Below are 222,635 nucleotides of genomic sequence, written 5' to 3' on the forward strand. Positions count from 1 at the left end.
TCGTCCTGACGCCGGTGCGGGTTCAGAAGGCCCAGGCCGTGCGTGAAAAGCTGGAGCAGCTCGGGATCACCGAGCGGGATGTCGAGGATGCCGTTGCCTGGGCGCGGCGGTGATGCGCAGAGGCGTCCTCGACACCAACGTCGTGCTGTCGGCGCTGCTCTTCACTGCGGGGCGCCTGGCCTGGATACGCCACGCCTGGCAGCGCCACCAGCTACAGCCGCTGGTCTGCAAGGAGACGGTCAGCGAACTTCTGCGCGTTCTGGCTTATCCCAAGTTCAAGCTCTCGGCATCGGAGCAGGAGGAATTACTGGCGGACTTCCTGCCCTACGCCGACGTGGTGGAACTGCCGGCACCATGGCCCGCCTTGCCGGCCTGCCGCGACGAGAAGGACCAGGTGTTTCTGGTTCTCGCGCATATCGGTAAGGCAGATGCGTTGATCACGGGCGATGCGGACATTCTCGCCATGCGCGAGGCCTTTCCCGGCTTGATCCTGACCGCCGAAGAGTTGGCGGCTCAGCAGAATGACAGGGATAGCTGATTGGATGTTGCATGGAAATTCGCATCCAGTTTGAAAAACAGCGCAGGATTCAATCCGGCGTACTTTTGAAGCTCCCCGCCCAGCAGCGACGGAACTGCACCAGGGCGCCATCGACGGTCTGGATGGACTCGGGGGCAGGAAAGGGCTACCTCATCACCAGGTATCACCACATGATAAGAGGCCCATTATGGCAACGTCTCTCAAGATCGACGACACGCTGAAAAGTGGTTCTTCACCCAACTCCGTGGAAGGCATCCCGGATCTTGAGGAAGAAGTAGGCGTCATCGCGGTAGCCGTAGGCGGCCCGCTTGATGACCTTGATGCGGTTGTTGATGCCCTCGAGCAGGCCGGTGTGCATCGGCCAGCGCACCCGGCTGAGGATGCCCGGCCAGTACGGCTTGAGACACTTGGCGAAGTGCGCCGGGGCGGGGATCGCGCTCTCGTTGGCATGCCGTAACCCGACCAGACACCCAGCCGGGACATACAATCCATTCCGGCCACGCCCGACCTTCAGTTTGTTGCCTCGAGAACAACAAGTCTGACGGGGCGGTCGTGCGCCTCTCCACTCTGTTGGGCGATGAACCAGAAATTTGCCTATTCGAGGATTTTTTGTTTCGCTGCAGCAATGCGGCGTGGATAGGCGCTTGGCACGGCCGTACCAGGCTGGAATGCTGGCCGGGGCGGGCCGGGGGCGGGTGGGGTCAAGGCCGGATGGCCGCGATTCGGCACCAAGCGCGGGGCGCAGCCCGCGAGCCCGGCGGCGGTACGCCGGGACGTGCCTTATGTTCCCACGGCAACGGTGTTGGCCACGGGGATCTTCTGAGCTACCGCAGCATAAAGGTCCACATCCGTCCGCGGCGTCTGGATCGAGACCACGAGGCTGTATCGCGCTGGCAAAGCATAGCGTTCCAGCGCAGGCCGCGTCCGCCACCAACCGGCGGAAGGATAGACGGCGATGAATCCGCGGCTGGCCAATTCGGCGGCCGTGCCTTTCCAGACATCCTGGTGCAATGAGCCACGGTGTCGCCGCTGGCCGCCCAGCAGCCAGTTCGGATCGGACGGATTGACCGGATCGCCATCGCCCTCATCCTCACGTTGGGCGGCGGCATTCAAGCGCGCGACGAAGTGATCGGTGGACGCATCCAGCGGACGCTGCACGTCGAAGCGCAGGCGATGCGAAGGGTAATGGTACTTCGACGCGACGCCCCGTGCCGATGGATTGGGTTCGATGAAATAAGACAGCGTGACGCGCATTTCGACAGGCGTGTCCTGCAATGCCTCCAGTTCATCCTTCGGCCACGGCAAAGAGTGCAGATTCATGTCGCGCGTCACGACGCCCTTGCCCTGGACCTTCGCATACGGATGCACCAGGTCTTCAACCACCAGGGTCAAGGAATCGCCCGCACTCCACAGTGCGCGGTCCAGGTCCGGCGTTCCCCATCCGCAGTGGCGGATCAGGTTGACATAGTGGTCCTTGTTCGGCGCGGCAGGCAGGAACATCCTGCGCATGGATTCGCTCCATTGCGCCGAATGCACCAGCAAGGCACGCACCGTTTCCGGCCGAAGATGCGGGTAGGCGGCCATGATCCTGGCCACCATGCCCGCACACAGCGCGGATGCGGCGCTGGTGGCATTGCTGGTCGTGAACAAGCGCTCCAGCGGCTGGTTGTGGGTGGTCAACAGGCTCAGTCTGGTCATCCACGATGCGCCAAAATCATCCTTGGCCGCGTTGCCGCCTTCCAGCACCACGTCAGGCTTCAGCGGCCACGCGCGATCCCAGGTCCGCGTGGTGGTGGTGAACGGGCTGAGGCCGCCCGCTTCCGCGATGGGATTCAAGGAGGGATGACCCTGTGTGTCGGTCTTGTCGGTGCAAGCGCCCACGGTGATGGCATTCCATGCCTGCCCCGGATCATGCACAAGGTTGGTGGCAAGGGATTCAGGGTACGCAGCCCACGCATCAGGATCACGGGTGTTGCCGGCGGAGAGCACGAACAGACGCGGGTTCTCGCCCTCGCCATCCGTATCCGCGGCGAGGCCATCGACGGCGGCCGACCATGACGAAGGCCGGCCCCGGTCCCGATAGTCCGAAGCCGTGACTGCCGATGTGAACACGCGGGGGCGGTTCGGAGCAGCGATTTCCGGGCGTGCGACGCCTTCCATGAAAAGATAGGCATGGTGGCGCGCATCGCCTTCGTTGGCACCTTCCGCCGGCACCAGCTTGACCGACTCCAGCCGATGCGGAACGCTGATCGCATCCGCCGAAGACAGGGCATCGGTGAGATCGCCGTAAGCTGCCAGGCCCGCCAGGCCCGTGCCGTGGTCCACCTGGTCATCCACGCCCCATGCCGGCTCCACGGTGTGCAGGTCTGCCGCGTCCATCAAGGGTTCCAGCAGCGGATGCGCGCGGGTCACGCCCGAATCCAGCAGGCAGACGCGGGGCGCATCGTCGTCCGCTGGCTGGAACTGGACGCGCCGCAGTAAGTCGTCCGCCCATTGGCGCTGCTCCCCCACGCCCATGCCGTCGAAGAACTCGGCGGTCTCCTTGGCATGGCGAAGCTCGGCCACGCAGTTCAAGGTCATCACCGAGCGCGAAAGCTGCTGCTGCGAGCCATGCATCAGCAGCACCGTGCGTTCGGGAAAATTGACCTGCTTGTCGCTGACCACGCATTCCGCCAGGCGGGCGAGCTTCTTGAAATCCTCCACAGCAGCCTGCCGCTGCTCCTGGCCTCGGACCGGAAGCCACACTTCCCACCAGAAGGCAGCGGCGGGATCGGCTGGCAACAGTTCAGGAGCATCGGTCCACAACGCCCTGATTTCTGCCGCCCGGATGGATTCGATGGCGTCGAGCAGCTTCCGATGATCAAGCGCCTGATCCTTGCTGCCCTTCTTCTCTGCCAGGTAGTCCACGACGTACTGCTCGAAGTGCGCGAGTCCTCCATCCGGGACAAAGACGTTGGCGAGCGTGCGGTTGCCTTCTTCGCGGACGCTCAGAAGCTCGATCTTCTTGGTCGCGTTCGCCAAGCTCTCGAACGCGAGTGCAACATCCGGCTGGCTGGTGAACTGAATCTGCAGGCCCAGCCCGCTTTCCAGTTGCAGTTCCTTCTGGACACGCACGGCCTCGGCCGCTACGGGCTTCAGGTTCTCGATCTGCTCTTGAAGGGAGGCGCCATGCTGCTGCCTGGGCTGAACCGGAATGTCCTTCTGCGGCACGGGCGTAGACCGGGCCGTGAATCCAACTGCTCGTGATGTGTCTCGAAGAATGAAATGGGGACGCTTAGCTTGCGGTTGATCCGGCATGGTTCGGCACGACCTTCTTGTTGTTCATTCTGATGCTGAATTTCCGGCGCTCATCGAACGCCCGCGTCAGCGCTGCCGACTCCACGCGGTCTTCGTCGTGCATCACCGCCTCCTTGATGGACTCGTCCACGGCTCGCCTGATTTCCGCGTAACTCAAACCCTCCGCCTTCACCGTGAGGGCCTTGAGCGGAAAGGGCTTGGGGGCGAACTTTCCAAGCCGTGCTTGGAGCAGCTTTGCGGCCTGCGGCCCCGTCGGCAGTCGATACTCGATCACGTCGTCGAATCGACGGAAAAGCGCGTAATCGAGTATCTCCACATGGTTGGTCGCAGCGAGGATCAGGCTATAGGACTGGTCGCTCTCGATCATTTGCAGAAAGCTGTTCAGCACCCGCCGGATCTCGCCCACGTCGTTGGCAAGCCCACGCTGCGAACCGATGGCGTCGAACTCATCGAAGAAGTAAACACCACGAACCTCGTTGATGGCATCGAATATCTGGCGCAGCTTGGCGGCCGTTTCCCCCATGAACTTGGTAATCAGGGCATCGAGCCGCACGGAGAACAAGGGAATGCCAAGTTCGCCCGCCAACACGGAAGCCGTCATCGTCTTGCCAGTGCCTGGCGGCCCCACCAGCAGCAGTTTGCGTCGTGGCGACAGGCCATGCTCGCGGATGCGCGAGTGGTGCTTCTGCTCCTTCAGGATGCGGCGGAGCTGTTCAGCCACTTCCTCATCGAGCACCATGTCCGCCAGTCGATTCTTCGGGTAGGCAACCGTCAGCAGATTCGCCAGTTCGCCACGAGGACGCGCCAGAGGCACCAGGCTGCCCGTCGTGTCAGCCGGCGAGACGCGGGCCTTGGCTGCGTCGATCATGTCACGCAGTTCCTGGGCGAGTTTGCCGTGGCCCACCTTGGCTTCACGAGCAGCAACCTGCATGGCAACAGAATAGAAGTGTCGGTCATCCCGCTCGATATGGGACTTCACCAACGCTTTGAGTTGTTCAGCATTAGCCATAGTGAGCCCCCATCTGCGTTGTCGTGTTGGCCGAGGTTTCCAGTGATGCCAACGCAGATTGCATCAACTGTTCGGCGATGTGCTCGTCAATTTCGCCCAAGTCGTTCTGGTCAGCAGCCAGAACGAACAGCAAGCCGACAGGCACGTGCAATGCCTCGGCAATCTTCGTAACCGTTGAAAGTGTCGGGTCACGCTTGTTGTTCTCAAGCATCGACAGATACGACACCGAGCAATTGGCCCGGGTCGCGATGGCACTCTGCGATACGCCCCGTTGCGTCCGGCACAGTCGAATGGCTTGGCCTACATTCATGGCGCTTGTTTTCTCACGGGTTGCGACGAGCACGAATACTCGTAAAATTTTACCGCCAGTGAACTCCATTCACCAGTCCAAGCAGCAGGGGATCGACGGCTCCGCACGCTCAAGAGGTACGCGGCGGCGCTGGGCAAGCGGGTGGAGCGGCGGTTCGTCTAAAGGATTCCAGCACAAAGGGCTTGACGTGCTCCCCGTCCAGCAGCGACGGAACAGCACCAGGGCGCCATCGACGGTCTGGATGGACTCGGGGGCAGGAAAGGGCTACCTCATCACCAGGTATCACCACATGACAAGAGGCCCATTATGGCAACGTCTCTCAAGATCGACGACACGCTGAAAAGTCACGTCCAGCACCTCGCCAGGCAGCGCCGCCGATCACCGCACTGGATCATGCTCGAAGCCATCCGGCAGTACGTCGAACGCGAGGAGGCGCGCGAGAGCTTCAAGCAGGAAGCCCTGGCCTCCTGGACGGCCTACAAGGAAACCGGCAGCCACTTGATCGGCCAGGAAGTTCGCGCCTGGTTGAACACCTGGGGCACCGATGATGAAAGGGCGGTGCCAGAGTGCCACAAGTAATCGTCACCGAAGGCGCGGCGGAAGGCTTGGAACGATGCCGGCGGTTCCTGGCCGTCAAGGCACCGGAAGCTGCCAGGCGAGCCGGCCAGGCCATCGAGCAGCAGTTCCTGCTGCTGGAGACGGCCCCCGAAATCGGCCGGCCGTTCCCTGAAGTGCCCGACGCGAGCTGGTGATTGCTTTCGGGGATGCCGGCTATGTGGCCCTGTATCGCCACGAGCCGAGCGACGATGCAGTGTATGTCCTGGCCTTTCGGCACCAGAAAGAGGCTGGCTATTGATCGTCGGGATCGAGGAAGGCGGCGTGCCACTGAAACCGGGTGCCGTTGCTGCGCAGGCCGTGCATGCCGCGTTTCCGTCTGTGTGCGGCACTGCACCAGCCCACATTTCTCACAACAATGCAAGGTGAACGGCCGCTCCCCTTGCGCCCTTGGCCGGCGATGGCCGGCTGCTACAGGCTTGCTCTGAGGTCGGCCAGCGTGACCATCAGCGTCATCGGATCGAGTGGCGAGGGTTCGAAGCCGATCCGCTCATGGAATGCCTTGGCGTCCGCCGAGATCGCATGCACGAGCAGGCCGCGAATGCCGATGGTGTCGGCGGCCTGAATGACGCGACGGCCGGCATCTTGTACCAGGGCACGGCCAAAGCCCTGGCCCCGCCGGGATCGGTCCACGGCCAGCCTGCCGAGGACCACTACCGGAATCGGGTCCGGCATGTTGCGACGAAAGTGGCCGGGCGCGGCATCCACGATGACGGCGCTCGATGCCAGCGCATAGTAGGCCAGCACGCGCTCGTCTTCGCTGGCGACGAAGGTTCTGGATGCGCCGGTGGTCTGGTTTCTCAGGGCACGGCGCTTGAGCCACTGGTCCAGGCTGTCCGTGCCGGACGCGAAGGATTGGACATCGTGGTGCGCCGCCAGCGGTTGCGGCGCCGAAACCGTCATGTCGGCTCCCAGGGGGCCGGCGTTTGCATGGTCTTGCGCAGGCGTTCGTTTGGCTGCGGTGGCGTGTCCAGGCGCGCCAGAAAGGCCGCGTAGGCTTGCGGGTCGGCAGAAATGATGGCTTGGTCCAGCAGCGCATCCTCGGCTGCGGCACGCGCCGCTTCTAGCACGAAGTCGGTGCGGTTTTTGCCCCGTGCCTTGGCTGCGCGGTCGATCAGGCTGCGTTCTTCGGGCTTGATGCGGATGTTCAGCGTTTCGCGCTTGCCGGGGGCGGTGCTCGGTGTGGGCATGGCTCAATCTCCTGCGATTTTACGCAGTGTAGTGCATTGTGTTGTCAATGTCAGTACGTCGTGGCCATGCTGCCCGACTCGCCTCTGCCGCTGTTCTTGCCGTTGGCTTGCGTGCGGTAGAGGGGGGGCGCGTGGCCTTCAGCGCCACGGGAGGGGCGGCGAAGGCCCGTTGTCGGCGCCTTCCTGGAAAGCCCGGGAGACGGCCTCGACGATCTCGGCCCATACTCCCGGCTGGCGCAGCACCGGCATTTCCCTGGCCAGCACATTGCTGAGCCCACCGCGATTCTGCTCCAGCGAGTGCAGCACCCTGTCCGCCTGGTGGTCGGGCATCTCGACGACTTCCTTCAGCGCCACGCGTGCCCGCGCATGGCGGCGCAGGTAGCGGGATTCCTCGCGCATCTGCTCGGTCAGGGTTCGACCGATGATATGGGCCAGAAACACCACATGCGACCCCAGGTCGGGATAGCGCCACAGCGGTCTGACCGGTTCCGCGCCGTGGAAGACGAGGTTCGAGACGACGCCATCCGGGTAGGCGGTCTGCACCGCGTCGAACGCGATCTGGTCGCGAACGGCCTGTATCAAGGGCCTGGACACCTGGTCCAGGACTTGGTCGTAGCTGCGCCGCTCCCCCGCGTCGTCGGTGATGACGGCCGATACGGGCAGGATCACGGGGGCCGGGATGACGCCGTCACGGCGCAGGATGTCATTGACCAGGAAGCGATGCACACGGCCGTTGCCGTCGGCCAGTGGGTGGATGTAGACGAAGCCGAAGGCCGCTACCGCGCTGCGCAGCGGGGACGACTGGCCCTGCGTTTTTTCAAGGAACGCCCGTAGCCCATCGAGCATCGCGGCAACCTCCTCGGCGGGGGGCGCCATGTAGTGCACGACTTCCTGGTGGCGCACCGTCTCGCCGACGAACACGGGGGACTGACGGATGCCAAAGCGCGCAATCGTCGTCCGGTCGCCCAGGATTTCCCGCTGCAACTCGGCCAGTGCGGCGTCGCCGAGCGGCGCTTCGCCCTGTCCGGTGCGCCGTGCCATTACGTCCGCAAAACGTTGGACGCGCCCCGCCCGGTCGGCTTCGCCTTCGATGGCGAAGCTGGCCTTGCTCTCCCGCAGGGTCATCCATACCGCCGCGCGCATCAGCAGGTCTTCGCCAAACTCGGCCGTCAGATCCGCGAGCAGGCGGGACACGTCCACACCGGCCGCCCGCGTCACCGCCTCGGTCTTGACCACCATGGGACAAAAGTGCCGCGTACCGGGCAGGTTGTCATTCACCCGCCAGCGCTGCACCTTGACGGCCCGGCCGGCGGAGGCCGCGACCAGCTTGGCGTCGTCGATGGCATCGACGTAGTTGCCTCCCAGGCGCACCGGCACCTCCAGCATCTGTCCGGTCAGCCACTCGTACAGGAATGCCGCCCGGCGGGCATACTGCCCAGTGGGTTCGGCCGCGACCCAGGCCTGGACGAAGCCTGGGCCGCTGCGCGCGAAGAGGCGGGCGAGAAATTCCAGATGAGGGACTTCATGCCGCAGGTGAAACTGCAGATGCGCGGCCGGCTCCGCGGCCGGCCGCATTGCTTCCGTGTAGGTTTCCAGGCGGAAGCCGTCGTTGATCTGCGTCGCGCGCCGCCCCCCCGCCTGGCTGATCACAGGCAGCCTTCCCAGCGGCATCACGCCATAGGTGTGCGCCAGCCAGGCGGCGCCGAGCGGTTCTGCGGGCAGGTCGGTCATGAGGCATCTCCTGGCAAGACGACTTGCGCCTACTCAAAAACGATGATGTGCGCCTGAATACTGCCGGCCATGGTTATGGGTGCATCGGAACGATTATAAACCGTCCAAATTGCTCAAAATTGATTATTGCGAGCAGCACGTAGCCGTGGGCAACGCGTATTGCGGCGGGTATTGGATGCGTTCGTCCCTGCTGACGCTGTTCTTGCCGCAGGCTGGCGTGCGTTAGCAGGGGCTCGCCCGCGCCATGGTCAGAGCCGGATCCGCGAGGCGTCGTCCGCGGGCTGCGGCTGCACCCTGGGGCTGATGCCCAGCGCGCATTGCTTGGGCGAGATGCCGGTGTGGCTGCGGAACACCCGGCTGAAGTGGCTGAGGTTGGCGAAGCCGACGGTGGAGGCGGTTTCGGTCACGCTGATGCCGCGCTGCAGGAGGGTGACGGCGGCGTCGATGCGGATGCGGGTGAGGCAGGCATGGACCGAGCAGCCGAACAGGGCCTGGAAGCCCGATTGCAGGCGTTTTTCGTTGAGCCCGACGACACGTGCCAGGGATTGCACGCTCCAGTCTTCGCCGTAGGTCCGCTCGAGCAGGGCGCGCGCTTCGATCAGGCGAGGGCGGTCGGCGGGCACGGGCAGGGTCATCTCCTGCTGCGCCAGGTTTTCGCGCAGGAAGCAGGCAATGGCCTCCAATGCCTTGGCGCGCAGGTACAGGTCGCGCGAAATGCAGGGGCCGGGGTAGGTGCAGCCGAAGCCGAGAAGGTCGTAGGCCACGCGCTGCAGGCTGCTGGAGGCGGGCGCGACGCCGAGGAAGGCGTCGATGTGCGGCTGGTCGCCCGCGATGGTGCATACGCGCTTGCGCAGGTTGTCCATCTGCAGCCCGGTCAGGCTGTCCATGGCGGTTTGCGGCATGTGGATGCTGACCATGCGGAAGATGCCGTCGGACTTGCCGTCGAGCACGTCCCAGCCGGAGGTGTGCTGGCCGGAAGCCATCAGGATGGCGGAGCTGGCCTGGGCATTGAGCACCGCCCCGTCGTCGAAGGCGGTCTGTATGCGCCCTTCGAGCAGGATGTTGACGCTGAAGGCGGGCGGCCCTTCGGCCCGGAAGTCCCATTTGCTGCCGGGGCGGCCGTTGATGCAGCTGATGTGTAGCCCTTCGCAGGGCTGGTACACGTGCATGGCGTGCCGCCAGTCCTCACGGACGCCCGTCAGCCCGTCTTCCTCCAGCTTGCTGGGGTCAAGGGCCGGTTGGCCGGATGTTGTTCCTGCGATCCCTTCCATAAATTTTTCCCGAAAACATCAAATTTTTTCCGGAAACCGTTAGCGCCACTTTTCACTTGGCGTAATGATGCGCGATCTCAATACCAATATATACCCGGATCATTGCCAACGATACAAGACGAACATTGGCAATAGTGGTTTACCCGTAAATCACCCATAAAAACGAGGCCCTCACCAGGCCGCAGACCTTCCTCTCCATGCCGATACCTTCTCCCGTTTCGTCGCGCCTGAGTGCGCGGCAGGTTCTGCCGGCGATTGCGGGCATCTACATCAGCCAGACGCTGCTCACGGCGATCACCACGCAGTCGCTGCCCGCCCTGTTGCGCGACGCCGGCGCCACGCTGCAGATGGCCGGGCTGGCCGCGCTGTGGTGGCTGCCCTGGGGGTTGAAGTTCCTGTGGGCGCCGATGGTGGAACGCTGGCGCCTGCCGGCCCATGAGCCGCGGCGCCGTTCGCGCACGCTGCTGCTGGCCGGGCAGTGGCTGCTGGCGGGCATCCTGTTGGGGATGGGGGTGGCGAGTCTCAATGGCCTGCTGCCGCTGCAAACGCATGGCACCTGGATTCTGGCCCTGTTGCTGCTGAGCGCCCTGGTGGCGGCGACGACGGACATTGCCTGCGATGGCTTCACCGTGGAGCAGCTTGCCAGCCAGCAGCGCGGCTGGGGCAATGTGGCGCAGGTGGGCGGCAGCTATGTCGGCGCGATGCTGGGCGGCGGCGGTTTTCTGTTGATCGTCAGCCACGCCGGTCTGTCGCAGGCACTGTTGGCCACCGCGCTGGCCATCGTGGTGCTGAGCCTGCCGATGCTGGTGCTGCGCGAGCCGGCCCGCTCTCCGGCGCAGACCGGCCACCACCAGCCCAGCCTGATGCATGCCCTGCGCCGCCCGCAGGTGGTGCATGGCCTGCTGCTGCTGTTGCTGGGCAGCATCGGTGTGCGCCTGACGCTGAGCATGATGGGGCCGTTGCTGCTGGACCACGGCGTGAGCATGGAGCGGCTGGGCTGGCTGTTCGGCACGTTCAGCGTCTTTGCCGGGCTGACGGGGGCCTTTCTGGGCGGGGCGCTGGTGCGCCGGGCGCCGGGCTGGCGGGCGGTATGGCTGGCGGTGGGGCTGGAGGCCTGCGTGCTGGCCGCGCTGGCAGGGGCCGCCGCGGCCAGCAATGTGCCGCAGCCGCTGCTGACCGGGCTGGTGGGGTTGATGTTCGGCGCGATGGGCTGCGCTTGGGTGGCGCTGTATTCGGTGTTGATGGGCGTTGCCTCGCCGCAGCAGGCGGGGGTGGATTTCACGCTGTTCCAGAGTGCCGACGCCTTGCTGGCGGCCGCCGGCGGCGTGGCTGGCGGCTGGCTGGCCGGGCAGTGGGGGTACGAGGCCTGCTTTGGCCTGGCCGCGGCGCTGACGATGGTGGCGACCGTGGTGATCCGGCAGTACGCCGCGCTGGATGTTCCGGCGATTCAAGAGGATTCCGCCCATGCGTAGTAGTGATCGAGCGGGCGGCGCGCCCAGCGTCTGGTCCATCATGCGGCCTGTGCAGGGTCAGATCCGTTTCGCCATGGTATTGGCGGGCCTGGCGGCTGCTTCCTCACTGGGGGCGCTGTGCGCGCTGGCCTGGGCGGTGCATGCCTTGCTCGCGGCGCCGGGGCAATGGCCGTGGCCTCCGCTGCTGCTGGCTGCGGCCTTGACGGTGCTGGCCTACGTGCTGCGGCTGACCGGGTTCAACCAGTCGCACTACGCGGCCTTCCGCCTGGAGACGCGGCTGCGCACCGATCTTGCCGGGCACCTGGCGCGCCTTCCGCTGGGCTATGTGCAGCAGACCGGCTCCGGCGCGCTGACCAAGGTGATGATGGATGACGTGAAGGCGCTGCACGTGTTCGTGGCCGACAGCACGCCGCTGTATGCGCGCGCCTACGTTTCGCCGGTGCTGACCTTCGTGCTGCTGTGGCTGCTGGACTGGCGCCTGGCGCTGGCCGCGACGGCGGTGCTGGCGGTGGGCATGGCGGTGGTGTCGCTGGCCATGCGCGGCGGCGGCGAGATGATGCAGCGCTACCATGCCGCCGGCGAGAACGTCAGCAAGGCGGTGGTGGAGTACGTGCAGGCCATGCCGGTGGTGCGCACCTTCGATACCGGCACGAGTACCTTTCAGCGCTACCAGCGGGCGCTCAACGAGTTCGTGGCGGTGGTGCTGCTGTGGTATCGCATGGCGGGCTTTTCGTCGCGCATGTCGGTGGCCATCCTCAACCCGCTGCCGACGCTGGCCGCGCTGGTGTGGCTGGGCGGCTGGCTGATCAGCCGCGATGCGCTGGCCGCCTCCACCTGGCTGGCGGTGTTGCTGGTGGGCACGGGCATGGCCGAGTCGCTGCTGCCGCTGATGTCGCTCAGGCATCTGGTGGCCAAGACGCAGATGAGCATCCACCGCATCCACGAGGTGATGGCCGAGCCGGTGCTGCCGGTGCCGGATGCGGCGCAGGCCAGGGAACCGCGGGACGCCAGCGTTTGCTTCGAGCACGTCGATTTCCGCTATACCGCCGACGGCCCGCTGGTGCTGCGGGACGTGAGTTTCGAGGCCCGGCCGGGCAGCGTGACGGCGCTGGTCGGCCCTTCCGGCGCGGGCAAGACTACGGTGGCGCGGCTGATTCCGCGCTTCTGGGACGTGAGCGCGGGCTGTATCCGGGTCGGCGGTGTGGACGTGCGCGAGATGCTGCCCGAGACGCTGATGCGCCAGGTGGCTTTCGTGTTCCAGGATACCTTTCTGTTTGCCGACACCATCGCGGGCAACATCCACCTGGGCCGGCCCGAGGCGACGATGGAGGCGGTGATTGCCGCCGCCAGGGCGGCCCAGGCGCACGATTTCATCATGGCGCTGCCGCAGGGCTACGACACGCCCGCGGGCGAACGCGGGGTGTTCCTCTCGGGCGGGCAGCGCCAGCGCATCACCATCGCCCGCGCCATCCTGCAGAACCGGCCGATCCTGGTGCTGGACGAGGCCACCGCCTTTGCCGATCCGGAGAACGAGGTGGCGCTGGTGGCGGCGCTGTCGAATCTGATGCGCGGCAAGACGGTGCTGATGGTGGCGCACCGGCTGTCCACCATCCGCGATGCCGACCAGATCCTGGTGTTCGACCAGGGCCGGCTGGCCGAGCGCGGCCGCCACGATGCGCTGGTGGCGCAGGGCGGCGTCTATGCCCGGCTGTGGCGCAACTTTGAGCAGGCGCAGAACTGGGCCCTGGCCGGAGAACACGCATGAGCACATCCCACCACGCGCCCCCGCAGATCACTCCGCTGCGCGAGACCTGGCGCCAGTTGATGACGAGCGCGCGCAGCCGTGCGCCCAGGCTGCGCGCCAGCCTGATCGGCCTGGCCGTGGCCGCCGTCGTGCAGGGCCTGGCGCTGGCTTGCCTGATGCCGCTGTTCCAGGCGCTGATTCCGGCTGCGGATTGGCAGGCCGCACTGCCCTGGCTGCTGGCGATGACGGCGCTGATGCTGGCGGGCACGGCCATGCGCTGGTGGGCGCAGGGCTTCGACTACCGTGGCGACATGGTGCACAACACCCACGAACTGCGCACCGAGTTGGGCGAGCAGTTGCGCCGCATTCCGCTGGAAGTGCTGCAGGACAAGCGCGCCGGCGGCGTCAACGCGACGCTGCTGGGCAATGTGGACGAGACGCTGAGCTACGTCCTGACCATCGCCAACATGATGGCCACCGCCCTGATCACGCCGGTGGCGGTGGCCCTGGCGGCGCTGTGGTTCGACTGGCGCATGGGGCTGATCCTGTTGTTGGTGTTTCCGCTGCTGGTTCCGTTGTACCGCTGGCGCCGTCCCGCCTTCGGGCGCGGCATGCGCATGCTGGCCGATGCCAACGAGCGCACCAGCAGCGACATCCTGGAATACGCTCAGGGCCTGCCGGTGCTGCGCGCGGCCTGCTGCGCGGGCAAGCGGGCCGAGAGGCTGCAGGCGAGCTTCAGGCACCTGGAAACCATCCAGACCATCGGCCAGAAGAAGGGCGCCAAGCCCAACCTGGTCCTGGCGACGGTGATGGAACTGGCGGTTCTGCTGGTGGTGTTCGCGGGCGCGCTGTTCGTCGTGCAGGGCACGCTGGACGTCGCCATCCTGGCCGCGCTGATGGTGATCGCGGTGCGCTTCGGCGAGCCGCTGGCGACCTTCGTGCTGTACGCCAAGGTCATCGATCTGATCGAGGCGGCGCTGGGCAAGATCAACGCCATGCTGCGCATCGCGCCCCTGCCGCAGCAGGTGCCGGCCCAGGTGCCGCAGACTTTCGAGGTGGCTTTCGAGGGCGTGCGCTTTGGCTATGCCAGGGCCGGCGAGACCACGCTGCGCGGGCTGGACGTCCGCTTGCCCACATGCAGCCTGACCGCGCTGGTCGGCCCGTCGGGCTCGGGCAAGACCACGGTGACGAGGCTGCTGATGCGCCATGCCGATCCGCAGGCCGGCCGCATCACCATCGGTGGCGTGGATGTGCGCGCCATCGCGCCCGAGCAGCTCAACGTGCTGATCTCGGTGGTGTTCCAGGACGTGTATCTGTTCGACGACACCATCCTCGCCAACATCCGCATGGCCCGGCCGGAGGCTGCCGACGAGGAGGTCGAAGCCGCCGCCCGTGCCGCGCACTGTCACGAGTTCATCACCCGCCTGCCCGAGGGCTACCAGACCCGCGTGGGCGATATCGGCGGGCGGCTGTCGGGCGGCGAGCGCCAGCGCATCAGCATCGCCCGCGCCATGCTGAAGAACGCGCCCATCGTGATCCTGGACGAACCCACCGCCGCGCTGGACACCGAGAGCGAAGTGGCCGTGCAGGCGGCCATCGATGCACTGGTGCGCGACCGCACGGTGATCGTGATCGCACACCGCCTGTCCACCATCGCCGCCGCCGACCAGATCCTGGTCATCGACGATGGGCGTCTCGTCGAACAAGGCCGGCATGGCGACCTGCTGGCCCGCGAAGGCCGCTACGCCAGCATGTGGCGCGCGCAGCAGAGTGCCAAGAACTGGCATGTGCTTGAACCCCGACCCGCCTTTCGCGTCATGCCGCCGGATTTGGTTTTTTCCGGGGGCGGGGGCTCCGGCAGCGCCAAGGCCCTGCTGAGCGGCGAAAAAGGCTGAGGCCATGGAAGCGGCGGAAAATTTTCGGATATGCCAGCGTCTGCGCGCCCTGGGGCTGCGCCCGACGACGGCACGTGTCCACGTCATGCGGGTGCTCGAACAGGTATCGGCGCCAACCGCGGCGGAAAGCGTGTTCCGCACCCTGATCCTGCAGAGTTTGTCGATCAGCTTTGGAACGGTGTATCGGGCGCTTGGCGACATGACTGCCGTCGGGCTGTTGCAGAGCAAACCGATTGCCGGCCGCAACGGGGTGCGGGCCGGGTACTCGTTGCTGCCTGAAAAGGGGATGGCGATCAGTGGGAGTCGCCACCTGGCATGCGGGGGTTACGCGGGGGTTGCCGATCCGGCGCAGGGCGCGAAGAACTGGCATGCAGAGCATTGAGAGAAACGGAAACTTGATCGGAGATTGAACATGCCCGACTTCAGACTGCGCTTGCTCAGCCTGGCGCTGATATCGATTCACACCACGGGATGGATGGCCGCCGCGCAGGCACAGGGCGTGCTGCAAGACGAGGGGGAAGCCCGGACGCTTGCCCCGGTCGTGGTGTCGGCCAGCAAGCGCGGCGAAACGCTGGAACGGCTCAATGGCGCCGCCAGCGTGGCCGACCGGCTGGATCTGGACGACGCGCAGGTGGACTCCACCCTGGCGCTGGACCGTGTCTTCCCCGAGTTGTACATGTCGCACAGCGCCACCTTCCTGTTCCCGATCATCACGCTGCGCGGGGTGACCTCCGCCCAGGATTTCTACAATCCGGCCCTGACGGTCTATGTGGATGGCGTCCCCCAGTTGCCGACTTTTGCCGCGCAATCGCTGTTGGGCGTCGAGCAGGTGGAACTGCTCAAGGGGCCGCAGGGCACGCTGTATGGCAAGAGCGCGCAGGGCGGCGTGCTCAACATCGTCACGCACAAGCCGGATGCCACGCCCCGGTTCGTTGCCCGCGGTGGCGTCGCCAGCCGCGACGGCTACCAGCTGCAGGCCGAGGGCGCGGGGCCACTGGTGCAGGATCTGCTGTACGGCTCGGTCTCCTTGCTGGCCAATGACGCCAACGGCGACGTGCGCAGCGAGGTCATCGGCAGCGACCACCTGGGCGGCGTGCGTTCGCGTGCCGGCAACGTCAAGCTGAGGCTGGCGCCGACCGGCAGCCCCTGGGAACTGGGCCTGTCCGCCGGGCGCGACTGCGCAATGGGAGACCAGGAGGTCTACACGCGCTTCGACGACTACAGATCCCGCCGGGCCTATGTCCTGCCGAACCTGCCGGAGGCCTATCGGGATTTCTACCAGCGGCGCTGCGCCAACAGCTTCGCCGCCAGCGGGCAATACGACTTCGATGTCTGGCGCCTGAGCGCCGTGGCCAGCAGCCAGCGTGTGAACACCACACGCCGCTGGCCGTTGGATGCCTACTTCCCGCAGTTCTCGGAACACTGGAAACAGAACACCCAGGAAGTGCGCCTCGCAACGCGCGGGGCCGAGGATGGTGCGCAAGCGCTGCGCGCCTGGGATGCCGTATTCGGCCTGTACCGGCAGGAGGTGGATCTGTCCAGGGGTTACCAGTTCGACATGGTGCTGCCCGGTTTCTATCGGGTCGTGGATTCCGGTTCGAGCAACCGCAACGAATCCCTGGCGGCCTACGGCGACGTGACCTGGCACCTGTCGTCCAGGCTGGACCTCACCACCGGCCTGCGTTTCACGCGCGATGAGGCGAGGACGAAATTCCAGGGCGACCAGATGGGCGCCACCTTCCAGGGCAGGGCCTCATCAAGGCAGAACACCTGGCTCGGCCACGTCGCGGCGGGCTACCAGTTCTCCCCGCAATGGCGCGGCTACGTCAACGTGGCCCAGGGCTACAAGCCGCTGGGCTACAACCTGGCGCCGTCGAACGTGGACGACGCGGAGGGTTATGGCCGCGAACGCTCGGTCAGCTACGAGGCCGGCGTGCGCTACACCGGCCGCGATGTCCGCGCCGGCATGGCCGTCTATCGCGTGGACAGCAAGGACGTCCAGCTCTATGGCGATGGCGACATGGGCTACCAGACGCTGAGGAATGTCGGCGATACCCGCTCCGTCGGCGTGGAGTTCAATGCGGAATGGGATATCACGCGGCAATGGACGCTGGCGGCTGGCGGTTTCGTCAATGACGCCACTTTCCGCCGCTTCATCGACTCCAGCGCATGCACGGGCTGCCAGGACAACGACGTGCCCATGGCACCCGGCTACGGCCTGACCCTGTCGGCCAAGGGCCGCCTGCAGGTGGGCGAGACCCTCCTGCGGCCGCAACTGACCGCGCGCCGCACCGGATCGCATTACTTCGACAGCGCCAATACGCTGCGCCAGGACGCCTACACCCTGGTCGATGCCGCACTGGCCTGGAGTCCGACGCGCAGCCTGGAATTGATGCTCTACGCGCACAACCTGACCGACAAGGCGTATCGGACCTATGGGTTCTCCTACGGCGCGACCGGGAACTTCGCGCAGGTGGCGCCGGGGCGGACCGTGGGGCTGACGGCTACCTACATGTATTAGCGGAGGGCCGGAACGATGGCGTGGCACTTGTGTCCGGAATGGGAACGGGGAGCCGCCGCATTGCGACGTGCCACTTGATGTGCCGTTTTGGGGCGGCCGTCAGTGGATGCTGCTGGACGTTACTGGGTCGGGGAGATGCAAAAGGCATCAGCAGGGTCAGCGGCCTGCAACACACCCCTGGATTTCCTTGGAATTCCCCGGATTGTTGCGGTGGAGCGGGCGAAGGGAACAGAATTCAGCGTCCAACTCTTTGATTGATAAGGTGGCATCCCCGCTTGGTGAGCGAGGATGTACCGCATTTTGGGCCGGTCTGATGGCTGCTGTCCACTCTCCGCCGGCTCCGGCACCTGAATCTGGATTTTTTCGCTATTATGGGCAAATTAGTTTTATATCGACCATAATAGCGAACATGCCACGCAAACCGCCTATCGTCTTCCCTCAAGAGCAGCGCCTCCTCTCCGCGCTGGGAGAGCGGCTGCGCCTTGCCCGCAAACGACGCAAGTTGAGCAACGCCGTCGTCGCGCAGCGCGCGGGGATTTCAAGGACGACCTTATACAAGGTCGAGGCCGGAGACGCTGGAGCAACGCTGGGATCCTATCTCCGGGTGCTGGCCGTGCTAGGTCTTGAGGGCGACCTCAATCAGCTTGGGGCCGACGATAGAGTTGGGCGGAAATTGCAGGATCTGGCGCTGGAGCCAGCGCCCAATCGCCGCACGGCTACCCGCGCCAAGACGGCCAAGTCCTCATCAGCCTCAAACGATGAGGAACCCACATGAGCACGCAGGACAACACCCTGGAGGTGTGGCTTGACGACGACCCCGGCCCTGCATGCCAGGTTGGCACGCTCGCCCATGACCGCGGCCAGATCCGCTTCCACTACGAACGCGATTGGCTACGAGACCCTCGCGCCTTCGCGCTGGACCCCGACCTCTCTCTGGACGAACACCCCTTCTTTCCCAAGCCAGAGCTAGGCAACTTCGGCATTTTCCTGGACTCGTCGCCAGACCGCTGGGGGCAGACATTGATGAAGCGGCGCGAAGCGTTGCTGGCCAAGGACGAGCAACGTCTTCCGCGTACGCTGTACGCCTGGGACTTCCTCATCGGCGTACAAGACCTCACCCGTCAAGGCGCCCTGCGCTTTCGCCGACCCGATATGGAAGCGTTTCTTGGCGACGAGAAAATGGCGGCTCCGCCAGTGACAACTCTGCGAGAGTTGGAAGCCGTGGCCTATCAACTCAGCAACCGGCGTATCGACGATCTGGATGCGCTACGAAAGTGGCTCGCCGTACTCGTCGCACCTGGCGCGTCTTTGGGCGGAGCAAGGCCAAAAGCCAACTTTACCGAAACCGACGGCTCACTCTGGATCGGCAAGTTCCCAGCCAGGGATGACGATCGAGACGTCGGGGCTTGGGAGTATGTCGTTCACCAACTCGCGCAAGAAGCGGGGATAGACGTACCGCCTGCAAAGCTCATCAAGCTAAACAACGACTTCCATACCTTCTGCATCCAAAGGTTCGATCGCGCCAACAGTTCGCGACGCTTCTACGCCTCGGCGATGACATTGCTTCGCAAGACGCAAAGTGAAGGTACGAGCTATCTGGAATTGGCGCAGTTCATTCGAGCTCAGGGCGATGCCGAGCATGCGGATGCGGATTTGGAACAGCTATTCCGGCGAGTGGCGTTCAACGTCGCGGTCGGCAACCGCGACGACCACCTTCGCAATCACGGATTCGTGCTTGGCAAGACAGGCTGGAGACTTGCGCCCGCGTTTGACGTCAATCCGAATATCGACAAGGCAGAACATGTGTTGAATATTGATGACGTCGACAATCGACCTGGCCTAGAGACTGTTCTAAGCACGGCCGCTTTTTACGGGCTGGACGATGTGCAAGCTCGGCAAATTGTGGATGAAGTAGTCATGGTTGTCGATCGTTGGCAGGACGCTGCTCGTCGGATGCGCATTAGCGGTGCGGATATTGATTTGACTGCGGGGGCGTTCTCGGCGCACAAAATATGGGGGGGTAGGTAGCCGTGCGGCTGTCTGCTTTCGTTGCGAAGCAGTCATTGTCTGTGATCCCTTGAACTTCCGTTTTGGGTCGGATAGCGCCCCTCCGTAGGCGCACACTGAATCTCCCTTTACTCGAAAGGAGATTGTCATGGAATCCGCGAACGCCACCGTTGACCGTCGTGTGCCATGGAACAAGGGAAAGCTCACCGGGCAGAAGCCGCCCCTAAAGCTCCGAGAAATTTGGGCAATCCGAGTAAGACTTCAGATGGCTTCGAACATCCGGGAGCTCGCGATGTTCAATCTCGCAATCGATAGCAAGCTTCGAGCGTGCGATCTCACGCGATTGCAGGTGCAGGACATCCGCCATGGGAGCCACGTGGCCGCGAGAGCCACCGTCCTGCAACAAAAGACCCAGCGTCCGGTCCAATTCGAGATCACGGAGCAAACCCGTGAGAGCGTTGAAGCATGGATCGATGCACGAGGGCTAAAGTCGGCAGATTTTCTTTTTCCGAGCCGCTTGCATATGTCGCCGCATCTGTCGACGCGGCAGTACGCCCGGATTGTGCATCGCTGGGTCGCATCGATTGGCCTCGACGATACCGCATATGGCACCCACACGATGCGCCGTACAAAAGCCTCGTTGATCTACTGCCGGACGAAGAATCTTCGGGCTGTACAGCTGCTGCTCGGGCATACGAAGCTGGAAAGCACAGTTCGCTATCTGGGCATCGAGGTCGACGACGCTCTTGAGATGGCTGAACAAACCGAGGTTTGATGCGTCCCGGCCGGCGAGAGGTCGCTTGCCGGCCAGAAGCGGTCACTGACTCCCAGCACAACCAATTCCAGGCGAGCTCCTATGGCACGTAAATACCTTGAAGCCAAAAAGCGGCATCATTACGTCTGGGCGAGATACTTGACTCGCTGGGGCAGCGGGACTAAGAGCGTCTTCTACACCACGAAGACTGGGAAAATTGCCCATGACAGCGTGCGTGCGGTCGCCGCGGAAGACTATCTCTACAAGGTCACAACGCTCACTAAAGAGCAGGTGGATGTGATTAAGGGGTTCTCCCGCTTGAGCCCCGAATCACTCCAACAACAGCACATGTCCTACCTAGGCGATTTTCTGAAGCTGCAGCAGGCAGAAGCAATCTACTGGAGGTCAGACGTTCGCAGCCAAGAGGCCGAACAGCATCTCCATGCGCTGAAATGCAACCTGTTGGAGAATCTCCACTCATCCCATGAGCAGGGTGTTCAGCCCGTGTTAGAGGCCTTGGCTGGTGAACAGCTTGAGGTCCTACAGGACAAGCAGCACATGATCGAATTCATGGCATTTTTTGGCCATCAGTTCTGTCGCACAAAGCCTTTTCGAGATGGTGTAATTCGAAGCCTTGTTTGTAGTAACGCTATGGAAATCCGCGTGGCTGATGCTGTCGCCCATGCGTGGTGGTTCATGAGTTACATGTTCGGAATGAGTTTCGGGAATAGCCTATATCTAAGCCGCCATGAGGATAAGCATGCGTTGCTGATAAACGACACCTCGGTACCTTCCATCACCTCCGACCACCCCATTGTCAATGTTCACCCATGCGTTTCAGAGACAGCCTTCATTGCACCTGAGCATGCCGACCTCTACTACCCAATATCGCCAAGAATCGCCTACATCATATGCAACTCTGGGCGATTCCTACCCGGCAGAAATGCGATTGATGAGACCACAGTAGTGGAGCTCAACTCCAAACTGGCATCGCAAGCTATGGTGCATATTGTTGGTAACAGTGAGAGTGCTATCCGTCCCTTCCAAAGCTTCATTGGACGACGCGCTCAGAAGGCTCAAAAGCAACGAAAAGGGCCTGGGTTTATTTAGAGCACTGGTCGGCCGCTATCGACCCCAAGCGGACGATCGACAGACAAACTTTAGATCGTCGATGCCGCACGCTGTGACAGCTTTTGTTTATTGTTTAGCTAAAGTTTGGAAGGAACACTTTAGCGAGGTCGTGCAAAACTAGGTGGCTTGTACTACTGGCAGGATGACTCTCAGTGCCTCGACCAACCCTGGAGCTCTTTCCCCATCGCGCAACATCCTGGTAAGCCACGCACTAAATGCAGCCATTCTCGTTTGCTTCAGATGAAGAGCAGCATGGGCGAGCAACCCTTTGTTGTCATAGACGGTCAGCAGACTAGCCAAATCCCTACTCGTTAATGCATCCTGAATCTTGCTATTCGCTCTCGCTGCGAGTTCTGAGATATCTAAAGTGGCTGTATGAGTGTTGTATTCTGTGATTAAACCAGCAATATTCTTTGAGCCAGAAAGGTCGATTTTTTTGAGTGCTCTGTCAATTCGGCGGCGACAGTATCTTACAACCACTTCTTCGATTGCCGCCGGTGACTGCAAAGTGTCAAAGATAGCCGACTCCAGTTTTGACAATTGCTGCTCGAGCTCCTCGCCCTCAAGACCTTCTAGTTGCGCGATAGCACGGCTGACATCAGGCAACAGAATCAAGTTCTCTGCCTCAGATACTGGAAGCGGAAATATACCTAGACTGTTCAGGTGATTGATCTCGTCTATTGTGTAGTCATCGGCATCAACAATTCCTGCGCACGTGATCCGTGTAAGCTGCGCGTTCGCACGCATCGTGACTACAGCATGCACAACTTGCTCACACGAGCCTCGAGGAATTACCGTCCATTGCGGATAACAACATCGGTAGATCGCGAGATCTAAGCTGGCTCCAGTGCCCTCCACAAACAAAATGGGACGGCGGCTGCCCAAGATCAATGTTGTCACCTCCTCATCAAAATCTGTGTCCTCTGGAACGTGCTCTATCGTCCAGGAAGGAGTCGGGTCGAATAGCCTGATGACGTATTTCTGAGCGGCCCGGGCTGCAGCAAAGTGCAAGTCATGAGTGATGAACAAAAAAGCGCAATCCTTTCGTGCAGCCTCTATTTCATCCCAGAGACTGGACATAATAGACGGATGAACGTGCAACTCAGGCTCATCAATAATTAGGAGAGATGATTCGGCGGCGACTAAGGCTTGCGCTATGAGATAAAAGATGGATCGCTCCCCGTCGCTCATCTCCGACGCTGGATAGGTTTCGCCCCCATCTACAAGCGCGACGTTAATATCGTCGCCAGATATGACTAACTTTCGGTGCGGCAGGAGACGTTGCCAGATTTCGGAAAGAGTTTCAAATTTCGTTGCAGTCGCCTTTGTCAGTGTACCGGACCGGTACTTGGTGTGCGTTTCTAGCGTCGTAACCGACTGGTCAGCGAAAAGCGCTTGTAGCAAACTGTCGAAGTCGTTAAGCATTGCCACTGCCGGCTTCGAATTTTTCCACCGATTACTTGCGCGATGGTGAATCGCAGCGCTCTCACCTTCATATCCGTATCGAAGCTTTTTAAGTGCCTCAGCACCACGAATTTTAGGTACAGCTGGATTTAGATTAAGAGCTCGGTGCGCCGAAATGCGGTGAGCGTTCTCTCCTACGGATTCTTCAATGAGCACAGCTAAGCGTGTTTTTCCCGAACCATTTGCCCCAACAAAGACCAACGATGAGCCAAGATCAATAGCTATTGAAGTCTGATGACCGGGACCGGGAATTTGAAAATTGAATGCCACGTAAGACCTTTCCGGTTACGAAGTTAGTTGATTGGGAAATCTATGATCTGCGTTACTGATTTTACTTGGCTCCTAGGCATCAATAACATGCTATCAGCATTACACTGGAGCCCGACGTTACACCAAGAAAATTAGTGCGTATCCGTAATGACCGCTTCTGGCCGGTAGCAGACGCTCACTATCGAATACCTCTTCCTCGACCTACATCCCGCTCACGGCAATAACATACTGCTCAGACCGATAAGCGAAGGCATTAGAGAATGACAGTTATGTCGCAACCCGTATGCGCAGCAATTCGAGCATTTATATGCTCCCTCGGGTCCTGCATGGTTTGTTGCCAACAAGCCTCCATGGGATATGGCGCATTAACTCCCGAGCGCCATGGAGTTCGATCACTCTGCCCGGCCATCTCCGCCACTCCCTGCAAATGCACAATCAAATGCCGGCTCGCAGCCTCCACCTCACCCTTTTCGAGCAAATCCAATCGGTTCGCCCAGTCCTGCATCATTACCCTTCTCTGCTCCACATATTGCGCATGGTTGTAGATCGCACTGATCCGATTCGGATCGGCATGCGACAACTGCGCATCCACCCATATCCGCGGATAGCCAATCTCATTTAATGCTGTCGACAGTGTGGCTCGAAGTCCATGTCCAGTCAGGCGACCGTCGTACCCCATACGCTTCAATGCGAAGTTGACAGTGTTCTCGCTTATGTGGTCTGTCAGCCGTGCCACGCCCGCGAACACATACTTCTGTGTAGGCTTGAACGCATCCAGCACCTCACGCACAAGCTGCTGCGCCTGAACCGATAACGGCACGATGTACGGTGGAATATCACCGACCCGCACACGCCGCCGTCGAGTCAGCATGTTGCGTTGCTTGAGCGAGGCCGCAGGTATGATCCACACGCCACGTGCCAGGTCGAACTGGTCAGGCGTGGCCAGCCGCAACTCCCCCGTACGCACGCCGGTCAACAGCAACAGTCGAACCGCCATCTGCGTCACCTTTCTTCCCTGATAGGCACGCAAGTCCCTCAAGAACGACGGCAGTTCTTTGATTATCAAGAACGAATTGTGCCGAACCGGCGGCAGCGGGATCGCCACTACGTGTAGATCCCGTGCAGGGTTGTTCTCCATGTCGGGCACCACCACCACGGCGTACTCGAACAATTGCCGCAACCACGTGCGCATCTTCTCTGCGACTGACAGCGAACCCCGCGCCTCGATGCGCCCGATCACCTCCAACAGGTGATGCTGCGTAATTTCATGAATGGTCATTCTGCGCAGCGCCGGGATCACGTCTTTCTGGAACACCCGTCGGATCTGCTGCAATGTGCTTTGCCTCCCCTCCTCCAGCACCAACATCCGATGAGCCAGCCACTTCTCGTACACCCGCATGAAGGTGTACTCACCCGCCAGTCGAGCAGCCTGCTGCTTCTGTTTTCGCGCGAGCCTGGGGTTGATGCCTTTGGCGATCATCGCCCTCGCCTCTATCCGCATGGCCCGCGCATCACGCAAGCTCAACTCGGGATACGTACCGAAAGACATCCGTGACCGCTTGCCTAGCCACTGGTAGCGAAAATGCCAGGCCTTACTGCCCTGGGCCGAGATGAACAACGACAGGCCGTCGTAGTCGCCCAGTGTGTAAACCTTCCCCGTTGCCTTGGCGTTTCGGATATGTACGTCAGTCAGCGCCACGCTTGCTCCCCAAATCCCAAATTAGACGGGATAGGAGCCATGGTCGCAGCAACGTCGCGCTGCGGGCAGAAACAATGCGACATGCCCGCCCCCATATTGATGGGCCAAAAAATGTACCGAAATGGGGGCACTAGAGAGGCATTTTTCCGATCCCGAAAGCATCAGGAATGAAAAAATCTCATTGAAATTCAATCGCTTGTAATCACTTCCCAAAGTGACGAACCTGGTTTGGAGCGTGACTGGAGCGGGTGATGGGAACGGGAAGATGTGTCCAAGCCGCTAATTTCAAAGGGATTTTTTGAACTCAATTTTCGAGTTGCGACCACATTTTGGCCCACGGACAATCACTTGACAAGCTCCTTTGTCCACTGACATCCAGCGAGCACCACCAACCGCCACGATACGCTGATCACGCTACCTTCCAAGCTGGCCATGCTGGCGCGATCACAGATCGTCGACTTCAGGAGTAACGGCATGATGACCGTGCCTACCATCATGTCGGACCAGCCGTGCTCGGCCAGCACCAAGCCGTTACCGGCGCCTAGCGTATCCAGTTGTCCGCTACGTCGTTGCGCGGGCAACTACCGCCACAACAGCATGCATGGTCAGCGACGACGGTAGTTCGTGCGCCATGCTCGCAAACTGGGACATCCTATCGAGCAGATCCGCAAGCTGATCTGCCTTTGACGAGCGGCGCGAACACGCGTGTAGTTCGGCGGATGACGTGATCGGGGCGCACATTGCCAACATCGAGACATGACCGCGCTAGAAGTCGAATGACCATTGCGCCATGCGTCTACCCGCTCAAGCCTCTGAGGCGCACGCGCAACAGCAACCGTGAGCCTATTTCAGTCAGACAGCATGCCGCGCTGGTCTGAGCCGGCCTGGTGCAAGCCCCACCACATAGCCCTCCGCCATCTCCACCGGCGCAGATCAGCATGCAAGCCGTGGCGTCGAGACCGAGAACGAAACAGCTGATGCAAGAGCGGTCTTGCAGATAAATCACCAAGCAACAACGCTCACGTAAGCGGGTACAAGCCCTATCCCGATGCGGCCCGCCGTGGCCTGCATCGAGATTGGGCTCCCGCGACAACCGGCAGTCAATAGCAAACGGTCTGTGATCACCAGGGACGGGGCATCTTTGCGATGAGCACGCGCGGGCACGCGCATTGGCTCGATCACCGCTCGCCCCCAACGAATTCATAGCGCCAGGAGCTTCCTGGCCCCAGGAGATTTGGATGTAGAGATTTGATCGTAGGAGATGGACGCATGCACGACAGCCCTCCCATAGCCAAGGTCTACTATCGCCCCATCGAAGCAGCAATCCGTTGGGCAGGCTTACTTAAGTACAAGAAGTACATCATTGGCCTTATCACGTCGCCACCGAGTATGCCGGAGACAGTCGATTGCCCACGCTGGACCGAACTGCGGCTTTGCAATGAGCGCATCTACGACGCCATCTTCAATGGCGAGCTCCCCTACGGACACCTTGGAATCACGCGCAGCGATGAGGCGCTTTGGGATTCGCCCGATTTGACAATCAGGCACGTAGATCTCAAGCGCTGGATGACCCACCACTACCCCGAACAGCGACCTGGATTCCTTTTCAGTCGTGCTGAGCGAATCTCTCATCCCACCATCACCCTGGAAACCGGACAAGCCCTGCTGGTCGAACGCCAAGCGCTGAAGGCGGAACTCGCGCAATGCCGTCAACAACTCCAGACGCTGAGAGAAGCGCACCAGAACCTTCTCAAGCAAAGTGAAACGATCCCTGCTTGCCATGAATGCCCGATCACCGATCGGGCCGAGTCCACCTACCAGCACATCATCGGCGGCATGCTCGACCTGATGCTGAGCCAGTCGCCAGCTGGCACACCCTATTCAAGCTTCAAGAGCCAAGAGGCGATCGTCACTGCGCTGGTTGCGAATCATGGCGGGATCATGGGGATCGCCGAGCGCACGTTGAACGGGAAGTTCGCTCAGTCACGCCGCAAACTCCGCGCTGCCACCGGTTAGCCTCCATCTCACTGATCACCACTTGCCGAAATTTGCAAGCTTGCATGTGCAGTCCGCAATATTGCATTTGCAGTGCATTTCCTCAATTCGCTCTATTTAATGAGGGTCACGCCAACAAACGCCACTAAGCGTTAAGGAGTGACCGCCATGTTGCAAACGCCTGCATTACCGCCGGGCGAACGCCGCATCCTGCGGCTAGAGGAGGTCGAATCCAAAACAGGATTCAAGCGCGCGCACCTCTACTCGCTGATGAAGAAGGGGGAGTTCCCTCAAGCGCTTCGCCTCGGCGTTCGTGCGGTGGGCTGGGACTCGGCCGAGATCGACCTCTGGATCAGCGAACGCCTCAAGAACAGGGTGCCGCAACCCTCCCTCTCACGCAACGGCTGAGGGGGAGAAGATGCGCGTCGTATCCATCATCTCCACCAAAGGCGGCGTCGGCAAGACGACGACCGCTGCCAATCTCGGCGGCATCGTGGCCGATGCAGGTCTGCGTGTTCTGCTGATCGACCTCGACGTGCAACCCACGCTGTCGTCCTACTACGAACTAACGCATCGCGCATCCCGTGGCATCTACGAGATGCTGGCGTTCAATGAGCGGGATTTCGAGCAATTGGTTTCTCGGACAGCCATCCCGGGCCTGGATCTGGTTCTGTCCAACGATGACCGGGGAGAACTGAGCACGCTGTTGCTGCATGCCCCAGATGGTCGCCTGCGCTTGCGCCACCTGCTGCCGGCATTGGCGCCGCTGTACGACCTCGTGCTGATCGACACTCAGGGTGCTCGCAGTGTCATTCTTGAGATGGCGGTGCTTGCCTCCGATCTGGCGCTGTCGCCCGTAACACCTGAAATCCTGGCCGCGCGCGAGCTACGTCGCGGCACCATTCAGTTGCTTGAGGACATCGCGCCGTACCGCCATCTCGGTATCGAGCCCCCTCCGCTGAACCTGCTCATCAATCGCGTACTTTCCGTTTCTTCGAACGCGCGATTGATCCAGCAAGCTTTACGCGACCTGTTCCAGGAGCATGTCGGCATTCGCGTGCTGGACACCAATGTGCCAGCCATCGAGGCCTATCCACGCGCCTCCACACGCGGCCTGCCGGTACACCGTGTCGAATATCGACAACCGCCCGGCAGAGTCGCGCCTGCAGCGCTCGACACAATGCGCGCACTCGCGATGGAGCTCTTTCCGCAGTGGCGCGACCGCCTGATCCTGGTGACCGGTCACCCACTGAAGGTTGACCGGTCAGGGAGGCTGCCCCATGGCCAACGCGCATGAACTGGCGCGCGGCCACAAGCGACTGCGTGCCCTGATCGAGTTTGCCATTGGTGAGGGTTGGCGCGTCAAGCGAACTTCCGGCGGGCACCTGAAGTTCACAAAGACCGGTTGCGCACCGATCTACACCAGTTCAACCGCCAGCGATCATCGGGCCGGCCTGAATGCCCGCGCGCAGATTCGGCGCGCCGACCGCCAGGGCCGTGCGGACCGGGGAACTGGTCATGGCTGATCTTACGCACCAGGAAATGGCCGGCAAGCTCATGGCCGCCGGCTTTGAGCGTAACGGCCCGTCGGCCACAGCGCTGAGCGACCCGATCGCCGACACCCCCATGGTCGTCACCCTCGATCAGTTGCGCCCCTACGATCACGATCCACGCGTTAAGCGCAACCCGGCATACGAGGAAATCAAGGCGTCGATACGCGAACGTGGGCTCGATGCCGCACCCGCCATCACCCGTCGTCCCGGCGAGCCCCACTACATCATCCGCAATGGTGGCAACACGCGGCTCGCCATCCTGCGCGAGCTCTGGGCCGAGATGAAGGATGAGCGCTTCTTTCGCGTTCCATGCATGTTCCGCCCTTGGCCGGAGCGCGGGGAGATCGTGGCGCTCACCGGTCACCTGGCCGAGAACGAACTGCGTGGCGGCCTGACCTTCATCGAGCGCGCGCTGGGCATCCAGAAGGCCCAGGCGCTCTACGAGCAGGAGTCCGGCAAGCCGCTGTCGCAATCCGAACTCGCCAGGCGCCTGACGACCGACGGCCTTCCGGTGCAGCAATCGCACATCAGCCGCATGCAGGATGCCGTGCAGTACCTGCTGCCAGCCATTCCCACCGTGCTTTACGGTGGCCTGGGCCGGCGGCAGGTCGAGAGGATCGCCGTGCTGCGGCGCGCCTGCGAGCGCGTCTGGGAACGCCGCGCGCTGGCCAAGCACCTCACGGTGGATTTCGCCACGCTGTTCCAGGACGTGCTGACCCAGTTCGACACCAAGCCGGAGGAGTTCTCTACCCGGCGAGTTCAGGATGAACTCATCGGACAGATGTCCGAGCTGCTACAGGCGGACTACGACACCTTGAGCCTGGAGGTCGACGACAGCGAGAGTCGGCAGCGGGCGCTGTTGAGTGAACCGGCACCGGACAGCACGGCCGCACCTCCTGCCGTCATACCTCCGCAGGTCCCGCCACCGGCCGCGACCACACCGCGTCCCTCACCACCTTCTGATGCACCCGCTGCGCCGGACACGATCCTGCCCACCGCGCCTCCGACCACACGTTCGACCGCGACGCCGACAGCGACAGAAGATCAGGGCCAAGCGCATCAGGACACCACCCAGCAGAACGATCGCGACCAGCGTCTGCAGGCACACATTGTCTCGCCGGCACCGACCACGGAACGGCTGCAATCCATCCAGCGCCTAGTGGCCGATCAGATGGGGGACTCTCCACCTGACTTCGAGGCCGACGCGCTGCGCGCAATCCCTGTCCAGGCAGGCGGCCTGTATCCGATTTCGGACGTCTGGTACATCGAGCCCGGTCTCGATGTACCCGATCGCTTGCGCGTCCATATCGCTCAGTTCGCGTGCGAGATCGCCGAGGAAGCAGGACTGGCCAGCCATGTCCAGCCGAGCACCGGGGGCATCGGCTTCGTTTGCGGGGCGCCCAGGGCGGCCGCGGCGCTCCCCGATGCGTCTGCCGCCGTGCTGAACCTTCTGAGCGCGTTGAGTGGGCATCAGGAAGGGGTGGCGCGATCCGATCCCGCCCGTCTTGCCGATGACCTGGCGCCGATGCTGCATGGCTGGGGTGGCACGACGTCGCGCCTGAGCGATACGGCGCTGGTGAAGCTGTTCCGGCTGCTTCGATTGGCACGCCGCCTCGCCGATCTGGACGCCGGCATGCCATCCGCCGATGCGGGCAGCCCCTGAGCGCGCGGGAGATCAGCATGTCGGCACCACATCCACTCAACCAAGCCGTGATCGCCCAGGCGCTGCACGACCTGCGAAACGGTCAGCTTCGCCGCTGCAAAGCCATGGGCTTCGGCGAGGAAGAGCTGGATGCACTCAAGCATCCGGCGCTGGTGAGCGTGCTGGCCAATGCCAACGTGTCCTGGTGCTCCGTATCGGTGAACCGGGACGTGCTCAAGCGTCTGCTGACCCAGGTGGACGACGTGGAGAAGGAAATCGCCACGGTCGACCGGATGCTGAAGCTCGGTTCGAGCACCGAGATGATCAGCAAGTTCTTCGGCTTGACCCACCAGGAAGTCGCGCTGCGTCGGAACATCCTTGGCCTGCCCAAGCGCCGGGGACGCTACCCGGTGCTGGACGAAGCGCAGGACGTGGCCTTGTGGCGGCAATGGCAGGCCGGCATGAAGGAACGCGGCATCACTCCCGGCGACGAGACGGAGATGCTGGCCCTGACGATGGACCTGGCCGAATCCATGGCGGTGCCGATGTCGGTGATCTGGGCAGCGATTCGCAGCTGGATCGAACAGGGACAGGTGTAGACGATGGCGACGGACGCGTCGCCAAGGCGGGCAGGCCCCGTTGCGCTGTCCGCGCTGTTCGACGAGGCCCTGCAAAACCTGCAGCCGCCGCGGGGAGCGGCATCGCCCCAAGACGGATTCCTTTTCAGCGGCAATCGCCATGAAAGCGTGCCGAGAACGCTCTTTCTCGACAAGCGCCTGACCCCGCTGGAACGCAACGCCTGGCAAGTCTTCCGCTTGCAGTTGAACGGCGATGGGCTCACCGCGTTCCCGACCTACGATCAGCTCAGGCCCTACCTGGCCTCGATGCCGTGTACGGCACTGGCCTCTCACGAGACCATCGCACGCGCGCTCACACTGCTGCGCCTGACGCGCTGGATCAGCCTCGTGCGTCGCCGGCGCGACCCCAAGACAGGTCGCATCCAGGGCAACCTCTACGTGCTGCACGACGAGCCTCTGACGCCCTTTGAAGCGATGCAGTTGGATCCTGATTACCTGGGGCTTGTGAGCCAGGCGCTTACGCATGCCAGCAAGGCGGTGCAGATCGTGGGCCTGCATACCCTGAAGGAGATAGCCGACGATCCGCTGGTCAGCGGCCGCACGCTGCCGTCCCGCCTGCAGGTGTTGGCGCAGCGGATGGCCGAGGGCGGATTCGGGCCTGGCAGTTATCCACAGGACGGCGTCCCTCACGAATCCGAAGAAGGCCAGGATGCCCTTCTTCGGAATGGCGCGCACCCGTCTTCGGAATCCGAAGCAGGCCCGAAAGCCGCGCCAAACGGCTCACTTCGGATTCCGAAGACGGGCCGTACAGTACTGAAAGACAGTATCAATGAAGTACGTACAGTACCGCGCGCACGCGGGCTGCACGACCTGCAGCTGCCCGAGCGCTTCCTGGCCCTGAAAGACGAACAGCAGGCCGGCGCGCTGGTGGCCCTTCGGCAGGTGGACGAAGGGCAGCGCCAGGCGGTACTCGACGAATGGGCGGCACGTTGCCGAAGCAGCACGGTACGCAACCCGGCCGGCTACCTGTTCGGGATCATCCAGAAGGCCATCCGCGGCGAGTTCAAGGCATGGGCCGGCGACGCCGCTCAGCCAACAACTCCTGCGGCAACATCGCCACCGCCCGCTGCGACGCCACCATCGGCCAGCACCTTCACCCCAGCGGATCCCGAGGTGGTGCGCGCGCACATTGCGCGGTTGCGCGAAGTCCTGCGCAGAACATGAGGCAACGAGCTATCCCCCGGGGATAGCTGGGACAGACAGCCTTCCGGCACGCCGCCGTCGCCAGCACACAACCCTGGCCTGCGGCAGAGCTATCCCCGGGGGATAGCTGGGACACACGGCCTTCCCGCGACAGACAAACCGGGCGGGCGTCGGATGCGGTTTGTTGACTGACGGCCTTCCGGGCAATCCCGATGCTGGCGACTCGTTTCTTCTTCAGCGAGTCGCCCACATGGCCAACGAACCTCTGCAGCTCAACCTCGGATCGCTGCGCAGCGCGATGACGCTGACGCTCCATACGCACCATGCGTCCCGCATCTGGCATGGGCGCGCGCCCGCGGAAGGACGCCCGGGCATCATCGGTCTCAACGGCTTCATCGGCAACATGAACAAGATGAAGCGGGGATCGGAGCAGGACGATCCCTACAGCGACTGGTGGATGTTGCGGGTCGAGGAGAAGCTGGAGCAGACCAAGGCCACGCTCCAAACACTGCGCGAACAGGTGGACCAAGCGCTTGCCGACGTGCCGCCGGCACTCAGCCTGGGCGAGAACCTGAACGTCCAGCCCGTGAAGCTTCCGCTGTTCGTCAATGCGCAGCTGGGCTTCATGGCCGTCTACCTGCTGGCCGACTACGACGATCTCGCGCGCAAGTTGATCCTGGCCCATCACACCGCCCTGATCGATCGCGGCACGCTGGAGCGCTGGCTCAACGACGGCGCGCACGCGCTGCGCAGCCTCTTCAGCTTGGCCCAGCAGTATCGCTATTCCGGCTGCACCCGCGACGACTTCGCGGCGAAGAACGCGGCGGCGCACGCAGCGCTGGAGAAGTTCGGCGAGCTGCCGCAGGACGTGCTGAAAGGCGCGCGACGGTCCCGTTTTGCGCCGCCGGTGCTGCGCCGCAGTCCGCTGTCTGCGACGCCACGCACGCCTACCGAGGCCAGGGCCAGTGCTCTTGCGGAACCGGCGGATGAAGTTGGCGGCGGTGCGTCTGTCGACACGCCCGTTGATGCGTCTGCGGAAGCATCTTCGGATCTGCCTGCGGAGGATCCGGCGCGACCCGACAAACCCAGGCGTTCGAGGAAGTCCACCAAGGCAGCCGAATCCGCCGATGGGGATGAACCGGCATGACCGGGGAATTGCCCGAAGCGCGCTGGCACTTCGCGCCGCTGGAACAGGCGGACTTCCAGCGGCTGGAACACGCGGGCTACCTAAAAGGCCTTTTAAGCCCTTTGCCTTTTAAAGGTAAGGGGAGTCTGGAGACCTGGGCCAGCCAATGCGTGTCACTGCGCGACGGCCTGATCGCGCTGGCGACGCAGCGGGTACTGCCGCAGGCGCGTGCCTACCCCTTCAATCTCCTCGACGTGCATCTGGCCCAGCAGGCCACTGGCGCAGGCACAACCTTCCTTCGCTGGCGCAACACCGATCGTTCATCCATGGGGGTGGCGCTGTGGCAGCGACTGATCGCCAGCCCCGCCACGCCCGAGCGCCTGATCGACGACCTGTACGCAATGGAGCGGCAGCGACTCGTGCTGAACATGCAGATCAGCCTCACCCACAGCATCGCCCGCCAGGCCCTTGAGTGCGCCAGCAAGCTGGCTCAGGCCGAAGCGGACTACCTGCGCCGCATCCACCCCAGGGACGGCGCGTCGATTTCCCCCATCACCCCCCAGGAGGCACCATGAGCACCCACTTCTACGGCGAAGGCAACATCGGCTCCGCGCCGGAGTATCGCGAGTTCCCCAACGGCAACGAAGAGCCCCGCCGGCTTCTTCGCCTCAACGTTTACTTCGACAATCCAGTGCCCAAGCCGGACGGCTCGTTCGAGGATCGCGGCGGGTACTGGGCACCGGTCGAGTTATGGCATCGCGATGCCGAGCACTGGCAGACGCTGTACCAGAAGGGCATGCGCGTGCTGGTGGATGGCCGCACAGTCCGCGACGAGTGGGAAGACGCCGACGAGAACGAGCGCGTTACCTTCAAGATCGAGGCCCGGCGCGTCGGAATCCTGCCGTTCCGTGTCGAGTCGGTGAAGCTCAGCTCCAAGCCGTCGAACGCCGAGCACGAAGGCGCCGCGGACTCGTAGCGTGGGCAACTGGCGGCGGCGAGCCTCGCCGCTGCCACTTGGCGACGACGCGCCCGCTGCTGTGACAGGAAAGGGTTTGACGACGACCGATTCCTGACTCAGCCCACGGGTGGTGACATTCTCTTGAGCCGAGGGCCTTGCGGCCTTCGGCGCTTTCTCTCCTACCTATCTGCAATGCCGAGCTGAACCAGCTTGCTGCCACACGAAACAGCGCGCCGCCGCCCTGATGTCGCAAAGGCGAGTGTCATCCAATGCGCAGCGGCGTCCGCCGACTACGGTTGTGCGCGGCTTCAGCGACGCTGAAAGGCGGAGAATGGCGCGGGGGCGGGTAGCTTTGGCGATTCCGGCATGGTCGCACGGTAGCCCTCGACATCGCTCAGCAGCAGGCGTACCTGCGTACTCCAGCCGCCGATCAGCACGTCGGTCTTGCCGTCGCCGTCGAGGTCGCCGGTGCTCGTGCTCCAGCTTCGTCCGACCGTAATTCCCGGCACGACGTCCAGGGTCACGTCGGTGAAGTGGCCCTTGCCGTCGTTGCGCCATGCGCGCAGCTGCAGCGGGACGAAGCCGGGCACCTGGACCGCGCCCACCAGCAGATCCAGCGCGCCGTCGCCATCGAAGTCGATGACGGTCCCTGCCCAGCTCGAGAAGGTGTGCGCCGGCAGCCGCGTGGCGGTCTCGTCGATGAAGCGTCCCTTGCCGTCGTTGATGAGCAGTCGCGTCTGCGGATCCTTGTCCCATCCGACGTTGTTGCTGGTGATGTTGAAGAAGAGGATGTCCTTCAGCCCGTCGCCGTTGGCGTCGAACACATGGACCTCGGTCGTTTCCATCGGCACGCGCAGGTCCAGCCGCTCCGAGGCGTCAGTGAAGCGTGCCGCGCCATCATTGATCAACAGGCGGTTTGGCTGGGTCGGGCTGCCGACGACGATGTCCAGATCGCCGTCCCCGTCCATGTCGGCCAGGGCCAGGCCTCCGGTCTGGTCGTCCTCGCCGGGCAGGGTGTCGCTGGCGTCGCGGAAATGCCCCGGTCGTGCCGGATCGTTGAGGAACAGGAGGTTGCGAGCCGGGACGACCTTGCCGCCGTGTCCCTGTTCGCCGGTGCTGCCGACGAGGATGTCCGGGAGGCCGTCCCCGTTCAGGTCGCCCACCGCCAGGGCGTTGCCCTGACTGGAGCGTGGCAGGCGGTCGCTGACATCGGTGAAGCCGCCACGTCCGTCGCCGAAATACAGCTGGTGGACCTCGTCCTCTTCTGCCACGAACACCACGTCGATATTGCCGTCGCCATTGAAGTCGGCCGCTCTCACATGCTCGTTGTCGTGCATGACGTTGCCGAAGGCGCCGGGCACGTACTTGAACCTGCCGCCGCCCTCGTTCAGATAGAGGCGGTTGACACCGTATTCGACCGCGATGACGGCATCGAGATCGCCGTCATTGTCGACATCGACCAGAACCGAATCTAGCGCGTTGAGTTTGGGCGCAAGCGGAACGTGGGTGGCAGTGGCATCGTAGAACACGGACGTGGGCAGGTCCGGCCTGGAGAAGAAGGCGTGTTCGGATGGATGGGGGGGCGTCTGCTGAGCGATCGCCGGCATCGCCGCGAATGCGTAAGCCAGCAGCGTCAGGCCAAGGGGTGCGTAATGCTTCATCTGATTTCCTCCGTTTTCGTGTTTTCGCGCTGCCCACGGCCGCGGGTGATGGCCGCGGTGCGGGAATTGTCGTGATTGGTCGCCGCTGGACTGGCCCCGCTATCGCGGACACCGATCACCGCGACAGCGCTCGCCGGCGCTTCAGCATGCAATGCCCGGTGCGCCCCATGGCCGTGTTGCCGCGCTTGGACCGCGTGGCAACATGCCCATCGACTTTTTCCCGGCCTGCAACTGCGAACCGCGACGCGGATGAAGAGATCTCCCGTCATTTTTTGGGCGGGGCTTCCACGCCCGACCAGGAGAGAACCGTCTCCTGCAGGCGCTGGCCCCGCACCTCGATCTTCGAAGCGGCGGTGTTCAGTTCGGCGAGCTCTTGCGGGGTGAACCTCACCGAGCTCGCGCCGAGGTTTTCCCGCATGTGCTCGATGTTGGTCGTGCCCGGAATCGGAACGATCCATGGCTTCTGCGCCATCAGCCAGGCGAGGGAGATCTGGGCGGGGGTGGCGGACTTGCGCTCGGCCCAGGCGCTCACTAGGTCGAATAGGGCCAGGTTGTGTTCCAGGTTCCCGCCCTGGAAGCGCGACGCCTGCGGCCTGGGGTCGTTGGGGCCGAAAGCGGTGCCCGGCTTGACGCGGCCGGCCAGAAAGCCCGTGCCCAGCGGGCTGTACGGCACGAAGCCGATGCCGAGTTCCTCGCAGATCGGCAGGATCTGCTGCTCCGGCCCACGCCACAGCATCGAATATTCGTTCTGCACCGCCGTGACCGGCAGCGCGGCATGGGCGCGGCGCAGGGTGTTCGGCCCCATCTCGCTCAGACCCCAGTGCAGCACCTTGCCTTCGGCCATGAGATCCCGGACCGCGCCCGCGACGTCTTCGATCGGAACCTCGGGATCGACGCGGTGCTGGTACAGCAGGTCGATGCGGTCGGTGTTCAGCCGCACCAGCATGGCTTCGACGGACTGCCTGATATGCTCTGGCCGGCTGTTGAAGCCGCCGAGCGCCTTGCGGGTCTTCAGATCGACGTTGAAGCCGAATTTGCTGGCAATGACGACGTCGTTGCGGATCGGGCGAAGCGCTTGCCCGACCAGTTCCTCGTTGGTGAAGGGACCATAGATCTCGGCGGTGTCGAAGAAGGTCACGCCGCGGTCATGGGCGTCGCGGATGAGCCTGATCTGCTCGCTCTTTTCCCCGGCCGGACCATACTCGCCGATCAGGACCATGCATCCCAGGCCGATGCTCGATACCTCCAGGTCACCGAGCCGGCGTCGACCTTCCACACGGGCGGTCCGAGGCGACGAGGCCGCAGGTGTCGATTGCGCAAATGCCGTGGAGGCCAGGCCGCACAGGAGCGGCGCGAGGGCAACGCCGCCGGCCGCCGCCAGAAATTCGCGGCGAGCGAATTGTCTTTTCGAAATTCCCGGACCATCGTTCTTCATGAGGTGGCTCCTTTAGTGGACGTGTCTAGCGGAAAATCCGGCATCCTGCGATGGCTCATTCGATCTCTTTGCAGGAAGCTGGGCGGTGTCTTCGGGCGATCAGGGTGAGGGCCGCTGCGCCGACCACGGCGATGAGGGCGATGACCGATGCACCGATGTAGGCGTCCTGGATGCCGGAGGCGATACCGCTTTCCGGTCCGGCTCGGGTGGAGCCGATGGACATGAGCGTGACGAGCGTCGCCGTGCCGGCGGCGCCGGCGAGCTGCTGCACGGTCGAGAAGGTCGCGCTGCCGTGCGAGTAGAGCGAGGCGGGGAGCGGGCTGAGCGCCGAGGTCATCAGCGGCGTGAAGAGGAAGGCCAGGGCGATGTGCATCACGGTGAACATGGCCATCGCCAGCAGTGGAGAACCGTCCTGCGAGAGGGTCAGGGCGAAGACCACCTGCGACAGGGCGAGCAGGATGGCCCCCGGCACGACGAGCGGGCCGGGACCGACCCGGTCGTACAGGCGCCCGACGATCGGCGAGAGCACTGCCAGGAGCAGGCCGCCCGGCAGCAGCAGCAGGCCAGTGGCGAGCGCGCCGACGCCCAGCCCGTCCTGCAGGTAGAGCGGGAGCACGGTGAGCGTGCCGAACAGGGTCATCGCCACCAGGGCTGTGACGATGATCGCGGCCGCGAACTGGGGCGTGCGGAAGGTGCGCAGGTCCAGCAGCGCGAGGTCGTGACGGGCGAGGCGTCGTTGTCGGACGACGAACACCAGCATGAAGAGGGCGCCGCTGACGAGCGGGATCCAGGGGGCGATGGGCGCCTCCCCGTGTGCGGACTCGCCGATGCTCGCAAGGCCGAACACGATGCCGCCGAATGCGAGCGCGGAGAGGACGACCGAGAGCACGTCGATGGGGACGCGGCGCGTCTGCGTCACGTTGCGCAGCCGGAAAATGCCCAGCAGGAGCATCGCCGCCGCGATCGGCAGCACCGTCCAGAACAGGAAGGTCCAGTCCAGCACGCTGAGCACCGCACCCGACACCGGGGGGCCGAGCGCGGGCGCGGCCGCGGTCACGATCGAGATCGTCCCCATGATCGAGCCGCGTCGGCGTGCCGGCACCGTGTGCAGCACCGCCGTCATCAGCAGGGGCATCATCACCGCGGCGCCTGCCGCCTGCACGATGCGTCCGGTCAGGAGCATGGGAAAGCCCGACGAGAGCGCCGCGATCAGGGTGCCGAGGCTGAACAGCGACATGGTGGTGATGAATGCCTGGCGGACGCTGAAGCGCTGCAGCAGCAGGCCCGAGGTCGGGATCACGATCGCCATCGTCAGCAGGTAGGAGGTCGTCAGCCACTGGGCCGTCGCCGCGGAGATGCCGAGATCGTGGATGATGCTCGCCAGGGCCACGTTCATGATGGTTTCGTTGAGCACGACCACGAAGGTCGAGACCACGAGAATGCCCAGCACAAGCGGCGTGCCGGGTGCGAGGCGGTCGTCGGTGGCTTGTCCTCGCCCGCCCGCGAGGGCATGCTGCGTCGGGAAATCGCCGATCACTCACCGCCTCCCGTTTCCGACACGAGGTTCCGTATCCGGGTGATGCGATCCGATCGCCGCATCCGGTGGATGGAGGGCGCATGTCGCGGCCCTTTGCGCCCAGGTCCGCGCCGCGCGGCGATAATGAAGGGTGTCTTCGTCATGGCGTTTGAAGTCCTTAGCGCTCGCTAAGCGGAGTGCCGCTCCACTATAACCGGAGTTTAACTCCACTACACTCAGTCTGCGAAGGAGGTGCAACGTTGGCAACAGATCCCCCCGCGTCAGGTGAGGCGGCTCCGCTCCGGCGGGCAATGCGGCTCGACGCCCGTCGAAACCGGGAGCGGGTGCTCCTTGCCGCTCGCGAGGTCTTCGCCGAGAAGCAGCACGATGCGTCCATGGACGATGTCGCGAGACGGGCGGGCGTCGGTATCGGCACGCTCTTCAGAAATTTCCCTAAACGCATCGACTTGGTCCGAGCGCTCTATGAAGAGGATCTCCAGCAGCTCGGTCCACTCGCCGCAGAGCTGGCGATAACGCACAAACCCTGGGAGGGGCTCGTCGAATGGCTGCAGGCGTTCGTTGCCTTCTCGCAGGCGAACCGGGCTATTATCTGTGAGTTGAGCCAGCCTTCCGAACGGGATCCCGAGTTCGACCGCCGCGCTCGAGAACAGATCGACGACGCCGTCGGCAACGTGCTGGACCGGGCGCTTGCCGCCCGCGCGGTGGACCCGGACCTCACCCCAGGTGACCTCGTGCAACTCATCGGCGGCATCGTGCTATCGATCGCTGCTGATGAGACGCGGAACGACTACCTGCTCAACCTCATGCTGCGAGGAATCCGGACACCGCGAGAGTGACCCAGAGATGTGAAGGCGAAGAGCCTGGCGTACGTGTTCGGGTTGCTCAGCTCCGGCCTACATCGTCCAGTGGGCCTGCCGGAATATCTGCTGAGGAATCACCTCGCCAGGCGATGACCGGCCGACTACGAAGGCCCGGCGGCATGGAGACTGCCGCCGGGGGCTTGCTGCTTCTCCATCAAGGTATCTGCTGGGTCTCCAGGCTCTGGCGGTACTCCAGTTCGTCCTCGCGATCCAGGTCGCGCCAGCCATCGTCGGCGCCGGCCATCCCGCCGGCTTCGATGAGCACCAGTCCCGCACGTCCCGCCTTGTTGTAGAGCAGGCGGCCGCGGCAGTTCAGGGTGTCGCCGTTGAACATGCGGTCACCCTCCGGGTCGTACTCGCCCGTCATGTCACCGTCGGCCTCGATCGCCCACTCGCCGACCGCCGCCCACAGATCCGCCGTGGCGGGGCATTCGATGTCCATCTCGGGCTCGTCGGGGAACGAGGCATTGCTCTCGGCCATCGCGCCGGCCACGTCGTCATCGTCGTAGATCGCCTCGGCCAAGGCCTGCCGGGCATGCGAGTCATAGAAATCGGCCACGCCGACGTACACGCCCACCGATCCGGCGCTGGCCTTCAACGCGTCGATGCATGCCGTGGTGACCGCAGACGGGTTCATGCCTCCCTCGGAGAGACCGAGTTCCCCGACCCGCGCTTCCCCCATCGGCAGGTGGAGCACATAGACCTCGGCGTCGTCGAGGTGGTAGTCGAGCTTGGGATCGGCCTCTTCCACCGCGAGGGCCGCGTGGGTGCGATATCCCAGCAGTGCGGCGATGATTTCAGACAGGTGGGAACGCTTGACCGTCAGGCCTTGTGCGGACAGCGCCTGGGAAGCCGCATAGGCGGCAGAACGTACGAGATTGCTCATCCGAATACTCCGAAGCTGTTCGATCGGTGCGCTGGACGTTTTGTCGCGATCTCGAACAGCCGGTATCCCGGATGGTTGAACGCGAAGGATGCTGCAGGAACTGCTGATTGCCTGTTTCAAGCTGTCCAGAGCTTGGGCGGGCGCCTGACTCAAGATCCTACGCCCGAGAACCGTTCCTCGCAACTGACCTGCAGGCGTGCCCCCAGCGCCCACCGGAAGCGGCTGTAGCAGCCATCCCCCGCCTCCCATGCGCCAGCGTGGTGTCCGTGCAGTGCACCTGCACAAGTGGGTGTCTCCCGCTTCCGTGTTGTTTGCTGTCGCACGCCCGCCTGATGGGAATGCTGACGCTCATTCGTAGATCGTCACGCACATCCAGGAGGCTTCATGCGCGTGTTTCTGTGCGAGAAGCCTTCGCAAGGCAAGGACATCGCCCGGGTGTTGGGCGCCGGACAGCGCGGTTCCGGCTGCTACAGCGGTTCCGGTGTGGTCGTTACCTGGTGCATCGGTCATCTCGTCGAAGCCATCGCGCCCGAGGGCTACGACGAACGCTACAAGCACTGGTCGATCGACGACCTGCCCATCATTCCCGAGCGCTGGCGCGTCCAACACAAGGCGACGACCGCGGCGCAGTTCAAGACCGTCAAGCAGTTCGTCGGCCAGGCCACCGAGCTGGTGATCGCGACGGACGCCGATCGCGAGGGCGAGATGATCGCCCGCGAGATCCTCGATCTGTGCGGCTATCGCGGCCCGATCCAGCGCCTGTGGCTGTCCGCGCTGAACGACGCGAGCATCCGCAAGGCGCTGGGTGCGCTGAAGCCGTCGGCCGAGACCTTGCCGCTGTACTACTCCGCGCTCGCCCGATCGCGAGCCGACTGGCTCATCGGGATGAACCTGAGCCGGCTGTTCACCGTGCTCGGGCGCCAGGCCGGCTACGCCGGCGTGCTATCGGTGGGCCGGGTGCAGACACCGACGCTGAAGCTGGTGGTGGACCGCGATCGCGAGATCGCACGCTTCGTCTCCGTCCCGTTCTGGGCGATCGACGTGACCCTGGCCCATGCCGGCCAGTCGTTCACGGCGAACTGGATCCCTCCGGCAGGTTGCACGGACGACGCCGGCCGCTGCCTGCAGCATCCCGTGGCCCAGCAGGCTACCGAGCGCATGCGCGCGGCCGGCACGGCGCAGGTGCTTTCGGTCGACACCGCACGGGTTCGCGAAGGCCCGCCGTTGCCGTTCGATCTCGGCACGCTGCAAGAAGTGTGTTCCAAGCAGTTGGGCCTCGACGTGCAGGAAACGCTCGATATCGCGCAAAGCCTCTACGAGACCCACAAGGCCACGACCTACCCGCGCTCGGATTCGGGCTACCTGCCGGAGAGCATGCTGGCCGAAGTGCCGGCCGTGCTCGATGCCGTGCTCGCCACCGATCCCGGCGTGCGGCCATTGATCGACCAGCTTGACCGCACCCAGCGCTCGCGCGCGTGGAACGACGGCAAGGTGACCGCGCACCACGGCATCATCCCCACGCTTGAGCCGGCGAAGCTGTCCGCGATGAGCGAGAAGGAGCTGGCCGTCTATCGCTTGATCCGCGCGCACTACCTCGCGCAGTTCCTGCCGTTTCACGAGTTCGACCGCACCGAGGCACGGATCGCATGCGGCGGCCAGTCTCTGCTGGCCGTCGGCAAGCAGATCGTCGTCACCGGCTGGCGCCAGGCATTGGCGGCCGCGGCGCCCTCCGAAGACGATGGCGAGGACGCGCAGCGCAGCCAGGTGTTGCCGGCGCTGCAGGCGAACGCATCTTGTCAGGTCGGCCACGTCGAGCTGAAGGCGCTGAAGACCTTGCCGCCCAAGCCGTACACGCAGGGCGAGCTCGTCAAGGCGATGAAGGGCGTGGCGAAACTGGTCACCGATCCGCGGCTGAAGCAGAAGCTGAAGGAGACGACCGGCATCGGCACCGAGGCGACCCGCGCCAACATCATCAAGGGACTGCTCGAACGCGGCTACCTGCTGAAGAAGGGGCGTGCGGTCCGCGCCTCGGATGCTGCCTTCACCCTCATCGACGCCGTGCCCGGCGCTATCGCCGATCCTGGCATGACCGCCGTCTGGGAGCAGGCGCTGGACATGATCGAAGCCGGCCAGATGACCCTGGACAGCTTCGTCGAGAAGCAGTCGTCATGGATCTCCCAGCTCGTCCAGCAGTACCGCGGGGCGACGCTCTCCATCAAGTTGCCGCCATCCCCGGCGTGTCCGCTGTGCGGCTCACCGATGCGCCAGCGCACCGGCAAGAGCGGGGCGTTCTGGTCGTGTAGCCGCTATCCCGACTGCAAGGGCACCCAGCCCGTCGAATCGTCGTCGCCGAGCAAGCGTAGCGCCCCGCGCAAGCGGAGCAGCAAGACCAAGGCGCACTGACGCCCACGAACCCGTTGCCGCGCCATCCCGGTGCGGTACTTGTCCCGCTTCCCCGGCGGGATTCCCCAGCGCGCGTCTCCTTCTGCAACGGTGTGCGCGTCCCGTCCGGCCAACCCGGCGGGACGAGAAGGCCATTCCCTTCCACGAATCGCGCTTGCCGCCATTCCGCTGATCGTTCCTGCTTGCGTCCACCGCGAGAGGTCTCCCCACGGCTTGCCGGCGTGCGCCGCACGCGAGTCGTCGGGAGACCTCTCGGGTCGACCGTACTCCGTACCGGCGCCCACCGGTGAAAAGACGGGCTCCCTTTGTGCGCGGATGTGTGCCGAAGGATATCGACCCCAACCACGACACGGGTCGGGTGACTGCTGATGCAGCGACAGGCTCCACCGACGGCCACGTCCTGCGACAGCCCACGGGTGGTTTCTTCCTCCGCAGCCGAAGGCGCAAGCCTTCGGCGCCTTTCTCCTGCCTTCCCCACCCCTTGAACAGGAGATTACCCATGAACCCCCATCCCCCGACCGCCCTGCGGTACGGCAGCGTATGCAGCGGCATCGAGGCCGTGAGCCTGGCGTGGCAGCCCCTCGGGCTGGAACCGGCCTGGTTCGCCGAGATCGATGCCTTCCCGAGCGCGCTGCTCCACCACCGTTATCCCGGTGTCCCGAACCTCGGCGACATGACCGGGATCGCCCGCCAGGTTCGCGCGGGCCGCGTGCCCGCCCCGGACATCCTGGTCGGCGGCACCCCTTGCCAGTCTTTCAGCATCGCCGGCGACCGCCTGGGTCTGTCCGACCCGCGCGGCGCGCTCACCCTTGCCTATGTGGAGTTAGCCAATGCCATCGACCAAACGCGACACAAGGATCAACGCCCGCCCGCCACGCTCGTCTGGGAAAACGTCCCGGGCGTGCTCTCCGACCGTTCCAATGCCTTTGGCTGCCTGCTGGGTGCACTTGCCGGCGAAGGCCATGCGCTCGAACCGGCAGGGCCGCGCTGGACGCACGCAGGTTGTGTGTCTGGACCCCGTCGCCGCATCGCGTGGCGGGTGCTCGACGCCCAATATTTCGGCCTCGCCCAGCGCCGTCGCCGTGTGTTTCTTGTGGCAAGTGGTCGAAACGACCTCGATCCCGCAGAAGTACTTTTTGAGCGCGACGGCCTGCGTGGGGATTCTTCGCCGGGCTTCGCGCCGTGGGAAGACGTTGCCCACGCTGCTGGCGCTCGCCCTGCGGCAGCAGGCGGCCATGCAGGACTGAACCCACCCTACGGCAAGGTGACGGTCACGTTCGGCTTCGGCGGCGGCAACACCGCGGGGCCGATCGACGTCGCCGCCTGCCTGACCGCGGCGCCCGGCCCCAAGAATGATTTCGAGGTCGAGACGTTCCTGGCGCAGTCGGTGACCGGCAGCATCAGTCACACGCTCAGCACCGCTAACGGCGGCAAGGGCTGCAGCGAGGATGGCACCGGCCGCGGCATTCCGATCATCGCCTTCACCGCCCAGGATCACGGTGCGGATGCTGCGGTGGAACTGGCGCCGACGCTGCGCGCGGGTGGACACCGCCACAGCCATGCGAATGCGGGGGTGGTGCCGGCGATCGCCTTCGCACAGAACTCGCGTGGCGAACTGCGCTACGAAGCAGGCCACGGGCAGATCGCCGGCGTGCTCTCCACCGGTGGTGGCAAGCCGGGCCAGGGCCGGCCGATGGTGCTGAGCCTGGGGCAGCATGGCGGCGAACGCGAGCTGGCGGCTAAGTTCGGCGATGGGATCTCGGCGACTCTGCGTGCGAACAGCGGAAGTGGCGAGAAGGGATACGTGCTGGCGCCAGTCTGTGAGGCTCACTTCCGCTACGAGCCAAACGAATCAGGTGCCGCGGCCTGGCCGCAATGGCGCGTGCGTCGCCTGATGCCCGTGGAGTGCGAACGTCTGCAGGGCATGCCGGACGATTACACCTTGGTGCCGTATCGCGGAAAACCCGCGGCCGACGCCCCCCGCTACAAAGCCATCGGCAACTCCATGGCCGTGCCATGCGTCGCGTGGCTGGGAGGACGGCTGCTCCAGGCGATGCGCAAAACCGGATAGCCACCGACCGACATTTCCCGGCGACACCGGCGCGTCGAGCTTTCATTCTCACGCCATGCGCCGCTGATCCCTCAGCGCCATGCCAGCAGCCACGGTCTTCCAGGCTGCGATGCGGTCTCCCGCACCGACCGAACCAGTCCGCACCGCATCACCGCCAGCGGACGCGCGCCAGCCACGGCGTCGATGCCTCTTCTTTCCTCACTTCGTCCGGTAGCTGGCCCGTCCAGTCCTGCCATCGCCTGCGCTCGCCTTGCCTGAGCGCCATTCCTCCACGCGCCTCGACGGGCGCATCACTTGTCCAAGGAGTTCAACCATGTCCACGATTCGTCTCAAGACCAATCAGCACCGCCTGATCGCCAACCTGCGCCATGCGTTCAACCAAGCCTCCATGCTGGGCGAACTGCTGCAGAACGCCCGACGCGCCCAGGCCACATACATTCATGTCACCGCATACGACGATACGCTGACCGTCGGCGACGACGGCACGGGCATTGCCGATCTGCAAACCCTCATCTACATCGCCGAGTCCGGCTGGGACGACGCGCTGATCGCCCGCGAGAACGCCTTCGGCCTGGGCGTGTTGTCCACGCTGTACTTCGCCCGGCGCCTGAGCGTGCGCTCCATCGATCAGGCCTTCCAGGCAGATACCGCAACCATCATCAGCGGCGGCGACGTCGAAGTGGCCCGCGCGCCGCTGTGCAACGGCACCGAGATCCGCCTGGAGGGCGTTGCTTCCCCGCAGGCGGGCTTGAACCTGGCCGAGTGGGTTCAGCGTGAGCTTGCGCGGCTGTGCAAGGCATTCCCCGTCCCCGTGCTGTTCAACGGCGTCCAGGTTGCCCGGCCGCTGGCCGACCCCTCCCTGCAATGGAGGCAGACCGCGATGGGCCGGGTGCTGCTCGATCTGTCCGCGCCGCGCACCCAGTGGCGCTGCTTCCTGCAAGGGCTGCCCATCGGCGCGCGACCCACGTTCAGCAACCACCATCAGGTCATCCTGCTGCGCGACGATCTGATCGCCCGGCTTCCGGATCGGCAGCATCTGCTGAACGAGACGGAGGACCACAAGCGCATCCAGGCCGCGATCGATCAGGCCTATCGCGAGGCCCTGATCGAAGCCAAGGTACGCCTGACCGGCAGCGAGTTCGTCGAACGGTATGGATCGACATGCCTGGGCTCCTCGAACGCCGACCTGCTCAACGACGTGCCATTCGCGCAGCGAAGCTGGTTCCGGGATTGGGCCGGCGAGCCGCCCGGCTACCGACGGTACTGGGAGCGCTACGTGCTTGAAGGCATTGTCCCCAAGGAGGCGCTCGAAGCCACCGGCGTCTGGCACGTCGAGGAAGATGTGGTCGACGAACTGGTGGCACAGGTCTATCTGGAGGCGCGCGAAGCCTTCCTGCTCGAGGAAGCCCACCTCGATCCCGGGCATTGGTTGAATGGCCTGGTCAAGACCGTCGATCCGAGCCGGATCGTCGTCAGGCAAGGGGCGACCCTGCATGAGGATGCCAATCCTCCGCTGGCCGACTATCCGCTGGTGCTGAAACTGGTCGAGACGCTTCAGGTCAGCCTGGAGGGCGAGCCGGGCGACTATACGGTCGAGGCCGTGCGCGAGGGCGAGACCCTCTACCTCACGCCTGGGGCAGATCAGGTCACGCGCTTCGTCTGCGACTACATCTTCGACGATCGCTACGACGAGAATCGCGAGGATGAGGACGCGGACGCTATCGCCACCTTCATCGCCGTGGGCCGTTCGCAGGATCCGGCCGCTGTCGTCAGCGCCTTGCTGCCGAACTCGCTGCGCCACAGTCCGCTGCAGCGGTTGGCCGGGGCGACCGTGCGCCTGGTGTTCGATGGTGAAGGAAAGCTGCAGGAAGTCACGTCCTGAGCCCATCGCATGAACGCTCCTTCGGGAGCGTTCTTTTTTCCGTTCTCGAATAGGGCGCCCCCGGCTCCCCATTCCGGCATGACGGCCGCCGCGATCCGGCTGAAGCTGCCACAACAGCGCGTCACCCTCAAGAACCTCAAGGTGGCCGAGTTCGCCAGCGAGGAAACGCTGTGCTTCACCGCCACCGTACTGTTCGACGGCCAAGCCATCGCCTATGCGAAGAACGACGGCCAAGGCGGACAGACTATCGTCTGGCCCTGCGTGCTCGGAGAACCCATCCGGGAACAGATTCGCCAAGCCGCCGCATATGCCGAGTCGCTGCCACCCGAGGTCACCGACTATCCCGACCCGAACGATGACAGCCGCCGGCTGACCATCGACATCACGCTGGACTATCTCGTCGATCCCCTGGCCGAGACGATGCACGCCGAACGCAAGATCCGATCGGCGTTTCAGCGCGACATCGGCAACAAGGTGCTGTTCGTGAAGGACGGCAAGCTGCTCTTCGTGAAAGGCGCCAAGCTCAAGGCCATCGCCGACAAGCCCGCCTACTTCGCGTCGCTGCGCGCCCGGCAGGACAAGCCCATCGTCATTCTGGCCGAGCTGCGGGCAGACGAAGCGTTCGCCCTGTGGCAGCAACACGTCGTCAAGGACGATCCATCCTGATCCGCCCGCGTCGTTGTGTGCCGATCCAAGCCCCGCTCCGCGGGGCTTTTTTCTCCCCGGGATGCGGCAATCGGGGCGCTGACGACTTCCCATTTCGGCATGACCGAGGCGCACCGCTCGACCGATGCTCGCTGACATGCGTCGCTGACCTCGTCAGCACCATGCCAGCAGCCAGGGTTCGAGGCTGCCGCGGGATTCCCCGCGATACCCACCAGTCCGCCTCGCATCGCACTGCGGACGAGCGTCCACGGACGCAGATGCCTTCGTGTTCAACCCCTCGGGAGTTCCATGCCCGTCGGGCCGTGGCCTCCCGGTTCCTTCAGCCAGGAGAACCCATGTCCCTTGCGTCCACATCGGCGCCGTTGAGCGTTGCACAAGCCCGTGCCGATTCCATCGGCTATCTCGCCCTGGTCTATGCGGACAAGCGCCTGCCCCTGCAGGTGCGTCAGAGCGCCGCCGGCCACTACATCGGCACCGCCGACGACGACGGGCCGGTCTCTCGCGAGTCCGTCGAGTACTTCCGTTCCCACCACGCGGCAGACCACGCCCTGGCGACGGGGCGTTGGCAGCAGCGTCTCCATCCCTGACCTCCAACCATCCGGAGCACTGTCATGAACCTGTCTGTTTCTATTCCCCCTGAAGTCATCGACCAGATCGCGATGGAAGACCGGCACTTCGCCGCGGCGCCCGAAGCGTTCTTCCAAGCCTGGAAGCGCGGCGCGGAAATCGCCGGTGCCGAGTGGTTCGGCGACGGCACACGCGAGGGGCTGCAGCGTGCCACCAGCAAGTGGGATCTGCGGCCCAACATGCTGCTGCTCAACGACGCCCTCGGTGTCCTGAGCAGCGGTCAGCGGATGTTCCTCTCCGCGATGGTCAGCTTCTACAACTCTCGCGAAGGCGGCGCGATGCTCAAGCGTTGCGGCTTCGAGGGGCTGTCCGACTTCGGCGGCCTCGACCTGGAGCGGCGCAAGGTCATCGCCGACCTCACGCTGCACTACAACGGCTGGTAAGCCGACCCCGGCATACCTCCGACTTTCCTTTCCCACCCCTAGAGGGACATGCGTCCCGACCGGGGCCATGTCCCTCCATTTTCTCTAGGAGCGAACATGACCCGACCCGCATCCATGGCCGTCGTCCTCGAAGGCGGCCTCGTACAAGCCCTCCTGGTCCAGGACTGGCCTGCACATGTCCCGCTGCCACGCGTCGCCGTGGTGGACTACGACACCGAAGGCGCCGACGACGACGAGATCACGCACTTCCTGATCGGCGGGAAGCCGGAGGAGGCGGTCTGCCGCAGCGACGTACCGGAGGTGTACGAACACCTCACCGACGCGCTTTCTCCGCTCGCTGTCCTGACGGCACTGGGTGACCCGCCGCCGGATGACGACGGCGAACCGCCACTCGCGCTCGCGCAGAGCGTCCGCAAGAGCATCCTCGACCTCGACGCTCGTATCAATCAGTCGGAGCAGCCGCCCACCGGCGACGACTACAAAGAGCTCTACGTCCTCGCGAACTGCGGCCTGATCGATGTCCTCAAGGCACTGGGAGACCCCACCGATTTCGGTGAGTGATCCAGCGCCTTTCCACCCGCCCGTCGTCATACGGCGTCGGGTCTTTCCCCTGCGGATGCCATGTCCGCACGGGCTGGCTCCGCTTCATCCTATCCGGAGCCAACCCATGGCAAACAACTACTACGACGCTACCGGTGTGCTCGTGCTCGACCGGGTAACCCCGGTCATCCGAGCGCTCTTCGGCGGCTTCAACCTCGACGAGACCTATCCCGGCAACGGCAAGGTCTACATCGCGCGCATTTCCGAGAGCAACGACCCGCAATGGGACGACCTGCTTGAAACCCTCACGGAGCTGGCCGACCAACTGGGCCTTGCCTCGCAGGCCATCGGCGACGAACCGCCCACGGTCGCATCGGTCTTGAGAGCGCTGTCGCGGCATTTCGGCACCGACAACAGCGAAGCGCTGAACCAGCTCATCGACAACGACCCGTTCGAGGATCCGGTGGATCTGGATGTGCTGTTCCTCATCGCCACGCATTTCGATGACGGCCACAACCTGGTCGAACTTCACATGCAAGGCTGCTGGCACTGCAGCAAACCCCGCCTGTTCGAGTTCGGCGGGGATGGCCGCTTTCTCAGCCGGGAACTCAGCCTGTTCAGCACGTCCGAGCATGTCCTGTATCTGGGGGGCGATCTGCGCAGGGCCCTGCTGGCCAATGACATCCAGGCCAGCGCCACCCAGATCGCCCAGGAAACGCTCGACCTGCTCTGCGCCATCAGCGACGACCAGTTGCGCAAGCAATTGCATCGACGCGTCATCTGGCACCTGATCGAAAGCCTCTCCGACCACAGCGCGGAGTAACTCGCTACCACTTCATCCACCCGCCGGGGTTCAATCCCCGGCAGGGGATTGGCTCGGCCATCCTCTGCTGGAGAAATCCCATGTCGAAAACTGAAAATCCTTTCGCCCGTGGCTACCACGATTTCGAGATCCGGCGCGTTGTCGTCATCAGCTACGACGACCGCCATCCTCAGACCTTCCTGCCGCTGCATCCGTCCCAAGCTCATCTTTCCGACGACAAGGTGGCATTCCAGGCATGCGTCTTCAATGACGACTTTGCGCTGATCACCGAAGGGCAGAGCGTGGCATCCGAACTCGATGCGCTTTGCGGCGGCAGCGGAACGGTCCAGGCCGTGTTTCACAGCGTCTACGGTCGAACCGTCGAGCGCGGCTTCATGCATGTCGGCGACAGCTACACCTTGGAGGCTGCACAGGAAGTGGTGCGCAATCTGCGATTCGAGACCGGCTTCTACAGCCGGTGCTGGGAGATCAGTTCCGCGCACATCACCGAGGAGGCTGGCCGCTATCTGGCCGAACTGGCCGACATCGCGACGCCGACCCGCTTCCTGTTCATCGCCTTCCGCATTCCGTACAGCCCCGCGATCGGCGTGAAGCTGATCGCTACCCCCTGGACGGACGAGAACCTGCAGATGGTCGATGGTACGACCGCGGAGCGGTTGCGGCAGGAGCATCGGAAGAAGGGCATGCCCGAATGCCTCGTCGAGGTGCTTCACCTGGCCGCGCTCGCCGACGTGCGCATGCTGGTGTTCGACGCCGATGCGCCGGTACTGGATGGCCTGCCGGTGTACGACTGGTAGTTCCCGCCACTCCCTAGAGCACCCACCGTCCTTGCGGATCGGCCGCCCGCAAGGGGGTCGATCCGCTCTTTTTTAGGAGTATCCCCATGTTCCATTCACAACCGACACCCGGCTCGCACGACCCCGGACGCATATCCCCTCCCAACCAGGCCTTGGACGCGCTGCTGATACGCCTGGGAACCACCATCCGCGACCTGTGCCAGCGCCAGGTCGACAAGCATCGGTCTCTCGACAACCTTGACCTACCCAGCATCGTCGATCACCTCCTGCGCGATCATGGTGCAGAGACGGACTTCGATCAGCAACTCATCGCCTGCATCAACGCCATGTGCCAGAACGATGCCATGGGCCAGACCCTGGCGTTCCTGCGCAATGACGGCAAGCTGCACATGCGCCACATCAACACACTGGATCTTCTAGGCCCCGGCCTCGATCGCTACGAGATGGTGTTGTTCGATGGCGGCAACAGTCACGGTGACCGCTGGAAGCATGTGTTCTTCCCGGCCCAGCGCATGCACTACTTCGTCTACGAGGATCTCTGACCCTTCCCACCGCCCCTCCACAGAGGGGCTTTTTTTGGCTGCGTGAAACCAATACGGGAACGGGCGGATTCGATTTGCGCCAGACACTGAGGCCATCGCCTCGCCATTCTGGCGGCATGTTCGCTGGCGTTGCCGGCAGCATGCCCAGGCAGTCGAGACCTTCAAGACTGTGGCGCGGGTCTCCGTGCCGGTTGTTTGTCCTCGTCGGACGCATACCGCGTCCATTCACCCCCCAAGGGATCTTCCTCCCTTGCGGGCGGGAGTCCCTTGCATTTCTTCAAGGAGTCTCCCATGGACCGTACCGCTATTCGCAACCAGATGGCCACGCTCGTTGCGGGTCACGTCCCGCGCAACGTGCGTTCGTTCAAGTTCCGCTTATTCGACAGCCAGCCGCAGGAATCCACCCTCGGATTCGTGATCGATCCCAAGCCTTTCGACGGCAAGGTGGTGGCGATGACCGATGACGCCATCGTTCTCAAGACCTCTCGTGCCGAGTTCGCGGTGCTGGACCGCGACCTGGTGACCGTCGTCCCCGACGAAGGCGCCAAGGTGCACGTCCAGCCCTACGCACGGCGCCGCTTCGACGGCCTGCGTGCGGACACCCCGGAAGAGCGCACCGAGTACACCTCCGATGGCAAGCCGTACACCATCCAGACGCACATCCTCGGTTCGGCACCGGCCAAGCTGCCCATCCCCGAACCCAAGTGCCCCGAACTGCACGACCTGATCCAGCAACTGGAGGAACTGCCGGCGCCCGACCGCTTCCGGAAGATCACCCACATGCTGGTCGATGCCGGGGCCAAGGACTTCAGCTGGGTCGATCCGGCACCGGCCAAGATCATCGAGACGCCTCCGGCGATCAGCTTCTCCGTCTCCACGACGAAGTTCGAGGGTCGGGTCACCGTGCTCTACGACCGTGCCGGCGACGTGTATGTGATCGAACTGCATCAAGGCAATGAACTCATCGAGCGCATCGACGAGGTGTACTTCGACAGCCTCGGCGAGGTGCTGGCGCGTCGTATCGACGACGGTCGCTGGCGCCAGATCCAGGTGACCGTCCTGGAGCAGGCCAAACGCACGCGCAAAGCCCTCTCGGCGTGATCCGCCGGGCTGCGGCTTTCGCGGCCTTCCTTCCATCCAATCTTGAGGAGATTTCTCCATGTCCCTGCGATTCAAGGGGGTCGATCTGCGCCCGGTGTTAGCCGAAGCAGTTGCCAACCAGTGCCGCGTCGTCCTCGCCAAGGACCAAGGCGCCTACTTCCTCGCCGAGCGCGGTGAGCGCCTTCCCGGCGGACGCCAGAAGCTGATCGCCTACGCGGTCGGCTGCAACCCCGACGTCGATCCGTTCGACGACTGGTGGGCGCTGGTGAACGCCGAACTGGGCGGCGATGATTTCGGGGAGTTCTTCGACATACAGGACGGCGTATTCGCCCGCATCCTGCACAGCGAAGACGACCTGGAGTTGTCCGCCACCGAGACGCACCTGTCCCTGCAGGCGGTCCCGGCCATCTCCAGCGCACGGTAGCGCCTGCCACCTCCATCCAGCCCCCGCTCGCGGGGGCTTTTCTTTGGGGGCGCGGGCAGTGCGTGCATTCGGGAAAAAGGGAGGGCACCGGATGCCGATTCATCGCTGCCTGTCGTTCGCCACCGTGCCACGCTGCTGCCATGTTCCGCTGATCTCGGTCAGCGACATGCCCAGGTAGCCGGATCTTCAAGGCTACGGCGCGGTTCCGACCGCGTTGATCATCCCAGTTCGCACCGGCATCCATGCGCGAACGCCCATCGGCAACGATGGTGATGCCACAAGCGTTCCTTCAACCCGCGCGGGGGTTCCACACCTCCCCGCCAGGGTCGGGTGTGTCTCCGCATCTTTGTCATCTGGAGATCATCATGACCACGTCCACCGAAAAAACCTACTTCGACCTGCACATCACCGGCTTCGGCTACCTCAATCGCATCCGCGAGGTGAAGCCCAAGAAGGGGTCCCCCTTCCTGGCCTGCGACATCGCAGCACTCAACGGTCCCAGCGACGACGTGTCCTACGTGCGTTTCGACACCCGCGTTTCCGGCAACGAAGCGCAGCACCTGGTCCGCCGCTGCGAGGACGCCGTCAAGGCCGAAAAGAAGGTCCTGATCGGCTTCCGCCTGGGCGACCTCTGGGCCGACGTCTTCACCTACACCAAGGGGAAGCGCGTCGGCGAACAGGGGGTGAGCTTCAAGGCCCGCCTGCTGTTCATCTCTTGGATCAAGGTCGATGGCGAGCTCGTCTACAAGGCCGAGCCCAAGCCGACCGACTCCGACGAACGCGAGAGCGACGTTTCGGCCCCCTCCGAAGCGCCGGCCCCGCAGGAAGCTCCGGCCCAGGCGTCCCCCGCGCCGGCCGCTGAAGCCCCCGTCGAGGCCCCCGAACTGGCGGCCGCCGAGTCGTTCTGACCCGCTGATCCACAAGGCCCCGTTCTCCGGGGCCTTGTTCTTCTCCCCGCAGCCATCCGCCACCGGCCATTCGCGCCGATGGCGGACGGCTGTTCCTTTATCCGCAGGAGCCCACCCATGATCACCCTCCCAGGCCAGTTGGCCATCAAGACCATCCACGGCAGGAACGGCGACTTCAACGTCGGCCGCCTCGCCACCTCCATCGGCGAGTTCGTCGTGAAGAACGCCGAACTCGACCAGTACGACGAAGGCAAGTACGAGGGCGATTTCGTCATCGCCGAGATCCGGCCGTCCACGTACCACGCCAACGGCCGCATGGTCATCGAAATCCGCGCCTTGCTGGGCGGAATGACCTTGTCCAACGTCGATGCCCTGAGCGGGGACGAAGCCCGGCAGTTGAGCCCGCAGGAAGTCGACCCGATCGACGAAGAAGCGCAGGCCCCCGCGCCGGCCAAGGCCAAGGCACCGGCCAAGGCGAAGTCCCGCGGCCCGCGTGATCCGCTGGTCGATACCACGCCCTTCGGCAGCGCCACCACAGCCCCCGTCACCTCCGAGGCTTCGGCCGAGGCGGACGACGCGGCGCTGTTCGGCACGCTCTGGCCGCTGGACGAGATCGTCAAGCTCGATGCCACCGTCGATCGCCGCGTCCTGCGTCAGCAGCGCGACCGTCTCGGCATGCTGGGCTACACCTTCGAGCCCTTGTCCCAGGACTGGCATCTCGCCAAGGCCTGATCCACCCGTCGCTTCGGCGACGTTCCACCGCCCGCCGGGGTTCTTCCCTGCGGGGGAGGACTCCGGCTACTTCTTACTGGAGGCTTCCATCATGTCCATGATCGCTTGCGATACCCCTTCACACCCCATCGGGGATCCCCGTTCCGCGCTGGATGAACCCGCGTGGCAGGCTGTCTGCAAGACAGCTGCCGAGCACGCCCAGCGTGGTTGCGGCCTCGCCTGGGAGCACTGGGTCACGCTTTTCAGCTCGGAGATCGACATGCAAGTCAGTCGGTTGCCGGAAGACCAGCGCGCTCATGCCCTGGAAATCGCAGCCCAGGAATGGGACTACGCAACGCCTGCCGAGCGGCAGGAAACCCAGGACTGGCTTGCCGAAAACGGCTGCTGCTCCCACGGCATCACCTTGGGCTGCTGCCCGGCCGGTTGCGGCTCGTACTGAGAACCGGAACCTGGCTCCATCGTCGCTCAGGCGGCATTTCACCACCCGCCGGGGTTCTGCCCCGATGGGGAAGCTCCGGCTCCTTTTCTTCAGGAGACCCTCATGGGCTGGTTTTTCTCACCGCAATCCCGATCCGAGCTGATCGCGGAACTGATCCAACCGCAGGAAACCGAACGCGCCAGCGTCAAGGTCGTTGCCCACGCGCTGCGCGGCAACGTCCTGTGGTCCGTCGCCGAAGTCACCGCCAAGGTGGAAGGCGTGCATCGGAATCTCGCCCCCGGCCAGTCCCTTCGCTACATCCGCTGCGATCTTCTGGAACGCAGCGGCGGCGAATGGGGCTACAAGCCGATGGAGGAGGCCATGCACCCGTACTACTACTCGTGCCCGGCGTCCTATCTCGACATGGCACCGGAGCAGTCCCGCGAATGGCGCGAGGGCGTGCGTGCGTTCCACGCGCGTCGGCGAACGCCCACGATGCCGGCAACGGTACGTGTGGCTTGAGCCTGGGAGAGACGACATGGATCCGATCCTGACTTCGCTCCCGCCCTCGCTGCTCGCTTACGTCGAAGTGCAGCTATCCAACGACGAGGTGTCTTCCGATGAGGAGATGCTCGACGACTTCGTCGCCAACGGCCTTACCGAGGAGCAGGCACGGCAGGCGCTGACCTACCGCGACCTCTACCTCAACAACATCTACCTGGACGGCTTCACGCCGATCACCGCGGCAGACGCGCCCCTTCACTTCAACCCGTACACCCGGCAGTTCGAGCCGGACTGAGCGGTTCCTTCTCCACCCCACGGGGCAGCACTGGCCCCAGCGGGCGGTGCTGTTCCCCTTCACCGAGGACATCACCATGCCTGCTGAATCATCCAAGACGCTGTACCGCATCGACGAGTGCCCGGACCTGATGGCCGACGCCTGCGTCGGTGACGACCAGGGCAACCTGATCTTCCTGTCCATCTGGGCGCGTGACACCGCCGTCCAGGAGTTCCTCGCCCGCCTCACCCTTGGGCGCGACGAGCAGGGACTGGACCAGCTCCACGTCATCACTCCGGAAGGCGGCTCGCTGCCGCTGTTCGTCGGCAATGTCGAACGCCTGGAGAAGCGCACCACACGCGCCTACCGGCGCACGCTGTTCGGGTCGCTTTCCAACGTGTGGCTGTTCGACAAGCGCTGCGTGCGGCCGGACAAGGCCAACGCCAGCGCACTGGCGCTGCTGCCCCGCGACTCCACGCACCGGCTCGACCGGTTGTGGACGCTGGTGCAGGACACCTGCCCATTGCCTTTGCTCGACCACTGGCGCGCGACCGTGCTGGAACTGTTGCAGACCCGCCAGATGCTGGCTGGCCTTCCGTTCGCCCTCGGGCCGCTGGAAGGCCACCGGCTCGCCATCGACGTGCCGGCGCTGACCCAGGCGCTGGGTTCTCTGATCCGCAGTGACGTGCTGACCGCCTATCCCTATCCGGCCAGGATTTGGACGCCGGAAGCGGTAGCGGCTTGACCCTCCCGCGGAAGTACGCCCCGGCGTGCTTCCGCTTTTTCATCCCCGCCAACCTGGAGATTTCAATGGCCCTCATGTTTCCGCGGCTTGCCCGCAACTTCGTGAAGAACGGGTACTTCCCCACGGATGAACCCACACTCGAAAGAGCCCTCAACGCACTGGCGCCGGCAAACGGCCCGATGTGCATCCTCGATCCCTGCGCCGGCGAAGGCGTGGCGATCGCCGAGGCCGCCCATGCCCTCGGGCGCGCGCAGGCCAAGGCCTTCGCGGTCGAGTACGACGCCGAGCGGGCACGCCATGCCCGCAACCTGGTCGATTACTGCATCCACGGCGACCTCATGGACACGCTGATCTCCCGCCAGACCTTCGGCCTGCTGTGGTTGAACCCGCCCTATGGCGACCTGAGCAAGGACGTCAACGGCAACATCGGCTACCAGGGCCAGGGCCGTGCCCGGCTGGAGAAGTTGTTCTACCAACGCAGCTTGCCGCTGCTGCAATACGGCGGCGTGCTGGTCTTCATCGTGCCGTCCTACGTGCTCGATGCCGAACTCGTCGGTTGGCTCACCCGGCACTTCGCCGAACTGCGCATCTACCAGGCGGTGGACAAGCAGTTCCGGCAGGTGGTGATTTTCGGTAGGCGCATACGCCAGCGCGACCAGGCATCGGAAGCGGTCAAGGCCACGCGCGCTCTGCTGCTGCAGATCGGGCAAGGCGATGCCGAAGCGGAGGAACTGCCGGCCGAATGGCCGTTCCTGCCGTACACCGTCCCCGCGGCGCAAGCCGAGCCGGAGCACTTCTACCGCGTGACGATGGAGCCGGAGCAGTTCGCCGATGAAGTCGGCCGGCTGCAAGGGCTCTGGCCGTCGCTGGACACGCACCTGGGTGCCGCGCAGAAAGCGCTGCGGCCTCCGGCGCGTGCGCTGTCGCACTGGCATCTCGCCCTGGCCCTGGCCGCGGGCGCGATCTCCGGCGTGGTGCGCTCCAAGAGCGGCCGCGTGCTGGTCGTCAAAGGGGATACCCACAAGGAGAAGACCCTCCAGACCGAGTACACCGAGCGCGACGATGGCTCCGTGGCCGAGACCCGCATCCTCACCGACAAGTTCGTGCCCGTCATCCGCGCCTGGGACATGACCCCCGACTCGTCCACGCGAGGCGAGGTGCTGACCATCCGCTGATCGCGGCTCATCCACGACGGCTCGCCGTCGATTCCATCCACCCAACGGGGTCACTGCCCCGATGGGGGCGTGGCCCGATCCATCCCCACAGGAGTAGATCCCATGGCCAACGACGTTCGTGACCGCTATCGCAGGCGTCTGCTGTTCCCGATCGGGGCGTTGATTTTCAGCGAAGGCATCGACCATCTGATGCGTGAAGGCCGGCTCGACCCGATGCCGTACTTCCAGCGCCACACGCAGGGCGACTGGGGCGATATCCCGGATGAGCAGTGGCAGCAGAACAACGCTGCGCTGACGTCCGGCGAGCGCCTCGACTCGCTCTACATCGTCACCCGCGAGTTGAACATCCGCGTCATCACCGAAGCCGATCGCAGCGCGACCCGCATCGTGCTGCCGTCCGAGGACTGACCTCGGGACGGTAGCCGCTTCCTCCAGACGGGCCGCCAGCGCCTGTTCCGTACTCATCCACCCAACGGGGTTCCGTCACCCCGCCGGGGTGCCGTGGCCCCTTCATTCTCCAAGGAGCACACCATGGCAACCCAAGCATCTCCCGTCACCCAGACCCCGACCCGGCGCTTCTCGCCCGGCCAGACGGTCATGACCCTCGGCGTCGACGAACTGGTCCGTCAGGGCCGGCTCAACCCGGTGCCGTACCTGCGCCGCCACCTCGGCGGCGACTGGGGAGACCTCGACGACAGCGACCGGCGCCAGAACGACGCCGCGTTGAAGTCCGGCGAGGATCGCCTGTTCTCGTCCTACCAGGTCACGCCCGACCTGAAGCTCTGGATCATCACCGAGTGGGATCGCAGCGTCACCACGCTGCTGCTGCCCAGCGAGTACTGATCCTCTCCACGCACGACGGCCACGCCGTTCTTCTCTTCCCACACCGGGGCATGTCATCGCCCCGTGGGGGTGGTGCATGCCCCAACTCATTTGGAGCATCACCATGTCCCTTGATCTCGAAACCGCCGCCGCGCAAGTTGAGTCCGCGCAAGGCGAACTGCTCGACGCGGAACCATCGCCTCTTACCCTGAGCCTTCAGGATTTCGTCACCGAGTTCGGCGACGAACTGCTCGATTCTCTTAACCGCGCCAACCCGCCGGTCTACACCGGCACGCCGAAGGCGCATCGTCAGCTTCTCCTGGCCGGCCTCAAGCGCCAGTTGTTTCCGGCGCAAGCCAACGTGGTCCATGCTGCCGCCGAGCTGCTGGTCGATCGCGGCGAACGCGCCGCCATCGTCAATGGGGAGATGGGTTGCGGGAAGACCACCGTTGGCATCGCCACGGCCGCCGTCCTCAACGCCGAGGGCTACCGTCGCACCCTGGTTCTTTCGCCCCCGCACCTTGTCTACAAGTGGCGGCGCGAGATCCAGGAGACAGTGGCCGGCGCCAAGGTCTGGGTGCTCAACGGCCCGGACACGCTGGTCAAGCTCATCAAGCTGCGCGAGCAGCTTGGCGTGCAACCGTCCGGTCAGGAGTTCTTCGTCCTGGGCCGCGTCAGGATGCGGATGGGCTTCCACTGGAAGCCTGTCTTCACCCAGCGGCGCACCCGCCACGGCGACGTGGGCGCGTGCCCGGACTGCGGGCACGTCATCACCGACCTCGACGGCGAGCCGGTCAACCCGATCGAACTCGAAGCCGAGGAGTACCGCCGCAAGTGCAGCCATTGCGCCGCACCGCTGTGGACGCTGATTCGTCCGAGAGGCCTGTCCGCCAGCGACCAGTCCTCCACTGTGCTCAAAGCGCTGAAGCGTATCCCGACCATCGGCGAAGTCACCGCGCAGAAGCTGATGCAGAAGTTCGGCGACGCGTTCCTCGCCTCGATGCTCGGCGACAACATCCATGAGTTCATCAACCTCATGGATGGCGACGGCGAACTGGTCTTCTCGGACCGCCAGGCGCACCGGATGGAACGGGCGATGGCGAACATGGAGTTCGGCTTCGGCGAGGGCGGCTACCAACCCTCGGAGTTCATCAAGAGATACCTTCCGCAAGGCACGTTCGACCTGCTCATCGCCGACGAGGCACACGAGTACAAGAACGGTGGCAGTGCCCAAGGCCAGGCCATGGGCGTGCTGGCGGCGAAGTCGCGCAAGACCTTGCTGCTCACCGGAACCCTCATGGGGGGATACGGTGACGACCTTTTTCATCTGCTGTTCCGCGCCTTGCCTGGGCGGATGATCGAAGACGGCTACCGGCCGACCAAGGCCGGTAGCATGACCTCGGCCGCGATGGCGTTCATGCGCGATCACGGGGTGTTGAAGGACATCTACTCCGAGAGCACGGGCACCGCGCACAAGACCGCGAAAGGCACGAAAGTCAGTGTCAGGACGGTCAAGGCGCCGGGGTTCGGTCCGAAAGGGGTGCTGCGTTGCATCCTGCCGTTCACGATCTTCCTCAAGCTCCGGGACATCGGCGGCAATGTCCTCCCGCCGTATGACGAGGAGTTCCGCGAGGTGGCGATGGACCCGGCGCAAGCCGCGGCCTACCGCGACCTCTCCGGGCGACTGACGGCCGAGTTGCGCCAGGCTCTGGCACGGCGCGACACAACGCTGCTCGGCGTGGTCCTCAACGTGCTGCTGGCATGGCCGGATTGCTGCTTCCGCTCGGAGGTGGTGACGCACCCACGTACGCGCAACACCTTGGCATTCGTCCCGGCTCAGTTCAACGAGTTGGAGCTGATGCCCAAGGAGCGCGAGCTGGTCGAGATCTGCAAGCAGGAGAAGGCGGAAGGTCGCAAGACCCTGGTCTATTCGGTCTACACCGGCACGCGGGACACGACGTCGCGGCTCAAGGTGCTGCTGGAGCAGGAAGGTCTGAAGGTGGCGGTCTTGCGCGCGAGCGTGGAGGCCTCCCGCCGGGAGGACTGGATTGCCGAGCAGCTGGATCGCGGCATCGATGTGCTCATCACCAACCCCGAGCTCGTCAAGACGGGACTGGACCTGCTGGAGTTCCCGACCATCGTCTTCATGCAGAGCGGCTACAACGTCTACAGCCTGCAACAGGCGGCCCGGCGTTCGTGGCGCATCGGCCAGAAGCATCGGGTGCGCGTGATCTACCTGGGCTACGCCAACTCCTCGCAGATGACCTGCCTGGGGCTGATGGCCAAGAAGATCATGGTCTCGCAGTCCACCTCGGGCGACGTGCCCGAGTCCGGGTTGGACGTCCTGAACCAGGACGGTGATTCCGTCGAAGTGGCGTTGGCCCGGCAACTGGTCGCCGCCTGATTCCACAAGCGCTTCGCGGCGGCCCCCGGGCCGCCGCTTCATTCCTCTCCCAACCGATGCGTCCATGCCCCTCGCGGACATGGCGTCATCGCTTTATCTCTCCAGGAGACTCTCATGAATGACAACACCCAATCGACCGCCGATACCGTCAAGGTTCGCCTGATGCTGGACGTGACCTACCTACTCAACGGAGAAGTTCTTGATGACCTTCTCTTTCATTTGCACCAGCAGTGCATGCGCGCCATCGGCGATGGATTGCTGACCGGCGGAAGCAATGCGCAGGTCGAGCAGTACGAAATAGACGTGTCCACCCGACCGATCCCACTGTCCGAAGCCGAGATTGCCGACTTCATGCGTCAGCGCATTGAGGACGGCAACCTCTCCGCCGAGGACATTCCAACGCGCCTTGCACGCTACGGTCTGATGACCCCCGACGACTTCGTTTCCGAGATGCGCGAGCGCATGGAAACGACGTTGGACGACTGAAGACCAGGAGCCGATCCATGAAGGACTTTCGCATCGCGGTTGCGTGCCGCAACGCTTCGGGCATGGCCGACATGCCCGTCTTCACCGTCACCGCCACGGCCGGGGAATACGACCTGGGCATCCACTACACGAAGGCCGAGGCATTGGCCGAGGACGCAGGCTATGGAAGGCCCTTCGTCTGCTTCGACGGCACAGAGCAAGGCGCCATCCTGGCGGCGGCCCGGACACTGGACCTGGTTCCCCAGGTCGTCGTGATCGACATGACCGAAGGGCTGGTGCATTCGGTGTGTTGCGACGCCGGCGAGATCAAGGTGATCTGCTACGACGAGAGCGACACCGAGGAAGCCTCCGATGCCGTGGCCGAGCACCCCGTCGGCGAGAACGGCCAGTCCGTCAGGTGCTGGGCGCACATCCAGATCGCTGACATCGATCCAGGGCTGGTCAAGGCCCGCGACTGATCACTGCATCCCTCACTACAACGGCCCTTCGGGGCCGTTTTTTTCTTCCCGCGGGCACGCGCAGAAAGCGGGTGTGGCGCGTGCCATTTTCCCGGCTGACCCCATCGGCCCGTGCAGCGATCGTGTGGCCTGAACGCTTTCAGGAGTCCGGTCGATGTCGCTGCCTTTCTGCTCCGCGCCGCTCGCCATGTTGCGAATGGCCGCTTGTTGCCTCGCAGTCGGCCTGCTCGGTGCAGGCTGTGCGACGACCACGACCAAGGGCGCGCGGATGGATGTCGCCGAGGCCCCGATCATCGTTCCGGAGCCGGCCTTTGAGGCGGTGCCCGTCGTGCGCTACGGGCGCTACACCCTTGTGGAACTCGTTCCCGATAGCGCGCAACGCGATCTGCTGCTCCAGATCGTCGATGTCTCGATCCCCGACACCCTGCACGCGACCGTTGGCGATGCGCTGACCTACGTCCTGCTCCGCTCGGGCTACCGCGCCTGCAGTGGCGGCGGCGCGTCCGTGTTCCGGAGCATGCCTTTGCCGGCCGCCCACTACCGCCTCGGCCCGCTGATGCTGCGCGACGCGCTGCTGACGCTGGCCGGGCCGGCCTGGGATCTGCAGGTGGACGACGGCGCGCGCCAGGTCTGCTTCGTCCAGGCCGTCCCGCCCGTGCCCTTCATCGACCCGCCATCGCCCTCGGCGCCGGCCGGCGAGCCGGTGGTCGAGGTGTTCCCGATCCCGTCGGAGGGCCAGCCATGAACACGGTGCCGCGAGCGGGTGCTCGCCCGACCTTGATGCGCGCGGCCGCGCTGACCTGGCTGGTGCTCATCAGCGCAGCGACGGTGGTCAACCACGTCGCGCTGTCGCGCCTGGCCGAACAGACGGCCGACGCGCCCCACGCATCGCGCGTGATGTCGCTGGAGGAACGCCTGTCCGGGCTGGAGCAGCAGATCCAGCAACAGGGCCAGCAGCCGCCCGCGCTGGCTCAGGCGCAGTACGCCGCCGATCGCCAGCGATTGGAACAGCGTCTTGCCGCGATCGAACAGGCCGTGGGCGAGCGGTTGCCGCTCGAAGGCCTGCAGCCGCTCGAAGCCCGCATCGCCAAGTTGGAGGCGCGGCAGGAACGCGCGCGGACCGCTCCCGCCGCGGCCTCGCGGCCGCGTGCGCCACAGGCATCGGCGCCCAAGCCCACGGAACCGCCGTTCACGGTGACGGCCCTGGAACTGCGCGGCGGCGAGCGGTTCGTTTCGATCCTGCCGACCGGTGCGGCGGCGGTCGGCCAGGCGCGCCTGCTGCGCACGGGCGAATCGGAGGCCGGTTGGCTGCTTGAGGCCATCGATGGCCGTGTCGCGGTGTTCCGCAACGGCAGCGAGGTTCGGCGCCTGGCGCCGTCGAGGGACTGATGAAGCCCGCCGTCCTCACACTTTTCATGGTCGCCGGCCTTGCGACCTGGGGCGCTCCACAGGCGATCGCGCAGAACCCCCGCAGCGCGATGCCGACCGAGAGTCCCAGCCAGCAACGGCCGGCGGCCACCACCCACAGCGAGGAGCAACTGGCGCGCGACTGGGGACTGCGCGCGGAGGAGTGGGCCCGCTACCAGCAACTGATGCAGGGTCCGCTCGGCATCTCGTCCCCCAACCTCGATCCCTTGACCGCGTTGGGCATCGAGGCGCGGTCGGATGAAGAGCGCCGCCGCTACGCCGAGCTGCAGGTGCAAGCCGAAGCACGCCGCGTCGAGAAACTGCTGGCGTACCAGCGCGCCTATGACGCGGCGTGGCAGCAGTTCAACCCGACCCTGCGGCGCGTCACGCTGCCCGGCGCCAGCGCGGCCGCGGCGCCCGGCGTTCCGCAGGGCTCGGGGCGCACCGCGGTGTTCGTCAAGGACGCCTGCACGACCTGCGACCAGACCGTGAGGCAGTTGCAGGCCTCCGGCGCCGAGTTCGACATCTACGTTGTCGGCAGCCGGGCCGACGACACGCGCATCCGCGAATGGGCGCGTCGCGTCCAGATCGATCCCGCCCGGGTGCGCAACGGACGCATCACCCTCAACCACGACGGTGGCCGTTGGCTGTCCATCGGCCTGCAGGGCGACCTGCCCGCCGTCGTGCGACAGGTCGACGGGCAATGGCTGCGCCAGCCCTGATCCTGGCGCGCGTCGCGCTGCTGCTCTTCGGCGCCACGCTTGCCGGCATCGCTTCGGCACAGGAAGTTCCGCCGCCGGCCTATCAGCTCGCCGCCCAGCGCGCCGGCATTCCCTCGACCGTGTTGTATGCCGTCGCGCTGCAAGAGAGCGGCGCCAGGATCAACGGCAGGCTGGTGCCCTGGCCCTGGAGCCTGAACGTGGCCGGCGCGTCGCGTCGCTACGCCAGTCGCGCCGAAGCCTGCGCCGGACTGCGCAACGCCCTGCGCGACGTGCCACCGACCCGCATCGATGCCGGCCTGGGACAGATCAACCTCGGCTACCAGAAGCATCGCTATCGCCAGCCCTGCGACGTGCTCGACCCCTACGACAACCTGCGCATCGCCGCCGAGATCCTGCGCGAGCAGCACAGCCCCGGCGAGGACTGGCTGCTCGCCATCGGCCGCTACCACCGGCCGGCCGGCGGCGCACCGGCCGCGCGCTACCGCCGCAGTGTCGATCAGCACCTCGCGCGCGTGCTCGGCCGTGGCCAGCTGGACGCCGCTACCCGGAGGGCGCTGCCATGACGGCGGCCCGGCATGCCGGCCCGGTGCCGATGGGCAGGCAGACGCAGCACCTGGTGAGTGTGAGCGGGGGCAAGGACTCCACCGCCACCTACCTGCTCGCGCTCGAATCGGGCCGGCCGTACCGCGCCGTCTTCGCGGACACGGGGAACGAGCACGAGCTGACTTACGAGTACGTCGCCCGCCTGCACGAGCGCACCGGCGGGCCGAAGATCGAGACCGTCAGGGCCGATTTCACGCGCCAGCTCGCCATCCATCGCGAGTACGTGCTGCGCGAATGGCCGAAGCAAGGCATCGACGATGAGATCGTGCAGGAGGCGGCGCGGCTCCACGCGCCCACCGGCAATCCGTATCTCGACCTGTGCATCAGCAAAGGCCGGTTTCCATCGCGGATGGCCCAGTTCTGCACGGGCGAACTCAAGGAAATCCCGATCACGACGCAGATCGTCGGGCCGATGCTCAAGCGTGGCCGGGTGCTGCAATGGCTGGGCGTGCGCGCCGAAGAGAGCGCGCACCGTGCGCGGCAGCCCCGGTTCAATCGCCACGAGTCCGGATCCGTGCTCTGGCGGCCGATCTTCCGCTGGAGCATCGAGGACGTATGGGCGCAGCACCGCCGCCATGGCCTGCGGCCGAACCCGCTGTACGCGATCGGCATGCGGCGCGTCGGCTGCCTGCCGTGCATCAACTGCAGGAAGGACGAGCTGCGCCGCATCGCGGATCGCTTCCCCGCGCACATCGACCGCGTCCGGCGATGGGAGAACGTGGTGTCGGCGGCCAACAAGCGCCGCTCGGCCACCTTCTTCCCGGCCGTCACCGATCCGACGGACGCCGACCGTCCCGGCACCTACTCGCGCATCGACGCCCTGGTGGCGTGGAGCCGCACGACCCACGGCGGCAGGCAGTTCGCCCTGTTCTTCGACGAACAGCCGGGGGGCGGATGCACCTCCGACCTCGGCCTGTGCGAGACGGCGCCACACGACCCGGAAACCGCTGCTGCCAACGCCTGCACAGCGCCGGCATCGGCCACCCAACCCGCCCTGGAGGAATTCCCATGACGCGCCGCTGCTTCCGCTTCCCGTTGTATGGCCTGGTGTCGATCCTTGCGATGCCGGCGGCGCTCGCACAGTCACCCGCGCTGATCGTCGTGGACGACTATGGCGGCGCGTCCGCGCTGCCGTACTACGAAGCCCTCGACCTCCAGCCGCGCCGCGACCAGGCGCCACCGCGCATCGAGGTGCCGCGTGCGCCGCCCGGGCGTTCGGCCGAGGCCGCCATGCTCCCGGTGCGCTCGCCGACGCTTTCGCCCGGCGACGTGGCCCGCCGGGTGATCCAGGCGCCCGGGCTGAAACCGCTGTTCCTGATCGGCGACGACGACCGCTCGCGCGCCTGGCTGCAACAGCGCGCCACGATCCTGCGCGATCTCGGCGCGGTGGGCATCGTGGTCAACGTGGAATCGGCCGGCGCGCTCGCCGCGCTGCGCGGCGCGGCAGATGGCCTGACGCTGGTTCCGGCGCCCGGCGACGACCTGGCCCGGCGCCTGGACCTGCGTCATTACCCGGTGCTCGTGACCTCCACGGGCATCGAGCAGTGAAACGCCGGCCATGGCGCAGCCGCACACGATCGAGGTGCTGCTACGGCCAGCCGTGGAGCTATATACCGTTGCCGTGTGCGCGGCCGCCGCGCTTCTGTGCATGGTGGCACCGTGGTCGCTCGCGCTGAATCCACTGCTCGGCTTCGGTAGCGCGCTGGCCTTCGCCGCGTTCGGCGCGGTCCGCTTCCGCGACGCCATGGTGATCCTGCGCTACCGGCGCAATATCCGCCGGTTGCCGCGCTACGTGATGACGAGCCGCGATGTGCCCGTCAGCCAGCAGCGGCTTTTCATCGGCCGGGGCTTTCTCTGGGAGCAGCGGCACACGCACCGCCTGGTCCAGACGTACAGGCCGGAGTTCCGCCGCTACGTCGAGCCCACGCCCGCCTATCGCGCTGCCCGCCGGCTGGAGGAACGGCTGGAGTTCGCGCCGTTCCCGCTGTCGCGCCTGGCCAGGCTCACGGCCTGGGACATCCCGCTCAATCCGGTGCGCCCGCTGCCGCCGGTCGGCGGGATGCCGCGCCTGCACGGCATCGAGCCGGACGAAGCCGATGTTTCCCTGCCGCTGATCGAACGGGTCGGCCACACGCTGGTGCTGGGCACCACGCGCGTGGGCAAGACACGCCTCGCCGAGTTGCTCATCACGCAGGACATCCGCCGCAAGGTCAATGGCGAGCACGAGGTCGTGATCGTCCTGGACCCCAAGGGCGACGCGGATCTGCTCAAGCGCATGTACGTCGAAGCCAAGCGCGCGGGCCGCGAAGGGGAGTTCTATGTCTTCCACCTCGGCTGGCCGGACGTGTCGGCGCGCTACAACGCGGTCGGTCGCTTCGGTCGCGTCAGCGAGGTCGCCACCCGCGTCGCGGGCCAACTCTCCGGCGAGGGCAACAGCGCCGCGTTTCGCGAGTTCGCATGGCGCTTCGTCAACATCATCGCGCGCGCCCTGGTGGAGCTGGGCATGCGGCCCGACTACATGCTGATCCAGCGGCACGTGGTGAACATCGACGCGCTGTTCATGGAATACGCGCAGCATCATTTCGCGCAGCACGATCCCAAGGCCTGGGAGGTGATCGTGCAGCTCGAAGCCAAGATCAACGACAAGAACATCCCGCGCAACATGATCGGACGCGAGCGCCGGGTGGTCGCGCTCGAGCAGTACCTCTCCCAAGTGCGCGTATACGACCCCGTGCTCGATGGCTTGCGCAGCGCCGTCCGGTACGACCGCACGTACTTCGACAAGATCGTTGCGTCGTTGCTGCCGCTGCTGGAGAAGCTGACGACCGGCAAGATCGCGCAGCTGCTGGCACCCGACTACGCCGACCTGAACGACCCGCGCCCGATCTTCGACTGGATGCAGATCATCCGGAAGCGGGCGATCGTCTACGTGGGCCTCGACGCGCTGTCCGACACGGACGTGGCCGCAGCCGTCGGCAACTCGATGTTCGCCGATCTCGTCTCCGTGGCAGGACACATCTACAAGTTCGGCATCGACGACGGGCTGCCCAAGCACATGGCCGGCAAGCCGCTGCCGATCAATGTCCATGCGGACGAGTTCAACGAACTCATGGGCGCGGAGTTCGTGCCCCTGATCAACAAGGGCGGCGGCGCGGGCATGCAGGTGACCGCCTACACGCAGACCCTGAGCGACATCGAAGCGCGCATCGGCAACCGGGCGAAGGCCGGCCAGGTGATCGGCAACTTCAACAATTTGATCATGCTGCGCGTGCGCGAGACGGCGACCGCGGAACTGCTCACCAGGCAGTTGCCCAAGGTGGAGGTCTACACCACCACCGTGGTCAGCGGCGCGACCGACAGTTCCGACATCCACGGCCCGACGGACTTCACCAGCAATACGCAGGACCGCATCAGCACCCAGAGCGTGCCGCTGATCGAGCCATCGCACGTCGTCGCGCTGCCGAAGGGCCAGGCATTCGCGCTACTGCAGGGCGGCAATCTCTGGAAAATCCGCATGCCGCTGCCGGCACCCGATGCCGACGAGGTGATGCCCGAAAACCTACAGCAACTGGCCGGCTACATGCGCAGGAACTACGCCGACGCAGGCGACTGGTGGGAGGACCACGGCTTGCCCGGCCTGCAGAACCAGTCCCTGCCCGATGACCTGCTCGAAGGGTTCCGGCAGGCCTCGGAAGCCGAGTCCGGTGGCGACGGCGACGAGGCCCGGCCGTGAAGGATCCAGCCAACACCGCCCAGCGCCAGCAGACCCAGAAGCGCGGACTGCTCGCGAACCTCGTCACCTTGCCGCTGCGGCTGCTCGGCGTGCTGATCGGCTCGCTGCTGCTGTCGATCGTCATCGAGTGCATCGGCATGCACCTGTTCTGGCCGGACCAGGGCTGGCGCCACTCGCAAAGCATGTTGCAGTACGAGCTGGACCAGCTATCGAGCTACTTCACGCGCAGCGCCCTCGTGCAGGAGCCCGGCCGCACCGCGCACTGGCTCGTCGATACCGCCTACCAGTGGATCTTCGTGAAGACCGGACTGCTCGACTGGATGAGCAACGCCTCGGCCCAGGCGCGCGCACCGAGCCACGAAGCGGCCAGGGACTTCCGCTACTACCTGAGCCAAGTCTATGTCTGGACCGAGAGCTACCTGATCGCCGCGGCGTTCACCACGCTGACCTTCATCGTCAGGCTGCTGGTGCTGTTCCTGACGCTCCCGCTGTTCCTGATGAGCACCTTCGTCGGCTTCGTCGACGGGCTGGTGCGGCGCGACGTCCGCAAGTTCGGCGCGGGCCGGGAGTCCGGATTCATCTACCACCGCGCAAAGGCCTCGCTCATGCCGCTGGTGGTGCTGCCGTGGATCGCCTACCTGGCCTTGCCCATCAGCTTGCATCCGCTGCTGATCCTGCTGCCGAGCGCCATGCTGCTCGGTGCGGCTGTCTGCATCGCCGCCAGCACCTTCAAGAAGTACCTGTAGCGCCTCCTTTGGATCCCGGAGTCAGCCATACCTGACCGTCGCCCGCGTTCGACCTCGAACGGCAACAACGCGGTCGTCTCGTGTTGCGCATTCATAGCGGCGCGATCGGCAGCGCGCCGAGAGCATGTGGCCATTCCTCGTGATTCGCGGTTTGGCACATGCCGATGTCCTTCTCTCCCTCCACCGACTGGCGCTGCATCTTCGGGTTCCTCCTGGCGCTGTGCCTGTGCCTGGGCATTCCGGCTCCGGCCCGCGCCGATGACGCGACGCCCGAGCGCGCCCGTCTCGCAGCCGTGCTGCGTCACGTGGATGCGATCGACCGGCTGGTGGAGGAGGCCGGGGTCTCGCGCGAAGAGCGCGCCCGCTACCACTTCGACTACGCCCGCCTCACGGCCGACCTGGCGCGCGTGCGCGCCGGCATCGGCGACTACCTGAGCCCGCCCCGCGCGCAGCCGCGCGATCCGGCCGAGTTGCTCGGCGACTACCGCCAGCCCACCCCGGCGCCGCGCGTGCCGGAGGCCGCGCCATGAACGCCGCGCAGATCAGCGCCTTCCAGGCGAACGGCGGGTTCGCGCCCGCGGCCGTGTCGGTCGTGCTGGTCGGTGCCGTGTTCGCCGTCCTGCTGGTCTGGGGCGTGTGGGCCATGCGCACCGCCTACACCGGCTGGGCCGAGCAACGCCTTTCCCAACGTCAGTTCCTGGGCGTCGTGGTGCGCTTCATCGCCATGTACCTGGTGCTGACCTTCTTCCTGCTCTCGTAACTCGCAAAGGTCGCCATCATGAACCCGCTCGCCCGTCTCTTCCGTTCCCCCCGCGCTGCGCGCCTGGCCGCGCTGCCGATGCTGTTCGCACTCGCCCCGCTGGTCCAGGCGCAGGGCCTGCCCACGATCGAAGACCCGTCCCGCGGCACGGGCTCGGGAATCATGGACACGCTGCGCAACTACGGCTATGACATCGTGCTGCTGATCGCGTTGCTGGTCGTGGCCTCCATGTTCGTGGGCGTCTGCTACCACGCCTACACGCGCTATGCCGAGATCCACACCGGTCGCGCCACGTGGGGCCAGTTCGGCCTGACGGTCGCCGTCGGCGCCATCCTGCTGGTCGTCGGCATCTGGCTGCTGACCGAAGCCACCGGCATCCTCTGAAGGCGCCGTCATGGCTGACCAGGACATCCGTCCGGACGGGACGGTGGCGTTCTTGCCGCATCGCCTCAACCGCCACCCCGTCGTCGTGCGCGGGCTCACGGCCGACGAGCTGTGGGTCTGCGCCGGCCTGGCGGCCGCGGCGGGGCTGGCGATCGGGATGCCCCTTGCGTTCGCGCTGTCGACGATCGCCATCGTTCCCACGGCCATCGTGCTGGCCATCGCCGCCGGCGTCTTCGTTGGTGGCGGGCTGCTGCGGCGCATGAAGCGCGGCCGGCCCGAGACCTGGCTCTACCGGCAGATCCAGTGGTGGCTGGCCGTCCGCCGCCCGCTGCTCGCGTCCTTCGTCGGCGGCAAGGTGCTGGTGACGCGCTCGGGGTACTGGAGCACGCGCAGGAGCCAGCGCCCGTGAGCCGGTTCCGCAACGAGATCGCGCACCTGCAGGCGCACATCAAGACCTTGCGGATCGGCGCCGGCGCGCTGTTCGCGCTCGCGCTGGTGATGGGCGTTGGCTGGTGGAGCGCGCCGCGCGACCTGACGATCCACGTCCCGCCCGATCTGCGCTCCGGCAGCACGCGCAAGTGGTGGGAAGTGCCGCCGGAGTCCGTCTACAGCTTCACGTTCTACGTGTGGCAGCAGCTTCAGCGGTGGCCGACCAACGGCGACCAGGACTACCCGCGCAACCTGCACGCGCTATCGAGCTACTTCACGTCCTCCTGCCAGGCCTTCCTGCAACAGGACTACGAGTACCGCCGCAATGCCGGGGAACTGCGTCAGCGGGTTCGCGGGATCTACGAGATCCCGGGTCGCGGCTACGGCGAGAACCCGGCGCTGCGCGTGCGCGCGATCTCGGATCGGGACTGGGTGGTGACCCTCGACGTCACCGCCGACGAGTACCACGGCTCGGAGCAGGTCAAGCGGGCGCTGGTGCGCTATCCGCTCAAGGTCACGCGGATGGACGTCGATCCGCAGCGCAACCCCTTCGGCCTGGCCATCGACTGCTACGACGGCGCGCCGCAGCGCATCGCCGCGCCGACGGACGCGGCGCCTGCCGCGCCGCCCGCCATCTCCCCGGGAGACACGCCATGACCCGCTTCCTTCCGCACGCCTGCGCGGTGTTCGTGCTGTTCGCCTGCGTCCCGGCGCACGCCGTGGAGATCCTGCGCTGGGAACGGCTGCCGCTTCCCGTTCCGCTGGTGGTCGGCCAGGAACGGGTGATCTTCATCGATCGCAACGTCCGCGTCGGCGTGCCGGCGTCGGTCGGCGCGCGCCTGCGCGTGCAGAGCGCGGCCGGGGCCGTCTACCTGCGCGCAAGCGAGCCGATCGAACCGACCCGGCTGCAATTGCAGGATGCCGACAACGGCACCGTGATCCTGCTGGACATCGCCGCAGAGCCGGCAGGCGACGACGCGCCGCCGCTGGAGCCGGTGCGCATCGTCGAAGGCGCATCGCCGGCCCCGCGCTACGGCGCGCAGATCGACGGCGAGCAGGAGAGCACGGGCACGGCGCCCGCCACCCGCACCCGCGAGACGCCGCTGCCGGTCGTGCTGACCCGCTACGCGGCGCAGACCCTGTACGCGCCGCTGCGCACCGTCGAACCCGTGCCGGGCATCGTGCGCGCCAACCTGCGCCGCGACCTGTCGCTCGACACCCTGATGCCGACGAAGCCCGTCCGCGCGCGGGTCCTGGCGGCATGGCGTCTGGACGACCTGTGGGTCAGCGCGATCCGCCTGAACAACCTGTCGCCGCACTGGCTCGGGCTCGACCCGCGCGAGCTGCAGGGCGACTTCATGACGGCCACCTTCCAGCACGCCGACCTCGGCCCCGCCGGCACGCCGGAGGACACCACGGTCGTCTACCTGGTCACGCGCGGCCATGGCCTGCCGCAGGCACTGCTGCCGGCCATCAGCCCGGTGGATGCGGCGATCAACCTGCCCGTCCCGGGGACATCCGACAGCGGCCACGGAGGGGCACATGAAGAGTAACGGCCTTCTCAAGTGGTTGATGATCCCGATGGCGCTGCTGCTCGTGTTCGTCGGGATCCGGTTGTTCTCCGGCGGCGGCCAGGAACCCGCGCGGGAGGCCGGCGTCCGGCTGACCGCCGAGGAAGCCGCCGCCCTGGGCATCGAAGGCGACACCCCGCGCGACACCGTGGCGACCCTGGTCGCCCAGGTGCGGCAGCTTCGCACCGAGCTGCAGACCGCGCTCGGCGACAACCGCACGCAGCGCGAGGAAAACGAGCGCCTGCGCCAGCGCGAAGGCGCGGTCGATCGCCGCATCGAAACTGCGCTGCAAACCGAGCGCAACCAACTGCGCCAGGATCGCGAGCAGGTGGCGTCCGAGCGGCAGCAGACGCAGGGCCTGCTTCAGGAGTTGCAACAGCGTCTCGAAGGCGTCGGCGGCCGCAGGGACGGACACGCCGACCTGCCGGTGGGGCTGGGCCTGGACGAGGGCGATGGCGCGAGCTTCGGCGGCGAAGCGCTGCGCTGGGTGGAGCCCGAAGACGCCAGCCAGCGCAATGACCGTCGGCCGGGAACGGGAACCGGTGGCTTCAGCTTCCCGACGAGCTTCGGGCCGGCGCAGCAGACGCTGGAGGAGGCGGCCGATTCGACGATCGAGGCCGGCCGCCGTGCGGCGGGCGTCCCCGACACCCGCGCGGTCTACACCGTGCCAACCAACTCCACGCTGATGGGATCGATCGCGATGACCGCGCTGATCGGTCGCGTGCCGGTGGACGGGACGGTGAACGACCCATACCCGTTCAAGGTGCTGATCGGCGCCGACAACCTCACCGCCAACGGCATCGACATTCCCGACGTCGCCGGCGCCGTCGTCAGCGGCACCGCGTCGGGCGACTGGACGCTGTCGTGCGTGCGCGGACAGATCCGCTCGGTGACCTTCGTCTTCGAGGACGGGACGATCCGCACCATCCCGGAGGACGGCGAGCGCGGCGGCAATCGCCAGCCAAGCAACGACGGCAACACCACGCAGAACGGCATGGGCTGGATCAGCGATCCCCACGGCATTCCCTGCGTCACTGGAGAGCGCCGCAGCAACGCCCAGCAGTACCTCGGCACGCAGGCCCTGATCACCGCAGCCGGCGCCGGCGTCGCCGCGATGATCGACTCGGACAGCGGTCGCGCGTCCTACGTGTCCAGCGACGGCTCCATCGGCACCGTCGGCATCACCGGCAACGAAGCGGTGGGCCGCATCCTCGCCGGCGGCGTGCAGGACATGTCGCAGTGGGTGAACCGGCTCTACGGGCAAGCCTTCGCCGCGGTGTACGTCAAGCCCGGCGCGCAGGTCGCCGTGCATCTCGAAGAACCCCTGACCATCGACTACGACCCGGCCGGCCGCCGTGTCGATCACCGCCTCGGAGGACGCGCCCATGCGCAGGATCTGGACTGAGCGCCTCGCGGTGCTGGGCATCGCTGTCGTGCTGGCCGGCTGCTCCACGACCAAGGAGCAGATGCTCACGCACGACAACCGCACCATGCTCGACATCTGGAACGCGGAGACCGGCGGCGGCCCCGCCGCGCGCCAGCTGCTGGACGCGCGCCAGGCGCTGCGGCGGCCACTGACCGACGACGACATCCAGGCCGCGCCCGGCGTGCAGGCCCGCTACACCCGTACCGCGGCCAACGAGATCCACCGCCAGTTCCATCGGCTGCCGAACCCCGATCTCGTCATGTACGTCTATCCGCACCTCACCGGCACCGACCCCGTGCCGGTGCCCGGCTACAGCACCGTCTTCCCGCTGTACCAGCGCGTCCAGTACGCGCTGCCCGGCGAGCGCATCGAGGACTACTGATGGGCTGGCCGCTGCTCAAGCCGCGCCGCGCGCAGGCAGACGCAGAATCCGCACCCACGGACGCCTGGGAGCGGCACGTCGCCACGCTGCGCGAACGCGGCATCCCCGAACCGGGCGAACACACCGATCGACGCACCCGCCGGGCGACACAGGCCGACGAACAGGCCCTCTACGACGTCGCGCCTTCGTTCGCCGACATGTTGCCGTGGGTCGAGTACCTGCCGGACTCGCAGTGCATGCTGTTGCAGGACGGACACTCCGTCGCGGCGTTCTTCGAGCTCATTCCGGTCGGCACCGAAGGCCGTGAGCCGGCCTGGCTCAACCAGATCCGCGACACGCTGGAGAACGCGCTCCAAGATGCGTGCGACGAACTGGACGAACATCCCTGGGTGCTCCAGCTCTATGCGCAGGACGAGACCAGTTGGGATCGCTACCTGGAACAGCTGCGCAGCTACATCCAGCCGCGCGCGCAGGGCAGCGCCTTCAGCGAGTTCTACCTGCGCTTCTTCGGCCACCACCTGCAGGCGATCTCCAAGCCCGGCGGCCTGTTCGAGGACAACACCGTCACCCGCCTGCCGTGGCGGGGCCAGACGCGGCGTACCCGTCTGGTGGTGTACCGGCGCGCCGGGCAATCCCCGATCCGGCGCGGCCAGTCGCCCGAACAGGCCTTGACCGTGGTCTGCGACCGCCTCGTCGGCGGGCTCACCAACGCCGGCGTCAAGGCGCGGCGCCTGGGTGCGGCGGACATCCACGAGTGGTTGTCGCGCTGGTTCAATCCGCACCCCACGCTGCTCGGACCGACCGCCGAGGACCGCGAGCGCTTCCATCGCCTGACCCGTTACCCGGAAGAAGCCGAGCCCGGCGAGGTCGAGCTGGCCAGCGGCACCGATTTCTCCCAGCGCCTGTTCTTCGGCCAGCCCCGATCCGACGCGGCCGAAGGCCTCTGGTACTTCGACAACCTGCCGCATCGTGCGATCGCCGTCGATCGGCTGCGCACGCCGCCGGCCACCGGCCACATCACCGGCGAGACCCGCAAGGGCGGCGATGCAATCAACGCGCTGTTCGACCAGATGCCCGAGGACACCATCCTCTGCCTCACCGTGGTCGCGACGCCGCAGGACGTTCTCGAAGCGCACCTCAACCACCTCGCCCGCAAAGCGGTCGGCGAGACGCTGGCGTCCGAGCAGACCCGTCATGACGTGCAACAGGCGCGCGGGCTGATCGGCAGCGCCCACAAGCTCTACCGCGGCGCGCTGACGTTCTACCTGCGCGGGCGGGACAAGGCCCAGCTCGACGCCCGCGGCCTGCAACTCGCCAACGTGCTGCTCAACGCCGGCCTGCAGCCCGTCCGCGAGGAAGATGAAGTCGCACCGCTGAACACCTATCTCCGGTGGCTGCCCTGCGTCTACGACCCGTCGCTGGACAAGCGGGACTGGTACACGCAGCTCATGTTCGCGCAGCACGCGGTGAACATCGGCCCGCTGTGGGGCCGCAGCCACGGCACCGACCATCCCGGCTTCACCTTCTTCAATCGCGGCGGCGGGGCCATCGCGTTCGATCCGTTGAATCGGCTCGATCGCCAGATGAATGGACACATGGTGCTGTTCGGACCGACCGGCGCCGGCAAGTCCGCCACGCTCAACAACATCCTCTGCCAGGTCACCGCCATCTACCGGCCGCGCCTGTTCATCGTCGAAGCGGGCAACTCGTTCGGACTGTTCGGCGACTTCGCCGCGCGCCTGGGCCTGAGCGTCAACCGCGTGAAGCTGGCGCCCGGCGCCGGCGTCAGCCTCGCGCCGTTCGCCGACGCCTGGCGGCTGGTCGACACGCCCGGCCAGGTGCAGACGCTCGATGCCGACGCCCTCGACGAGGAGGAGGCCGACGCCGATGGCGACGAGCAGCGCGACGTACTGGGTGAACTGGAGATCACGGCACGGCTGATGATCACCGGCGGCGAGGAGAAGGAAGAAGCGCGCATGACGCGCGCAGACCGCAGCCTGATCCGGCAGTGCATTCTCGAAGCGGCGCAACGCTGCGTGGCGGACAAGCGCACCGTGCTCACGCGCGACGTGCGCGACGCGCTGCGCGAGCGCGGCCGGGACACCAGCCTGCCGGAGATCCGGCGCACGCGCCTGCTGGAGATGGCTGATGCCATCGACATGTTCTGCCAAGGGGCCGACGGCGAGATGTTCGACCGCCCGGGCACGCCGTGGCCCGAGGCGGACATCACCATCGTCGATCTCGCCACGTACGCCCGCGAGGGCTACAACGCGCAGCTCTCGATCGCCTACATCAGCCTCATCAACACCGTGAACAACCTCGCCGAGCGCGATCAGTATCTCGGCCGTCCGATCATCAACGTGACCGATGAAGGCCACATCATCACCAAGAACCCGCTGCTCGCGCCCTACGTGGTCAAGATCACGAAGATGTGGCGCAAGCTCGGCGCCTGGTTCTGGCTGGCGACGCAGAACCTCGACGACCTGCCGAAGGCGGCCGAGCCCATGTTGAACATGATCGAATGGTGGATCTGTCTCAGCATGCCGCCCGACGAAGTGGAGAAGATCGCGCGCTTCCGCGAACTCACGCCCGCGCAGAAGGCGCTGATGCTCTCGGCCAGGAAGGAATCCGGCAAGTTCTCGGAGGGCGTGATCCTGTCGCGGAGCATGGAGCTGCTGTTCCGCGCGGTGCCGCCGAGCCTGTACCTCGCGCTCGCGCAGACCGAACCCGAGGAGAAGGCCGAACGCTACAAGCTGATGCAGCAATTCGGCATCAGCGAGCTGGATGCGGCCATCAAGATCGCCGAAGCGATCGACCGCGCCCGCGGCATCGAATCGCTGTCGATGCACACGGATGAGGGCCTGCTCACCGTGCCTGGTTGATTTCCTGCCAAGGCCCTCGACAAGGTGAGGTTTGCTCTGCCGGCGTGCAGTACGGCAGAGGTTTCTTCCCGTGCCGCGGTCGAATCACGCCGACCGCAGCACCAGAAACGCGCTGCGCAGCCGAGCGACGACATCGTTCAACTCCAGTGGCTTCAGACCGTTCTTCTTCAAGAACGCAGTCCATTGCCGCTGTTTGGCCGGATCCTGCGCGAATGCGTCGCTCAGGCCGACGGGCAGGTCGATGGGCATCGCCAGCTTGCGCCGCGCGAAAGTCGCCTGAACCGCGCGACGCAACTCGTCCGGCGCAAACACCTCCTCGGTCAACAACACCCACAGATCGAAGTAGTCCTTCATGCGGCTGTTCGCCATGCCCAGCAGGCAGATGGCATGGAGCTTCTCCGCGACCACGGTGAACTTGGGGTAGGCGCGCAATTGCGGAACCGGCAGGTCGTCGAGCAGCACCGGATAGCGGATCGGCTCCGGTGCCGGCGTGACCGCATCGCCGAAGCCGATGTCGATCTGCAAGGCGATGCGCGCACCGTCCAGCGTCGCCCGCAGATCGACCCGCACGCCGCCGTAACCGGCTTCCTTGCGGATCACCGCGCCCGCGACCGAGGCCGGATCGAACACGATGCCGTCCTCCACCGCGATCTGGCTGATCTCGCGGAACGTGGTCACAGCCGTATCCACATCATCCGGCCCGAACCCGAGCAGGTCCGCATCGCGGGTCGGCCGATGCGGATGGTCGTACCACAGCGAGAACAACAGCGCGCCCTTGAGCAGGTAGCGATCGGCATACGGCGAGACCGACAGCCGGTACAGCAGCCGTTCCAGGCCGTAGTGGGTCAGCGTCAGGTTGAAGTCCTGGCGCGTCGCGTCCGCGCGCCGTTTCAGGCGGGCGCGGATCGAGGCGGGCAGATTGCTGCGGCTCATGCGGTCACGCTTTCCAGATAGGGGCGCATCACCCCGGCCACGCGATCCACCGTCGCGTAGCGCCAGAGCGCATCCATCGACAGCTTGCCCTGCGCCCAGCCGTCGTGCAGCGCCTCCAGGGCCACGTCCAGCCCGATCTTGTTGCGGTACTTGAAGCAGTCGGCCACGGTCTTGTCCGGATCGAACACCGGCACCGACACGCCGTCGATCTCCACCGGCACGATGCCCTCGGTCAGCGCCGCACCGGACATGCGCACCACGCGCAGCGCCGGCTGGTCCAGTCGGGGCGAAGGCGAGTTATGCGGGATCGCCATCCAGACCTCGTGCGGCGCCTGGGTGCCGATTTCGTGGACGCGCAGCGCCGACAGCAGGCAGACCACGCCCTTGGGCACGCGCAGCGCCGCCTCGGCCAGCGAGCGGTGCTCGCTGAGGCCGCGTCCCGGCAGGCTGTAGACGCCGCGCGCGATGCGTTCCAGCTTGCCGGCCGCGACCAGCCGGCCCAGGATCACGGTCGACAGGCCGTGCCGGGCCAGGTCGCGCGCGCGCAGCAGCGGCTGGCGCCTGGCCAGCGCAAGAGCGGCGTCTTCGAGGGTGGCGTCGAGTCGGGGAGTCATGTGCGAAGAATGTAGCAATTACTAGGCAGCTGTCAATAAGTGCATAGGAATCGCTACAACCAGTCGGCCGTAGCGATGGTGCGCGGCTCCTGACCCGGGATGGCGCCTTCCGCATGCCTGGCGCCAACAAGGGGAAGCCCCCCGGTGCCGGATTGTTGCCCGACACCGACGCCCCGGCATGGTCGACTGGCCCCTCGACGCCTGTCCGCCCATCACCGGGAACCCCAATGCCGACGACAACCCGCTCCTCGCGCGGCGCACTGCACCGCCTGGCCTGGCCGGCCGCCATCGTGGCCCTGGCACTGCTGCTGTTGCTCGTGGCCTTGCGGCCCTCGGCGCCACCGGCGGACAACGCGGCGCCGCTTCCCGCGCCTGAAGAAGAAGGGGAGACGGCAGCACCCTCCCGACCGGCCGGGCCGCCCTGGCACCACGGCGGCGCCGACGCCCGCTTCACCCTGATCCTGTACGCGGATCTGGAATGCCCGTTCTGCAAGGCCTACTACCCGGAGCTGGTGGCCTGGATCGAACGCCATCCGGACGCGCGACTGCAATGGCATCACCTGCCCCTGTCCGTGCATGAACCCGCCGCCTCGCAGTTGGCCAGCCTGGCCGAGTGCGCGGGCGAGGCGGGTGGGCATGCCGCGTACTGGCAGGCGGTGACCTGGATCTACCACCACACCCGCGGCGACGGCGAAGGCCTGCCGGAGAACGCGCGCTATCCGGGGCAGACCGAGGCCGTGCAGGCCTGCGTGGAGAGCGGCCGCACGCTGGCGCTGATCCAGGCGCAGGCCCGCGAGGGCACGCGCGACGGCATCACCGCCACGCCCACCCTGCGCCTGCGTGACGACACCACGGGCCAGACGCTGCTGCTGCATGGCCCGGTGGAGGGCGACGCACTGCTGTCGGCACTGGATCTGCTCACCAGCGGCGAGTCGCCGTCGACCGAATCCGAAAGTTTGTCCGCCGTCCCCGACGGCGACATGCCCAGGTAGCCCGGGTCTTCAAGGCTACGACGCGGCGCAGCCGCGTTGACCGTCCCGTTCGCATCGCATCCTTCGAGGCGAACAGCCATCGCATCCGCGATGGTGGATGCCTGCTTTTCCCAGTGTCCATCACCAACCATCCCCGGAGGGCATGCCCTCCCGTGGGCACGCCTCCGGCAACACCCAATGGAGGCTCACCATGCTCACGCCCATCGCCATCCGCGACAACACCGCGGAACGACCCATCGCAACATCCAGCAGATCCGACGACCGCATCATCGCCAAGGCCATCGCGCTGCTGGAACAACGGCTCTACGCCGCCGGCCCCGCGCTGACTGGCCCCGAGGCGGCGCGCGACTACCTGCGCCTGCAACTCATGCAGGAGCCCAGCGAAGTTTTCGCCGCCGTCTTCCTGACGACCCAGCACCAGGTCATCGCCTGTGAAATCTTGTTCAGAGGATCGATCGATACCGCAGACATCCATCCCCGTGTCGTCGTCCAGCGTGCGCTTCTCCACAACGCGGCCGCGCTGCTCGTGGCGCATCAACACCCCTCGGGCAGCACCACGCCCTCAGCCGCGGATCGAGCCCTCACCAGCCGGCTGCGCATGGCCCTCGACCTGATCGATGTCCGTCTGCTGGATCACCTGGTCATCGGCAAGGGCGAGCCGTACTCGTTCGCCTACCACCGCCTGCTGTAGTCCCACCGCCGCTCGTTCCACGAGCGGCGCCTTCAACACTCGCGCGGGGCTGACCGCACGCCGGTACGCATCGCCACCGCTCGCGGTGGAAACCGGTGGCGCCGGGTTCCCGTTTGTTTGTCGTCCCTCTGGCGGGATTGCGGTCGACTGGCGCGGTGACTACCCACCGGTGCTGGATCATGTCGTCGGCTTCCTCGTTCGCCTTCCTCTCGCGCTTGCAAGGCGCGCTGCTCGCCGCGCTCTGCGGCGCGCTGTTCTGCCCCGTGGCCTGGGCGGCGGACATCATCGTCGTCACCGACAGCAAGCACCCGGTGCAGGCACCGGCCCACGCACGGGTCATCACGCTGGACGAGGCCACCCGCATCGAGGCCGAGCTGGCCGCCGGCCTCCCCAATGACCCCAACCGCGGCGCCGCGCTCGTGCAGCAGCGCCTGCGCGACGGGGGCGTCGGTCTGCAGCGGCGCATCGCGGCCGCCTACCAGGGCGTGGCCGACGCCTGGAGCCTGGGTATCACCACGCTTCCCGCCGTGGTCGTGGACCGGCGCTACGTGATCTACGGCGAACCCGATGTCGCCCGCGCCGTCGCGCGCATCGAGGCCTACCGCAAGGAGACGCCATGAGCCGCCTGCTGTCCATGACCCCGCGCCGCCTGCGGCTGGCCGTCGCCTCGGTGTTGCTGGGCGGTGCAGCGTCCGCCTTCGCGGTCAACACCGCGACCATCGTGGCCTCCACGCTGTCGCCCGACTGCCTCGAATACCGCGTGAGCGGCATCTGCTACTGGCTCTACTGCACCTACGGTGGCTGCACGGTCCGCACGTCGGTCAAGGTCACCCACTACGTCCCCGATGCCGTGGTGTCGTCCTACTCGAACACCGGCCAGAACCCGTGGGTGGAAGTGCGCGCGATGAGCATGCCCAACCCCACGGCGCAGGCCGGCGGCGACGGCACCACCAACGAAGACCACGAGAACAACCTCAGCAAGTTCAAGAACGCGGACGTCATCGGCCATCCCGGCGGCCAGGTGTTCTCGCAGTTCGCCAGCGCATCGGGCTACGCCTGCGAAGGCGCGGGCACGGCCTTCATGCCGTACCTGCTCAGCACCCTGGATACGCTGGCCTGGCGCTACAACGTCCCGGAGATGCTGTACCCCGAGGCGCTGATTCCTGGCCGGCGGGAGATCGGCTCGCGCACGGGCCTCAACCTGTGGGGCAACGTCTACCCGCGCGGCGGGTTCCTGCACCAGACCGACGACTACAAGTCCGGCGCCGTCGTCGCCCAGCGTGCCGGCGATGTCGTCACGCGCCGCGGCCAGGTCCACGTCTACCAGCCCCTGCTGGCCAGCTCCCGCGACGGCTACTGGCCCGCCGGCGCACTGGTCGAGGGCGATGCCAGCACGGGCAAGTGGCAGGAGCTCACGCCCACCCTGTCGAGCTCGTGCGCCGTGTTCCCCCATTCCAACACCCGCGTCCAGGCCCAGCAGGGCGACTACGCCTGGGCCTTGTGGCGCCCGTACAGCTGCTGCCAGCGGCGCGGCCAGGTGTTCCTCGGCAGCACCGACTTCAACTGAGGCCCGACATGAACCGTCTTCCTCGTCCGGCCCACGGCCGCATGCTCCTTGCACCGCTCGCCCTCGTCCTGACGCTGGCCTGCGCCAGTGCCGCTGCCCAGACCAACGTCAACCAGTACGGCGTCGAGCACCAGGGCAGCGTGATCGGCGACGACGTGCTGTACTCGATCGGCGGCGGCCGCGCCGTGTCCATGAGCGGCGCGGCGAACATGCGCTCCATCGGCGTCGGGGTGGGCTGGAACAGCAACCTGATCTGCGGGGACATGTCGATCTCCACCACCATCCAGAACCAGCTCAACGGCCTCACCAACGGCTTTCAGACCATCATGTCGTCGGTGATCCAGAACGCCACCAGCGCCGTGGCCTCGCTGCCGGCGCTGATCATCCAGCGGGCAGATCCCGGCCTCTACAACCTGCTGACGAACGGCGTGCTGCAGGCCAGGCTGGACTTCGACCGCTCGAAGATGACCTGCCGCGCCATCGCCAACCGCATGGCCGACGCCGCTGGCGGCCAGATGGGCTGGGACCAGATCGCCGAGGGCATGGCGCTACGGCAGGCCGTCGCCAGTACCGATGCGGTGTCCGCCATCGACGAGGCCGAGTCCAACCGCGGCAACAACGGCGTGCCCTGGGTGGGTGGCGGCAATGCTGGCGGACAGGGCCAGCGCCCGGTGCGGGTGGTGGGCGACGTGACCCGCGCCGGCTACAACCTGCTCAACGGGCGCGACGTTGCCGACACCGGCAGCATCGACCCCAACAGCTGCAGCGGCAACCTGGCCTGCCAGACCTGGCGCTCGCCCGACGACGCGGCGGCCTGGGCCGTGCGCGTGCTGGGCGAGCAGGAGCAGCGCACCTGCGAATCGTGCACGAAGACGGTGACCACGCCCGGCGTGGGACTGACGCCACTGATCCAGGAGGAGTACGACGACAAGCTGCAGGCGCTGCAGGAACTCGTCGCCGGCAGCCGTCCGACCAGCTTCGACAACCTGCAGGCCGCCAGCGCCGCATCGCTGCCGATCACCCGCGGCGTGATCGAAGCGCTGCGGGACGAACCTGACCAGGACATCCTGGCCCGCCGCCTGGCGTCGGAAGTGGCGCTGGCGAGCGTGCTGGAGAAGGCCCTGCTGCTGCAGCGCACGCTGCTGACCGGCCGCAAGGAACCCAATGTCTCGGCCAACGAGCTGGCACAGCGCGCCGTCTCGCACGAGAGCGACATCCTCGACCGCGAGATCCACAACCTCAAGACCGAGCTCGAGCTGCGCCGCGAACTGGCCAACAACTCGCCCACCGCCATCATCCAGCGGCACAGCACGCGCGCCAGCGGCTCGCGCGGCATCTACGAAGGCGATCCCACCCGCAACCGCATCGACGAGCTGCAACGGCCGCCAAGCGGAAACAATCCGTAATACACCGGGTTACCTCACCCGCCGGGGCTTGCGTGGACACCCATCACGCAAGCCTTGGCGGGCGAGCGCGTGCACGCAGCGCTGCCACATCCCGCGCACGAGCGCGGCGCTCCGCGGCCCCGAGTGCAGCCCACGGGTATCGCCAGCCTCGGCCACCACCGCCGGCACGCACACATCCAAAGGCATTCCAACTTCACCGGAAGGCGTCCGGACGGGCGTCGCGCGGCTTGCATTACGTCATTCGCATGAACTTAAGCGTGCAACCGGACACCAAGCTCCAATACCTTGGTCGTTGACATGGTTGTTGGGCACGTGCGCTCGCACCTCTGGAGGATCAACAGGAAGGAGCCTTCCCATGAAAGCACGGCACTCGAAGGCCGACGTTCTGTACGAAGAAATCATGCAGGCCCTGCAGACCGGGCGCTATGTCCCCGGCGAACGCATCGACCCGGGGACGCTGGCGGACGAGTTCCACACCAGCCCCACGCCCGTGCGACTCGCGCTGAGCCGCCTGGTGGGAGAGGGTGTGATCCACGACTGCCGGCGCGAAGGCTTCCATGTGCCGCTGCCGACGGAGATGGTGTTGCGCGACCTCTACGACTGGATGCAGCGCCTGCTGATCCTGGCGTGCAGCATCGGTGTCGCACCGACGCACGACGACGCCGTGCAAGACCAGCTATTGGACGACGACGGCGATACCGTCGCGCAAACCCGGCAGCTGTTCGAGGGCATCGCGCGCGCCACCGAACACCTCTCGCTCTACGGCGCGGTGCGACAGGCCAACGACAAGCTCGGTCCCATCCGACGGGCGAAGCCAGGCCTGATCAAGAACGCCCACGAAGAACTCGCGGAGCTGCACCAGCACTGGCAACGGCGGGAACTGAAGGCGCTGAGGTCTGCGCTGGCCGACTACCACGAACGCCGCAAGCAGGCCGTGCCGCGCATCGTGGCGATGCTCAGCGGGGCCGTGCCGTACACACGCTGATGCTCCCGGCATCGGCCGTCGATCAGGTGTGCGCGGACATCCAATGCAAAGCTCTCTGATGGTGGATCCGCAACGGCGCTCGCGGCGCGATCGCCCGATACCCAGCGCCCTAGAAACGAACTGGGATGCCTAGCGCATTCCCTTCGCAGGCATTTGGGATCCACGTTGGCATCACCCCGGATAATTAACCAGTGATCATTTCTTAATCACTTGAAAATTAAATCTGCCGACTTCTACGATCAAATCGTCATGGCCGTCATGACGTATCCCGTAGGAGATCGAGATGAAAGATTGCATCGAGAACACCCCGCGCGTCGAAGCGCAGGACGACGACATCATCGTGCTGGGCGTGGCGAGTGTCGAGACCAAGGGCACCCCACCCATGGGACCTGAAGGACAGGGCTTCGGGGCCGGCGTGGGGATCACCGAGTAGTTCAGTAACGAGGCGCACCTTGCGGTGCGCCTCCAACTAACAGCGAGGTAGCTCGCATGACAAGCTACAGGCTTCACGACGACCTGTCGTTCTGCCATATCGATGGCCGCCTCATTTTCCTCGATACCAGAGAGGATCGATACTTTCTGCTCTCCGATCACTTGGAGCGCGCGTTCGACGCGCACACCGAAGGCATCGACCTTCCGCCAGACGATATAGCGCGTCTTGTTGAGCGCAACATCATCACAGATGCCCCACCGTCCACGAGAAGTTCGCGCAGTTCGATAGCAAATGCCTCGCGCAGCGCATTGGAGTTGTCATCAACTCCTACGCCAAGCAGTTTCGGCGCGGTCGCAGAGCTGTTCGCGATCATCTTGCGGACGAAAGTCCTACTGAAGACTCAACGTCTGCAGGCGACGCTGGACGACGCGATCGCTTACCGAACCCGCCACGCATCCCTTGAACGCCGAGACACTGAAGAGCGCTTGCTGGACAGCGCACATGCTTTCCTGAGAGCTCGAAAGCTCATCCCCATAGACACCCGTTGTCTTCTTGACTCGCTGTCGATGATGATATTCCTCGCGAGGCGCCACCTACATTCCAACATCGTATTTGGCGTCACAAACGATCCTTTCACCGCCCACTGCTGGGTGCAAACCGGGGATCTTATTCTCAACGACGCTGTTGGTAACACTAGGGCATATGCCACCATCCGGGTAATCTGATGAGCCATGCCTACTTAGTGCTAATAGAGGACGCGTGCCAGCCAGGCAGCCGAGACTCGAACCACCCGTCGGTTTCGCCGCGTAGCGCTGGAATGCAACTAAGGGCCACACTAGGCACGGCATTCGTTTTCACCTCCAGTGATACGCCAACCCTTCAGCTGCCAAACGGCGCGGTGATCATTGGCGATTTGTACTCCCTCAGCGGCAACCTGATCCAAGCCAGCAGCCAAATTTCCGGAGTTCCGTCCGATGCTTCCGAGGCACGGCGTCTCATCCTTCAGAACTATTGGGGCGACTACATCCTGGTTATGCAGGAAGCGAGCCACCAGCCCCTGATCAGCATAACGCGCGGCCCATCTCCAGCCAGCGACCTGCTGTGCTTCTACTCTGCACGCCATGGCAAGACCTTTGCGACATCGGATATCTCGCTGGTTACGCGGCTTGGCCACTATCACAAGCTTGTCGACTTCGACTACATCGCTCATCGCCTAATCTATCCTAGTCTCAAAACGAGTCGCACTGGCATAGCGGACGTCAGCGAGCTACTACCAGGTTGCACTTTGCGCTTGACTAATGGGCATGCCAATGTTGCCCAAGACTGGTCCCCGTGGAACTTCGTTGATAAGAACGCAAGATACTCCGATCATCATGAAGCGGCGTTGGCTATCCGGACCGCTATCAAGCTAGTCGTCGCCGCATGGGCGAATCAAGACAAGTCTATCCTGCTAGAGCTATCCGGCGGTCTAGATTCATCAATAGTCGGCGCCTGCCTGAAGGACACGCATGCAAACGTGACCTGTGGCACTTTGACGACTTCCACACCTGGCGCTGACGAGAGGGAGTACGCTGCGCTGGTCGCGGACATGCTGGGCGCAGAGCTACTCTCAACCCAACTGCAATACGACTATGCGCAGTTTGAGTTCCCGCTTCCGCAGCGCTTCGTCACACCTGTCATCGGACCTCTCCAATACGCGATCGATAGGGTCATGATGGAGACCGCCGACCAATATGGGGTCACCAGCTACTTCTCGGGGGCCGGTGGGGACACCGTCTTCTGCTATCAGACCAGCGCAGCACCTGCGGCCGACGCTTTTCTCGGGGCCGGAATCTCCACGGGCATCCGGACGATCCAGGACATCTCGATGTTTCACCAATGCACGTACTGGAAGGCTGGGCGCCTCACATTTCGCAAACTCTTCCAGCGGCAAGACAAGCTGTACGACATCGACCGAACCTTGCTATCCAAGCACATACCTCTACCTACAACGGAACAACATCCATGGCTGTCTCCGCCAAATGAGGAGGCCCTTATCGGTGATCGACAGCGCATCTTCGAGCTCAGCGCTACTCATTTTTTCAGGGATAGCTGCCTCAGAGCCACGACTCGACGATTCAGAATGCCGTTGCTGTCACAACCAGTCATCGAAGCATGCCTGCGGGCACCAAGCTGGATGTGGTTCTCTGGAGGTCAGAACAGGGCGGTTGCCAGACACGCATTCGCAGATGAACTTCCGCCAAGAATCCTTGCACGAAAGAGTAAGGGCTCATTCACTTCCTACCTGGGCGCACTGTATAGAAGGAGACGTGGTGAGATGTTGCACTTTCTACTTAATGGCGTACTGCAGTCACAAAACCTATTGGATGCCGGAGCGCTGCGAACATTAACCCAATCACAATCCACATCCGATGGAGACACCGTACTGCGCGTTCTGCAGCTATGTACTCTTGAGAACTGGGTACGACAGCAATCAAAATCGTCATGATTTGTCAGCTATTGCCCCGTCATGGCGAGATTGGTCTCCCGCATTAGCCGCCAACGAGCATACTGATTAGCTTTTCGCGGGTCGGCGTCCTCGATGTCCTGCAACCAAAATAGAAACCAGTCCAGATTCCGCTCGTAAACAGCCAGCTTGTGGCGAGGCTGGAATTTCTGATGCGGCTCATGCGGAAATACGTAAACGTCAGCCTGATGTGTGCGTATCATTTGAACAGCGTAATCAAGCGAGACTCGATACTCTTGCTCTGACAGTTGCATCAACACCGGGGCGTTCAACTGTTTTGGGTTGAAGGAAGGCGAGATTTGTCGCCAACGCTCCGGCGTTTTGTCCAGTTCCCCGAGTTGCCAGTATCGCTTCAGTCGTGATAAATGCGTGTCCTCCCACAGGCTGAACAGTAGAAGCAAGTTCGGAGATATCCCTGGGGTAGCAACCGATACTGCGCGGGGTACACGCGAGTACATCGTGGTCCATATGGCGACCTCTGCGCCCATGCTGAGACCGCCGACTCCAACCCGTTCCGGGTCGATGTCGCCGCGCGACGCCAGAAAATCCACTGCACTCTCGATGGCTAACCGACCAGTGTCATAGCGCTCGATAGCATCGGTTTTATAGGGCGCAGCATTGATGCACAAGGTCGAAACACCATTCCTGGCCAAAGTGGCCAGCGGCCATTCATCGCCGACGCCGCCGCGCAAGAAGCCCGAGCATCGGTAGTAGACAACGAACAGCGGAGGCGGCTTGTCGCCTGTTGAGGTTGCTGGGAAGAACTGCCCGGCAAACCGAGTTCCGTGGACGTCAGTCCAGCTCAGCAGATGCACAGGAGCTGATTCCGCCATATCGCGCGCCAGCGCCACGTTCGGCTCGAACAGCACTTTGCGCTCCCCAGACTCGAGATCGACCCTCTCTATTCGAGGTGGTCGGTCGGCTTCTGCTGCAACGCATATCAACGCATCAACTGCCGGTGCACACGCTCCAGGCCTCCAACGTCCCCCTCCGCCCATTTCCCCCCTAGACTCGGCTACGGGTAGCACACCGCCGGTGTCGACATTCCATCGGAAGATCGACTGTCCCAGCCCCTTGTCCGGGTCCGAAACCGTAAAGAGCACCTCGTCACTTCTGGGGCGCCAGAGGATGTCGGAAATGGGCCTGTTGGTGCATAGCTCCGCCATGCATTTCATTGGCTGGCGAGCGTCCAGCCCAGACAGCACCGCCAGTTCGACCGTTGGCCGGTTTAGTAGGCCATTTCCCTCTCCGGTGCGCGTCAAGATTGCCACACGCCCACTTCCAGTATCCTGCGTAGCTTGCCAGATCTCCCCAAGGTTCTGTGAAAGGTCGGGAGGGGTAAGCGGGCTTACAGGAACATCGTCTGGCGACAGGTCTGACTTCGTGCCTGTCGATAGCTCGATTGCCTTCCAGCGGCTGGGCGCCAGTTCCAGGAGCGGGAGGTGATCGAGCCCGCCACGGTCGATGAGACGCTGCGTCGACAGACGCCCTTCGTGATAAGCCGAGCGAAACACGTTGTCGCCAAGGGGAAGCGATCGATCAACCAGCACACCGCTGTCATACTCGGCCAACTCCGCGTTGACGACGTCTTCGCGTGTGGCGCCGACTCTGTATATTAGCGTCGTACCGTCGGCGCTCAGGGAGAATTCACGAACATTTGCTGGATCACGTGTTACCGGCTCGGTGCGGGAACCATCCACAGCAGCGCGCCACACGTCAACTCGGCCGTCGAAGACGGCACGATAGAAAATCCATAGTCCATCAGGCGACCATTTGGCAACTTCGCCCACGCTTACCCCGCCATGTCGCAACGGCTCCCCGCCGTCACCTAGACGTCTCGGCGGCGATGTCCCATCACTCGGCTGGACATACCAAACCGTGTCATATGTATTCCGTTCAATGGACGCCTGCTCGGTCCGGAATGCGACCATGTGCCCATCGGGGGACACCGATGCACCTGAGAAGTCGATCACTTCCACCAACTGCCGGATAGATGCCGCCTCTACTCGAGACACGTGAAAAGGGATCAGCAGTGCGGCCAGCAGGAGGGTCCGCATGAAGTTCACAGCGGCTGCTCTGTTCACGACCACCTCTTGGTAACTGCGTTGCACCTGCCTCTGGCACCGGTGAATCAAGCTATGCTTGGGCGGGCGGCAAGTAGTTGCAGGGTGTGGGAAGAGTTTTCTGATCTCTGGCGGATGTGCGCCGCCTACCGATCACGTCTGGGGCGCCGATGTCACCAACGCCTTGCCACTGAGAGACTCAGGAAGCGACCAACCGCGGAATAGTTGGTCGAGTCGTACGGCGCCGAGATGGCCCAGCCGATTCCGTCGGCCGCGAACAATGGCGGCGCTCGATCGAGCAGATTCTGCAAGGACAGAGAGAAGTCCCATCCAGATCGAGAGGCATCGGGCTGGCTTGTGCTGTAGCGCAAGGTGGCATCGAAAGTGGTGAACGATCCGCCTTTCATTCCGTTCGCTGGATTGGTCACGCCACTGGTGTAGTTGGCGAAGGTTGATGCCATAAAGCCTGCCCGATACCAGACAGCCCCCAGTCGACTGTTGACCTTGGCGGGATAGAAGAGTCTGCCCGCGAGATCGAATGGCAGTGCCGCCGACGATGTCTGCTGCGAACTGTCCAGAAAGCTTGCCGATCCGCGTATCGTCATCTGCCCGGAGGCCAGCCCGAATCGATAGGACCCCGATAGATCTAGACCCTTGATCCGCTGCCAGCTCGTATTGGTGAAGCGCGGATACGCAATCGCCACGACATTGCCAGGATCGTAAGGCGTACCAGTAGCATTGAGGAACAGGTCGGCTGCGGCAATTGCTTCGTCCTGCTCTTGAGGCGTCGGAGAAAGCCTGATGAATTCGGCGTACTCCGGGATGTTGAGTGCTTGGGAAAAGTTGGCGATCGGCTGCACCACACGATCGGTATAGTCGATGTCGAACCAAGACAATTCCATCTCTAGGCCATGTATGGCTTCTGGATGGAACGCTATCGATGCACTCCAGGTTCGTGCGCGCTCGGCATCCAAGTCCGGATTGCCGCCGGCAATCCCGAGCACGGTAGATCCGGGCGGATAGTCAGTCCCGCCCAGCCAAGCAGCGGGATACAGGACGGCCTGCCGTGCCCAGAAGCGCTCATTAAGCGTGGGCGCCTTGAAAGACTTCCCCCACGATGCCTTCAATGTGAAGTCGGCATTTGGCCCATAGATCAGGCCAAGCTTCGGCGTGGTGACGCTACCGAACGTGTCGTAGTCCTCGCCACGCATTGCGCCTGTCATCACCAGCCTTCGTACTCCGCCGATGTTCGAGTCAGGTCCTACTAGCGGTAGATTGATCTCCGCATATGCGAATCGGCTGCTTTCTGAGCCTTGTATGGTGGTGGTGTTGGTCAGGTGATTGAACTGCATGAAGTCGTTCGACCTGTGACCTGCACCGACCGCAAGTCGGGCATCACCTCCACCCATCTCGAACAAGGGGCCTTCCGCGCTGGCCTCATAGACCTCGCTCCGATTGCACCAACAGTCGTTTTGTGTGCGCGTTAGTGCTTCTGTTCCATGCGTTGCTCTCGCGACGTCGCGAGTATGCTCATCCTTTCCCAGTGCCCCCATGATGGACAGCACCCAGTCGTTCGGCAGCGAGAACTCGATGGCAGGAGCTACTAAAGAGGACGTGGTTTCTCCTGCCACGATGTAGTAATACGTGGGATCAGTCATGTTGAAGGCCTGATCACGCCGTGTCCTGAGTGCATCCAGACGCAGTTCGACCAGTTCGCCGAGGGACTGGTGGATGCTGAACAGCCCACTATGCACGTCGCCACCCGGATAGATAGTTGCGGGTTCTGGCATGTGGTTGGCGGTGTATTCGCGCTGGCGAGCGTAGATCGGGTCGGTGGAGGCATCCTTGTAGGTCGCGAGCAGGCCGCCGCTCGACCAAGTGGTGCCAGCCGTAGCGGTGTACTCGCGCGTCGTCAGTCCCCCGTCGGTAGCGGTGCCATACCGGACGCCTAGCGCGAAACCATCGAAATCCCGCTTGAGGATTACATTGCCCACGCCACCTACCGCGTCGGAACCGTAGATGGCTGAAGCGCCGTCTGCGACGATTTCGATCCGCTCGACCGCCTCGACCGGAATCACGCTGATGTCGACCGTCTGCGAGAATCCGCCATACGCCATGCGACGGCCATTGAGCAGCATCAGCGTGGCATCAGGCCCGAGACCGCGCAGGTTCAGGCTCGACCCACCCGTGATGTTCTGATTGGCGTTGCCGCCGGCGCCTGTCTCTGCTCCCAAAGCAACTCCCGGGTTTTGCCCGCCGGAGAAGTTCTGAGGCACGCTGCGGATGACCTCACCCAAATCGGCGAAGCCTTCCTCCTGGATTTGCGCCGCACTGATGCCAATCACCGGCGATGGCGTCACTCCGCCACGAATGCGCGTACCGGTCACCATCATCCTGCCAAGCTCGGTGACCTCCGTGCCTTCGCTGCCTGCAGGCGCTGCCTGAGTTGCAGCCGCCGCCGGCCGCGCCGCTGCCGGGCTGCGCGTGTTGCCCTGCCGCCTAATGACCACGGTGGTGTCGTCGGCCTGCTGGTACTCCAGGCCGCTGCCCTGCAACAGCGCTTCCAGGGCCTGGCGCCAGGTCAGCCGCCCGGTGAGGGCCTTCGACTGCCGGCTGGCCACCAGCTCGGGCTGGTAGACCACCTGGATGCCGGTCTGCGTACTGAAGCGGTCCAGCGCGCCCGCGAGGTCCCGCGCTGGGATGTTGAAGTCGGTGGCCGCGTCCACGGTGGGGCGGGACTGCGCCATCGCCGTGTAGGCGGGCAGGCAGGCCGCAATGGCGGCGGCCAGCAGGGCGCGGAGGAGCGATTGGCTGCAGCGGCCGAGCCGGACTTCTGTACGCATGTTGTGTTCTCTTCCCCATGTGGTGCGCGGCACGATTGCCATTGCGCCCCCTTGAAGAAGATTGATGACGGGAAGGCGGAACCCCGTACGTCGCACGACGCTGCCTGCGTCATTCCGGCAGCAGCACGATGTCGGCGCCGCTGTCGTCCACCCGCACCGGCAGGATCAACTGGACCGAAGTGGCGATGGATGCGCTCTGGCCGGCGCGGAAGTTGCCGCTCAGCGGGATGTCGGCCAGGGACGGGTCGCCCAGCCTCAGCTTCCGGTCGGAGTAGCGGTTGGCCTCGGCGACCACCTGGCTCAGCGGGGCGTTGCGGAAGCGCAACCAGCCGTCCACCCAGCCATTGGCCTGCTCCAGGTCGACGGGCTGGACCAGGATGCCGGCGTTGGCGGTCAGCAGGGCGCGCTCGTTGGGTTGCAGGGCGTGCCGTTCCTGGCCGTGCGCCACCTCCACCTTGCCCTCCAGCAGGGTGACGGCGGCCGCGTCGGCGTCGCGGCGCACCTGGAAGCGGGTGCCGATGGCGGTCACGGTGCTGTCGCCCAGGTGCACCACGAACGGCTTTGCGGCGTCGCGCGCCACGTCGAACTGGGCCTCGCCGTGCCGCAGCTCGACGTCGCGCCGGCGGCGGCTATAGCGCACGGCCAGGGCGGTATCGGTGTTCAGCACCGCCACGGTGCCGTCGGCCAGCGTCTCCGTGCGGCGTTCGCCGAGCGCGGTCGCATAGATCACGGCCTCCGGCGGTGCGTATCGCGAGGCCATGAAGACCCCGCCGAACAGCAGGCCGACCGTCACTGCCGCGGCCGATGCCCAGCCGGGCCAGCGACTTCGCCGCAGCGATGCCATGTCGGGCCCCCTGAGCGCTTGCAGGCGGGGCGCGTCGCGCAGCTCGCCGGCAAGGTCCCACAGCCGCTGGATCTTGGCGTACTCGGCGGCATGGCGTGGATCCGCTGCCAGCCACGCTTCGCGCTGCCGGCGCTGCTGCGGGGATTCGGCGCGGCGCCGGGAGAAGTACTCGGTGGCCTGCTCGGCGATCCGGCTGGATGGCGTGTCCATTTCAAAAATCCCTGTCGCCCACCGCCTCGCGGCAGGCATGCAATGCGCGCTGGATGTGCTTCTCGACCATCCGCAGCGAGATGCCCATCTTTTCGGCCACCTGCGGCTGGGTGAGGCCGTCGAACCGGGTGAGCACGAAGGCGATGCGGCACTTCCTGGGGAGCCCGGCGATGGTGCGCTCGAGCACCTGAAGCACCTGGCGGTCATTGGCGGTGTCCTCGACGGGCGGCTGGTCCAACGAGATCGGGCCGGCATCGTCCAGCGAGACATGCTGGGTGGCGTGGTGGCGATGCCGGGATCGGTGGTATTCGAAGATCAGGTTGTGGGCGATGCGGTAGAGCATCGACCGGTGGTCCTCGATCTGCGGGGCATCGCGGTAGGTCATCATCCGCGAGAAGGTCTCCTGGGTCAGGTCGGCGGCGGTCTCGCGGTCGCCGAGCCGCCTGCGCATGAAGGCGAACAGCTCGTCGCGATGCTGGGACACCGCGGCGTCGAAGCCGGCGCAGCGGGCGTCCTCCTCGTCGAGTGGCCTTGGTGTTGCGTCTCCGGGGCGCTGCGGCGAGGTCATGCCGGGCGCGCCGGACGCTGCGGAGCCTGGGTCAGCCGGCCCATCCGCGGCGCACGGCAGCGCAAGGCCACAGCATTCACCAAGGTTCCCGCGCAGGCAAGCGCGCCGCCGCCCGGGGGCGGCGAAGGCATGCGGCGGATCGGGACGACGGAACAAGGCGGCCTCCGGACGAGCGACAGGACAGAGTCGCGGTCGAGCGGCCCCTATGGAGACCTGATGACGGGGAGGGCCAACCCCGTATGTCCGCCGGTGGGTGGCAGCGCACCGGCGAAATCCGGGGGCGGCGATGTCCCGATTCTCTGTGGCGGCCGCGCGCGATCGCGATTGAACTGTTGCCTTCGACCCACCGGACTCCAGGCATGGCCGCTTTCAGGCACCGCTTCGCCGCCCTGGCACCCCCGCACGGCCGCCGCAACGAGCGGCCGTGCGCCATCGTGATCGACCGCCCATGAGCTGGGCCGCCGTCCGCCGCTACGGCGCGCGTCTGCTCGCGGCTCTGCTGTTGCTGGTGGCGGTGCTGTTGCTGGCCTTGGCCGTCAACGTGGTCGGCATCCGCATCGCCGGTGGCATCGACGGCTGGGAGCGCTGGATGGCCGCGCACGCCAGCGCCTTCCTGGTCTGGCGGCTGCTGCTGTATGGCGGCACGGCGTGGGGCTGGATCTGGATGCGCCGCCGCGTGCGTGCGCGCGAGCCCGAGGGCGCCTCGATGCAGCGCCTGGTGCGCCTGGAAGTCGCCGCGGTGGTCGCGCTGCTGGTACTGGAAGTCAGCCTGCTGGTGCAGGCCGGGTGATGCGGAGTCCGCGATGACGCTCTACACGACCGATTACTTGGAGTATTACCTGACGCTGGTCTCGTGGATCGTCCACAACGGCGTGTGGGCGGTGCTGGTCGCGAGCGGGGTGTTCGCCATCCCGTTCCTGGCCATCGTGATCCAGGAGTGGCTGAAGGCCCGCTCGGAAGGCGCGGACGAGGGCAACAAGGGCCTGCTGTCGGCGGCCCGCATCGAGAACCGGGTGTTCGTGGCGATCGTCGTGATCATGTTCGCGGGCATTCCGTTCATCGACGTCGATTTCAGCACGCTGCAGTTCGACCGCTCGCGGTCCGAGCAGTGCCAGGTGAGTGTGCCCGAGCCGTCGGAAACAGGCTGGTCGCAGTCCTTCAGCACGATCAACAACCAGTCGGCGAAGGTACCGGTCTGGTGGTTCTTCATGCACGCGATCTCGCGGGCGGTCACCGGTGCCTCGGTGGCGGCGATCCCCTGCGGCACCGATCTGCGGCAGATGCGGATGGACGTGGATGCCACGCGCATCGACGACCCCGTGCTGTCCCAGGAGGTCGCCGACTTCAGCCAGCACTGCTATGGCCCCGCCCGCGCACGGCTGTTCATGTCGCGGCCGGATCTGGACGAGGAACAGATGCACGACGTGACGTGGATCGGCTCGCGCTTCTTCCTTGACACGCCCGGGTTCTACGACACCTACCGCTCCAGGACGCCGCGCGAAGGCTGGCCGTACGACAGCACCCGCGATGCCGGCCTGGCCGAAGTGCCCAGCGGAGCCGGCTATCCGACCTGCCGGCAGTGGTGGGCCGACAGCAACGGCCTGCGCGCGCGGCTGCTGGATCAGGTCGATCCCGGCCTGCTGACGCGCATCGGCGGCTGGGCGGGCTTCCTGAGCCAGGACCAGGTGAACGACTCGGTGATCCGCGCGATCGCCTCGCCGCGGCAGCAGAACGTGAACCGGGGCGCCGTCTACACGGACTACGGCGGGCAGATCGAGATGACCTTGCCCAACATCGTCACCCGCGCCGCCGGCGACGTGGGGCTGGCGGTGGGATCGCTGGGCTACTTCCCGGCGATGGACGTGGTGCGGCAGGCCCTGCCGATGGTGATGGCCTTGCTCAAGATGGCCTTGGTGATCTGCATCCCGATGGTGCTGTTGATCGGCACCTACGACCTGAAGACCCTGGTGACGGTGAGCGTGGTGCAGTTTTCGCTGTTCTTCGTGGACTTCTGGTTCCAACTGGCGAGATGGGTGGATTCGACGATCCTGGACGCGCTCTACGGCTGGGGCTGGGGCTACAACCGCCCGCACACCAACTTCGACCCGCTGATCGGGCTGAACAACGCGTTCGGGGACATGCTCTTGAACTTCGTCATGGCGGCGATGTTCATCGTGCTGCCTGGCTTCTGGGTGACGGCCTTGGCCTGGGCCGGGATACGTGCCGGCAACTTTGTTCAGATGATGACCACTGCCACCGACGGCGCGAAGTCTGCAGGGTCGAAGGGGCCGGGCGCCATTTCCAAGTCACTCCGGTAACTTTCCCGGCTTGTCACTCGTCTTCATGGGGATCGCCGATATCGATCCGTATGTCGCCGCGATACAGGCCATAGCCCGCAGGACCAACTTTCCACTCGGTCCGGTCCTCGTCTTCGTCTTCCCAGTCCGCGTTGCGAGCCACCCAGGCCGCAGCCACCGCGAACACCAGTAGCAGCGCCAGCCAGAACGCGGCGTACAGCAGCACGCCCAGCACGGCCAGCTTGACGATCCAGAGCAGTACGGTCGCACCGCCGGCCGGCACGCCGCGCGCCACCAGCCAGCCTGCCACGCGGCGCTCGCGACGCACGTAACCGCGCCACATCCCGCCGAGCCAACGGCCCAGGCGTTCTGCATTGCTGATGCGGTTCTTCGTGCTCGTCGTCATCTCTCGCTTCCCGCCGGTACTTCAACTCGTTCCAGATTGAAATGGATTCCTGATACCAAGACTCTCTTCGAGGATCTGCCCATGGCCCAGATCCTCTGTGTAGAGCGTCGTACAGCCTGCCGCGATGGCGGCCGACGCGATGCAGGCATCGTAGAACGACAGCCGATAGCGTTGCGCGAGGTGTCGCGCACGATCGTGTACATCCTCGGTCAGCGCGACGACCTTGCAGAAGCTGCGAACCAGATCAAGGAACTGCGCGATCTCATCCCAGCCCATCCTCAACTTCCGCACGCACACGTGGGTGACCTCATTGAGCACCTGCACGCTGATGATCGGCGCCTGCCTGAGCAGCGCTTCGGCACCGTCGGCCTTGCGGGCATCCTCGGACAACAGGTACAGCACCACATTGCTGTCCAAGAAAACAGGACTGCGATCAGCCACGGGCATTCGCCTCGTCTCGATCGAACTTGAAGTCAGCCGGCAGCTTGCCACGGAACTGCCTCAACCGCGCGAGCAGGGCGTCCACGCCAGGCTTCTTTCGTACGGCGAACCTACGTGGCGCATCGACCACGATCTCGATGTCGTCACCTTCGCTCAACTCAAGTGCTTCTACGACGCTGGCCGGAAGACGGACGGCCAGGCTGTTACCCCATTTTGCGACCTGCATCGCGATCTCCAATCAATGATATACGTGAGTGAAATGTATATCACAAAGAGGGAGGCAGCAAGACCCGCGATGGTACTGCCGGCAGGCGTCAGGATTGCCGGATCCGAGCATCTCGAACACGTCCCGGTACAAGGACGCTCATGTCACTTCAACGCTCGCCCGCCCAACCCGCGGCGGCCGCTTCATTCATTTCCTCGATGGTCGCGACCTTGTCCGTCTTGCCGGCGAGCAGCCCGAGAAACCCGTCGATCGAACCGGTCGGCTTCGCCGCACGCACCCGAAGCTCTCCTCCAGGCAGCTTTTCGAGTTCGAGCCGCTCTCCCGGCTTGATGCCAAGATGCTGCAGCAGCTCCCGCTTCAGCGTGACCTGGCCCTTGGTAGTGACTGTCAGTGATGGCATGGTGATCTCCTGGAAAAGCTCACATCGTCGATGCCGTAATCGAAGAGTCGTACCGGAAGAACAACTGGAACAGTCTCCCGATTCTGGCGCGCCGCCAGGCGGTGGGCCGATCCCAGGATCAAAGCACGACGTCGCCGCGGATCTCCTCGGTAAGGTCCACCATGTGTCGCACCGACGATCGCATTGCATGGGCAAAACCGGCAGGCAATTGCCTCACCCGGCGATTGGCTCGGATATCGGCGTCCAGTTGTTCCAGCAGGGCGGCCAGGTCCACACCATTGACCGGCCGGGCGTCCAAAGCGTCGCAGGACGGAATCTCGCTGGCTGGTTCTCGCTTGACCTTCATCTCCACTCCAAACTGAATCATCCGCCGTGGCGCGTCCAGAACTCGGCAGGCGTCACGATGGGATAGCGATCCGCCAATGCCAACAAGTCCTTGTCGCCGGTGACCAGATAGTGCGCCTTGCCGGCCAGCAGCGTCTGCAGCACGGGCTGGTCGGCCGGATCGCGCAGTTGGTCGTCCTCCGCGCCTCCGGGCTCAACGACATCGGCCAGGAACATCAAGCTGTCGGCCAGGTCGCGGATCTCTGCGGCGCTCAGGCTCACGCGTGAGAGACGCGGCAGCACCCGTACCAGTTCGTCCAAGATGTAGCGCGACAGCGCTACGTCCAGCGCACCCTGGCGCCATGCGGCGACGATGCGTCCCGGCACGCTGCCCGGATAGGCCAGACCCGACACCAGGACGTTGGTATCGAGCACGACGCGCAGTCCCGGCATCAGCGCTTCTGCCGTTCTTCCGCCACCGCGGCGTCGATCTCGGCCAAGCCGTCCTCGACCGGCACGTCGGCATACGCTTCGGCGATCCGGTTGCTCAGCACGTCGAAACGCTCCCGCATGCGCCGGATGCGGGCGAACAGTTCGGCATCGACCAGTGCTGCCACCGGCTTGCCGTCCTTGTTGATGACGATGCTGTCGTTGCGGTACTGCACCTGGTTGAGCATCTCGCCCAGGTTCTGCCGGAAATTGACGGCGTTGACTTCAGTGATCATGATGTCCACCTGACCAGTATGATTGATATGGTCATTATGGCTCGACGCGCGCATGGTGTCCACCCGGCCAGTTGCAAAGGGTTCAAGCGCGGGGCCTGACACAGGGGCCTTGCCGCTTCAATCGGCACCGAGCCAGCGCGCATTGACGGTGGAGCGGGCCTTCGCATCCCCCTATACCCAAAGGCTAACGACAAAGGCCAAAGGGCCGGCAAGGGGCAAGGGAACGGAGGCAAGGGGAAAGGCCCTACCCGAAAAGGCCAAAAGGCGCTCCTGCCAGCCCGTCATCCGGGATACGCCATGCTCTCGCTGTTCCAGCGCAAACGGACACCCCCCGCTGCCGGCGCGACGCCGACACCCGCCGCCGAAGCTCCGAAAGGGCTGACGCGGCCGCAGTCGTCGGCGTCGCTGCTGGCCACCCCGCGCAGGCAGCGCCTGCTGGAACACATCTGGCAGCGCACCTCGCTGTCGCGCGGCCAGTTCGCAAAGCTGTACCTCGCGCCGCTGGAGCGCTACGCCGAGCTGGTGCAGCAGTTCCCCGCTTCGGAAAGCCACCACCACGCCTACCCCGGCGGCATGCTCGACCATGGCCTGGAAATCGTGGCCTACGCGCTCAAGCTGCGTCAGGCGCACCTGCTGCCCGTGGGCACGCCACCGGAGGACCAGGCGGCCCAGGCCGAGGTCTGGACCGCCGCCGGGGCCTACGCCGCGCTGCTGCACGACATCGGCAAGATCGCCGTCGACCTGCACGTCGAGCTGGTGGACGGCACCACCTGGCACCCCTGGCACGGGCCGTTGCAGCGGCCGTACCGCTTCCGCTACCGGGAGGATCGGGAGTACCGGCTGCACGGCGCCGCCACCGGGCTGCTGTATCACCGGCTGCTCGACCGGGAGATCCTCGACTGGCTCAGCGGCTATCCCGGGCCGTGGGCGTCCCTGCTCTATGTGCTGGCCGGTCAATACGAGCACGCCGGCGTGCTGGGGGAACTCGTAGTCCAGGCCGACCGGGCGTCCGTCGCGCAGGAACTTGGTGGCGACCCCACGCGCGCGCTGGCCGCGCCCAAGACTGCCTTGCAGCGCAAGCTGCTGGACGGCTTGCGCTATCTGCTCAAGCAGGAGTTGAAGTTGAATCAGCCGGAAGCCTCTGATGGCTGGCTCACCCGTGACGCGCTGTGGCTGGTCAGCAAGACTGTCTCGGACAAGCTCCGGGCGCATTTGCTGTCGCTCGGCGTCGAGGGCATTCCGGCCAACAACACCGCAATCTTCAATGTGCTGCAGGAGCACGGCATGCTACAGCCGACACCGGACGGCAAGGCGATCTGGCGCGCGACGATTGCCAGCGACAAGGGTTGGTCCCATACATTGACACTCCTGCGACTGGCTCCGGCGCTGGTCTGGGACGCGGCGGAGCGTCCTGAGCCGTTCATGGGAACTGTCACCGTGGATGCTGAGCTGGATGCTCAAACCACGCCATCACTCGATTCCGCACCGTCATCGGAGGCCGATGGCCCGGCATCGGCTGACGCGCGCGTGGTGCCTGCCGGAGCTCCCCCGATGGCGAAGGTTGAAGCGCACGCCGCTGACATGATGGACGATCTGCTCTCGATGTTCGGCAGCACCATACCGCCCGACACCGAACCCCGCGAGTCGGTCCAACCGGTGCAGCCGCTCATCGATTCGGAACGAATGCCTCCCGAATCGGAGAGGGGATGCGAGGCAGCGCGTCCTTCGACCAATGAACCCACCCACATCCCACCGGGCCCATCGGCCGAGCACTTCCTCGCTTGGCTGCAGAACCGTATCCAGATGCGCAAATTGATCATCAACGACGCGCGGGCACTGGTGCATACCGTCGCAGGCACGGCCTACTTGGTGAGCCCTGGCGTATTCCAGCGTTATGCACAAGAGCACCCACAGGTGGCGACACTCGCGAAGCAGGAGCAGTTGCCCGACTGGCGATGGATGCAAAAGCGCTTCGAGAGGCTGCAGGTGCACCGCAAGCAGCCGAGCGGGCTCAACATCTGGACCTGCGACGTGTCTGGTCCCCGCAAGACCAAGCGCGTGCATGGTTATCTGCTCGATGATCCCGGTCGCGTCTTCTCCGAGGTGCCGCCAGACAATCCCTATCTGTCACTCAGCGCACAGGACGAGCAGAACGTGAAGCCCTAAGATTGAGTCGAGCCGCCCACATAGATTGCACCCGCTGATCAGAAGTTGCGCGGACCGCTACATGTTCTACCGCTCGACGCACTTTGGGGGCCGAACGTGGACACGGTGAAGTCCAGGAAGCTGCGGAGTTTCGGTGTGATGCGCCGATCCGGCGCGTAGAGCACATGCATCGGACGCGTGGGCGCTTCATACGCCGGCAAAAGACGGATCAGGCGGCCATCGGCCAAGGCCTCGCGCACGAGTTCCAGCGGCTGCAGCATGATGCCCAGCCCGGCCAGCGCGGCACACATCAGTGGCTCGCCGTGATCCACCATCAGGCGAGAAGTCACGGGCACGACGATGCGCCCCTCCGGCCCATCGAAGGTCCAATGGGTCCGCAACTCCGTGTGCGAGAAACCCAGGCATTCGTGCTGCCGCAGATCCAGAGGACTGCGCAAGGCAGGCCGGCCTTCGAGGTAGCCAGGCGCCGCGCACAGGACCAGGCGATAGGGTGCCAAGGACCGCGCGATCAACCCGCTGTCCGAGAGCGCCCCGACCCGGAAGACGACGTCATACCCTTCGTCGATCAGGTCCACTGCGCGGTTACTCAAGCTTAGTTCCACCGCCACGTGAGGATAGCGCTGCATGAACTCGGGCAGGCGCGGAGCCAGCGTGTGCATGCCGAAGCTGACCGGCGCGTTGACGCGCAGCCGCCCTGTTGGCATGGCGAGCGTCTCGGCGGCCATCATCTCGGCAGCTTCGACCTCCGCCAGGATACCCCTGGCACGTTCATAGAACGTCCGGCCGAAGTCGGTCAGGCTTTGGCGCCGGGTGGTCCGGTTCAGCAGGCGAACGCCCAGGCGCTGCTCGATGCCCTGCACATGCTTGCCCACCAGCTGCGGCGACATCTCAAGCGCCTGCGCTGCGGCGCTGAAGGAGCCGAGGTCCACGGCTTTGATGAACACCGCCATGCTGGTCAGTCGATCCATTAGAAAATTCTGGTTTTTAATTACCAACAATTTTAGATATTTATCATCATTCCGATCAAATCTAAGCTGGAGGTCGTGAAAAATTCAATGCGAGGACTCCCATGAAGATTGCAGTGATTGGTACTGGCAGCATCGGCGCCGCCTATGCACGCGCCCTGGCGGAAGCGAAGCTCGAAGTGGTCATCGGCGCACGCGACCCGGCCAAGGCGGCCGCGCTTGCGCAGGAGATCGGGGCGCAGGCTGAAGGCGGTGGTATCGCCGCCGCGTTCAAGCTCGCCGACACGGCGATCCTGGCGCTGCCGTACGGGGCCGTCGCTGGCGCGCTGGCCGAAGCCGGTGAACTCACCGGCAAGGTGCTGGTGGATGTGAGCAACCCGGTGAGCGAAGACTTCAAGGATCTGACGGTGGGCCTGACCACATCGGCGGCCGAGCAGACCCAGGCCGCCGCACCGGCCGCGCGCGTGGTCAAGGCGTTCAACACGGTCTTTGCCGCCCTGGTCCCGCTCCAGGCCCGCCAGGGCGGTGCGCTGCAGGTGTTCGTGGCCGGCGACGACGACGACGCCACGGCCCAGGTGCGCAAGTTGGCACAGGCGCTGGGCTTCATCGCGGTCGATGCCGGGCCGCTGCGCAACAGCCGCTTCCTGGAGCCGGTTGGGATGATGAACATCCAGTTCGGCTTCTTCCTCGGTGCCGGCCCGACGACCGCGCCGTCGTGGGCTCACGTTTCCTGAGGCCCGCACATGGACGCGCCGCAGGGCGCGTCCTCTCTCCCGGAGACACGCCCATGTTGCGACAATTGATGCTCGGCCTGGGCCTTGCCCTGGCCACCTCCACGACCTTCGCGGCCCCAGCGCCGCAGGTGCTTGGCAAGGACTACACCTTCCCGAACCGGATCGAAGGGCTGCCGCACAAGCTCTCCGACTTCCCCGGCTTGCAGATCAGCCGTTTCACTACTTCCGACGGCGTGGAGCTGACCTATTGGGAAGCTGGCCAGGGCAAGCCGCTGGTGTTCATCCCAGGCTGGTCGGGCAACGGTGCGCAGTACGTCAACCTGCTGTATCTGCTGAGCCAGAACCATCACGTCTACGTGCTCGACCCGCGCAATCAGGGGCTGTCGCAGCGAGTTGAGCATGGCGGGCGCATTTCACGCTTTGCCATGGACCTGAAAGAGTTCGGCGCCCATCTCGGCCTGGAGAAGGCCGACTACGCAGGCTGGTCTATGGGCGCGGCGGTACTGTGGAGCTACATCGACCTGTTCGGCACCGGTGGCATCAACAAGGTTGTGTTCGTGGACGAACCGATTTCGATCTATGCGCATCAGGACTGGAGCGAGCGGGAGCGCCTGGAGGCGGGCGGCACAACGACCTCGCCCGAGCGCATGGTCGCAGGCTTCACCCAGGGGGCGCCGCTCAACCGCCTGATCACCGACCTGCTGCCGATGCAGCGAGCCGCGCTCAAGGACTCCCCATACTTCGCCAATTCCGAGGCGTTCGCCAACGCGTTCGTCAAGAATGATCCCCAGGCGCTGGGCCGAGTGCTGTTCGACCACATCACCAACGACTGGCGCGACGTCATCCGCCACAGGATCGATGTGCCGGCGGCGATCTTCTCCGGCGAGAAGAGCAACAATCTGCCCAGCCAACGCTGGATGCACCAGACCATCGCGGGCTCGAAGCTGTTCGTCTACACCGAAGCGGAACAGGGCGATCACTTCCTGATGTTCAAGAATCCGCGCAAGTTCGCCGCCGACCTGCACGCCTTCCTCGCCGAAGCGTCGCCCCGGCCCACGAATGCCCGGCGTGAGGATGTCATCGACTCCTATCGGCTTTCGGGCGTGCAACTGCGTTCTTCCACCTACCTGGGAAGCCCGGCGCTGGAACTTCGCATGCCATCGTCGGCCTATCAGGATCCGACCAAGGAAGAACTCAGCGATCGCGACTTCATGGCATGGCTGCCGGTGGATTTCCGCGATGGCACGATCGAAGTGGAGGTCGCAAGCGACCTGGCTCCCGACGCCCCAGACTACGCCCGCGGCTTCATCGGTCTCAGCTTTCGCATCGATGGACAGGGGCGATTCGAGAGCGTCTACCTGCGCCCGACGAACAGTACCGCCGAAGATCCTGCGCGGCGCAAACGTGCGGTGCAATACGTCGCCTATCCCGACCACCGCTTCAATCGCCTGCGCGCAGAGGCGCCCGGCAAGTATGAGACGGGGGCCGACCTCTCCCTCGGCAGGTGGATCCACATGAAGCTGATCGTGGCGGGAAGCCAGGCCCGGCTGTATCTGGATCGCAAACCCGAGCCTGCCCTGGTCATTGATGACTTGAAGCTGGGACCGGCACAGCACGGCGGTGTCGGCGTCTGGCTGGAATCGGGCACGATCGCGCATTTCCGCAACCTGCAGATCACGCCAGCGCACCGGTAGGCTCCGTTTCAACAAGTCAGACGTGCAGGTCGCTCGAAGAACAGGCATCGACGCACCAAACCTGCTCGGGTCTCTCGACCCGTCCCCGACAAGCAGCAGTCAGCCCATGAAACATAGACTGTCCACCTACCTTGCCGTTTCACCTGCGGCCATGACCTGCCAGTTGCAGGCCCAGGAGCGCTCCTCACCCAAGCTGTTCGCGTTGCACGAAGACTAGAAGCTCCTCAGGCTTCCAGCCGACATCCCCTGGCGTGCCAGGGGATGTCTTGGCCAGAGTGAGCGGATAAAGGCGGCCTACCTGGAATCGGCCGCGCGCCGCGCCGAACCTGCAAAGTCGCCGGCAACGAACGTGCTCACTGCCTCTGGTTTGACGCGGCGCCTGACCGCCTCGTTGACCTGCTCCACCGTCAGCTCGGCGATGGTGCGCTCGAAATCGGCATCCCATTGCATGGTGCGGTCCAGGTAGAGGTTCAGGCGCAGTCCGGAGGCGATGGTGCCGTCGGTGGAACGCGACTCCTGGTACGAGGCCAGCAGGCCGGCCTTGGCATCCTCCAGCTCCTGCTCGGTCACCCCGTCCTTGACGAAGCGGGCCAGCTCCTCGCGCATCGCTGCCTCCACCTGCCCCATGTTCTCCGGGGCGGACGTGGCCTGCATGTAGAACACGCCGTTGTCGGCCTCCGGGCTGACGATCACGCCGCTGCCAACGTAGTAGCTCAGGCCGTCCTGCTCGCGGACACGGTCGCCCAGCCGCGAGGCCTTGGCGCCGCCGCCGAAGATGCGGCCGGCGACGAGCAGCGCCGGATGGTCGGGGTCCTCCACGTCGATCGCGAAGTTGCTGCGCGAGACGATCACGGCATTAGCCTTGTCCGGCGTTTCGAAAACCTCGTGCACGACCTTGCCGGGCTGGAAGTAGGGTTCATTGCGGCGGACGAACGGCCGGGGCGACTTCCAGCCGATGAACAGCGTCTCCAGCTCCTTTTGCAGCTGCACCGGATCGAAGTCGCCCACCACCACGGCCTCGCCGTCGGCGGTGCCGTAGAAATCGCGGTGGAAGGCACGCACGTCCTCCAGCTTCACCGACTGGATCCCGGCCAGTTCCTCGTCCGGCGAGCGCACCGCGCGCGCATGCCCCTGCGGCCACGGGTCGAAATGCTTGCGCATCGCGTAATCGGCGATGTAGCCCGGTTCGCGCTTGCGGTCCTTCAGCCCGGTGATCGACTGCGAGCGGAGCTGCTCGAACTCGGCTTCGGGGAAGGACGGGTTGCGCAGGATCTCGGCCGCCAGCCGCAGCGCCGGGATCAGGTTCTCGCGCTCGGCGTCGATGCCGATGTACGCCATCTGGCTGCTGCCGACCACCGACACCCGCGCATTGAGGTCGTCGAAGCGCTGCGATATCTGCTCGCGGGTCATGGTTTTGGTCCCGCGCGCCAGCAGGCTGCCGGCGAAGCTGGCAGCCTCCAGGCGCCCGGCGATGGCCGCGTCGTCGCCGAAATGGAACATCAGCTCGGCCGAGACACGGTTGCCGCGGGACTGCTTGGGCAGCATCGCCACCTTCAGTCCGTCACCCAGGGTCATGGTGCGGGTACGGGCCTGGATGTTGCCGGGCGAGTTGTCGAACACCTCGCCGGCCGACACCGCCGGATTGCCCTTGTAGCCCGCCACCAGCTTGGCGATGTCGGGAGCGGCCGGGATCTCGACACGCTGGGCCACTTCGGTGGGGATGAAGCGCGCCAGGGTGCGGTTGGCCGGGACCAGGTAGGTCCGGGCCACGCGATTGACGTCGGCCGCGCTGACCTTGGCGATGGCATCGCGATACAGGAAGCCCAGCCGCCAGTCGCCCGCGGCGATGGATTCGGAAAGCGCGTTGGCAACGCCCAGCACGTTGCTCTTGCTGGCGCGGTCGTACATGTTGGCCAGGCGTTGCTTGGCCGCGGCCACCTCCTCCTCGGTGAACGGCTGCCGGGCGGTCCCCTCGACCTGCTCCAGCAACACCCGCTCCACCTGCGCCGGGTCGCCGCCGAGCGTGACCGTGGCGAAGAACCCGGCCACGCCCGGCTCCAGGAAGCCGTCCACCGCGCTTTCGCTGTTCACCGCGAGCTTGGGAACGATCAGGGCCTTCTGCAGCCGTCCACTCGGGACCGCGCCCATGACGTTGACCAGCACCCTGAGCGCGGCCGAATCCGGATGCGCCATCGCCGGCGCGTGGTAGCCCAGCCCGATCAGGTGCAGTTCGCCGACGCGGCGGATGTTGATCTCGCGCTCGCCGTCCTGGGCCGGCTCGACCGTGTACCGGGTCGGCAGGGTGCGCGCCGGGCGCGGCAGCGCGCCGAAGGTGCGCTGCACCGTGGCCAGGACGCGCTGCGGATCGAAGCGGCCGGCGATGATCACGGTGGCGTTGTCGGGCTGGTACCAGGTGCGGTAGAACGCCTGCAGCCGCTCGATCGGCACGTTCTCGACGTCGGCACGGTTGCCGATGACGCTCTTGCCGTAGGCATGCCAGAGGAACGCCTGCGAGGTCATGCGCTGGATCAGGATGCCGGTGGGCTTGTTCTCGCCGATCTCCAGTTCGTTGCGGACCACGGTCATCTCGCTGTCCAGCCTGTCCTTGGCGACGTCGGCGTTGACCATGCGGTCGGCCTCGGCCGCCAGCAGCCAGTCCAGGGTTTCGTCGTTGGCGGAGAACCAGCCGTAGTAGTTGGTGCGGTCCTGGCCGGTGGTGCCGTTGTAGGTGATGCCGCGCCGCTTGAACTCGGCGGCGATGTTGCCGATGGTCGGCGTGCCCTTGAACACCAGGTGCTCCAGCAGGTGGGCCATGCCGCTTTCGCCGTAGTTTTCCTGCGCCGCGCCCACGCCATAGGTCACGTTGACCAGGGTCGAGGGCGTGCTGGCGTCGGGGAACATCAGCACCGTCAGGCCGTTGGCCAGCCGGTACTCGGTGATGCCCTCCACGGTGGCGCCTGCCGTCACCCCTGGCGGCAGAACGGTATTCGCCGATGCAGGCGTCACTGCGCCAGCGTGGACGGACAGCAACAGCGAGCAGGCAAGAAACAGGGAACGGCAGAACATCGGCATCTACTCCGGGGATATCTGCAAAAGGTGGACGAACGGCCCGCCCACGCTCTCTTGCGAGCGTGGGCCGGAGCCTGGGGCTTGGGGTCAGAACTGTCCGCGCAGGGACAGGGTGTAGCTGCGCGGCTCGCCGTACCAGTTCCCGGAGGAGGAATTGGTGACCGTCTGGTAGTAGGTGCGATCCAGCAGGTTGTTGATGTTCAGGGCCAGCGTCCAGCGATCGTCGAGTTTCCAGCCCGCGCGCGCGGACACCACCGCGTACGAGCCCTGCTCGAACTCGAACGCCGTGGCCGCGCTGGTGCATTCACCGGTGATCGGGTCCACCGGGCAGGCCAGGCCCGCATAGTAGCTGCGGCTCTGCCCGTTGATGCCGCCGCCGATGTTGAGCCGGCTCTGCCAGCCGTCGCCCTGAAACTGGTAGCTGGTCCAGAGCTTGAACAGGTGCTTGGGCAGGCGGCTCTGCAGCGGCAGGCCATTGGAGAACGACAGCTCGCCGGTTTCCTCGTTGGAGTTGCGGGTGTAGCTGGCAGCCACCTGCCAGCCCGGCAGGATCTCGCCGGTGACCTCCACGTCCACGCCGCGGCTCACCCGCTGCAGGTCGGTGTCGGTGACGTAGCAGCAGAAGTGGGTGCCGCCATCGGGCGAGGTGAGATCGCCGTCGAGGTAGGCGAAGCCCTCCTGCTCGATGCGGTAGGCCGACAGCGTGGCATTGAGCCGGCCATCGCGGGCCGCCCACTTGATGCCGGCCTCGATGTTGCTGCCGGTGACGGGGTCCACCGCCTTGCCATCATGGCCGAGCATCAGCGACTGCTCGACGTAGATATCGCTGTAGCTGGCATAGACCGAAACGTCGTCGGCGACGTCGTAGACCAGCGAGAAGGTGGGCGGCCAGCTGAAATTGTTGGTGGAATAGCCGAAGGGATAGGTGTCGTACACCTGTCCAAGCTCACGCGGCTCGAAGGTCGTCCAGTCGAGGCAGCCCGTCGAAAACTCGCACAGGCTCTGCAGCACCTCCTGCTGTTTCATCGTGCTGTAGCGCAGGCCGATGTTCAGATGCAGCGGCTCCCAGAACGTGAGCCGCAGATTGGCGTAGGCGCCGCTCTGGCGGCTGCGGTAGGTGGGATAGCGCTGGTACGGCGTCAGGTTGCCGGCCGCCGCGTAGGCCGGATCGCTGGGATCGAAACCGAACACGTTCACCGGAGTGTCCGAGCTTTCGTAGTCGACCGGAATGTAGCGGGTCAGGCCTGCGCCGTCGGCTTCCATGTAGTTGGCACCCACCACCAGTAGCTGCTCGTGCCCGAACAACTCGAAGCTGCCACTGAGGGTGAAGTCGGCGGCGGTCTGGGTGCTGGCGCCGTCTTCCTTGAGCTGCTGCTGGAGCGGCCCCTCCCCGGTCACCAGATCGACCGCGCCCTGGACCATTCCATAATGCCAGGTACGCTCCTGCTTGGTCCGGGTGACGTTCAGCTTCAGGTTCCAGTTCGGCCCCAGTTCCTGCTCGACCATGCCGTAGAACTCGGTGGTATCGAAGTCGTAGCTGTTCCACGGAAAGCACAGGCAGGTGTCTCGCGACAGGCGCAGGTCGCTGCCATCGATGTAGCGCGGCAGGCCGCCGGCGAACGGCAGCGCGTCCTGCCAGGTGCGGCTGACGCCGAGACTGACCACGGTCGAAGACGTCAGGTCGTACTCCAGCACGCCGTTGGCCACTTTCTTCTCGTTGTGGGCGACGTCGTAGAAGTAGTCCTGGTCCTGCCAGACCAGGATGCCGCGCCCGCGCAGCCTGCCGTCCAGGCCCAGCGGTCCGGTGGCGTCCAGCGTCGCGCGATAGTTGCTCCAGCTCCCCGCCTGGACTTCGGCAACCACTTGGCGATGATCCAGCGGGCGCTTGCGCGTCAGGCTGATCACCCCGCCCGGGTCGCCGTAGCCGTTGAACAGGCCATCGGCGCCGCGCAGGATCTCGGCATGGTCGTACAGCGCCATGTCCAGTTGCGGCACCATGCCCCACTTGGTGGTCGAAGCGATGTCCAACGGCGCGCCGCCGTCGATCTGCAGGCGCTGGATGCGAAAGCCGCGCGAGTAGAACTCCGCCTCCAGCGGGCCGTTGCTGCCGGTGATGGTGCTTACGCCCGTGCTCTGGGCCATCAGCGCGGAGAAATCCGTGAGGTTCTGCTCGACGATGCGCTCGTGCGTGACCACGCTGACCGACTGCGGGGTCTCCTTGATTGACAGCGGCATCTTGCTGGCGATGCTCAGCACGTCGCTGGTGTAGCTGCCGCTGCCCTCGGTGGCGGTCACGTCCGTGCTTCCGTTGATGCCGGCCACGGCCCGGCTGCTGCCATCGCCCTCGATGCGCAGTGGGCCGAGCATGCGCGTGCTGCCGGCGTCAGGGAGTACCTCGATGACCACCGTGCGCGGGCCGGCGAACCGGAAGGTCAGGCCGCTACCCGCCAGCAACTGGGTCAGGCCGCCCTCGATGGAGTAGGTGCCACGCAGGCCCTCGGTGCGCTTGCCGTCGGTCAGCCGGCTGTCGACATTGAACTGCAGTCCGGACTGCGCGCCGAAACGCAGCAGCGCGGCGCTCAGGGGGCCGGCGGGCACATCGAAATCGCGTGTCTGCCCCTGCTGCGCGCGGGCTTCCTGAGCGCTGGCCACCGGTGCCACGCTCAAGGCGAAGGCCCCCGCAGCCACCGCCACCAGCGCGCCTTTCGCGCAGCCCTGCACCATCTGTTCAAGAACCGAAGCCAGTGAAACGTTGAGAGCCGTGCGCCTCATTCCCTTTTCCCCATGGTTGTCGTCGACCACGCCCCAGTGTTGCCAGCAGGGCGAACCCGAGACCGGTCCGCGCCTCCCACGCGAACGGGATCTCTTGAAGAGGTAATGCTTGAGGAGGCCGAAGTTGACAAACGGATTTCAGATGGGCATCGGAGATCGTGATTGACGCTGGGTCACCGCCGTATGGGCGGCGCCAAGCAGGAATCCCAGCGAACGGACGCGTCGCTCAGGCGGCCGCGCGGCTCCCAGGGAAGGCGACACGACGCGCCCAAACAGGTGCCGCAGGAGCGTCAGGACGCGTGGATCCAGACGATCGGTCCGATGCGGGTCACTTTGACGGGCAAGGACTGCTCAAGCGTGTCATACCACTCGTCCAGGCGCGCCAGATCCACGATAGAACTCACACGCTGCTGCCCGGCTTGTGGGTAGCTGACCAGCACCAGGCGCCGGTCGTAGCGCTTGAGCTCGTCCAGTACCTCGCCGATGCGGCGGTTCTCGAATTGCAGGCGTCCGGTGCGCCAGGACAGCATCTGTTCCGCGCTGACCGCTTCGATGTGCGGCGCAGCGCCCGGATGGACGCGGACCTGCTCGTCCGCGGTGACGAACACGGCGGGCGCGTCCGCACTGGCGACTTGCACCTTGCCCCGTTGCACGGTCACCACGACATCCTCGCCTTCGCGGCGCACGCCGAAGGCCGTTCCCAACACCATGACCTGGCTGCTACCGGCATCGACGGTGAACGGATGCTGCGGATCATGGGCCACATCGAAGTACGCTTCGCCGCGCGCCAGACGGATATGGCGCCGGTTCCCATCGACCTGCACGTCGGCGGCGCTGCCGGTGTTCAACCACATCGTGCTGCCATCGGCCAAGGCAATGGTGCGCTGCTCGCCGGTACCGGTGGTCTGATCGAATCGCCAGTCCCGCTGCCACTGGCCACCCAGCGTCACAGCCAGAAGCAACGCCGCCGCGGTCGCCAGCGCGGGGCGGCGCCATCGGCGTCTTGGCCGGGCCTGGCGCCGTTGCGCCGCGGAAGCAGGAAGACTGGCCATCACCGGGGCGTACTGCGCCTCCAGCGGCTCCCCGAGCATCACCCACAGTCGTCGGGCCTCGTTGAGCGCTTTCTCGTGGCGCGCATCCGAGTCGCGCCACCGCTCGAACTCGGCCAGCGCATTTGCATCGGCCTCTCCGGTGGCGATCCGGGAGACCCACACGAGTGCCTGATCCATCGGATCGTTGGGATCCAGTTCCATCTTCTTCTGCATGGTGTCGTCGTCGCTCATCTGCCTGTCCCTCTAACGCCCAGCGAGCCCGAAAATGACAATCGAGGGCATGCGTCCGTTCATCTCTCGCCCAGCTTCTGCGCGCAGGCTTTCAATGCAAGCAGCACGTACTTGTTCACCAGGCTCAACGAAACCCCCAGCCGGGCGGCGACCTCTTCGCGCGGCAGGCCTTCGACGCGCGTCAGGTACAGCACGTCGCGGCACTTGGCGGGAAGTTCGGCAAGCGTGGCCTCGATCAGGCTCATCTGGTCCCGCGCGTGCGCGTGTTCTTCCGGCTCGGCGACATGCCCCTCGAACAAGGTCAATGCACCCGCGAGCAGCTGCACCCGATTGGCTTCGCTGCGCATGTGATAGAGCGCCGCGTGCACGGCCATGCGCATCAGGTAGCGTCGCGCGCCTTCTTCGCTGGACAGGAGGCTGGAGACCCGGCCGAGGCGAAGGTAGATGTCCTGCGCCAGATCCTGCGCGGTATGGCGATCGAGGATGCGGCGCTCGATGACGCGCTCGAGGTTCGGCCGGATCTCGATGAAGATGCGCGTCAGCTCTTCGGTCGTCAGCGCGGTGGTCAGCACTGCCTCATCCGCGACGCTCGGCGCGGATGCCGAGGGTTCGATCCGCCTCCACTTCATTGACGTCGCCCCTGGGCGAGCTGGCGGCGCAGGAAGAACTCCACCGGCACGATCATCTCGACGGTGTCTCCCCCCATCTCCGGTGGCGGAGGCGGCAGCGGGGCGGCGCGCTGGATCAGCGCATCCACTTCCGCATCCAACAACGCATAGCCGCGGCTGCGCCAGATGGTCCATTGCAGCACATTGCCCGTGCGGTCCATCGTGAAGCGCAGGTAGACCACATCCTCCTGCCGGCGTCGCTGCGCGGCACTGGGATAGCGCTTGTGCTGCTCCAGATGGGTCAGCAGCCGGTTCTCCCAGGTCTGGATGATGGCCGTGGCGTTTTCGCTGGGGACGCCCTGAACCGGGGCCTGGAGCGCAGCATCGGCCGCGGCCACGCTCGAAGGCACCGCCGTGGTGCGGTCGGCCGCTGCCACCTGCTCGGCATCCGGCTTTTCTTCAGGTTTGGCCGCCAAGGCATCGGGAGGCGGATTTGACTTGACCTCCGGGGGCGGATCGAACGCACGTGGCCTCGGCTGCGGCTTGGGCTGCAGCTGAGACTCGACCTGCTCCGGCCCCGGCGGCTTTTGCGTGAGCTGGTGCTCCAGTGCCGCGGGCAGTGGCGCGAGCTCAACAGTCATGGCCGCCAAGGGCGGCGCGACCGGCATAGCGGACTGCGTGCTGAAATCGATCAACACCAGGGCCGCCACGCCGACGTGCAGCAGCAATGCACTGACGATGCTGCCCGCCCAGCGGGTCGAATCGGAAACCCCGCGCCGGCGCATCGTGGCTAGCCCTCCACCTGGTCCAGCGTGACCAAGGCCACTTTGTGGTAGCCCTGATCGCGCAGCGCATCCATCAAGCGCATCAAGTCGCCATATGGGACGGTCTTGTCGGCGCGCAGGAACACCCGCGCATCGCGATCACCTCCGAGCAAGGTATGCAGTACCCCGCCCAGTGCAGCCCGCTCGACCTCGGTCTCGCCCACGAACACCCGCAGGTCTGCCTGTAGGCTCACCACCACCGGCTCCTGAGGTTCCGGCTGCGCCTGGGCGCTGGACACCGGCAGGTCTAGCGGCACGTTCACCGTGGCCAGCGGCGCGGCCACCATGAAGATGATCAGCAGCACCAGCATCACGTCGATGAAGGGCGTGACGTTGATCTCGTGCAGGCCGGCCTCGTGCTCATCTCCAGATTCGAGCTTAAACGACATGGGGCGGCCCCGCCTTGCGTCGCACTTCCAGCTCGGCATCCAGTTCGCGACTCAGCAAGCACATCACCTGGGTCGCGGCATCGTTCATGCGTACGCGGTAGCCCGCAATCGCGCGGGTCACCGCGTTATAGACCAGCACCGCGGGGATCGCCGCCACCAGGCCGAAGGCCGTCGCCAGTAGCGCCTCGGCGATGCCGGGCGCGACCACCGCGAGGTTGGTGGTCTGTGAGTGAGCGATGCCGATGAAGCTGTTCATGATGCCCCACACGGTGCCAAACAGCCCGATGAACGGCGCCGCGGCGCCGATGCTGCCCAGTACGCTGGCGCCGCGTGACAGCCTGCGCTGCTGACCGGCCTCCACGCGCTGGATCCGGGCGGCCGTGCGCTCCTTGATGCCTTCTGCGAACCCATACCGCCTACCGACCGGATACCGTTGCAACTCGCTGATCGCGGCCTGGATCATCGCGGCGGCCGCCGGGTCCGGAAGCTGCGTGAAGCTGGCCAGTTCGCCATCTCCGGCCAGGGACTTCAATGCTCGGCCGATGCCGCGGCGATAGCTGACGATCTCCCAGGTCTTGAAGATCCAGATGCTCAGCGTGGCGATCGAGGCCAGCACGAGCACCCCCATCACTGTCTTCACCACCCAGTCCGCCTGCTGGAACATCGCTGCGACCGTCAGGTCATGCGCCAGTCCCGGCCCGACCGCTGCCGAGGCCGGCAGGGCCACCCAACCCAATACCAGTGGGGCTACTACAAGACTACGCTTCAAGGCTCGCTCCTGGCTGATGTCTACCCGCAATCCGGCTCCCCGCAAGCGCACCGAGGTCGGAGCCCGGCGCGTGCCGCAATGTGGGGCCTGTTCTTGTACGTAATGCTTGAACGGCGCCGCATTGACAATGGATTGGGGAAGATTCCGGCTCCCAGGCGAAATCTCACCAATGGATGAGATCCGCAGAGCGCTTGCACTCGCTAGGTGTAGCCGCACTGCTCCGGAACCGAAATGGCAAAGTCAGGGGCCGCCGTGAAATCACTCAGCCCAGTGCGCCCCGTTCCGCGTACGCCATGAGTTGATCGATCACGTAGCGTATCCTCGGCGCAAGAGTGGCCTGGCGCACCCACAGCATGTGGACGTCGACCAAGACGCCCGAATGGGCCTGGAGGACGGGCACCAGCCGTCCTTGCTCGATGTGGGACCTGAGCAATGAGACGGGCATCTGGCATAGCCCGAACCCGGCCAGGGCCGTTTCCACGATTGACTCGCCATCACTCAACTGGTGCGTGGCGGGCGGCGTGATGCGCATCACGTGCCCGCGTTCCTGCACAGTCCATTGCTGTGGCGGCCCGTGGGTCGTTCCGACGATGCACCGATGGCCGTTGAGATCGGAGAGGCTCATCGGCACGCCGTGCGCCTGCAGGTAGCCGGGAGAGCCGCAGATCAGGCGCTCCTGGCTGGCCAGCTTGCGGGCGACCAGATGACTGCTGTCCGGAAGCTGGCCGAAGCGAATCGCGAGATCCGCCTCGTCGCGCATGAGATCGACGGTGGCATCGTTGAAGCTCATCGTCAGGGCCAGTTCGGGGTGCGGCGCCGCCAATTCCAGCAGCAGGGGCAGCAACACGCGCTTGCCGAATGCCATGGGCATATCGATGTGCACCCGGCCCCGCAGCACCTGATCGTAGGGGGTTATCTGCGCCTCCGCCTCCGCGATCTTGTCCAAGGCCGAGGCGCAAGCCTGAAAGTACGCCTCGCCGTCGAATGTCAGTTGAAGACGCCTCGTCGTGCGTCGGAGGAGCTTCACCCCCAAGCGCTCTTCAAGGCGGTTGATACTTTTTCCGACTGCCGACTTGGTCACTCCGAGGCGTTCGGCTGCCAGGGTAAAGCTGCCTGCCTGGACCACGGCAACGAAGGCGCTGATGCCTGAAAGTGACTCCGGAATCGTGTGCTGCCCAGCCATGGGAGATCACCAATTGTGGACTTAATATCCACCAATTGTAGATCAACTCAGTATTTATCGATTTTATGGAAACAAATATGCTCGCGGTGATGTCATTGGTGTGCCACGACCCGGCGCGACCTACCTGGCGCCATTCAACGTGGCTCCCGGTAGCCGCTCACCGAGACCGCGCACCATCTGTTGGGATCGCTCAGTTAAAGCGATCAAGCACCGAGCCAGACCATAGGGGTCTGAGCACTCATCACCAAGAAAGAGGAATTGAACATGCCTGTCGTACGAGTCAGCTGGTTCGAGGGAAAAGATGCCAAGGCAAAGCAAGCCGTCGCCGCCGAGATCACCGAGAGCATCGTTAAGAACACCGGAACGGATCCAAACTACATCTATGTGATCTTCGAGGACGTGGCGCCTTCGGATTGGGCGGGTGCAGGGAAACTGTATGGGCAAGAGACCCCCGAAGAAGGCTGACATCGCCTGCACCAACGTCGCGCCGGTGTTCCACCGGCAGAGGTCAAGGCAAACTGCTACTGGCGATTCGCCAGGCAGAACACCGGGATGGTGGGCCGGCCTGAGCCAAAGAGCCTCTGCTGTACCCCCGGAGCGGGTCGGACCGTCGCTTCGCCAAACATTGGCATCGACTCCTGAACCACATTAAAAATTTATTAACGAGCTTGCTGCATGATTCGCTAAACGCTACTCAGGCATGGATCGATATGACATGAACCTCCTCCTTGTTGAAGATGACCAGATGCTGGGCGAGTCCATTTGCGATGGTGCGCGCCAGAGTGGATGGAACATCGACTACGTCGGCGATGCAAATGCAGCGCGTAGCGCGTTGGTGGATCATGCCTACGCCGCCGTCCTACTGGACATCGGTCTTCCGGGAGATTCCGGCCTGTCCGTGTTGCGTTCCATGCGTGGGCGTTACGACGCCACGCCGGTGCTGATCCTCACCGCGCGCGGCCAGCTCAGCGAGCGCATCGTCGGCCTGGATGCCGGCGCTGACGACTATCTGGTCAAACCGTTCCAGTTCGATGAACTTTGGGCGCGCGTGCGTTCGGTCATCCGCCGCAGCCAGGGACGCGTCGTCCCGGTGTTCACCTATGGGGACATCCGCATCGATCGCAGCAAGCGCGTCGTCACCAAGGCCGGCGCCGAAGTCGTCCTCAGTGCCCACGAGTACCGTACGCTGCTTGCCCTGGTCGAGCGGCCCGGCCATGTCGTCACACGCGACCATCTGCACGATGTCGTCTACGGCACATCGAGCAATGTCGAGAGCAATACCATCGCGGTGTTCATCCACCAGTTGCGACGCAAGCTCGGAGACGATCTGATCCGGACCGTCCATGGGCTGGGCTATGTCATCGGGCAGCCGACCGCATGAAGTCGCGCTCCTTCAACGCGCAACTCATCCTGGTGATTGTCGCAGTCATCGCCCTGTGCTGGACGGTGGTGCTCGGGATCGTGCTCACGCAACTCTCGCTCAACCGCACCAGCACTTGGGACGAAAAGCTCGGCGCGATGGCCACCCAGCTCCTGGTGACGATCCCCGCCGACAGCGATTTCGACGGAGGAGCCGGCCCGGGACTCAAGCTGGGCGCAGCCGCGGGCACCAAACATGAGCCTCTTGTGTTTCAGATCTGGATCGACCGCAGCCGCATGGTTGCCAGCACGCCAGGGGCACCTGCGTCGCCGCTCCAGCCTGACTTCTCCGATGGTGCGGCCTCCACCGAGGTCGAGAATCAGAAATGGCGCGTCTATTCCGCAACCGACAGCACGGGGCGAGTGACCGTCCAAGTGGGCAATCTGCAGAGCATCGTCGATGCGGACATGCGCCACGAGGCGGCCCATGCACTGGCCCTGGCAACGGTCCTGCTCGTCATCGCGGGTCTTGTCATGTGGTTCGTCAGCCAGGCTGCCCTCAAACCCGTGCGCGCGCTCGGCGCGGCGATGCGCCACCGCCGCCGCTTCGATTTCACCGCCTTGCCACTGGATCGGCTGCCGCGGGAGCTGCATCCATTGGTCGACTCTTTCAACCACGTCCTCAAGCAACTCGACGAGGCCATCGAAGGCGAGCGCCGCTTCATTGGCGATGCCGCCCATGAGCTGCGCACACCGTTGTCGGCCTTGCAGGCCCAGGCCGAAATCGCACTGCGAGCCACCGATCCTCAAGACAAAGATGCCGCCCTGAGGAAGCTGCTGGTCGTCGCCAAGCGCAGCACGCGGCTGTCCGAGCAGTTGCTCGATCTGGCCAGCATCAATGCAGGCGCCAAGGCCCCCAAGCACGTACCAGCCGATCTGAGCAAGCTGGTGCAGCACGTTGCCCAGGAGTTCGAGGTCTATGCCAGCCTCAACCAGCGTTCGCTCTTCCTGGATGTGCATGCCTGCAAAATCTCCTGCGACATCGATGAGATCGGCATCCTGCTGCGCAACCTCATGCACAACGCCATGCGCTACACCAGCGAGGGCGGCAACGTGCTCGTGCGCTGTGGCTACCTGACGCCACAGGGGAGCGAACCGACGCAGCCCATGGTCTACCTGGAAGTGGCGGATGATGGCCCGGGCGTTCCGGCCGAACAGCGCGAGGCCATCTTCGAGCGCTTCCACCGGGTCGCGGGCACCCCCGTGCGCGGTAGCGGCATCGGCCTGTCGCTGGTCGCAGGCATTGCCGAGTCCCACAACGCCACCATCCACACCGGCACCGGCCTGGAAGACCGCGGGCTCATGGTGCGTGTCATTTTCCCCGGCATCGTCGAGCCACGCAGCCCAGGCTGATCCAGCCGATGCTATGGCGTCCGGCGGAGCTTCGTCCTTCCGCGGAATTGCGTGGTGTGGCGTGATATCGGGCACGCGACGTCCATGTCGTTCACATTTTTTCGCTGAACGGCCCTTTTCTTAAAAAATTCCTAATAACTCTAAAAATCCCCTAAATCCGCTTGGGCAGTATCCGCTCTTGCAGGCGCGTCGTCTCGACGCGCCACGAGATCGGAACGATTCATGCTGGATTGCAAGCCAAGCCCGGGTACGCGACCGTCCCTGACCTGCCTGCAGCGTACCCCGCGCTGGCAGTCCGGGTCCGCACCCCACTCGTATCGCCGAGACCTGGGGGTCGCCGCGTCGCAATATCTGGGCCGCCGGACAGGCCTGTTCGGTGCCGACGCGCTGCTGGGCGGTGGGTCGCGTGGTCTGGCCATGCTGTTGCTGGCGATGCTGACGGGGTGCGCGACCCAAGGGCCATACCAGGCGACGCCTCTGGAGGCGCCCGAGTCCTGGACCATGCCTGCTGCGGAGGCGGCGCTGGCCACGCCCAGCGATGAGTCCTGGTGGCGCCAGCTCAACGACCCCGCGATCGATGTTCTGGTGGACGCTGCACTGGCCGACAGCCCCAGCATCGCGCAAGCCATCGCCAAGGTCGACGAGGCGCGTGCCTTGCTCGGTGCCACCTCGGCGCAGCGCATGCCCTCGGTGGCTGTCAACGGCTATGCCACGCGGGCCCGCAGCCTGGAGACCGACAGCCCCACGGGCACGATCCTGAGTACGCAGAACGGCATCGGGCCCGAGCTGTCCTGGGAGATCGATCTTTTCGGCCGGGTGCGCAACTCGGTCGAGGCCGGCGCGCTGCGGATCCAGGCACGCGATGCGGACGCCAAGGCAGCCCGGCTGGCGCTGACCTCACAGATCGGCGACTTGGTGCTGGCCTTGCGCGCCTGCGAGTTGTCCATCGCCGTGTTGCACGAGGAAATCGACTCGCGCGAAAACACACTGGCGCTGACCCGCCGGCGGCTGGAAACCGGCTTCGTCGCCCCCATTGAAGAGGCTCGGGCGCAAAGCGGCCTGGCCACCGCGCGCACAACGCTGGCCACGCGCCAGGAAGCCTGCGCACGCCACATCAACGCATTGGTTGCCATCACCGGTCAGCCACGCGGCACTGTACAAGCGGTGGTGGCCGTGGACACGCAGGCGGTCAGCGTGGCGCAGCGGGTCACGGCCATCCCGTCTGCGCCAGTCGTGCAACTGGCGTTGCCGGCTACGGTCCTCGCAGCCCACCCGGCCGTCGTCGCCGCCGAACGCGAAGCGGCCGCGGCGTGGTCGGAGATCGCGGTCGCGCGCGCCGAGCGCCTGCCCCGGCTCAATCTGGCGGCTGCGCTCAGCGGGCAGTGGTTACGGGCCGCCGGCCAGTCCCTGAGCGAGACCGTCTGGTCTCTCGGCCCGACGCTTGGCGCTCCTGTCTTCGACGGCGGCCGCGGTGCCGCCAATGTCTCGGCCGCCCAAGCCCGCCATCGCGCCGCCGAGGCCAACCTGCGCCTGGCGGTTCGCGCCGCTGCACAGGACGTCGAGAACGCCATGGCCGCCATCGAATCGGCCACTGCGCGCCGGCGCAGCACGCTGGACGCCGTCACCGCCGCGCAGCGCGTGCTGGACGCGACGCAGGCGCGCTGGAACGTCGGTGCCGTGAGTTTGTTCGAGGTCGAAGATGCGCGTCGCCAGCTGGCCGACGCTCAAGACAGCGCCATCGCCGCTGCACACGACAGCAATCGTGCCTGGATCGCCCTGGTGCGCGCCTCCGGCCACGCCAGCGCGGCCACGCCTGGTGGGGCGCTGTCATGACAACGTCCATGCCATCTCCGAAGCTCGCCGCGTCCGCAGCGGCATTGCGGCGCCGCCGGATCACCTTCGTCCTGGCGGGCGCCGCCCTGTTGGTGCTCGGTGCCGCCGCCTGGGGCTTCATGTCGCGCGCCGCCCCGCCGGCCCCGGCGCACAGCCTGGCTTCACTGTCGGTGACGGCCACGGTCCCGCGCGAAGCACAGTGGGCCAGAACCATCGAGGCCAGCGGCGTGGTCGCTCCCTGGCAGGAAGCCATCATCGGCGCACAGACCTCCGGGCTGAGCATCGCCCGGCTCGAGGTCGCGGTCGGTGACGTGGTGCGGCGCGGCCAACTCCTGGCTCGCTTCGACACGTCCACGCTGCGCGCCGAAGAGGCGCAGCTATTGGCTGCGCTCACACAAGCGCAAGGCGTGGCGGCACAGGCGGATGCCAACCGTGCGCGCGCGCTCCAGCTCCAGGGCAGCGGCGGCATCAGCGAGCAGGAGGTGCAGCGCTACGTTACCGAAGCCATCACCGCCAAGGCCCAGGTGGCGGCCGCGCAGGCCCAACTGGAGGCCAAGCGGCTGCAACTGCGCCAGGCCGACGTGGTCGCGCCGGATGATGGCGTGATCAGCGACCGCACCGCCACGCTGGGTGCGGTCGCCAACAACGGCCAGGAGCTGTTCCGCCTGGTGCGCCAGGGGCGGCTGGAATGGCGCGGCGAATTCACCGCTACGCAGATCGCCGGCATCGCCGTCGGCCAGGACGTCACCCTGCAACTGCCCGAGGGTCAGTCCGCCAAGGCCCGCGTACGTCAGATCGCGCCGCTTCTGGACACGCGCTCGCGGCTGGGGCTGGTGTATGCGGACATCGAGCCCGGAAGCCTGGCGCGCGGCGGCATGTACGTCGATGGCCGCATCGCGCTCGCGTCCAGCGCAGCCCGGGTGGTTCCGGCATCGAGCGTGGTGGTGCGCGACGGGCGCAGCATCGTCTTTCGCCTGGAAAGCACGGGAAAGGAATCCAAGGTCCAGGCCCAGTCGGTGACGGTGGGCCGTCGCCAAGGCACCGAGGTCGAGATCCTGGACGCACTTACCGGCGGTGAACGCATCGTTGCCCAGGGGGCCGGCCTGCTGGCCGATGGCGACACCGTGCGGGTCGAGCCGGATCCGAGCGAGGCATCGGCCTCCGCGTCGGCGGGAGGGGAGCGATGAACTTCGCCACCTGGTCCCTGCGCAACCCCATCCCGGCCGTCCTGCTGTTCATGCTGCTGACGCTGGCAGGCTTGTACGGCTTCCGGCAGTTGCCGATCCAGGCCCTGCCGGACATGGACCTGCCCTCTGTCAACGTGACGCTGTCCCAGCCCGGCGCTGCGCCGGCCCAGCTTGAAACCGAGGTGGCACGCAAGGTGGAGGACTCCATCGCCACGCTCAGCGGACTGCGCCACACGCGGACCACGATCACCGATGGCCAAGTCCATATCCAGGCCGAATTCGCGCTGGAGAAGCCGCTGTCCGATGCGCTGATCGAGACCAAGGATGCCGTCGACCGGGTGCGTTCGGACCTGCCGACGGATCTGCTACAGCCAGCCGTCAGTGCCCAGACGGTCAGCAGCAGCCCCATCCTGACCTATTCGGTCAGTTCCGAGACCATGGACGAAGTCGCGCTGTCCTGGTTCGTGGACGACACGTTGAGCAAGACCTTGTTCAACGTGCCGGGCGTGGGCGGGGTGAAGCGGCTGGGCGGCGTGCAACGCGAGATCCGGGTGGACGTCGACCCGGCACAGATGAACGCAATGGGGGTCACCGCAGCCGACGTCTCGCGCGCGTTGCGCCGCACCCAGCAGGATTCCTCGGGCGGACGCGGCCAACTGGGTGGCGAAGAGCAGTCGCTGCGCACCGTGGCCACGGTGCGACGGGCCGACGAACTGCGCGCCATGCCGGTCATTCTCGCCACCGGGAGCAAGGTGCGCCTGGATCAGGTCGCCTCGGTGCATGACACCGCCGCCGAACGCAACCAGGCGGCGCTTCTGGACGGCAAGCCCGTCATCGGCTTCAGCATCCAGCGCACCAAGGGCTTCGACGAAACCCGCATCGCCGAAGGGGTGGCCGAGGCACTCCAGCAGCTCCAGGCCGAGCACACGTCCCTGCGGATCACCCCGATCTCGGGCAGCGTGGCCTACACGCTCGAACAGTTCCAGGGTTCGATGGCGATGCTCTACGAGGGCGCGCTCCTGGCCGTACTGGTGGTCTGGCTGTTCCTGCGCGACTGGCGCGCCACGCTGGTCGCCGCCTCGGCGCTGCCGCTGTCGATCCTGCCCGCCTTCGCTGCGATGTGGTGGCTGGGCTACTCGCTCAACACCCTCACGCTGCTGGCGCTGGCGGTGGTCGTCGGCATCCTGGTGGACGACGCCATCGTCGAAGTCGAGAACATCGAGCGCCACCGGCGCATGGGCAAGCCGATCATGCAGGCCACGGCTGACGCGGTCAACGAGATCGCGCTGGCGGTGATCGCCACCACGGCGACACTGGTGGTGGTGTTCGTGCCCACCACGCTCATGGGCGGCGTACCCGGCCTGTTCTTCAAGCAGTTCGGCTGGACCGCGGTCATCGCCGTGCTCGCCTCGCTGATGGTGGCGCGCCTGATCACCCCCATCATGGCCGCCAAGCTGCTCAAGCCCGGCACGCACGCGGCCAACGAGCAGGACGGCCCCTTGATGCGCCGTTACCTGCGGGTGGTGGACTGGAGTCTGCACCATCGCGGCAAGACCATGGCCGCGGCTGCGGCCTTCTTCGTCGGCTCGATGGCGCTGCTGCCCTTCATCCCCACGGGGCTGGTACCCCCGTCGGATCGGGGCTTCACCACGGTGACGCTGGAGCTGGCACCGGGCAGCGCCCTCAATGACACCGTGGCCACGGCCGAGCGGGTACGCGCGGTGGTGAGCCAGTTGCCCGGCGTGCGGAGCGTCTTCACCACGGTCGGGGCCGCCGAGAGCGGCAGCGATGCGCAGGTGAGCGACGTGCGCAAGGGCGAGCTCACGCTGGTGCTGACCGATCGCAAGGAGCGCGCCGTCCAGTCCGAGATCGAACAGACCGTGCGTGATGCGCTGGAGAAGATCCCCGGTGCGCGCTTCACCGTCGGCGGCGGCTCTGGCGAGCAGCTGCAAATGATCCTCGCCAGCGACAACGCCGGCGCGCTCAGGACCGCCGTGGATGCTTTCACCCGGGAACTCCGGGCGGCCGGCCTGTCCGGTGTGCGCAGCACGGCCAGCCTGGAGCGCCCCGAGATCGTGGTACGGCCGGATCTCAACCGGGCAGCCGAACACGGCGTGAGCAGTGCCGCCATCGGCGAGCTGATGCGTACGGCCACCAGCGGCGACTTCGACTCCCAGCTGTCCAAGCTCAATCTGGACAACCGCCAGATCGGCATCCGGGTGCGCGTGCCCGACAGCGTGCGCCAGGACATCGCCGCGTTGTCCGGCCTGCGCGTGGCGTCGCGCGATGGCCTGGTCCCGCTCTCCAGCGTGGCGGCCTTCGCCGTGGAGAGCGGCCCGGCACAGATCGACCGCTACGACCGCCAGCGCTACGTCACCGTGACCGCCGACCTGGGCACCCGCTCGCTGGGCGAAACCCTGGCCATCGCCAATGCGCTGCCTTCGGTACAGAACATGGCACCGGGCGTCTCGCTGATGCAGGCGGGCGACGCCGAAGTGGCCGCAGAGCTGTCGTCCGGCCTGGCGCTGGCGATCGTGACCGGCATCCTGTGCATGTTCTGCGTGCTGATCCTGCTGTTCAAGGACTTCTTCCAGCCGATCACGATCCTGTCGGCGATCCCGCTGTCCCTGGGCGGTGCCTTCATTGCGCTGCTGCTGGTGGGCAGCGAGCTCGACGTGCCTTCGATGATCGGCCTGGTGATGTTGATGGGCATCGTCACCAAGAACTCGATCCTGCTGGTCGAGTACGCGGTGCTGGCGCGTACCGAGCACGGACTCTCGGTGATCGATGCCCTGCTCGACGCCTGCCACAAGCGCGCCCGTCCCATCGTCATGACCACCGTCGCGATGATCGCCGGCATGTTGCCGATCGCGCTCGGCTTCGGTGCGGACGCCAGCTTCCGCCAGCCCATGGCGATCGCCGTGATCGGCGGCCTGATCACGTCGACGCTGTTGAGCCTGGTCATCGTGCCGGCGGTGTTCAGCTACGTCCACGACTTCGAGACATGGCTCGCACGGCGATTCACGAACCCCCGCTCACCCAGCGATCTGGCGGATGGAGCAGCAAACGGATCGACGCCCTCCGGCACTTCCTTCCCCCAAGGAGGGCATCCATGAACTTGCCTCGTGAGCGCATGACTGCGAACAGGGACCCGCCGCGGTAACCAGCAGGCCGCCTGACATGGAATGAGCCCACGCCCATTCATGCCTGCGGCCAACAGTAAAGAGCAATGAGACTTTCCCCCTAACGCATCACAGAAAGGACCACCCCATGTCTCAACACAAGAACTCCCGTCATCCGCTGGCCTCGTCCAAGCTGAGCCTCCTCGCCACCCTGGCGCTCGCCACCGCAGGGGTACCGGCTGCCTTCGCGCAGGAAAGCCAAGCCAAGGACGGCAATGGCTGGCAAGCCCTGGGCATCGGCGCCGTCGTGCTCGACAAGCCCTACCGCGACTTCGACCGCGAAGTGCTTCCGCTCCCCTTGATCTCCTACGAAAGCAAGTGGATCAGCGCCACCGTGCCCACGTTCGACTTCAAGGCCTACTCGACGGAGAACTTCTCCTTGCGCCTGCGCGCCCGCTGGGCCGGCGATGGCTACGAGGCCAAGGATTCTCCCGTCCTCACCGGCATGGAGGAGCGAGATTCCAGCCTCTGGGCCGGCGGCGCGCTGACTTGGAAGACGGGTTTCGCGAACCTCAGCGGTGAAGTGCTGGCCGATGCCATGGGCAACAGCAAGGGCACGCGCGCCAAGGTGCAGATCGACCGTCGATTCGCGGCCGGCAGGTTTGGCTTCACCCCGCGCCTGGCCGCGGAGTGGGTCGACGACAAGTACGTCAACTACTACTACGGCGTGCAGCAATCCGAGGCCCTGGCCAACCGGGCGTTCTATGAGGGCAAGGCCACCACGAACGTGCAGTTCGGCCTGCGCATGGACTACTCGCCGTCGCGCCACCATTCGATGTTCGTGGACGTCGGCGCCACGCGCTTCGGCAGCTCCGTCAAGGACAGCCCGCTGGTGGACAAGACCACGGGAACCACGCTGGCAGTCGGCTACGCCTACCGCTTCTGACGCGCTCATCAACCCCACCGCCATGGGCACTAGCTGCCTATGGCTCAGGAGAACTCGGAATGAAGACTATCCAATCCCTTTTGCTGGCCGCGATCGTGCTGGGCACCAGCGCGTGCGCCAGCAATGCTGTGAAGCAAGCACCGGCAACCGGGCTGAGCGACGCCCCCTCGACCTCCGCGACACTGGCCGCATCCGCGGTCGAGGCGCCACCAGCCGCCGTCGCCATCACACCGCTCTCCGCAGACACCAACGCGACAACCGGCACGGCTGCGGATGCCATCGCGTCCCCAGTCGCCGCGTCCACCCAGACGACGCAGATCAGCGCTAACGCGCCCGAAGCGATGACGCAGGCCGAGCAGGAAGCCGAGGCACTGTATGCCACCCCAGCGGTGCGCGACCCCTGGGAAGGTTTCAACCGCAAGATGCACAGCTTCAACAACGTGCTGGACCGCTTCGTCCTCCGGCCGGTGGCCGTGGGCTACGACAAGATCACACCCGATCCCGTGCAATCTGGCGTGTCGCGCTTTTTCAGCAATCTGCGCCTGCCCGCCACTGCCATCAACCAGGCGCTTCAGGGCCGCCCGGGGGACGCCGGCCAGTCGCTCGGTCGTTTCGTCGTCAATTCCACGGCCGGCATCGGCGGGGTATTCGATCCGGCAAAGCACATCGGCATGCCCAAGCCTGATGGCGAGGATCTGGGCCAGACATTGGCGACGTGGGGCTGGCGGGACTCTCGCTACCTGGTGATGCCGATCATGGGCCCTCGCACGGTACGTGACGCACTCGGCGGCTTGGGCGACCAGCAGCTTTCTGTCATCAACCAGATCGATAGTTCAAGCGTCGCCGACAAGCTGCAGATCATGCAGATGGTGGATGTTCGCGCGCAATTGCTCCCGACAGACCAGATGCGCAGGGACGCGATCGACGACTACACCTTCGTGCGAGACGCCTGGGCACAGCGGCGCAATCGCCAGATCGAACAGGACCTGCGAGGCAACCGCGTCGATTGACGCGCTTGCTTCAGATCGGCAGCGCGCCGTTGTGGCGCGTGCCTGCTCTCGTACATCGGCGCGGGCGTGCTGTGCGGTGACCGACTATGCGCGGTCCAGTACGTGCTGCCACAGACCAAGGATGAATCTTTGATATGACTCCAGCACGCAAGAAGCAGTTGGTGCTTCTGACGCTATCGGTGGCCCTAGCCAGTGCCGCCTACCTCGCCTGGATCCTGCTCAGGTCGAGCAGTCCCGGTGAGGGCTTCGTCAGTGGCAATGGTCGTATCGAGGCGACCGAGATCGATCTGGCGACCAAGCTGGCCGGTCGCCTTGAAGAACTGCTCGTGCGCGAAGGCGACTTCGTCACCACCGGCCAACCGCTGGCCCGCATGCAACTGGACGCCTTGCGTGCGCAGCGCGACGAGGCGTTGGCGCATCAGGAGCAGTCCGAGCAAAACGTCTCCGCCATGGAAGCCCAAGTCGCGCTGCGAGAAAGCGACCATGCCGCAGCGCAAGCGCTGGTCGTCCAGCGGGTCGCTGAACTGGACGGGGCCAAGCGGCGACTCGACCGAACCCGAACACTGGCCCAGGACGGTGCCGCGTCAGGGCAGCAGCTCGACGACGACCGCGCCAGCGTGTACAGCCTGGAGGCCGCCGTGGCTGCCGCCAGGGCGCAGTCCACAGCGGCTCAAGCGGCCATCACTGCGGCCCGCGCCCAACTTGTTGGCTCCCGCTCCTCGGTCAAAGCCGCCACGGCGACCCTGGCACGCGTGCAAGCGGACATCGACGACAGCGCCCTGACCGCTCCCCGCGATGGACGCATCCAGTTCCGCGTCGCCCAACCCGGCGAAGTGCTGGGAGCCGGTGGGCGTGTGCTCAACCTGCTCGACCTGTCGGATGTCTACATGACTTTCTTCGTGCCCGAGACCGCGGCCGGACGCATCGCGCTGGGCAGCGAGGTGCGCATCGTGCTCGACGCCGTCCCGGACACCTACATCCCCGCCACCGTCTCCTTCATCGCCAGCCAGGCGCAGTTCACGCCCAAGACCGTCGAAACGGCCAGCGAGCGCACCAAGCTGATGTTCCGCGTGCGCGCGCAGATCGCTCCGGAGTTGCTGCGCCGCGACCTGGAGCAGGTCAAGACCGGGGTGCCGGGGGTGGCCTGGATCAAGCTCGACCCGGACGCCGCCTGGCCGAAGGCGCTGTCCACCTCGGCGGCCGAGTAAGGCATGGCCAACGGCACCGCGTCGCCGGTCGTGCGCCTGCAGGGCGTCCATCTGCACTACGGCAAGCTCGAGGCGCTGGCCGGCATCGACCTGGACGTGCCGGCCGGCTGCATGGTCGGCCTGATCGGCCCGGACGGCGTGGGCAAGTCCAGCCTGTTGTCGCTGGTCTCCGGCGCTCGCGCCGTCCAGGGCGGCACGATCGAAACCCTGGGCGGTGACATGCGCAGTCGGCGCCACCGTGAGCAGGTGTGCACGCGCATCGCCTACATGCCGCAAGGCTTGGGCAAGAATCTGTATCCCACCCTGTCGGTGGAGGAGAACCTGCAGTTCTTTGCCCGCCTGTTCGGCCACGATGCGGCCGAGCGGCGACGGCGCATCGACGCGCTGACGCGCTCCACCGGGCTGCATTCCTTCCTCGACCGACCGGCCGGCAAGCTCTCGGGTGGGATGAAGCAGAAGCTAGGGCTGTGCTGCTCCCTGATCCACGACCCTGACCTGCTGATCCTCGATGAGCCGACCACCGGCGTCGATCCGCTGGCCCGCTCGCAGTTCTGGGACCTCATCTCACGCATTCGCCGCGAGCGCCCCGGCATGAGCGTGATCGTCGCCACCGCCTACATGGACGAGGCCCAGCGCTTCGACTGGCTGGTGGCGATGGACGACGGCAAGGTGCTCGACAAGGGCACCCCGGCCGAGCTGCTCGGCCGCACCGGCACCGATTCACTGGAGGCGGCCTTCATCCAGTTGTTGCCGGACGAAAAGAAGCGCGGCTACGCGCCGGTCGAGATTCCGCCGCTCGACGCCCCCGAGGACGACATCGCCATCGAGGCGCAGGACCTGACGATGCGCTTCGGCGACTTCGTTGCGGTCGACAACGTCTCCTTCCGGATCCGCCGCGGCGAGATCTTCGGCTTCCTCGGCTCCAACGGTTGCGGCAAGTCGACCACCATGAAGATGCTGACGGGCCTGCTGCCGGCCAGCGAAGGCCGGGCCTGGCTGTTCGGCCATGAAGTCGATCCCAAGGACCTGGATACCCGCCGGCGGGTGGGCTACATGTCGCAGGCGTTCTCGCTGTACGGTGAACTGACCGTGCGCCAGAACCTGGAGCTGCATGCGCGGCTGTTCCACGTGCCCGAAGCCGACATCCCGGCCCGGGTGGACGAGATGATCGCGCGCTTCGATCTGCACGCCTCGCAAGACGCGTTGCCGGACGGCATGCCGCTGGGCATGCGCCAGCGCCTGTCGCTGGCCGTGGCGATGGTGCACAAACCGGAACTGCTGATCCTGGACGAGCCCACCTCGGGCGTGGACCCGATCGCGCGCGACAGCTTCTGGCGGCTGCTGATCGAACTGTCGCGGCGCGACCGGGTGACGATCTTCATCTCCACTCACTTCATGAACGAGGCCGAGCGCTGCGACCGCATGTCGATGATGCATGCAGGCAAGGTGCTCGACAGCGACGTGCCGGCGCGACTGGTCGAAAAGCGTGGTGCCCAGACACTGGAGGAGGCCTTCATCGGCTACCTGGTCGAGGCTGGCGGAGGCACGCCCGAGCCCGACGAGGACGCGAAGGCACCAGCGTCGCAGACACCCGATGCATCCCTCACTCATGTCGCCATCCCCAGACGCTCCGGCTTCAGCCTGCAGCGCATGCTCAGCTACCTGTGGCGCGAGACGCTGGAACTGCAACGCGACCGGGTGCGCGCCACGCTGGCGCTGGGCGGCTCGCTGATCCTGCTGATCGTGATCGGCTTCGGCGTCAGCAACGACGTCAACAACCTGCGCTACGCGGTGCTCGACCGCGACCAGACCACGCTCAGCCGCAACTACGCCCTGGAGTTGTCGGGCTCGCGCTACTTCACCGAGCGGCCGGCGATCACCGACTACGCGGAGATCGACCGGCGCATGCGCAGCGGCGAGCTTGCACTGGCGATCGAGATCCCGCACGGGTTCGCGCGCGATGTGCAGCGTGGCAAGCAAGTCGCCATCGGCGCATGGTTCGACGGCTCCATGCCGCAGCGCGCCGAGACGGTGCAAGGCTACATCCGCGGCATGCACCAGCACTGGCTGGCCGACCAGGCCCGCATGCAGGCCAGTACGACGACGCGCACAGGCGAAATCACAGTGCAGGGGCGCTACCGCTACAACCCCGACGTCAAGAGCCTGCCCGCCATGGTTCCCGCGGTGATCCCGATGCTGCTGCTCATGCTGCCCGCGATGCTGACGGCACTGGCGGTGGTGCGGGAGAAGGAGATCGGCTCGATCATCAACCTCTACGTGACGCCGGTGACCCGCACCGAGTTCCTGCTGGGCAAGCAGCTTCCCTACGTGGGCCTGGCGATGATCAACTTCGCGCTGATGCTTCTGCTGACTGTCACCGTCTTCGGCGTGCCGGTCACCGGCAGCGTGCTGGCGCTGACGCTGGCGATGCTGATCTATTGCGTCTGCGCCACGGGCATGGGGCTGCTGGCCTCGGCCGTGACCAAGAGCCAGATTGCGGCGATGCTGATCGCGATGGTCGGCACCATCATCCCGGCCACCAAGTTCGGCGGCATGTCCGATCCGGTGTCCTCCCTGGAAGGGGTCGGCCGCCTGATCGGCGAGATCCACCCGGCCAACTACATGTTCACCATCAGCCGCGGCGCCTTCAACAAGGCGCTGGACTTTGGGGATCTGGTGTCTTCCATGTGGCCGATGCTGCTCGCGGTCCCGATCATCCTTGGCGCCTCGATCGCGCTGCTGAAGAAGCAGGAGCGCTGAGATGAGGATGCTGGCAAATGTCTACCGCCTGGGCGTCAAGGAGTTGTGGAGCCTGCGCCGCGACACGGCGATGCTGGTGTTGATCGCCTTCACCTTCACCTTGTCGGTGTACTCCTCGGCATCCTCCACGCCGCCGACGCTGAACAACGCGCCGATCGCCATCGTGGACGAGGACCATTCACAGCTGTCGCAGCGAATCATCTCGGCCTTCTATCCACCAGAGTTCAAGTCGCCGGTGCTGATCTCCCACGCCGAGGTGGACGAGGGCCTGGACAAAGGCACCTATACCTTCGTGCTGAACATCCCGGTCAATTTCCAGCGCGATGTCTTGGCCGGGCGTGGGGGCGAAGTCCAGCTCAACACCGACGCCACGCGCATGAGCCAGGCCTTCCTGGGCAGCGGCTTCATCCAGCAGATGGTAATGGGTGAGATCGACGAGTTCGTCAATCGGCACCGCAGCCAGACCACCCCGCAGATCGACCTGGAGCAGCGGGCCCAGTTCAACCCCTCGCTGGACAAATCCTGGTTCGACAGCCTGTCGCAGATCGTCAATCAGATCACGATGATCTCCATCATCCTGACCGGCGCAGCGCTGATCCGCGAGCGCGAGCACGGCACCATCGAGCATCTGCTGGTGATGCCCGTCACGCCCACCGAGATCATGCTGGCCAAGATCTGGTCGTCGGGACTGGTGGTGTTGGTGGCCTCGATCCTGTCACTGAACCTGGTCGTGCGCGGCCTGCTGGGCGTGCCGGTACAAGGCTCGCTGACGCTGTTCTTCATCGGCGTCGCGCTGCATCTTTTCGCCACCACCTCGATGGGCATCTTCATGGCGACGGTGGCGCGCAACATGCCCCAGTTCGGCATGCTCGTGGTGCTTACGCTGCTGCCGCTGCAGATGTTGTCGGGCGGCAGCTCGCCGCGCGAGAGCATGCCCGAGTTGCTGCAGAACATCATGCTGGTCGCGCCCACCACGCACTTCGTCGAACTGGGGCAGTCGGTGCTGTTCCGCGGCGCCGGGCTGGAAGTCGTATGGGTGCAGTTGCTGTCACTCGCGTTGATCGGCACCACCCTGTTCACGCTGTCCCTGCTGCGGTTTCGCAAAACCATTGGGCAGATGGCGTGATGACGACTCGACCGCATCAGGCGGATCCATCCCACGCAGCGGCGCCGCGATGCGCGCCGTGGTCGACGGCCGACGCATCGCCACTCATTCCAACCACGCGGGCCGTCAGTACTTGGCTTGCCAATACAACAAGGACTCTTGAGATGTACGGCAGACTGCATCACCCGATCGACCACAGCAGTGACTCGCGGCATGTACTGCCTGAGGTAGGCGCCAAAAGGAGCCAGGAGGCGGCGCGTAACGCATCGAGTCGACGTGCTGATGCGTAGGCTGGTGAAATGTTGGCGCACACAGCGACTGCGCGCCGCCAGGGCCACAGGCGTGCTGCTCGCGATCGCCGCGGGTGCGGCGGCCGGAGAGACAAGCCAATGCGCATCCAATCCAACGCGGCTGGCTGACCAGTCGACGCTGAATTTCCGCATCGATAACGACCTGTTCGGCGGGCTGGGCCAGGACCAGGGGTATTCCAATGGGTTTCTGGTGACTTGGGTCTCGCCCAACCTCGGCGACTACGTGGATGACCCCTGTCTTCCCGCCAGCATGCGACGGCTCAACCGCTACCTGGAGTGGCTCAATCCTGCTGGTTTCGACGAACAGAACATGACGATGGGCATTGGACAGCTCCTGTTCACGCCCACCGATCGGACACGCACCGACCTTATCCGCGATGACCGCCCTTATGCCGCCGCATTGCTGTATGGCTGGGGTTACAACGCCCGGCGTGGCGACCATCTGCGGACCTCACAGGTGCGTATCGGCATGGTCGGCCCCTCGGCGAAAGGCCGGCAGGTCCAGGACTGGTGGCACGGGATCATCGGCACGGATCGCTTCCAGGGATGGGGGAACCAACTGCGCGATGAACCCGTGTTCCAGATCCTGCACGAGCGCCGCAACCGGATTGCTCGACACGAAAGCCCCAGTGGGTGGGGCTGGGATGCCATCGGGCACTGGGGTGGCAGCTTTGGCAACTTTGCCACCTACGCCAACGCTGGCGGCGAGTGGCGTTTCGGATATCGCTTGCCGGATGACTTGGGCACGGCCCCCCTGCGGCCCGGCGGCGAGAACATGTCCCCCGTACGCGTCCATCCGACCCAGATGTGGAACACCCACCTGTTCGTGGCCCTCGATACACGCTGGGTGCTTCGTGACATCACGCTCGACGGCAACACCTTCAAGACAAGCCACAGCGTCGACAAGCGCCCCCTGGTGGCTGACCTCGGCTACGGCGTCGCAGTCACCCGCGGGACCTGGCGCTTTGCCTTCGCCCGCTACCACCGCACCCGCGAATTCAACGGACAGCGCGAAGTACCCACCTACGGCACGGTCACGATAGGAAAGCGATTTTGACCGGGAACCTCCATCCATGCCCTTGCAGCACCTCGACGAGCAGATGCAGACAAGCTGTCTAGCTCGTCCCCTAACCCCTCGCGCTGACGCAAGTTATTTTCAAGGAGAAGAACCATGACAGTCAGGATTGAAGATAAGCATATGGCGACCCGGATGACCTGCGGGACGCTCAGCCCACCATGGCGTCGAGTGCACAGGTGCCAGATCGCCAGTCGGTAGCAAAGGCGATCGACACAAGTTCGAGTGCCAATGACGATGACTCAAGAGCATCGCCATTGGCATTCAAGCTGGTGCTCATGGTGCCGGACGGCACACAGACTTTGGCAGGCGTTGCCCACGCGACTGCTCATTCCAAATTTGAACTTTCACCATGCAAGCGACGCGAAGATGCTGACTGAGATGACGGCCCAGAAGACAGGCTCTCGGGACGGCAAGCACAGTCCAGATGGAGCGGATGCGCCGGAGGCTCTCCAACCTCACTACGTAACTCTGCATGGCGACTTGTCCAGGACGCAGGATCTCCCCTACATGGATTTTCGACATCTTCGCTGTTTCATCGCGCTTGCTGAAGAGCTTCATTTCGGGCGTGCTGCCGAGCGTTTGCACATTGAACAATCCCCCCTGTCTCGCACCATCAAGGAGTTGGAAGATGACCTCGGCGTTCAGCTCTTCGATCGTGACCGCCGAGGCACCCGCCTGACCCAAGCGGGGGTGGTCTTTCTGCAGGACGTGCGCCGCGTGTTCGCCGCCATGGAGCAAGCACGCGAGAACGTGAGGGCCGTCTACGAGGGCTATCGGGGCAGCCTGCGCATCGCCGTCTCCGATGGCGCCATCGCCCCTCGGATCTCCATTTTTCTAGCACGTTGCCGGGAGGAGGAGCCTGAGATCGAGGTTCGCCTGTCAGAAGTTCCCTTGGCAGAGCAACTGCGTGGACTACGATCGGGTGACTTTGATATCGGCATCGCTCACACCAACGAGGTCAGTGAAGGCGTGATTGCTGAAGCCCTGTGGCGCGATCAGATCATGACCCTCATACCCGCACGCCACCCGCTTCTATCGCACAAGGAGATCCCGCTCGAAGAACTGCTGCGGTTTCCTTTGGTCTTGTGCGATCCGCAGGCCTGCGAAGGGTACAACCGGGAGCTCTCGCGTATCCTGAGATCGCTGGAGCGCCAACCTACGATTGCCGATCACGTTGCATCCATGGACATGATGCTGGCGCTGGTTGCAGCTGGCTATGGAGTGGGCTTCACATCCTCGACCAAAACTGCGATCTGCCGTCACCCGGATGTCGTTGTTCGACCTCTTGCATCGGAGGATGCGATCCTCACAACCTATCTGCTTCGGATGGAAAACCCTGCAAGCCCCTTTGCACTGAGTCGCTTCACCGATCGTTTGCGCGACCCTTTGGATGATTCCTGACAGGGTTGAACTACAGGGAGTTAGATCTTGGCGCGCAATTTTTTCTCGGTCGCTTCAATCAGGTTGGCGGCGCTCATCTCGAGGGCAGCTGCGATCCTGAGAATCAGGGCCAGCGTCGGCATATGCTCACCGCGCTCGATCTTCCCCATATGGGAGCGTTCAATGGCCGCCTGCGACGCCAACTGCTCCTGCGCCATGCTTCGCTCCATGCGCGCATCACGGACGGCCTGACCGAAAGCCAGCGCGGGTTCGGCTTCAAAAGTCGTCGCGCCTCTTGGACGACCTCGTTGGACCTTCGGCTTCTGCATCAACAGAAGCGTCGAATATCGGGCAACTTTAAACCACGTTATCTTTAACTCTAGTTATGATTTCTTGCTTGACAGTTGAACGTCACATTCACCTTCTGGCAGTCCGCACATGACCAACCCCGGCCACCCGTCGGTGATATTGCTCGGCGTATCACCAAGTACTCCGATCAGAGGCTTGGCCTGCCTCCTGGCGCGGCAGCGTGCCGAAGAGCCGGATACGCCCGTACTTGTCCAAGAGGCGCCGCAAAGGATCCTTTTTCAAGGGCTGATTCGCGGGGCGTTTCACGTTGGGCTTGCAGATGCAACGATGCTTCCGGCTGGTTTGAGTTCGCTGCCGCTACTGCAGGAGGACTTGGTTGTGGCGCTGCCGCGTCGATCACCATTGTTGGCGTACGCATCCGTCCCAGCGTCGGCAATCCGGGACTATCCGCTGATCCAATGGTGCCCAGACACACACGAGTTCCTGTATCAGCATGTTAGCGCCTTGCTGGGGGAGCATGGCAGCGTCTCGCGCACGGTGAAGTCATCCGCCTTGATGGCCTGTCTGGTAGGCGCCGGCTACGGAATTGGAGTTGCACCGCGAACAAGTATCGAGCGCCCCCGTGAGTGGGGCATTCTGATGCGCCCTTTGCAAGAGGGCACAAGCAGTCTTCGGACAAGCCTTTGCTGGCAAAAGGAACTTCAATCAGGTTCGGTTGAGCGCTTCATTCAAAGGGCATGTTCCGCTTTTCCCCCATTGCGTCAACCACACCAACCGCGACACCTCGACTCGCCCAAGTTCTAGCGTACGCTCCAGGTCGCGCAGCGATAGGCGGACAGATCCCGTCGAAGATGGCTGCTCGCCGTTGTCAGACTTGGACGCAGGGGCCAGATCCTGCAGAGGCTCCAGCCAATAGGCACGCACGATCACGTTGCGCCTTTCATTCGTTTGTCAGCGTTCTGGCATGCGCGACTTCGCTGCTCCTTGATCGGCTCACGGTCTCCATTTCGTGCAACCGTTGCCGCGCCAGCAACGGATAGGTACTCGGCAGCGCCGGTTCATCCTGCTGCGAGCAGTGCTCCACGACCAAGCGCGCAATCTCCTTCACCTTGTCCGGCGTGACGGCATCGAGCGGCGAGCACCCTCCAAGTGCCTCAAGAGGCCGCTGCAACGCATGATAGATATCCCAAGTGTCGACCCCACGCGGGAGTTGCTTGAGGACGGTCTGGACCAGTTCTCGCTTGAGCGGTTCGAGCTGCCAGACGGGGACGCGCTGCCCCTTGTTGCCAAGTTGGATCGACAGCAGGTTGCCGGCCTGAATTTCATAGGTGATCCAGCGACGGGACTTGCCGGCCAGTCTCGCGTAGTCGGCGACCACCAGATTGTCCGCCCCCTCGAAGACTTCGAGTACTTTCAAGCGCTCTCGCTGTAACTCGGAGAGCTTGGGCTTGGCGTACTCCGGCGTTTCCACGGACGAGAGCCGCTGCGTCGAGGGCGTGATGGTCGGCATGGACTGGTTGGAAGGCGCCACCAGCATGATCGGCGCATGCTGGCCGGGCGTGGGCAGCGGCGTCACCTCCTGGCCCGCGATGGTCGGCAGTCCCTGCAGGTGGATGGTCAGGTGCATGCTAGCGAGCTGGACCTGGTTCTGCTCGAACAGATCCAGGCGATCGGCCCAGTCCTGCATCATGACCCGGCGTTGCTCGACGTACTCGGCATGGTTGTAGGTTGCGCTGATGCGGTTGGGATCGGCGTGTGACAACTGCGAGTCCACCCAGACCTTGGGATAGCCCAGTTCATTGAGCGCGGTGGAGATCGTGGCTCGGATGCCATGGCCTGTGAGGCGGCCGTCGTATCCCAGGATCTTGATGGCCTTGTTGACGGTGTTCTCGCTCATCCGTTCGCTGATCCGCTTGACCCCGGGAAACAGGTACTTCTGAGCAGTCTTGAATTCATCCAGCATGTGCTGGACGAGTTCGATGGCCTGCACCGACAGGGGCACGATGTAGGGCGGGATGTCCGCTACGCTTCGACGCTTCTTCCGGGTCAGCATCTTGCGCTGCTTGAGCGACATCACGGGGATGATCCACAGCCCACGGTCCAGATCGAACTGATCCGGTGTGGCCAACCGCAGTTCACCGGTACGCACGCCGGTGAGCAGCAAGAGGCGGATGGCGAGTTGCGTCTTGAGCATGCCCGGGTACTTGCGCATCGTCTGCAGGAACTCCGGGAGCTCCTGCATCCGAAGGAACGGGTTGTGCTCCACGGGCGGCAGCGGCACGGCCACGACATGCAGATCGTTGGCGGGATTGGTCTCCATGGCAGGGATGACCACCATGGCGTAGTCGAATAACTGCTTGAACCAGGTGCGCACCTTCTCGGCCACCGACAGGGACTCGCGCTTCTCGATGCGGCCGATGATTTCCAGCAGGATCGGGCGGGTGATCTCGTAGATGGTCAGCCGCTTCAGGTGCGGGAAGACGTCCTTCTTGAAGACACGCCGGATCTGGGAGAGCGAACTCTGGCGGCCTTCCTCAAGGGTGAGCTGCCGGTGCTCCATCCACTTCTCGTAGACGGCCATGAAGGTGTTCTCGCCGGCGAGCTTGATCGCCTGGCGCTTTTGCTTGCGATCAAGCCGGGGGTTGATGCCCTTGGCGATGAGCGCGCGCGCCTGGTCGCGCAGATCTCGCGCCTCGCGCAGCGACAGCTCGGGGTAGCTGCCAAGCGACAGCCGGGCACGCTGGTCGAGCCAGGTGTATCGGAAGTACCAGGCCTTGGTGCCGATCGCTGAAATGTGCAGGTAGAGACCATCGAAGTCTGCGATGGCGTACGGCGAGCCGGTGACCTTGGCCTGCCGAACCATGACGTCTGTGAGCATGTGTCCAACTCCTCGTGAAGCGAGTTGGATGCATCGTCATTCCGGGGGGCCGGCTCCTCCAGCAACAATGCGGCACGAGGTTCGCCGCATTGATTTGTGACCACTTTTAGGACCACTTGGGGGTGGCTGTCAGTGGATCTCGCTGGATGTCAGTGGACTGGATCGAGGGGTAAATCTCAAGCCAGATCAGTGACTTACAACGCTCCTTGGATTTCCTTGGAAGTCCTTGGATTGTTTGAATGGAGCGGGCGAAGGGAGTCGAACCCTCGTCATCAGCTTGGGAAGCTGAGGTAATAGCCGTTATACGACGCCCGCGGGAGGGCGCATTCTAAAGGAGCGGGGCTGGGGCGCGCAATCGGTGGCGTGATAAGATTCCCCGCCCGGGAAGCCCGAAGGGCTCCGTGTCCAGGCTCACTTCCATGATCCAGCTCGTCATCAATGGTCAGGCCGAATCCGTCGAGGATGGCCTCAGCGTTGCCGCTCTCCTGCATGCGCGCGGGCTGGCGGGCAAGCGGCTGGCGGTGGAGCGCAACGGCGAGATCGTGCCGCGCGCGCGCCACGCCGAAACCCGGCTCGCCGACGGCGACCGGCTGGAGATCGTGGTGGCGGTCGGCGGCGGCTGAACGCGCCTCCCCTTGCACATTCCTTTCCCCCACAGGTCCATCATGAGCGATCCCCTGGTCATTGCCGGCAAGTCCTATGCGTCGCGTCTGCTGGTCGGCACCGGCAAGTACCGCGATTTCGCGGAAACCCGCGAAGCCATCGAGGCGAGTGGTGCGGAGATCGTCACCGTGGCGATCCGCCGCACCAACATCGGCCAGAACCCCGGCGAGCCCAACCTGCTCGACGTGCTGCCGCCCGAGCGCTTCACCATCCTGCCCAATACCGCCGGCTGCTACAGCGCGGACGATGCGGTGCGCACGCTGCGCCTGGCGCGCGAGCTGCTGGACGGCCATGCGCTGGTCAAGCTGGAGGTGCTGGGCGATCCGACGACGCTGTTCCCCAACATGCCGGAAACCCTGAAGGCCGCGGAAACCCTGGTGAAGGACGGTTTCGAGGTGATGGTGTACTGTTCGGACGACCCCATCCAGGCCCGCATGCTGGAAGACATCGGCTGCGTGGCGGTGATGCCGCTGGCCTCGTTGATCGGTTCCGGCATGGGCATCCTCAATCCGTGGAACTTGCGCCTGATCATCGACGCGGCCAAGGTGCCGGTGATCGTCGATGCCGGCGTGGGCACCGCCTCGGACGCCGCCATCGCCATGGAACTGGGCTGCGACGGCGTGCTGATGAACACCGCCATCGCCCAGGCCCGCCAGCCGGTGCGTATGGCCGGCGCCATGCGCAAGGCGGTGGAGGCCGGGCGCGAGGCCTTCCTGGCCGGGCGCATGCCGCGCAAGCTGTATTCCGCCGATCCGAGTTCGCCGCAAAGCGGGCTGATCGGCTCCTGAACATGAGCGAGAACGTCCAGCACGACGCCCTGCCCGCAGGCGAGGGCGAACACCGCTTCTCGCGGCGTTCCATCCGCAGCTTCGTGCTGCGCCAGGGGCGCATGTCGGAAGCCCAGCAGCGCTATCTGGATACCGTGCTGCCGCGCGTCGGCATCGCCTACCGCGAGGCGCCGCTGGATCTGCATGCCGCCTTCGGGCGCACCGCGCCGAAGATCATCGAGATCGGTTTCGGCATGGGCGAGACCACCGCGCGCATCGCCGCCGCGCATCCGGATACCGATTACCTCGGCATCGAGGTGCATACCCCCGGCGTGGGCGCACTGTGCAAGCTGATCGAGGAACAGGGCCTCACCAACCTGCGCATCCTGCAGCACGACGCGGTGGAGGTGCTGCGCGACATGATCGCGCCCGCTTCGCTGGCCGGCGTGCATGTGTTCTTTCCCGACCCGTGGCGCAAGAAGCGCCACCACAAGCGGCGCATCATCCAGCCCGAGTTCGTCGCGCTGATCGCCTCGCGCCTGGCGCCCGGCGGCTATCTGCACTGCGCGACCGACTGGGAGGATTACGCGCATTGGATGCTTGAGGTACTCTGCGCGGAAGAGCTGTTGGAGAACACCGCCGAGGGTTTCGCCCCGCGCCCGGAACACCGCCCGCTGACCAAGTTCGAACAGCGAGGCCTGCGTCTGGGGCACGGCGTGTGGGATCTGGTGTTCCGCCGGCGGGGCTGACAATCCGCGCGCATCCGGCCAGACAACCCCACGGCCTTGCGCTGTGCATACGTCCTAGGAAATCCAACCCATGATCGGACGCTTCTTCGGTTTCATCGGCAGGGTGCTGCGCGGTATCTGGCGCTGGCTGGATGCGGTGCGCCGCACCGCGTTCAACCTGGTGTTCCTGTTCCTGCTGGGCGTCGTGGTGGCCGTGCTGTTCCGCCCGGGGCCGCAGGTGCCGGACGGCGCCGCGCTGGTGCTGCGTCCCAGCGGCATTCTGGTGGAACAGGCCGCGTTCGAGGATCCGCTTTCCCTGCTGCGCAGCGACCGCACGCCGAGCGGGCAGGTGCCGCTGGCCGATCTGCTGGAAGCGGTGCGCAGCGCGCGTGACGATGCGCGCATCGGCATGCTGGTACTGGAAACCGACCGCCTGCAGGGCGGCGGGCTGTCCAAATTGGCCGAACTGCGTGATGCGCTGGCGGACTTCCGTGCCGCCGGCAAGCCGGTGCTGGTGCGCGGCGAGCGCTTCAGCCAGGCGCAGTACTACCTGGGTTCGGTGGCCGACGAGATCCACATGGCGCCGGACGGCTTCCTGCTGCTGCGCGGGCTGGCGCGCTACATCACCTATTTCGGCGACGCACTGGAGCGCCTGGGCGTGAAGGTGCATGTGTTCCGCGTGGGCGAGTACAAGTCCTTCAGCGAGCCTTTCACCCGCCGCGACATGTCCGAGGAAGACCGCGAATCCTCGCGCGACCTGCTCGAAGGGCTGTGGGATGCCTTCCGCACCGATGTGGCGACGGCGCGCAAGATCGAGCCCGAAGCCTTCGACCGCTACGTGAACGACTACGCCGGCGCGCTCTCCGCCGCCGGGGGGGATGCCGCGCGCGCGGCGCTGGACGCCGGGCTGGTGGACCGCCTGAGCACGCGAGACGAATGGCGCCGCATGCTGATCGGCCGGCTGGGCAGCGGCGCGGCGCAGGCCGACGCGGAAGACGGGGCGGACGAAGAACTCATCGTCGGCGAGAGCTTCCGGCAGGTCGGCCTGGGCGGGTATCTGAGCGTGGTGCGCGGCGAACGCGCACGCGCCGCCGACCAGATCGCCGTACTGGTGGCGCAGGGCGCCATCATGGATGGCGAGCAACCGCCCGGCGCGGTGGGCGGCGACACGCTCGCGCGCCTGATCCGCGAGGTGCGTGAGGACGACCAGGTGAAGGCCGTGGTGCTGCGCATCGACAGCCCCGGGGGCAGCGCCTGGGCGTCCGAACTGATCCGCCGTGAACTGGAACTGACCCGCGAGGCGGGCAAGCCGGTGGTGGCTTCGATGAGTTCGGTGGCCGCCTCGGGCGGCTACTGGATTGCCGCCGGGGCCGACGAAATCTGGGCCAGCCCGGTGAGCCTCACCGGCTCCATCGGCATCTTTGCGCTGTTCCCGGAATTCGCCCGGCCGCTGGATCAACTCGGCATCGGCGTGGATGGCGTGGCCACCGGCCCGCTGGCCGGCGCCTTCGATCCGCGCCGGCCGATGGAGCCGGCTGCCGCGCAGGCACTGCAGATCGGCATCGAGCACGGTTACCAGCGTTTCCTGCAGACCGTCGCCAAGGCGCGCGGGCTGGAGCTGGCCGAAGTGGATGACGTGGCGCGTGGACGGGTGTGGACCGGCCGCGCCGCCGCCGATCTGGGGCTGGTCGATCAACTCGGCGGGCTGGAGGCGGCCATCGTCTCGGCGGCGAAGCGGGCCGGCATCGAGGACTATGAACTGGTCTGGCCGGCGCCCCGCCTGTCACCCACCCAGCGCCTGCTGCGCAGCCTGTTCGATGTCACGGGCCTGAGCGGCGGTGCAGTGCCTGCCACGCCGTCCGCCTTCGGCGCGCTGCTGGGCGGGCTGGAGGATGCGGCCGCCGACCTGCTGCGCTGGAATGATCCTGCCCACCTGTACGTCCACTGCCTGTGCGAATCGCCCTGAGCAGTGGTGACGGCGAGTAGGGCCGTCCTCAGCGGCGCCAGAACGGCTTTTCGGCCTCGCGCAGGGCGGTTTCGCGGCTGAGGCCGACGTCGCGCAGCAGGCGGTCGTCCAGGGCGGCCAGTTCGCGGCGCTGCCGCGTCCGCGCGCTCCAGGTGCCCAGCAGCGCGCCGAGCCGGGCGGAGAAGACGCTGGCGAGGCGGCCGGCGGCGGCCGGCGGTTGCGATTGCGCAGGGCGCGCCAGGGGGTGGTCCAGACTGTTGTACATGATGCGTCTCCAGTGAAGCTGTCGATGTATGCAGCTTGGCAATGTTGCGTTGCCGCATCCAATCGTTTATTTCGAAGCGTGTGTTCTGAAAACCCGATGGCGCGGAAATGCGCTTCGCGGTTTACTCTCTCCATCCTTACGGGAGCGGTTCGACACCATGGAGCTCTACCACCTGCGCACCTTCGTTGCCGTGGCCGAGGAGGGCAACCTCACGCGCGCCTCGGAACGCCTGTTCACCAGCCAGCCGGCGATCAGCGCGCACATCAAGGCACTGGAAGAGACCCTGGGCGTGGCGCTGTTCAAGCGCACGCCCAAGGGCATGCGCTTGACCTCCATCGGCGAGGATCTGCTGCCGCGCGCGCGCCAGACCCTGGCGGAGGCCGGCGCCTTCGTGCAGCACGCGCGCAGCCTGCGCGGCGAGCTGACCGGCAGCGTGCGCATCGGCCTGAACAGCGATGCGCGCTTCCTGCGCGTGGCGGCCTTGCAGACCGGTCTGGTGGCGCGTCATCCGCACCTGGACGTGACCATGCTGGGCGGTACCACGGGCAGCAACCTGCCTGCGCTGCGCGCCGGCCGGCTGGACGCCAGCTTCATCTCCGGCGAGCGGGACGATTCCGACCTGATCACGCACCGCCTGTGCGACGAGCAATTGGTGGTGGCCGCGCCGCGCTCGATGCGGGCGCGCGCCGCCGGCGCCGACGTGAAGGCGCTGGCCCGTCTGCCGTGGATCTTCACCACGCCGGACTGCGCCTATTTCAAGGCCATCCTGGCCGTGTTCCAGGCCCAGGGCTGCGAGCCCGCGCGCGCCTTGATGGCGGACCAGGACGATGCGGTGCTGGAGCTGGTGCGCGCCGGCGCCGGCCTGGGCGTGGTGCGCGCCGGGCTGGTCGGCGGCGAAGGCGACCGGGCCTGCGAGCTGCCTTTCCCGATGCCCCGCATTCCTTTGCAGTTCGCCTACCCGCGCGCCCGCGCGGGCGATCCGGTGATCCGTGCGCTGGTCGAAGTGGTACGCGAAGTGTGGGAACTGGATGGCGCGGCGGCGCACGAGCCGGCCATCCGGGTGGTGGCCGGTTAATCCTCGGCGTCGGCCAGGAAACGCTGCAGCAGATCGTTGAGGAAACGCTGCCCGTGCAGGGTCGGGCGCAGCAGCGCCGGGTCGGCTTCCAGCAGGCCGTCGCGGCGGGCGGCGGCCAGCGCTTCGGCGATCATCGCCAGCGGCAGGCCGGTGCGCGCGGTGAACAGCGCGGCCGATACGCCCTCGGTGAGGCGCAGGGCGTTCATCATGAATTCGAAGGGCAGGTCTGCGCTGCCCACGGCGTGGCGCTGCTGGACGAAATCGCCTTGCGTGGCGGCGGCCAGATAGTGCTCCGGGTGCTTGTGGCGCATCTCGCGCACGATGCCGGTGTGGCTGGAGAGCTTGCCGTGCGCGCCGGGACCGATGCCCAGATAGTCGCCGAAGGTCCAGTAGTTGAGGTTGTGGCGGCACTGCTGGCCAGCGCGTGCGAAGGCGGAGGTTTCGTAGTGGCCGTAGCCGGCGACGGCCAGTTCGGCTTCGATGGCCTCCTGCATGTCGGCGGCCAGGTCGGCGTCCGGCAGCGGCGGGGGCTGGTGGGCGAAGGGCGTGTTGGGTTCCAGCGTGAGGTGGTAACAGGACAGGTGGCCGGCGCCGCTGGCGATGGCGGTGCGCAGGTCGGCAAGGGCCTGTTCCAGATTCTGCTGCGGCAGCGCGTACATCAGGTCCAGATTGACGCGCTCGAAGGTTTGCAGCGCCAGGTCTATGGCCGCGCGTGCTTCTCGCCCGCCGTGGATGCGGCCGATGGCGGCGAGGAAGTGGTCGTCGAAACTCTGGATGCCCAGTGACAGGCGGTTGACGCCGGCGGCGCGGTAGTCGCGGAAGCGCGCGGCTTCCACGGTGCCGGGGTTGGCTTCCAGGGTGATCTCGGCCAGCGGGTCGAGCGGCAGCAGGGTGCGCAGGGTGGTGAGCAGGCGGTCCAGGCCGGCGGCGGAGAGCAGGCTGGGCGTGCCGCCGCCGAGGAACACGCTGTGCACGCGGCGCCCCCAGACCTGCGGCAGCGCGGCCTGCAGGTCGGCTTCCAGCGCGTTCAGGTAGGCATCTTCCGGGGGTTCGGCGCCGCGCGCAGTGTGCGAGTTGAAGTCGCAGTATGGGCATTTGCGCACGCACCACGGGTAATGCACGTACACCGCGAGCGGCGGCGGGGCCGCCGGGTGCGGGGTTTCCGGGAGTGGGGGGAGGGGAGGCGACGCGGGGGTAAGCGGGATGACGCGGCGGGTGCTCACAGAGGCTGCTTGTTCAGGCGGTCGAGCAGATGGCGCATGGCCGCGCCGCGATGGCTCAGGGTGTTCTTGAGCGCGGCGTCGAGTTCGGCTGCGCTCTGTTCCAGTTCGGGCAGCCAGAACAGCGGGTCGTAGCCAAAGCCGCCCGCACCGCGCGCGGCCTGGAGGATTTCGCCGTGCCATTCGCCGTCGGCGATCAGCGGCTGCGGGTCGTCGGCGGCGCGCACCAGCACGACCACCGAGACGAAGTGCGCGCGGCGGTCGGCAACGCCGTTCAGGCGTTCGAGCAGCAGGGCGTTGTTGCGCGCGTCGGACTTGGGTTCGCCGGCGTAGCGCGCGGACTGCACGCCGGGGGCGCCGCCCAGCGCGGCCACGCACAGACCGGAGTCGTCGGCGATGGCCGGCAGGCCGGTGGCGGCTGCGGCGTGGCGGGCCTTGGCCAGGGCGTTTTCGACGAAGGTGGGATGGGGCTCTTCGGCCTCGCTGACGCCCAGTTCGCCCTGTGGGATGACCTGCAGGCCGAGCGGGGCGAGCAGGGCTTCCAGTTCGGCGGCTTTCTTGGCGTTGTTGCTGGCGAGGACGAGGCGGCGGGTCATGGCGGGGCTTCCGGCGGGGTTCGGGGGCGGGCGTCAGGCGGCCAGGGCGGCTTTCTGGATGTCGACCAGGCGGGCGATGCCGCGTTCGGCGAGGTCGAGCAGGGCGTCGAGTTCGGCGCGCGCGAAGGGGGCGCCTTCGGCGGTGCCCTGCACTTCGACGAAGCCACCGGCGCCGGTCATCACCACGTTCATGTCGGTATCGCAGTGCGAATCTTCATCGTAGTCGAGATCGAGTACCGGGGTGCCCCGGTAGATGCCTACCGATACGGCGGCGACGAAGTCGCGCATGGGGTTGGCGGCGAGCTTGCCGCTGGCCACCAGGCCGGCCAGGGCGTCGTGCACGGCCACGCAGGCGCCGGTGATGGCGGCGGTGCGCGTGCCGCCGTCGGCCTGCAGCACGTCGCAGTCGATGGTGATCTGGCGTTCGCCCAGGGCGGCGAGGTCGACCACCGCGCGCAGGCTGCGGCCGATCAGCCGCTGGATTTCCTGGGTACGCCCGCTCTGCTTGCCCTTGGCGGCCTCGCGCGCGCCGCGTGTGTGGGTGGCGCGCGGCAGCATGCCGTACTCGGCGGTCAGCCAGCCCTGGCCCTTGCCGCGCAGGAAGGGCGGCACGCTGTCTTCCACGCTGGCGGTGACGAGCACCTGGGTGTGGCCGAATTCGACCAGCACGGCGCCTTCGGCGTAGCGGGTATAGCGGCGGGTGAGGCGGATTTCGCGCAGTTGGTCGGGCTGTCGTTGGCTGGGGCGCATCGGGGTGTTCCTACTTGCTGAATTTCTGGATGGCGGAATTGATCTCGGCGATCGCGCGTTCGATCTCGTCGTCGGTGAGATCCAGTGCGGTGGCCGGGCTGCGGCTTTGTTCGAAGGTTTCCAGCTGGGTGGTGAAGTCGTTCATCGCCATGGTCTGGGTGGACACCGAATCGCCCGGCTGGGGGGCGCTGTCGTCGTGCCAGCGCAGGGCGATCAGCGAGAGGTTGTCGCAGGTGGCGCCGGCGCGTTGTTCGGCGTGGTCGAGCATGCGCGGCACGGCTTCCTGCACGAAGGGGTCGCTCAGCCCGCGCAGCACGCCTTCGTCGCCCAGCGGGCCCCACAGGCCGTCGCTGCACAGCGCGAGGGTGTCGTTGTCGCGCAGCACGATGCGCGCGGAGAACTCCACCTGCGGCGGGTGGCTGCCGCCCAGGCAGGAGTAGATGCGGTTGCGTCCGGGGTGGTGGGCCGCGCTTTCGGCGTCGAGCAGGCCCTGGTCCAGCATCAGCTGCACGCGTGAATGGTCGCGCGTCTGCGCGGCGATGCGTCCGCCGCGCAGCAGGTACAGGCGCGAATCGCCGGCATGCGCCCAGTGCGCATGGCCGTCCTGGATCACGCAGGTGACCACGGTGGTGCGCGGCGCTTCGCGCAGGTCCTTGTCGAAGGCGTAGTCGAGGATGGCGTTGTGCGCGTTGGTCAGCGCGCGCGAGAGGAACATCGCCGGGTCGTGCAGCAGCGGGCGGGCTTCGCGCTGGAAGGCCTGGGTGACGAACTGCACGGCGATCTGCGCGGCCACTTCGCCGTGCAGGTGGCCGCCCATGCCGTCGGCCAGTACCAGCAGCAGCGCGTCGCGCGAGTAACAGTAGGCGATGCGGTCCTGATTGGACTTGCGCCGGCCGATGCGGCTTTCCTGGTAGATGGTGAACTTCAAGGTCGTGCCCTCAAGTACGGCCGATGAACGATCGGAGCTTGGTGCCGATGTCGGCGAACCAGCCGGCGGGCATGGCCTCGCCGGCCTCGCGGCGCATCAGCGCCTTCTGCAGGGAATACACGCTCTGCGGGCGCTTCAGCGGATCGAGTTGCAGGCACCAGTCGATGGTTTCCAGCAACTGCGCGGAGTAGCGCCCGGTATGGGTGCGCGTGGTGGGCTGCAGGGTGTCCTTCTGCTGGCGTTCGTCGGAACGCGGCGGGGCGGTGCCCTCGATACAGGCATACAGGCTGGCGCCCACGCTGTAGATGTCGCTCCACGGGCCCAGCGCCTCGCGGTTGCCGAGCTGTTCGGGCGAGGCAAAGCCGGGGGTGTACATCGGCTTGAGCATGGGCTGGTCGCTCATCAGCGTCTGGCGCGCGGCGCCGAAGTCGAGCAGCACCGGGGTGCCGTCGTTGCGCAGGTAGATGTTGGAGGGCTTGATGTCCAAGTGCAGCAGCTTGTGGGCGTGTACCTCGCGCAGGCCGTTGAGCATGCGGGTGAACACGCCGCGGATGAAGCGTTCGCTGACCTCGCCCTTGTGGCGGTGGATGTAGTCGTGCAGCGTGCGTCCGCGCTCGAACTGCATGACCATGTAAACCGTGCCGTTGGCGCGGAAGAAGTTCATCACGCGCACCACGTTGGGATGCATCAGGCGGGCCAGCGAGCGGCCTTCCTCGAAGAAGCACTTCATGCCGTAGCGGAAGGCCGGCAGATTGTCGTCCGGCACCTGCGGCTCCAACTGGCCCTCCTGGCGGATCGCCAGCGAGTTGGGCAGGTACTCCTTGATCGCCACCGGCGTATCGTCTTCGTCGTAAGCCAGATAGACGATGGAGAAGCCACCCAGCGACAGCTGCCGGTCGATGCGGTACTGATCGAGCTGGAAGCCGGTCGGCAGGGGAGCGTTGGCTTGAGACGGCATCGGCGTGCGGGGTAGGATGCGCGCTTCGTCGCATTGCATTGGGCGGGAAGCGCAGTGTAGCCGATCCCGTCCATTCCCGGAGACCATCCATGATTCATAGCATGACCGGCTTTGCCGCGCGTACCCGCGATCTGGGCAGCGTGAGCCTCCATCTCGAACTGCGCAGCGTCAACTCGCGCTATCTCGACCTGGGCTTCCGCATCACTGACGACCTGCGCCAGGCCGAGCCGGCCATCCGCGAACTGCTCACCGCGCGCCTGGGGCGCGGCAAGGTGGAATGCCGGCTGAACCTGCAGAACATCGACGCCGCACCGCGCGATCTGGCGCTCAATACCGGCCTGCTGGAGCGTCTGCGCGAAGCCGAGGCCGCCGTGCGCGAACGCCTGCCGGCCGCTGCCGGGCTGTCGGTGGGTGAGGTGCTGCGCTGGCCGGGCATGCTGGCCGACGACGGCCTGGCTTTCGAGCAGATGCAGCCGGCGGTGATCGAACTGGCCCGCGAGGCGCTCGACGAATTCATCGCCGCCCGCCGCCGCGAGGGCGAGAAGCTCGCCGAGATGATCCGCAGCCGCACCGCGCGCATGCGCGAACTGGTCGCCCAGGTCGCACCGCGCATCCCGGCCATCGTCGCCGAACAGCAGGAAAAGCTCACCACCCGCCTGCGCGAGGCCGCCGCCAGCCTGGACGAGGACCGCATCCGCCAGGAAGTGGCGGTGTTCGCCCAGCGCATCGACGTGGCCGAGGAACTGTCGCGGCTGGCCACTCACCTGGATGAAGTCGACCGCATCCTCAAGGCCGGCGGCGCGGCCGGCAAACGGCTGGATTTCCTGATGCAGGAACTCAATCGGGAGGCCAATACGCTGGCTTCCAAGTCTGCGGCCACCGACGTTACTGGAGTGGCGATGGAGATGAAGGTATTGATCGAGCAGATGAGGGAGCAGGTGCAAAACTTAGAGTGAGGTTCCAGGGTGGTTCACGCCATCCCAAAGACCCCTTGAAAATCAGTTGATTAGGGTGGTTTTTGGTGCCATGACGTAGCAGGCGGTTTCAGCGTAGCGCACGATTTCTGTGGGGTAAATTGTGGGGGAAATCTTATGCCCTGCGATTTGCGGGCTCCGGCCCGGATTTTTACCCCACAGTTTCTTCGTGAATCGCTGTGGAGACCGCGCCATGACTGGGATTGAGCACATCACCGACAAGACGCTACGGGCCTGGCTGAGCAGGGGTCCGACGGACCGCGGCATCGGTGGCGGGCTGACTTTTGTAGCCACCGCCGTCGGTGCCCCAAAAGGGCATGCATCCTGGATCTTGCGTTACCGCTTCGGTGGCATGAGCCGGGAGAAGGTGCTCGGCCGCTATCCCGACCTTTCGCTCAAGGATGCCCGCGAACTGGCTCGCCAGGACAGGGCGCGCATCCAGCAGGGGGTGGATGTCGCTGCCGAGAAACGCGCCGAACGGCTCAAGGCCCGGGAGCGGACCGACGTGACGGCCCTGGCCCAGGCCTGGTACGACCGCCACATCGCCAGGACCTACAAGCATCCTGAGGTCGTACTGCGTGCTCTTCGCCGGCACATCAACCCGGTGATCGGAAAGCTGGCTGTGGAGGAAGTACGGCCGCTGCACATCGACAGGGTGCTCACCCGCATCCTGGACGCCGGCGCGCCCACGGTGGCCAACGATGCGCTGCGCTACCTCTTCCGCATGTTCCACTTCGCCGTGAAGCGCCGGTGGATCGAGGCCAACCCGGTCTCCGGCTTCGAGATCTCCGACGCGGGCGGTGCCGAGCCTGCCCGGCAGCGCTGGCTGAACCGCGACGAACTCGCGGCGCTGGCCAAGGCCATGCGCGACACCCCGAACTTCGGCCGGGAAAACGAACTGGCGGTCTGGCTCCTGCTCGCACTGTGCGTGCGCAAGATGGAACTGCTGTCGGCCAGGTGGGCGGAGTTCGACCTAGTGCGCGGCGTGTGGTCGCTGCATCCCTCCCGCACCAAGACGAACCAGCCCATCGACATCCCGCTGGTACCCCAGGTGCTGAGGTGGCTGGAGGAGGTGAAGGTGTTCGCATGCAACAGCGAGTATCTGTTCCCCGCCCGCCGGCGGATCCACATGAAGGGCGGTGTGGCGAGGCGGAACCGATTCGGCCACGTCAGCCCCGACACCCTGAACGTCGCGCTGCGCCGCCTGCCGCTGGACGGCGTGGCGCACTTTACCGTGCATGACATGCGGCGCACCGCGCGCACCCACATGGCGGCGCTCGGCGTGGATCGCTTCGTCGCCGAACGGGCGCTGAACCACAAGCTGCGCGATGTGGAGGGCGTGTACAACCAGTACGACTACTTCGAGGAACGCAAGGACGCCCTGGCGCGTTGGGCCAGTCTGCTCGAATCGATCGCGCGCCCTGAACATCGAGGAGAACCATCATGCTCCGAACTACTCAAGGGGGACCGCGCTTCGCCCGGCACGAGGTCGACGCGTTCCGCGCGCTCGGCATCGACGTGAGCCACGTGCGCACGGCGGACGCGTTTGCGGAGGCCGTGCGCGACTGGCTCGATCTCATTGCCGAAGAATGCCCTGAACTGTTCGACAAGATCATGTGTTTCCACTCGTGGGCCGAGGCGCTGCATCGAGGTCTGGATCGGGGAAGCATCGCGCATTCATTCGATGTGGATTAAATTCCATGCTTGGCAGCCGTTGAATACACAAACCGTGAGCAGGATATGGACAACGATCTCGACGCGATGACACGCGAGCAATTGATCGAAGAGGCGAAGAAACTGCGTGCCGGTATCCGTACCCACCGCGATACGTCCGGTCATGACCTGTGTTGGTATCACCCGCATCTTTGGGCCTTGCTCCCTGAAAAGGCGGACCACCCCCCCACGGTGCCCGACTGGCCGCAGTTCATGCGGGGCTGCGTCAAGTACCGCGAGTCGCTCGACGAGCAATGCCCGCAGGCACCGCGCAGCCGGGAGGAATTCGGCGAGTAATGGCCTTCATCGGTTGTGCCGGCTGCGAGCCGGCGCAGGCTGACCGTTGGCTATTTTCTGATCCCACGTGTGCAAGCATGGGCATACGAAATTCTTTACTGGGACACGGGCAAGATTGGACGCGGAATCAAGCTGGCTGGCGATAGCCTTTCTCGTCATCGCGCTGGCTTATGCGGCAGTTGGACAGGCCGGCGCGTCAGGCTATATCGCGGCAATGGCATTTGTGGGTTTGGTGCCATTGGTCATGAAGATGACCGCGCTTGCGCTCAATCTGTTGGTTGCGGCGATCGGCACTTTTTACTTTCTCAAGGCTGGACGCTTGTCCTGGCGAAACGTTTACCCTTTTGCCATCCTCGGATTCCCGTTCTCGCTGCTTGGTGGGGCAGTTCATCTTCCTGAAGGGCTCTACTATCCTGCCGTTGGTGTCGTGCTTGTACTCTCGGCGATTCAGATGGCGCGCTCCGCGTTTGGTAAAGGTCGAGCGTTGGTCGTTGCGCCGGTTGCACCGCCGTTTCGGGCGGCGCTGGCAACCGGTGCGATCATCGGCTTCATTTCGGGAACGACCGGGACTGGGGGCGGTGTGTTCCTTGCGGCGGTCATCCTGGCAATGAACTGGGGAACACCTCGCCAGACCGCTGCAACCACCGCGGTCTATAACTTGATCAACTCGGCGGCAGCCCTGGTTGGCGCCTATGGCGCCTGGCATCGACTCCCTGAGTCCTTGCCGTGGTGGCTTGCCGCGGTTGCCGTCGGTGGGGCGCTGGGCGCCTTTGTCGGAAGCCGGTATCTCTCCGACCGCTGGCTGCGTGCCGTTCTGGCGATCCTGTTGCTGGTGTCGGGTCTCAATCTGCTGCGCTAGACGGACTCACCCAGGCCTGAAGCCCCTGCGGGGCACCCCCTCTCCCCGGCCCGCCCCCGCGAGGGGGGGAGGGAGAAAACCGGGACACTACGTGCGCTGACTGAACCGCATGGTCGCTAGCACACAATGCTGCCGTCGATGCAGGTGACCGACTGCCCGCCCACCCGGATGGCGCCGCCGGCTTCGATGCCGATCGACAGCCTGCCGCTGCGCCCGACCGCCGCGCCCTGCGAACTGACGTACCGGGCGCCGAACGCCGCCACCAGCCCGGCCTCGCGGACGAATGCGGCCACCGCGCCGTTGCCGCTGCCGCACACGGGGTCCTCGTTGACGCCCTGGCTCGGCGCGAAGGCGCGGACCTCCATCGCGGCATCGGCACCCTGTGCATGGGCGCCGAAGACGACGACGCCGGTCGACTTCGTGCGCAGGTCGAAGGCCGCCAGCCGCGCCATGTCGGGCGCCAGTGACAGGACGGTGGCGGCGTCCGCCAACTGGACGGTGGTCCAGGTCGGGCCCACGTTGATGAATTGCGGCGGGTGGGCGCGCAGCAGCGGGGCGCCGAGGATGTCTTCCAGCTCATCGATTTGCCCGGCGCCCAGCGGCGCGTAGCCCGGCGATGGCAGGTCGAAGGCGATCTGCACGCCGCCGCCGTCCGCCGCGGACACGGTGAGGGCGATCAGGCCGGCCGCGCACTCCTGCGTCAGCCGCCCGTTCCTGGCGGCGATCCGGCCGGCTTCGAGCAGCGCGTGCGCCGTCCCGAGCGTCGGATGGCCGGCGAACGGCAGCTCGGCGCGCGGCGTGAAGATCCGCACGCGGTAGTCGGCGTCTGTGTGCGTCGGCGGCAGCACGAAGGTCGTTTCGGACAGATTGGTCCAGTTCGCGATGCGCTGCATCTGCGCCGCGTCCAGCCCCTGGGCGTCGAGCACCACGGCGACCGGATTGCCGCCGAACGGGACGCCGGTGAACACATCGACTTGTTTGAAGGGCACTTTCATGGTGTCGGGCCGTGCTTGGTTTGAAGGGAAAGTCTATGCGAATCACGCCACCGGGACGCTGAGCGGGCGGAGCCGGTCGTCGTAGTCCGCAAGGCTCGGGAAGCGCAGCGGCGTGTCGTCCTGGACCGACCGGAGGCGATGTTCCCACGCCGCCAGCAGTTGGCGCCGCGCCTCGTCGGTGATGTAGGGAACGTGCCAGCCGACGAACGGCGGCAGGACCTGCAATCCGGCATACGCCAGTGTGCCCTGTAGCAAGTGTTTCAGCATGCCCTCGAGCGGCCCGTGGATGCCCTGCGGCCCGAACATGTGTTCCTGGCCGCCCAGCGTGAGGCCGACGAGCGCGCGCCGACCCACCAGCCCGCCGCGGTCGTAGAAGCGCTTGCCGCCGTATACCCGGCCCGAGACGAACACGCGGTCGATCCAGCCCTTGAGCATGGCCGGCGTCGAAAACCAGAACAGCGGAAAGACCAGCACGAGCAGCTCGCACCACAGCAGCTTGTCCAACTCGGCGCGGATGTCGGCGCCGAGCGTGCCGGTGTCGACCCCGTGGCGCTGCTCCAGCGCATAGACGCAGTAATCGGGATCGGCGCGATCGCCGAAGTCGGCCGTCGAGGCCACCGGCTGGAAGCCCATGGCATACAGGTCCGACACCTGCACCTCGTGGCCCTGCCGTTCGAATATCTCGACCGCGGCCGACTTCATCGCTGTGCAGAACGACTGCGGCTCGGGATGGGCGTGGACGATGAAGACTTTCATGAGCGGGCTCCCGCAGGTGATGAGAATGGCGCTTGCGACGGAGACCAGTTTAAGAACTGCGCCTTGCGCTGTAGAGTGGCGAAACCGACTATCTCTGTGCGAATTCCGCCACCCGATGATCCGCGCGGCCATCCTCGCCTTCGATGAGTGCTACGCCTCCAGCGTCGGCGGCTTTGCCGACCTCCTGCAGGTCGCCAACGCGCACCTGCGGCGCCAGCAGGGCACCGCAGCCGCGCAGTTCGCATGGCGCTTCGTGTCCCCGTCCGGGGAGGCCGTCGTCGCGAGCAACGGCCTGCAACTGCAAACCCACAGGCTGGACCCGCGCGAGTGCTACGACCTCGTCTTCGTCCCCAGCCTGCACTACGGGGGCCGGCGCCGGTTCGACCGGGTCCTCGCTCGCCAGGCCGACGCCTGCGCCTGGCTGGTGGCGCAATGGCACGCCGGGGCGTGGATCGCCGCCAACTGCACCGGCACCTTCATCCTGGCGCAGACCGGGCTGCTCGACGGCCGGACCGCGACCACGACCTGGTGGCTGGAACGCCAGTTCCGCGCCAGATACCCGCGGGTGGACCTGCAATTGCGCCCGGTGATCACCGAAGCGGAGCGGCTGATCTGCGCCGGCGCCTCGGCCTCGTACCTGCTGCAGGCCATCCGCGTCATCGAGCGCTTCGTCGGGCCGGCCATCGCCTCGCAGGCCGCCAAGAGCATGCTGATCGACGTCAGCCAGACCAGCCAGATCCCCTACCTGCCGCTGCTAGCGGAGCGCACGCACGCCGATTCGCTGGTGCAGCGCGCGCAGCACTGGCTCCAGCACAACATGGCGCGGGAGCTGCGGATCTCCGAGCTCGCGGCGGCGCTGGCGGTCAGCGACCGCACGCTCATCCGCCGTTTCAGGGCGGCGCTGGAGCAGACCCCGCTGGCGTATCTGCAGGACCTGCGGCTCGAAGCCGCCCGCGCGCTGCTGGAAACCGGCGACCAGCGCGTGGACGCCATCGCCGCCCAGGTGGGCTACCGCGACACCAGCTCGTTCGCGCGGCTCTTCCGCCAGCGCATCGGCATGAGCCCCGGGGCGTACCGGGGCCGCTTCCAGATCAATCCGGCGCCTTAACGGTGCGGCATGGGGTGGAAGATGCCCCCCGGCCGGCCCCGGATTCACCGCTTTCGTCGCCCGCCATCGCTGGCGTGCGCAAAACTGGGGCTTGTTTACCGGAATCCGTACTGTCGTTTATTGCGATTTTCGTTTGTTTCGAATACGGTATTGATACCGTTCCCCAAACGCAGGAAAGCCACATGTCTACCGCCGCCCTGTCCAACGTATCGCTGCCGGTCGAGCGTGAGGTTCAGGCTGCCGTGGAAGGCCAGCGTGCCTTGGCCGCCTTCCTGGCCACACGTCTCGAAACGCAGCAGATCCAGATCTTCGACGACAAGAACCAGGCCCACCAAGTGGAATTGCCCACATCCGCACTACGTCTGCTGGTGGACATCCTGGCCGAACTTGCCGAGGGCAATGCCGTCAAGGTGGTGCCGGTCCATGCCGAACTCACGACGCAAGAGGCCGCCGACATGCTCAATGTCTCCCGGCCGCACCTGGTCAAGCTGCTCGAAGAAGGCGCGTTGCCTTTCCACAAGGCCGGCAAGCATCGCCGCGTTCGCCTTGCCGATCTGATGAAGTTCAAGGCCCAGCGGGAGCAGGCCAGCGAAGACGCGATGGCGGCGTTGGCGAAGCAAGCCCAGGAACTCGGCATGGGCTACGAATGAGACTGTCGCCATGCAAGGCTTGCCATCGCTTGGCGGTGGCAATACGTCACCCCCACTTCACAAATCTCATGAGCCGGAAATGAAAATCGTGTTTGTAGGATGTAGATGTTTCTGGAAGAATATGCTAATAAGTAGATAGTTTGGTAAAGAAGTAGATGATGTGACGCGACTTCCGGCCTTCTGTATATGACTCATCTCTATCTTGGTTACGAAGCACTCATTCGCAAGTATCAACTGCGGGTACCGCCACTGCGCTGCGTCCATGCGGCCACGGAGCGGGCCACCGGCTCCCGGATCGTCAATGCGGATGGGGAGGAGTGCATTGAACTGCCCTTGCAGCGGATCAGCGACACCGAAACATTGGCAGGGCAGCTCACGTTCGCATTCAAGCGGGAGCACCTCAATCTAACAGTGCTCGGGGCGCTCTTCGAGGTTCCCGAGGTGCGTCAAGCCATCCAGGCTTGGCTGCGCGACAAGCCGAGTTCCAAGTACTCACGGATGGCCGGTCACTTGGCGGCATGGCTCACCGGCCATGAGTTCGAGTACAACTTGCCGGCGGGTAGCCCGCGAGTGCCGCTACTGGATCCGGCCGCTTACATCGTGGGGCCGGCCGTTCCCGACCCCAAGTTCGGCATCGTGAGCAATCTCTTGGGTGACCAATGGTTCAGCCCACTCATCCGGCGTACCGAGAAACTAGAGAAATGGCTTGCTGCAGGGCTTGCGAGCAAGGTGGGAGAAACCTTCCGGAGCATCGAGCCGGAGATGCTCGCGCGTGCGGTGGATTACCTCTATCTCTCCGAGACGCGCTCGACCTATGGTATCGAGGACGAGATTCCGGACAACAACCGGGCAGCCAAATTCAGGCACTTGCTTGAACAGGCCGGCGAACCCGGGCCGCTTACAGAGGACCAACTCGGCGAGTGGCAGTCCCAGATCATGAATGCCCGGGCGGCAGAATACCGATACCGCGACGGCCAGAACTGGCTTTCGCGGGCAGGGCGGCTCAGGAACATCGCCGATTTCATCCCGGCGCCGCCGGAACTGGTGCGGCCGATGATGGAGGGCGTGGCCAAGGTGGCGCAGGCCGCCTCGACGGGCCGGTTGGAGCCGGTATTGGCCGCAGCGTGTGCCGCGTTCGGCTTTGTGTTCGTACACCCCTTCTGGGATGGCAACGGCCGGCTTCATCGGTTTCTTCTGCATCACATCCTGCGCCAGGCGGGGTTTACTCCAGCCGGCGTAGTGTTGCCCTTGTCGGCCCGGATGCTCAAGCAACTGGACCGCTACTCGGCGCTTCTCAAGCGTTACTCCCGCCCCCGCACCGACTTGCTCGACTATGCCCTCGACGGGGACAGTGCCACGATCCACGTGCGCTCACCGCAACCCTTGTGGCTTTATGCGTACCACGATTTCACGGAGATCTGCGAATTCATCTACGAGTGCTGCCAGGCATGCGTGGAAGAGGACTTGCAGGCCGAGATCGTCTACCTGCGCGCACACGACGCGACAGTACGTGACCTGGAGGCCTGGCTCGATATGCGCCAGGCGGCGCTCCATACCCTCATCGATGTCATCGTGCAAGGCAATGGGGTGCTCTCCAAGCGCAAGCACAAACTGGTAGAGGGGTTGTTGGATGAAGATGTGGCGCGCATTGAGGCGACCGTGACCGAACACTTTTCGGCTTACATCGACCACCAAGCACACTCTAGGGTGTAGGCGCTCTGGCGGCATCGGCCGGCAGCCAATCCAATAGCGCGACATCTATTAGAAATGGTCGATTGCAGCGAGGGAGATCACATTCCATGGACCTTTCCAGTTATTCACTGGCTCAACTGCGGCAGCTCCACAGCCGTATCTCCTCAGCGATCCGGCAGCGCGAGCGCGGAGCGAAGGAGGTGCTTCTGAAGAAGCTGACTTCGCTGGCCAAGGCTGAAGGTTTTGCGCTCACGGACATCCTTCCAGTTGCGGCGGAACCCACCAATGGCGGTAAGTTGCGGAAGCAGGACACTGGCGCGGCGCCGTCGTCGAAGGCCAGATCGCCGCTGCCGGCCAAGTACGCGCATCCGAACGACCGGACTTTGTCCTGGTCCGGAAGGGGACGGAAGCCCCAGTGGGTGGAGGCCTGGATGTCGAACGGTGGTGCGCTGGATGCGCTCGTCCACGCTGCCGAAGTCTTTGCGACGGGCAAGGGGGGTCGCATTCGTGGCGCTGAGGGTGCTAAAACGAAAGCCTGAGTTGAACGAGTGCGCTGCTGGCGTATTCTGGAACGATGATGCGCAAGGCCGTTTTCCTTTTCCTCCTGCTGCTCGGTATCGGCATCGGTTTCCTCTCCGTCCGGGACGAGGAATGGGGGCCGCGCATCGTCATGATGTTCGTGGGAGCGTTGTTCGGGGGGGCGATCGGCGGCGGGCTGTCGGGCATTGGAAGCAGGCAGCGGGGACGGTTGCCGCTGCGCTCCGAAGAGGAGGAGAATCCGATCCCCGGTATGGGATACTCAGGGCGGGACTTGGCTGCCAACTACTGGCGCGATAAGGGCCATCCTCCATTCATGAAGCCGCCGGAGCCCGATCCCACCCACGGAAGCCGGATGTTCGATCCCGACAAGCTTCAATGACGGCCCTACCTACGCAGTACGTCCCTCACCGCCTGCCTGGCGTTGTCGAGGATCGGCGCGGCGTCTTCGGCTACCTGCCTGCCGGACTGTGCCAGCAACGATCGCTCTGAAGCGAGCGTGCCGTCGGACCTCCGGGTGATCGCCGCTTTCTCGTCGAAGGCGCCCCGGTCCGCGGCGGTCGCCGACTGGATGCGCGCGCCCTGGGCCTGGACGTCTTCCCGCAATTGAGAAGGGGCGGTCGGGGCGGTCGCGGGGCCTGCCGGCGCCGCACCAAAGCGACGAACGTCAGCGCTCTGGTTGCGATGCCGACCGGCAATATCCGGCGATAGTGCTGGCGCCGAGGTGTCCTGATCGTGCTGAGTACGCACGTCGCCGAACGACAGCGGCACCGCGCTGCCGTCGGAGAAGAACCGGTTCGGCCGGGGCGACTGGCGTGCCAACTCGGCTTGCATCAAGGCGTGGGCGGACGCGCTGTTCCCGCCGTATTCCTGGGCGTAGCGGGTGAACATCGCCAGGTTGTGGGGGTCCTGGGCGATGTCGATGGAAATCGTCTCGCCGCGCTCGTAGGCCGAGGACATCCGTTCCGCGAAGGCAGTGCGCTCGGCCAGTGCCGCATCGGCACGTTCGGAACGGCTGGTCGCAGTGGCGAGGCGTGAGGCCATGTCCTGTGCTTCGCGCGCATCGTCTGCGACAACTGACGCGAAGCTCGCGTCCCGGGATACGCGGTCGCCGAATTGCTTGAATTCGGCGATCTGGTCGCTGGTCAACGACGTCAGTGCACGCCGTTCTTCCGTGGACAGGCCCGAAGCGTAGTTCTTGTCCGCGGTTGCGTTGCCTCGAAGACCGCCAAATCGAGTATTGAATCCCAGGTGTCCGGAGGCACCGAATGCAATGCGAGCGACCTGCGACTGGCTGAGCCCGGTACTGTCGGCCACGCCTTGGCTGATCTGGTCCAGGCGGTTCAACGACTCGCCGAACTGTTCGAAGCTGCTGGACGTCGAGCCCGTACTGCTGCGCGATGAACTCAGCTTGGCCAAGCCGCGGCTGAACGCCTGGGCCAGCACCGTCGAGCGTTCGGTATGGGCGGCCACCGCCTCGCCGCGGGCCGCATCGGCCTGGCGGCTGGCTTCGGTCACGTCCTGCTCGGCCACGCGCATCGACACCACGCGGGACGCGAAGCCCTGGTTGCGCAGCAGGCTCAATGCGGTGCGCCCGGTCAGCGCATTGCTGCTGAAGGTGTCGCCGCTGAGATCGTCCTGCCAACTGTGCATGAATGCGGACGTGCGGTTCGGCGCGAGCCGCATCTGATCCATGGTCACGTTGCCCAGGCTGGTGTTGCCGACCGCGGCCGAGCCGGTGGCCGCACCCAGCAAGGCCTGCAAGCCGGACAGGCCGCCGACCATGACCGAGCCGAAGTTCTCCATGCGCTTTAACGCCGCCCAGGCGATGAAGGGGATGGTGATCGACAGGTAACCCACCACCGCCTCGCCCGAGATCGTGCGCGAATAGATCGACGAGGCGGTCTGCAGCGACAGTGCCTTCATGCCCGTGCCGAGGTCGGCCGCCGCGGCGATGTCGTAGGCGGCGTAGATCGAGGCCATGTAGTTCAGCACCGCGTAGAGCGGGGGCCACAGCTGGATCCAGATCAGGATGGTGGCGTAGCCCTTGAACGCGATCATCGAGTCGCGGCCGCTGGTGAGCAGCAGCAACAGCACGAAGAGCGGGAAGAGGGCGTAGGTCACCGCCTCGATGACGTTGCGGAACACCGGCAGGGCCTGTTCGGTGACCTTGCCGGCGTTGATCCACGCTGCGTTCTGCTGCGCGACACCCTGTGCGCGGCCGACGGCCAGGATCATCGCAGCGGGGTCGTTCACTTTCTGGCCAACGATCTTGCCGGTGTCGGCGATCGCGTTGAGCACCGCGTTCTGACGGATCAGGTCGGCGGCGGTGGCCGAGGCCGCGGCGATGCCGTTCTTCAGGTAGGCTTGCTGGATCTGCCCGGCGATCGCGGCCGCGGCCGCCGTGCCGGGCAGGGTGGGATTGAGCTGGAAGGCAAGGCGCCCTTCGATGCGGCTGATCTGCGCCGGCAGCCGGCCGTTGAGGTTGAGGTAGGCGTTCGGGCAGGTGTCGATGGTGCTGCTGCCGGTGGCGCTGGTGATCGGGGTGAAGCGCGCCGGGTTCGGGCCGGCCATCAGCGCCCAGACATCGTCCGCCGTCGAGAAGGCGGCCGGGTCGAAGGTGCCGTCGAGCAGGTCGTAGGTCGTGCAGTTGTGGATGAAGTTGATCAGGTCGGTGCGGAAGGCCGGATCCTGGAAGACGACGTTGCCGGTCTCGCGGATCAGCCGGTTGCCGAACATCAGGCCGTTGCTTGCATAGGCGAGCTCGCTGGGCAGGGCGCCGGGACCCGGGATGGCCTGGAACGCCGTCTCGAAGAGACCCGTCAGCGTATGGCCGATCGTGCTGGTGAGGCTGCCCAGCAGCGCCGCGCCGAACGGCACGTTGTCGACGACTTGCACCGGGCCGCCGCCGGTCTTGTCCACGATGCCGACCGAGACCTTGGGTACGATCAGCACGGAGAAGACCAGCAGCACGGTGGCGAGCCATTTCCAGCCCTGCAATTTCTCCGGGGCGAAGGCGTAGGCGATCAGCGCGGCGACGAAGCCGCAGAAAGCCACGGCCGCGACTGCGGACAAGTAGTCGCCCGAGCCGTGGATGGCCGCCGCGGCGTTGAAGACGCCGAAGAGGCTCGCCGCGTTCTGGTAGGCGTAGATCTCCCACATGATGGCGTGTCCCGGCTCGGCCCCCTAGCGGGATCAGCGCGCCAGGTAGGCGGCCTGGTGGCCGAGCATGTCCATGACGTGCTGCGGCATGCTGGAGCGCAACTGGCGCTCCAGTTCCTCCAGATGGCCCGATACCGCGCGGAACGACCCCACCTTCTGGTACAGCAGGTTCTTCTCCTGCGAGATCTGCCACAGCATCGCCTGTGCGCGCTGGCGGATCGCCGCCGCTTGCTCGCGCTGGGTCTGCTGCAGCGTGTAGTCCTTGTCCAGCGCCGCGAGCCCCAGGCGCAGGTTGCGTTCCAGGAAAACGTGGGCGTAGTCGGCGGCGATCAGGTCGCGGTACTGCGCGATCAGGCTGTCGGCCAAGCCCGAGCCGGGGATGCTGGTGCCGATCGAGAGCATCTTGTAGACCGGTTCGGTGGTCTGGTTGACGAAGCCGACCTCGGGCGAGTTGTTGGGGATGGCGCTGCGGGTGGCGATCTTGTCGGCGATCGAGCGCATCAGCGTTTCCACCTTCGCGGTGAAGGGCGTGTGGCTATAGGCGGTGTTGAGCGAGACCGCGTCGCAGGCGCTATGGTTGTTGCAGCGGAGCAGGTGCTGGACCACGTCGCCGCCGCTGCCGGCGGCGGCCTGGCCGTAGAGCAACTGGCTGATCGAGGTCAGCGCCGGGGCGATCGGTTCGGGATCGCGGCTGGATTCCTCCGGGTAGTAGATCACCGTGCCGACGATGCTCATGATGAGCTCGCGCTCGGCATCATCGAGGTAGCCGCCGGTGTGCTGCAGCGCCTTCCAGGTCAGGTTGCCGACGAAGGGCGCCTTGTTGCGGATGTTGGCGTCGCCCGAACCGCGTGCGGTGGACAGGATGTTCGAGCGGTCGCTCGCGCAGCGCCGGCGCGCGGCGTCGCGGTCGCTCTCCATGCCGAGTTCGATGGCCAGGTCGGCGCAGCTCTCCTGCGAGCTGTAGCCGAGCGACTCGGCCCCGGTGCTGACGATGGCCTTGGCGGTCTCGCAGGAATTGATGCGCGCGTTGTTGATCCAGGTCTCCAGTCCCTTGGCCCATTTCGTCAGGCCCCCGAGCAACGGCGAGACCGCCTCCAGCGCCAACTGGAAGGCGATGCCGGGCAGGGCCGCGGTGATGTTACGCAGCATGTTCTTGAATTCGTCGGCCGAGATGTGGCTGAAGCTGCCGCCGAAGACATCGATGCCCCCGCAACCGGCCTTTGCGCTGGGGAACTGGACCGCCGCGAGCTGATAGACCTTGTTGGGCGAGCGCATCATCAGGTTGCCGCCGGTATAGGTGTTGTAGGCCTGCCCCCGAAACGCCCCCGGCGCGGTGTAGTTGCCGATCGCACCGAGGTTGTCGAACATCGCGTTCACTTCGCTGTTGAGGTCTCCGGCGTGCAGCGCCGGTGACGTCGCCACCAGGCTTGCGGCAACGGATACGGCCAGCACACGGCGCAGAGGTAGGGGCGTGCTCATGGGGTTCTCCTATGGCAGGGCCAGCCGGCGTGTCGCGCTGGGCAACATCGCGATGCCTTCCGGACTGCTGACGATGGAAATGCGCTCCAGCAATTGGGACTCGGACAGCACGCCGAAGCCGATCGGCGTGATCCGGCCGGTGAAGGGCTGGGCGAGGAAGACCGCCGGCACCTGCGACACCTCGAGTGCGGCCGAGATGCCGTTGTCCATGCGTGCGGCCGGAAAGCCCGGCAGCGGCCCGCCGTCCACGCTGACCGCCACCACCTGGATGCCATGCCGGGCTTGGAAGGCTTCCAGGGTCGGCGCGAAGGCGTGGCAGTACGGGCAGTCCGACCGGTAGAAGAAGAACAGCACGTGGTCCTCGCCCAGGCGGGCCACGGTGCGCGAGCGTTCGTTGCGCTGGGTCTCCTCGAAAACTTCCAATGCCTTGGCATTGACCGGCCGGCCATGCAGCGTCGGATCGAGCTCCGGCGTCGCCCAGGCCACGCGCCGGGCGACGTCGGCGAACACGGAAGCGCGGGCCACGACGCGGGCCTCGAGTTCCATGTAGCGGCGCACGTTGGCCTCGGTCGGTCGCATGATGGCGATGTTGCGGGTGTCCTCAAGCGCTTTCTGGAGCTGCTCGAAGGCTTCCAGCTCGGCGGCGCGTGTCTCCGCGGGCGGGGCGGCCGGTGGCGGCGGCAGGGCCTTGTCGTCTTCGCGCGGCGGGTCTTCGTAGAAGTGCCAGCCCCGCCAACTGTCCCGCCAGTACGGCGACCCGCTTTCCCCGGCGGCGGCCGGCAGCCCGACCGACAGGCCGAGGACAAGCAGCAAGGGAAGCAGGCGGCGGACCATGGCGGCGCCTACTCGAGGGACCGGGGCGGCCGCCCGTCGAGGCAGTAGTCGATGCCGAACGCGATCGTCTGCCGGCGCGGCCCGGGGGCGTCCGGCAGCACCACGCCTTCCTGCCAGAAAGTGACGTTCAGCCGCGCGCAGCCGGGCTGTGCGTAGCGGCGTTCGGTGGTGACGTCGATGTGGATCGGCGACGTGGCTTGGAAGTGTCGGGTGATCGCCTCGGCGATCTCTCCGGTGAGCACGCCGTATGCCGTGCCGTCGGGCGCGCGCAGCGCGGCGAGCATCACCGGCCGGGCGTCAGGCACCGGCGTGCGGTAGGGCACGTCCGCGGCGGCGCTGGGCACGGGTGCGCAGACGGCGACGAACATAAGGGCGAGAAGCGGTTTCATGGGCAGCGCCCCTGGCCGTAGTAGCACTGGCCCGCCCGCGCGGCGTTGTCCGACTGGAGAGCGCCGACGTCGGGCAGGGTGGGCACGATGGAGGCGTAGAGCTCGGAGAGGTCCATCGCGGCGAAGTCGAGCGCCTGTAGTTGCGCGATCGTGAAGCCGGAGCAATCGGGATTCCTGGCGCTGCCCCAGCCCTTGCCGACCTGCGCCCGGCCCTGCTCGTTGACGATGCGCGCCAGCACGCTGTTGAAGCAGCACTTGCCGGTGGTGTGCTCGATGCACGACACGCACTTGCCGAGCACCCGGATGCATGACGAGCAATAGGTGCCGATCTTGCGGCACAGGCGCGCGCCCTCCTGCAGGGCGAGGCGCCCCTCGTTCTCGTTGCACGACATCATCGACATCACGACGTAGATCACCACCGCGATGGCCAGCGACCAGGGGTCGAAGGCGATCACCACGTTGGTCCCCGAGTACAGCGCCACCGAGCCGGCCGGCACGGCCGCGCCGTTGATCGCGACGGTGACGCCGTAGGTCGTGAAGCTGCCGGAGAAGCCGCCGCCGAGCAGCAGCGCCTGCATGCCTTGGTACAGGAAGGCGCGGTTCGACGAATTCATCAGCACGTCATAGACGAGCCGCGACCCGGTGCCGAACAGGCTCTGGTTGGTCATGCCGGCGCCGGACGAATCCGACAGGCAGCAGTCCTTCAGCAGGCGGTCGCGGCACTTCGCCGCCTCGCCCGAGAAGACCCGCATGGTGTCGGTGTCGAGATAGACGCCGGCCTCGCGCGCCGCTTCAAGGTAGGACATGGAGCGGGCGAAGTCGGCGTCGTGGGTGTAGGCGGTGCTGAAGCAGTGGCCGGCCACGCAGAAGACGTCGGCCGGGCAGTTCGACGCGGTCAGCGCGGTGCCGGCGGCGACCGGGCAGGTGTAGGTGTGCTCGGCGATCTCGCACGAGCCGGTCGCCGCGTTCGCCTGCCGGCAGACGGTGCCCGCCGGCGTGCAGCCCGCGGCGGCGAGCGGGGCGCATTCGTCGCTGGGGGCGCCGTGCGCGCACGACAGGGCCGTCTCGTAGCGCCAGCAGTCCCGCGTGACCGGCGCGCCGTCGATGAGCTTGGTCGCCGGCCCGTCGACGCAGCGCGCCGCCTCGCTCACCGCGCAGCGCCCGTCGGCGGCGAGCGCGGGGCAGTGATCGTCCCAGCGGTCGGCCTCCGCCACCTCGGTGTGCGGGCGCAGGTAGCTCAAGGTCATCCGCGGGATCGGGCCGTAGGCCGGATTGAGCTTCCAGCCGACCACCGGGCGCTGCGAATGCACCCCCCAGAAATACCCCGGCACGGTTCCGGTCTGGTCGATGCCGAACTGCCCACCCGGCGGGGAGGTCGGCGCGTAGCAGCGCGCCTCGTCGAGCCAGGTCGGCTGCCACTCGCCCGGCTCGCCGCCGGGGCTGGTCGGGTTCAAGATGTGGTTGCCGCTCTGGGTGCCGGCGGGGCAGGCGCCGTAGACCTCGAGGAACGGGCGCACCTGCTCGCAGTTCCCGCCGATGTCGTAGCCGTACTCCTCACCGCTGCAGACCAGGCGGTACTCGCGGGCGATCAGCACGGTGAGCCGGCAGGCGTCGCCCACGCACTGGTTGTCGGCGACCCAGGCGCCGTTCTGGCCGCCGCCCCAGCCGGCACCGGTGTTGGGCAGCGTCGCGACCCGTTGCGGGAAGACGAGCGGCGTGCCCATGTCCACGTCGAAGTAGGCCAGCGGCGTGCCGCCCTGGGTGACGCGGAAATGCTGCCGCGCGGCCGGCCGGTCCGGCAGGCACTGCACCGCGGCGCCGGTCGCGCCCGAGGCGGCGGACACGAACCACTCGCCCGGCGTGCAACTGCTGCTGCGCGCCACCGACACCGTCAGGCTGCGGGCGCAGCGTTGCGCGCCGGCGCCGCTGTACTGCCGGCAGACGCGGGTCTCCGTTGCCGCGCCCGGCACCGTGTCGATCTGGCAGCCGCTGTAGAAGCTGGCGATGTTCTCCAGCGACAGCGACGGGTTGGCCGCGATCCGGCGTGCCTCGGCCACGGCCGGATCGTAGGGGGAGATGGCGTCGCGCGGCAGGTTGGCCGACGTGCTTGCGCCGACCTGGGCCTCGCAGACCGGATCGTCCGGTGTGGCGGCGCAGGCGCTCAGGCGCGCGTTGGCCTGGCCGCCGAGGTTCGGTTGGCCGTGGTAGGCGGATTCGGGCGGCGAGGCGGTGTAGCCGGGGACGACGGCGGCCGCGTCACCGGCGTTGATCGTCGGCCGCGCGGCGGCATTGGCGGCCTGGCCCGCCGCGGTGCCTTCGGCATGCGGCTGCGCGAGCGCCGTGGTCTGCGTCGCCACGAAGCAGACCAGGGTGATGCCGATGACGAGGCGGCGCATGGCGGGGCTCCTACGGTTGCCTGGGCTTGAGGCGGGCCAGGAACAGGTCCGCTTCGCGCTGGAAGTCCGGGGCCGCGCGGCGCAGGTGTGCGAGCGCATAGTCCAGGCTCACGTCGCCTGCGGTGCGCGCGAACGCCCCCGCCGGCGGGCAGGCGCCGCCGGCGCAGGCCGCCGGGCGGGTGCCGTCGCGCACCAGGACGAAGCTCGGCACGCGGGTGACGGCGAAGCGGTCGAAGGCCAGCGGATCGATTTGCACCGCGGCCTGCCGGCCGCCGATCAGGCGCTGCACGCGGGCGGCGGTGTCGCGCAGCGAGCCGTTCATGAAACCGCGCAGTACGATCAGCGCGTGAGCGCGCTCGGCCTGTTCCAGCAGGCGCGCCAGCGTGGCTTCGGGCATTGAGAGACTGGCGAAGACCAGCAGCGCGGGCCCGCCGGCCAGCGCCTGCGCACCGTCCAGGCGGGCGGCGCCGTCGGCGTAGCCTTGGGCGACGGCCGAGAGGTCCAGCGGCCGGGCGGTCAGTGGTTCGGGGAGGGCCTCGATGCGGGGTGTGGAAGGCGCGGGCGGTGGCACGGGCGACGGCGCCGAATGCTTCTCCTGGGCGCGGCGGATGTCGTCGTCGGTGACGATGGGCGTGTCGCGGCGCGCGCGTGCGATGTCTTCGTCCGTCACGATCGGTTGCGCGGCCGCGGTACTGCTGAGGATGGTGGCGAGCAGCGCCACAAACACGGCGGCGCAGCGGCGGAAAGGTTCAGAAGCCGACACAGCAGTTCCTCTTGCGAAAGAGCATGAAAGCAAAGTCCTCGCCGCGGACCGGGTATTCCTTGCCGGCGCCCCAGGTGATCGTGCTGCGCCCGAACGGCTGGCAGCACTTGCCGTCCTCCTTGCCGGTGTTGGGAATGGGGTAGGTGAGCTGGGTCTTGTAGGCGGTCTTGTCCATGACCGGCAGGAAGCAGGGGCCGCACAGCCCCGCCTGCCCGTGCCAGCCCCAGGCGATCAGCTCGCGGTGCAGCTTCGCGGTCAGGCGCTGGGCGAGCAGCGCGGCCGTGCGCACGCCGCCCAGGTGGTAGGGCAGGTGGCCGTTGAGCGGATAGACGCCACCCTGGCAGCCGGCGCACCAGAACATCTCGCGGATGCCGAAGCCCGCGGTCGCGGCCACGCAGTCGGCCGCGCAGGCGGCCACCGCCACGGGGTTGGCGAACAGCACCGCCTCCGGGTTGAGGATCAGCGTCAGTTCGTCGTCGCCCCACAGCGGATCGACTTCGGTGAGATAGGCCAGGTCGAAGCTGCCCTTTTCCAGGCAAGGAAAGTCGGTGACGACCTCCAGCCAGTACATCACCGGGTTGATGTAGAAATGCGCTTGGTAGAAGCTGCCGCCATCCCCGTCGGCCTCCGGGCGGGTGAAGCGGGCGGCTTCCGGCGCGGGCAGGCCCGGGTCGAGGTCGATGCCGCCCAGCGACACGAGGCAGAAGGGTTTGCGGACCACCTCGACGTGGCGCGCGGGCTCCCAGAAGCCGATGGACAGGCCGACGGTCGGATTGACCCCGCAGGTACACACCGGATTGGACGGGTTGTCGATGTCCTCCTGGCCGCCGAAGTTGCCGATGCGCGCGCTGCCGATGCTGATGGGGAGGATGCACGACCAGCAGAGGTCGGTGATCGGGTTCGGAAACTTGCCGGTGCAAGTGATGCCGGCCGCGGCCGGCGTCGCTGCGCTGGTGAGGCCCAGCAGCAGGCAGACCGTGACGAGCAGGCGCTTCATCGCGGCACCTCCAGCTCGTCGATGCGCAGCCGCAGGCCCTCCTGCGAGACCAGCGCCGGCACCTGCCGGATGCCAAGCCGCCGCGTGAGCAGGCCGAACTGGTCGTAGTAGACCGGAGTGCGCCACGTCTGCATCAATGCGAGGTAGGAACCGCCAGTCAGGATCGGTTTCACGCGCCCGCCGTAGTCCGTGATCAGCGCCGCCGCATGCGCGATCTGGCGCGCGTCGCGCGCATCGAAGAACAGCAGGTGGCGCGACAGCGAGACGATCTCCAGCGGATTGGCGCGCGTGCCGGCGGCGAACATGAGCCGGCCGTCGGCGTCATGCAGGTTACGGTCAAGCGTGAAACTCGGGTCGTAGTAATAGGTGCGCCGCGTCCCGGTGGGCGACAGCCCCTCGACCGGCACGGGGTGGTGAACCGCGTCGACGCCCCGCGCCCGCGCTTCTTCTTCGAGCCGCTGCAGTTCGCCGCTGGCGGCCATGTCCCGCAGGCGTTGTTCAATGAAGGCGAGCAGGTGGGGTTCGGCAATCTCGTAGGTCGGGCCGATCATGCCGGCATCGAACGCATGCGCCGACGCGTTGCCGAGGAGCAGCGCCGCAGCCGAGAGGCTCGCCGACCACGTCAGGGTGTGGCGCCTCATCGCTCGCCTCCCGTGGGGCAGTGGATCTGGCGCACGAGCTGGACCCGGGCGGCCGCGTCCTGCTGCTGGCTGGCGCGGATCAGCCCCATCAGCACCGGTTCGCCGCCGTCGTGTGCGAGCGCTTGGCGCAGTTCGAGGGTGCTGAGCGTGCGGCCGCAGCGCAGGTGGACGGCACCGAGGTAGATCTTGGCGCCTTCGGCCGCCGCCGGCGCGATCTGATGGAGCAGCGCGAGGAAGTCGAGCATCGGCATGTCGTCCCCGGCGCGGATCGGCCCGTGTGCCGGACTGGTCTGCGCGTGGGTGGTGGAAACGGACCACAGCGCGATGAGCGAGGCGAGGATGGCGATCACCACCCGCAGCGTGAAGCGGATGAGCCGGGCGACGGAAAGGGGGCGGGACATGAAGTTCTCCGTCAGAAAAGCGGCTCGACCACGCCGATCACTTGCTCGGCGCGCACCAGGCCGCTGTCGCGGTAGCGCGAGTCGAAGGAATCGGGGCTGAGCCCCAGGACGTAGTAGCAGCCGGGTGGAATGACCCCTGGCGCGATGGGCTCGAGCGGCCGGCCGTCGAAGGCGTGGGGCTTGGCGATGCCTACCGGTTCGCCGTTGACCCGCACCTCGCGCCCGACGACGGTGACCATGTCGCCGGGCAGGCCGCGCACGATCTTGAAGAAAGGCTGGCCGGCGAGCCCCGGGGAGTCGCGTGCGCCGTCGCCGGCGAAGGAGAAGACGATGAAGTCGCCGCGGCGCAAGGTGTGCTGCCCCGAATGCAGGATCGCAACCTTGTAGGGCAGGCTGGGCGTCCAGTTGAAGAGCACCGGCAGGCGCGGCGTGGGGTCGAAGAACAGCCGCAGGTAGGCGAGGCCCCAGATCGCGAAAACGGGCAGGTAGAGGTACCAGCGCCGCCTCATGTGACGCCCGAAGTCCGCCGCGGCCAGCCGCATACGGGTGAGTCCGCGGGGCGCCGGGGCTGGGGCCAGCGACTGGGTGATCGCTTCGGTGTTCATGGGGTCTCTACCATCCGGCGCAGGTGTTCGGTGAGATCGACGGTGTAGGGGGTGGGGCCAGCCACGGACGCCTTCAGGACCACCAGGCAGCCGCATTCGGCCGGCAGGGCGGCGAGCGCGGCGGGCAGTTGCCGGGAGAACGCCCGTGCCATATCCAGCGCGGCTTGGCGTTCTTCCTCCGTGCGTGCCGAGGTGAGCCGCCGGGTGAACTCGTCTTCCTTGACGCGGTACACTTCGGCGAGGTCGACCACGCCGATGGTTCGCGCGGGGCGGATCACCTGCCGGTCGTAGAGGAGCAGGGTGCCTGCCACCGCGATCAGGCTGACGAGCGCATTGGCGACGAAGAGCGTGCGCGGGTTCATAGGACGTGCCCCCGGCGCCGCAGCAGTTCGGCGATCGCCTCGTCGATCGACAGCCCTTGCGCGCGCAGTTCGTCGATCGGCGCGTTGTCTTCGAGCTTGTTCGAGAACAGCAGGTGGGTGGCGGGATCGAGGATGTTGCGTGCGACGCCTTCGCCGACCGGAGACGAGATGTAGAGTTCCGAGAAGGCCCCGGCCTCGGTGCGCAGGGAGTTCAGCAGCCGTTTCTTCGGCTCGTCCATCGCGAGCCGGCCCTTGCGGTCGAGCATCTCGATGGATTCAGGCTTCTGCCGTAGCAGGAAGACCCAGTCGGAGCAGTTGAACGCCGCTTCCATCTGGGCGCTACCGTAGTAGTCGTCGGCACTTTGTGTCGCGGTGCCGAGCGCACCGCCATATTTCCGGGCGCGCCGTGCCGCTTCCTCGACCACCGCGGCTTTCACCGGATCGTCGGCGCCGATGTCGCCTAGTTGCTGCTTCAATTCGTCGATGAAGAGCACCTTGCGCCGGTTCCGGGTCAGGTACATCTCGCCGGTGATCTGGTGCAGCAGCAGGATGTTCACCACCGCGTGCAGGTCGGGGCGGCGCTTCAACTCCTCGTTCTCGATGACGATGAAGTCGTTGGAGAAATCGACGTTGGCGCGCCCCTCGAAGAAGCGCGCGTACTGGCCGTCCCGCGCATAGGGGGCGAGCATGATCGCCAGGTCCCGGATGCGCTGGTCGTTCACCACGCCCAATTCCTCGATCGTGCCGGTCTTGAAGGCGTCGCGCAGGCCGGTGATGGTGAGGTCCTGGCCGTACGCGCGGAAGAGCTTGAGCACCACGGCCGAGATCGCCTTGTACTGGACCTCCTCCAGCGAATGCTGCATCGAGGCCATCTTCGAGATGCCCGGCACCAGCATGTCGATGTCCTCGTTGATGTCGCGCACGATCGAGAACGGATTGAGGCAGATGTCCACATCGGGCCGGAACTCGATGTAGGTGCCGTGCGCCTTCCTGCAGAGCTTCTCGAACGAGCGGCCCAGGTCCAGCATCCAGACCTTGGCGCCGATGGCGCGGTAGGACCAGGCCAGTTCGTTCATCAGCACGGACTTGCCCGAGCCGGGAGCGCCGATGATGGCGAAGTTGTAGTTGCCGAGATCGTTGTCGAAGAGGTCCAGCGTCGTCAGTTGGCCGCGCCGGCCGCCGAACACCAGGGCCGGGGTGCGCGTGCCGCGCCATTCGGCGATCAGCGGCGCCATGTGGATGGCGTTGGCCACGGTCTTGCGCGTGACCCGGCGCATCTTCGCCAAGTCCTTGTGGAAACGCTCGGTCAGCGTCATCGGCAGGCTGGCGAGCAAGGCCTGGCGGTGCATGTAGGCGTCCGCGTTCAACTGGAAGCCGCGCCCGCGCCAGATCGCGTTGGCCGCCTCATGGGCCGCCGTCACGCGCCCGGGCGTGCTGAAGATCGCCAACTGGTGGTACAGGCTCACCAGGCTGCCGCCGGTGTCGATGGCGTTGGCCGCGGCCGACCAGTCGTCGAGCTTCTTCTTCACGTCCGGCATCACGTCGGCCATCTTGGACTTGGCGTTCTGGGTCGCGCGCACGTGGTTGGCGGTGACCACCGACTTGGTGGCGTTGGGATCGAGGATGTGCACGCCCAGCGTGAGCAGGAAGGGCGCGCTGTACTGCAGCGCGGGCTGCATCAGGTCGCCGATCAGCGAACCCATCTGCCACAGCGCGAAGTGTTCCGGAAAGCTCTTGATCGAGTAGAAGCGCGCCTCGAGCACGTCGGGGCTGGCCTCCTTCCACAAGGTGAGGCCGGCGGGATGCGGGTCCTGGATGGTGTCGAAGTCGACGATCTGGTCGCGCAGCTCGCGGCCGTCGTCGTAGCGCAGGTCCGGGGCGTCGGTGCCCGACAGGCGGTCCGGATTGGTGAAGATCGCGCACCAGTTGATCAGGTCGGCGGCATCGCACACCCGGTTCGGCAGCGAGGCCGAGCGCAGTGTCGAGGCCATCGCGTCGCGCAGCGCGAGCAGTTCGTCGCGCTTGTTGAGGGCTGCCGGGTCGCCCGGGAAGGCCACGCTCAGCATCAGGCGGAAGTCGCGGACGGTGTAATGGAAGCCGGCGGTGAGCGAGTGCTGGGCGCCGTGCAGCAGATGCCCCACGCGCTGGCGTGCGAGGGCGCGGAAGAGATTGTCATTGCGCGCCGGCCGTCCCCAGTGCCGGGCCTTGTCGGCCTGGTCGGGATCCTCCACGCGCAGGTTGGCGTAGCGGCGCAGCAGGGGGCGCACGTGGGGGGAGGCGAACAGATGGAACTGCACGCCGGTGCCGGTCGGGCAGTTGGCGTAGAGCGAAGCCAGCACCTCGGTCATGCGCTCGTCCGCCCCGGATTGCGGCATCAGTTCGAGCATGAAGCCCATGCTGTCGCGGTTGGCGAAGATGCGCTCGTCGGCGAGGTAGCCGGAATAGGGCAGCCAACTCGCGAACTGCTCGGCGGGGCTGTCGGCCGACATGCCCAGCCAGGCCGCCGGACGGGCGCCGCGCTGGAGGAGGGTGTCCGGCCTGTTCATTGGAACAGCTCGCTGGGCGCTTTCAGCGTGCCGGCCGGCGGTGTGGCGGGTCGGGCGGGCGCGTCGCCCGGCGATCCGTTCCCGTCCGCGGGGCCTGCCGCCGGCGGGCGCAGCGGCGCGTGCGCATCGCGGATGCGCCGCTGGATACGGTCGATCAGCCAGCGGCCATGGTCGATCTGCACATAGACGTGGGCCTGGTCGTAGAGGTCGCCGTCGAGGTCTTCCCAAGCCTTGATCCACAGGCGCAGGTAGCGCGCCTGCGCGCGCAGCGCGGACGGCGCTTCTCCGCCGGCGGCGGGCAGACCGGCGAGCAGAGGCGTGGAGGCGGGGCGCGGTGGTGCCCCATCGGTGGTCCGGTCCGCAGGCCGTGCAGAACCGGCGGCGCGCTTGCGCTGGCCGGGCAGGTTGTTGGCCACCGCGTTGGCATAGGTGCCGGACACCGACTCGCAGGTGACGCCTTCCGGGGCCTGGCAGGCGTACTTCGAATCGCCGCCCACGCCCGACATCGACATGCAGCCCGACAGCGCCAGCGCGGCGGCGGATGGCATGATGAGCCGCTTCGCCGTCGTCATGGCCGGCCTCCCCCGGCATCGCGCAGCCGGGCTTCGATCGCCGCGCGGTCGATGAAACCCTCGGTGCGGCTGCCGTCGGACCAGACCAGCGTGGGCGTGCCCTGGATGCCGAGCCCGCGCGCGAGCGCGAGGTTGCGGGCGACCGGGTGGTCGCAGGGCGTGCCGGCGTGCGGCAGGCTTTCGTCGCCCCGCAGCATGAATTCGCGCCAGGCCGTCTCGCGATCCGCGGCGCACCAGATCGAGACGGGCAGCGCCTCGCCCTGGAAGGGCACGAGGAAGGTGTGGAGGGTGACGTCGTCGATCCCGGCCAGCTCGGCTTCGAGCTGCCGGCAGTAGGGGCAGGCCGGGTCGCTGAAGACCGCCAGCCTGCGCCCGCCGGTGCCGCGGACCGTCTCCAGCGCGTCGGCGAGCGGCAGGTCGTCGAACACGAGTGCGGCGGGGACTGCGGCCTCGGCCGGCTGTTGCCGGGCGGCGAGCCGGGGCGCGGTCAGGTCGCGCAGCGTCAGGGTGTCGAAGAGATGCCCGAAGACGAAGTAGCGCGGATCGTGCATCAGCACGTAGGCCACGTTGCCCTCCATCCACACCTCGAAGAGCCCCGCCACCGGCGAGGGCGCGATCTCGGTGAAGCGCGTGCCGGGATGGGCCGCTTCGAGCATGGCGCGCAGTCGGGCCGTCTCGTCAGGGCCGGTGTCGGCGGTCAAGCCAGTCGAGGCGGACAGGGCAAGTGCGGCGAGGGGGACGACGTGGCAGGCCCACATTGCGAACCGGCGCGCGGGTGTTCCCCCGCACTCAGTAGTCGGGGTCATCGGCTGCCTCCAGGTAGCGGTTGGCGGGGGACAGGTCCGCGCGGCCGTCCCGGGCGCCGGGCATCGGGGTATCGATGCGCACGCCCTTGGTGATCACCACGTCGATCTCGCGGCCGGCGTCGATCTCGATCACGGGGAAGGTGTTCTCGGCCAGGCGGATGTAGTACTGGGCGAGACGGTCGAGCGCGCGGCCCACGCCGGTGCCCAGGCCCGCGCGGTAGGCATCGGAACCGGAGGTGGAGGCTACGGTGCCAAGGGCCGAGGTGCTGTAGTCGGTCGAGGAGGTGGCCAGGCCCTGGCCGATGCCGCTGACGACGCCGGCCAGCAAGGCATTGGCGAGCATCTGGCCCTGCTTGGTGACGAGCCGCCCGCGCATGCCGACCTTGCCGTCCTCGCCGTAGATCGAGCCCTGGATGCGCACTTCGAGCGTGTGGCCGTCCGGGCGCACGCACGACAGGTTTTCCGTGCGCAGGTAGGCGCGCTCCGAGCTGATGTCGCCGTAGCCGGCGGCGAGCACGAAGCACTCGCGGTACTCTCCGCGCATGCGGTTGGGCAGCACCGAGTTGTCCGACAGGCGGATCAGCACGGGATGCGGGTTGGACTGGGACTGCCCGCCGGTGGGGGCGTCCAGGCCGCCGAGCAGGGTGCCGCGGGTGAAGCTCACGGGCAGGTAAGTGGAGAGGGTGCGGGCTTCGCCGGTGCTGTCGCCGGGCAGGGTGCCGGGTGCCGTCGAAGCGGCGCTGCCCGGTGCACCGGCGGGCACTGGCAGGTTGGCGCGGGGCGCGAGGGTGACGCGGCTGATGGCGGGCGGCGGGGGCGGCGCCACCAGTGCATCCGGGGGCAGGGCGGCGGAAGGCGCGCCGGACGGCGCCGGCGGCAGGCTCTCGGCAGGCGGCATCGTCGTCGGTGAGGGCGGCTGTGGTACGGGCGGCGGAGGCGGCGTGGGCGGGGCGGCGGCCTGGCCGGCAGCGGTGAGTTTCTGCTCAAGTTCGGCGAAGCGCTGCAGGGTGCGTTGCTCGAACGCCGTCCGTTCGTTGTTGAGGCGGTTCTGCTCCTCGCGCTCGGCCTCGTACTGGGCGAGCTTGCGGCCGGCGGTGCCGACCCACTGGTCGAGCGGATTCACCTGTCCGCCCGGCGGCATCACGCCGATGTTGGTCACCCCGCTCGGGCGTGCGGCGGTGTCCGTGCCCACCGGCCGGCCGGGTTCGCCGGTGAAGGCGAAGATCAGCCACAACAGCCCGATGCCGCCCGCCATGATGGCGGCCAGCAGGAGGTACTGGCGCTGGCGCGGCGAGAGCCGTTCGAGCAGGCTGCCGAGGGCGCCGGCCGGCCGTTCGTGCGGCGAGCGGGAGAGGCTCATGGCCGGCTCTCCTGGCGGATCACGAAGACCTGCGTGCGTTCGCTCGGGCGCAGGTTGTGGTGCTCGATGGCGATGGCGGCCACGCGGCCCGCTTCGTCGTCCTCGCGGTCGAATTCGGGCTCGGCGAGCACCATGGGGGCGCCGCTCACGTTCTGCAGCAGGTAGCGCTCGCCGACGAGGCCGCGGCCGCGGTAGATGCGGTCGAGGTGGAAGCGCGCCTCGCGCCACAGCACGATGGGCTGGCCCACGTCCTCGGCCTGGATGTCTGGCGGCAGGCGGTCGGTGGCCATCGCCACCAGCAGCGCCTTCAGCGCGCGGACATGGCTGGCGGCGGTGCCGGTGGCGGCACGTGGGGTCGTGGTCTCCACGCGCCGCTGCGCGGCCGCCCGGTCGCGGATGACGATGGTGTCGGCCGGGGTGTCGGCGCGGCGCAGCAGCAGGGTGTAGGTCGCCTGCGCCGAGGAGACGAACAGGTTGACCGGCTTCGCGCCGTCGCCGACCGGGCGGACGTAGATCTCGCCCTTGTCGCGGTCGCACTCGAGCACGATCTCGCCGGCGGGATTGACCGGGGCGGCCGTCGTGGGCGTGCCGGCGCCCGTGGTGCCCGGCGGCGCCGGCAGGTCCGGCGTCGCGGCGCAGCCGCTGGCGTAGATGTTGCCGAACACGTCGGTGATCGGCGCACCTTCGATGCGGATGCGGGTGGGCTCGTGGATCGACAGGATCGCCTCGACGGCGACCCCGTCGCTGGCGTCGAGCACCTGCAGGGCGTGGGCGCCGGCGGCGCCCGCCGCAAGCGCGGCCGCCAGCGTGGCGCGCAGGGCGGCGCGCAGGCAGGCAAACGCAGGTCTAGCGGCCCGCATAGGGCACCTCCTTGAAGGTCCTGAGGTGCATGCGCGTGCCGGCGTAGCCGAACTCGACCAGATAGGCCTTCGGGTCGTTGCTGGTCTCGAAGCCGTTGACCAGCGTGCGCAGCCGTCCCCGGATGACGACGTTCTGGCCGTCCTCGCTCGGCACGAGCTGCTCCGGGGCGAAGGCGGTGGCCGCGTTGATACGCTTCAGGCGTTCCGCCTCGACTTCCTGGCGAGCCTTGAGCGCGCCGTGCTGGGCCGGATCGACATAGGTCAGCAGGATGTCTTTCTTCCAGTCGATCGTGCCGGGGCTCACGTCGAGCACCAGCCAGGCGATGAAGCTGCCCATCTGCTCCAGGTAGGCCCCGCTCGCCTTGTCCCGCGTGACCCAGAACGACTTGTCGATCGTCGGCGGCACGATCACCGTGCGCTCCGAACCCAGCACGTTCAGCAGCGCGACCAGGGCCAGGATCTGGCCGGCTGCGAGGGCGCCGACCGCCAGGCCCAGGCCGCGGTTGCGGCGCAGGAGTTCCTTGCGGTCGGTGTTGAGCCGTTCGAAGTCCATGGCTAGCCGACCATCCGGCGGATGTGCGAGGGCGGCGTCGCGCGCAGCGCGGTCAGCGGTGTGGCCGGCAGGTGCCACCACAGCCAGTGGATGGCGAAGGCGGGGTGCTTGTCGGCCTTGAGCCGCGAGATCCAGCGCGACACGGCGATGCCGGCCGCCAGGCAGGCCGCGAAGGCGGTCTTGGTGCCGGCGAGGTAGCCGATGAAGAAGGCCAGCAGCACCGGCGCGGCGACATCGATGTCCCAGAAGCCCAGCTTCCAGTTGTCGTCGAGGCGGCGCGGGATGTAGGTGTCGGTACGCATGCCGGGCTCCCGGGGCGCGAGGCCGGCTCAGACGACCGCGCCCATGATCGCGCCGGCGATCACCAAGCCGACCGCCCCAAAAATCGCCAACCCGACGTAGAACAGCACCGGGCCGAAGTTGCGCAGGGCTGCCAGGCTGATGAGCGCCACGACGAAACCGACGAAGCCGACCAACGCCTTGATACCCGGGCCTAGGGAGGCGATCTGGGTGAGCGCGGACGTCAGTGGCCCCGTGATGCCGGTGAAGGCCACCAGGTCCAAGGCGAAGCTCGGAAAGGCGGTGCACAGCCCCAGCAGGCCGAGGGCGAGCAGCGAGAGAATGGCGACGGGACGGCGTCCGTCAAGGCGGGACGGCGCAAGCGTTGCGGTGCTCATGGAGACCTCCGTTGAGATGAGCGTCGGAAGACGGGTCGCGGGCGGGTCGGAGCGGGTCGATGAGCGGGTGGGGGAAGCCGGTGTGAAGCGGGTTAGTTGCGGGTGCGGGGCGGGTTACGATCCTGAGGGCGCGAGGCGGTCCACCGTGATTTCGACGCGGCGGTTTCGCGCGCGCCCGGCCGCGGTGTCGTTGCTGGCGGCGAAACAGCACTTGCCTGCCGCCTCCACGGTCATGGCGTCCCGGCGCGCGGGACGCGCTTGCGCCAGGTGTTCGCGTACGGCATGGGCGCGGGCGGTGGCGAGTGCGTCATTGACGTCGGCCGGGCCGGTGGCGTCGGTGCGGCCGGTGATCGTGATGCGCCCTGCATCGGGCAGTGCCTCGGCGACCTCGCGCAGGACCGTTCGGGCCGTGGGACCGAGTTCGGCGCTGCCGAACGCAAAGCGCACCGTCCAGGTCTGGCTTTCGGCGATGGCTGGCGCGATGACATGCACCGGAGGCAGCACGGTCTCCGTTGCCGGCCCGGGAACGGATGCCGGCACGACCGGATCGGGCACAACCGGCACCGGATCGACTGGGCGCGGGGCGTGTGCCGCGGTGGTGCTCGGGACCCGGTCGAGTGTCTTGGGGGTGGGCGTCGGGCACGCCGGCGGCACGCAGCGGACGAAGTCCGCCCGCGCGCCGTAGCCGACCTGGGCAAGGTGGCCCACGGTGCGCGGGGTGGGCGGCGGCTGCGTCGGCGGGTGGGCGCAGGAATACAGCAGCGCGGCCGTGGCAACCGCCTGGCAGAGCCGGCGCGACACCCGCGCGAGAGACATGTTCATGGCGCCACCCGTACGGCGAGCATCGGGACGGCTATATCGGCGGCGATCCCAGGGGCGGCGTGGCGAGGCGTGCCGGCCTGCCGCGAAGCGGCGGTGACCCCCGGAAGCTGGCGGTACACCTTCCAGGCGTACCGCGCCCTGGCCCGGGCGCAGTCGTCGCCCTTGAGCTGGGTGCAGGCGGCGTTGTAGGCCCCGACGCTGTTCCAACTGCGGCCGAGGCGCGAGAAGAGGTCGGCCAGCAGCCACGCGCCGACATCCAGGTTGGTGCATGGCTCGAACAGGTGTGCTTCGGTGATGCCCCGCCGGGCCAGCCTGGGCAGGTGGCGGCTGTTGATCTGCATGAGGCCGATGTCGTAGGAATCCGTCCGCGAAAGGTGCGAACGGTTGACGGCCTTGGGGTCGAGGTTCGATTCCACCTTGGCGATGGCGTAGAGCAGGTCGGCTGATACTTCGTGGCGCTGGGCGACCTCGTCCCAGCAGGCATGGGCCCACTGGGGCAGTCCGCACAGCATGGACAGGGCGAGGAGCACAGGGCGGGGCATGACTCACCTCTCGAGCGTCGAACCACCTTCCGCGGGCGCGGAAGGACCAAGGGTCGGGGCCGGCAAGCCGGCCAGGGTGGGGGACGGGTCGGCTCGCGTTGCGTGGGCGAGGTGAATCAGGCGGGTAAGCGAGCAGGTAGCGGATCGGGCGGGCGGTGCCGCGATCAGCCGCTTTCCGGCACGGCGCGGCCGGTTGCGCGCCGGGCCATGTTGAGCCGTGCGTGCTTGAGGGCCAGATTGCCAGAAGGGTCCGCCTCGCGGCACAGGGCGACGGCAGCGGTGGTCAACTGGTCGAGTTGGAACTTGGGGTTGGGGTGCTGATTCGCCGGCGAGCGCTGCAAGGCCTGCAGCTGTTCGTACTGCGGCCGCCACATCGCTTCGCGCCGGCGGGCCGTGGCGGGATCGCGCAGCACGAGCTGGGTGCCGAGGTAGCTGAAAAGCCTGCGGGCACCGTCCGGCGGTGCCAGTGCCGCGGAGACGCAGGCGCTGATGAGGTCGGGCAGGCGGAAGGTCGGCGCCAGATTCTCCGGGCGCTTGAGGAGGCCGTAGAGCCAGTCGTGTTCGTCAATCCACAGGCGGGTCTCGACGACGTCCAGCGTGTTGCCTTCCTCAACGGATGGCGTCGCGCGGTGCGGACGGGGCGTTGGTGTCGCGGTGATCATGGTACGGGCCTCGAGTCGTGGCGTAATGCGCTTTCGAGCGCATGACCAGAGCGTAGGCGCCCCTGTTCGGGGTGTCTCCCGGGAATGTCGCTCTTTATGGCGGGGATTTCGCCATCAAGGCTTCGAGCACTGTGCAGCGGTGAAAGATCGACCTGTGGCGCCAGGGGCGGATGGCGGGCGTGAGCCCGCACTTCAAACTTTCTGAATGGCGCCGGGATAGCGTGCAACGAGCGCGTCGGCGGTCAGCAGCAGGATGCCTTCGGTGTTGGCTTGTGCGACCAGGATGCGGTCGAACGGATCCTTGTGGATGGGCGGAAGGACGTCCACCGCGATGGCGTGCTCACTCAGGATGGGCAACTCGGTATAGCCATTGTCGAGCAGGCCGCGCCGCAACAGGCGCGGGTCCGCCTGGAAATCGGCCCGGCCGAGGCCGCGCTTGATGGTGATTTCCCACAGGCTGGCCGCGCTGAAGCAAGGCTCGTTGTCCGCCGCCTCGATCAGGGTGCGCGCCGCATCGGATAGCCGCTCCGGCATGCCCGCGGCCCATAGCAGCAGGTGGGTGTCCAGCAGCAGCTTCATGCTTCGCCGCCGAACATCTGCTCGATTGCGGCCGCACCCATGCTGTCGAAGTCGTCCGGCACTGCGATCCTGCCGGCCAGAAAGCCCAGCCGGCGCTGGTCGGGGCCGGCTGGCGCGTCGAGTGGCGTCACCTTGACCAGTGGCTTGCCGGCCTTGGCGATGATGAAGGATTCGCCCTTGGCCGCTTCATCGACCAAGCGGGAAAGCCGGGTCTTGGCCTCATGGATGTTGACGGTGTGCATGGCCTCCACTTGATTGAACTAAGTCTTGTTAGTTTAGTTTGATGCTCGTCGCGTGTGCAAGGTGCCTGGGCCCGGATTGATCCTTCACCCCCACGCAGTTCGTATAGCCGGGTAGCCTCTCATCCGCGCCGATGGAAACACGCCAGTGCCTGTCCCGCCAGCGCGCCGACTACCAGCGGCACGCCCGGCAGCCACAGCGGCGGCAGCGTCACCGGCAGCACCAAACCGACGACCGTGGCGCACACGATCACGATTCCCGCGCTCGCGTACAGCGCGAACATCTCGGGGCCGTGCTGCCGGAATTCCCTGGCCTTGACGAGCCGGGCGCATCCGCCGTCGGCCAGCGTCGCGAGGACGAAGGCGGCGAGCCAGGGCAGCCATTCGAGCAGGGTGGCCTGTCGGGTAGCCGACACCTGCAACTCGGCCTGAACTGCCGTTGTTCCACCGTGGTCTATCGGGCTGCAATGCGCCGGTTACCTGCCGTCGGATCGGGCGGAGTGTCGAGGTGAGTAGCCACCGGTCATGTTATCCATGGCAGAATCTGGCCAGCTTTGGCTTTGCCGTGACCTGGTTCGCTAAGCTCGTTTGTCAAGTACGGGATGGTTTGCCGCGCGCCCGGCTGATGATTCAGATCTGTTATCAGGAGAGGGAATTGACGCTATTCGTCTATATCACCGATACATGCAGGGACGACGCAAAGCGCCACGGTGTGAGCGAAGCGATTGAGCGCTTGCGAACAAGTGTCGAGGAGACACAGAGCTTGTCTCAGTTCGACCCCTTTCCCCCTCCCTACCATGTCAAGAAAAAGCTGACCGGGCGGCAGCCGCGACTGGTCGCCAAGGAGAAGAAAGTCGGCGGTCATCTGGTTGTGGTGTTCCTTACTGTGATGATCCGCGGTAGTCGGGAGTACGAACAGGATTTCTGCAGCGATCCAGTGGTTTACGGTGCACGGCACTTTGATGATCTTGTCAGCGATGCGACGCTGGCGGCGTTTGTCGGCAATCGAACTGCCTTGGGTCAGCAACCCGCCAAGCCCGATCCTTCGGATGTCGAGAACGAATTGCTCTACGGGGCATTCTCGCATGCGGGTCTCGTCATCCCTGGTGCGTGTGCCCAGGAAGATGCACTGGATCGCATTGTCTGCGAGTCGCATGAGTGGGTGGAACAGGTTGCTCAATTACGTATCCAGAATCAGCTTACCCGACTTGCGCCGCTTTGTACCAAGGCACTGTCGGGCGACGAAGGGTTACAGTATTTGCCCTCCTCAGAAAAACAGGGCTGGGGAATTTGGTCCTACCGTCGAGCGGGGTATGTCCTTCTGTTGCGAGTGGTTGATGGGGCAAACACTTCCACTGTTGAAGCTGAGGTTCGACAGGCAGCGGCGGGCCTCGATGCAGGGGAAACCGAACTCTTACTAAAAGCGAGCCGTCGGGCCTATCCTGCCACAGTACTCACCGACGATGAGCTTTGGATCGATCTTGAACGCGAAGAGATCGCCAACATGGCGCTTTCGCCCGAGGAATCCGAGGTCCTGAAGAGCGCAAGGCACTCCGACACGCCGTTTCCGCTCTTCATTAACGGTCGTGCAGGAAGTGGGAAGTCCACGATCTTGCAGTACCTCTTTGCGGACATCCTGTTCGCCTACGGCACCCGGGTTGGCTTCGGCATTGGAGGCGGCGCGGGGACGAGCGGCGCACTAGGGTGTCCGCTCTATCTAACGGCAAACGGCGAGTTGCTGCGTAACGCAAGGAACTTCGTGCATCGGCTGCTGACCGGCGAGGCACAATTCGTGGATCCGGATGACGGCATGACGTGCAAAGACATGGATCTTCCGAATCTGCTCGATGAGGCATTTCGGGAGTTCCACCCGTTCATGCTCAGCCTGCTGCCGAGGGAAACACGCTCCCGTTTTCAGAATGCCAAGCACATTGACTATCCGCGCTTCCGCCGCCTCTGGGAGCAGCGCTTCGGCAAAGACCCCAGGGCGAGCCGCGAATACGGCCCGGACCTCTCGTGGCACGTGATTCGCAGTTACATCAAGGGGATGGGGGCAGTCGAGTTACTCTCGCCGGAGGACTACGGCCAACTGTCGGAGAATCAGCTGACTGTGACCGAGCAGACATTCGCGGCGGTTTACGAGCAGGTCTGGTTGCGCTGGTATTCCGGCGTCCGCGAAGAGGGATATTGGGATGACCAGGACCTGGCTCGCTGTATTCTCGACCACGACCTGGCGCCGCGAAGCTATTCGGCCGTGTTCTGCGACGAGGCCCAGGATTTCACCCGAATCGAACTCGAGGTTTTGTTGCGCCTGAGCCTGTATTCGAACCGATCGCTGCCGCCCGATGCGGTCAGCCGGGTTCCCTTCGCTTTCGCGGGAGATGAGTTCCAGACGCTCAATCCAACTGGATTCCGCTGGGATTCAGTCAAAGCAGCGTTTGTGGAGAAGTTCATCTACGAACTGGATCCGGGGCGCCGAACGGAAAAAGCCGATCTCAACTACCGGGAACTCCACTACAACTACCGTTCCTCCGAGCCCATCGTCCGACTTTGCAATCTGGTTCAGGCGCTGCGGTCGGCAACCTTCGGGATTCCCGAGTTGCGGCCGCAACGGCCGTGGCTTCGCCAGCGCAATGCGCCGGCGGTGCTGTTCTATAGGTCGGGGGACGCGGGGTTCTGGTCGTCATTCCGCGAGCAGGCCAGCGCTTACGTAGTCATTGTCCCCTGCAATGAAGGTGAAGAGGCCGAGTTTGTGGCGAAGGATCCGAACCTGCGGGAACACATCGAACTCGTCGACGGCATACCCCGCAATGTGCTTAGCGCGGGCAGGGCCAAAGGCTGTGAATATCCGGCGGTCGTCGTCTACGGATTCGGCGATCAGGCGGACAAGGACTTCTGTGCACCGCTCGGCGAAACCACGGCAGGAGACGCCGATTCGAGGCAGTTGCTTTCTCTCCAGTACTTCATCAATCGAGTATATGTCGCCGTCTCAAGACCGAAGTCGCGATTGGTAATTGTGGATGGTGACGATGGACTCCGGAAACTGTGGCTCATCGCAAAGGACGAGTTCGCGCGTGAGCGGCTGGTCGGAGCGCTCAAACGCGGAGTGGAAGTGTGGGCGTCGGAGATCGGGGGCATGGTGGTCGGCCGCCCCGGCGACCTATCGCGCGATGACGTTCCCGACCGCCTTGAGAACGCGCGAGCGTTCGAGGAGGACGGCCGCGCGCGGCGCGATGCCTATTTGATGATGCAAGCGGCAAGCGCGTACCGAGAATCCGACGACATTGCAAAGTGGCGCGAGTGCCGCGCCAGGGCGTTGGATTTCGACGACAAGGCGCTGGAAGCCGGGACGGCCTACGCCGAAGCCGGTCTGCTCGAAGACGCTCGACGCTGCCTGTGGCGTGCCGAACGCCCAGGTTGGCTCAAGCTGTTGGAACTGACCAACGATCATCCCGAACTGCTCGCATCGATCGAGGTTCAATGGGCCAAGGCGATTCAATCGAAGCCCGACGTTCGCGCGGCAACAGACGTGATCGAGCGCTTTCTTCAGCGGACGGACAATGACCCGCGTTTCGCCCAGGCCAGTTACGGGGAGCCGATCTGGCAGGCAGCAGTGGAGGCGCTGCTCGACCGGATGGTCGGCCAGGCGGTTCTGAGCATTCCGAAGGCCGTCGCGGCCGGCATGCTGCAGATACTCGACAGGCTCGAAAGATTTGGAATTCGGGTCGCACCTAAGCTGCTTGCCGAATTCTGCTTCGTTGCCGAAGAGTACAAGCGCGCTGCGGATGGCTGGGAGGAGCAGGGGGACCGGCGAAGTGCGCGTTATCTCGAGGCGCGCGCGAAGTCGTCGCCGTATCCCGAATGCCTGGAATTTTGGGGTCGACTGAATGATCACCAGCGGATTTCATCAGAGTTCGAGGCGCATCCGTCCACCGTACTCAACGCGGCGGATTCCTCCACCGTAATCGCCGCCCTGCTAAACCTCAACAAGTTGGATCGATCGCTGGCGTTGGCGACCCAAGCAGGGTCCGGCGGCGGAGCCCTTGCGGTGGCGCTGGCAGCGCATCGAGAGCGGAAAGACGATCTGGCGAATCGTGCGCTGACGTTATCGATGGCCATTTTCGTGGAGCAAGGGGAGTGGGATTCCGTGACGTCTTTCCTTGCGAACGGCGCGCTGGGCAATGGAGACGAGTGGCGGGACAAAGAAGTCCGTTCCTGGCTGAAAGACATGGCGTTTGACCTGAAGATCAGCTTGGTCAAGGCGCTTGCTCGCTCGGACAAGCTGCCTTCTGCGCCTCCTCGATCCGAAAAGATCATAAGTCAGTTCCTAAGAGATTTCCTCCGGGTGAAGGACAACAAATGGAATACGCATATTAGCTACCTTGAGGCCGGCGCAGCTCATGAGCGTACCGGGCGTATAACCGATTCGCTGATGTTCTACGAGGCGGCTTTGCGCGAAAATCTTCGTAGCAAGGAGCAGTTGCAGATTCGTATGCGCTGGCTCGCGGTCAAGTCGCGGCAACTCCAGTATGAGCGCTCCCGGCAGAAGAGCGACCCGAAGCAAGGGAAGGCTATTGAGGCGGAAATCCGGGTCAAGACTGAAGACTGGAAATTGGCACGTCCCGCTGAGCTTGCGGAGTATCCGGAATTTGAAGCGCAAGACCCGATCGGCACGCTGGAGAAGGCTACCGCATACGACATTAGGCGCGCCCCGATCGCCAGTGCGATTGAGGGGCTCGTCAACCCGCCGCATACTCATGCCGGCCCTGTCCTTCCCGTGGAGGCTCCACGGAAAGAGCAGGGTTCATCGCCACCCGCAGTTTCTCCACGGGACGCTGACGATATCCGGGACGCAGCCATCGAAATTGCGGGTCTGAGGGTCGAGGTGAAGCGCGACAAAAAACTCTGTCTCCTAACGCATCTGGAAACCATGGATACGGCGCGCCTTGAATGGGCTGGCCAGCGCGTTGTCGGTTTAGTAGAGATCAAGAACGGTGACGGGTGCTGGGAAATTCCAGCATGGGGCCTAAGCATCGAGTTACCCAACTGCGGCAGCGACGTGGCGGTACTTCGCATGTCAGGAATCATGATCGACCTTGCTATACGCCGGTGATGAACAGTACGGTGGTCTTGTGAGGCTCCAGAAATGCCGTCGACCCGAAAAGTGCTTCAAATATAGTGGACAGCTTTATGGACGTCGGCACCTCCCGCTATCCTTGAGCTTATTCGTTGAACGTGCGCCGTAGAACTGCCTTCTCTTTTTTCAAACGAGTAGAGTGAACATTTCCTCCCAAGACACCATCACGCTGCTGTTGCCGTTTCAACGCTACCGGATGCGTTTTTCGCATCGCCTGCTGGACAGCTTGGGGGGCGTATCGCGCTTTGTCCTTCGCGCGCTGGCCGACGGCTTGGCGCTGGAGCAGATCGCGGAAGTCACGGCCCTATCGCACATGGTGTTGCTGCAACAGATGACCTTCCTGGAGCGCCACCATTTTGTTTCCATCGCACGAGATACCGATGCGCCCGTGGTGACGTTACTCGAGCGCGGCGCCAGAATGGTTGCTGTCGAGCAATATTTGCGCCAGGGCGATCATCGAGTCTGGCTCGATAGTTTCACAGTGGACCGGAATGCGGCCCACCTTCTGGTTACGCCTGACCCCGGTAGTTTGATCCGGATTCCGCTCGGGGACTCCCGTCGAGACGCAAGGCCGGAGGTTCGCCTGCCGGTTCGCCGGTACCAATACCATTTGTTCGACGACGTGAGCCGGCTACACAGGCTGCTGGACCAGAACAAGTTGGCCGATCTCATCGGGCATTTCTGGAGCGGCGCCCAGGAGTTGATCTCGGAAGAAGTCGATTACATGGACTGCGTGCTGGCGCAAGAGACGATGGACACGCAGGACTATTACCCGCTGCGCCTGTCGGCAGGCGAGTTGCTGGACATTGCAGATACGGCGGCGGCTGGAAAAAAGGCCGCACTGCCATTGCTGCTGGTGCCGGTGCTTGAAGTGACGTTGAAGTTCGGCCGAGCCGAGGGCTTTCCTTGGCCGGTGGCCGTACCTGCCGCACGGACGTCATACCTAGAGTTGGTCACCCAGCGGTCGCTGCCACATTTCATTTCCGACAGGCAAGCCGATCCGGCGGCTCCGGACGTTGCGGTCGTGCCAGCGGCCATCGGCACGCATCCGCCAGAACTTACCGATACGATCGTACCCGCGGGTCTGTCCGTGACCTGCACCACAAGCCGGACCTATGCGCGGCGAACGATCGATCACCGGGCGCTGACCCGCCTGATGCACGAAGGCGCGGATGTGTTCTTGATCTCGTTCAATCAAACCGCGCGCGAAACAGAACTTGCCCCTGAAGCGGAGTTGCCATGCGAGTAGTAGACCTGTTCGCAGATCTGTACGAATGGGAGGACAACGAGCGCGAGCGCGTGCATCGCATGGCGCGGGCTGGCAAACACATTTACACGGCCGCGAGGCATGGCGCATCCACCGTGAGTCCCGTGGTGGTCGTCGACGCGGCGCTGGCGGTACTTGATGCGCTGGACGCCTATGTTGGGTATAGAAGAGCCAAGGAAGTTACCCGGCAACTGGAGATCGAAGGAGACACCCTGCGCCGGCTGCTGGAGGAGTTGTATGAGCAGCAGGCAATCAATGCAAAAGTGATGGATGACAGGCATGCGCAAACAGTCAGCTCGTTGCGCGCGCGCCTGTCTGTCATTGCGGCGGAAGTCGTGATAAGCAGAGATACCTTCGACAGCCTCACAATGCAAGCGAAGAGCATGGGGGGCGCTATTGGCGCGCTGCGCGTGAATTCGGCGCCGAACTGCGCATATCTGTTAAAGCTGGAGCGCGCGTATTACGACCTAGTCGATCTGCAGCTGCAGACCATGATGAATGCTGTGAAAGAGTGAGGAAACCAAACAATGAAGAAGCCAACACCGAAGCAGGACGAAGCGGGCAAGAGCACCGGCAGCAAGACCAATGCGCAGACGGTGAACAAGGTGCTCGATATCGGCAAAGGCATTGTCTCGGTCAGCAGCGGCCTGATAGACCTGGGCAAGGAGAAGGAAAAGACCAACCAAGTTAGTATAAAGGCAGCTGCCGACATTGAAGTTGCCCGGCAGACCACCGAGCGGCATCGCCTGTCCGCCAACGTGGCGCACGATGAAATCGCCCGATTGCGCGAAAAGGACGACAAGGATTTCCAGACGGCGATGGTAAAGCTTGCAATCGAGCGCGATGACAAGGCATCCCAGAATCGCGTTCGGGAAAGCTTAGTCCAACGGCTTGTACAGGACTCCGAGGTCAACAAGGCCCAGATCGTGGACACCTATCAGGCGTTGCTTAACAACGAACGAAAGAACTAGGCGGGGCTGCGCATGCTACCAGCATTGGTCGCAGGCATCGTCATCGGTGCTTCGGTGGTGGCCTACCTGTATGACAGGATGACCGACGAAGAAGAGGCGCTGCAGGAAGAACTGCGCCGCAGGAATGCGGAGTTGCGCAGGCGGTATAGTGCCAGCGTGGATGACGACCGGCGCAGGCAGGCGATCAAGAGAAAACAGCTGGCCACCGAGATGGCAGCCACTCGACGTGAATACTGCCTTCGCTTCCGGGAGCGCGTGAATACGCCACTGCAGGAGTTCCAGGAACTGGCTGTCACGCTGAAAACCAGTCTGAGCGACCCCACCATCAGCTCCTACCGCCGCAACGCGCTGCGCTTGCTGCAGGCGCGCTTGGAGGACACGGGGAACCGTCTACAGGCCTACCGTAACTATTGCGATTGGTATTTGAAACAGCAGGAGTGGCTGTCGGAGCATGGGCGCTTCGAGACGCTGATCTCTTTTCCGGACCCGTCGGTACGCTTGCCCGAAGACTGGTACTACGGCGGCAAGGTGGCCGTGGCTTCGGTTACGGAGCTTGACCGCGTTCGCAACGGGTACGGCCAGATGCTCGAACTGCTACAGGAACGTGTAGGCGGCGATTACAGCGATGCCACGCAGCGCGCGCTGATGCTTCAGTATCCGGACCAAGAAGCGATACCGGTGCAATTGCTGGCGCAGAAAAATCCCCATTTCTTCAAAGCCTGCATTCTTCGCGGTGCACTCTATGTAGAGCATGTCCTCGAGCAACTGCCGTGCACAGGGATTGTTCGTAAGGCGAAGCGCCATGACGTGTTCGGCGACGGATATATCGTGCAATGCTACCCCGGTTTTTGCACCGTGGGTAGGCAGCAGGGGCTCAATGGCGGGCTATCCGCCTTTCTGCCACGGTCTGAATCGAGTTTTCCGGGCAAGCGCTATTTGCCGGGAGAGAAGATCGAAGTCTTTCTTCATTACTACGACCTGCTTCTCAGCAACGGGAATACCACGGTCACGCAGTATCGAGAATCGCTGGACGTAGGCGGCAAAAGCAGCGCTAGCGCGCCGGTATTCCTACATGCGGATGCCAGTAAGCATGACTTGTACCCGCTGATCGAGGAAGCCGCCCAAGGGGCAGTTTGGTGTTTGTATAGTTGCGTCGAGCGGCAAGACCGGTTTTGCGTCACGCTGCAAATCGGGGCATGGCAGGTCGAGGCGGAAGCTGGCCCGGGCGACATCCAACTGCAGCTCGTCGATACGGCGCGCACCAGCATCCGTAGTGTTGATTTGGACGAGCTGCCATTTTCGGTGCGCCTGATCGACCGGCGATTCAGAGACCATGTATTCTGCGATGCGCTGAGGTTCCAGGAATTCCTGCAGTTCTGTAATCAGCAGACCCGCTACGGCGAGGATGTGACAGGCCGCAAGGCTGCGGGCGAGTTCTTTAGCCGGTGGAGCAAGGTGACGGACTATCTGCTGGAAGAGAACGGATACGAGACGTTCTGGCTGACGCCCGATCGAGATCCGGAGGAAGGGCAGTGGGATTGCCGGTGCGAAACCGATCTTCGATCAGACCTTCAACGCTTGATCGAGAAGGCATTCTTTAAGCCGCAGCTGTTTCTTGAAGAGCGGTACATGAGCGCCTCGGGCGAACGGTGGCTGCGCATCGGGGAGTTGATCGGACTGCCGGAATCGCTGGAAAAGGGGCTATTCCGGCTCTCGCATGCAGGCATTAGGCGTCCGGGCGCATACGATCGGTACGAACGCATTGAGACAATGCCTTTGCGTTTGCGTTTCCCGCTGGGCGGGGAACTAGCCAACCTGGGGCGGCAGCGCGAAGCTCTCCAGGCCTTCATGAACGGTCGCCTGCAGAATCCAGTCTTGCAACAGATTCTTATCATGCCGGCGGGCTATGTTCCGCAACCCGACCCTGTGTGGGAAGCCCGGGTCGGCCAGGGCTTGGAGTGGCAGGACAAAAATTGGCAGGACCCTGGCAAGGCGGCCGTTGCCAAGCGTATCGTCGAAGAGGCGCTTACCGAGTCCAACCTGTATTTGATCCAGGGGCCGCCGGGAACGGGGAAAACCACCTGCATCGTCGAGTTGCTGTATCAGATTTTCGCCGCAGCGCCGGAAAGCCGGGTGTTGGTGGTTTCACAGCAGAATACCGCCGTGGATAATGCGCTCGATCGCTACCTGGAGCGCTATCCAGACCGTCGCAAGAATGTCGTGCGGATGGGAGGCGATATCAGCAAGGTGCAGGCAAGCCTGCATCCGAACATGACGGAGACCATCCTTAGCGATTACCTGACGAGCCGTCAGCAGGAGTACAGTCGCTCCGTCGCGCTGCATATGGATGCGCGCGCCGCTTTAGTGCAAGACTGGATTGAAAGCGTGTATTCGCCCGGGGACGACGGACGTCCGCGATTCGACGAAGAGCTTACGGAACTACTGGTGAACGACTACCCGGTGGTTGGCGCCACGTGCGTGGGCATGGCTTCGCGCCGCCACGGCACAGACCGGCTGGTTTTCGACGTGTGCATCATGGACGAGGGCGGACGCTCTACCGTGCCGGAGATGCTGATTCCGCTGATGCGCTCCCGCAAAGCGATCATTATCGGAGACCATTTCCAGTTGCCGCCGAGCATTGCCGCGGAACTCCGCGAAGCCGACGCCCGGGAGACCCTGCCATTCCTGGAGGAAACCTTCCTCAAGACGAGTTTCTTCGAACAGCTGTACACTAATCTGCCTGACGGGTGCCGGGGCATGTTGCGTGAGCAATACCGCATGGTCGAACCGATTGGCGACCTAGTGGCCGATCTGTTCTATACACATCAGGGCGAGCGGCGCCTAGTCAACGGCAGAGTACATGACCGCCAAAAATTCCTTGACCCGGGCCATCCCCTTCGCTGGGTCGATGTGCCGAACGGAAGGCAAACGAAAGAGAATGGTAAGGGGCCTAGCCTATTAAATGCAGAGGAAGCGAAGGCCATTCGGCTTTATCTGCAGGTGGCACTGGATTTTCTGGCAATACGCAAGGAGAGCCTGGGCTGCGAATTCAGGAAGAAGACAGTGGCCGTCATTACCCCCTATGGCGCCCAAAAGCGGTCAATTAAGGAACTGCTGGCGGACTTGGCAGCGACAGATGCGCGGCTGTACGAGGTCATGTCGATTGAAGTTGACACGGTGGACAGTTTTCAGGGTAGTGAGGCAGATGTCGTGCTCTATTCTACAGTTCGTACATATGGCAGCATCAGTTTTCTGTTGGATCGGCAGCGCTTGAACGTGGCCTGCTCGCGAGCCCGCGAGAACTTGGTTTTCTTCGGCGCCAGTGAATTTCTGCGCGATCAGGAGTCGCGCAGTAAGCAGTCTTTGTTCAGCCAGATTGTCGATCGCGCTACCTTCCGCCCTCCGCACAAGAGCGAGGCGTCACGTCGAGATGCGGAGAATTCTCCGAGAGATCGCCATAGGACAAATGTTTAGTGATGAGACAAAAGCAGCTTTGGTTGGCGAGGCCACGAATGTTAAGGGTTGTGGGATGCCTGCCTTAAGCGAAAACCGTGAAGGTGCGACCGACGTCTGCGGGTGGGCCTTGCACAAGCCTTAATAGAGGTTCTCGTTCGCCAGCCGGAGAAACTACCGCTTACCCCTGACTCAGCATGAGTGGCAGGTTACCGGCATAGTGCTGACCGTGACTTACGGATATGTGAGCGGCCGGATTGGCCGAGGAACTGCCGGTGCCCCGTCCTCTCCGGCGACGGTAATCCCCCCTCATCCGCGCCGATGGAAACACGCCAGCGCCTGTCCCGCCAGCATGCCAACGACCAGCGGCACACCCGGCAGCCATAGCGGCGGCAGCGTCACCGGCAGCACCAAACCGACGACCGTGGCGCACACGATCACGATTCCCGCGCTTGCATACAGTGCGAACATCTCGGGATCATGCTGCCGGAATTCCCTGGCCTTGACGAGCCGGGTGCATCCGCCGTCGGCCAGCGCCGCGAGGACGAAGGCGGCGAGCCAGGGCAGCCATTCGAGCAGGGTGGCCAGCCGGTAGCTGGCGAGCAGGAGCAGGGCGTCGATGGCGCGGAAATAGGGATTGTTGAAGAGCCGCTGGTTGACCGCGGACATCTCCCGGGACACCGCACCGCCGACATCCACCGGCGAAGGTGCGTCGTGCGCGGCCGGGATCGGCGTGGCGTCGGCGGTCGCGTCCTGCATCCGCATGGCGCGGTTCAGCATGCGCAGGGCGGGTTCTTCGCCCCAATACGCCACTGCCTGCGCATGCTCGGCGCGCAGTTGCGCGAGGAAGCGTTCCGGTGGGTGCGCCGACGGCAAGTACAGCACCAGCAGGAGCAGGCTTACCAGCGACACCACGGCGATGGCGCGGATCATGCGACCGCCCGAGGCATGTGGCGGATGTCCGCATCGGGATCGATGATCGGAAACCGGCCCTTGATGATCCGCCCGCCCGACACCGAGGCGAAGTACTGGAGGTTGGGCAGCTTGCCCAGCACGTCGGCCGGCACCATTTCCTCGAAGCTCTCGGTGAGCTGGGTGGAATAGCTCGACGAGAAGTCGCCGAGATGGACGTCCGCGCCGTGGCTCAAGCCCACCCGCATCGTATGGATCGCCGTCTTGCCGAAGGTCTCGACCACGAAGTCCTGGGTCGGTCGGTCCTTGGTGCGCAGCGCGATCAGGTTGTTCAGGTTGCCCAGCGCCATGCGTGCGGCGTCCTCGCTGCCCAGCCGCTTGGCCAGGTCCGCCAGGGTCTGCATCGCGCAGGTGGTGAAGATGCCGCCTTCGGCGCCCTTGTTGAGGATCTCGATCAAGGGCTGGTTGATGACGTTGGCCACCTCGTCCACGAACAGCGCGATGCGCCGGTAGCGCCCCAGGTTGTAGCGCATGCCGGCCCGCGCCGCCTGGTCGGCCAGCGCCAGGGCGCCGATGGCCGAGGCCACCGATGGATCGGGCAGCGCGTCGAGGCACATGTAGAGCACGTGGCCGGCGCGCTCGATCTTCTCGAAGTTCATGATCGGGCGCGTGTCGTCGGCGTCGAACGGGTCGGGCGACAGGCTGCGGCCGAGATCGCCCGAGGTCAGCATCGACAGGATGGGCAGCAGGTTGGCGGTGATCTTCTGGTAGTGCTCCCGGTTGTGGCGAAAGGTCCGCACCTGGGCGTCGATCACCTTGCTGCGCTGGCTTTGGGCGATGTGGCGCTCGTAGTAGGCGACGAAGGCCGTCAGTTCGGCGCTGGCGGCCTCCGACGGCCGCCTCAGGTTGCCGCGCTGGGCGTCGTGCAGCAGCTTCTTCATCTCGGGCAGTTCGCGCCAGCCCGCCCCCAGCGTCTGGTCGTAGTAGCGGCGCAGCGTGGCCTGCAGCACCGGTTCGATGCCGCCCTCGATGTACTGGGTCAGTTTCATCAGGTTTGGCCGTTCCTCGATGTCCACCAGGCCCTGCACCACGACATTGACCGCGTCCCAGCCGAAGGCCGAGAAGGCGCCGGCGGTGTCCGGCGGCATGATGGACTGGATGCGCGAGGCGATCTCGGTGGGCTTCTGCCAGTTGAAGGTGAAATCGAGGCGTACGCCCCGTTCGGGGAAAGCCGGGTGGAATTCGAGGAAGGTGTCCGGCTCGCGATAGTCGGCGCAGGCGCGTTCGACCACGCGCTTCAGGCGGCGGCTGTTCTTCGGGTCGATGATGATCACCACGTCGCCGCGCCGGACCGCCTGGGTGATCAGGTTGGCGAGTGCCACGCCTTTGCCGGACTGGGTCGTGCCCACCAGCAGGGTGCCGCCCTCGAAGTTCTGCAGCGGCCGGTGCAGCGGGACTTCCTTCGGCTCGACGCCATGGATGTAGGGCAGGCCGATCTCGGCGTCGGGCTGGGGTTGGCCGTCGTGGCCGAGCAGGCGCAGCAGGCGCGGCGACACCGCGAACGCCCGCCAATCGATCTTGGCCAGTTCATAGAGCCGCTGCGAATGGACGGGCTGCCATTCGAAGCCGAAGCCCAGGAAGACCGAGGCGGGATCGCCGCACCAGCGCGCCAGGGCCGCGGTGCCGATGGTCTCGATGCCGCGCCCGTTCAGCGAGGCGCGCAGGATCAGTATTCGCAGCGCCTGCGCGACGCGGAACAGCCCCAGGGCGAAGCAGGCCGCTGCCAGCGGCAGGGCCAGTTGCCGGGGAAGCGCACCGGCCACGCCGACCCCGATGAAATAGAGCAGCGCCACCCCCCAGGCGATGCCGGCATAGGCCTCGTAGGTCCGGCGCCAGGGCATTTCGTAGCGGCGCACCAGCATGTCAGCCCTGCTGCGCGGGCGGTGTGGTGACGCCGGCTGGGTCGCCTCCGCCCACGCAGTGCGGGCTGAGTACGACGCCGAGGGAGGTGGCGCCATTGATATCGTGCGACCGGGTCGGCGGGCCATCGTGGCCGCCGGGTTTCACCAGCAGTTTCGTTTCGACGAGCGCCCGTATCGCGAGAGACGGCTGGACGCCATGGCGCGCGAACGTCTCCAGCGGCACGAAGATGCCGTCGGCAACGATGCAGGCGGCCGCGTCGCCGTCCTCGTCGAGGGTGCGGAGGGCATCGGCCAGGGCTGCCCGCACCACCGGGTTCAGGCGCAGTGGGGCTTGCAGCGCGAATCTCGGCGGGGGCGGTGGTGCGGGCTCCGGTGGGAGCGCTTCGACGGATGTTGCCAAGGGGACCGTACTGGCGGTTTCCTCAGCAGGTGGATCGGACGGCGGAATGAGGGGTAACTGGGTGCCGCCCGGAGGTGGCGCCGCCGGTGGGGCGGGGGGCGATACCGGTGGGGTTGCCGGGGGCGGCGGCGCGGCGCCCGGCTCGACTGCCAGCGCCTGGGGCAGGGGAACAGGCGGCGGATCGATGCCGACGAGCAGAATGGCCGGGGTGGAGAGCTTGACGGCGTCGAGCGGGGACTTGGCGCCCGGCGGCAGGATGGACCAGAACGGGCGCTCCGCCTCTGCCGCCTCGAACACGCTGGCGGCCAGCAGTAGTTCCAGCATGGTCTCCGGCGCCTTGGGAATGCCGGCCAGTTGGTCCGCTTCGAGCAACTGGCGGACATCCTCGGCGCCGCCGGGCCAGACGAGGAACAGGCCGTCCTGCCCGTACCACAGGCGGGATTTCTCGGTATTGGGCGTCCAGGCCGAGTTGGCGCCCGCGAGCCGCCGCAGCGCGTCCACCAGGTAGCGTTCCAGGTGGGAGCCGTACTGCGGGGAGCCGTAGCGGTCGGCGCTGGCGGCGAGGTTGCGGTCGATGACCAGTGCCAGCGAGCGGCGGACGAGTTCGTCGAGGACGTTGCGCTCCCGATAGACCGGGATGCCGCCGATGCTGGCCAGCAGGTGCGGGACGATGACCGTGTTGCCTTCGGCCAGATCGGCCATCACCGCCGGCGGCACCACCAGCGGCAGCGCGAACAGGCCGAGGCCGCGGGCTTCGGCCGCCTCGGGGCGCCAGCGCAGGAAATAGCGCGCACTGCCGCGGGCGGCAAGCCAGTCCGCCAGCGGCTGCAGGAAGGCGGGCCACACCGCGCCGGCATCGTCGGTGACGATGACATGGCTCATGAGCCGGTGCAGTTCGCAGCACAGGCCGGCGATGAAGGTGGCGTGGCGCCAGCGCGGCTCCAGTTGGTGGCGGGACGAGATGCTCGTTCGCCCCGAGAAGATGTGGGCGTCGGTGCCCTGCAGGCTGAAGAAGGCGGTTTCGAGCCCCAGGCGCAGCAGGCCGCCAGGCGTGCTGAAGTAGTTGCCGGCGGTGGCGGGCAGCAGGTGCACGCAGGCGGCGTAGCGGCGTGCCAGGCTCAGGATGTCGCGCTCGAAACCGTCCCGGTCGGCGCCGTAGCACAGCTTGATGCGGGCGATCAGATCCGCCTCGCCAGCGAGCAGTTCGTCGACCGGCAACGCCGCGAAGCCGGGATCGGACGCGGGGTAGGAACGGACGGCAGCGGGGGGCGTGGCCATGGTGGCGCGGCGATTCCGGCGGGACTGTGAGGCGCCCTATTCTTCGGCGTACCGTCGCCGCTGTCCCGCCGGAATGGGGCTTATTCGGGCGGGTTATCGCCTTTGGCGCCGAGTTTCAACTGATGGAAGAGATCCAGCATGCCCAACTGCCGCGCGGTCATGTCCACGGTGGGGTGTGCCGGGTAGGACGCCTGGATGCGATGGTCCTGATCGAAGCGCGCCAGCAGCCTGCAGAAGGGGCAGGCTTCACCGGGCTGGGCGACAGTGCCCACGGCGGCCAGGAACGCGCAGCCGCAATCCGGGCACATCAGCACGGCAAGCGTCGGCGCACGGGCCAGCCAGATGCCGTCGATGTAGGACACCAGGCTGAAGGCCCGGTCCAGGCTGATGCGGCAAGGGCGCGTGGTGACCGCCTGGTAGGCGCGATAGGCCAGCAGCAGGGCTTCGCCGGCGCGTAGCCCCTGGCTGCGCAACTGCCGGTACTTGGCGCCGATGAGGCAGGCGTCGGCGCGCAGGATGAGGTTGGCGCCGTGATACCACTCGGCCGAATCGGGCGCGCGGCCGCGGGGAATCGCGCGCGCATCGGGGAAGAACAGCCTTTGCGCTTGACGCGGCGGCAGGCCGGTGACGAGGTGGATGGTCTTCAGGCGCGCGCCAAGCGCCGCCAACTGCCGGGCCAGTTGTATGGCGTGCAGATGCCGGTCGCCGCGGGTAGCCATCGGCGTTCACCCCTGGCGGCCGGTTTCCGCCGGTGCGGGTGGGCGAACGAGCGCGATGGGGCCGGCCAGGGCGCGGGGCGCATTGAGCAAGTCCACCAGGTCGGCCCGCGGCGGAAACAAGGTCGTATCGCCGATGTGGATGACCAGCGACCACAGTTCCTCGAGACTCAGATCCTGCAGGTGGTCGGCCTGAGTGGCATCGAGCGCGAACTTGCTGCAGGCCGCGTCCCGGTCATGCCGCAGGTTGGCGCGGATGATGGCGAGCAGGTTCAGGTTGATCCACTCGACGTCGGTAAGCGTCACGTGACTCACGGTGTTGTCCTCCCGGCGACTCTGGTGGGATGGATGCTGGGGGCACCAATGGAGGAAGGCCGCGTGGGTGATCTGGCGCGATGCCGCCCAGGGCGACTGATCCAGCATATTCAATGTTGACAGGTAATTTCAATGGCATTCTCGGGAAATCTTGTGCGCTGCACCACTTGCCATACACAAGTCCCGCACAAGGCCGGGGCTTGGCGCATCCGCCATCGTGCAACGATCCGCGGCGCGCTGATCCCGGGGGCGCGGCGGCTGTCAGGCAAGGGACCGAAGTCCCCTGCCTGCGCGCGCTGCGGCGTATGACTCAGGCCGCTTCCGCCAGCCCCTTCCACTCATGGGCGGAGAGATCGATCAGACGGCCGCCCAGCATCTCGAACTCGGTGGCCCGGTCGTAGTCTTCGACCTCCTGGCTGTAGTGCGTGACCGCATTCACCAGCCCGTAGCCCGACAGCTCACCGTTTGCGACCAGCGAGCGCAGCACGCCGGCCCGCTCGGTGTCGTTCAAGGTATAGCGCTGGGCCAGCACCTCGACCGTCTTCACGGGATCGCCCACCAGGGGGATGGCGAGCGTCTTCTGCAGCTTCTGCGCGGCCTGGCGGAAGGTGGCGTCCGAAACCGCCGCCTGCACCACGTCACGCACCTTCAGGAAGAAGGCGCGGTCGTCGGCGCGCAGGGTGTCGTCCTGGTACACCGTGACCGCTTCGTCCTCGCCGCCGAGGGCGCGGCCCACGTGCGTCTTGCGCAGCGACCGGTCGGCGGCGATCAGGCCGTTGCGGCACACCAGCCGGTACAGCAGGGGCTGCACCGACAGCGTGCCCTGGCCGACCTCCGAATTGGAGATCACGACGCCGGCCTGCACCACGTCGCCCGGCGCCATCTCGTACCTCAGGCGCGGGGTGATGCACTTCAGGTACATGCGCGTCTCGGTCAGTTCCACCGATTCGAAATGGACCTCGGGCAACTGCTGCAGGATGGGCAGCACACTCTCGGCCAGGTCGAAGTTGTCCAGCCGGCGATAGCGGTCCGATAGCACGGCGCGCACCTGTCCATCCAGGGTGCGCAGCATGCGCCGGTCGTCCTCGCTCTGCAGCCAGGTGTTCACGTTGCGGTCGAGCAGGGCGGGCTGGTCTTCGCGCATGCGCTCGAAGTAGGCATAGGGAATCCTCAGCTTGTCCGCCAGCTGGCGGCGCGCGAGCGGGGTGACGCCGTAGTCCACCGGGCCGCCGTCTTCCTCGACGACGAGGCCGGTCCGGCCCCGTTCGTCGGTGGTGTGGCGCACCAGCGCCGAGGGGACGATCAGGTCCTTCTTCGACTGCAGCTGGCGCTCCAGCTCCTGGGCCAGGCTGGTGAGGGAACGTCCGCTTCTCATGGCAATCTCCTTGACGGAAATGAAAAGCGGGGACGGCATCGCCCGCTCGCGGGGATGCGCATCCCCGCCAGGGTCGATGACGGACCGGCGGGTGCCGGTCCAGGCAAGGCGCGGGAAACCGCGCCGGAACTCCAAGGCTGTCTTCGCAATGCGGGTGCATCGCCTGGGGTGACAGCGACCAGGGGTGAATCGCCTTTTCAGGGGCACCGCGGGCATGCCGCGTGCCGCCGTGGCAGTGCCGCTGAAAAGGCGGGTGCGGCCCCCGTTTGCGAGGGACCGCACCGCGGCCGGGCTCAAGCCGCGCGAGCGGCCTGGGCTTGTTGGCGCTGGCGCCAGACGTCATCCCAGTCGATGCCGGGATGCCTGGGCACGAAGACCTTCACCTGGCGTGGGCCGGTGTGCGCCTCGTTGCGCTTCAGGCTGCGCGCCAGCGCGAAGGCGAAGGCCTGGCCGGCGAAATCGCCGTCGGCGTCGTTGTCCGCGTAGATGCAGACGGTGCGCACCGTATCCGGCAGCCACAGCTTCTCCAGGTTGCCCGCGTTGAGGCTCGCCCAGACCGGCTTGCCGGTCGCCAGATGCACGGCGAGGCCCTTCTCGATGCCCTCGGCCACCGCCAGTTCCCCGGTTGCCTCGAACAGGCGCACCGCGGCACCGTTGATGCCGGCCGAGAGCACCTTCTTCGCATCCGGTGCGGCGAGCTTGGCGCCGTCCTTCAGATAGGTCCGGTGCAGCGTCACGGCATGGCCGTCGGTGCCCTGGATGCAGGCCAGCATCGCCGGATACTCGGCGACCTTGCGCGACCTGCCCGTGGCGTCCTTCTGGTAGTAGCCGAGGGCCGGATGGAAGCGCAGCACCTTGGGATAGGCCGGCAACGCCAGCCCCCGGCCGCGCAGGTAGCGGTCGACCTCGTCTCCCGGCGTCACCGGCCGGGCTTCGTTCCAAATCCGCTGGGCCAGCTTCTTCATGCGCTCGGCCGACGGTTCGCCGGCGTGGGGCGCGGCCGCGACCGGCAGCACCCCGACGCAGCGCTCGACTTCGCGCAGCGCGGTGTTGAAATCGATGCCCAGGACCGCCTGCAGCAGCTTGAAGCCGCCGCCCGGCCCGCAACTGCGGCAGTGGTAGTTCCCTTCGCCGAACTTGTCGGTGTACTGGAACCGGTCCGTGCCGCCGCACAGCGGGCAAGGCAGGTTGCGGCGTCTCAGGATGCGTTCGTCCACCCCCAGGCTCGCCAGGATCGGCGTCCACCGGCCGTGGGCGCGCTGCTTCACCGCCTCGATGCGGGCCGCGTATTCAGGCGCCAGCATGGCGGCTTCCCGCATCGGCGTGGTCCACGACCAGATCCACCGTATGGCCGGGCGCCGAGCCGTTGCCCACGGTGACCTCGAAGGTCTTGCCACGCAGCAGCGGATACTTGCCCAGCCCCAGTTCCCGCAGCAGGGAATCCAGCATCTGCACCGGATCGACCGCGCGCAGGCGGCGGATCAAGTCTGCCAGCGCGTCGCGGTCCGCCTCCAGGTCCGAGGCGAGGAAGCGGTCGTTCTCATCGACGAAGGACGAGACCTGCCGCACCGGTTCGCCGGATGCTTCGCCGGCCGGGATGTACAGCACGCCGTCGTGGCACACGCCCGCATCGGTGATCTCGACCACGTCCTGGCCGCTTTGTAGGACCACGCGTTCGCACAGGATTACCAGGGGCCATATCCAGCGCCCTTCCAACCGCACGCGGTGCTGCTCGCCCACCGTGTCCACCCGTACCGCCTGCTGCCCGAGGAAGCGCACATGGAGCCAGGCCCAGTGTTCGCGTTGCAGGCTGATCCAGTCGAAGACCAGGTATCCCTTGGCGCGGGCCACCATCCAGTGTGCCGCGTTGTGGTCGTCCATCGTGCCGAGGGCGACGAGGGTGACCGCACCGCTTTCGATCGCTTCGCGCGTCGGGGCGGTCGCGGCCTGCCGGACGTAGCCGTGGTCGTCGTCCTGGATCGGATAGGCGACGATTTCCTCGAACAACGCCGCCGGCAACACATCGAGGTCGTTCATCAGGTCCTGATGGCCCCAGTTGCGCATGGCCGGGTAGTACGTTTCGACGAAGCGTTCCGGCGACATCCGGGTCTTGGCGATTTCCAGCGTCCGGCGCCAGCACGCCTTCAATTCCGCGTTGATGCGCTTGGCCTGCAGGTCTTCGTCGATCAGCCTGTCGCGGTCCGGCAAGCGCGCCATGAACTGGCGCGGGTCCAGATGCACGATGTTGACCTCGCTCGCGTCGGTCGAGCAGCAGTATTTCGGCCGCATGACGCAAAACCCCTGCAGGAATACGAGCGTGACATGGCTGTGCTTGCCGTCGCGGGTTCCAGCCAGGTGGACCGGACCGATGGCACTCGCCATCGTCGCGATGTTCGCCAGGGCAAACGGGCGTTCCAGTCTCTTGCCGTTGAACCGCAGCGCGACGGGAAAGCCTTGGCTCAGCGCCCCGATGCGGTCCGCCAGGTCGGGTAGGTCCACGCCGTGAAGCTCTATCCTCGTGCCGGCCACGTGTTCGGCGACGGTCTCGACGTCGATGAAGGCTTTGGCCAGGGCCGCCGCCGTGTCGATGTCGGCGCGCTGGCGATGCGAGGCGACGATGCAGCGCGTGGCGGCGTACAGGCACTTCGAGAAACCCACGCCGAAGGGATGCTCCTCCGTCTGGGTCCCGGCATCCCAGCCCGACTCGTTGAAGCTCAGGAGCGTCTGGAAGTCGCCGATGCCGCGGCCATCGTCTTGCACGGTCAGGATCTTCGCGTCGGCGTCGTAGCCGATCTCGATCTGCATGGCCCCGGCACGCCGGGCGTTCTGCAACAGCTCGGAAACGAGCGTGAAGCGGTCGGTGAACGCATAGCGCTGGTTGCGCAGGGCGCCTTCTTCGTTGATGCGGACTTGTATCTGCATGACATGACTCCATGAATGCAGGCGAGTCCGTCCCCGGCGGGGCGAACCCACCAGGGGAAGATCGGACGGTCGGCTGTGGCGGCCGACCGCTGGAATACAGCCCGGCGGCGGAGGGGCCGCCATCAGGCGCTACGGTTGAACGAACGGACTACGGTTCGGGCCGCAAGCAGGGCCGGCCGTCGTCGTGAAGGCTGCCGGCCTCTCGGCCGGGGGAAGCCAACGGCGGGCCGGCGGCCGGGAGCGGGACGTCTCCCCCGGCCGGTAGCGTTGCCGGACAGTCGGCGTACAGCCGTTCCTGCCGGATCCGCTCCAGCCGCAGCGCATCTTCGTAGTCCAGGTGCCCGGCGATCCCGTAGGCGACGAAAACCGCCAGCAGGCAGAGGACTTCCTTGAACGTGATCATGGCGATGCCTCAAACGGGCGGATCGCTTGGGCGATCCGTTAGAGATGGGGAAGGCGTCAGGCGAACAGGTCGCCCGTGACCGCCATCCGCTTGATCTGCTCGTTGAGCCACTGGGCGTTCTTGGCAAGCCGCGCCTCGACCCACCCGGGGTGGTGGACGACGGCGTCGCGTACCCACTCGGGGTAGCGCGCGAGCGAGGCCCGGAGCCAGGCCTTCATGCCGTACCGGATGCGGTCGCGGATGTCCTCCGCGTCCACCTCGCCGCAATAGGCGACCGGCGACAGCGGGCTGCAGCCGACCACGCGCAGGCAACTGACGAAAGAGAAGGGCCTCTGGTCCTGGTCGGGTTCGGTAAACACCCAGCGCAGGATGTCGAATTTTTCGTCGAGGGGCGCCATCGGGTCGGCCAGTTGGTCGATTGCCTTGAGCAGGCGCCAATGCAAATAGACGATGTCCTCCTCGCGCCATTCCTCGGCATCATCGCCGCCGAGGATCCGCTCGAGGGTGATGTCGTCGGCGTCGCCCGCGGGGGCGGGCGAAGGCGTGCTCCGGAAAAGAACGCCGGGCGGGAACACCTCATCCACGGCTGTGGGATGAAGGCGCCGTGGGGAGAAGCTTGGATTCAGCATCGTTGCCTCCGGAAAAATGGAGGCAGCGCGTACCACGGCGGGGGCGGATGCCCCCGTGGGGTGAAGAAGGGTCGGTCCGCTACGGGCGGCCCGCGCTATCGGATGGGAAAGACACGCTCCAGGGCTGGCTTGGACGGGCGGTGCGAACCGCCTTGAACGGCGTGCCAGCGGCCGCTCGGGGAAGGCTTTCGGGGGAAGGACGGATGAACAGTGCCTGCCCCTGCCTCGAAAGCGTACCCGGAGGCGGGCGGGCTTCGAGCGGATGGCTCAGCGGAAAACTCCAGGGCTTGCCTTGTTTGAATGCAGGGCCAGCTGCTGCATGACGCAAAGGTAGTGGGCAGCCGTCGCCGGGTCAAGGCGGAAATCCTCCCGGGGCGGCGCCGATGCCGAAATCCCCCTTTGGTGCCGGCCGTTTCCGGTGGCGAATGGAGCGCGGGATGCGGAAGATGCCGCTGAGCGCATCATTCCGCGGGAGCCAGGCATGCCGGACATCCAGATCGTCAAGGTGGACCAGGGGGGCGTCAATGCCCGCATCCTCGCCAAGGAGGTCAAAGCCGACTTCCGGCGCGTCGAGGCGGCCAGCCTGAAAATCCCGACACGGTTCAGCAGCGCCGAGGGCAAGCGGTTCTTCGCCAGGCTGTTCAATACCCTGCAGCTCAACACCCATTTCATCTCGGTCATCGCCCGCACCCGGCTCGACCACGAAGACGTGGCCAGGATCGAGGAGGCCATTCGTGCGCAGATCGACGCCGTGACGGAAACCCTCAACCAGGCCATCGACGGCGCGGAGGCGTTGTTCAAGGCCCATGGCATCACCAGCGCGGCGACCTACGACACCGTGCCGCTGGATGTGGACGTCCATGTGCTGTCGTCGATCGGCCGGCGTTTCCTCGAAGTGCTGGGCAAGCTCGACCAATTGATGCCGCTGCTGCAGACGTTGGAGATACATGAGGTGATCACCGCCCAGGCGGTCGATATCCAGCGCGCCAGCCTCAAGCGGCAGGTGCGTGACGTGGCCAATGGCGCGCGCAGGTTCGCCATGGGGCTCCGGCGGCAGATGAACGCCATGGAGGCCCGCGACGGCGGGGTGCCGCGCGGAGCGGCTGCCGAGCCGGAAGGCGTGGAAGGTGCGGTGGAAGGTGCGGACGGCGAACCCGCGGCCGGGGAGTGTGATGCCGGCGCCGCCCCCGCATCGCTGGAGGAGGATGAGCCGGCCGCCGTGCTCAGGGCAAACGAAGTCCGTCAACACCACTCTTTGTAAGTTGCGGGCTCTTTGGCAGGGCCCGCTATGATCGAAGCCCGTCATAACTGTGCCCACGACGTGCTTGGGTGGACGCTCCACAAACCAAGTCCGTCACATCGAGGTGTCCGGCGGCTTGCAATCCAAAGCGGTCACTCGCCTTGTCGTGTTATAGACATTGCAGAAGTTGTAAGCTCAAACCCGATTTTCTTCCGGCACGGCAACCTAGCCCGAATCGCTCGCCCGCCGCGGCGCCTACACGTGCCGCAGGCAATCCACAACCATGTTGCCGCGCAGCCGCTGCACCACCGAGGTGAGATCCAGCCCCTTGTCCTTCAGTGTGGTCGCAGCGTTGGCTTGCCAGACTAGGTCGCCCTGCTCGAAGAAAGTCGCGCGCAGTTCGCGCACAGTGGCCACCGCCATCGTGGCCCAGGCGAGGAAGTCGTCGAGCGCCCAGTAATGCAGTGTCTTGGCGTGGGGCACGGCCGCAACACGGATGCCCGTCGCCGGCGATACCAAGGTCGGAACGAACATGCAGCCGGCGGCCTGCTCGACGTGTGTTGTCATCCAGTTCGGGTGGGACGCGGCTTGTCGCGCCTTCGTCACATCCAACGCCCCGTCACTCGTGGTGTTAACGTAGTCCTCAAAAACGACGCAAGTGCTACCGGAAATCCACCACGGGTCTGGTGAGCCCTCGGACTCTTGCTTACCAGCAATGAAACCGAGCAAGTTGCCGAGCCGAACCTGCGCGTTCTCGAAGGTGTCGGGGTTGCCCAGGCCCTGCAGAATCTCCTTCTCAAGGTTGGCGAACCTCCTCTCGTGGATCGAGCCCAGCCGTGAGAGCTCGGCGGCCAGCCGCTCGGCCTGCTGCTGCAGCGCCGAGTCAGCGGCCTGGGTATCAAGCACCTCGGGGGCTTCGTGGCGCGCGAACTCGGCGAGCCACGGAATATCGGGCGCGCACTTGTAGGCCTCAGCGAAGTGTCCCCGTGCCTTAGATTCAAGGGTTGCCACTCCCGATTTCGCCCCGAGGTAAGCGGCCGAACCCGCGATGTAGTGCCAAAGCGCCCGATAGCCGCGTACATCGGGTGATGTCAGCTCGCCGAGGGCCTGTTCGGCGAAACCGACAGCGCGCGGATAATCGCCGCGCCAGAGTGCCGTCTGGTACTCAATTTCGTACTTAACAGCAGCTGTCAAATTCGCGATCGACGGCAACGACTCTTGATGCAACCGGCGGCGAGCCTCGACGATGGTGCGATTGACGCTTTCCCACGCCTTTCCGTTGTCCAGGAAGATGTCGAAGTTCTCGATGATGTTGGCGGCGTCGGTGTCCTTTGACTGCCGCACGCCGAACTCGATCTCGGCCTGCAACTCCGGGTGAAAGAATTTACGGCGGCGGATATCGGCGAGGTAGTCCGGCAGGTCGTCGCCTGTGACCACGACGGCCGAGTAGTCCTCGAGGGAGCGGGTGCAGCGCCCGATGGCCTGTACGACACGCGTCTGGATGCGCTCGTTGAACAAGGTGTTCGCCGCCATGCGCGACATGAGGAAGCGCTCTTGCGAGTTCATCGCCTTCGGCAGGCCTTCAATAAAGAGCAAGCGGCACTCGTCGCCCGAGAAGTCCACTCCGTCATAGCGGTTCGCGACCACCGCGACGGCCTTAGGCGCAGCGACGAAGCCGTCCTTCGAGTTCTCGATATTCTCGACACGATATATCGGGTACCCGATCTGCTCGGTCACCTGCTTGCTGGCGGCGTTGGCCATCGGTGTGCTCGGGACTAGCACGACGCTGCGCCCCGCCCGTTTCATCAGTTGCATGCGTAAGTCAGCGGCCTCGTCTGCAGACAAGGACATCTCGGGGAAGATAAAGAAGCGTCGGCCGACACCCTGGGTGTCCCACCCCTTCGGCGCGGCAATACGGTGAATGTTCTTACGCCCGGTCAGACGCTCCAAATCGCCGCCAGCACCAAGGGTTGCCGACATGTAGATGCGTTGCTTGGCGGAGTTGAACGGAGTATGCGAGAACGTCGGCGGCAGCAGCGGCCGGATCATGATGTCGCGTGGGGAGAGGTACACGTGGCAAGCATCAAGGTGGCCACGAAGCAGCGACCACGCGTAGCGCAGCTTGGTGTCTGGCGTGTGTGCGTCGAGAATCTCGGTCAACTCGTCCTTGATCTCTGCCAGCACCGGCATCGGCAACATGTCCACCCAAGTGCGGTCGACCACATCCTCCCAGGTACCACGCAGTCGACTGAGGTTGGTCGGCGTTAGATGACGACCGAGCAGATTGCAGAGGGCCTGATGCAGTGCGGGGTAGCCTTCTTCCGAATCCCGGGAAATGAGCAGCGACCAGAAGGAGGCGACATAGTTCTCAGCCGCATGCGCGTCGTCGAGTACGATTACGTCAGCATTGTCAAAATACGAGTTGGTATTAAATAGCCCCGAGTACGTCGTGATGGCGATCTTCTCGGCCTGCTGGAAATCGGTCTTCGAGGCCGGCGAATACTCACGCTGCGGTCCCACGAACGTGCCGACCGATAGCCCATACTTCTCTTCGGCCTGGTTGACCACCTGGTGGACCAACTGAATGGTGGGGCACAGGTATACGACGCGCTCGTTGAACTTGCGGCGGCGCCACTCCGCGATCAACAGTCCGACCAGCGTCTTGCCGCTCCCGGTAGGCAACTGCAGCGCCACGTCGGGTGGCGTGACACCTTCCGCGGCGTAGGACTGCATCGTCTCAGCCTGATGTGGCAGTACGTCAGGAAATTTGCGGCGCGTCAGATCACGGAACAGCTTGTCAGGCGTGTCCGGAACGGAGTCGTCCGAGGTCGCGGTCTTAAATGCCATGGTGTCTCCCTTGAAATCTCACCGTGCGTGTGTGGCCCCTGGGACGAGATCGCTGCTCAATCAGGGGGTGCTACTGCAATTTTCGCATGCCACTCTTGGCGGTGACGCACAAATCCGCGGCTGTCATGTATGTAACCCATGCTCCAATCCACGTCCTAAGCTGGACTTAGAATGACCGCTTTCCGACGCTAGGTTCATTGACCGCTTCTGGCCGGGATGGGCCTATCGCCCCAGCCCCTTTTATGGACATCCGGCATGAAGGGCGGGCTTTCGTGACGGACTTCACTTGCCGTCAACAGCCGCGCCCGGCGAGCAGCGTCCGCAGTGAGTGTCCACACGCAAGCGCCGGCCCGGCCGGGGGCTGCCGCTGGAACTGCGCCATGGCGTCTTGCATCCGCGGGCGGCGGCCCATAAGGTGCGGGCATGTCCCACGCGGAGGGGATGCCGAACTCCGTCGTGGACACTTCCACCGCCCAGGTGGCGTCGCAGTCGATACCTGCCTTCCTGCCCGACGATTCCCGGCCGTGCGTTCCGCCCGGCGCGATTGCGGATCGACCGCGCTCCCGGCCAAGGCGGCCATGTGCCGTTCGGGAGCACTTCTCCTGCTTGTCCAATCATGCCACGCGACCGGGGCGCCGGTGGCATGCAGTCGAGTCCAGTGCCCCGTACCGGTGTGCGCCATCCTGACCTAGCGCGACCGGGAAGGAGCAGGTCATGTCTTTTTCCGGCGAAAGCCGCGATGAGGCCAGATCATGCCCGATATCGACGTCCGGGCCGCCGCCGGGGCGGCCGTTCCCCTCCGCCCACCTGCCGTCGGCGTTCCCGAAACCGGATTCCTGCGGCAGCCGCAAGTGCTGGCGCTGGTGCCCATCTCCAAATCAACCCTCTGGCGGCGCATTCAGGCACGTACTTTTCCGGCGCCATTGAAGCTCTCGGCAAGGGTCACCGTATGGCGTACCGAAGACATCCGGCGCTGGATCACGGAGCAGGGCCGCCGGCAGGAATGATCCCGAGGCTTGCGCTTCCCCGCGGCGTCCGCTGAAGGCCCCGGTTGCGGCGAGACCGCGATGCCGGGGTGGTGGTCCGTCAGGGGCATGGCTGCGCACGCGGCGCGGCGCAGGAAGGACGCCGCTGGCCGGCCATCATGGTCCCGGGGTGTGTTTCAGCGCGGCGCCGCCGCAGCTTGCAGCGGCGGCATCGGCTGATCGGGCCACCACACCCAGGCGCCGTCCTTGCATGCAGCGATCGCCTTCTCCTTCAGCGCGCGTTCCCTGGGCGCCATGAAGGCGCTCATCACATGCAAGGAAACCGGTATCGGTCCGGCATCCAGCAGCAAGGCGTTGGGAAAGGCCGCCGCGCTTTTCGCATCGTAGCGGAGCGGCTTCACGAATCGGCGGCGCTGGGCGATCAAGGCGCCGATCAGCGGCAGTTCGGCCACGCCCTCAATGGGGATCCACTGTTCGTTGGTCAGCATCAGGCTGGCCGCATCGATCTCGTAGGTGTATTCGCGGCGCGCGCGGACCAGCGCCGCCATGACCAGGCGCACCGAGGATCCGGCGTCGGCGTCGCGCGCCTCGAACAAGGGGGCGAAGACCCGCTCGATCCGCGCCCAACTCTGTTCCGCGACGAGCAGCGGCGCATCCGGCATGTGGCGAATCCAGATCCTGCGTCCCTGTGCCGCCGCCTGGTTTGTCTTGTACTCGCCGATGATGATGGCCAGCGGCGCCTGCCCATCCTTCGGCCGCAGCACCGCCAGTTTGTCGCGCCGGCGCCGTGCCGCCTCGGCCTTGGCGCTTTCGCTGAACGGCTCGGGAACATACAGGCGTTCGGCCAGCGGCACGCCCTTGACCACGATTTCCTCGGCGGCCTCCAGCAAGTACTTGCGCAGCACGCCCTGGCTGCGTTTCCCCGCCATGGCGGGGCTCCAGCGGTTGAAGCCGGCGCGTTCGAACAGGAAGTGCAGCAAGGCGCGCAGCGACATGCGCCGCTGCGGCACGGCCACCTCCACCTGCTCCCTTGGCTCGCCGTGCGGTACGCCTGTCCCCATCCGCCGTGTCCACGGGAAATCCACGCGCAGTTCCACCCGGCCGGGCTCCGGCTCCAGCACCGCCTCGCCCATCAGTTCGCCCAGCCCCGACAACTGGATTCCCGGCGCGTAGGACGGGCACGCCGGATGATGCGTGCTGCCGCTATCCGGCATCCGCTTGACCATGAAGCGGCGATGCAGCGCCACGTACATCTCGACCCCGCCGGGCATGCACAGGCAGCGCGGCCGTTCGGGGGTGTCATGGATCGCGGCGAGCGCGTCCTGCAACTGCGGGTCGTCAGCCTCGATCACGCGGTCCCCGATGGCGAATCGCTGGCCGTCCATCGTCGCCTCACACCAGTTCGTCGAGCAGTTCCGCCAAGGTCGGCCGGGGCCGGGGCAGCAGTTCCCGCACGGCGCTGCGTTCGCCGATGCCGAGGATGATCCCCACCTGGGCCTCGTCGCCGCCCCGCTCGTACATCCGGGACATCAGCGTGAGACGCGCCGACTGGGCGCTCAGACCCTTGAGCCCGGCGTAGCGGAACAGCTTCCGGTAGGTTTCCAGCAGGGCGCGGCAGACGTGGCGGTTCTGCCCGGGGGTGGTGTTGTTGGGCACGATCCGGTAGGGCTCGCCGCTCGGCGACAGGAACAGCCGGCTGCCCGGGTCCAGGCCCCGGTAGCGGTCCGCTTCCCCCAGGCCGTGCCCGCTGTCGCAGCGTTCGCGCAGGTACGCGTCGAGCGAGTCCGTGAGCCGGCTGCTGCTGAAGTAGAGCGGCCTCGATTTGCCGTTGATGGCCGCCTCGGGGCGCAATGCCGACGCCCAGCGCACGCTGCCGTCGGCGTGCAGGTAGTCGCGCACTTCGAGCCGGGCGATCTCGAGGGGGCGCAGGCCGGTGGCGAACAGCAGGTAGTACAGGGCCAGGTCGTGCCAGGTACGCTGCGTGCGGCCCTTGATGCGCACCGCCCCCTGGGCCACCTCGGAGGGCGACAGCACGCGCGCCGGACGGTTGCCCGCGGGCGGCGCGGGCTCGAAATCCTCCAGCGCCACCAGGATGGCGTCGCGATGCAGGCGCAGGCGCCGCACGAAGGCCGCGCCTTCTTCCTTGAGGCCCTCCACCCCCACCACCCGGGTGAGCCGGACTGCCACTGACTTGACGCGCCGCTCCACCGCGGTCCGCGAAACGCCGAAGCGGGCCGCCACCGTCTCGTAGGTATCTCCGTCGATGACGGCACGGAGCATCTCGATCGATAGTTGCGCTCCTTCCGTACGCGAGTCTGCCGTTTCGTCGCTTCGCATGACGCGCTTCCTCTTGATCTCCCGGCCGTGATACGTGCCCGATATTCGAGTGCCGGCGCGCAGGCCGCCAGTCGAAATCAATGGAATAGGTGGGGGGTTTCGTCATTGGAGCGGTTTGCCCGAAGCGCGGTGAAAGATGGGGGCGCGAGAGGGACGATCCGGTTGCCGGGAAAAAGGAGGCCCCCCAGGCGCTTGCGTTCCCCGGATTGGCCGAAGCGCCCGGACAGGGCCTGCCCGGGCGGGTGCTTCTTGCCTTGGGGCGGCCCGGCGGAAAAAAAGCCCGCCGAAGCGGGCGTTAAATCCCCGATCTCTGGCATTCCGGACCCATGGGGCAAGTCAGGATATGGAGGAGAGGTGAAATCGGGGAGAGGGCCTTGCGTTCAAGGGGTGCTGCGTACCCTCAGACGGCGTTGCACGGGAAAGAGCCTGAGGTCGTAGCGGTCTTCGATGAATCCGAAGATGCCTTTCGGGAACCAGATCGTCACGACGATCGCCAGCAGGCCCAGGGCGGTCAGGTACCAGCTGCCGAAGTCTTCGAAGACCTTCGACAGGGCGAAGAAGAGGACCGCGCCGAACAGTGGCCCCGCGATGGTGCCGACGCCGCCGATGATGACCATGAAGATGATCAGGGGAGACCATGAAACGCCGAACGCCGCGTCCGGCGAGATGCGCAGGGTACCGAGGAAGTAGATGGCGCCAGCGATGCCGAAGCCGAAGGCCGAGATGACGTATACGAGGAACTTGGTGCGCCCGACGTCGATGCCCTGGCTCCTCGAGGCGAGCTCCGAATCGCGGATCGCCGTCAGCGCCAAGCCGAATTTCGAGCGCAGCAGCAAGTACACGAGCAGCACCGAACCGTACGAGGCGCCGATCGACACCCAGAACGTGATGGCCTCGCGGGTCGCCCGGTCGAACCCCCTGAGGGCGAGCAGGCTGGTGCCGGAGCCGCCCCCCAGGACGGTCGTGTTGGCCACCAGGAGCCGCAGGATTTCGGCCACCGCCCAGGTGCCGATCGCGAAGGTGGGGCCATGCAGGCGGAACACGATCCGGGAGATCGGCATCGCGGCGACGGCCGCCGCGACGCCGCACAGCAGGACCGCGGCGAACGGGTTGATCCCGGCCATGTTCGCCAGCACGATCAGCGCATAGCCGCCGATGCCGATGTAGGCCTGCTGGCCGATCGAGACCAGTCCGCCATAGCCGCCGAGCAGGTTCCACATCTGCGCCATGACGAAATAGCACGCCAGTTCCGACAGCCAGCGCAAGTAGATGGCATCCGCCCAGAACGGCATCGACACCGAGAACCCGAGCGACACGGCGAAGAAGACCATGGTCGCGATGCCCGCGCGGGTGGATCTTTCGACGACGTGGCCGCCGTCCCCGGGCCGGGCGGATGCGGCGGCCGTGACACCCATTGTTGTACTCATCTGAGCCTCGCTGCGCGCTAGCGCGTTTTGGGAAAGAAGCCGTTCGGCTTGAACAGCAGCACCGCGACGAACATCAGGTGCCCCGCCAGCACGCCCCACCCGGGGTCGATGCGCGCGCCGATCGCCTGGGCGATGCCGAGCAGGACGCCGCCCGCCAGGGTGCCCCAGAAGGAGCCCATCCCGCCGATGATGACGGCCTGGAACGCATAGATGAGCAGCGCCGGGCCGTCGGTCGGGGCGAAGGTGGTGCGCATGCCGTGGAAGACGCCCGCCACGCCGAGGATGCCGATGGCAATCGCGGTGGCCAGGGCGTAGATGTGCGCGTTGTTGATGCCCATCAACGCGGCGGCGCCGTCGTCGTCCGAGGTCGCGCGAAAGGCCCGCCCGATGCGCGTGCTGCCGAACAGCCATTGCAGGCCCGCGGTCAGCATCACCGCCGTGGCGAACATGATCACCGGCAGCACGCCCACCGCGAGGTTCTCCGCGATCGGCAGGCTTTGCGATTCGAGCCCGGCGGAATGGATCGCGCGCGTATCGGCGGAATGGAATGCGAGCAGCAGGTTCTGGATGACGATGGAGATGCCGAAGGTCACGATCAACGAACGCAGCGGATCCTTGCTGATCGTGTGGTTCAGGACGCCGCGCTGCAGCGCGTAGCCCATGCACAGCGCGATCGGAACGACCACGGCCATCGCGGCGAACGGCTGCAGCCCCAGGCCTTCGACGACCATCAGCCCGATGAACGACATCAGGATCACCAGGTCGCCGTGGGCGACGTTCACCAGCCTCATGATGCCGAACATGAGCGACAGCCCCATCGCGAACAGCGCGTACAGGCCGCCGACCAGCACCCCCTGAATGATTGCGTCGATCCAGATCGTCATTTCATCCCTCCCGCATCCATGCGGTCTTCAAACGCCGAAATAGGCATGGGAAATCTGCTCGTGGGTCAGGTCGCGGGAATTGCCCTGCAGCGACACCCGGCCCTCCTGGAAGCAGTAGAGCCGCTGCGACACGCGTTCGGCGGTGAGCACGTCCTGCTCGACGATGATCGCGGTCAGGCCGTCCCGCGTGATGCGTTCCAGCGCGGCGTATATTTCCTTGATCACCGTCGGTGCGAGGCCGAGCGAGATCTCGTCGCAGATGAGCAGCTCCGGATTGCTCATCAATGCCCTGCCGATGGCCACCATCTGCTGCTGCCCGCCCGACAGCGCCGTGCCGGGGACCTTGCGCTTTTCCTTCAGCACGGGAAACAGCCCGTAGACCTTCTCCAGGCTCCACGGCCCCGGCCGTTTCGCATACGCCCCCATGCAGAGGTTTTCTTCCACCGACAGGCTGGGGAACAGCCTGCGGCCCTCCGGCACCATCGCAATGCCTTCCGCCACCACGCGGTGCGCCTTGCGCCCGCCGATCGGCCGCCCCTTGAACACCACGTTCCCGGGGGCCACGGGCAGCACGCCGGTGATCGCCTTCAGGAAGGTCGATTTGCCGGCGCCGTTGGCGCCGATGATGGCGACGATCTCCTGCGCGCGGATCTCGAAATCGATGCCGAACAGTGCCTGGAAATCGCCGTACCACGCCTTCAGGGCGTGCGTCGAGAGCAATGCGCTCATACCTCGATCCCCATGTAAACGCGCTTCACTTCGGGGTCGTTCATCACCGCCTGCGGCGCCCCTTCGGCGAGCTTGGTGCCGAAGTTGATGACCAGCAGGCGATCCGCCACCGCCAGCAGGGCGTGCACCACGTGCTCGATCCAGATCATCGACACGCCCTGGGCCTTGATCTCCTGGATCAACCGCACCAGTTCCTTCGCCTCGTGCTCGGTCAGCCCGCCGGCGATTTCGTCCAGCAGCAGCAGCCTTGGCCGTGTCGCCAGCGCCCGCGCCAGTTCGAGGCGCTTGCGGTCGAGCAGGGTCAGCGAGCCCGCCAGTTGATTGGATTTCTTCAGCAGGCCGGTTTTCTCCAGCACTTCGATGCACAGGGATTCGGCCGCCTGTTCGGCCATGCCTTCGCCGTAGATGGCCCCGACCAGAAGATTCTCGAATACGGTCATGCCCGAAAACGGATGCGGTATCTGGTATGAGCGGCCGATGCCGTGGCGGCAGCGGCGATGCGGCGGCAGCGCGGTAATGTCCTGGCCGCGGAACATCACCCGGCCTTCATCGGGGCGCACGTCCCCGCTGATCAGGTTGAACAGCGTCGTCTTGCCCGCACCGTTGGGGCCCAGAATCCCCAGCATCTCGCCTTCGCCGAGCGCAAGGCTTATTCCGTCCGTCACCTTCAAGGCGCCGTAGGACTTGCTTACCCGCTCCAGTGAAAGGATTTCCCCCACCGGCCTCTCCTTCGAACTGTTGTGGATCGTCTCCGCGGCCGGGGGCTTGCCCCCGGCCGCGGGTGCATCAGGAGATCAGCGCCAGTTTCCCGCCCAGCGGGATATTCGGCGCGGCGGCGTTGGAAACGATGACGAGGTCGTAGTTGAACTGTTTCCCCTTCACCCACTGGCCGCCGACGAGCGGCGTCTTGGCGACGTTCCGGACCGGACCGTTCCCCCATTCCACCCGGCCGACGATGGTCTCGGCCCGGGTCGAGGCGATCGCGGCGCGAATGGCTTCCGGGCGCTCGATGTCCTGCGTGCGCTTGAGCACGTCGGCCGCGACCTCGAAGAGGGCGTGCGAGAAGCCGAGCGGCTGGGTCCACTGCTTCTTCGTCGCCGCCTCGTAGGATGCGGCGAACTGCGCGGCGGTCGCGCCGGTGAGCGAGGACTTGAACGGGTGGTGCGGGCTCCACCACACTTCCGTCGACATCCCCTCGGCCAGGTTGCCCATGGCCTCGACGGCCGACGGGAAGAGGAGGCCCTTGCCCACCGAGACGATCTTCGGCCGGAAGCCCTGCTGGCGCGCCTGCGTCCAGAACGTCTTGACGTCCGGCGGGATCATGTTGCCGGTGACGATCTCGCAGCCGTTCTGCTTGAATGCCGCGATCTGCGCGCTGAAATCCGCGTTCAGCACCTGGTAGCGCCCCGGGTCGGTGAGCTTGAAGCCTTCCTTGGCGAGCGCGGGCGGCAGCCCGAAGTTCGCGTCGCCCCAGGCGTTGCCGTCCGCATCGTTGGGGAACAGGCCGCCGACGGCCATGTTGGTCGGCACCGATTTCCACATGTCCAGGAACACGCCGATGACGTCCTCGAGCCCCCAGAAGAAGTGGTAGGTCCATTCGAAGCCCGATTCGGGCTTGGCGCCGCGGCCGAAGAACCAGGGCTGCCACGGCGAGACGGTGGAGATGCACGGCACGCCGTTGAGTTCGCACTGGTCCGCCACCGGGTTGATGGTGTCCACCGTGGAGGCCACCAGCATCAGGTCCACCCTGTCGCGCAGGATCAGGCCGCTGGCCACCTCGCCGGCCTTGTTCGGATTGGATTCGCTGTTCTTGACGATGATGTCCACGGGATGGATCTTGTCGCCGACGGCGATCCCGTTCTTGAACACTTCGCGCATGCTGTCGATGACGAAGCGGTCCGCCTCGCCGAAGGGGGCGAGCGGCCCGGTCAGCGGCGTCACGAAGCCGATCTTGATCTTGCGCGCCGACGCCGCGAACGCCGCGGGGCTGAAACCGGCCACGCCCGCCAGGCCTGCCGACAGGGCCGTCGCGCCGAGGGCCTTGATGGCGCGGCGGCGGACGGGATCGGGAAAGCTGTCCGGTACAAGCTTGTCATTCATTCTGTCATCCTCCTTGTTATCTTTTGGGCGGATCCATGGATGGATCCGGTTGCCGGCTTTCCGCCGCCAATGCCGGGATATTCCCCGCCCGCCGTGCGCCGTGTATTTCCGGCATTCACGGAAAAATGGCAAACCCGGCATTGCGGTTAATACAAGTACCGTGCCAGGGATTCAAAGTCCGCATTTTTTCGATGAGTATCAGTTGCTTATATGTTTTGGGCGGGAATTTTCCGGCCGGCCTTCGAAGCGCACGAAACATTCGTCTCAAAGGCATGTCGCAAACTGCGATTTTATTTTCGTGGATACGCCCTGGCGGACTCGCATAATGGCCGGGCCGGGCGCGGCGCCTGGGAGGAAAGGCGGGAATGCCGGATCGGGCCGCAAGCGGCCGCGACCCGGATCCGGCGCGGCGGGGTCTGCTACAGCGCGGTGATCAACTTGAACCAGAGCTTGTCGCCCTTGAAGCGGTTCTTGACGTTGCTTTCGTGCTGCCACTGGAAAATCAGTTGCGATTTGCCGGCGGTTTCATATTTCACGCTGGGCCCGATGGCGAATACCTGGCCGCGGTTGCCATCCGGACCGACCTTGCGCCCGTTCTGCTTGTCGTCGGTGAGTTGCTTCAGGTAATAGCCGCTCAAGCCCACCGACCACGGGCCGACGTGCTTGCCGACGAGAAAGTCCATGTGGAATTCGTCGCCGGACTGGTAGTCGGTATCCTTGTTGCGGGTCTTCCAGTTGTACATGAACTTGCCGGACACCTCCCAGCCGCTGCTGCCGAGATAGGTGACGCCGAATACCGGTTCCAGGCTGTAGTAGTTCTCGCCGGTGTTTCTCCCGCCGGGATCGTTCTTGTCATACCTTCCCGTCGGCAGGTTGACGTCGAGGCCGACGACGTAGTGCCACTCGGGGGCATGCCAGGACAGGAGGAACGGGGTGAATGTCGCGTCACCGATATGGGTCCTGCTGTCCCGCGATCCGGCCGCGTCGATCGACAGGTGCACGATGGGCAGGAGCGCCGCCCAGCCATAGTTCGCGCCGAGGAATTGCGTCTCGGTGACCTTGAGGAAGCGCAGGGCGTCGAAGGTCGCCTTGAGCTTGACGTTCTTGCCGTTCGGTGCCGTGACCTTGTCGCCCTTGTGGTCGCGCAGCGTTCCGGATACGTGGCCGAAGTAGTTGATGAAGTAGTTTCCCGGCGGCGGGATGGCCCCCGCGAACCAGTTCTCCGCGCCGTTCGGATACTGGTCGCCGCCTTCCTTGGCGTGGACGGAAGCGGCCGCGCACAGCCCGCAGATCGCTGCGGCCAACAGTTTCGAGTTCATGCATTTCCTCCTTTGGTTTCAAGGGCCGCGTCGATCCGGTGCTTGCCGGGCGGCCATGCGCCGAAGCAGCCCTGGCGCGTCAACGCTTATTCAAAAACCGTGCCACTCAGGAAGAAAGGCGAATGCCCTTGTTTATGAAGGAATTTTCTGTTTTCCGGACTGTTCGCGCCGTCGGCTCGCGGCGGTCTCGGACGCTCTTCTCAAACATGCGTCTCAAGTTGCGAAAATCCGTGCGCCCGGCGGGCGCTATTTTTCCGGAAAGGCCGGATGCCACAGGCGGCGGTCGGTCTCTGTTTCGTAGCCCTTGCCCTGGGGATAGCTGACCAGTTCCAGCTGCATCCCCCAGGGCGCGAGAAAATAGACCCAGGACTGTCCCGCGCTGGGGCCGCTGAGGCGCACGGTGGGCTCGCCCAGGATGCGCACGCCCTTGGCCCGCAGGTAGGCCACGGCGGCGTCGATGTCGTCGACATAGAAGGCGAGGTGATGGCCGCCGATGTCGCTGTTGCGCGGCTGTGCCGGGTTCTGGTCGGGCGAGGCGTACTCGAAGATCTCGAAGTTCGAGCCGTTCGCGCAGCGCAGGAAGCGCAGCCTGCGCATCACCGCCCGCGGATGCACGTTGAGGTGGGTCTGCATCCAGTCGCCGGCGGACTGGAACGGCCCCAGCTCGTAGAAGGGTTCGCAGCCGATCACGTCGGCGAAGAAGGCCACCGCCGCGTCGAGGTCGGGCACGGTGAAGCCGATGTGATCCGTGCCGCGCATGCCGGGCAGGCCGCCGTGCTCCGCGGCCGGGGAAGCGGCGGGCGCAGGCCGGCCGGGTTCGTCGGAGGGTTTGTTCATGTGGGTCGATCCTGGAAGCGCAGCCGGTCATGGGGCGCCGCGAAATCGGTATCCGGGCCTGCCGGGACGATGCCCGCCGGATTCAGATCGCGATGGCTCAGGTAGTAATGGCGCTTGATGTGATCCATGTCCACCGTTGCCGCCACGCCCGGCAACTGATAGATGTCGCGCAGGTAGCCGGAGAGGTTCGGGTAGTCGGCAATCCGCCGCACGCTGCACTTGAAGTGCAGGTAATAGACCGCGTCGAAGCGCACCAGCGTCGGGAACAGGCGCAGGTCGGCCTCGGTGAGGCAGTCGCCAACGAGATAGCGCTGCCGCGCAAGGCGCCGCTCGATCCTGTCGAGCGCGCCGAACAGCCGGCGCACCGCAAGCCCGTAGGCGGCCTGCGAGCGCGCGAAGCCGCAGCGATACACCCCGTCGTTGACGTTCTCATGGACGAAGCGGTTGATCGCATTGATCCTGCCGCGCAGGGCGGGCGGGTAGAGGTCCAGGTCCGTGCGCTGGAACGCGCGAAAAGCGTCGTTGAGGATGCGCAGGATGTCGGCCGACTCGTTATTGACGATGCATCGTGCGGCGCAGTCCCACAGCACGGGCACCGTCACCCGGCCGCTGTACGCCGGCTGCGCAAGCGTGTAGAGCTCGTGCAGGGCATGCAGGGCGTTGGCGAGGTCGGCGGTGGCGCCGTGCCCGGCGGAAAACACCCACCCCTGGCTGCCGGCGACCGGCTCGACCACCGAAACCGGAACGGCTTCTTCCAGCCCCTTGAGCGCGCGGCACAGCAGCGTCCGGTGCGCCCAGGGGCAGGCCAGCGAGACGTACAGGTGGTAGCGTCCGTGCTCGGCCCGGTGGCGCCCGCCGCCGTGCGCGGTGACGCGGCGGCGGAACTGCGACGCTTCGCGGACGAAGGCGCCGGTCTCGTCCGTGCGCGGACGATCCGTGGCGCACCATAGGCCGGAATCCAGATAGCCGGACATCTTTCGTTTCCTAGCCGGCCCCCGCGGCCGGGTCGAGCGGCCGCGGGGGCGCTGCCATCGGCGGATCAGGCGTGAGCGCGGCGGGCGCCGGCATGAATGCCCGAGCCGTGCGGAACGCCCGGTTGCAGGCGGATCAGGCCGATGTAGCAGCTTTCTTCCGCCAGGGTCGCGCTGGCCTGCGCCGAGCCGAGCCTCTCATCGACGATCTCCACCTGGTACTCGCCGCTGCCAGGGTCGAGGGCGTCGAACTTGAAATCGCCGAAGGTATCGGACTGCGTGGTGGCGACTTGCCTGCCCTGGCGCGTCAAGGTCACGTGCGCGCCCGCGACGCAATCGAGAACGCCGTCCACCTCGGCCACCACGGTGCCGCCGACGAAGCATTTGGCGAAGCGGTGGAGGTTCTTGTAATACACGCGCGGGCGGGTGTTCAGCTCGGGGCGCAGCACTTCGAGCCGGTGCTTCTTCACCAGTGCCTGCATCTCGTCATCCTCGACCTTGACCGCCCAGTACACCCCGGTCGGGCAGGACTGCTGGCAGCGCGGCTGCTTCCAGCCCTGGTCGAGCAGGTGGGCGTCGAAGATCCACTTCTGCGGCAACTGCAGTTCCTCGTTCCAGAAGATGCCCTCGTAGGGGCAGGCGTCCACGATGTCCCGCCTGCCGCGCGCCTTCTGCGGATCGATGATGACGATGCCGTCCGGCCGCTGGTAGACCGAGCCGTCGCCCGCCGCCTTGACGCAGGGCGCGTCGTCGCAGTGGTTGCACATCGTCGGCCGGTAGGCGGCATCCACCATGCCGTCCTGGCCGCGCACCTTGCGGTGGATCTTGATCCAGTTGTGTCCATGCAGCGGCTGCGGCGCGGCATAGCCGGGGAAGTCGTTGCCGACGTGTTCGTCGCGCGTGGTCAACATGCAGTTGTTGCAATTCTCGCACTTGGCGACGTCGATGATGAGGTTCCATTTCTTCATGGCGGTCATCCCTTGGTCCTGGTCGTGGGGGGGCGCGTCAGGCCGTGACGGCCGGCGCGGGTTTGGCGGCGGCAGGGCGCTGGTTCGACGGTGCCATGCCCTTGACCTGGACCTTGCTCCGGATGCCGGCGGGCGGCGTCCACGGCTCCATCTCCACCAGGCAGGAGTTCGCCGCCATGCCCTCGGTGCCCTGCTGCTGCGGGCGCGGCGAGGTCAGCACGTTGGCGCAGCCGGAGCGGTCCGACACGCCTTCCGCGCCGTGGGAATGGACGGGATCGAAATCCGCGTTGGACTCGAAGGTCTTCATGATCCCGCGCCCGACCAGTGCGGACACGTCGGCGACGAAGATCACCGAGCCCCGGTCGTTGAACACGCGGATCAGCTGGCGGTGCCCGATGCCGCGCTCGGCCGCGTCGGCCGGGTTGATCTTCATCACCCAGTAGTAGTAGCCGTCGACGAAGATCCGGTGGTCATCCACGTCGTTCAGCACGCTGTCCTTGCCGTCGCCGTAGGTGTGGAAGCTGTAGCGCGGATGGGTGGAGATCATCTGCAGCGGGTACCTGGCGAACAGCGCCTGCGCGTGCGGCCCCTCCCATGCCGGGATGTAGCGGTTGAGCGCGGGGCGTTCCGGGTTGTCGGCCTGGCCGCGCGCGAGGGAGGAGGAAACGAACTCCAGCTTGCCCGACTGCGTTTCCAGTCCCTGGCCGAATTCATCGGTGAACTGGGACGGCAGCGGATGGGGCTCCGGCAGGTCCTTGGGCCGGCCCTCCGCATACCAGCGCATGGACACCGAGGTGCGCGTCTTCTCCGGCTCGGCGGGCAGCACGTGGTAGCCCTTCTTGACGAACTCCTGCCAACTGATGTGCTTGGGCAGGTCGGTGGAATCGAACACCCGCTTGCACCAGTCGAGCTCGCTGCACCCTTCGGAGAACATCGCGCCCAGCCCCAGGCGGTGGAGGATTTCCAGGTAGATCTGGTAGTCGGACTTCGATTCGCCCAGCGGCTCGATGCACTTGTGCTGGAGGGTGACGATGCGGTGGTTCAACTGCGAATGGTTGTGGTGGATGTAGCCGGCGCAGTTGGCCCACTCGCTGATGTCCCAGCGCTCGAAGCTGGTGCATGCCGGCAGGATGATGTCCGCGTACCTGGCGTCGCCCTCGAACCAGATCGACTGGTTCACCACGCACTCGATCGAGGGGTCGCGGTAGGACTGCTCGAAGCGCGTCGATTTCGCGATCGTGCCGAACGACGAGCCGCCGTAGCGGTACAGCATGTGGATCCTGGAATAGCCGGGCATCGGGTATTCGAAGGGCGCGAACTGTGCCTCCATCGACGAGCCGTCCCACATGAAGCCCTTGGAATGGCCCTCGACGATCGCCTCGGGCAGGCGCTGGCGCGGGATCATCTGCTTCACCGGGTTCATGGTGATCAGGTGCGGCATGCGCTGGTAGTTGTTGATGCCCGACGCGGTGAAGGCGATCTCGCCCGAGATGCCGCCTTCGGCGTAGCCGGGGAAATAGAACTCGTAGTCGAGCGGGGCGCCGAACTGCAGGTTGCCGAAGTTGATGCCGGGCTTGCCCCAGCCCTGCATCGCCATCATCAGGATCATGCAGCGGGCCCACTGCGAGCCGGTGGCCGAACGGCAGGCGCCGCCCCAGCCGGCGCCGAGGCCGCCGGCGGAAAGATAGGTCTTCTTGCTGCCCCAGGAACGCGCCAGCGCACGGCACACGTGCGCCGCGACGCCGGTCTCGGCCTCCTGCCATTCGGGCGTCTTGGGCACGCCGTCGGTCTCGCCGAGCAGGTAGTCCCGCCATGCGTCGAAGCCGGTGGTGCGCTCGGCGACGTACTGCTTGTCGTAGAGTCCCTCGGTGACCCACACGTGCATGATGGCCGTCGCCAGCGCGGCATCCGTGGCCGGGCGGATCGAGATCCACTTGCCGCCCAGCAGTTGCGCGGTCGGATTGAGGTGCGGGTCGATGTGCACGAACTCGATGCCCAGCTCCTTCGCCCACAGGCGCCGCTGCGTGCCCTCGAAGCCGGCGTAGAGGCCGTTGGTGGATTCCGGGTCGCTCGACCAGAAGACGATCTGCTGGGCTTCCTGCAGACAGTCCTCGATGGTGCCGTAGAAGCTCGGGATCCCCAGGCGCAGGGAACTGCCGAAATGGTGCATGGCGCCCCAGTACCAGCCCTCCCAGCTATCGGGGTTGGGGTGCACGCGGGTGAAGCCGATGAGGTTGCCGAAGCGCAGCAGCGCGCTCAGGTAGTAGCCGATGTTGCCCCACTGGTGGTGGGAGGGCATCGGGATCGCGATCGCCCCCGGCCCGTGTTCCTTCTTCATGCGCTTGATCTCGCCGGCGACGATGTCGAGCGCCTCGTCCCAGCTGATCCGTTCGTAGCCGGAGATGCCGCGGTTGTGTGGATTGCGCTCGCCCTTGGGATCCCAGTCCACGCGCTTCATCGGGTACAGCAGGCGCTTGTCCGAATAGACCATCGACTTCAGCGCCGATGCGTGCGGGCTCAGCGTGGACTTGCGCCACGGGGTGAAGCTGCGGCCGCGCGCCTGGATCGACCACGACGGCGCGTCGCCGTCGTCCAGCACGATCGGCGTCATGCGCACGATGCGCCCGTCCTTCGCATAGACGAACATCGGGCCGCCATTGGTGTTCGTCGTGTAGCGCGTGGTGCCGTCGGGCATCTTCGTGCCGATCTCGAGATTCACGGTCTGCAGCCGGTTCATCAACTGCATGAACCAGACGGTCAGCTCGTCGCGGCCGATCACCATGACGCGGAAGTTCTTCGCCGCGTTGAGAATCTCCGCCTGTTCGGCGCCCGGCTTGAGAAACGACAGCGCCGTGGGCAGATCCTTGAAGATCAGCGTCACGTCGGGCTTCGGATGGAGCCCGGCGGCGGATTCGACGGTGCCGTGCCGGAAGGTGTAGTGGCGGCCGATGCTGCCGTCCTTCAGCTTGATCTGCACCACGCAGTTGCGCCGTTTCATCTCCGCCCGGAATGCCGGGTGCCTCTTCGCCGTGTACCGCAGCACATGGGTCACCCCGTACAGGATCGTTTTCAGGAGCGCCTGTTTCATTCTCTGCTTCCTCCTCGCCTTTTCATTTTTTGCGGTCCGCAGACCGGTCTCCATCCTCGCTTGGCCCGGCACGAGCCGGCGGCGTGGCCACGCCCGCCGCAGGCACATCCCGATGCGCTGGACAGCCTGCCGCAATAGTCGTGCCAAGTGCATTGCGGTGCGTCAAGTGATTGATTTCCAGGAAACTCCGCCGCCGCGCCGGGCGCCACCCGTCTCGCCGGGCGGGGAATTGCGTCGCAATGTGCAAAAGCCGTCTCATGAGAATGCGATGCGGGCGCCACGCCAGGCTGCCAGGCGCTTTTCGCCTTTCTGAGACATAAGTTTCACGCTGCAAAAAAAGTCGCAATCCTGGAAAGGGAAGGCGCCGCCTGGAATAAATATTCCCATGGTGAATCAGGTGTTTATGGGATTTTTTGCGGGATGGCATACGCCTTGCTGACTGCATTGCGCCACCCGATGGAAAGCGCAGGCGGCGCACGGCCGGCCGCGCGGGGGATTCGCCAATGCCCATGACACCGAGGAACGAGGATGCCAAGGACCACCAAACTGGACTATGCCGAGCCGTGGATGGAGATCGCCTCCACGCCGCATGACTGGAAGAAGCTCGGCGCGGCCGAGCTGCTGCGCATGCTGTACTACCAGCACCTCATCCGGGCCTTCGAGGAGGCGGTGCTCAACCTGGAGAAACTCGGCCTGGTCCACGGGCCGGCCCACTCCAGCATCGGCCAGGAGGGCGGCGCGGTGGGTTCGGTGATGCTGCTCGACTCGCGCGACATGATCACCGGCGCCCATCGCGGCCACCACCAGTTCCTGGCCAAGGGGCTGCGGCACATCGACGATGCCGCCTACGACCCGCGCAGGGCGCCGCTGCCCGGCGCAGTCGAGGACTTCCTCTACCGCACGCTGGCCGAGATCCTCGGCCTCGCGGACGGCTTCTGCAAGGGGCGCGGCGGCTCCATGCACCTGCGCTGGGTCGAGGCCGGGGCGATGGGCACCAACGCCATCGTCGGCGGCGGCGTGCCCATCGCCAACGGCCTGGCCTGGGCGCAGAAGCGGCGCAACAAGGGCGAGGTGACCTTCACCTATTTCGGCGACGGCGGCATGAACATCGGCGCCGTGCCGGAATCGATGAACCTCGCGGCGCTGTGGGGCCTGCCGATCTGTTTCTTCGTCGAGAACAACGGCTACGCCGTATCGACCACGCTGGACGAGGAAACCCGCGAGACGCGCCTGTCGTCGCGCGGCGGCGCGTATGCGATTCCCGCCTGGCGCGTCGACGGCATGGACCCCGTGGCGGTGCGCCTGGCCGCGCAGATGGCGGTGGAGCGCATGCGCGCGGGCAAGGGGCCGACGATCATCGAGGCCGTGCTGTACCGCTATTTCCACCATGGCGGCTCGGTGCCGGGCAGCGCCTTCGGCTACCGCAAGAAGGACGAGGAATCGTCGTGGATGGCGCGCGATCCGCTCGAACGCACCGCGCGGGAAATGATCGCCCTGAAGTGGCTGACGGAGGACGAGAATGCCGCCATCCGCCGCCATTGCCAGGACGCGCTGCACAACGCCGTCGCGCGGCTGGTCGAAGGCGAAGGCTCGCAGCGGCGCATCCGCGCGGCGTTGTGGCCCAGGCCCGAGTTCCGCGACCAGGGCCTGCGCGGCGACCTGTCCGAGTTCGAGGGCGCGCGCTTCGAGGAACTGGAGCGCGCCTCCGGCCCGACCGGCGAGCTGAAGTTCATCGACGCCGTGGCCAGGGTGATGGGACGGCGCATGGAGACGGACGAGCGCGTCTTCTGCCTGGGCGAGGACATCCACCGCCTCAAGGGCGGCACCAACGGCGCCACCAAGGGGCTGGCGGAACGCTTCCCGGACCGCATCATCCCCACCCCGATCGCCGAACAGGGCTTCGTCGGGCTGGCCGGCGGCGTGGCCCAGGACGGCCAGTACCGGCCGGTGGTGGAACTGATGTATGCCGATTTCGCCCTGGTGGCGGCCGACCAGTTGTTCAACCAGATCGGCAAGGCCCGCCACATGTTCGGCGGCGATTCGCCGATGCCCCTGGTGCTGCGCACCAAGTGCGCCATCGGCACAGGCTACGGCTCGCAGCACTCCATGGACCCGGCCGGCATGTACGCCATGTGGCCCGGCTGGCGGATCGTGGCGCCGAGCACGCCGTTCGATTACGTGGGCCTGATGAACAGCGCGCTACGCTGCGAGGACCCGGTGCTGGTCATCGAGCACACCGACCTCTACAACACCACCGCCCCCGGCCCGCTGGAAGACCTCGACTACTGCATCGAGCTGGGCAAGGCCAAGGTGGTGCGGCGGGGCGCCGCATTCACCGTGCTGACCTATCTGGCGATGACGCCGCTTGCCGCCGAGGTGGCGGAGGAGATGGGGCTGGATGCCGAGATCGTCGACCTGCGCTCGCTCGACCGCGCCGGCCTCGACTGGGAGACCATCGGCGAGAGCATCCGCAAGACCAACAACGTGGTCGTGCTCGAACAGGGGCCGCTCACGGTGTCTTACGGCGCCATGCTGGCGGACGAGGTCCAGCGGCGCTTCTTCGACCATCTCGACCAGCCCGTGCAGCGCATCCACGGCGGCGAGGCGTCGCCCTCGGTGTCCAAGGTCCTGGAGCGCGCCGCGTTCGTGGGCGCCGGGGAAATCCGCGCGGGCTTCGCCAGGGTGATGGCCGAGATGGGCCGGCCCCTGCCCGCGGCGCCGGCAGACCAGGCCGTCGCGGCCTGAACGGGGGGAGAGACTGTGGCAACGGAAATCATCATGCCTTCGGTATCCACCTCGATGACCGAAGGAACGCTGGCGCGCTGGCTCAAGCAGGACGGCGACACCGTCGCCAAGGGCGAAGTCATCGCCGAGATCGAGACCGACAAGGCGATCCTCGAACTCGAAGCCGAAACCGGCGGCATCTTCAAGGGCTTCGTCGCGGACGGCGCGACGATCCAGGTCGGCGCGCCGATGGGCGTGCTCCTGGCGCCCGGCGAAAGCCCGCCGGCCGGCCCGTCCGCCGCGGCCGCGGCCGCGGCGGACGG

Annotated in this window: 210 protein-coding genes, 1 tRNA gene and 2 pseudogenes (1 of these 213 cut by a window edge); 117 read left to right on the forward strand and 96 right to left on the reverse strand. The window is 65.6% G+C overall.

The window, feature by feature from the left end; genetic code table 11:
* A protein-coding gene (locus E6C76_RS12165; protein ID WP_136348512.1) for an AbrB/MazE/SpoVT family DNA-binding domain-containing protein crosses the window boundary here: on the forward strand, window positions 1–113 show its 3' portion. 106 nt of this gene lie to the left of the window's left edge; only the last 113 of its 219 coding nucleotides appear in the window; its start codon lies beyond the left edge, outside the window; it ends in the stop codon at window positions 111–113.
* The gene (locus tag E6C76_RS12170; protein WP_136348513.1) at window positions 113–538 is read left to right on the forward strand and encodes a putative toxin-antitoxin system toxin component, PIN family; all 426 of its coding nucleotides are present in this window, start codon (window positions 113–115) and stop codon (window positions 536–538) included. Before E6C76_RS12165 ends, E6C76_RS12170 begins: the two co-directional genes overlap by 1 nt.
* 232 nt (window positions 539–770) lie before the next feature.
* Here the strand turns inward: E6C76_RS12170 and E6C76_RS12175 are convergent.
* The 4 genes and pseudogenes from E6C76_RS12175 to E6C76_RS12190 all read right to left on the reverse strand — a co-directional run.
* Window positions 771–986 (reverse strand): annotated as a pseudogene (locus E6C76_RS12175) (transposase); the annotation flags it as partial.
* A gap of 332 nt (window positions 987–1,318) precedes the next feature.
* Window positions 1,319–3,748: a S8 family peptidase gene (locus tag E6C76_RS12180; protein WP_230976255.1), complete on the reverse strand. Its 2,430-nt coding sequence runs from the start codon at window positions 3,746–3,748 to the stop codon at window positions 1,319–1,321.
* Between the two features lie 64 nt (window positions 3,749–3,812).
* Window positions 3,813–4,844: an AAA family ATPase gene (locus E6C76_RS12185; RefSeq protein ID WP_136348515.1), complete on the reverse strand. Its 1,032-nt coding sequence runs from the start codon at window positions 4,842–4,844 to the stop codon at window positions 3,813–3,815.
* Window positions 4,837–5,223 carry a helix-turn-helix domain-containing protein gene (locus E6C76_RS12190; RefSeq protein WP_211090204.1) on the reverse strand — a complete coding sequence of 129 codons (387 nt, stop codon included), beginning with the start codon at window positions 5,221–5,223 and terminating at the stop codon, window positions 4,837–4,839. Before E6C76_RS12190 ends, E6C76_RS12185 begins: the two co-directional genes overlap by 8 nt.
* A gap of 237 nt (window positions 5,224–5,460) precedes the next feature.
* Here E6C76_RS12190 and E6C76_RS12195 point away from each other — a divergent pair, with 237 nt between their 5' ends.
* Window positions 5,461–5,733, forward strand: coding sequence for a CopG family ribbon-helix-helix protein (locus E6C76_RS12195; protein WP_136348516.1), 273 nt, complete (start codon window positions 5,461–5,463; stop codon window positions 5,731–5,733).
* The gene (locus tag E6C76_RS22745; RefSeq protein WP_456320491.1) at window positions 5,721–5,906 is read left to right on the forward strand and encodes a type II toxin-antitoxin system RelE/ParE family toxin; all 186 of its coding nucleotides are present in this window, start codon (window positions 5,721–5,723) and stop codon (window positions 5,904–5,906) included. Before E6C76_RS12195 ends, E6C76_RS22745 begins: the two co-directional genes overlap by 13 nt.
* 274 nt (window positions 5,907–6,180) lie before the next feature.
* On the opposite strand, the gene E6C76_RS12205 is transcribed toward E6C76_RS22745, so the two are convergent.
* The 4 genes from E6C76_RS12205 to E6C76_RS12220 all read right to left on the reverse strand — a co-directional run bounded on the left by E6C76_RS12205 (window position 6,181) and on the right by E6C76_RS12220 (window position 9,961).
* A complete protein-coding gene (locus E6C76_RS12205; RefSeq protein WP_136348517.1) occupies window positions 6,181–6,672 on the reverse strand; it encodes a GNAT family N-acetyltransferase in 492 nt (163 codons plus the stop codon).
* Entirely contained in the window at window positions 6,669–6,959 is a 291-nt protein-coding gene (locus E6C76_RS12210; protein WP_136348518.1) for a type II toxin-antitoxin system TacA family antitoxin, read from the reverse strand. Before E6C76_RS12210 ends, E6C76_RS12205 begins: the two co-directional genes overlap by 4 nt.
* A gap of 138 nt (window positions 6,960–7,097) precedes the next feature.
* A complete protein-coding gene (locus E6C76_RS12215; RefSeq protein ID WP_136348519.1) occupies window positions 7,098–8,690 on the reverse strand; it encodes a Fic family protein in 1,593 nt (530 codons plus the stop codon).
* A gap of 248 nt (window positions 8,691–8,938) precedes the next feature.
* Window positions 8,939–9,961: a helix-turn-helix transcriptional regulator gene (locus E6C76_RS12220; RefSeq protein WP_136348520.1), complete on the reverse strand. Its 1,023-nt coding sequence runs from the start codon at window positions 9,959–9,961 to the stop codon at window positions 8,939–8,941.
* A gap of 197 nt (window positions 9,962–10,158) precedes the next feature.
* On the opposite strand from E6C76_RS12220, the gene E6C76_RS12225 reads away from it, so the two are divergent.
* From E6C76_RS12225 to E6C76_RS12265, 9 genes are all read left to right on the forward strand, one after another.
* The gene (locus E6C76_RS12225) at window positions 10,159–11,433 is read left to right on the forward strand and encodes an MFS transporter (RefSeq protein WP_136348521.1); all 1,275 of its coding nucleotides are present in this window, start codon (window positions 10,159–10,161) and stop codon (window positions 11,431–11,433) included.
* On the forward strand, window positions 11,426–13,198 hold the full coding sequence (locus E6C76_RS12230) for an ABC transporter ATP-binding protein (RefSeq protein ID WP_136348522.1): 1,773 nt from the start codon (window positions 11,426–11,428) through the stop codon (window positions 13,196–13,198). Before E6C76_RS12225 ends, E6C76_RS12230 begins: the two co-directional genes overlap by 8 nt.
* The gene (locus tag E6C76_RS12235) at window positions 13,195–15,072 is read left to right on the forward strand and encodes an ABC transporter ATP-binding protein (RefSeq protein ID WP_136348523.1); all 1,878 of its coding nucleotides are present in this window, start codon (window positions 13,195–13,197) and stop codon (window positions 15,070–15,072) included. Before E6C76_RS12230 ends, E6C76_RS12235 begins: the two co-directional genes overlap by 4 nt.
* Before the next feature lie 4 nt (window positions 15,073–15,076).
* Window positions 15,077–15,454 (forward strand): transcriptional repressor, encoded by a 378-nt coding sequence (locus E6C76_RS12240; protein WP_136348524.1) that lies wholly within the window; start codon window positions 15,077–15,079, stop codon window positions 15,452–15,454.
* 30 nt (window positions 15,455–15,484) lie between these two features.
* Entirely contained in the window at window positions 15,485–17,593 is a 2,109-nt protein-coding gene (locus E6C76_RS12245) for a TonB-dependent receptor (protein ID WP_331000015.1), read from the forward strand.
* 313 nt (window positions 17,594–17,906) lie between these two features.
* Window positions 17,907–18,368, forward strand: a complete 462-nt coding sequence (locus tag E6C76_RS12250; protein ID WP_211090205.1) for a helix-turn-helix domain-containing protein — start codon at window positions 17,907–17,909, stop codon at window positions 18,366–18,368.
* Complete coding sequence (locus E6C76_RS12255) at window positions 18,365–19,621, forward strand: type II toxin-antitoxin system HipA family toxin (RefSeq protein ID WP_136348525.1); 1,257 nt, start codon at window positions 18,365–18,367, stop codon at window positions 19,619–19,621. The genes E6C76_RS12250 and E6C76_RS12255 overlap by 4 nt, the downstream gene beginning before the upstream one ends.
* A 127-nt stretch (window positions 19,622–19,748) precedes the next feature.
* A complete protein-coding gene (locus E6C76_RS12260; protein WP_136348526.1) occupies window positions 19,749–20,375 on the forward strand; it encodes a tyrosine-type recombinase/integrase in 627 nt (208 codons plus the stop codon).
* A gap of 81 nt (window positions 20,376–20,456) precedes the next feature.
* Entirely contained in the window at window positions 20,457–21,464 is a 1,008-nt protein-coding gene (locus E6C76_RS12265; protein WP_136348527.1) for a DUF4238 domain-containing protein, read from the forward strand.
* Window positions 21,465–21,602: 138 nt separating this feature from the next.
* On the opposite strand, the gene E6C76_RS12270 is transcribed toward E6C76_RS12265, so the two are convergent.
* Both E6C76_RS12270 and E6C76_RS12275 read right to left on the reverse strand, forming a co-directional pair.
* Entirely contained in the window at window positions 21,603–23,219 is a 1,617-nt protein-coding gene (locus tag E6C76_RS12270; RefSeq protein WP_136348528.1) for an AAA family ATPase, read from the reverse strand.
* 253 nt (window positions 23,220–23,472) lie between these two features.
* Window positions 23,473–24,918 (reverse strand): integrase arm-type DNA-binding domain-containing protein, encoded by a 1,446-nt coding sequence (locus E6C76_RS12275; RefSeq protein ID WP_211090206.1) that lies wholly within the window; start codon window positions 24,916–24,918, stop codon window positions 23,473–23,475.
* 1,269 nt (window positions 24,919–26,187) lie between these two features.
* Between E6C76_RS12275 and E6C76_RS12285 the strand changes: the two genes are divergently transcribed.
* The 10 genes from E6C76_RS12285 to E6C76_RS12330 all read left to right on the forward strand — a co-directional run bounded on the left by E6C76_RS12285 (window position 26,188) and on the right by E6C76_RS12330 (window position 33,991).
* On the forward strand, window positions 26,188–26,934 hold the full coding sequence (locus tag E6C76_RS12285) for a hypothetical protein (RefSeq protein WP_122228794.1): 747 nt from the start codon (window positions 26,188–26,190) through the stop codon (window positions 26,932–26,934).
* A 147-nt stretch (window positions 26,935–27,081) separates the two neighbouring features.
* Entirely contained in the window at window positions 27,082–27,321 is a 240-nt protein-coding gene (locus tag E6C76_RS12290) for an AlpA family transcriptional regulator (protein WP_122228792.1), read from the forward strand.
* Between the two features lie 10 nt (window positions 27,322–27,331).
* Complete coding sequence (locus E6C76_RS12295) at window positions 27,332–28,210, forward strand: ParA family protein (protein ID WP_122228790.1); 879 nt, start codon at window positions 27,332–27,334, stop codon at window positions 28,208–28,210.
* Entirely contained in the window at window positions 28,194–28,439 is a 246-nt protein-coding gene (locus E6C76_RS12300; RefSeq protein WP_122228788.1) for a type II toxin-antitoxin system HicA family toxin, read from the forward strand. Before E6C76_RS12295 ends, E6C76_RS12300 begins: the two co-directional genes overlap by 17 nt.
* The gene (locus E6C76_RS12305; protein ID WP_136348529.1) at window positions 28,432–30,129 is read left to right on the forward strand and encodes a ParB family protein; all 1,698 of its coding nucleotides are present in this window, start codon (window positions 28,432–28,434) and stop codon (window positions 30,127–30,129) included. The genes E6C76_RS12300 and E6C76_RS12305 overlap by 8 nt, the downstream gene beginning before the upstream one ends.
* 17 nt (window positions 30,130–30,146) lie before the next feature.
* Window positions 30,147–30,707, forward strand: coding sequence for a DUF2857 domain-containing protein (locus tag E6C76_RS12310; RefSeq protein ID WP_122228786.1), 561 nt, complete (start codon window positions 30,147–30,149; stop codon window positions 30,705–30,707).
* Between the two features lie 3 nt (window positions 30,708–30,710).
* Window positions 30,711–31,910 carry an STY4528 family pathogenicity island replication protein gene (locus tag E6C76_RS12315; RefSeq protein WP_122228784.1) on the forward strand — a complete coding sequence of 400 codons (1,200 nt, stop codon included), beginning with the start codon at window positions 30,711–30,713 and terminating at the stop codon, window positions 31,908–31,910.
* A 229-nt stretch (window positions 31,911–32,139) separates the two neighbouring features.
* Complete coding sequence (locus E6C76_RS12320; RefSeq protein ID WP_456320492.1) at window positions 32,140–33,036, forward strand: PFL_4669 family integrating conjugative element protein; 897 nt, start codon at window positions 32,140–32,142, stop codon at window positions 33,034–33,036.
* Window positions 33,033–33,590 carry a DUF3158 family protein gene (locus E6C76_RS12325; RefSeq protein ID WP_136348530.1) on the forward strand — a complete coding sequence of 186 codons (558 nt, stop codon included), beginning with the start codon at window positions 33,033–33,035 and terminating at the stop codon, window positions 33,588–33,590. Before E6C76_RS12320 ends, E6C76_RS12325 begins: the two co-directional genes overlap by 4 nt.
* Window positions 33,587–33,991, forward strand: a complete 405-nt coding sequence (locus E6C76_RS12330) for a single-stranded DNA-binding protein (protein WP_122228780.1) — start codon at window positions 33,587–33,589, stop codon at window positions 33,989–33,991. The genes E6C76_RS12325 and E6C76_RS12330 overlap by 4 nt, the downstream gene beginning before the upstream one ends.
* A gap of 290 nt (window positions 33,992–34,281) precedes the next feature.
* Here the strand turns inward: E6C76_RS12330 and E6C76_RS12335 are convergent, their stop codons facing one another.
* From E6C76_RS12335 to E6C76_RS12345, 3 genes are all read right to left on the reverse strand, one after another.
* The gene (locus E6C76_RS12335; protein WP_136348531.1) at window positions 34,282–35,634 is read right to left on the reverse strand and encodes an FG-GAP repeat domain-containing protein; all 1,353 of its coding nucleotides are present in this window, start codon (window positions 35,632–35,634) and stop codon (window positions 34,282–34,284) included.
* A 265-nt stretch (window positions 35,635–35,899) separates the two neighbouring features.
* Window positions 35,900–37,069: an aldo/keto reductase gene (locus E6C76_RS12340; RefSeq protein ID WP_122228776.1), complete on the reverse strand. Its 1,170-nt coding sequence runs from the start codon at window positions 37,067–37,069 to the stop codon at window positions 35,900–35,902.
* Between the two features lie 55 nt (window positions 37,070–37,124).
* Complete coding sequence (locus E6C76_RS12345) at window positions 37,125–38,606, reverse strand: DHA2 family efflux MFS transporter permease subunit (protein WP_122228774.1); 1,482 nt, start codon at window positions 38,604–38,606, stop codon at window positions 37,125–37,127.
* A 290-nt stretch (window positions 38,607–38,896) separates the two neighbouring features.
* Between E6C76_RS12345 and E6C76_RS12350 the strand changes: the two genes are divergently transcribed.
* Entirely contained in the window at window positions 38,897–39,442 is a 546-nt protein-coding gene (locus E6C76_RS12350) for a TetR/AcrR family transcriptional regulator (protein ID WP_122228772.1), read from the forward strand.
* Window positions 39,443–39,620: 178 nt separating this feature from the next.
* Here E6C76_RS12350 and E6C76_RS12355 read toward each other — a convergent pair whose 3' ends face one another.
* Window positions 39,621–40,352, reverse strand: coding sequence for a hypothetical protein (locus tag E6C76_RS12355; protein WP_122228770.1), 732 nt, complete (start codon window positions 40,350–40,352; stop codon window positions 39,621–39,623).
* 384 nt (window positions 40,353–40,736) lie between these two features.
* Here E6C76_RS12355 and E6C76_RS12360 point away from each other — a divergent pair, with 384 nt between their 5' ends.
* The 41 genes from E6C76_RS12360 (at window position 40,737) to E6C76_RS12560 (ending at window position 76,582) form a co-directional block, all read left to right on the forward strand.
* Window positions 40,737–42,755, forward strand: coding sequence for a DNA topoisomerase III (locus tag E6C76_RS12360; RefSeq protein WP_136348532.1), 2,019 nt, complete (start codon window positions 40,737–40,739; stop codon window positions 42,753–42,755).
* A gap of 499 nt (window positions 42,756–43,254) precedes the next feature.
* A complete protein-coding gene (locus E6C76_RS12365; RefSeq protein WP_136348533.1) occupies window positions 43,255–44,826 on the forward strand; it encodes a DNA cytosine methyltransferase in 1,572 nt (523 codons plus the stop codon).
* 313 nt (window positions 44,827–45,139) lie between these two features.
* Window positions 45,140–46,708 carry an ATP-binding protein gene (locus E6C76_RS12370; RefSeq protein WP_136348534.1) on the forward strand — a complete coding sequence of 523 codons (1,569 nt, stop codon included), beginning with the start codon at window positions 45,140–45,142 and terminating at the stop codon, window positions 46,706–46,708.
* Between the two features lie 9 nt (window positions 46,709–46,717).
* Window positions 46,718–47,374: a hypothetical protein gene (locus tag E6C76_RS12375; protein WP_456320493.1), complete on the forward strand. Its 657-nt coding sequence runs from the start codon at window positions 46,718–46,720 to the stop codon at window positions 47,372–47,374.
* 362 nt (window positions 47,375–47,736) lie between these two features.
* A complete protein-coding gene (locus E6C76_RS12380) occupies window positions 47,737–47,961 on the forward strand; it encodes a hypothetical protein (protein ID WP_456320494.1) in 225 nt (74 codons plus the stop codon).
* Window positions 47,962–47,985: 24 nt separating this feature from the next.
* Window positions 47,986–48,384, forward strand: coding sequence for a hypothetical protein (locus tag E6C76_RS12385; RefSeq protein ID WP_408003483.1), 399 nt, complete (start codon window positions 47,986–47,988; stop codon window positions 48,382–48,384).
* Between the two features lie 96 nt (window positions 48,385–48,480).
* Window positions 48,481–48,945, forward strand: a complete 465-nt coding sequence (locus E6C76_RS12390) for a hypothetical protein (RefSeq protein ID WP_136348536.1) — start codon at window positions 48,481–48,483, stop codon at window positions 48,943–48,945.
* 106 nt (window positions 48,946–49,051) lie between these two features.
* A complete protein-coding gene (locus E6C76_RS12395) occupies window positions 49,052–49,747 on the forward strand; it encodes a hypothetical protein (RefSeq protein ID WP_136348537.1) in 696 nt (231 codons plus the stop codon).
* Window positions 49,748–49,827: 80 nt separating this feature from the next.
* Window positions 49,828–50,544 (forward strand): DUF5983 family protein, encoded by a 717-nt coding sequence (locus E6C76_RS12400; protein WP_136348538.1) that lies wholly within the window; start codon window positions 49,828–49,830, stop codon window positions 50,542–50,544.
* 86 nt (window positions 50,545–50,630) lie between these two features.
* On the forward strand, window positions 50,631–51,086 hold the full coding sequence (locus E6C76_RS22750; RefSeq protein ID WP_230976256.1) for a hypothetical protein: 456 nt from the start codon (window positions 50,631–50,633) through the stop codon (window positions 51,084–51,086).
* Between the two features lie 291 nt (window positions 51,087–51,377).
* Window positions 51,378–52,187, forward strand: coding sequence for a GTPase (locus E6C76_RS12410; protein WP_122228750.1), 810 nt, complete (start codon window positions 51,378–51,380; stop codon window positions 52,185–52,187).
* 58 nt (window positions 52,188–52,245) lie between these two features.
* Window positions 52,246–52,611: a DUF3085 domain-containing protein gene (locus tag E6C76_RS12415; protein ID WP_122228749.1), complete on the forward strand. Its 366-nt coding sequence runs from the start codon at window positions 52,246–52,248 to the stop codon at window positions 52,609–52,611.
* Window positions 52,612–52,976: 365 nt separating this feature from the next.
* Window positions 52,977–53,519, forward strand: coding sequence for an STY4534 family ICE replication protein (locus tag E6C76_RS12420; protein ID WP_122228747.1), 543 nt, complete (start codon window positions 52,977–52,979; stop codon window positions 53,517–53,519).
* A 117-nt stretch (window positions 53,520–53,636) separates the two neighbouring features.
* The gene (locus tag E6C76_RS12425; protein WP_122228745.1) at window positions 53,637–54,251 is read left to right on the forward strand and encodes a DUF3275 family protein; all 615 of its coding nucleotides are present in this window, start codon (window positions 53,637–53,639) and stop codon (window positions 54,249–54,251) included.
* 91 nt (window positions 54,252–54,342) lie between these two features.
* Complete coding sequence (locus E6C76_RS12430; protein WP_122228743.1) at window positions 54,343–54,690, forward strand: hypothetical protein; 348 nt, start codon at window positions 54,343–54,345, stop codon at window positions 54,688–54,690.
* A gap of 102 nt (window positions 54,691–54,792) precedes the next feature.
* A complete protein-coding gene (locus E6C76_RS12435) occupies window positions 54,793–55,191 on the forward strand; it encodes a hypothetical protein (protein WP_136348539.1) in 399 nt (132 codons plus the stop codon).
* A 16-nt stretch (window positions 55,192–55,207) separates the two neighbouring features.
* On the forward strand, window positions 55,208–55,468 hold the full coding sequence (locus tag E6C76_RS12440) for a hypothetical protein (RefSeq protein ID WP_136348540.1): 261 nt from the start codon (window positions 55,208–55,210) through the stop codon (window positions 55,466–55,468).
* Between the two features lie 76 nt (window positions 55,469–55,544).
* Window positions 55,545–56,192 carry a hypothetical protein gene (locus E6C76_RS12445; protein ID WP_136348541.1) on the forward strand — a complete coding sequence of 216 codons (648 nt, stop codon included), beginning with the start codon at window positions 55,545–55,547 and terminating at the stop codon, window positions 56,190–56,192.
* A gap of 53 nt (window positions 56,193–56,245) precedes the next feature.
* The gene (locus E6C76_RS12450; RefSeq protein ID WP_408003485.1) at window positions 56,246–57,367 is read left to right on the forward strand and encodes a DUF6094 domain-containing protein; all 1,122 of its coding nucleotides are present in this window, start codon (window positions 56,246–56,248) and stop codon (window positions 57,365–57,367) included.
* A gap of 102 nt (window positions 57,368–57,469) precedes the next feature.
* Window positions 57,470–57,775 (forward strand): hypothetical protein, encoded by a 306-nt coding sequence (locus E6C76_RS12455; protein WP_122228735.1) that lies wholly within the window; start codon window positions 57,470–57,472, stop codon window positions 57,773–57,775.
* Between the two features lie 123 nt (window positions 57,776–57,898).
* A complete protein-coding gene (locus E6C76_RS12460) occupies window positions 57,899–58,210 on the forward strand; it encodes a hypothetical protein (RefSeq protein WP_136348543.1) in 312 nt (103 codons plus the stop codon).
* 103 nt (window positions 58,211–58,313) lie between these two features.
* Window positions 58,314–60,593: a helicase-related protein gene (locus tag E6C76_RS12465; RefSeq protein WP_168734330.1), complete on the forward strand. Its 2,280-nt coding sequence runs from the start codon at window positions 58,314–58,316 to the stop codon at window positions 60,591–60,593.
* Between the two features lie 114 nt (window positions 60,594–60,707).
* Complete coding sequence (locus E6C76_RS22440) at window positions 60,708–61,079, forward strand: hypothetical protein (protein ID WP_230976257.1); 372 nt, start codon at window positions 60,708–60,710, stop codon at window positions 61,077–61,079.
* A gap of 17 nt (window positions 61,080–61,096) precedes the next feature.
* On the forward strand, window positions 61,097–61,537 hold the full coding sequence (locus E6C76_RS12475) for a hypothetical protein (protein ID WP_136348545.1): 441 nt from the start codon (window positions 61,097–61,099) through the stop codon (window positions 61,535–61,537).
* Window positions 61,538–61,691: 154 nt separating this feature from the next.
* Complete coding sequence (gene pilL2, locus E6C76_RS12480; protein ID WP_230976258.1) at window positions 61,692–62,282, forward strand: PFGI-1 class ICE element type IV pilus protein PilL2; 591 nt, start codon at window positions 61,692–61,694, stop codon at window positions 62,280–62,282.
* A complete protein-coding gene (locus tag E6C76_RS12485; RefSeq protein ID WP_136348546.1) occupies window positions 62,279–62,926 on the forward strand; it encodes a hypothetical protein in 648 nt (215 codons plus the stop codon). Before pilL2 ends, E6C76_RS12485 begins: the two co-directional genes overlap by 4 nt.
* The gene (locus E6C76_RS12490; RefSeq protein ID WP_122228727.1) at window positions 62,926–63,666 is read left to right on the forward strand and encodes a TIGR03759 family integrating conjugative element protein; all 741 of its coding nucleotides are present in this window, start codon (window positions 62,926–62,928) and stop codon (window positions 63,664–63,666) included. Before E6C76_RS12485 ends, E6C76_RS12490 begins: the two co-directional genes overlap by 1 nt.
* Window positions 63,648–64,229, forward strand: coding sequence for a transglycosylase SLT domain-containing protein (locus E6C76_RS12495; protein ID WP_136348547.1), 582 nt, complete (start codon window positions 63,648–63,650; stop codon window positions 64,227–64,229). Before E6C76_RS12490 ends, E6C76_RS12495 begins: the two co-directional genes overlap by 19 nt.
* The gene (locus E6C76_RS12500) at window positions 64,226–65,281 is read left to right on the forward strand and encodes a phosphoadenosine phosphosulfate reductase domain-containing protein (RefSeq protein ID WP_136348548.1); all 1,056 of its coding nucleotides are present in this window, start codon (window positions 64,226–64,228) and stop codon (window positions 65,279–65,281) included. Before E6C76_RS12495 ends, E6C76_RS12500 begins: the two co-directional genes overlap by 4 nt.
* Window positions 65,278–65,817, forward strand: a complete 540-nt coding sequence (locus E6C76_RS12505) for an integrating conjugative element protein (protein WP_136348549.1) — start codon at window positions 65,278–65,280, stop codon at window positions 65,815–65,817. Before E6C76_RS12500 ends, E6C76_RS12505 begins: the two co-directional genes overlap by 4 nt.
* A 10-nt stretch (window positions 65,818–65,827) precedes the next feature.
* Window positions 65,828–68,002: a type IV conjugative transfer system coupling protein TraD gene (gene traD / locus E6C76_RS12510; protein WP_136348550.1), complete on the forward strand. Its 2,175-nt coding sequence runs from the start codon at window positions 65,828–65,830 to the stop codon at window positions 68,000–68,002.
* Entirely contained in the window at window positions 67,999–68,748 is a 750-nt protein-coding gene (locus E6C76_RS12515) for a TIGR03747 family integrating conjugative element membrane protein (protein WP_136348551.1), read from the forward strand. Before traD (E6C76_RS12510) ends, E6C76_RS12515 begins: the two co-directional genes overlap by 4 nt.
* A 164-nt stretch (window positions 68,749–68,912) precedes the next feature.
* Window positions 68,913–69,278, forward strand: coding sequence for an integrative conjugative element protein, RAQPRD family (locus E6C76_RS12520; protein WP_136348552.1), 366 nt, complete (start codon window positions 68,913–68,915; stop codon window positions 69,276–69,278).
* Window positions 69,275–69,508: a TIGR03758 family integrating conjugative element protein gene (locus E6C76_RS12525; RefSeq protein WP_122228713.1), complete on the forward strand. Its 234-nt coding sequence runs from the start codon at window positions 69,275–69,277 to the stop codon at window positions 69,506–69,508. Before E6C76_RS12520 ends, E6C76_RS12525 begins: the two co-directional genes overlap by 4 nt.
* Window positions 69,509–69,526: 18 nt before the next feature.
* A complete protein-coding gene (locus E6C76_RS12530) occupies window positions 69,527–69,892 on the forward strand; it encodes a TIGR03745 family integrating conjugative element membrane protein (RefSeq protein ID WP_136348553.1) in 366 nt (121 codons plus the stop codon).
* 10 nt (window positions 69,893–69,902) lie between these two features.
* Window positions 69,903–70,301 (forward strand): TIGR03750 family conjugal transfer protein, encoded by a 399-nt coding sequence (locus E6C76_RS12535; protein WP_136348554.1) that lies wholly within the window; start codon window positions 69,903–69,905, stop codon window positions 70,299–70,301.
* Window positions 70,298–70,978 (forward strand): PFL_4703 family integrating conjugative element protein, encoded by a 681-nt coding sequence (locus E6C76_RS12540; protein WP_136348555.1) that lies wholly within the window; start codon window positions 70,298–70,300, stop codon window positions 70,976–70,978. The genes E6C76_RS12535 and E6C76_RS12540 overlap by 4 nt, the downstream gene beginning before the upstream one ends.
* Window positions 70,975–71,874, forward strand: a complete 900-nt coding sequence (locus E6C76_RS12545; protein WP_136348556.1) for a TIGR03749 family integrating conjugative element protein — start codon at window positions 70,975–70,977, stop codon at window positions 71,872–71,874. The genes E6C76_RS12540 and E6C76_RS12545 overlap by 4 nt, the downstream gene beginning before the upstream one ends.
* Window positions 71,864–73,297, forward strand: coding sequence for a TIGR03752 family integrating conjugative element protein (locus E6C76_RS12550; RefSeq protein ID WP_136348557.1), 1,434 nt, complete (start codon window positions 71,864–71,866; stop codon window positions 73,295–73,297). The genes E6C76_RS12545 and E6C76_RS12550 overlap by 11 nt, the downstream gene beginning before the upstream one ends.
* Window positions 73,278–73,700 carry a TIGR03751 family conjugal transfer lipoprotein gene (locus tag E6C76_RS12555; protein ID WP_136348558.1) on the forward strand — a complete coding sequence of 141 codons (423 nt, stop codon included), beginning with the start codon at window positions 73,278–73,280 and terminating at the stop codon, window positions 73,698–73,700. The genes E6C76_RS12550 and E6C76_RS12555 overlap by 20 nt, the downstream gene beginning before the upstream one ends.
* Window positions 73,700–76,582 carry a conjugative transfer ATPase gene (locus tag E6C76_RS12560; protein ID WP_136348559.1) on the forward strand — a complete coding sequence of 961 codons (2,883 nt, stop codon included), beginning with the start codon at window positions 73,700–73,702 and terminating at the stop codon, window positions 76,580–76,582. The genes E6C76_RS12555 and E6C76_RS12560 overlap by 1 nt, the downstream gene beginning before the upstream one ends.
* 84 nt (window positions 76,583–76,666) lie before the next feature.
* On the opposite strand, the gene E6C76_RS12565 is transcribed toward E6C76_RS12560, so the two are convergent.
* Window positions 76,667–77,515 carry a nucleotidyl transferase AbiEii/AbiGii toxin family protein gene (locus tag E6C76_RS12565; protein ID WP_136348560.1) on the reverse strand — a complete coding sequence of 283 codons (849 nt, stop codon included), beginning with the start codon at window positions 77,513–77,515 and terminating at the stop codon, window positions 76,667–76,669.
* Complete coding sequence (locus E6C76_RS12570) at window positions 77,512–78,129, reverse strand: type IV toxin-antitoxin system AbiEi family antitoxin domain-containing protein (protein ID WP_136348561.1); 618 nt, start codon at window positions 78,127–78,129, stop codon at window positions 77,512–77,514. The genes E6C76_RS12565 and E6C76_RS12570 overlap by 4 nt, the downstream gene beginning before the upstream one ends.
* A 227-nt stretch (window positions 78,130–78,356) precedes the next feature.
* On the opposite strand from E6C76_RS12570, the gene E6C76_RS12575 reads away from it, so the two are divergent.
* From E6C76_RS12575 to E6C76_RS12615, 9 genes are all read left to right on the forward strand, one after another.
* On the forward strand, window positions 78,357–79,121 hold the full coding sequence (locus tag E6C76_RS12575) for a DsbA family protein (protein ID WP_136348562.1): 765 nt from the start codon (window positions 78,357–78,359) through the stop codon (window positions 79,119–79,121).
* Window positions 79,122–79,263: 142 nt separating this feature from the next.
* On the forward strand, window positions 79,264–79,812 hold the full coding sequence (locus tag E6C76_RS12580; protein WP_456320495.1) for a JAB domain-containing protein: 549 nt from the start codon (window positions 79,264–79,266) through the stop codon (window positions 79,810–79,812).
* Window positions 79,813–79,991: 179 nt separating this feature from the next.
* Window positions 79,992–80,432, forward strand: coding sequence for a TIGR03757 family integrating conjugative element protein (locus E6C76_RS12585; protein ID WP_136348563.1), 441 nt, complete (start codon window positions 79,992–79,994; stop codon window positions 80,430–80,432).
* Entirely contained in the window at window positions 80,429–81,379 is a 951-nt protein-coding gene (locus tag E6C76_RS12590) for a TIGR03756 family integrating conjugative element protein (protein WP_136348564.1), read from the forward strand. The genes E6C76_RS12585 and E6C76_RS12590 overlap by 4 nt, the downstream gene beginning before the upstream one ends.
* An 8-nt stretch (window positions 81,380–81,387) precedes the next feature.
* A complete protein-coding gene (locus E6C76_RS12595; protein WP_136348565.1) occupies window positions 81,388–82,785 on the forward strand; it encodes an integrating conjugative element protein in 1,398 nt (465 codons plus the stop codon).
* 355 nt (window positions 82,786–83,140) lie between these two features.
* A complete protein-coding gene (locus E6C76_RS12600; protein WP_136348566.1) occupies window positions 83,141–83,770 on the forward strand; it encodes a GntR family transcriptional regulator in 630 nt (209 codons plus the stop codon).
* 283 nt (window positions 83,771–84,053) lie between these two features.
* A complete protein-coding gene (locus tag E6C76_RS12605; protein WP_136348567.1) occupies window positions 84,054–84,203 on the forward strand; it encodes a benenodin family lasso peptide in 150 nt (49 codons plus the stop codon).
* Window positions 84,204–84,259: 56 nt separating this feature from the next.
* Complete coding sequence (locus tag E6C76_RS12610; protein WP_136348568.1) at window positions 84,260–84,928, forward strand: lasso peptide biosynthesis B2 protein; 669 nt, start codon at window positions 84,260–84,262, stop codon at window positions 84,926–84,928.
* Window positions 84,928–86,691, forward strand: a complete 1,764-nt coding sequence (locus tag E6C76_RS12615; protein WP_136348569.1) for an asparagine synthase-related protein — start codon at window positions 84,928–84,930, stop codon at window positions 86,689–86,691. The genes E6C76_RS12610 and E6C76_RS12615 overlap by 1 nt, the downstream gene beginning before the upstream one ends.
* Before the next feature lie 8 nt (window positions 86,692–86,699).
* Here E6C76_RS12615 and E6C76_RS12620 read toward each other — a convergent pair whose 3' ends face one another.
* The 4 genes from E6C76_RS12620 to E6C76_RS12635 form a co-directional block, all read right to left on the reverse strand.
* A complete protein-coding gene (locus E6C76_RS12620; protein ID WP_211090208.1) occupies window positions 86,700–88,793 on the reverse strand; it encodes an Atxe2 family lasso peptide isopeptidase in 2,094 nt (697 codons plus the stop codon).
* A gap of 152 nt (window positions 88,794–88,945) precedes the next feature.
* Window positions 88,946–91,615 (reverse strand): TonB-dependent receptor, encoded by a 2,670-nt coding sequence (locus E6C76_RS12625; protein WP_211090209.1) that lies wholly within the window; start codon window positions 91,613–91,615, stop codon window positions 88,946–88,948.
* A gap of 109 nt (window positions 91,616–91,724) precedes the next feature.
* Window positions 91,725–92,669 carry a FecR family protein gene (locus E6C76_RS12630; protein ID WP_168734331.1) on the reverse strand — a complete coding sequence of 315 codons (945 nt, stop codon included), beginning with the start codon at window positions 92,667–92,669 and terminating at the stop codon, window positions 91,725–91,727.
* A 1-nt stretch (window position 92,670) separates the two neighbouring features.
* Window positions 92,671–93,237, reverse strand: coding sequence for an RNA polymerase sigma factor (locus tag E6C76_RS12635; protein WP_136348571.1), 567 nt, complete (start codon window positions 93,235–93,237; stop codon window positions 92,671–92,673).
* A 448-nt stretch (window positions 93,238–93,685) separates the two neighbouring features.
* On the opposite strand from E6C76_RS12635, the gene E6C76_RS12640 reads away from it, so the two are divergent.
* Together E6C76_RS12640 and E6C76_RS12645 are read left to right on the forward strand one after the other, a co-directional pair.
* Window positions 93,686–94,027: a hypothetical protein gene (locus E6C76_RS12640; protein WP_136348572.1), complete on the forward strand. Its 342-nt coding sequence runs from the start codon at window positions 93,686–93,688 to the stop codon at window positions 94,025–94,027.
* A 13-nt stretch (window positions 94,028–94,040) separates the two neighbouring features.
* Window positions 94,041–95,555 carry a conjugal transfer protein TraG N-terminal domain-containing protein gene (locus tag E6C76_RS12645; protein WP_136348573.1) on the forward strand — a complete coding sequence of 505 codons (1,515 nt, stop codon included), beginning with the start codon at window positions 94,041–94,043 and terminating at the stop codon, window positions 95,553–95,555.
* A 13-nt stretch (window positions 95,556–95,568) separates the two neighbouring features.
* On the opposite strand, the gene E6C76_RS12650 is transcribed toward E6C76_RS12645, so the two are convergent.
* From E6C76_RS12650 to E6C76_RS12680, 7 genes are all read right to left on the reverse strand, one after another.
* Window positions 95,569–95,940, reverse strand: a complete 372-nt coding sequence (locus tag E6C76_RS12650; protein WP_136348574.1) for a DUF3742 family protein — start codon at window positions 95,938–95,940, stop codon at window positions 95,569–95,571.
* A 21-nt stretch (window positions 95,941–95,961) separates the two neighbouring features.
* The gene (locus E6C76_RS12655) at window positions 95,962–96,381 is read right to left on the reverse strand and encodes a PIN domain-containing protein (protein WP_211090210.1); all 420 of its coding nucleotides are present in this window, start codon (window positions 96,379–96,381) and stop codon (window positions 95,962–95,964) included.
* Window positions 96,374–96,607 carry an AbrB/MazE/SpoVT family DNA-binding domain-containing protein gene (locus E6C76_RS12660; RefSeq protein ID WP_136348576.1) on the reverse strand — a complete coding sequence of 78 codons (234 nt, stop codon included), beginning with the start codon at window positions 96,605–96,607 and terminating at the stop codon, window positions 96,374–96,376. The genes E6C76_RS12655 and E6C76_RS12660 overlap by 8 nt, the downstream gene beginning before the upstream one ends.
* A 148-nt stretch (window positions 96,608–96,755) precedes the next feature.
* Complete coding sequence (locus E6C76_RS12665) at window positions 96,756–97,007, reverse strand: AbrB/MazE/SpoVT family DNA-binding domain-containing protein (RefSeq protein WP_122228678.1); 252 nt, start codon at window positions 97,005–97,007, stop codon at window positions 96,756–96,758.
* A 118-nt stretch (window positions 97,008–97,125) separates the two neighbouring features.
* A complete protein-coding gene (locus tag E6C76_RS12670) occupies window positions 97,126–97,353 on the reverse strand; it encodes a hypothetical protein (RefSeq protein ID WP_136348577.1) in 228 nt (75 codons plus the stop codon).
* A gap of 17 nt (window positions 97,354–97,370) precedes the next feature.
* On the reverse strand, window positions 97,371–97,784 hold the full coding sequence (locus E6C76_RS12675; protein ID WP_136348578.1) for a putative toxin-antitoxin system toxin component, PIN family: 414 nt from the start codon (window positions 97,782–97,784) through the stop codon (window positions 97,371–97,373).
* Entirely contained in the window at window positions 97,784–98,056 is a 273-nt protein-coding gene (locus E6C76_RS12680; protein ID WP_136348579.1) for a type II toxin-antitoxin system prevent-host-death family antitoxin, read from the reverse strand. Before E6C76_RS12680 ends, E6C76_RS12675 begins: the two co-directional genes overlap by 1 nt.
* Before the next feature lie 297 nt (window positions 98,057–98,353).
* Here E6C76_RS12680 and mobH (E6C76_RS12685) point away from each other — a divergent pair, with 297 nt between their 5' ends.
* Window positions 98,354–100,222, forward strand: a complete 1,869-nt coding sequence (gene mobH / locus E6C76_RS12685; protein ID WP_122228676.1) for a MobH family relaxase — start codon at window positions 98,354–98,356, stop codon at window positions 100,220–100,222.
* Window positions 100,223–100,260: 38 nt separating this feature from the next.
* Here the strand turns inward: mobH (E6C76_RS12685) and E6C76_RS12690 are convergent, their stop codons facing one another.
* Window positions 100,261–101,190, reverse strand: a complete 930-nt coding sequence (locus E6C76_RS12690) for a LysR family transcriptional regulator (RefSeq protein ID WP_136348580.1) — start codon at window positions 101,188–101,190, stop codon at window positions 100,261–100,263.
* A 92-nt stretch (window positions 101,191–101,282) separates the two neighbouring features.
* Here E6C76_RS12690 and E6C76_RS12695 point away from each other — a divergent pair.
* Both E6C76_RS12695 and E6C76_RS12700 read left to right on the forward strand, forming a co-directional pair.
* A pseudogene (locus E6C76_RS12695) lies at window positions 101,283–101,921 on the forward strand (NADPH-dependent F420 reductase); the annotation flags it as partial.
* A 53-nt stretch (window positions 101,922–101,974) separates the two neighbouring features.
* Window positions 101,975–103,615, forward strand: coding sequence for an alpha/beta fold hydrolase (locus tag E6C76_RS12700; RefSeq protein ID WP_136348581.1), 1,641 nt, complete (start codon window positions 101,975–101,977; stop codon window positions 103,613–103,615).
* Between the two features lie 294 nt (window positions 103,616–103,909).
* Here E6C76_RS12700 and E6C76_RS12705 read toward each other — a convergent pair whose 3' ends face one another.
* From E6C76_RS12705 to E6C76_RS12740, 8 genes are all read right to left on the reverse strand, one after another.
* The gene (locus E6C76_RS12705; RefSeq protein WP_211090211.1) at window positions 103,910–106,681 is read right to left on the reverse strand and encodes a M16 family metallopeptidase; all 2,772 of its coding nucleotides are present in this window, start codon (window positions 106,679–106,681) and stop codon (window positions 103,910–103,912) included.
* Window positions 106,682–106,771: 90 nt separating this feature from the next.
* On the reverse strand, window positions 106,772–109,456 hold the full coding sequence (locus E6C76_RS12710) for a TonB-dependent siderophore receptor (RefSeq protein ID WP_136348583.1): 2,685 nt from the start codon (window positions 109,454–109,456) through the stop codon (window positions 106,772–106,774).
* A gap of 290 nt (window positions 109,457–109,746) precedes the next feature.
* Window positions 109,747–110,739: a FecR family protein gene (locus E6C76_RS12715; protein WP_136348584.1), complete on the reverse strand. Its 993-nt coding sequence runs from the start codon at window positions 110,737–110,739 to the stop codon at window positions 109,747–109,749.
* A 59-nt stretch (window positions 110,740–110,798) separates the two neighbouring features.
* The gene (locus E6C76_RS12720; protein ID WP_168734332.1) at window positions 110,799–111,311 is read right to left on the reverse strand and encodes an RNA polymerase sigma factor; all 513 of its coding nucleotides are present in this window, start codon (window positions 111,309–111,311) and stop codon (window positions 110,799–110,801) included.
* Window positions 111,312–111,364: 53 nt separating this feature from the next.
* Window positions 111,365–112,132 (reverse strand): energy transducer TonB, encoded by a 768-nt coding sequence (locus E6C76_RS12725; RefSeq protein WP_136348586.1) that lies wholly within the window; start codon window positions 112,130–112,132, stop codon window positions 111,365–111,367.
* Window positions 112,133–112,137: 5 nt separating this feature from the next.
* Window positions 112,138–112,560, reverse strand: a complete 423-nt coding sequence (gene exbD, locus E6C76_RS12730; protein WP_122228657.1) for a TonB system transport protein ExbD — start codon at window positions 112,558–112,560, stop codon at window positions 112,138–112,140.
* Window positions 112,550–113,329: a tonB-system energizer ExbB gene (gene exbB / locus E6C76_RS12735; RefSeq protein ID WP_136348587.1), complete on the reverse strand. Its 780-nt coding sequence runs from the start codon at window positions 113,327–113,329 to the stop codon at window positions 112,550–112,552. The genes exbD and exbB overlap by 11 nt, the downstream gene beginning before the upstream one ends.
* 262 nt (window positions 113,330–113,591) lie before the next feature.
* Window positions 113,592–114,512: a LysR family transcriptional regulator gene (locus tag E6C76_RS12740; RefSeq protein WP_136348588.1), complete on the reverse strand. Its 921-nt coding sequence runs from the start codon at window positions 114,510–114,512 to the stop codon at window positions 113,592–113,594.
* 264 nt (window positions 114,513–114,776) lie between these two features.
* Here E6C76_RS12740 and E6C76_RS12745 point away from each other — a divergent pair, with 264 nt between their 5' ends.
* From E6C76_RS12745 to E6C76_RS12800, 12 genes are all read left to right on the forward strand, one after another.
* Window positions 114,777–114,977, forward strand: coding sequence for a tautomerase family protein (locus tag E6C76_RS12745; protein WP_136348589.1), 201 nt, complete (start codon window positions 114,777–114,779; stop codon window positions 114,975–114,977).
* 250 nt (window positions 114,978–115,227) lie between these two features.
* A complete protein-coding gene (locus tag E6C76_RS12750) occupies window positions 115,228–115,893 on the forward strand; it encodes a response regulator transcription factor (RefSeq protein ID WP_136348590.1) in 666 nt (221 codons plus the stop codon).
* The gene (locus E6C76_RS12755) at window positions 115,890–117,284 is read left to right on the forward strand and encodes a sensor histidine kinase (protein WP_122228644.1); all 1,395 of its coding nucleotides are present in this window, start codon (window positions 115,890–115,892) and stop codon (window positions 117,282–117,284) included. The genes E6C76_RS12750 and E6C76_RS12755 overlap by 4 nt, the downstream gene beginning before the upstream one ends.
* Before the next feature lie 222 nt (window positions 117,285–117,506).
* The gene (locus E6C76_RS12760; protein WP_211090212.1) at window positions 117,507–119,117 is read left to right on the forward strand and encodes an efflux transporter outer membrane subunit; all 1,611 of its coding nucleotides are present in this window, start codon (window positions 117,507–117,509) and stop codon (window positions 119,115–119,117) included.
* Window positions 119,118–119,125: 8 nt separating this feature from the next.
* Window positions 119,126–120,304, forward strand: a complete 1,179-nt coding sequence (locus tag E6C76_RS12765; protein ID WP_136348591.1) for an efflux RND transporter periplasmic adaptor subunit — start codon at window positions 119,126–119,128, stop codon at window positions 120,302–120,304.
* On the forward strand, window positions 120,301–123,420 hold the full coding sequence (locus E6C76_RS12770) for an efflux RND transporter permease subunit (RefSeq protein ID WP_136348592.1): 3,120 nt from the start codon (window positions 120,301–120,303) through the stop codon (window positions 123,418–123,420). Before E6C76_RS12765 ends, E6C76_RS12770 begins: the two co-directional genes overlap by 4 nt.
* 154 nt (window positions 123,421–123,574) lie before the next feature.
* On the forward strand, window positions 123,575–124,372 hold the full coding sequence (locus E6C76_RS12775; RefSeq protein ID WP_136348593.1) for a MipA/OmpV family protein: 798 nt from the start codon (window positions 123,575–123,577) through the stop codon (window positions 124,370–124,372).
* Between the two features lie 59 nt (window positions 124,373–124,431).
* Window positions 124,432–125,382 (forward strand): MlaA family lipoprotein, encoded by a 951-nt coding sequence (locus E6C76_RS12780; RefSeq protein ID WP_136348594.1) that lies wholly within the window; start codon window positions 124,432–124,434, stop codon window positions 125,380–125,382.
* A gap of 179 nt (window positions 125,383–125,561) precedes the next feature.
* A complete protein-coding gene (locus E6C76_RS12785) occupies window positions 125,562–126,590 on the forward strand; it encodes an HlyD family secretion protein (RefSeq protein ID WP_456320496.1) in 1,029 nt (342 codons plus the stop codon).
* Window positions 126,591–126,593: 3 nt separating this feature from the next.
* On the forward strand, window positions 126,594–129,350 hold the full coding sequence (gene rbbA, locus E6C76_RS12790) for a ribosome-associated ATPase/putative transporter RbbA (RefSeq protein ID WP_122228625.1): 2,757 nt from the start codon (window positions 126,594–126,596) through the stop codon (window positions 129,348–129,350).
* A gap of 1 nt (window position 129,351) precedes the next feature.
* A complete protein-coding gene (locus tag E6C76_RS12795) occupies window positions 129,352–130,476 on the forward strand; it encodes an ABC transporter permease (protein WP_136348596.1) in 1,125 nt (374 codons plus the stop codon).
* A 321-nt stretch (window positions 130,477–130,797) separates the two neighbouring features.
* Window positions 130,798–131,823 carry a lipid A deacylase LpxR family protein gene (locus E6C76_RS12800; protein ID WP_230976259.1) on the forward strand — a complete coding sequence of 342 codons (1,026 nt, stop codon included), beginning with the start codon at window positions 130,798–130,800 and terminating at the stop codon, window positions 131,821–131,823.
* 169 nt (window positions 131,824–131,992) lie between these two features.
* Here E6C76_RS12800 and E6C76_RS22570 read toward each other — a convergent pair whose 3' ends face one another.
* Window positions 131,993–132,121: a hypothetical protein gene (locus E6C76_RS22570; RefSeq protein WP_269140167.1), complete on the reverse strand. Its 129-nt coding sequence runs from the start codon at window positions 132,119–132,121 to the stop codon at window positions 131,993–131,995.
* Window positions 132,122–132,351: 230 nt separating this feature from the next.
* Here E6C76_RS22570 and E6C76_RS12805 point away from each other — a divergent pair, with 230 nt between their 5' ends.
* Entirely contained in the window at window positions 132,352–133,245 is an 894-nt protein-coding gene (locus E6C76_RS12805) for a LysR family transcriptional regulator (RefSeq protein ID WP_136348598.1), read from the forward strand.
* Between the two features lie 20 nt (window positions 133,246–133,265).
* On the opposite strand, the gene E6C76_RS12810 is transcribed toward E6C76_RS12805, so the two are convergent.
* The gene (locus E6C76_RS12810; protein WP_136348599.1) at window positions 133,266–133,553 is read right to left on the reverse strand and encodes a helix-turn-helix domain-containing protein; all 288 of its coding nucleotides are present in this window, start codon (window positions 133,551–133,553) and stop codon (window positions 133,266–133,268) included.
* Between the two features lie 109 nt (window positions 133,554–133,662).
* Here E6C76_RS12810 and E6C76_RS22715 point away from each other — a divergent pair, with 109 nt between their 5' ends.
* Complete coding sequence (locus E6C76_RS22715; protein WP_136348600.1) at window positions 133,663–134,337, forward strand: LysR family substrate-binding domain-containing protein; 675 nt, start codon at window positions 133,663–133,665, stop codon at window positions 134,335–134,337.
* 136 nt (window positions 134,338–134,473) lie between these two features.
* On the opposite strand, the gene E6C76_RS12820 is transcribed toward E6C76_RS22715, so the two are convergent.
* Entirely contained in the window at window positions 134,474–136,411 is a 1,938-nt protein-coding gene (locus E6C76_RS12820; RefSeq protein ID WP_136348601.1) for a tyrosine-type recombinase/integrase, read from the reverse strand.
* A 240-nt stretch (window positions 136,412–136,651) separates the two neighbouring features.
* Window positions 136,652–136,726 (reverse strand) — tRNA-Gly (locus tag E6C76_RS12825).
* Window positions 136,727–136,830: 104 nt separating this feature from the next.
* On the opposite strand from E6C76_RS12825, the gene thiS reads away from it, so the two are divergent.
* The 4 genes from thiS (at window position 136,831) to sppA (ending at window position 140,535) form a co-directional block, all read left to right on the forward strand.
* Entirely contained in the window at window positions 136,831–137,034 is a 204-nt protein-coding gene (thiS, locus tag E6C76_RS12830) for a sulfur carrier protein ThiS (protein ID WP_136348602.1), read from the forward strand.
* Between the two features lie 42 nt (window positions 137,035–137,076).
* Window positions 137,077–137,862, forward strand: coding sequence for a thiazole synthase (locus E6C76_RS12835; RefSeq protein WP_136348603.1), 786 nt, complete (start codon window positions 137,077–137,079; stop codon window positions 137,860–137,862).
* Window positions 137,863–137,864: 2 nt separating this feature from the next.
* Window positions 137,865–138,590 carry a tRNA (guanosine(46)-N7)-methyltransferase TrmB gene (trmB, locus tag E6C76_RS12840; protein ID WP_136348604.1) on the forward strand — a complete coding sequence of 242 codons (726 nt, stop codon included), beginning with the start codon at window positions 137,865–137,867 and terminating at the stop codon, window positions 138,588–138,590.
* 70 nt (window positions 138,591–138,660) lie between these two features.
* A complete protein-coding gene (gene sppA, locus E6C76_RS12845) occupies window positions 138,661–140,535 on the forward strand; it encodes a signal peptide peptidase SppA (RefSeq protein ID WP_136348605.1) in 1,875 nt (624 codons plus the stop codon).
* Window positions 140,536–140,563: 28 nt separating this feature from the next.
* Here the strand turns inward: sppA and E6C76_RS12850 are convergent, their stop codons facing one another.
* Complete coding sequence (locus tag E6C76_RS12850) at window positions 140,564–140,800, reverse strand: DUF1127 domain-containing protein (RefSeq protein ID WP_136348606.1); 237 nt, start codon at window positions 140,798–140,800, stop codon at window positions 140,564–140,566.
* Window positions 140,801–140,957: 157 nt separating this feature from the next.
* Between E6C76_RS12850 and E6C76_RS12855 the strand changes: the two genes are divergently transcribed.
* Entirely contained in the window at window positions 140,958–141,875 is a 918-nt protein-coding gene (locus E6C76_RS12855) for a LysR family transcriptional regulator (protein ID WP_168734333.1), read from the forward strand.
* On the opposite strand, the gene hemW is transcribed toward E6C76_RS12855, so the two are convergent.
* The 5 genes from hemW to E6C76_RS12880 are packed head-to-tail and all read right to left on the reverse strand — an operon-like array spanning window position 141,872 to window position 146,327.
* Complete coding sequence (gene hemW, locus E6C76_RS12860) at window positions 141,872–143,098, reverse strand: radical SAM family heme chaperone HemW (protein WP_136348608.1); 1,227 nt, start codon at window positions 143,096–143,098, stop codon at window positions 141,872–141,874. The genes E6C76_RS12855 and hemW overlap by 4 nt on opposite strands.
* Window positions 143,095–143,691 carry an RdgB/HAM1 family non-canonical purine NTP pyrophosphatase gene (gene rdgB / locus E6C76_RS12865; protein ID WP_136348609.1) on the reverse strand — a complete coding sequence of 199 codons (597 nt, stop codon included), beginning with the start codon at window positions 143,689–143,691 and terminating at the stop codon, window positions 143,095–143,097. Before rdgB ends, hemW begins: the two co-directional genes overlap by 4 nt.
* 33 nt (window positions 143,692–143,724) lie before the next feature.
* Window positions 143,725–144,441, reverse strand: a complete 717-nt coding sequence (gene rph, locus E6C76_RS12870; RefSeq protein ID WP_136348610.1) for a ribonuclease PH — start codon at window positions 144,439–144,441, stop codon at window positions 143,725–143,727.
* Between the two features lie 10 nt (window positions 144,442–144,451).
* Window positions 144,452–145,369 (reverse strand): PP2C family protein-serine/threonine phosphatase, encoded by a 918-nt coding sequence (locus E6C76_RS12875; RefSeq protein WP_136348611.1) that lies wholly within the window; start codon window positions 145,367–145,369, stop codon window positions 144,452–144,454.
* A gap of 10 nt (window positions 145,370–145,379) precedes the next feature.
* Window positions 145,380–146,327, reverse strand: coding sequence for a serine/threonine protein kinase (locus E6C76_RS12880; RefSeq protein WP_136348612.1), 948 nt, complete (start codon window positions 146,325–146,327; stop codon window positions 145,380–145,382).
* Window positions 146,328–146,416: 89 nt separating this feature from the next.
* On the opposite strand from E6C76_RS12880, the gene E6C76_RS12885 reads away from it, so the two are divergent.
* The 5 genes from E6C76_RS12885 (at window position 146,417) to E6C76_RS12900 (ending at window position 150,170) form a co-directional block, all read left to right on the forward strand.
* The gene (locus E6C76_RS12885) at window positions 146,417–147,283 is read left to right on the forward strand and encodes a YicC/YloC family endoribonuclease (RefSeq protein ID WP_136348613.1); all 867 of its coding nucleotides are present in this window, start codon (window positions 146,417–146,419) and stop codon (window positions 147,281–147,283) included.
* Between the two features lie 211 nt (window positions 147,284–147,494).
* Window positions 147,495–148,823, forward strand: a complete 1,329-nt coding sequence (locus E6C76_RS12890; protein ID WP_230976260.1) for a tyrosine-type recombinase/integrase — start codon at window positions 147,495–147,497, stop codon at window positions 148,821–148,823.
* A complete protein-coding gene (locus tag E6C76_RS22075; protein ID WP_168734334.1) occupies window positions 148,820–148,996 on the forward strand; it encodes a hypothetical protein in 177 nt (58 codons plus the stop codon). The genes E6C76_RS12890 and E6C76_RS22075 overlap by 4 nt, the downstream gene beginning before the upstream one ends.
* 45 nt (window positions 148,997–149,041) lie before the next feature.
* Window positions 149,042–149,311 carry a hypothetical protein gene (locus E6C76_RS12895; protein ID WP_136348614.1) on the forward strand — a complete coding sequence of 90 codons (270 nt, stop codon included), beginning with the start codon at window positions 149,042–149,044 and terminating at the stop codon, window positions 149,309–149,311.
* A 115-nt stretch (window positions 149,312–149,426) separates the two neighbouring features.
* Window positions 149,427–150,170, forward strand: a complete 744-nt coding sequence (locus E6C76_RS12900) for a sulfite exporter TauE/SafE family protein (protein ID WP_136348615.1) — start codon at window positions 149,427–149,429, stop codon at window positions 150,168–150,170.
* 116 nt (window positions 150,171–150,286) lie between these two features.
* Here the strand turns inward: E6C76_RS12900 and E6C76_RS12905 are convergent, their stop codons facing one another.
* Both E6C76_RS12905 and E6C76_RS12910 read right to left on the reverse strand, forming a co-directional pair.
* A complete protein-coding gene (locus E6C76_RS12905) occupies window positions 150,287–151,165 on the reverse strand; it encodes a PhzF family phenazine biosynthesis protein (protein WP_136348616.1) in 879 nt (292 codons plus the stop codon).
* Window positions 151,166–151,207: 42 nt separating this feature from the next.
* Window positions 151,208–151,921, reverse strand: a complete 714-nt coding sequence (locus tag E6C76_RS12910) for an NAD(P)H-dependent oxidoreductase (RefSeq protein ID WP_136348617.1) — start codon at window positions 151,919–151,921, stop codon at window positions 151,208–151,210.
* Window positions 151,922–152,036: 115 nt separating this feature from the next.
* Between E6C76_RS12910 and E6C76_RS12915 the strand changes: the two genes are divergently transcribed.
* The 5 genes from E6C76_RS12915 (at window position 152,037) to E6C76_RS12935 (ending at window position 156,290) form a co-directional block, all read left to right on the forward strand.
* Window positions 152,037–153,029, forward strand: a complete 993-nt coding sequence (locus E6C76_RS12915) for a GlxA family transcriptional regulator (protein ID WP_136348618.1) — start codon at window positions 152,037–152,039, stop codon at window positions 153,027–153,029.
* Window positions 153,030–153,211: 182 nt separating this feature from the next.
* A complete protein-coding gene (locus E6C76_RS12920; RefSeq protein WP_136348619.1) occupies window positions 153,212–153,679 on the forward strand; it encodes a helix-turn-helix domain-containing protein in 468 nt (155 codons plus the stop codon).
* Window positions 153,680–153,865: 186 nt separating this feature from the next.
* Window positions 153,866–155,392 (forward strand): Fic family protein, encoded by a 1,527-nt coding sequence (locus E6C76_RS12925; RefSeq protein WP_136348620.1) that lies wholly within the window; start codon window positions 153,866–153,868, stop codon window positions 155,390–155,392.
* 86 nt (window positions 155,393–155,478) lie between these two features.
* Window positions 155,479–155,910, forward strand: coding sequence for an H-NS histone family protein (locus E6C76_RS12930; protein WP_136348621.1), 432 nt, complete (start codon window positions 155,479–155,481; stop codon window positions 155,908–155,910).
* A 35-nt stretch (window positions 155,911–155,945) separates the two neighbouring features.
* Window positions 155,946–156,290 carry a hypothetical protein gene (locus E6C76_RS12935; protein WP_230976261.1) on the forward strand — a complete coding sequence of 115 codons (345 nt, stop codon included), beginning with the start codon at window positions 155,946–155,948 and terminating at the stop codon, window positions 156,288–156,290.
* A gap of 5 nt (window positions 156,291–156,295) precedes the next feature.
* Here the strand turns inward: E6C76_RS12935 and E6C76_RS12940 are convergent, their stop codons facing one another.
* The 25 genes from E6C76_RS12940 to E6C76_RS13060 form a co-directional block, all read right to left on the reverse strand.
* On the reverse strand, window positions 156,296–159,070 hold the full coding sequence (locus E6C76_RS12940; protein ID WP_136348622.1) for a conjugal transfer protein TraG N-terminal domain-containing protein: 2,775 nt from the start codon (window positions 159,068–159,070) through the stop codon (window positions 156,296–156,298).
* Between the two features lie 33 nt (window positions 159,071–159,103).
* Window positions 159,104–160,549, reverse strand: coding sequence for a conjugal transfer protein TraH (locus E6C76_RS12945; RefSeq protein WP_136348623.1), 1,446 nt, complete (start codon window positions 160,547–160,549; stop codon window positions 159,104–159,106).
* Between the two features lie 9 nt (window positions 160,550–160,558).
* Window positions 160,559–161,383 carry a conjugal transfer protein TraF gene (gene traF, locus E6C76_RS12950; protein WP_136348624.1) on the reverse strand — a complete coding sequence of 275 codons (825 nt, stop codon included), beginning with the start codon at window positions 161,381–161,383 and terminating at the stop codon, window positions 160,559–160,561.
* Window positions 161,384–161,391: 8 nt separating this feature from the next.
* Window positions 161,392–161,772, reverse strand: a complete 381-nt coding sequence (locus tag E6C76_RS12955) for a hypothetical protein (protein WP_136348625.1) — start codon at window positions 161,770–161,772, stop codon at window positions 161,392–161,394.
* On the reverse strand, window positions 161,769–164,168 hold the full coding sequence (traN, locus tag E6C76_RS12960) for a type-F conjugative transfer system mating-pair stabilization protein TraN (protein ID WP_136348626.1): 2,400 nt from the start codon (window positions 164,166–164,168) through the stop codon (window positions 161,769–161,771). Before traN ends, E6C76_RS12955 begins: the two co-directional genes overlap by 4 nt.
* Window positions 164,169–164,178: 10 nt before the next feature.
* Entirely contained in the window at window positions 164,179–164,931 is a 753-nt protein-coding gene (gene trbC, locus E6C76_RS12965; protein ID WP_230976262.1) for a type-F conjugative transfer system pilin assembly protein TrbC, read from the reverse strand.
* Entirely contained in the window at window positions 164,918–165,928 is a 1,011-nt protein-coding gene (traU, locus tag E6C76_RS12970) for a conjugal transfer pilus assembly protein TraU (RefSeq protein WP_136348627.1), read from the reverse strand. Before traU ends, trbC begins: the two co-directional genes overlap by 14 nt.
* Complete coding sequence (gene traW, locus E6C76_RS12975; protein ID WP_136348628.1) at window positions 165,925–166,569, reverse strand: type-F conjugative transfer system protein TraW; 645 nt, start codon at window positions 166,567–166,569, stop codon at window positions 165,925–165,927. The genes traU and traW overlap by 4 nt, the downstream gene beginning before the upstream one ends.
* Window positions 166,566–166,970, reverse strand: coding sequence for a hypothetical protein (locus E6C76_RS12980; RefSeq protein WP_136348629.1), 405 nt, complete (start codon window positions 166,968–166,970; stop codon window positions 166,566–166,568). Before E6C76_RS12980 ends, traW begins: the two co-directional genes overlap by 4 nt.
* A gap of 11 nt (window positions 166,971–166,981) precedes the next feature.
* Window positions 166,982–167,479, reverse strand: coding sequence for a conjugative transfer signal peptidase TraF (gene traF, locus E6C76_RS12985; RefSeq protein WP_230976263.1), 498 nt, complete (start codon window positions 167,477–167,479; stop codon window positions 166,982–166,984).
* A 92-nt stretch (window positions 167,480–167,571) separates the two neighbouring features.
* Entirely contained in the window at window positions 167,572–167,937 is a 366-nt protein-coding gene (locus E6C76_RS12990) for a hypothetical protein (RefSeq protein ID WP_136348631.1), read from the reverse strand.
* The gene (traC, locus tag E6C76_RS12995) at window positions 167,934–170,483 is read right to left on the reverse strand and encodes a type IV secretion system protein TraC (protein ID WP_230976264.1); all 2,550 of its coding nucleotides are present in this window, start codon (window positions 170,481–170,483) and stop codon (window positions 167,934–167,936) included. Before traC ends, E6C76_RS12990 begins: the two co-directional genes overlap by 4 nt.
* Window positions 170,480–171,055, reverse strand: coding sequence for a TraV family lipoprotein (locus tag E6C76_RS13000; protein ID WP_136348632.1), 576 nt, complete (start codon window positions 171,053–171,055; stop codon window positions 170,480–170,482). Before E6C76_RS13000 ends, traC begins: the two co-directional genes overlap by 4 nt.
* A complete protein-coding gene (locus E6C76_RS13005) occupies window positions 171,052–171,861 on the reverse strand; it encodes a DsbC family protein (protein WP_230976265.1) in 810 nt (269 codons plus the stop codon). The genes E6C76_RS13000 and E6C76_RS13005 overlap by 4 nt, the downstream gene beginning before the upstream one ends.
* Window positions 171,845–173,221, reverse strand: coding sequence for a TrbI/VirB10 family protein (locus E6C76_RS13010; protein WP_136348633.1), 1,377 nt, complete (start codon window positions 173,219–173,221; stop codon window positions 171,845–171,847). The genes E6C76_RS13005 and E6C76_RS13010 overlap by 17 nt, the downstream gene beginning before the upstream one ends.
* Window positions 173,218–174,081 (reverse strand): type-F conjugative transfer system secretin TraK, encoded by an 864-nt coding sequence (locus E6C76_RS13015; RefSeq protein ID WP_136348634.1) that lies wholly within the window; start codon window positions 174,079–174,081, stop codon window positions 173,218–173,220. The genes E6C76_RS13010 and E6C76_RS13015 overlap by 4 nt, the downstream gene beginning before the upstream one ends.
* Window positions 174,068–174,634, reverse strand: a complete 567-nt coding sequence (traE, locus tag E6C76_RS13020) for a type IV conjugative transfer system protein TraE (RefSeq protein WP_136348635.1) — start codon at window positions 174,632–174,634, stop codon at window positions 174,068–174,070. The genes E6C76_RS13015 and traE overlap by 14 nt, the downstream gene beginning before the upstream one ends.
* Window positions 174,635–174,636: 2 nt before the next feature.
* Window positions 174,637–174,936 (reverse strand): type IV conjugative transfer system protein TraL, encoded by a 300-nt coding sequence (gene traL, locus E6C76_RS13025; protein WP_136348636.1) that lies wholly within the window; start codon window positions 174,934–174,936, stop codon window positions 174,637–174,639.
* Window positions 174,937–174,963: 27 nt separating this feature from the next.
* Entirely contained in the window at window positions 174,964–175,311 is a 348-nt protein-coding gene (locus E6C76_RS13030) for a hypothetical protein (protein ID WP_211090213.1), read from the reverse strand.
* A 114-nt stretch (window positions 175,312–175,425) separates the two neighbouring features.
* Window positions 175,426–176,133: an OmpA family protein gene (locus E6C76_RS13035; RefSeq protein WP_136348638.1), complete on the reverse strand. Its 708-nt coding sequence runs from the start codon at window positions 176,131–176,133 to the stop codon at window positions 175,426–175,428.
* Window positions 176,130–176,675 carry a lytic transglycosylase domain-containing protein gene (locus tag E6C76_RS13040; protein WP_136348639.1) on the reverse strand — a complete coding sequence of 182 codons (546 nt, stop codon included), beginning with the start codon at window positions 176,673–176,675 and terminating at the stop codon, window positions 176,130–176,132. The genes E6C76_RS13035 and E6C76_RS13040 overlap by 4 nt, the downstream gene beginning before the upstream one ends.
* Window positions 176,676–176,839: 164 nt before the next feature.
* Window positions 176,840–177,337, reverse strand: coding sequence for a hypothetical protein (locus E6C76_RS13045; protein ID WP_136348640.1), 498 nt, complete (start codon window positions 177,335–177,337; stop codon window positions 176,840–176,842).
* 192 nt (window positions 177,338–177,529) lie between these two features.
* Window positions 177,530–177,916 carry a type II toxin-antitoxin system VapC family toxin gene (locus E6C76_RS13050; protein ID WP_136348641.1) on the reverse strand — a complete coding sequence of 129 codons (387 nt, stop codon included), beginning with the start codon at window positions 177,914–177,916 and terminating at the stop codon, window positions 177,530–177,532.
* Window positions 177,913–178,158: a type II toxin-antitoxin system Phd/YefM family antitoxin gene (locus E6C76_RS13055; protein ID WP_136348642.1), complete on the reverse strand. Its 246-nt coding sequence runs from the start codon at window positions 178,156–178,158 to the stop codon at window positions 177,913–177,915. Before E6C76_RS13055 ends, E6C76_RS13050 begins: the two co-directional genes overlap by 4 nt.
* A gap of 119 nt (window positions 178,159–178,277) precedes the next feature.
* Window positions 178,278–178,613, reverse strand: a complete 336-nt coding sequence (locus tag E6C76_RS13060; RefSeq protein WP_136348643.1) for a DUF4400 domain-containing protein — start codon at window positions 178,611–178,613, stop codon at window positions 178,278–178,280.
* A 197-nt stretch (window positions 178,614–178,810) separates the two neighbouring features.
* On the opposite strand from E6C76_RS13060, the gene E6C76_RS13065 reads away from it, so the two are divergent.
* From E6C76_RS13065 to E6C76_RS13085, 5 genes are all read left to right on the forward strand, one after another.
* Complete coding sequence (locus E6C76_RS13065; RefSeq protein WP_136348644.1) at window positions 178,811–183,268, forward strand: helicase domain-containing protein; 4,458 nt, start codon at window positions 178,811–178,813, stop codon at window positions 183,266–183,268.
* A gap of 163 nt (window positions 183,269–183,431) precedes the next feature.
* Window positions 183,432–184,541: a hypothetical protein gene (locus tag E6C76_RS13070; RefSeq protein WP_136348645.1), complete on the forward strand. Its 1,110-nt coding sequence runs from the start codon at window positions 183,432–183,434 to the stop codon at window positions 184,539–184,541.
* The gene (locus E6C76_RS13075) at window positions 184,532–185,074 is read left to right on the forward strand and encodes a hypothetical protein (protein ID WP_136348646.1); all 543 of its coding nucleotides are present in this window, start codon (window positions 184,532–184,534) and stop codon (window positions 185,072–185,074) included. Before E6C76_RS13070 ends, E6C76_RS13075 begins: the two co-directional genes overlap by 10 nt.
* A 12-nt stretch (window positions 185,075–185,086) precedes the next feature.
* Window positions 185,087–185,530 carry a hypothetical protein gene (locus E6C76_RS13080; protein WP_136348647.1) on the forward strand — a complete coding sequence of 148 codons (444 nt, stop codon included), beginning with the start codon at window positions 185,087–185,089 and terminating at the stop codon, window positions 185,528–185,530.
* 12 nt (window positions 185,531–185,542) lie between these two features.
* Window positions 185,543–189,004 carry a DEAD/DEAH box helicase gene (locus E6C76_RS13085; RefSeq protein ID WP_136348648.1) on the forward strand — a complete coding sequence of 1,154 codons (3,462 nt, stop codon included), beginning with the start codon at window positions 185,543–185,545 and terminating at the stop codon, window positions 189,002–189,004.
* 288 nt (window positions 189,005–189,292) lie between these two features.
* Here the strand turns inward: E6C76_RS13085 and E6C76_RS13090 are convergent, their stop codons facing one another.
* From E6C76_RS13090 to E6C76_RS13135, 10 genes are all read right to left on the reverse strand, one after another.
* Window positions 189,293–189,916: a DUF4400 domain-containing protein gene (locus tag E6C76_RS13090; RefSeq protein ID WP_136348649.1), complete on the reverse strand. Its 624-nt coding sequence runs from the start codon at window positions 189,914–189,916 to the stop codon at window positions 189,293–189,295.
* Window positions 189,913–191,817, reverse strand: a complete 1,905-nt coding sequence (traD, locus tag E6C76_RS13095) for a conjugative transfer system coupling protein TraD (RefSeq protein WP_136348650.1) — start codon at window positions 191,815–191,817, stop codon at window positions 189,913–189,915. The genes E6C76_RS13090 and traD (E6C76_RS13095) overlap by 4 nt, the downstream gene beginning before the upstream one ends.
* A gap of 1 nt (window position 191,818) precedes the next feature.
* Window positions 191,819–193,495 carry a MobH family relaxase gene (gene mobH, locus E6C76_RS13100; protein WP_136348651.1) on the reverse strand — a complete coding sequence of 559 codons (1,677 nt, stop codon included), beginning with the start codon at window positions 193,493–193,495 and terminating at the stop codon, window positions 191,819–191,821.
* A gap of 80 nt (window positions 193,496–193,575) precedes the next feature.
* The gene (locus tag E6C76_RS13105) at window positions 193,576–194,214 is read right to left on the reverse strand and encodes a FlhC family transcriptional regulator (RefSeq protein ID WP_136348652.1); all 639 of its coding nucleotides are present in this window, start codon (window positions 194,212–194,214) and stop codon (window positions 193,576–193,578) included.
* A gap of 6 nt (window positions 194,215–194,220) precedes the next feature.
* Window positions 194,221–194,526 carry a hypothetical protein gene (locus tag E6C76_RS13110; protein WP_136348653.1) on the reverse strand — a complete coding sequence of 102 codons (306 nt, stop codon included), beginning with the start codon at window positions 194,524–194,526 and terminating at the stop codon, window positions 194,221–194,223.
* 310 nt (window positions 194,527–194,836) lie between these two features.
* On the reverse strand, window positions 194,837–195,901 hold the full coding sequence (locus E6C76_RS13115; protein ID WP_136348654.1) for a DUF932 domain-containing protein: 1,065 nt from the start codon (window positions 195,899–195,901) through the stop codon (window positions 194,837–194,839).
* 293 nt (window positions 195,902–196,194) lie between these two features.
* Window positions 196,195–197,205: a DUF7146 domain-containing protein gene (locus E6C76_RS13120; protein WP_136348655.1), complete on the reverse strand. Its 1,011-nt coding sequence runs from the start codon at window positions 197,203–197,205 to the stop codon at window positions 196,195–196,197.
* Complete coding sequence (locus tag E6C76_RS13125) at window positions 197,192–198,823, reverse strand: ATP-binding protein (RefSeq protein ID WP_136348656.1); 1,632 nt, start codon at window positions 198,821–198,823, stop codon at window positions 197,192–197,194. Before E6C76_RS13125 ends, E6C76_RS13120 begins: the two co-directional genes overlap by 14 nt.
* A gap of 148 nt (window positions 198,824–198,971) precedes the next feature.
* A complete protein-coding gene (locus E6C76_RS13130) occupies window positions 198,972–199,226 on the reverse strand; it encodes a hypothetical protein (RefSeq protein ID WP_136348657.1) in 255 nt (84 codons plus the stop codon).
* 56 nt (window positions 199,227–199,282) lie between these two features.
* Complete coding sequence (locus E6C76_RS13135; RefSeq protein WP_136348658.1) at window positions 199,283–199,855, reverse strand: hypothetical protein; 573 nt, start codon at window positions 199,853–199,855, stop codon at window positions 199,283–199,285.
* A gap of 481 nt (window positions 199,856–200,336) precedes the next feature.
* Here E6C76_RS13135 and E6C76_RS13140 point away from each other — a divergent pair, with 481 nt between their 5' ends.
* Window positions 200,337–201,116 carry a DUF1845 domain-containing protein gene (locus tag E6C76_RS13140; RefSeq protein ID WP_230976267.1) on the forward strand — a complete coding sequence of 260 codons (780 nt, stop codon included), beginning with the start codon at window positions 200,337–200,339 and terminating at the stop codon, window positions 201,114–201,116.
* 234 nt (window positions 201,117–201,350) lie between these two features.
* On the opposite strand, the gene E6C76_RS13145 is transcribed toward E6C76_RS13140, so the two are convergent.
* On the reverse strand, window positions 201,351–203,942 hold the full coding sequence (locus E6C76_RS13145) for a DEAD/DEAH box helicase (protein WP_136348659.1): 2,592 nt from the start codon (window positions 203,940–203,942) through the stop codon (window positions 201,351–201,353).
* A gap of 752 nt (window positions 203,943–204,694) precedes the next feature.
* Between E6C76_RS13145 and E6C76_RS13150 the strand changes: the two genes are divergently transcribed.
* Window positions 204,695–204,949 carry a helix-turn-helix transcriptional regulator gene (locus E6C76_RS13150; protein ID WP_136348660.1) on the forward strand — a complete coding sequence of 85 codons (255 nt, stop codon included), beginning with the start codon at window positions 204,695–204,697 and terminating at the stop codon, window positions 204,947–204,949.
* 155 nt (window positions 204,950–205,104) lie between these two features.
* Here the strand turns inward: E6C76_RS13150 and E6C76_RS13155 are convergent, their stop codons facing one another.
* The 12 genes from E6C76_RS13155 to E6C76_RS13210 all read right to left on the reverse strand — a co-directional run bounded on the left by E6C76_RS13155 (window position 205,105) and on the right by E6C76_RS13210 (window position 219,588).
* On the reverse strand, window positions 205,105–206,313 hold the full coding sequence (locus E6C76_RS13155) for a DUF1173 family protein (RefSeq protein WP_136348661.1): 1,209 nt from the start codon (window positions 206,311–206,313) through the stop codon (window positions 205,105–205,107).
* A gap of 7 nt (window positions 206,314–206,320) precedes the next feature.
* On the reverse strand, window positions 206,321–207,265 hold the full coding sequence (locus E6C76_RS13160; RefSeq protein WP_136348662.1) for a site-specific integrase: 945 nt from the start codon (window positions 207,263–207,265) through the stop codon (window positions 206,321–206,323).
* Window positions 207,266–207,645: 380 nt separating this feature from the next.
* Window positions 207,646–208,680 (reverse strand): branched-chain amino acid ABC transporter permease, encoded by a 1,035-nt coding sequence (locus E6C76_RS13165; RefSeq protein WP_211090214.1) that lies wholly within the window; start codon window positions 208,678–208,680, stop codon window positions 207,646–207,648.
* Between the two features lie 29 nt (window positions 208,681–208,709).
* Complete coding sequence (locus tag E6C76_RS13170; RefSeq protein WP_136348663.1) at window positions 208,710–209,576, reverse strand: branched-chain amino acid ABC transporter permease; 867 nt, start codon at window positions 209,574–209,576, stop codon at window positions 208,710–208,712.
* A gap of 27 nt (window positions 209,577–209,603) precedes the next feature.
* A complete protein-coding gene (locus E6C76_RS13175) occupies window positions 209,604–210,305 on the reverse strand; it encodes an ABC transporter ATP-binding protein (protein WP_136348664.1) in 702 nt (233 codons plus the stop codon).
* Window positions 210,302–211,024 carry an ABC transporter ATP-binding protein gene (locus E6C76_RS13180; RefSeq protein WP_136348665.1) on the reverse strand — a complete coding sequence of 241 codons (723 nt, stop codon included), beginning with the start codon at window positions 211,022–211,024 and terminating at the stop codon, window positions 210,302–210,304. Before E6C76_RS13180 ends, E6C76_RS13175 begins: the two co-directional genes overlap by 4 nt.
* Window positions 211,025–211,091: 67 nt before the next feature.
* Window positions 211,092–212,405, reverse strand: coding sequence for an ABC transporter substrate-binding protein (locus tag E6C76_RS13185; protein WP_136348666.1), 1,314 nt, complete (start codon window positions 212,403–212,405; stop codon window positions 211,092–211,094).
* 419 nt (window positions 212,406–212,824) lie between these two features.
* Window positions 212,825–213,724 (reverse strand): SphA family protein, encoded by a 900-nt coding sequence (locus tag E6C76_RS13190; protein WP_136348667.1) that lies wholly within the window; start codon window positions 213,722–213,724, stop codon window positions 212,825–212,827.
* Between the two features lie 246 nt (window positions 213,725–213,970).
* On the reverse strand, window positions 213,971–214,561 hold the full coding sequence (locus E6C76_RS13195) for a VOC family protein (protein WP_136348668.1): 591 nt from the start codon (window positions 214,559–214,561) through the stop codon (window positions 213,971–213,973).
* Complete coding sequence (locus tag E6C76_RS13200) at window positions 214,558–215,535, reverse strand: glutathione S-transferase family protein (protein WP_136348669.1); 978 nt, start codon at window positions 215,533–215,535, stop codon at window positions 214,558–214,560. The genes E6C76_RS13195 and E6C76_RS13200 overlap by 4 nt, the downstream gene beginning before the upstream one ends.
* Before the next feature lie 65 nt (window positions 215,536–215,600).
* A complete protein-coding gene (locus E6C76_RS13205) occupies window positions 215,601–216,509 on the reverse strand; it encodes a 4Fe-4S dicluster domain-containing protein (protein ID WP_211090215.1) in 909 nt (302 codons plus the stop codon).
* Window positions 216,510–216,537: 28 nt separating this feature from the next.
* On the reverse strand, window positions 216,538–219,588 hold the full coding sequence (locus E6C76_RS13210; protein ID WP_136348670.1) for a molybdopterin-dependent oxidoreductase: 3,051 nt from the start codon (window positions 219,586–219,588) through the stop codon (window positions 216,538–216,540).
* 528 nt (window positions 219,589–220,116) lie between these two features.
* Here E6C76_RS13210 and E6C76_RS13215 point away from each other — a divergent pair.
* Together E6C76_RS13215 and E6C76_RS13220 are read left to right on the forward strand one after the other, a co-directional pair.
* Window positions 220,117–222,333, forward strand: a complete 2,217-nt coding sequence (locus E6C76_RS13215; RefSeq protein WP_136348671.1) for an alpha-ketoacid dehydrogenase subunit alpha/beta — start codon at window positions 220,117–220,119, stop codon at window positions 222,331–222,333.
* A gap of 33 nt (window positions 222,334–222,366) precedes the next feature.
* On the forward strand, window positions 222,367–222,635 hold a 269-nt coding region (locus E6C76_RS13220; RefSeq protein ID WP_136348672.1), incomplete at its 3' end, for a lipoyl domain-containing protein.

Source organism: Pseudothauera nasutitermitis (assembly GCF_004801295.1).
In the GTDB taxonomy this organism is placed as follows: Bacteria; Pseudomonadota; Gammaproteobacteria; order Burkholderiales; family Rhodocyclaceae; genus Pseudothauera; species Pseudothauera nasutitermitis.

What these genes read in the sequence shown, in the direction of transcription:
- E6C76_RS12170 (WP_136348513.1), top strand. Translation starts at nt 113, where the DNA reads ATGCGCAGAGGCGTCCTCGACACCAACGTCGTGCTGTCGGCGCTGCTC.
- E6C76_RS12185 (WP_136348515.1), bottom strand. Translation starts at nt 4,844, where the DNA reads ATGGCTAATGCTGAACAACTCAAAGCGTTGGTGAAGTCCCATATCGAG.
- E6C76_RS12190 (WP_211090204.1), bottom strand. Translation starts at nt 5,223, where the DNA reads ATGGAGTTCACTGGCGGTAAAATTTTACGAGTATTCGTGCTCGTCGCA.
- E6C76_RS12195 (WP_136348516.1), top strand. Translation starts at nt 5,461, where the DNA reads ATGGCAACGTCTCTCAAGATCGACGACACGCTGAAAAGTCACGTCCAG.
- E6C76_RS12205 (WP_136348517.1), bottom strand. Translation starts at nt 6,672, where the DNA reads ATGACGGTTTCGGCGCCGCAACCGCTGGCGGCGCACCACGATGTCCAA.
- E6C76_RS12210 (WP_136348518.1), bottom strand. Translation starts at nt 6,959, where the DNA reads ATGCCCACACCGAGCACCGCCCCCGGCAAGCGCGAAACGCTGAACATC.
- E6C76_RS12215 (WP_136348519.1), bottom strand. Translation starts at nt 8,690, where the DNA reads ATGACCGACCTGCCCGCAGAACCGCTCGGCGCCGCCTGGCTGGCGCAC.
- E6C76_RS12220 (WP_136348520.1), bottom strand. Translation starts at nt 9,961, where the DNA reads ATGGAAGGGATCGCAGGAACAACATCCGGCCAACCGGCCCTTGACCCC.
- E6C76_RS12225 (WP_136348521.1), top strand. Translation starts at nt 10,159, where the DNA reads ATGCCGATACCTTCTCCCGTTTCGTCGCGCCTGAGTGCGCGGCAGGTT.
- E6C76_RS12230 (WP_136348522.1), top strand. Translation starts at nt 11,426, where the DNA reads ATGCGTAGTAGTGATCGAGCGGGCGGCGCGCCCAGCGTCTGGTCCATC.
- E6C76_RS12235 (WP_136348523.1), top strand. Translation starts at nt 13,195, where the DNA reads ATGAGCACATCCCACCACGCGCCCCCGCAGATCACTCCGCTGCGCGAG.
- E6C76_RS12240 (WP_136348524.1), top strand. Translation starts at nt 15,077, where the DNA reads ATGGAAGCGGCGGAAAATTTTCGGATATGCCAGCGTCTGCGCGCCCTG.
- E6C76_RS12245 (WP_331000015.1), top strand. Translation starts at nt 15,485, where the DNA reads ATGCCCGACTTCAGACTGCGCTTGCTCAGCCTGGCGCTGATATCGATT.
- E6C76_RS12250 (WP_211090205.1), top strand. Translation starts at nt 17,907, where the DNA reads ATGGCTGCTGTCCACTCTCCGCCGGCTCCGGCACCTGAATCTGGATTT.
- E6C76_RS12255 (WP_136348525.1), top strand. Translation starts at nt 18,365, where the DNA reads ATGAGCACGCAGGACAACACCCTGGAGGTGTGGCTTGACGACGACCCC.
- E6C76_RS12260 (WP_136348526.1), top strand. Translation starts at nt 19,749, where the DNA reads ATGGAATCCGCGAACGCCACCGTTGACCGTCGTGTGCCATGGAACAAG.
- E6C76_RS12265 (WP_136348527.1), top strand. Translation starts at nt 20,457, where the DNA reads ATGGCACGTAAATACCTTGAAGCCAAAAAGCGGCATCATTACGTCTGG.
- E6C76_RS12285 (WP_122228794.1), top strand. Translation starts at nt 26,188, where the DNA reads ATGCACGACAGCCCTCCCATAGCCAAGGTCTACTATCGCCCCATCGAA.
- E6C76_RS12290 (WP_122228792.1), top strand. Translation starts at nt 27,082, where the DNA reads ATGTTGCAAACGCCTGCATTACCGCCGGGCGAACGCCGCATCCTGCGG.
- E6C76_RS12295 (WP_122228790.1), top strand. Translation starts at nt 27,332, where the DNA reads ATGCGCGTCGTATCCATCATCTCCACCAAAGGCGGCGTCGGCAAGACG.
- E6C76_RS12300 (WP_122228788.1), top strand. Translation starts at nt 28,194, where the DNA reads ATGGCCAACGCGCATGAACTGGCGCGCGGCCACAAGCGACTGCGTGCC.
- E6C76_RS12305 (WP_136348529.1), top strand. Translation starts at nt 28,432, where the DNA reads ATGGCTGATCTTACGCACCAGGAAATGGCCGGCAAGCTCATGGCCGCC.
- E6C76_RS12310 (WP_122228786.1), top strand. Translation starts at nt 30,147, where the DNA reads ATGTCGGCACCACATCCACTCAACCAAGCCGTGATCGCCCAGGCGCTG.
- E6C76_RS12315 (WP_122228784.1), top strand. Translation starts at nt 30,711, where the DNA reads ATGGCGACGGACGCGTCGCCAAGGCGGGCAGGCCCCGTTGCGCTGTCC.
- E6C76_RS12320 (WP_456320492.1), top strand. Translation starts at nt 32,140, where the DNA reads ATGGCCAACGAACCTCTGCAGCTCAACCTCGGATCGCTGCGCAGCGCG.
- E6C76_RS12325 (WP_136348530.1), top strand. Translation starts at nt 33,033, where the DNA reads ATGACCGGGGAATTGCCCGAAGCGCGCTGGCACTTCGCGCCGCTGGAA.
- E6C76_RS12330 (WP_122228780.1), top strand. Translation starts at nt 33,587, where the DNA reads ATGAGCACCCACTTCTACGGCGAAGGCAACATCGGCTCCGCGCCGGAG.
- E6C76_RS12335 (WP_136348531.1), bottom strand. Translation starts at nt 35,634, where the DNA reads ATGAAGCATTACGCACCCCTTGGCCTGACGCTGCTGGCTTACGCATTC.
- E6C76_RS12340 (WP_122228776.1), bottom strand. Translation starts at nt 37,069, where the DNA reads ATGAAGAACGATGGTCCGGGAATTTCGAAAAGACAATTCGCTCGCCGC.
- E6C76_RS12350 (WP_122228772.1), top strand. Translation starts at nt 38,897, where the DNA reads ATGCGGCTCGACGCCCGTCGAAACCGGGAGCGGGTGCTCCTTGCCGCT.
- E6C76_RS12355 (WP_122228770.1), bottom strand. Translation starts at nt 40,352, where the DNA reads ATGAGCAATCTCGTACGTTCTGCCGCCTATGCGGCTTCCCAGGCGCTG.
- E6C76_RS12360 (WP_136348532.1), top strand. Translation starts at nt 40,737, where the DNA reads ATGCGCGTGTTTCTGTGCGAGAAGCCTTCGCAAGGCAAGGACATCGCC.
- E6C76_RS12365 (WP_136348533.1), top strand. Translation starts at nt 43,255, where the DNA reads ATGAACCCCCATCCCCCGACCGCCCTGCGGTACGGCAGCGTATGCAGC.
- E6C76_RS12370 (WP_136348534.1), top strand. Translation starts at nt 45,140, where the DNA reads ATGTCCACGATTCGTCTCAAGACCAATCAGCACCGCCTGATCGCCAAC.
- E6C76_RS12375 (WP_456320493.1), top strand. Translation starts at nt 46,718, where the DNA reads ATGAACGCTCCTTCGGGAGCGTTCTTTTTTCCGTTCTCGAATAGGGCG.
- E6C76_RS12385 (WP_408003483.1), top strand. Translation starts at nt 47,986, where the DNA reads ATGAACCTGTCTGTTTCTATTCCCCCTGAAGTCATCGACCAGATCGCG.
- E6C76_RS12390 (WP_136348536.1), top strand. Translation starts at nt 48,481, where the DNA reads ATGACCCGACCCGCATCCATGGCCGTCGTCCTCGAAGGCGGCCTCGTA.
- E6C76_RS12395 (WP_136348537.1), top strand. Translation starts at nt 49,052, where the DNA reads ATGGCAAACAACTACTACGACGCTACCGGTGTGCTCGTGCTCGACCGG.
- E6C76_RS12400 (WP_136348538.1), top strand. Translation starts at nt 49,828, where the DNA reads ATGTCGAAAACTGAAAATCCTTTCGCCCGTGGCTACCACGATTTCGAG.
- E6C76_RS22750 (WP_230976256.1), top strand. Translation starts at nt 50,631, where the DNA reads ATGTTCCATTCACAACCGACACCCGGCTCGCACGACCCCGGACGCATA.
- E6C76_RS12410 (WP_122228750.1), top strand. Translation starts at nt 51,378, where the DNA reads ATGGACCGTACCGCTATTCGCAACCAGATGGCCACGCTCGTTGCGGGT.
- E6C76_RS12415 (WP_122228749.1), top strand. Translation starts at nt 52,246, where the DNA reads ATGTCCCTGCGATTCAAGGGGGTCGATCTGCGCCCGGTGTTAGCCGAA.
- E6C76_RS12420 (WP_122228747.1), top strand. Translation starts at nt 52,977, where the DNA reads ATGACCACGTCCACCGAAAAAACCTACTTCGACCTGCACATCACCGGC.
- E6C76_RS12425 (WP_122228745.1), top strand. Translation starts at nt 53,637, where the DNA reads ATGATCACCCTCCCAGGCCAGTTGGCCATCAAGACCATCCACGGCAGG.
- E6C76_RS12430 (WP_122228743.1), top strand. Translation starts at nt 54,343, where the DNA reads ATGTCCATGATCGCTTGCGATACCCCTTCACACCCCATCGGGGATCCC.
- E6C76_RS12435 (WP_136348539.1), top strand. Translation starts at nt 54,793, where the DNA reads ATGGGCTGGTTTTTCTCACCGCAATCCCGATCCGAGCTGATCGCGGAA.
- E6C76_RS12440 (WP_136348540.1), top strand. Translation starts at nt 55,208, where the DNA reads ATGGATCCGATCCTGACTTCGCTCCCGCCCTCGCTGCTCGCTTACGTC.
- E6C76_RS12445 (WP_136348541.1), top strand. Translation starts at nt 55,545, where the DNA reads ATGCCTGCTGAATCATCCAAGACGCTGTACCGCATCGACGAGTGCCCG.
- E6C76_RS12455 (WP_122228735.1), top strand. Translation starts at nt 57,470, where the DNA reads ATGGCCAACGACGTTCGTGACCGCTATCGCAGGCGTCTGCTGTTCCCG.
- E6C76_RS12460 (WP_136348543.1), top strand. Translation starts at nt 57,899, where the DNA reads ATGGCAACCCAAGCATCTCCCGTCACCCAGACCCCGACCCGGCGCTTC.
- E6C76_RS12465 (WP_168734330.1), top strand. Translation starts at nt 58,314, where the DNA reads ATGTCCCTTGATCTCGAAACCGCCGCCGCGCAAGTTGAGTCCGCGCAA.
- E6C76_RS22440 (WP_230976257.1), top strand. Translation starts at nt 60,708, where the DNA reads ATGAATGACAACACCCAATCGACCGCCGATACCGTCAAGGTTCGCCTG.
- E6C76_RS12475 (WP_136348545.1), top strand. Translation starts at nt 61,097, where the DNA reads ATGAAGGACTTTCGCATCGCGGTTGCGTGCCGCAACGCTTCGGGCATG.
- pilL2 (WP_230976258.1), top strand. Translation starts at nt 61,692, where the DNA reads ATGTCGCTGCCTTTCTGCTCCGCGCCGCTCGCCATGTTGCGAATGGCC.
- E6C76_RS12485 (WP_136348546.1), top strand. Translation starts at nt 62,279, where the DNA reads ATGAACACGGTGCCGCGAGCGGGTGCTCGCCCGACCTTGATGCGCGCG.
- E6C76_RS12490 (WP_122228727.1), top strand. Translation starts at nt 62,926, where the DNA reads ATGAAGCCCGCCGTCCTCACACTTTTCATGGTCGCCGGCCTTGCGACC.
- E6C76_RS12495 (WP_136348547.1), top strand. Translation starts at nt 63,648, where the DNA reads ATGGCTGCGCCAGCCCTGATCCTGGCGCGCGTCGCGCTGCTGCTCTTC.
- E6C76_RS12500 (WP_136348548.1), top strand. Translation starts at nt 64,226, where the DNA reads ATGACGGCGGCCCGGCATGCCGGCCCGGTGCCGATGGGCAGGCAGACG.
- E6C76_RS12505 (WP_136348549.1), top strand. Translation starts at nt 65,278, where the DNA reads ATGACGCGCCGCTGCTTCCGCTTCCCGTTGTATGGCCTGGTGTCGATC.
- traD (WP_136348550.1), top strand. Translation starts at nt 65,828, where the DNA reads ATGGCGCAGCCGCACACGATCGAGGTGCTGCTACGGCCAGCCGTGGAG.
- E6C76_RS12520 (WP_136348552.1), top strand. Translation starts at nt 68,913, where the DNA reads ATGTCCTTCTCTCCCTCCACCGACTGGCGCTGCATCTTCGGGTTCCTC.
- E6C76_RS12525 (WP_122228713.1), top strand. Translation starts at nt 69,275, where the DNA reads ATGAACGCCGCGCAGATCAGCGCCTTCCAGGCGAACGGCGGGTTCGCG.
- E6C76_RS12530 (WP_136348553.1), top strand. Translation starts at nt 69,527, where the DNA reads ATGAACCCGCTCGCCCGTCTCTTCCGTTCCCCCCGCGCTGCGCGCCTG.
- E6C76_RS12535 (WP_136348554.1), top strand. Translation starts at nt 69,903, where the DNA reads ATGGCTGACCAGGACATCCGTCCGGACGGGACGGTGGCGTTCTTGCCG.
- E6C76_RS12545 (WP_136348556.1), top strand. Translation starts at nt 70,975, where the DNA reads ATGACCCGCTTCCTTCCGCACGCCTGCGCGGTGTTCGTGCTGTTCGCC.
- E6C76_RS12550 (WP_136348557.1), top strand. Translation starts at nt 71,864, where the DNA reads ATGAAGAGTAACGGCCTTCTCAAGTGGTTGATGATCCCGATGGCGCTG.
- E6C76_RS12555 (WP_136348558.1), top strand. Translation starts at nt 73,278, where the DNA reads ATGCGCAGGATCTGGACTGAGCGCCTCGCGGTGCTGGGCATCGCTGTC.
- E6C76_RS12560 (WP_136348559.1), top strand. Translation starts at nt 73,700, where the DNA reads ATGGGCTGGCCGCTGCTCAAGCCGCGCCGCGCGCAGGCAGACGCAGAA.
- E6C76_RS12565 (WP_136348560.1), bottom strand. Translation starts at nt 77,515, where the DNA reads ATGAGCCGCAGCAATCTGCCCGCCTCGATCCGCGCCCGCCTGAAACGG.
- E6C76_RS12570 (WP_136348561.1), bottom strand. Translation starts at nt 78,129, where the DNA reads ATGACTCCCCGACTCGACGCCACCCTCGAAGACGCCGCTCTTGCGCTG.
- E6C76_RS12575 (WP_136348562.1), top strand. Translation starts at nt 78,357, where the DNA reads ATGCCGACGACAACCCGCTCCTCGCGCGGCGCACTGCACCGCCTGGCC.
- E6C76_RS12580 (WP_456320495.1), top strand. Translation starts at nt 79,264, where the DNA reads ATGCCCTCCCGTGGGCACGCCTCCGGCAACACCCAATGGAGGCTCACC.
- E6C76_RS12585 (WP_136348563.1), top strand. Translation starts at nt 79,992, where the DNA reads ATGTCGTCGGCTTCCTCGTTCGCCTTCCTCTCGCGCTTGCAAGGCGCG.
- E6C76_RS12590 (WP_136348564.1), top strand. Translation starts at nt 80,429, where the DNA reads ATGAGCCGCCTGCTGTCCATGACCCCGCGCCGCCTGCGGCTGGCCGTC.
- E6C76_RS12595 (WP_136348565.1), top strand. Translation starts at nt 81,388, where the DNA reads ATGAACCGTCTTCCTCGTCCGGCCCACGGCCGCATGCTCCTTGCACCG.
- E6C76_RS12600 (WP_136348566.1), top strand. Translation starts at nt 83,141, where the DNA reads ATGAAAGCACGGCACTCGAAGGCCGACGTTCTGTACGAAGAAATCATG.
- E6C76_RS12605 (WP_136348567.1), top strand. Translation starts at nt 84,054, where the DNA reads ATGAAAGATTGCATCGAGAACACCCCGCGCGTCGAAGCGCAGGACGAC.
- E6C76_RS12610 (WP_136348568.1), top strand. Translation starts at nt 84,260, where the DNA reads ATGACAAGCTACAGGCTTCACGACGACCTGTCGTTCTGCCATATCGAT.
- E6C76_RS12615 (WP_136348569.1), top strand. Translation starts at nt 84,928, where the DNA reads ATGAGCCATGCCTACTTAGTGCTAATAGAGGACGCGTGCCAGCCAGGC.
- E6C76_RS12625 (WP_211090209.1), bottom strand. Translation starts at nt 91,615, where the DNA reads ATGCGTACAGAAGTCCGGCTCGGCCGCTGCAGCCAATCGCTCCTCCGC.
- E6C76_RS12630 (WP_168734331.1), bottom strand. Translation starts at nt 92,669, where the DNA reads ATGGACACGCCATCCAGCCGGATCGCCGAGCAGGCCACCGAGTACTTC.
- E6C76_RS12635 (WP_136348571.1), bottom strand. Translation starts at nt 93,237, where the DNA reads ATGACCTCGCCGCAGCGCCCCGGAGACGCAACACCAAGGCCACTCGAC.
- E6C76_RS12640 (WP_136348572.1), top strand. Translation starts at nt 93,686, where the DNA reads ATGAGCTGGGCCGCCGTCCGCCGCTACGGCGCGCGTCTGCTCGCGGCT.
- E6C76_RS12645 (WP_136348573.1), top strand. Translation starts at nt 94,041, where the DNA reads ATGACGCTCTACACGACCGATTACTTGGAGTATTACCTGACGCTGGTC.
- E6C76_RS12650 (WP_136348574.1), bottom strand. Translation starts at nt 95,940, where the DNA reads ATGACGACGAGCACGAAGAACCGCATCAGCAATGCAGAACGCCTGGGC.
- E6C76_RS12660 (WP_136348576.1), bottom strand. Translation starts at nt 96,607, where the DNA reads ATGCAGGTCGCAAAATGGGGTAACAGCCTGGCCGTCCGTCTTCCGGCC.
- E6C76_RS12665 (WP_122228678.1), bottom strand. Translation starts at nt 97,007, where the DNA reads ATGCCATCACTGACAGTCACTACCAAGGGCCAGGTCACGCTGAAGCGG.
- E6C76_RS12670 (WP_136348577.1), bottom strand. Translation starts at nt 97,353, where the DNA reads ATGAAGGTCAAGCGAGAACCAGCCAGCGAGATTCCGTCCTGCGACGCT.
- E6C76_RS12675 (WP_136348578.1), bottom strand. Translation starts at nt 97,784, where the DNA reads ATGCCGGGACTGCGCGTCGTGCTCGATACCAACGTCCTGGTGTCGGGT.
- E6C76_RS12680 (WP_136348579.1), bottom strand. Translation starts at nt 98,056, where the DNA reads ATGATCACTGAAGTCAACGCCGTCAATTTCCGGCAGAACCTGGGCGAG.
- mobH (WP_122228676.1), top strand. Translation starts at nt 98,354, where the DNA reads ATGCTCTCGCTGTTCCAGCGCAAACGGACACCCCCCGCTGCCGGCGCG.
- E6C76_RS12690 (WP_136348580.1), bottom strand. Translation starts at nt 101,190, where the DNA reads ATGGATCGACTGACCAGCATGGCGGTGTTCATCAAAGCCGTGGACCTC.
- E6C76_RS12700 (WP_136348581.1), top strand. Translation starts at nt 101,975, where the DNA reads ATGTTGCGACAATTGATGCTCGGCCTGGGCCTTGCCCTGGCCACCTCC.
- E6C76_RS12705 (WP_211090211.1), bottom strand. Translation starts at nt 106,681, where the DNA reads ATGTTCTGCCGTTCCCTGTTTCTTGCCTGCTCGCTGTTGCTGTCCGTC.
- E6C76_RS12710 (WP_136348583.1), bottom strand. Translation starts at nt 109,456, where the DNA reads ATGAGGCGCACGGCTCTCAACGTTTCACTGGCTTCGGTTCTTGAACAG.
- E6C76_RS12715 (WP_136348584.1), bottom strand. Translation starts at nt 110,739, where the DNA reads ATGAGCGACGACGACACCATGCAGAAGAAGATGGAACTGGATCCCAAC.
- E6C76_RS12725 (WP_136348586.1), bottom strand. Translation starts at nt 112,132, where the DNA reads ATGCGCCGGCGCGGGGTTTCCGATTCGACCCGCTGGGCGGGCAGCATC.
- exbD (WP_122228657.1), bottom strand. Translation starts at nt 112,560, where the DNA reads ATGTCGTTTAAGCTCGAATCTGGAGATGAGCACGAGGCCGGCCTGCAC.
- E6C76_RS12740 (WP_136348588.1), bottom strand. Translation starts at nt 114,512, where the DNA reads ATGGCTGGGCAGCACACGATTCCGGAGTCACTTTCAGGCATCAGCGCC.
- E6C76_RS12745 (WP_136348589.1), top strand. Translation starts at nt 114,777, where the DNA reads ATGCCTGTCGTACGAGTCAGCTGGTTCGAGGGAAAAGATGCCAAGGCA.
- E6C76_RS12750 (WP_136348590.1), top strand. Translation starts at nt 115,228, where the DNA reads ATGAACCTCCTCCTTGTTGAAGATGACCAGATGCTGGGCGAGTCCATT.
- E6C76_RS12755 (WP_122228644.1), top strand. Translation starts at nt 115,890, where the DNA reads ATGAAGTCGCGCTCCTTCAACGCGCAACTCATCCTGGTGATTGTCGCA.
- E6C76_RS12760 (WP_211090212.1), top strand. Translation starts at nt 117,507, where the DNA reads ATGCTGGATTGCAAGCCAAGCCCGGGTACGCGACCGTCCCTGACCTGC.
- E6C76_RS12765 (WP_136348591.1), top strand. Translation starts at nt 119,126, where the DNA reads ATGCCATCTCCGAAGCTCGCCGCGTCCGCAGCGGCATTGCGGCGCCGC.
- E6C76_RS12770 (WP_136348592.1), top strand. Translation starts at nt 120,301, where the DNA reads ATGAACTTCGCCACCTGGTCCCTGCGCAACCCCATCCCGGCCGTCCTG.
- E6C76_RS12775 (WP_136348593.1), top strand. Translation starts at nt 123,575, where the DNA reads ATGTCTCAACACAAGAACTCCCGTCATCCGCTGGCCTCGTCCAAGCTG.
- E6C76_RS12780 (WP_136348594.1), top strand. Translation starts at nt 124,432, where the DNA reads ATGAAGACTATCCAATCCCTTTTGCTGGCCGCGATCGTGCTGGGCACC.
- rbbA (WP_122228625.1), top strand. Translation starts at nt 126,594, where the DNA reads ATGGCCAACGGCACCGCGTCGCCGGTCGTGCGCCTGCAGGGCGTCCAT.
- E6C76_RS12795 (WP_136348596.1), top strand. Translation starts at nt 129,352, where the DNA reads ATGAGGATGCTGGCAAATGTCTACCGCCTGGGCGTCAAGGAGTTGTGG.
- E6C76_RS22570 (WP_269140167.1), bottom strand. Translation starts at nt 132,121, where the DNA reads ATGAGCACCAGCTTGAATGCCAATGGCGATGCTCTTGAGTCATCGTCA.
- E6C76_RS12805 (WP_136348598.1), top strand. Translation starts at nt 132,352, where the DNA reads ATGGATTTTCGACATCTTCGCTGTTTCATCGCGCTTGCTGAAGAGCTT.
- E6C76_RS12810 (WP_136348599.1), bottom strand. Translation starts at nt 133,553, where the DNA reads ATGCAGAAGCCGAAGGTCCAACGAGGTCGTCCAAGAGGCGCGACGACT.
- E6C76_RS22715 (WP_136348600.1), top strand. Translation starts at nt 133,663, where the DNA reads ATGACCAACCCCGGCCACCCGTCGGTGATATTGCTCGGCGTATCACCA.
- E6C76_RS12820 (WP_136348601.1), bottom strand. Translation starts at nt 136,411, where the DNA reads ATGCTCACAGACGTCATGGTTCGGCAGGCCAAGGTCACCGGCTCGCCG.
- thiS (WP_136348602.1), top strand. Translation starts at nt 136,831, where the DNA reads ATGATCCAGCTCGTCATCAATGGTCAGGCCGAATCCGTCGAGGATGGC.
- E6C76_RS12835 (WP_136348603.1), top strand. Translation starts at nt 137,077, where the DNA reads ATGAGCGATCCCCTGGTCATTGCCGGCAAGTCCTATGCGTCGCGTCTG.
- trmB (WP_136348604.1), top strand. Translation starts at nt 137,865, where the DNA reads ATGAGCGAGAACGTCCAGCACGACGCCCTGCCCGCAGGCGAGGGCGAA.
- sppA (WP_136348605.1), top strand. Translation starts at nt 138,661, where the DNA reads ATGATCGGACGCTTCTTCGGTTTCATCGGCAGGGTGCTGCGCGGTATC.
- E6C76_RS12850 (WP_136348606.1), bottom strand. Translation starts at nt 140,800, where the DNA reads ATGTACAACAGTCTGGACCACCCCCTGGCGCGCCCTGCGCAATCGCAA.
- E6C76_RS12855 (WP_168734333.1), top strand. Translation starts at nt 140,958, where the DNA reads ATGGAGCTCTACCACCTGCGCACCTTCGTTGCCGTGGCCGAGGAGGGC.
- rdgB (WP_136348609.1), bottom strand. Translation starts at nt 143,691, where the DNA reads ATGACCCGCCGCCTCGTCCTCGCCAGCAACAACGCCAAGAAAGCCGCC.
- rph (WP_136348610.1), bottom strand. Translation starts at nt 144,441, where the DNA reads ATGCGCCCCAGCCAACGACAGCCCGACCAACTGCGCGAAATCCGCCTC.
- E6C76_RS12880 (WP_136348612.1), bottom strand. Translation starts at nt 146,327, where the DNA reads ATGCCGTCTCAAGCCAACGCTCCCCTGCCGACCGGCTTCCAGCTCGAT.
- E6C76_RS12885 (WP_136348613.1), top strand. Translation starts at nt 146,417, where the DNA reads ATGATTCATAGCATGACCGGCTTTGCCGCGCGTACCCGCGATCTGGGC.
- E6C76_RS12890 (WP_230976260.1), top strand. Translation starts at nt 147,495, where the DNA reads ATGACTGGGATTGAGCACATCACCGACAAGACGCTACGGGCCTGGCTG.
- E6C76_RS12895 (WP_136348614.1), top strand. Translation starts at nt 149,042, where the DNA reads ATGGACAACGATCTCGACGCGATGACACGCGAGCAATTGATCGAAGAG.
- E6C76_RS12905 (WP_136348616.1), bottom strand. Translation starts at nt 151,165, where the DNA reads ATGAAAGTGCCCTTCAAACAAGTCGATGTGTTCACCGGCGTCCCGTTC.
- E6C76_RS12910 (WP_136348617.1), bottom strand. Translation starts at nt 151,921, where the DNA reads ATGAAAGTCTTCATCGTCCACGCCCATCCCGAGCCGCAGTCGTTCTGC.
- E6C76_RS12915 (WP_136348618.1), top strand. Translation starts at nt 152,037, where the DNA reads ATGATCCGCGCGGCCATCCTCGCCTTCGATGAGTGCTACGCCTCCAGC.
- E6C76_RS12920 (WP_136348619.1), top strand. Translation starts at nt 153,212, where the DNA reads ATGTCTACCGCCGCCCTGTCCAACGTATCGCTGCCGGTCGAGCGTGAG.
- E6C76_RS12925 (WP_136348620.1), top strand. Translation starts at nt 153,866, where the DNA reads ATGACTCATCTCTATCTTGGTTACGAAGCACTCATTCGCAAGTATCAA.
- E6C76_RS12930 (WP_136348621.1), top strand. Translation starts at nt 155,479, where the DNA reads ATGGACCTTTCCAGTTATTCACTGGCTCAACTGCGGCAGCTCCACAGC.
- E6C76_RS12935 (WP_230976261.1), top strand. Translation starts at nt 155,946, where the DNA reads ATGATGCGCAAGGCCGTTTTCCTTTTCCTCCTGCTGCTCGGTATCGGC.
- E6C76_RS12940 (WP_136348622.1), bottom strand. Translation starts at nt 159,070, where the DNA reads ATGTGGGAGATCTACGCCTACCAGAACGCGGCGAGCCTCTTCGGCGTC.
- E6C76_RS12945 (WP_136348623.1), bottom strand. Translation starts at nt 160,549, where the DNA reads ATGAGCACGCCCCTACCTCTGCGCCGTGTGCTGGCCGTATCCGTTGCC.
- traF (WP_136348624.1), bottom strand. Translation starts at nt 161,383, where the DNA reads ATGGTCCGCCGCCTGCTTCCCTTGCTGCTTGTCCTCGGCCTGTCGGTC.
- E6C76_RS12955 (WP_136348625.1), bottom strand. Translation starts at nt 161,772, where the DNA reads ATGAAACCGCTTCTCGCCCTTATGTTCGTCGCCGTCTGCGCACCCGTG.
- traN (WP_136348626.1), bottom strand. Translation starts at nt 164,168, where the DNA reads ATGCGCCGCCTCGTCATCGGCATCACCCTGGTCTGCTTCGTGGCGACG.
- traU (WP_136348627.1), bottom strand. Translation starts at nt 165,928, where the DNA reads ATGAAGCGCCTGCTCGTCACGGTCTGCCTGCTGCTGGGCCTCACCAGC.
- traW (WP_136348628.1), bottom strand. Translation starts at nt 166,569, where the DNA reads ATGAGGCGCCACACCCTGACGTGGTCGGCGAGCCTCTCGGCTGCGGCG.
- E6C76_RS12980 (WP_136348629.1), bottom strand. Translation starts at nt 166,970, where the DNA reads ATGTCCCGCCCCCTTTCCGTCGCCCGGCTCATCCGCTTCACGCTGCGG.
- traF (WP_230976263.1), bottom strand. Translation starts at nt 167,479, where the DNA reads ATGAGGCGGCGCTGGTACCTCTACCTGCCCGTTTTCGCGATCTGGGGC.
- E6C76_RS12990 (WP_136348631.1), bottom strand. Translation starts at nt 167,937, where the DNA reads ATGAACCCGCGCACGCTCTTCGTCGCCAATGCGCTCGTCAGCCTGATC.
- traC (WP_230976264.1), bottom strand. Translation starts at nt 170,483, where the DNA reads ATGAACAGGCCGGACACCCTCCTCCAGCGCGGCGCCCGTCCGGCGGCC.
- E6C76_RS13000 (WP_136348632.1), bottom strand. Translation starts at nt 171,055, where the DNA reads ATGACGACGGCGAAGCGGCTCATCATGCCATCCGCCGCCGCGCTGGCG.
- E6C76_RS13005 (WP_230976265.1), bottom strand. Translation starts at nt 171,861, where the DNA reads ATGACCCCGACTACTGAGTGCGGGGGAACACCCGCGCGCCGGTTCGCA.
- E6C76_RS13010 (WP_136348633.1), bottom strand. Translation starts at nt 173,221, where the DNA reads ATGAGCCTCTCCCGCTCGCCGCACGAACGGCCGGCCGGCGCCCTCGGC.
- E6C76_RS13015 (WP_136348634.1), bottom strand. Translation starts at nt 174,081, where the DNA reads ATGCGGGCCGCTAGACCTGCGTTTGCCTGCCTGCGCGCCGCCCTGCGC.
- traE (WP_136348635.1), bottom strand. Translation starts at nt 174,634, where the DNA reads ATGGACTTCGAACGGCTCAACACCGACCGCAAGGAACTCCTGCGCCGC.
- traL (WP_136348636.1), bottom strand. Translation starts at nt 174,936, where the DNA reads ATGCGTACCGACACCTACATCCCGCGCCGCCTCGACGACAACTGGAAG.
- E6C76_RS13030 (WP_211090213.1), bottom strand. Translation starts at nt 175,311, where the DNA reads ATGAGCACCGCAACGCTTGCGCCGTCCCGCCTTGACGGACGCCGTCCC.
- E6C76_RS13035 (WP_136348638.1), bottom strand. Translation starts at nt 176,133, where the DNA reads ATGAACATGTCTCTCGCGCGGGTGTCGCGCCGGCTCTGCCAGGCGGTT.
- E6C76_RS13040 (WP_136348639.1), bottom strand. Translation starts at nt 176,675, where the DNA reads ATGCCCCGCCCTGTGCTCCTCGCCCTGTCCATGCTGTGCGGACTGCCC.
- E6C76_RS13045 (WP_136348640.1), bottom strand. Translation starts at nt 177,337, where the DNA reads ATGATCACCGCGACACCAACGCCCCGTCCGCACCGCGCGACGCCATCC.
- E6C76_RS13050 (WP_136348641.1), bottom strand. Translation starts at nt 177,916, where the DNA reads ATGAAGCTGCTGCTGGACACCCACCTGCTGCTATGGGCCGCGGGCATG.
- E6C76_RS13055 (WP_136348642.1), bottom strand. Translation starts at nt 178,158, where the DNA reads ATGCACACCGTCAACATCCATGAGGCCAAGACCCGGCTTTCCCGCTTG.
- E6C76_RS13075 (WP_136348646.1), top strand. Translation starts at nt 184,532, where the DNA reads ATGCGAGTAGTAGACCTGTTCGCAGATCTGTACGAATGGGAGGACAAC.
- E6C76_RS13080 (WP_136348647.1), top strand. Translation starts at nt 185,087, where the DNA reads ATGAAGAAGCCAACACCGAAGCAGGACGAAGCGGGCAAGAGCACCGGC.
- E6C76_RS13085 (WP_136348648.1), top strand. Translation starts at nt 185,543, where the DNA reads ATGCTACCAGCATTGGTCGCAGGCATCGTCATCGGTGCTTCGGTGGTG.
- E6C76_RS13090 (WP_136348649.1), bottom strand. Translation starts at nt 189,916, where the DNA reads ATGATCCGCGCCATCGCCGTGGTGTCGCTGGTAAGCCTGCTCCTGCTG.
- traD (WP_136348650.1), bottom strand. Translation starts at nt 191,817, where the DNA reads ATGCTGGTGCGCCGCTACGAAATGCCCTGGCGCCGGACCTACGAGGCC.
- mobH (WP_136348651.1), bottom strand. Translation starts at nt 193,495, where the DNA reads ATGGCCACGCCCCCCGCTGCCGTCCGTTCCTACCCCGCGTCCGATCCC.
- E6C76_RS13105 (WP_136348652.1), bottom strand. Translation starts at nt 194,214, where the DNA reads ATGGCTACCCGCGGCGACCGGCATCTGCACGCCATACAACTGGCCCGG.
- E6C76_RS13115 (WP_136348654.1), bottom strand. Translation starts at nt 195,901, where the DNA reads ATGAGAAGCGGACGTTCCCTCACCAGCCTGGCCCAGGAGCTGGAGCGC.
- E6C76_RS13120 (WP_136348655.1), bottom strand. Translation starts at nt 197,205, where the DNA reads ATGCTGGCGCCTGAATACGCGGCCCGCATCGAGGCGGTGAAGCAGCGC.
- E6C76_RS13125 (WP_136348656.1), bottom strand. Translation starts at nt 198,823, where the DNA reads ATGCAGATACAAGTCCGCATCAACGAAGAAGGCGCCCTGCGCAACCAG.
- E6C76_RS13130 (WP_136348657.1), bottom strand. Translation starts at nt 199,226, where the DNA reads ATGATCACGTTCAAGGAAGTCCTCTGCCTGCTGGCGGTTTTCGTCGCC.
- E6C76_RS13135 (WP_136348658.1), bottom strand. Translation starts at nt 199,855, where the DNA reads ATGCTGAATCCAAGCTTCTCCCCACGGCGCCTTCATCCCACAGCCGTG.
- E6C76_RS13140 (WP_230976267.1), top strand. Translation starts at nt 200,337, where the DNA reads ATGCCGGACATCCAGATCGTCAAGGTGGACCAGGGGGGCGTCAATGCC.
- E6C76_RS13145 (WP_136348659.1), bottom strand. Translation starts at nt 203,942, where the DNA reads ATGGCATTTAAGACCGCGACCTCGGACGACTCCGTTCCGGACACGCCT.
- E6C76_RS13150 (WP_136348660.1), top strand. Translation starts at nt 204,695, where the DNA reads ATGCCCGATATCGACGTCCGGGCCGCCGCCGGGGCGGCCGTTCCCCTC.
- E6C76_RS13155 (WP_136348661.1), bottom strand. Translation starts at nt 206,313, where the DNA reads ATGGACGGCCAGCGATTCGCCATCGGGGACCGCGTGATCGAGGCTGAC.
- E6C76_RS13160 (WP_136348662.1), bottom strand. Translation starts at nt 207,265, where the DNA reads ATGCGAAGCGACGAAACGGCAGACTCGCGTACGGAAGGAGCGCAACTA.
- E6C76_RS13165 (WP_211090214.1), bottom strand. Translation starts at nt 208,680, where the DNA reads ATGGGTGTCACGGCCGCCGCATCCGCCCGGCCCGGGGACGGCGGCCAC.
- E6C76_RS13170 (WP_136348663.1), bottom strand. Translation starts at nt 209,576, where the DNA reads ATGACGATCTGGATCGACGCAATCATTCAGGGGGTGCTGGTCGGCGGC.
- E6C76_RS13175 (WP_136348664.1), bottom strand. Translation starts at nt 210,305, where the DNA reads ATGAGCGCATTGCTCTCGACGCACGCCCTGAAGGCGTGGTACGGCGAT.
- E6C76_RS13185 (WP_136348666.1), bottom strand. Translation starts at nt 212,405, where the DNA reads ATGAATGACAAGCTTGTACCGGACAGCTTTCCCGATCCCGTCCGCCGC.
- E6C76_RS13190 (WP_136348667.1), bottom strand. Translation starts at nt 213,724, where the DNA reads ATGAACTCGAAACTGTTGGCCGCAGCGATCTGCGGGCTGTGCGCGGCC.
- E6C76_RS13195 (WP_136348668.1), bottom strand. Translation starts at nt 214,561, where the DNA reads ATGAACAAACCCTCCGACGAACCCGGCCGGCCTGCGCCCGCCGCTTCC.
- E6C76_RS13200 (WP_136348669.1), bottom strand. Translation starts at nt 215,535, where the DNA reads ATGTCCGGCTATCTGGATTCCGGCCTATGGTGCGCCACGGATCGTCCG.
- E6C76_RS13205 (WP_211090215.1), bottom strand. Translation starts at nt 216,509, where the DNA reads ATGACCGCCATGAAGAAATGGAACCTCATCATCGACGTCGCCAAGTGC.
- E6C76_RS13210 (WP_136348670.1), bottom strand. Translation starts at nt 219,588, where the DNA reads ATGAAACAGGCGCTCCTGAAAACGATCCTGTACGGGGTGACCCATGTG.
- E6C76_RS13215 (WP_136348671.1), top strand. Translation starts at nt 220,117, where the DNA reads ATGCCAAGGACCACCAAACTGGACTATGCCGAGCCGTGGATGGAGATC.